The 228,776-nt window shown below is 69.4% G+C and carries 192 protein-coding genes, 1 tRNA gene, 1 pseudogene and 1 riboswitch (2 of these 195 only partly in view); of the genes and pseudogenes, 105 read left to right on the forward strand and 89 right to left on the reverse strand.

The genetic code is table 11. The features are described from left to right. Positions 1-382, reverse strand: the 5' portion of a protein-coding gene (locus tag BHS09_RS32325) for an RCC1 domain-containing protein (RefSeq protein ID WP_237079951.1). Its footprint begins 1,379 nt before the window's first position; the window shows 382 of its 1,761 coding nt (coding positions 1-382); it begins with the start codon at positions 380-382; the stop codon falls past the left edge of the window. Between the two features lie 603 nt (positions 383-985). Between BHS09_RS32325 and BHS09_RS32330 the strand changes: the two genes are divergently transcribed. Together BHS09_RS32330 and BHS09_RS32335 are read left to right on the forward strand one after the other, a co-directional pair. After that, the gene (locus BHS09_RS32330; protein WP_140795239.1) at positions 986-1,339 is read left to right on the forward strand and encodes a hypothetical protein; all 354 of its coding nucleotides are present in this window, start codon (positions 986-988) and stop codon (positions 1,337-1,339) included. Between the two features lie 59 nt (positions 1,340-1,398). Then, positions 1,399-1,959, forward strand: a complete 561-nt coding sequence (locus BHS09_RS32335) for a peptidoglycan-binding domain-containing protein (protein ID WP_161605190.1) — start codon at positions 1,399-1,401, stop codon at positions 1,957-1,959. On the opposite strand, the gene BHS09_RS32340 is transcribed toward BHS09_RS32335, so the two are convergent. Both BHS09_RS32340 and BHS09_RS32345 read right to left on the reverse strand, forming a co-directional pair. After that, on the reverse strand, positions 1,909-5,976 hold the full coding sequence (locus BHS09_RS32340; protein WP_140799941.1) for an NHL domain-containing protein: 4,068 nt from the start codon (positions 5,974-5,976) through the stop codon (positions 1,909-1,911). The two genes, BHS09_RS32335 and BHS09_RS32340, sit on opposite strands and share 51 nt — an antisense overlap. 3 nt (positions 5,977-5,979) lie before the next feature. After that, positions 5,980-6,678 (reverse strand): hypothetical protein, encoded by a 699-nt coding sequence (locus BHS09_RS32345; RefSeq protein ID WP_140795242.1) that lies wholly within the window; start codon positions 6,676-6,678, stop codon positions 5,980-5,982. Between the two features lie 560 nt (positions 6,679-7,238). On the opposite strand from BHS09_RS32345, the gene BHS09_RS32350 reads away from it, so the two are divergent. Next, positions 7,239-8,510, forward strand: coding sequence for an SBBP repeat-containing protein (locus BHS09_RS32350; protein WP_237079952.1), 1,272 nt, complete (start codon positions 7,239-7,241; stop codon positions 8,508-8,510). Between the two features lie 235 nt (positions 8,511-8,745). On the opposite strand, the gene BHS09_RS32355 is transcribed toward BHS09_RS32350, so the two are convergent. After that, positions 8,746-10,785 carry an endo-1,3-alpha-glucanase family glycosylhydrolase gene (locus tag BHS09_RS32355; RefSeq protein ID WP_140799942.1) on the reverse strand — a complete coding sequence of 680 codons (2,040 nt, stop codon included), beginning with the start codon at positions 10,783-10,785 and terminating at the stop codon, positions 8,746-8,748. 223 nt (positions 10,786-11,008) lie between these two features. On the opposite strand from BHS09_RS32355, the gene BHS09_RS32360 reads away from it, so the two are divergent. The 7 genes from BHS09_RS32360 (at position 11,009) to BHS09_RS32390 (ending at position 18,495) form a co-directional block, all read left to right on the forward strand. Further along, positions 11,009-11,248: an SMI1/KNR4 family protein gene (locus tag BHS09_RS32360; protein ID WP_140799943.1), complete on the forward strand. Its 240-nt coding sequence runs from the start codon at positions 11,009-11,011 to the stop codon at positions 11,246-11,248. A gap of 353 nt (positions 11,249-11,601) precedes the next feature. Continuing rightward, positions 11,602-13,509: a polysaccharide deacetylase family protein gene (locus tag BHS09_RS32365; RefSeq protein ID WP_237079953.1), complete on the forward strand. Its 1,908-nt coding sequence runs from the start codon at positions 11,602-11,604 to the stop codon at positions 13,507-13,509. 345 nt (positions 13,510-13,854) lie between these two features. Then, the gene (locus tag BHS09_RS32370) at positions 13,855-14,607 is read left to right on the forward strand and encodes an SDR family NAD(P)-dependent oxidoreductase (RefSeq protein ID WP_140795245.1); all 753 of its coding nucleotides are present in this window, start codon (positions 13,855-13,857) and stop codon (positions 14,605-14,607) included. Positions 14,608-14,717: 110 nt separating this feature from the next. Next, positions 14,718-15,071 (forward strand): ArsR/SmtB family transcription factor, encoded by a 354-nt coding sequence (locus BHS09_RS32375; RefSeq protein WP_011556213.1) that lies wholly within the window; start codon positions 14,718-14,720, stop codon positions 15,069-15,071. 4 nt (positions 15,072-15,075) lie between these two features. Continuing rightward, positions 15,076-15,561 (forward strand): SRPBCC family protein, encoded by a 486-nt coding sequence (locus tag BHS09_RS32380; RefSeq protein ID WP_328285478.1) that lies wholly within the window; start codon positions 15,076-15,078, stop codon positions 15,559-15,561. Between the two features lie 230 nt (positions 15,562-15,791). Beyond that, complete coding sequence (locus BHS09_RS32385; protein ID WP_237079954.1) at positions 15,792-16,925, forward strand: alpha/beta hydrolase; 1,134 nt, start codon at positions 15,792-15,794, stop codon at positions 16,923-16,925. A gap of 895 nt (positions 16,926-17,820) precedes the next feature. Further along, positions 17,821-18,495 carry a DUF4476 domain-containing protein gene (locus BHS09_RS32390; protein ID WP_237079955.1) on the forward strand — a complete coding sequence of 225 codons (675 nt, stop codon included), beginning with the start codon at positions 17,821-17,823 and terminating at the stop codon, positions 18,493-18,495. A gap of 328 nt (positions 18,496-18,823) precedes the next feature. On the opposite strand, the gene BHS09_RS32395 is transcribed toward BHS09_RS32390, so the two are convergent. Then, positions 18,824-20,653, reverse strand: a complete 1,830-nt coding sequence (locus tag BHS09_RS32395; protein WP_140799946.1) for an aspartyl protease family protein — start codon at positions 20,651-20,653, stop codon at positions 18,824-18,826. Then, positions 20,650-21,465, reverse strand: coding sequence for a TrmB family transcriptional regulator (locus tag BHS09_RS32400; RefSeq protein WP_237079956.1), 816 nt, complete (start codon positions 21,463-21,465; stop codon positions 20,650-20,652). Before BHS09_RS32400 ends, BHS09_RS32395 begins: the two co-directional genes overlap by 4 nt. 299 nt (positions 21,466-21,764) lie before the next feature. Between BHS09_RS32400 and BHS09_RS32405 the strand changes: the two genes are divergently transcribed. Further along, entirely contained in the window at positions 21,765-22,367 is a 603-nt protein-coding gene (locus tag BHS09_RS32405; RefSeq protein WP_140799948.1) for a DUF4291 domain-containing protein, read from the forward strand. 15 nt (positions 22,368-22,382) lie between these two features. Here the strand turns inward: BHS09_RS32405 and BHS09_RS32410 are convergent, their stop codons facing one another. Further along, positions 22,383-23,306 (reverse strand): hypothetical protein, encoded by a 924-nt coding sequence (locus BHS09_RS32410; protein WP_140799949.1) that lies wholly within the window; start codon positions 23,304-23,306, stop codon positions 22,383-22,385. Positions 23,307-23,531: 225 nt separating this feature from the next. Further along, positions 23,532-23,873 carry a hypothetical protein gene (locus tag BHS09_RS32415; RefSeq protein ID WP_140795252.1) on the reverse strand — a complete coding sequence of 114 codons (342 nt, stop codon included), beginning with the start codon at positions 23,871-23,873 and terminating at the stop codon, positions 23,532-23,534. Positions 23,874-24,067: 194 nt separating this feature from the next. Between BHS09_RS32415 and BHS09_RS32420 the strand changes: the two genes are divergently transcribed. Together BHS09_RS32420 and BHS09_RS39735 are read left to right on the forward strand one after the other, a co-directional pair. Further along, positions 24,068-24,709 carry a protein phosphatase 2C domain-containing protein gene (locus BHS09_RS32420; protein WP_140799950.1) on the forward strand — a complete coding sequence of 214 codons (642 nt, stop codon included), beginning with the start codon at positions 24,068-24,070 and terminating at the stop codon, positions 24,707-24,709. Continuing rightward, positions 24,679-24,909 (forward strand): hypothetical protein, encoded by a 231-nt coding sequence (locus BHS09_RS39735; RefSeq protein ID WP_237079957.1) that lies wholly within the window; start codon positions 24,679-24,681, stop codon positions 24,907-24,909. Before BHS09_RS32420 ends, BHS09_RS39735 begins: the two co-directional genes overlap by 31 nt. 4 nt (positions 24,910-24,913) lie before the next feature. Here BHS09_RS39735 and BHS09_RS32430 read toward each other — a convergent pair whose 3' ends face one another. Next, positions 24,914-26,419, reverse strand: a complete 1,506-nt coding sequence (locus BHS09_RS32430; protein ID WP_140799951.1) for an endo alpha-1,4 polygalactosaminidase — start codon at positions 26,417-26,419, stop codon at positions 24,914-24,916. 298 nt (positions 26,420-26,717) lie between these two features. Between BHS09_RS32430 and BHS09_RS32435 the strand changes: the two genes are divergently transcribed. Beyond that, positions 26,718-27,839: a sterol desaturase family protein gene (locus BHS09_RS32435; protein ID WP_237079958.1), complete on the forward strand. Its 1,122-nt coding sequence runs from the start codon at positions 26,718-26,720 to the stop codon at positions 27,837-27,839. Between the two features lie 50 nt (positions 27,840-27,889). Here BHS09_RS32435 and BHS09_RS40395 read toward each other — a convergent pair. The 4 genes and pseudogenes from BHS09_RS40395 to BHS09_RS39060 all read right to left on the reverse strand — a co-directional run. Further along, positions 27,890-27,970, reverse strand: a pseudogene (locus BHS09_RS40395) (transposase); the annotation flags it as partial. Between the two features lie 65 nt (positions 27,971-28,035). Next, positions 28,036-28,191 (reverse strand): hypothetical protein, encoded by a 156-nt coding sequence (locus tag BHS09_RS38695; protein ID WP_161605191.1) that lies wholly within the window; start codon positions 28,189-28,191, stop codon positions 28,036-28,038. A 65-nt stretch (positions 28,192-28,256) separates the two neighbouring features. Next, on the reverse strand, positions 28,257-29,513 hold the full coding sequence (locus BHS09_RS32445; protein WP_140799954.1) for a lipase family protein: 1,257 nt from the start codon (positions 29,511-29,513) through the stop codon (positions 28,257-28,259). Positions 29,514-29,920: 407 nt separating this feature from the next. Next, positions 29,921-30,742: a hypothetical protein gene (locus BHS09_RS39060; protein ID WP_140799955.1), complete on the reverse strand. Its 822-nt coding sequence runs from the start codon at positions 30,740-30,742 to the stop codon at positions 29,921-29,923. On the opposite strand from BHS09_RS39060, the gene BHS09_RS32455 reads away from it, so the two are divergent. Then, positions 30,729-31,034 carry a hypothetical protein gene (locus tag BHS09_RS32455; RefSeq protein WP_140799956.1) on the forward strand — a complete coding sequence of 102 codons (306 nt, stop codon included), beginning with the start codon at positions 30,729-30,731 and terminating at the stop codon, positions 31,032-31,034. The genes BHS09_RS39060 and BHS09_RS32455 overlap by 14 nt on opposite strands. Positions 31,035-31,181: 147 nt before the next feature. Here BHS09_RS32455 and BHS09_RS32460 read toward each other — a convergent pair whose 3' ends face one another. Beyond that, complete coding sequence (locus BHS09_RS32460) at positions 31,182-32,015, reverse strand: DNA alkylation repair protein (RefSeq protein WP_140799957.1); 834 nt, start codon at positions 32,013-32,015, stop codon at positions 31,182-31,184. Between the two features lie 226 nt (positions 32,016-32,241). On the opposite strand from BHS09_RS32460, the gene BHS09_RS32465 reads away from it, so the two are divergent. Continuing rightward, the gene (locus BHS09_RS32465; protein WP_140799958.1) at positions 32,242-32,577 is read left to right on the forward strand and encodes a hypothetical protein; all 336 of its coding nucleotides are present in this window, start codon (positions 32,242-32,244) and stop codon (positions 32,575-32,577) included. A 2-nt stretch (positions 32,578-32,579) separates the two neighbouring features. On the opposite strand, the gene BHS09_RS32470 is transcribed toward BHS09_RS32465, so the two are convergent. Beyond that, positions 32,580-32,656, reverse strand: a tRNA-Pro gene (locus BHS09_RS32470). 253 nt (positions 32,657-32,909) lie between these two features. Between BHS09_RS32470 and BHS09_RS32475 the strand changes: the two genes are divergently transcribed. Then, positions 32,910-33,296 carry a response regulator gene (locus BHS09_RS32475; protein ID WP_044276566.1) on the forward strand — a complete coding sequence of 129 codons (387 nt, stop codon included), beginning with the start codon at positions 32,910-32,912 and terminating at the stop codon, positions 33,294-33,296. 12 nt (positions 33,297-33,308) lie between these two features. Here BHS09_RS32475 and rpe read toward each other — a convergent pair whose 3' ends face one another. Continuing rightward, positions 33,309-33,968 (reverse strand): ribulose-phosphate 3-epimerase, encoded by a 660-nt coding sequence (rpe, locus tag BHS09_RS32480; protein WP_140795259.1) that lies wholly within the window; start codon positions 33,966-33,968, stop codon positions 33,309-33,311. A 173-nt stretch (positions 33,969-34,141) separates the two neighbouring features. Here rpe and BHS09_RS32485 point away from each other — a divergent pair, with 173 nt between their 5' ends. Further along, on the forward strand, positions 34,142-35,644 hold the full coding sequence (locus BHS09_RS32485; protein WP_140799959.1) for a GAF and HD-GYP domain-containing protein: 1,503 nt from the start codon (positions 34,142-34,144) through the stop codon (positions 35,642-35,644). Between the two features lie 4 nt (positions 35,645-35,648). Here the strand turns inward: BHS09_RS32485 and pyk are convergent, their stop codons facing one another. The 4 genes from pyk to BHS09_RS32505 form a co-directional block, all read right to left on the reverse strand. Beyond that, entirely contained in the window at positions 35,649-37,082 is a 1,434-nt protein-coding gene (pyk, locus tag BHS09_RS32490; RefSeq protein WP_140795261.1) for a pyruvate kinase, read from the reverse strand. A 101-nt stretch (positions 37,083-37,183) separates the two neighbouring features. Further along, positions 37,184-38,104, reverse strand: coding sequence for a hypothetical protein (locus BHS09_RS32495; RefSeq protein WP_140795262.1), 921 nt, complete (start codon positions 38,102-38,104; stop codon positions 37,184-37,186). 118 nt (positions 38,105-38,222) lie between these two features. After that, positions 38,223-39,680, reverse strand: a complete 1,458-nt coding sequence (locus BHS09_RS32500) for an NFACT RNA binding domain-containing protein (protein ID WP_140799960.1) — start codon at positions 39,678-39,680, stop codon at positions 38,223-38,225. Between the two features lie 97 nt (positions 39,681-39,777). Further along, positions 39,778-40,017, reverse strand: a complete 240-nt coding sequence (locus BHS09_RS32505) for a hypothetical protein (protein WP_020478039.1) — start codon at positions 40,015-40,017, stop codon at positions 39,778-39,780. A gap of 355 nt (positions 40,018-40,372) precedes the next feature. Here BHS09_RS32505 and BHS09_RS32510 point away from each other — a divergent pair, with 355 nt between their 5' ends. Beyond that, the gene (locus BHS09_RS32510) at positions 40,373-41,680 is read left to right on the forward strand and encodes a glycoside hydrolase family 1 protein (RefSeq protein WP_140795264.1); all 1,308 of its coding nucleotides are present in this window, start codon (positions 40,373-40,375) and stop codon (positions 41,678-41,680) included. A gap of 61 nt (positions 41,681-41,741) precedes the next feature. On the opposite strand, the gene dusB is transcribed toward BHS09_RS32510, so the two are convergent. Then, the gene (gene dusB / locus BHS09_RS32515) at positions 41,742-42,755 is read right to left on the reverse strand and encodes a tRNA dihydrouridine synthase DusB (protein WP_140799961.1); all 1,014 of its coding nucleotides are present in this window, start codon (positions 42,753-42,755) and stop codon (positions 41,742-41,744) included. 95 nt (positions 42,756-42,850) lie between these two features. On the opposite strand from dusB, the gene BHS09_RS32520 reads away from it, so the two are divergent. The 3 genes from BHS09_RS32520 (at position 42,851) to BHS09_RS32530 (ending at position 47,656) form a co-directional block, all read left to right on the forward strand. Further along, positions 42,851-44,278, forward strand: coding sequence for a M50 family metallopeptidase (locus BHS09_RS32520; protein ID WP_140795266.1), 1,428 nt, complete (start codon positions 42,851-42,853; stop codon positions 44,276-44,278). A gap of 82 nt (positions 44,279-44,360) precedes the next feature. Beyond that, on the forward strand, positions 44,361-45,425 hold the full coding sequence (locus tag BHS09_RS32525; RefSeq protein ID WP_140795267.1) for an acyl-CoA desaturase: 1,065 nt from the start codon (positions 44,361-44,363) through the stop codon (positions 45,423-45,425). 197 nt (positions 45,426-45,622) lie between these two features. Beyond that, positions 45,623-47,656 (forward strand): chloride channel protein, encoded by a 2,034-nt coding sequence (locus BHS09_RS32530; protein ID WP_140800816.1) that lies wholly within the window; start codon positions 45,623-45,625, stop codon positions 47,654-47,656. Between the two features lie 12 nt (positions 47,657-47,668). On the opposite strand, the gene BHS09_RS32535 is transcribed toward BHS09_RS32530, so the two are convergent. Continuing rightward, positions 47,669-48,877, reverse strand: a complete 1,209-nt coding sequence (locus BHS09_RS32535; RefSeq protein ID WP_140800817.1) for a glycosyltransferase family 4 protein — start codon at positions 48,875-48,877, stop codon at positions 47,669-47,671. Between the two features lie 241 nt (positions 48,878-49,118). Between BHS09_RS32535 and BHS09_RS32540 the strand changes: the two genes are divergently transcribed. Next, entirely contained in the window at positions 49,119-49,631 is a 513-nt protein-coding gene (locus tag BHS09_RS32540) for a GNAT family N-acetyltransferase (RefSeq protein WP_140799962.1), read from the forward strand. A 17-nt stretch (positions 49,632-49,648) separates the two neighbouring features. Here the strand turns inward: BHS09_RS32540 and BHS09_RS32545 are convergent, their stop codons facing one another. Together BHS09_RS32545 and BHS09_RS32550 are read right to left on the reverse strand one after the other, a co-directional pair. After that, positions 49,649-50,179 carry a peroxiredoxin gene (locus tag BHS09_RS32545; protein WP_140796692.1) on the reverse strand — a complete coding sequence of 177 codons (531 nt, stop codon included), beginning with the start codon at positions 50,177-50,179 and terminating at the stop codon, positions 49,649-49,651. A 48-nt stretch (positions 50,180-50,227) separates the two neighbouring features. Continuing rightward, complete coding sequence (locus tag BHS09_RS32550; RefSeq protein WP_140799963.1) at positions 50,228-51,520, reverse strand: amidohydrolase family protein; 1,293 nt, start codon at positions 51,518-51,520, stop codon at positions 50,228-50,230. A 178-nt stretch (positions 51,521-51,698) separates the two neighbouring features. Here BHS09_RS32550 and BHS09_RS32555 point away from each other — a divergent pair, with 178 nt between their 5' ends. From BHS09_RS32555 to BHS09_RS32565, 3 genes are read left to right on the forward strand one after another with little or no spacing between them, the layout of a single operon-like run. Next, positions 51,699-53,801, forward strand: coding sequence for a serine/threonine-protein kinase (locus BHS09_RS32555; RefSeq protein WP_140799964.1), 2,103 nt, complete (start codon positions 51,699-51,701; stop codon positions 53,799-53,801). Positions 53,802-53,848: 47 nt separating this feature from the next. Then, positions 53,849-54,874, forward strand: coding sequence for an extracellular catalytic domain type 1 short-chain-length polyhydroxyalkanoate depolymerase (locus tag BHS09_RS32560; protein WP_140799965.1), 1,026 nt, complete (start codon positions 53,849-53,851; stop codon positions 54,872-54,874). 24 nt (positions 54,875-54,898) lie between these two features. Beyond that, positions 54,899-55,648, forward strand: coding sequence for a carbohydrate deacetylase (locus BHS09_RS32565; RefSeq protein ID WP_140799966.1), 750 nt, complete (start codon positions 54,899-54,901; stop codon positions 55,646-55,648). Here BHS09_RS32565 and BHS09_RS32570 read toward each other — a convergent pair. Continuing rightward, positions 55,632-57,530: an ATP-binding protein gene (locus BHS09_RS32570; RefSeq protein WP_140795273.1), complete on the reverse strand. Its 1,899-nt coding sequence runs from the start codon at positions 57,528-57,530 to the stop codon at positions 55,632-55,634. The genes BHS09_RS32565 and BHS09_RS32570 overlap by 17 nt on opposite strands. A 161-nt stretch (positions 57,531-57,691) precedes the next feature. Here BHS09_RS32570 and queF point away from each other — a divergent pair, with 161 nt between their 5' ends. Beyond that, a complete protein-coding gene (gene queF / locus BHS09_RS32575) occupies positions 57,692-58,060 on the forward strand; it encodes a preQ(1) synthase (protein WP_090488789.1) in 369 nt (122 codons plus the stop codon). Positions 58,061-58,078: 18 nt separating this feature from the next. On the opposite strand, the gene BHS09_RS32580 is transcribed toward queF, so the two are convergent. Further along, positions 58,079-59,092: a serine/threonine-protein kinase gene (locus tag BHS09_RS32580; RefSeq protein ID WP_237078476.1), complete on the reverse strand. Its 1,014-nt coding sequence runs from the start codon at positions 59,090-59,092 to the stop codon at positions 58,079-58,081. A gap of 176 nt (positions 59,093-59,268) precedes the next feature. Here BHS09_RS32580 and BHS09_RS32585 point away from each other — a divergent pair, with 176 nt between their 5' ends. The 6 genes from BHS09_RS32585 to BHS09_RS32610 all read left to right on the forward strand — a co-directional run bounded on the left by BHS09_RS32585 (position 59,269) and on the right by BHS09_RS32610 (position 65,433). Next, entirely contained in the window at positions 59,269-59,472 is a 204-nt protein-coding gene (locus tag BHS09_RS32585; RefSeq protein ID WP_237077674.1) for a hypothetical protein, read from the forward strand. Positions 59,473-59,551: 79 nt separating this feature from the next. Further along, entirely contained in the window at positions 59,552-60,685 is a 1,134-nt protein-coding gene (locus BHS09_RS32590) for a phospholipase D-like domain-containing protein (RefSeq protein WP_140799967.1), read from the forward strand. A gap of 49 nt (positions 60,686-60,734) precedes the next feature. Continuing rightward, complete coding sequence (locus BHS09_RS32595) at positions 60,735-61,535, forward strand: hypothetical protein (RefSeq protein WP_237079959.1); 801 nt, start codon at positions 60,735-60,737, stop codon at positions 61,533-61,535. A 50-nt stretch (positions 61,536-61,585) separates the two neighbouring features. Next, the gene (locus tag BHS09_RS32600) at positions 61,586-62,440 is read left to right on the forward strand and encodes a type VI immunity family protein (RefSeq protein ID WP_140799968.1); all 855 of its coding nucleotides are present in this window, start codon (positions 61,586-61,588) and stop codon (positions 62,438-62,440) included. A 106-nt stretch (positions 62,441-62,546) separates the two neighbouring features. Beyond that, complete coding sequence (locus BHS09_RS32605; protein WP_140795277.1) at positions 62,547-64,064, forward strand: Ppx/GppA phosphatase family protein; 1,518 nt, start codon at positions 62,547-62,549, stop codon at positions 64,062-64,064. 148 nt (positions 64,065-64,212) lie between these two features. Beyond that, positions 64,213-65,433: a zinc-dependent alcohol dehydrogenase gene (locus tag BHS09_RS32610; RefSeq protein WP_140795278.1), complete on the forward strand. Its 1,221-nt coding sequence runs from the start codon at positions 64,213-64,215 to the stop codon at positions 65,431-65,433. Between the two features lie 20 nt (positions 65,434-65,453). Here BHS09_RS32610 and BHS09_RS32615 read toward each other — a convergent pair whose 3' ends face one another. Together BHS09_RS32615 and BHS09_RS32620 are read right to left on the reverse strand one after the other, a co-directional pair. Continuing rightward, the gene (locus BHS09_RS32615; protein ID WP_174258955.1) at positions 65,454-66,479 is read right to left on the reverse strand and encodes an S-adenosylmethionine:tRNA ribosyltransferase-isomerase; all 1,026 of its coding nucleotides are present in this window, start codon (positions 66,477-66,479) and stop codon (positions 65,454-65,456) included. Next, on the reverse strand, positions 66,476-67,204 hold the full coding sequence (locus tag BHS09_RS32620) for an SDR family NAD(P)-dependent oxidoreductase (protein WP_140799969.1): 729 nt from the start codon (positions 67,202-67,204) through the stop codon (positions 66,476-66,478). Before BHS09_RS32620 ends, BHS09_RS32615 begins: the two co-directional genes overlap by 4 nt. An 85-nt stretch (positions 67,205-67,289) precedes the next feature. On the opposite strand from BHS09_RS32620, the gene BHS09_RS32625 reads away from it, so the two are divergent. Together BHS09_RS32625 and BHS09_RS32630 are read left to right on the forward strand one after the other, a co-directional pair. Then, positions 67,290-67,847: a helix-turn-helix domain-containing protein gene (locus BHS09_RS32625; protein ID WP_140795281.1), complete on the forward strand. Its 558-nt coding sequence runs from the start codon at positions 67,290-67,292 to the stop codon at positions 67,845-67,847. A 41-nt stretch (positions 67,848-67,888) separates the two neighbouring features. Further along, positions 67,889-68,503, forward strand: a complete 615-nt coding sequence (locus BHS09_RS32630; protein WP_237077676.1) for a DUF4230 domain-containing protein — start codon at positions 67,889-67,891, stop codon at positions 68,501-68,503. 7 nt (positions 68,504-68,510) lie between these two features. Here the strand turns inward: BHS09_RS32630 and BHS09_RS32635 are convergent, their stop codons facing one another. Then, a complete protein-coding gene (locus BHS09_RS32635) occupies positions 68,511-69,818 on the reverse strand; it encodes a tetratricopeptide repeat protein (protein ID WP_140799970.1) in 1,308 nt (435 codons plus the stop codon). A 3-nt stretch (positions 69,819-69,821) separates the two neighbouring features. On the opposite strand from BHS09_RS32635, the gene sitA6 (BHS09_RS32640) reads away from it, so the two are divergent. Together sitA6 (BHS09_RS32640) and sitI6 (BHS09_RS32645) are read left to right on the forward strand one after the other, a co-directional pair. Beyond that, a complete protein-coding gene (sitA6, locus tag BHS09_RS32640) occupies positions 69,822-70,502 on the forward strand; it encodes a SitA6 family polymorphic toxin lipoprotein (protein WP_140795284.1) in 681 nt (226 codons plus the stop codon). After that, positions 70,499-71,224 (forward strand): SitI6 family double-CXXCG motif immunity protein, encoded by a 726-nt coding sequence (sitI6, locus tag BHS09_RS32645; RefSeq protein ID WP_140795285.1) that lies wholly within the window; start codon positions 70,499-70,501, stop codon positions 71,222-71,224. Before sitA6 (BHS09_RS32640) ends, sitI6 (BHS09_RS32645) begins: the two co-directional genes overlap by 4 nt. Positions 71,225-71,236: 12 nt before the next feature. Here sitI6 (BHS09_RS32645) and BHS09_RS32650 read toward each other — a convergent pair whose 3' ends face one another. From BHS09_RS32650 to BHS09_RS32665, 4 genes are all read right to left on the reverse strand, one after another. Then, on the reverse strand, positions 71,237-71,479 hold the full coding sequence (locus tag BHS09_RS32650; RefSeq protein WP_140799971.1) for a DUF1059 domain-containing protein: 243 nt from the start codon (positions 71,477-71,479) through the stop codon (positions 71,237-71,239). Between the two features lie 106 nt (positions 71,480-71,585). Next, positions 71,586-73,178 (reverse strand): hypothetical protein, encoded by a 1,593-nt coding sequence (locus tag BHS09_RS32655; protein WP_237079960.1) that lies wholly within the window; start codon positions 73,176-73,178, stop codon positions 71,586-71,588. A 149-nt stretch (positions 73,179-73,327) separates the two neighbouring features. Next, entirely contained in the window at positions 73,328-75,517 is a 2,190-nt protein-coding gene (locus BHS09_RS32660; protein WP_237077678.1) for a trypsin-like serine peptidase, read from the reverse strand. A gap of 280 nt (positions 75,518-75,797) precedes the next feature. Further along, positions 75,798-77,957 (reverse strand): response regulator, encoded by a 2,160-nt coding sequence (locus tag BHS09_RS32665; RefSeq protein WP_140796696.1) that lies wholly within the window; start codon positions 77,955-77,957, stop codon positions 75,798-75,800. Positions 77,958-77,970: 13 nt separating this feature from the next. Between BHS09_RS32665 and BHS09_RS32670 the strand changes: the two genes are divergently transcribed. Continuing rightward, positions 77,971-78,741 (forward strand): DUF2270 domain-containing protein, encoded by a 771-nt coding sequence (locus BHS09_RS32670; protein WP_140795288.1) that lies wholly within the window; start codon positions 77,971-77,973, stop codon positions 78,739-78,741. Between the two features lie 145 nt (positions 78,742-78,886). Beyond that, the gene (locus BHS09_RS32675) at positions 78,887-79,891 is read left to right on the forward strand and encodes an isocitrate/isopropylmalate dehydrogenase family protein (protein WP_140795289.1); all 1,005 of its coding nucleotides are present in this window, start codon (positions 78,887-78,889) and stop codon (positions 79,889-79,891) included. A 1,607-nt stretch (positions 79,892-81,498) separates the two neighbouring features. Here the strand turns inward: BHS09_RS32675 and BHS09_RS32690 are convergent. The 3 genes from BHS09_RS32690 to BHS09_RS32700 are packed head-to-tail and all read right to left on the reverse strand — an operon-like array spanning position 81,499 to position 83,636. Further along, a complete protein-coding gene (locus BHS09_RS32690) occupies positions 81,499-81,888 on the reverse strand; it encodes a translation initiation factor (RefSeq protein ID WP_140795290.1) in 390 nt (129 codons plus the stop codon). An 18-nt stretch (positions 81,889-81,906) separates the two neighbouring features. Continuing rightward, positions 81,907-83,313 carry a vitamin K epoxide reductase/DsbA family protein gene (locus BHS09_RS32695; protein WP_174258956.1) on the reverse strand — a complete coding sequence of 469 codons (1,407 nt, stop codon included), beginning with the start codon at positions 83,311-83,313 and terminating at the stop codon, positions 81,907-81,909. Then, complete coding sequence (locus BHS09_RS32700; RefSeq protein ID WP_011556273.1) at positions 83,310-83,636, reverse strand: cupin domain-containing protein; 327 nt, start codon at positions 83,634-83,636, stop codon at positions 83,310-83,312. Before BHS09_RS32700 ends, BHS09_RS32695 begins: the two co-directional genes overlap by 4 nt. A 38-nt stretch (positions 83,637-83,674) precedes the next feature. On the opposite strand from BHS09_RS32700, the gene ygfZ reads away from it, so the two are divergent. From ygfZ to BHS09_RS32725, 5 genes are all read left to right on the forward strand, one after another. Next, complete coding sequence (gene ygfZ, locus BHS09_RS32705; RefSeq protein ID WP_140795291.1) at positions 83,675-84,745, forward strand: CAF17-like 4Fe-4S cluster assembly/insertion protein YgfZ; 1,071 nt, start codon at positions 83,675-83,677, stop codon at positions 84,743-84,745. Positions 84,746-84,770: 25 nt separating this feature from the next. Then, complete coding sequence (locus BHS09_RS32710; RefSeq protein WP_140795292.1) at positions 84,771-85,595, forward strand: hypothetical protein; 825 nt, start codon at positions 84,771-84,773, stop codon at positions 85,593-85,595. 110 nt (positions 85,596-85,705) lie between these two features. After that, entirely contained in the window at positions 85,706-87,202 is a 1,497-nt protein-coding gene (locus BHS09_RS32715; RefSeq protein WP_140799973.1) for a spermidine synthase, read from the forward strand. Then, a complete protein-coding gene (locus tag BHS09_RS32720; RefSeq protein ID WP_140799974.1) occupies positions 87,199-87,657 on the forward strand; it encodes a hypothetical protein in 459 nt (152 codons plus the stop codon). Before BHS09_RS32715 ends, BHS09_RS32720 begins: the two co-directional genes overlap by 4 nt. Beyond that, complete coding sequence (locus tag BHS09_RS32725) at positions 87,654-88,139, forward strand: hypothetical protein (RefSeq protein WP_140795295.1); 486 nt, start codon at positions 87,654-87,656, stop codon at positions 88,137-88,139. Before BHS09_RS32720 ends, BHS09_RS32725 begins: the two co-directional genes overlap by 4 nt. Here the strand turns inward: BHS09_RS32725 and chrA are convergent. The 4 genes from chrA to BHS09_RS32745 form a co-directional block, all read right to left on the reverse strand. After that, a complete protein-coding gene (chrA, locus tag BHS09_RS32730; RefSeq protein WP_140799975.1) occupies positions 88,126-89,337 on the reverse strand; it encodes a chromate efflux transporter in 1,212 nt (403 codons plus the stop codon). The genes BHS09_RS32725 and chrA overlap by 14 nt on opposite strands. A 70-nt stretch (positions 89,338-89,407) precedes the next feature. Beyond that, positions 89,408-90,067 carry a maleylacetoacetate isomerase gene (maiA, locus tag BHS09_RS32735; RefSeq protein WP_140799976.1) on the reverse strand — a complete coding sequence of 220 codons (660 nt, stop codon included), beginning with the start codon at positions 90,065-90,067 and terminating at the stop codon, positions 89,408-89,410. Continuing rightward, positions 90,064-91,044 carry a fumarylacetoacetate hydrolase family protein gene (locus BHS09_RS32740; protein WP_011556281.1) on the reverse strand — a complete coding sequence of 327 codons (981 nt, stop codon included), beginning with the start codon at positions 91,042-91,044 and terminating at the stop codon, positions 90,064-90,066. Before BHS09_RS32740 ends, maiA begins: the two co-directional genes overlap by 4 nt. Positions 91,045-91,237: 193 nt before the next feature. Then, positions 91,238-91,627, reverse strand: coding sequence for a hypothetical protein (locus BHS09_RS32745; RefSeq protein ID WP_140795299.1), 390 nt, complete (start codon positions 91,625-91,627; stop codon positions 91,238-91,240). 215 nt (positions 91,628-91,842) lie between these two features. Here BHS09_RS32745 and BHS09_RS32750 point away from each other — a divergent pair, with 215 nt between their 5' ends. The 5 genes from BHS09_RS32750 (at position 91,843) to serA (ending at position 99,050) form a co-directional block, all read left to right on the forward strand. After that, positions 91,843-92,220: a SpoIIAA family protein gene (locus BHS09_RS32750; RefSeq protein WP_011556283.1), complete on the forward strand. Its 378-nt coding sequence runs from the start codon at positions 91,843-91,845 to the stop codon at positions 92,218-92,220. A 116-nt stretch (positions 92,221-92,336) separates the two neighbouring features. Continuing rightward, complete coding sequence (locus BHS09_RS32755) at positions 92,337-93,974, forward strand: serine protease (RefSeq protein ID WP_140799977.1); 1,638 nt, start codon at positions 92,337-92,339, stop codon at positions 93,972-93,974. A gap of 180 nt (positions 93,975-94,154) precedes the next feature. Then, positions 94,155-94,502: a hypothetical protein gene (locus BHS09_RS32760; RefSeq protein ID WP_237079961.1), complete on the forward strand. Its 348-nt coding sequence runs from the start codon at positions 94,155-94,157 to the stop codon at positions 94,500-94,502. 2 nt (positions 94,503-94,504) lie between these two features. Then, on the forward strand, positions 94,505-97,726 hold the full coding sequence (locus BHS09_RS32765; protein WP_140799979.1) for a hypothetical protein: 3,222 nt from the start codon (positions 94,505-94,507) through the stop codon (positions 97,724-97,726). Between the two features lie 70 nt (positions 97,727-97,796). Continuing rightward, positions 97,797-99,050 carry a phosphoglycerate dehydrogenase gene (serA, locus tag BHS09_RS32770; protein WP_140795303.1) on the forward strand — a complete coding sequence of 418 codons (1,254 nt, stop codon included), beginning with the start codon at positions 97,797-97,799 and terminating at the stop codon, positions 99,048-99,050. Positions 99,051-99,062: 12 nt separating this feature from the next. Here the strand turns inward: serA and BHS09_RS32775 are convergent, their stop codons facing one another. Then, positions 99,063-100,469 carry an FAD-binding oxidoreductase gene (locus tag BHS09_RS32775; protein ID WP_140799980.1) on the reverse strand — a complete coding sequence of 469 codons (1,407 nt, stop codon included), beginning with the start codon at positions 100,467-100,469 and terminating at the stop codon, positions 99,063-99,065. A 152-nt stretch (positions 100,470-100,621) separates the two neighbouring features. Between BHS09_RS32775 and BHS09_RS32780 the strand changes: the two genes are divergently transcribed. From BHS09_RS32780 to BHS09_RS32800, 4 genes are all read left to right on the forward strand, one after another. Then, positions 100,622-100,990 carry a hypothetical protein gene (locus BHS09_RS32780; RefSeq protein WP_237077680.1) on the forward strand — a complete coding sequence of 123 codons (369 nt, stop codon included), beginning with the start codon at positions 100,622-100,624 and terminating at the stop codon, positions 100,988-100,990. A 30-nt stretch (positions 100,991-101,020) separates the two neighbouring features. Continuing rightward, positions 101,021-102,814: a hypothetical protein gene (locus tag BHS09_RS32785; RefSeq protein ID WP_237079962.1), complete on the forward strand. Its 1,794-nt coding sequence runs from the start codon at positions 101,021-101,023 to the stop codon at positions 102,812-102,814. A 143-nt stretch (positions 102,815-102,957) separates the two neighbouring features. After that, positions 102,958-104,424 carry a carboxypeptidase regulatory-like domain-containing protein gene (locus tag BHS09_RS32795; RefSeq protein WP_237079963.1) on the forward strand — a complete coding sequence of 489 codons (1,467 nt, stop codon included), beginning with the start codon at positions 102,958-102,960 and terminating at the stop codon, positions 104,422-104,424. Positions 104,425-104,525: 101 nt separating this feature from the next. Continuing rightward, a complete protein-coding gene (locus BHS09_RS32800) occupies positions 104,526-105,014 on the forward strand; it encodes an STAS/SEC14 domain-containing protein (RefSeq protein ID WP_237077683.1) in 489 nt (162 codons plus the stop codon). 10 nt (positions 105,015-105,024) lie between these two features. Here the strand turns inward: BHS09_RS32800 and BHS09_RS32805 are convergent, their stop codons facing one another. The 3 genes from BHS09_RS32805 to BHS09_RS32815 form a co-directional block, all read right to left on the reverse strand. Beyond that, the gene (locus BHS09_RS32805; protein ID WP_140795309.1) at positions 105,025-106,116 is read right to left on the reverse strand and encodes a hypothetical protein; all 1,092 of its coding nucleotides are present in this window, start codon (positions 106,114-106,116) and stop codon (positions 105,025-105,027) included. A gap of 113 nt (positions 106,117-106,229) precedes the next feature. Next, complete coding sequence (locus tag BHS09_RS32810; RefSeq protein WP_237079964.1) at positions 106,230-106,754, reverse strand: hypothetical protein; 525 nt, start codon at positions 106,752-106,754, stop codon at positions 106,230-106,232. 1 nt (position 106,755) lies between these two features. Continuing rightward, positions 106,756-107,451: a carboxypeptidase-like regulatory domain-containing protein gene (locus BHS09_RS32815; RefSeq protein WP_237077685.1), complete on the reverse strand. Its 696-nt coding sequence runs from the start codon at positions 107,449-107,451 to the stop codon at positions 106,756-106,758. A 233-nt stretch (positions 107,452-107,684) separates the two neighbouring features. On the opposite strand from BHS09_RS32815, the gene BHS09_RS32820 reads away from it, so the two are divergent. The 3 genes from BHS09_RS32820 to BHS09_RS32830 all read left to right on the forward strand — a co-directional run bounded on the left by BHS09_RS32820 (position 107,685) and on the right by BHS09_RS32830 (position 110,403). Beyond that, positions 107,685-109,070 carry a M28 family metallopeptidase gene (locus BHS09_RS32820; RefSeq protein ID WP_140799984.1) on the forward strand — a complete coding sequence of 462 codons (1,386 nt, stop codon included), beginning with the start codon at positions 107,685-107,687 and terminating at the stop codon, positions 109,068-109,070. 142 nt (positions 109,071-109,212) lie between these two features. Next, the gene (locus BHS09_RS32825; RefSeq protein WP_140795312.1) at positions 109,213-109,839 is read left to right on the forward strand and encodes a hypothetical protein; all 627 of its coding nucleotides are present in this window, start codon (positions 109,213-109,215) and stop codon (positions 109,837-109,839) included. Between the two features lie 18 nt (positions 109,840-109,857). Beyond that, the gene (locus BHS09_RS32830) at positions 109,858-110,403 is read left to right on the forward strand and encodes a hypothetical protein (protein WP_140799985.1); all 546 of its coding nucleotides are present in this window, start codon (positions 109,858-109,860) and stop codon (positions 110,401-110,403) included. A 12-nt stretch (positions 110,404-110,415) separates the two neighbouring features. Here BHS09_RS32830 and BHS09_RS32835 read toward each other — a convergent pair whose 3' ends face one another. Beyond that, positions 110,416-110,976 (reverse strand): hypothetical protein, encoded by a 561-nt coding sequence (locus BHS09_RS32835; protein WP_140795314.1) that lies wholly within the window; start codon positions 110,974-110,976, stop codon positions 110,416-110,418. Positions 110,977-111,074: 98 nt separating this feature from the next. Here BHS09_RS32835 and BHS09_RS32840 point away from each other — a divergent pair, with 98 nt between their 5' ends. After that, the gene (locus tag BHS09_RS32840; RefSeq protein WP_140799986.1) at positions 111,075-111,803 is read left to right on the forward strand and encodes a TetR/AcrR family transcriptional regulator; all 729 of its coding nucleotides are present in this window, start codon (positions 111,075-111,077) and stop codon (positions 111,801-111,803) included. A 10-nt stretch (positions 111,804-111,813) separates the two neighbouring features. Then, positions 111,814-112,545, forward strand: coding sequence for a lytic transglycosylase domain-containing protein (locus BHS09_RS32845; protein ID WP_140799987.1), 732 nt, complete (start codon positions 111,814-111,816; stop codon positions 112,543-112,545). 15 nt (positions 112,546-112,560) lie between these two features. On the opposite strand, the gene nagB is transcribed toward BHS09_RS32845, so the two are convergent. Beyond that, positions 112,561-113,289, reverse strand: a complete 729-nt coding sequence (gene nagB / locus BHS09_RS32850) for a glucosamine-6-phosphate deaminase (protein ID WP_140799988.1) — start codon at positions 113,287-113,289, stop codon at positions 112,561-112,563. A 43-nt stretch (positions 113,290-113,332) separates the two neighbouring features. Between nagB and BHS09_RS32855 the strand changes: the two genes are divergently transcribed. The 3 genes from BHS09_RS32855 to BHS09_RS32865 all read left to right on the forward strand — a co-directional run bounded on the left by BHS09_RS32855 (position 113,333) and on the right by BHS09_RS32865 (position 116,630). Further along, the gene (locus BHS09_RS32855) at positions 113,333-113,698 is read left to right on the forward strand and encodes an amidase family protein (protein ID WP_237079965.1); all 366 of its coding nucleotides are present in this window, start codon (positions 113,333-113,335) and stop codon (positions 113,696-113,698) included. Positions 113,699-113,857: 159 nt separating this feature from the next. Then, positions 113,858-114,895 (forward strand): 6-phosphofructokinase, encoded by a 1,038-nt coding sequence (locus tag BHS09_RS32860; protein ID WP_140795318.1) that lies wholly within the window; start codon positions 113,858-113,860, stop codon positions 114,893-114,895. Positions 114,896-114,986: 91 nt separating this feature from the next. Then, a complete protein-coding gene (locus tag BHS09_RS32865; RefSeq protein ID WP_140799989.1) occupies positions 114,987-116,630 on the forward strand; it encodes a long-chain fatty acid--CoA ligase in 1,644 nt (547 codons plus the stop codon). A 393-nt stretch (positions 116,631-117,023) separates the two neighbouring features. On the opposite strand, the gene BHS09_RS32870 is transcribed toward BHS09_RS32865, so the two are convergent. After that, complete coding sequence (locus tag BHS09_RS32870) at positions 117,024-119,084, reverse strand: hypothetical protein (protein WP_140799990.1); 2,061 nt, start codon at positions 119,082-119,084, stop codon at positions 117,024-117,026. Between the two features lie 198 nt (positions 119,085-119,282). Between BHS09_RS32870 and BHS09_RS32875 the strand changes: the two genes are divergently transcribed. After that, entirely contained in the window at positions 119,283-119,816 is a 534-nt protein-coding gene (locus BHS09_RS32875) for an FHA domain-containing protein (protein ID WP_140795321.1), read from the forward strand. A 368-nt stretch (positions 119,817-120,184) separates the two neighbouring features. Beyond that, on the forward strand, positions 120,185-121,411 hold the full coding sequence (locus BHS09_RS32880) for a metallophosphoesterase (RefSeq protein ID WP_140799991.1): 1,227 nt from the start codon (positions 120,185-120,187) through the stop codon (positions 121,409-121,411). Here BHS09_RS32880 and BHS09_RS32885 read toward each other — a convergent pair. The 4 genes from BHS09_RS32885 to BHS09_RS32900 all read right to left on the reverse strand — a co-directional run bounded on the left by BHS09_RS32885 (position 121,365) and on the right by BHS09_RS32900 (position 125,081). Continuing rightward, a complete protein-coding gene (locus BHS09_RS32885) occupies positions 121,365-122,036 on the reverse strand; it encodes a class II aldolase/adducin family protein (protein ID WP_140795323.1) in 672 nt (223 codons plus the stop codon). The genes BHS09_RS32880 and BHS09_RS32885 overlap by 47 nt on opposite strands. Next, a complete protein-coding gene (gene mtnA / locus BHS09_RS32890) occupies positions 122,033-123,139 on the reverse strand; it encodes an S-methyl-5-thioribose-1-phosphate isomerase (RefSeq protein WP_140799992.1) in 1,107 nt (368 codons plus the stop codon). Before mtnA ends, BHS09_RS32885 begins: the two co-directional genes overlap by 4 nt. Further along, entirely contained in the window at positions 123,136-124,020 is an 885-nt protein-coding gene (locus BHS09_RS32895; protein ID WP_140799993.1) for an S-methyl-5'-thioadenosine phosphorylase, read from the reverse strand. Before BHS09_RS32895 ends, mtnA begins: the two co-directional genes overlap by 4 nt. A 251-nt stretch (positions 124,021-124,271) precedes the next feature. Then, on the reverse strand, positions 124,272-125,081 hold the full coding sequence (locus tag BHS09_RS32900) for an alpha/beta hydrolase (RefSeq protein ID WP_140795326.1): 810 nt from the start codon (positions 125,079-125,081) through the stop codon (positions 124,272-124,274). Between the two features lie 208 nt (positions 125,082-125,289). Between BHS09_RS32900 and BHS09_RS32905 the strand changes: the two genes are divergently transcribed. After that, positions 125,290-128,487, forward strand: a complete 3,198-nt coding sequence (locus tag BHS09_RS32905) for a type 2 lanthipeptide synthetase LanM family protein (RefSeq protein WP_237079966.1) — start codon at positions 125,290-125,292, stop codon at positions 128,485-128,487. A gap of 87 nt (positions 128,488-128,574) precedes the next feature. Continuing rightward, positions 128,575-128,817 (forward strand): mersacidin/lichenicidin family type 2 lantibiotic, encoded by a 243-nt coding sequence (locus BHS09_RS32910; protein WP_140795328.1) that lies wholly within the window; start codon positions 128,575-128,577, stop codon positions 128,815-128,817. A 201-nt stretch (positions 128,818-129,018) separates the two neighbouring features. Here the strand turns inward: BHS09_RS32910 and BHS09_RS32915 are convergent, their stop codons facing one another. After that, entirely contained in the window at positions 129,019-130,254 is a 1,236-nt protein-coding gene (locus BHS09_RS32915) for a DUF1501 domain-containing protein (protein WP_140799995.1), read from the reverse strand. A 138-nt stretch (positions 130,255-130,392) separates the two neighbouring features. After that, positions 130,393-130,603: riboswitch (cobalamin riboswitch) on the forward strand. Between the two features lie 268 nt (positions 130,604-130,871). Between BHS09_RS32915 and BHS09_RS32920 the strand changes: the two genes are divergently transcribed. From BHS09_RS32920 to BHS09_RS32955, 8 genes are read left to right on the forward strand one after another with little or no spacing between them, the layout of a single operon-like run. Continuing rightward, a complete protein-coding gene (locus BHS09_RS32920) occupies positions 130,872-132,236 on the forward strand; it encodes an aminotransferase family protein (RefSeq protein ID WP_140795332.1) in 1,365 nt (454 codons plus the stop codon). Next, the gene (locus BHS09_RS32925) at positions 132,233-133,792 is read left to right on the forward strand and encodes an aldehyde dehydrogenase family protein (protein WP_140799996.1); all 1,560 of its coding nucleotides are present in this window, start codon (positions 132,233-132,235) and stop codon (positions 133,790-133,792) included. Before BHS09_RS32920 ends, BHS09_RS32925 begins: the two co-directional genes overlap by 4 nt. 21 nt (positions 133,793-133,813) lie before the next feature. Beyond that, the gene (locus BHS09_RS32930) at positions 133,814-135,193 is read left to right on the forward strand and encodes an acetyl ornithine aminotransferase family protein (RefSeq protein ID WP_140799997.1); all 1,380 of its coding nucleotides are present in this window, start codon (positions 133,814-133,816) and stop codon (positions 135,191-135,193) included. Between the two features lie 9 nt (positions 135,194-135,202). Beyond that, positions 135,203-136,111 (forward strand): CoA transferase subunit A, encoded by a 909-nt coding sequence (locus tag BHS09_RS32935; RefSeq protein ID WP_140799998.1) that lies wholly within the window; start codon positions 135,203-135,205, stop codon positions 136,109-136,111. Then, positions 136,101-136,874 carry a CoA-transferase subunit beta gene (locus tag BHS09_RS32940; protein ID WP_237079967.1) on the forward strand — a complete coding sequence of 258 codons (774 nt, stop codon included), beginning with the start codon at positions 136,101-136,103 and terminating at the stop codon, positions 136,872-136,874. The genes BHS09_RS32935 and BHS09_RS32940 overlap by 11 nt, the downstream gene beginning before the upstream one ends. Positions 136,875-136,895: 21 nt before the next feature. Continuing rightward, on the forward strand, positions 136,896-138,098 hold the full coding sequence (locus BHS09_RS32945; protein ID WP_140799999.1) for a thiolase family protein: 1,203 nt from the start codon (positions 136,896-136,898) through the stop codon (positions 138,096-138,098). Next, on the forward strand, positions 138,095-138,430 hold the full coding sequence (locus BHS09_RS32950) for a hypothetical protein (RefSeq protein ID WP_140800000.1): 336 nt from the start codon (positions 138,095-138,097) through the stop codon (positions 138,428-138,430). The genes BHS09_RS32945 and BHS09_RS32950 overlap by 4 nt, the downstream gene beginning before the upstream one ends. A 15-nt stretch (positions 138,431-138,445) precedes the next feature. Continuing rightward, positions 138,446-138,877, forward strand: a complete 432-nt coding sequence (locus tag BHS09_RS32955; protein WP_140800001.1) for an acyl-CoA thioesterase — start codon at positions 138,446-138,448, stop codon at positions 138,875-138,877. A 45-nt stretch (positions 138,878-138,922) separates the two neighbouring features. On the opposite strand, the gene BHS09_RS32960 is transcribed toward BHS09_RS32955, so the two are convergent. From BHS09_RS32960 to BHS09_RS32970, 4 genes are all read right to left on the reverse strand, one after another. Then, the gene (locus BHS09_RS32960) at positions 138,923-139,858 is read right to left on the reverse strand and encodes an alpha/beta fold hydrolase (RefSeq protein ID WP_140800002.1); all 936 of its coding nucleotides are present in this window, start codon (positions 139,856-139,858) and stop codon (positions 138,923-138,925) included. Beyond that, a complete protein-coding gene (locus BHS09_RS32965) occupies positions 139,855-140,226 on the reverse strand; it encodes a MerR family transcriptional regulator (protein ID WP_140800003.1) in 372 nt (123 codons plus the stop codon). The genes BHS09_RS32960 and BHS09_RS32965 overlap by 4 nt, the downstream gene beginning before the upstream one ends. Before the next feature lie 46 nt (positions 140,227-140,272). Next, positions 140,273-140,395 carry a hypothetical protein gene (locus tag BHS09_RS39995; RefSeq protein ID WP_257792126.1) on the reverse strand — a complete coding sequence of 41 codons (123 nt, stop codon included), beginning with the start codon at positions 140,393-140,395 and terminating at the stop codon, positions 140,273-140,275. A 123-nt stretch (positions 140,396-140,518) separates the two neighbouring features. Beyond that, positions 140,519-141,106, reverse strand: coding sequence for a hypothetical protein (locus BHS09_RS32970; RefSeq protein ID WP_140800004.1), 588 nt, complete (start codon positions 141,104-141,106; stop codon positions 140,519-140,521). 175 nt (positions 141,107-141,281) lie between these two features. Here BHS09_RS32970 and BHS09_RS32975 point away from each other — a divergent pair, with 175 nt between their 5' ends. The 14 genes from BHS09_RS32975 (at position 141,282) to BHS09_RS33040 (ending at position 153,657) form a co-directional block, all read left to right on the forward strand. Next, complete coding sequence (locus tag BHS09_RS32975) at positions 141,282-141,593, forward strand: acyl carrier protein (protein ID WP_140800005.1); 312 nt, start codon at positions 141,282-141,284, stop codon at positions 141,591-141,593. Further along, complete coding sequence (gene fabZ, locus BHS09_RS32980; RefSeq protein WP_140795342.1) at positions 141,586-142,068, forward strand: 3-hydroxyacyl-ACP dehydratase FabZ; 483 nt, start codon at positions 141,586-141,588, stop codon at positions 142,066-142,068. Before BHS09_RS32975 ends, fabZ begins: the two co-directional genes overlap by 8 nt. Before the next feature lie 20 nt (positions 142,069-142,088). Then, positions 142,089-142,859: an MBL fold metallo-hydrolase gene (locus BHS09_RS32985; protein WP_140795343.1), complete on the forward strand. Its 771-nt coding sequence runs from the start codon at positions 142,089-142,091 to the stop codon at positions 142,857-142,859. Beyond that, entirely contained in the window at positions 142,856-144,067 is a 1,212-nt protein-coding gene (locus BHS09_RS32990; protein ID WP_140795344.1) for a beta-ketoacyl-[acyl-carrier-protein] synthase family protein, read from the forward strand. Before BHS09_RS32985 ends, BHS09_RS32990 begins: the two co-directional genes overlap by 4 nt. Beyond that, positions 144,064-145,086 carry a beta-ketoacyl synthase N-terminal-like domain-containing protein gene (locus BHS09_RS32995; RefSeq protein WP_140800006.1) on the forward strand — a complete coding sequence of 341 codons (1,023 nt, stop codon included), beginning with the start codon at positions 144,064-144,066 and terminating at the stop codon, positions 145,084-145,086. Before BHS09_RS32990 ends, BHS09_RS32995 begins: the two co-directional genes overlap by 4 nt. Positions 145,087-145,093: 7 nt before the next feature. Then, positions 145,094-145,528 (forward strand): 3-hydroxyacyl-ACP dehydratase FabZ family protein, encoded by a 435-nt coding sequence (locus BHS09_RS33000; RefSeq protein ID WP_237079968.1) that lies wholly within the window; start codon positions 145,094-145,096, stop codon positions 145,526-145,528. Further along, positions 145,515-146,264: an SDR family oxidoreductase gene (locus BHS09_RS33005; protein ID WP_140800007.1), complete on the forward strand. Its 750-nt coding sequence runs from the start codon at positions 145,515-145,517 to the stop codon at positions 146,262-146,264. Before BHS09_RS33000 ends, BHS09_RS33005 begins: the two co-directional genes overlap by 14 nt. Beyond that, positions 146,261-147,034, forward strand: coding sequence for an SDR family NAD(P)-dependent oxidoreductase (locus BHS09_RS33010; RefSeq protein ID WP_237077691.1), 774 nt, complete (start codon positions 146,261-146,263; stop codon positions 147,032-147,034). Before BHS09_RS33005 ends, BHS09_RS33010 begins: the two co-directional genes overlap by 4 nt. A gap of 62 nt (positions 147,035-147,096) precedes the next feature. Beyond that, entirely contained in the window at positions 147,097-148,332 is a 1,236-nt protein-coding gene (locus BHS09_RS33015; RefSeq protein ID WP_140795349.1) for a beta-ketoacyl-[acyl-carrier-protein] synthase family protein, read from the forward strand. Positions 148,333-148,370: 38 nt separating this feature from the next. Next, the gene (locus BHS09_RS33020; RefSeq protein ID WP_140800008.1) at positions 148,371-149,588 is read left to right on the forward strand and encodes a beta-ketoacyl-[acyl-carrier-protein] synthase family protein; all 1,218 of its coding nucleotides are present in this window, start codon (positions 148,371-148,373) and stop codon (positions 149,586-149,588) included. Positions 149,589-149,605: 17 nt separating this feature from the next. Then, the gene (locus tag BHS09_RS33025; protein ID WP_140800009.1) at positions 149,606-150,334 is read left to right on the forward strand and encodes an ABC transporter ATP-binding protein; all 729 of its coding nucleotides are present in this window, start codon (positions 149,606-149,608) and stop codon (positions 150,332-150,334) included. Beyond that, positions 150,331-151,557, forward strand: coding sequence for an ABC transporter permease (locus tag BHS09_RS33030; RefSeq protein WP_140800010.1), 1,227 nt, complete (start codon positions 150,331-150,333; stop codon positions 151,555-151,557). The genes BHS09_RS33025 and BHS09_RS33030 overlap by 4 nt, the downstream gene beginning before the upstream one ends. 19 nt (positions 151,558-151,576) lie before the next feature. Further along, positions 151,577-152,320: an outer membrane lipoprotein-sorting protein gene (locus tag BHS09_RS33035; protein WP_140800011.1), complete on the forward strand. Its 744-nt coding sequence runs from the start codon at positions 151,577-151,579 to the stop codon at positions 152,318-152,320. 5 nt (positions 152,321-152,325) lie between these two features. Next, the gene (locus BHS09_RS33040) at positions 152,326-153,657 is read left to right on the forward strand and encodes a hypothetical protein (protein ID WP_237079969.1); all 1,332 of its coding nucleotides are present in this window, start codon (positions 152,326-152,328) and stop codon (positions 153,655-153,657) included. A gap of 45 nt (positions 153,658-153,702) precedes the next feature. On the opposite strand, the gene BHS09_RS33045 is transcribed toward BHS09_RS33040, so the two are convergent. Further along, the gene (locus BHS09_RS33045; protein WP_140800012.1) at positions 153,703-155,277 is read right to left on the reverse strand and encodes a serine hydrolase; all 1,575 of its coding nucleotides are present in this window, start codon (positions 155,275-155,277) and stop codon (positions 153,703-153,705) included. 674 nt (positions 155,278-155,951) lie between these two features. After that, complete coding sequence (locus BHS09_RS33055) at positions 155,952-157,568, reverse strand: DUF1800 domain-containing protein (RefSeq protein ID WP_237079970.1); 1,617 nt, start codon at positions 157,566-157,568, stop codon at positions 155,952-155,954. A 177-nt stretch (positions 157,569-157,745) separates the two neighbouring features. Between BHS09_RS33055 and BHS09_RS33060 the strand changes: the two genes are divergently transcribed. Together BHS09_RS33060 and BHS09_RS33065 are read left to right on the forward strand one after the other, a co-directional pair. Next, positions 157,746-159,608 (forward strand): protein-arginine deiminase family protein, encoded by a 1,863-nt coding sequence (locus BHS09_RS33060; protein ID WP_140800015.1) that lies wholly within the window; start codon positions 157,746-157,748, stop codon positions 159,606-159,608. Next, entirely contained in the window at positions 159,605-160,528 is a 924-nt protein-coding gene (locus BHS09_RS33065; RefSeq protein ID WP_140800016.1) for a HEAT repeat domain-containing protein, read from the forward strand. Before BHS09_RS33060 ends, BHS09_RS33065 begins: the two co-directional genes overlap by 4 nt. Positions 160,529-160,530: 2 nt before the next feature. On the opposite strand, the gene BHS09_RS33070 is transcribed toward BHS09_RS33065, so the two are convergent. From BHS09_RS33070 to BHS09_RS33100, 7 genes are all read right to left on the reverse strand, one after another. After that, positions 160,531-161,232 carry a response regulator transcription factor gene (locus tag BHS09_RS33070; protein WP_140800017.1) on the reverse strand — a complete coding sequence of 234 codons (702 nt, stop codon included), beginning with the start codon at positions 161,230-161,232 and terminating at the stop codon, positions 160,531-160,533. Further along, positions 161,229-163,052: a sensor histidine kinase gene (locus BHS09_RS33075; protein ID WP_140795360.1), complete on the reverse strand. Its 1,824-nt coding sequence runs from the start codon at positions 163,050-163,052 to the stop codon at positions 161,229-161,231. Before BHS09_RS33075 ends, BHS09_RS33070 begins: the two co-directional genes overlap by 4 nt. Positions 163,053-163,061: 9 nt before the next feature. Next, positions 163,062-164,393 carry a YfbK domain-containing protein gene (locus BHS09_RS33080; RefSeq protein WP_237079971.1) on the reverse strand — a complete coding sequence of 444 codons (1,332 nt, stop codon included), beginning with the start codon at positions 164,391-164,393 and terminating at the stop codon, positions 163,062-163,064. Positions 164,394-164,491: 98 nt separating this feature from the next. Further along, on the reverse strand, positions 164,492-165,148 hold the full coding sequence (ddpX, locus tag BHS09_RS33085) for a D-alanyl-D-alanine dipeptidase (protein WP_140800019.1): 657 nt from the start codon (positions 165,146-165,148) through the stop codon (positions 164,492-164,494). Continuing rightward, a complete protein-coding gene (gene queC / locus BHS09_RS33090) occupies positions 165,145-165,837 on the reverse strand; it encodes a 7-cyano-7-deazaguanine synthase QueC (RefSeq protein ID WP_140795363.1) in 693 nt (230 codons plus the stop codon). Before queC ends, ddpX begins: the two co-directional genes overlap by 4 nt. Then, the gene (locus BHS09_RS33095) at positions 165,837-166,442 is read right to left on the reverse strand and encodes a hypothetical protein (protein WP_140795364.1); all 606 of its coding nucleotides are present in this window, start codon (positions 166,440-166,442) and stop codon (positions 165,837-165,839) included. The genes queC and BHS09_RS33095 overlap by 1 nt, the downstream gene beginning before the upstream one ends. Beyond that, positions 166,433-176,011, reverse strand: coding sequence for a tetratricopeptide repeat protein (locus BHS09_RS33100; protein ID WP_140800020.1), 9,579 nt, complete (start codon positions 176,009-176,011; stop codon positions 166,433-166,435). Before BHS09_RS33100 ends, BHS09_RS33095 begins: the two co-directional genes overlap by 10 nt. 223 nt (positions 176,012-176,234) lie before the next feature. Here BHS09_RS33100 and BHS09_RS33105 point away from each other — a divergent pair, with 223 nt between their 5' ends. After that, positions 176,235-178,658, forward strand: a complete 2,424-nt coding sequence (locus tag BHS09_RS33105) for a protein kinase domain-containing protein (protein ID WP_237079972.1) — start codon at positions 176,235-176,237, stop codon at positions 178,656-178,658. A gap of 1 nt (position 178,659) precedes the next feature. Here BHS09_RS33105 and BHS09_RS33110 read toward each other — a convergent pair whose 3' ends face one another. The 3 genes from BHS09_RS33110 to BHS09_RS33120 form a co-directional block, all read right to left on the reverse strand. Further along, complete coding sequence (locus tag BHS09_RS33110) at positions 178,660-179,070, reverse strand: hypothetical protein (protein ID WP_237079973.1); 411 nt, start codon at positions 179,068-179,070, stop codon at positions 178,660-178,662. A gap of 68 nt (positions 179,071-179,138) precedes the next feature. After that, entirely contained in the window at positions 179,139-179,993 is an 855-nt protein-coding gene (locus tag BHS09_RS33115; RefSeq protein ID WP_140795368.1) for a CHAP domain-containing protein, read from the reverse strand. A gap of 41 nt (positions 179,994-180,034) precedes the next feature. Further along, a complete protein-coding gene (locus BHS09_RS33120; RefSeq protein WP_237079974.1) occupies positions 180,035-185,551 on the reverse strand; it encodes a hypothetical protein in 5,517 nt (1,838 codons plus the stop codon). A 202-nt stretch (positions 185,552-185,753) separates the two neighbouring features. Between BHS09_RS33120 and BHS09_RS33125 the strand changes: the two genes are divergently transcribed. From BHS09_RS33125 to BHS09_RS38700, 4 genes are all read left to right on the forward strand, one after another. Next, a complete protein-coding gene (locus tag BHS09_RS33125; protein WP_140795370.1) occupies positions 185,754-186,260 on the forward strand; it encodes a GNAT family N-acetyltransferase in 507 nt (168 codons plus the stop codon). Between the two features lie 131 nt (positions 186,261-186,391). Continuing rightward, on the forward strand, positions 186,392-187,114 hold the full coding sequence (locus BHS09_RS33130; protein WP_140800024.1) for an endonuclease III domain-containing protein: 723 nt from the start codon (positions 186,392-186,394) through the stop codon (positions 187,112-187,114). A gap of 485 nt (positions 187,115-187,599) precedes the next feature. Next, positions 187,600-189,222, forward strand: a complete 1,623-nt coding sequence (locus BHS09_RS33135; RefSeq protein WP_140800025.1) for a sigma 54-interacting transcriptional regulator — start codon at positions 187,600-187,602, stop codon at positions 189,220-189,222. Between the two features lie 80 nt (positions 189,223-189,302). After that, positions 189,303-189,746, forward strand: a complete 444-nt coding sequence (locus BHS09_RS38700; protein ID WP_161605192.1) for a hypothetical protein — start codon at positions 189,303-189,305, stop codon at positions 189,744-189,746. 95 nt (positions 189,747-189,841) lie between these two features. Here the strand turns inward: BHS09_RS38700 and BHS09_RS33145 are convergent, their stop codons facing one another. Continuing rightward, positions 189,842-193,477, reverse strand: a complete 3,636-nt coding sequence (locus BHS09_RS33145; protein WP_140800026.1) for a serine/threonine-protein kinase — start codon at positions 193,475-193,477, stop codon at positions 189,842-189,844. A 451-nt stretch (positions 193,478-193,928) separates the two neighbouring features. Here BHS09_RS33145 and BHS09_RS33150 point away from each other — a divergent pair, with 451 nt between their 5' ends. Beyond that, on the forward strand, positions 193,929-195,410 hold the full coding sequence (locus tag BHS09_RS33150; protein WP_237079975.1) for a LamG domain-containing protein: 1,482 nt from the start codon (positions 193,929-193,931) through the stop codon (positions 195,408-195,410). Between the two features lie 54 nt (positions 195,411-195,464). Here BHS09_RS33150 and BHS09_RS33155 read toward each other — a convergent pair whose 3' ends face one another. Beyond that, positions 195,465-196,739, reverse strand: coding sequence for a phospholipase D-like domain-containing protein (locus BHS09_RS33155; protein ID WP_140800028.1), 1,275 nt, complete (start codon positions 196,737-196,739; stop codon positions 195,465-195,467). Between the two features lie 141 nt (positions 196,740-196,880). Between BHS09_RS33155 and BHS09_RS33160 the strand changes: the two genes are divergently transcribed. After that, positions 196,881-199,214 carry an acyl-CoA dehydrogenase family protein gene (locus BHS09_RS33160; protein WP_140795376.1) on the forward strand — a complete coding sequence of 778 codons (2,334 nt, stop codon included), beginning with the start codon at positions 196,881-196,883 and terminating at the stop codon, positions 199,212-199,214. Between the two features lie 63 nt (positions 199,215-199,277). After that, positions 199,278-199,763 carry an ester cyclase gene (locus BHS09_RS33165; RefSeq protein ID WP_140800029.1) on the forward strand — a complete coding sequence of 162 codons (486 nt, stop codon included), beginning with the start codon at positions 199,278-199,280 and terminating at the stop codon, positions 199,761-199,763. Positions 199,764-199,771: 8 nt separating this feature from the next. Here the strand turns inward: BHS09_RS33165 and BHS09_RS33170 are convergent, their stop codons facing one another. Further along, positions 199,772-200,398, reverse strand: coding sequence for a hypothetical protein (locus BHS09_RS33170; RefSeq protein ID WP_174258957.1), 627 nt, complete (start codon positions 200,396-200,398; stop codon positions 199,772-199,774). A gap of 147 nt (positions 200,399-200,545) precedes the next feature. Between BHS09_RS33170 and BHS09_RS33175 the strand changes: the two genes are divergently transcribed. After that, positions 200,546-201,982 carry a M48 family metalloprotease gene (locus BHS09_RS33175; RefSeq protein ID WP_140800031.1) on the forward strand — a complete coding sequence of 479 codons (1,437 nt, stop codon included), beginning with the start codon at positions 200,546-200,548 and terminating at the stop codon, positions 201,980-201,982. Positions 201,983-202,022: 40 nt separating this feature from the next. Here BHS09_RS33175 and BHS09_RS33180 read toward each other — a convergent pair whose 3' ends face one another. Next, positions 202,023-202,862, reverse strand: coding sequence for a hypothetical protein (locus BHS09_RS33180; protein WP_237077700.1), 840 nt, complete (start codon positions 202,860-202,862; stop codon positions 202,023-202,025). A gap of 123 nt (positions 202,863-202,985) precedes the next feature. On the opposite strand from BHS09_RS33180, the gene BHS09_RS33185 reads away from it, so the two are divergent. Then, a complete protein-coding gene (locus tag BHS09_RS33185) occupies positions 202,986-203,450 on the forward strand; it encodes a DUF3293 domain-containing protein (protein ID WP_237079976.1) in 465 nt (154 codons plus the stop codon). 63 nt (positions 203,451-203,513) lie between these two features. Here BHS09_RS33185 and BHS09_RS33190 read toward each other — a convergent pair whose 3' ends face one another. The 4 genes from BHS09_RS33190 to BHS09_RS33205 form a co-directional block, all read right to left on the reverse strand. Continuing rightward, positions 203,514-203,933, reverse strand: a complete 420-nt coding sequence (locus BHS09_RS33190) for a hypothetical protein (protein ID WP_140800032.1) — start codon at positions 203,931-203,933, stop codon at positions 203,514-203,516. A gap of 145 nt (positions 203,934-204,078) precedes the next feature. Beyond that, positions 204,079-204,690: an ATP-dependent Clp endopeptidase proteolytic subunit ClpP gene (clpP, locus tag BHS09_RS33195; RefSeq protein WP_140795382.1), complete on the reverse strand. Its 612-nt coding sequence runs from the start codon at positions 204,688-204,690 to the stop codon at positions 204,079-204,081. 106 nt (positions 204,691-204,796) lie between these two features. After that, positions 204,797-206,197 (reverse strand): class II fumarate hydratase, encoded by a 1,401-nt coding sequence (gene fumC, locus BHS09_RS33200; protein WP_140800033.1) that lies wholly within the window; start codon positions 206,195-206,197, stop codon positions 204,797-204,799. 99 nt (positions 206,198-206,296) lie between these two features. Then, on the reverse strand, positions 206,297-206,650 hold the full coding sequence (locus tag BHS09_RS33205; RefSeq protein ID WP_228559464.1) for a PspC domain-containing protein: 354 nt from the start codon (positions 206,648-206,650) through the stop codon (positions 206,297-206,299). Positions 206,651-206,898: 248 nt separating this feature from the next. Here BHS09_RS33205 and aceB point away from each other — a divergent pair, with 248 nt between their 5' ends. The 3 genes from aceB (at position 206,899) to BHS09_RS33220 (ending at position 210,455) form a co-directional block, all read left to right on the forward strand. Then, complete coding sequence (gene aceB, locus BHS09_RS33210) at positions 206,899-208,524, forward strand: malate synthase A (RefSeq protein WP_140800034.1); 1,626 nt, start codon at positions 206,899-206,901, stop codon at positions 208,522-208,524. Positions 208,525-208,581: 57 nt separating this feature from the next. Beyond that, complete coding sequence (gene aceA, locus BHS09_RS33215; protein ID WP_140795386.1) at positions 208,582-209,868, forward strand: isocitrate lyase; 1,287 nt, start codon at positions 208,582-208,584, stop codon at positions 209,866-209,868. A 179-nt stretch (positions 209,869-210,047) separates the two neighbouring features. Next, on the forward strand, positions 210,048-210,455 hold the full coding sequence (locus BHS09_RS33220; protein WP_174258958.1) for a hypothetical protein: 408 nt from the start codon (positions 210,048-210,050) through the stop codon (positions 210,453-210,455). Positions 210,456-210,467: 12 nt separating this feature from the next. On the opposite strand, the gene BHS09_RS33225 is transcribed toward BHS09_RS33220, so the two are convergent. From BHS09_RS33225 to BHS09_RS33260, 8 genes are all read right to left on the reverse strand, one after another. Next, positions 210,468-210,710 (reverse strand): hypothetical protein, encoded by a 243-nt coding sequence (locus BHS09_RS33225; RefSeq protein WP_140800035.1) that lies wholly within the window; start codon positions 210,708-210,710, stop codon positions 210,468-210,470. 68 nt (positions 210,711-210,778) lie between these two features. Next, positions 210,779-211,117, reverse strand: coding sequence for a hypothetical protein (locus tag BHS09_RS33230; protein ID WP_140795389.1), 339 nt, complete (start codon positions 211,115-211,117; stop codon positions 210,779-210,781). Positions 211,118-211,183: 66 nt separating this feature from the next. Next, the gene (gene sitI6, locus BHS09_RS33235; protein WP_140800036.1) at positions 211,184-211,909 is read right to left on the reverse strand and encodes a SitI6 family double-CXXCG motif immunity protein; all 726 of its coding nucleotides are present in this window, start codon (positions 211,907-211,909) and stop codon (positions 211,184-211,186) included. Positions 211,910-211,915: 6 nt separating this feature from the next. After that, positions 211,916-212,587 (reverse strand): SitA6 family polymorphic toxin lipoprotein, encoded by a 672-nt coding sequence (sitA6, locus tag BHS09_RS33240; RefSeq protein WP_140795391.1) that lies wholly within the window; start codon positions 212,585-212,587, stop codon positions 211,916-211,918. 48 nt (positions 212,588-212,635) lie between these two features. After that, positions 212,636-213,919: a TIGR04013 family B12-binding domain/radical SAM domain-containing protein gene (locus tag BHS09_RS33245; RefSeq protein WP_140795392.1), complete on the reverse strand. Its 1,284-nt coding sequence runs from the start codon at positions 213,917-213,919 to the stop codon at positions 212,636-212,638. Between the two features lie 82 nt (positions 213,920-214,001). Then, positions 214,002-215,585 (reverse strand): serine hydrolase domain-containing protein, encoded by a 1,584-nt coding sequence (locus BHS09_RS33250; RefSeq protein WP_140795393.1) that lies wholly within the window; start codon positions 215,583-215,585, stop codon positions 214,002-214,004. Positions 215,586-215,913: 328 nt separating this feature from the next. After that, positions 215,914-216,492, reverse strand: coding sequence for a hypothetical protein (locus tag BHS09_RS33255; RefSeq protein WP_140795394.1), 579 nt, complete (start codon positions 216,490-216,492; stop codon positions 215,914-215,916). Between the two features lie 800 nt (positions 216,493-217,292). Continuing rightward, positions 217,293-218,405, reverse strand: a complete 1,113-nt coding sequence (locus BHS09_RS33260) for a polysaccharide lyase family 20 protein (protein ID WP_140800824.1) — start codon at positions 218,403-218,405, stop codon at positions 217,293-217,295. A 256-nt stretch (positions 218,406-218,661) separates the two neighbouring features. Between BHS09_RS33260 and BHS09_RS33265 the strand changes: the two genes are divergently transcribed. Then, entirely contained in the window at positions 218,662-219,687 is a 1,026-nt protein-coding gene (locus BHS09_RS33265; protein ID WP_140795395.1) for an arginine N-succinyltransferase, read from the forward strand. 9 nt (positions 219,688-219,696) lie between these two features. On the opposite strand, the gene BHS09_RS33270 is transcribed toward BHS09_RS33265, so the two are convergent. Next, entirely contained in the window at positions 219,697-220,722 is a 1,026-nt protein-coding gene (locus tag BHS09_RS33270) for a lasso peptide biosynthesis protein (protein ID WP_140800037.1), read from the reverse strand. 62 nt (positions 220,723-220,784) lie between these two features. Between BHS09_RS33270 and BHS09_RS33275 the strand changes: the two genes are divergently transcribed. Continuing rightward, a complete protein-coding gene (locus BHS09_RS33275) occupies positions 220,785-223,931 on the forward strand; it encodes an ABC transporter substrate-binding protein (protein ID WP_140800038.1) in 3,147 nt (1,048 codons plus the stop codon). Positions 223,932-223,967: 36 nt separating this feature from the next. On the opposite strand, the gene BHS09_RS33280 is transcribed toward BHS09_RS33275, so the two are convergent. Both BHS09_RS33280 and BHS09_RS33285 read right to left on the reverse strand, forming a co-directional pair. Further along, the gene (locus BHS09_RS33280) at positions 223,968-226,241 is read right to left on the reverse strand and encodes a hypothetical protein (RefSeq protein WP_140800039.1); all 2,274 of its coding nucleotides are present in this window, start codon (positions 226,239-226,241) and stop codon (positions 223,968-223,970) included. A 68-nt stretch (positions 226,242-226,309) separates the two neighbouring features. Next, the gene (locus tag BHS09_RS33285; protein ID WP_140795399.1) at positions 226,310-226,930 is read right to left on the reverse strand and encodes a DedA family protein; all 621 of its coding nucleotides are present in this window, start codon (positions 226,928-226,930) and stop codon (positions 226,310-226,312) included. 314 nt (positions 226,931-227,244) lie between these two features. Here BHS09_RS33285 and BHS09_RS33290 point away from each other — a divergent pair, with 314 nt between their 5' ends. Further along, positions 227,245-227,631 (forward strand): type II toxin-antitoxin system RelE family toxin, encoded by a 387-nt coding sequence (locus BHS09_RS33290; RefSeq protein ID WP_237079977.1) that lies wholly within the window; start codon positions 227,245-227,247, stop codon positions 227,629-227,631. Between the two features lie 23 nt (positions 227,632-227,654). Here BHS09_RS33290 and BHS09_RS33295 read toward each other — a convergent pair whose 3' ends face one another. Beyond that, a complete protein-coding gene (locus BHS09_RS33295) occupies positions 227,655-228,731 on the reverse strand; it encodes a radical SAM protein (RefSeq protein WP_140800040.1) in 1,077 nt (358 codons plus the stop codon). Beyond that, a protein-coding gene (locus BHS09_RS33300; protein ID WP_020478006.1) for an anti-sigma factor family protein crosses the window boundary here: on the reverse strand, positions 228,728-228,776 show its end. 260 nt of this gene lie beyond the right edge of the window; 49 of the gene's 309 nt are visible here — the last part of the coding sequence; its start codon lies off the right edge, out of view; the stop codon is at positions 228,728-228,730. The genes BHS09_RS33295 and BHS09_RS33300 overlap by 4 nt, the downstream gene beginning before the upstream one ends.

Below are 228,776 nucleotides of genomic sequence, written 5' to 3' on the forward strand. Positions count from 1 at the left end.
GCGGCTCGGTGTCCGGGACATAGCGCACCGTCGTCACCTGGGAACCCTTGCCCCCGGACTGGTCCACCGCCTCCAGGTGCACCGTGTTGTCACCCTCGCGCAGGGTGAGGTCCACGGCGAATGTCCAGGCACCACTGACCGCGGTGGCATCCACGGGAACGGCTTCGCCGTCGTTCAATCGCGCGGTCAGGTCGGCCAGTGTCCCCGGCGCGTTCACCCGGCCGGTCAGCCGGACGACGGCGTCATCCGACTCGAAGCCGGACACCGGGGTGGTCACCGTCACGCGAGGGGGAGCGGGAACGCCGGGCGTGTTCTCCACGTCCGACCCGCAGGCGGAAAGGAACAGGGCCACAAGCGCCAGGGCGCAGGCACGGAACTTCATGGGACTCCTTGGGACATAAATTGAGATTGACTTGCAGAATCAGAACTCGTTCCACCTCTTATCTCTCGTGACGCAGGGTGCGCAAGAGGGGGATGCCGCGAGCCGTCACTTCATTTCTCCGAGGGACGAAGGCGCTTTGGCGCACGGAGACGCGGCGGCGGGCGCGTCCGTCCACACTGCGCCACACGTAGCAAGCGCATGCACACCGGCAGATGCACTCCCGCCGCCCATCCCATCAGCGTCCGTATGAAACCGTTATCAACCGCCCCCTCCATGCGTTGTCTGGGAGCAAGTGCTCGAAGAGGTCTCAAGCCTGACCTCAGGCAGCCGGCAGTCCGCGCGCATGCCAATGAGGCCTTGGGTGCAAGATTCGCGGTGATGAGAAGAGTATCTGTCCGCGCGTCCGCGCCACCCCGGAGCAAAGCACGGCATGAGCAGGGTGATATGTCCAAAGGGAGTCATGTGGCGCCTCCTCAGACCTGGCGCACGGGCAGAGGTTCCGGCAGCGGCGCTCCTCGGCCGCGCAGCACCTGCCCTCCCCCGCGGCGGCGCATCCATCCGGCCTATGGATACTCCGGGCAGCGCATGGGTATCCTCTCTTCCATGACGCTCGTTATCCGCCAGGCGCAGTTGGAAACCTTCGGAGAGGCTTCTCTCCATCGGTTCGAGTCGCGGCTCTGCGACCTTGTGCGCCAGCACTGGCCGGAGTCGTGCGAGGCGATGTCGCCGTCCGCCCTCCAAAAGTTCGTAGAGGACGGCATCGCGCGGGGCCGGAACTACGGCGTCACCTCTGAAAGAGACCTCGCGCGCTTCGTCAACGTCCAGTTCGCGCTCGGCGCAGGGTTCGACACCAATCCCCGCTATGCGTGGGCCGCCGACGTGCTCAAGGCCTCTGGCGTCCCCGCGTCCACACGCGTTGACCAACTCTGCGAACTCACCGCCGGGGCCCTGCGATGAGCACTCATGAGAACTTTGCCCGCCTCCAAGCCGAGACTCAGTCCTTCCCGGACCGCCCCGTGGACTCGGCGGTGGAGCCCTGCCCTCTCCAACAAAAGGTGCGAATCCGCCTGGTGGTGCGGAATCACGACTTTGGCGTGTACACCCACAAGAAGTACCGGCTGACCATCGGCTCGGCATCCATCGACGGAAACACGGGCGACCGTGGCATGGTCGACCAGTTGGTCCCCAAGGAGGCACGCAAGGCGGTCCTCAAGGTGTGGCTCGCCGAAGGGCTCCCGCCGCGTACGTGGAACCTCGAGTTGGGCAAGCTCAAGCCCCCATCCACCGCCCAAGGCGTACAGGCACGATTGAGCAACCTCGGGTTCGAACAGGGCCCTGTAGACGGCGACGCGGGCGCCGAAACGCGACAGGCCCTCATGGCCTTCCAAGCGGACTTTGGCATTGAGCCAAGTGGCGAGCTTGACGACGGTACCCGGTCGCGCATCGACGCGGTCTACCGGTCGCGCCAGGAGGCGCCCTCACTCGAGGGCGTCTGGCGTCCGAAACCAGGCAAACGATTCAAGCGTTCAAAGGATCGCACGGCGAATCCGCCGGTTCCCGGTGTCCGCGATAAATAGGCTGCGCCCGGCCTGGTCAACCGCCAGGCCACGAGGCCCATTCATCTGAGCCGCCCCCGGCAGACCGCCGTCACCCGCGAAACCGGCTGCGCCCGTCCCCACCAGCGTGGTGATGATTCCTTCCTCGACCTTGCGCACACGCGCTTGCGGCGTGCATGCGATGTAGACCACGCCCGCGCCATCCACGGCGAGCCCCTGCGGGGTGTCGATCTGCGCCGCATTCGCCGCGGCACCATCCCCCGTGTGGCCCTGCACGCCCGTGCCCGCCAGCGTGTTCATCGTGAAGGTGTCCGTGGTGTCGTCATACTCAATCATGCGGACACGGTGGTCGCCGACGGTCGCCACGTAGACGTTGCGCGAGTTGTCGACTGTGACAGCGACTGGTGTGTGGAGCGATGCCGCGGCGGGCGCCCCACCATCGCCCGCGAACGCCGCGTTGCCGTCACCCGCGAAGGTAGTGATTGCCCCGGTAGCGATTGAGAGCGCGCGGATGCAGTTGTTGCCTTGGTCGCAGATGTACAGCACGTCGCCCTTGAAGTCATAGGCGACGTCGGTGGGGGTGTCGAGTTGCGCGAGCAGGGCGTCACCGTTGTCCCCGCCGAACCCCTGGGTCCCATTGCCCGCGACGAGCGAGATGTTGCGGGACCTGAGGTCGACGCGGCGCACGCGGTGATTCCCACTGTCCGCCACGTAGAGAGCATGGTTGTCGCGGTCGTAAGACAGCCCGCCCGGAGTGTCCAACCGCGCCGCCGCAGCGGGATGATTCGCGTCGCCCGCGTGACCGTTGTTGCCGTCACCCGCGCACGTGTAGATGTCGACCGCGCCGTCCACCCTCCGGACACGGTGATTGACGGAGTCCGCGATGAAGACATCCTCACGCCCACAGGCAACCGCCAGCGGGGTGTCGAGTTCGGCTCCTCTGGCATCAAAGTCGTCGCCATCGAACCCTTGCGTGCCGTTCCCCGCGAACTCGTCGATGGTGCCATCCGCCACCGTGACCTTGCGAACCCGGTGGTGCCCTCGGTCGACGATGTAGACATCGTCCGTGGAGTCGACCGCGACGCCACAGACGGTGTTGAACGTCGCCGCGGTCGCGAGCCCGCCGTCGCCCCCGTTACCATTGGCGCCCGTACCCGCGAACGTGCTGATCGTACCGTCCGCCTCGTTCACTTTTCGCACGCGGCGGTTGCCCCGGTCGGCGATGTACACGTTGCCCGTGGAGTCGACCGCCACGCCACCAGGCGCGTTGAGATGGGCTGAGTCCGCATCCGCGCCGTCCCCCCAGAATCCTTGCGTCCCATCGCCAGCGAAGGCCGTGATGAGTCCCGCCGAGACCAGGCGCACGCAGTGGTTGCCTGTATCCGCGATGTAGAGCCCGCCGCCCGCGTCCACCGCCACCGCGGTCGGCGCGTTCAGTGTCGCGGCGGCAGGAGGGCCGTCGTCGCCCGCGTGGCCCGCGACACCTGTGCCCGCGAAAGTTCGGATCTTCCCCGTCGTCAGGTTCACGCAGCGGATGCGGTTGTTGCCTGTATCCGCGATGTAAAGCAGGTTGTCTGCCACCGCGAGCGCCAGGCCGCTGGGGGCGTTGAGCAGGGCCGCGGTGGCGAGCCCCCTGTCGCCCCCGAAACCCGGGGCTCCAGTCCCCGCGATGGTGGTGATGATTCCCGTGGACAGGTTGACCTCGCGGACCCGGTGCGACACCGAATCCGCGATGAAGAGGCGGTTGCGTGATGCGTCCATCGCGAGGCCCGCCGGCGTGCGGAGCCGGGCGTTCGTAGCCAGCGCGTTCGAGTCGCCCGCGTACCCCTGGTTGCCGTCTCCAGCGAGCGCGCGGATGTCCCCCGAAGCGTCGATGACGCGCACACGGTGATGCCCGGGGTCCGAGACGTACACGTTCCAATCCGCGTCGTACTCCAGGTGCGTTGGCGTGTTGAACTGCGCGGCGGCCGCCTGTCCCGCGTCGCCCACGTTGCCGTTCACACCCGTGCCCGCGAACGTCGAAACGGACGCCGGGAACATGCCGAAGAAGTTGTGGATGGAGAGCGAGCAAGGCCCGTTCGGACAGACGCGCGGGTGTCGATGGCACCCGACCTGCGGGGCGCCGCAAGCGCCGGCGAACGCGACGCGGGCGGAAGCCACGGCGGCGCGCGCGACCTCCGCCAGCGTCAGGCTGGGCGTGCCACAAATGGCGGCCACGGCGGCGATTCGAGGCAGGAGCTTGGCGTTCACGTTGTCGATGAGCATCGCGGGTGCGAACGCCCGTGGATTGATGGGAATCGCGGGTGCCAGCGCGGCGGCCGCCGCGATTGCCACGCGGACATCCGCACGGATGGCCGCCATCGCAGCCACCGCGGTAGCGGCTGCTTCCGCCGGCCCTTGTGAGAAATTGCCTCCCGGCTGGCCGATTCGCGCCTGGGACGCGGCGCATACGGCCGCGGTCACCGCCGTCTTGATTTGCGCGTCCGTCGGCACGTTGGCCCCGTTGCGCGCGTGGGCTGCGAGGACGATGCGCGTCGCGAACTCGGTGGGGATGGCGTCGTGTACCACCTCGATGGTGTCGGCGTGCGCCGCACAGCCGTGCGCCTGCGCTGCCGCCTCTTTCGCCTGGCTCGGCAGCGTCGGAACGTTCAACGGGTCGCTCAGCAGGTCTGCGATCACGATTTCGACGAAGTTCGTGACCTCCTGGGCGCACTTCGCGGCGGCGAGCATCACGCAATCGACGATCGCGGCGGCCAGGGCCTGGGCATTGACGTGCGACGCGACGGCCGCCGTCGCCACAACGGTCCCCAGGGCCCCAGCGAGCGAGGCATGCGTGGCCGCCAATCCCGCCATGTCGGCCGCCCGCTGCGCGAGCGTGCGCGGAGGGACCTGGACCGCGGGGACAAGCATGGCGTTGGCCACGAGCGGAATCTTGCTTTCGATCGCCGCCTGGTATGCCGCGCCTACCGCGACCTGGGCCCGCGTGCCCAGCACGTTCTGGTAGACATCAATCTCCGCCGCGGCCGTGGCGAGGAGCGACACCGCCGCGCCGTTGATCTCCTCCGGAGTATTGGCGGCGTCCGCGTAGCACGGCCCACGGGCCGCGCCCGGCCACAGGAGGCCCACGTTGCCCCGCGGCCCCGCGTACTTCGCGGCGAACTCCGCCCCCCCGGTGTCCATCCGGTGGTCGTCGTCCCACTCGCGGCTCTCATACGCCGTCACGCCATCGCCGATGTTCGGGTGGCCGAACGCATTGCCCCAACCGAACGAATAGACAATCAGGTACTCCGCCGCGCGATTGGGGCGCGGAACGTACGGGGTGTGGCCCACGGGCGAACCGTGGTGTCCCGCGACGAGTCCCACGCACCGCTGGTCCACCCCGTGGCGGAAGACCTGCTGATTGGCCATGTGGGGTAATTGCTCGAACGTCGCATCCCCCGTGAGCAGCATGTACTCCCCAGCCACCCCGGGGTTCTCGAGCCGCAACGCGAGCCCCGAGTTGTTCGTGTCGTTGCCCGAGCACTTGATGACGCGGAAGTGCGAATGCGTGGACCTGCGCATGACCGGGGCATTGTGCCAGTCCTCGTCGGGCCACTTGTGGAGGGTGCACCCGTCGCCATCGAGCGTCTGCTCCAGCGCCTCCGCGCTCATGCTCTTCTGGATCGAGGCGCGCCAGGCGATGTTCGACCGATCTTGCGCTGGTGCCAGGATGTGAATGTTGTTGATGGCATGCGCGTTCGACAGCTGGAGCATCGCGCGGTAGTGGTCCTCGTCCCAGTGCGACTGGATCACGCGAGAGTAGGCGACGTCGATGCAGTACGTGGGCGCTGGGTGGGGATAGGTGAACTGACTGCCGCTCATCCCGCCCCCCAGGTCGTAGTAGATGAACGGGCGCCAGTTGTCGTTGAAGACGACGTTGCAGTTGCCCTGCCCCACGTCGACGACCACCACGAAGCGCGGCCTGCTTGCCGCCCCGACGGGGAACCAGTTCTGGAGCAGGGCGTCAGCGGTCCCTTGATTGAGATTGATGATCGGCACGGTTCAGCCCTCCTGCCAGATTCGGCTCAAGCGCATCAGCTTCCGCAGCGCCCAGGGCGTGTCTGGAACCCGGGCGATGCCGCGCATGAACCACCGGGAGTCGATTACGCCGGACAACCCAGCCAGGGCCGGGTTGGTGGCGCCTTGGGGCACGAAATGGATGTCGACTGCCGCCAGGGGGCGATTGTCGCGAGGGTCATCGTTGCGGTTGACCACCATCTCCACCCAGTTGCCTGGAAAGAAGTAGGGCGCGTCGCCGTCGATCGCGGTGACAATATCCCTCAGCACGTTGGCCGAAACGGTCAGGTCCACGATGCAGAACTTGCTGTCCTGCCCCGCCGTGTTCCAGCGCGGCATGTCGCGGAGATCGTCATGGAGCTGGCCGAACCACTGCTGGTCGATGCACTCGAAGATGACATGGAAGTAGGGAACTCCCTTCGAGTCCTCTCGTTCGATGTCGCGAATGTACCCGTACAGGTACTCGTCGTAGACCACCAGCGCGTCGAGATCCCCGTGGTTGTTCACCTCGAAGACCTGGACCTCGTGCGGGTGGTCGGCGCCCAGGTCCATCTCCAACGCCTCGGCACACCCTTCACCGCACTCGCCCTCGGCATTGCAGACGGTGCAGATATTGACGCCACAGTGCAGACAGGCGTCAAAGTCGTCCCGGTGGCCGAAAGGGTCCCTGCAAGGAATGTACATGGCAGCTCTTCCGCAGGCCGCCGGCGCCTGGGCCCCCTCGCGCGTGATGGACGCCCGGCTGTCGGAGATTGTCTCGCGCCCGCTGGCGGGTAACAAGCACTGCCGCAGAAATTCCTTGGGCAAAGCTGTGCTGCGCGGCTGAACGCGCTATCTGAACAAGTGGATGAGCCGCATCCAGCGACTGACCGGCTGCAGGTGACGGGGGGAGTGGCTCTGCCTCGGGCAGCCAGCCATCGGCTGCGCTCCTTTTCGGCAGCCCTGCCTGCTCGCCGCCGAGGTCCACCGCTTCCTCGCCTGTAGCACGTCCTGGGTGAAACACACGTGTCACAGCCGCATCGGCGCTGAAGCTGCCACAGTGCATCATTTGCATCGGGGTCCGAGACACCTCAGCCCCGGGTCAGACATTGTCTCTTGCGTGTCTTTCGTTACCCATCTTCCGCGCGCCCGAATCTCGTGGTCTTGCAAGGGTGCCGTGGCAACAGACTTCTGCCCCCGGAGCGGACGACAGGCGTCCTCCCGGCGCCACGGCTCGGTTCCCCCACTGAGAAATGGAGTTCGTGATGAAACACCCCCTCTTGAGCATGTTCGGGCTCGCCGGCATCGTCTGCGCCTCGGGTGCCCCTTCCATCGCCGAGGCACAGGTCCCACCCCCGTCCTGGGTGCGCCAGCTCGGCGCCCACCATGACGAGCAGGCCAACGCCGTGGCCGTCTCGGGCACGAGCGTCTACGTGGCAGGCCAGACGACCAGCCAGCTCGGTGCCGACCCGCGAGCCGGCGGCCAGGACGCCTTCATCGCCCGGTACGACACCGCCGGCAACCTCCAGTGGGTCCGCCAGTTCGGCACCGCGCAGACGGACCGCGCCACCGCCGTGGCCGCCGACGCGGACGGCAACGTGTACGTGGCCGGCACCACCTTCGGCAGCCTCGACTTCTACACCAACGCGGGCGGCATCGATTACTTCATCGCCAAGTACGATGCCGCCGGCAACCGCCTGTGGCTGCGCCAGAACGGCACGCAAATGGACGACTTCGCCACCGGCCTCGCCGTCAGCGCGCCCGACAAGCTCTTCTTCACCGGCTATACCGGCGGCAGCTTCGCCAACGGCGGCAACCCCAGCAACTACGACATCGTCGTCGCCCTCTACGACACGGCGGGCAACCCCTACTGGCTCCAGCAGTACGGTACTTCCGCGAGCGACATTGCGCGCGGCATCGCCGTCACGCCCACCCACGAGGTCTACGTCGTCGGCAACACCTACGGCAGCCTCGACGGCACCACCACGCCGGTGAGCACCGACATCTTCCTGCTCAAGCTCAACATCCTCGGCACCCAGCAGTGGGTCCGGCAAATCGACGCGGGCGAGCTCGATGATGCCAAGAGCGTCGCCGTGGGCCCCGACGGCGGCGTCTACCTCGCTGGCGAGACGTTCGGCAGCCTCGATGGCAACACCAACAACGGCACCGTTGACGTGTTGCTCGCCCGCTACGACAGCGCTGGCAACCGCCAGTGGAGCCGCATGCTCGGCGGCGCGCAGACCGACTACGCGTTCGGCGTCTCCGTCACCGCGAACAACATCGTGCAGCTCGTCGGCTATACCTCCGCCGCGCTCGACGGCAACCCGCCTGCTGGCTCCTTGGACGCCTTCCTCGCCCGCTACGACGCGCTCGGCACCAAGCTGGGTACCCGCACCCTGGGCACCCCGTTCCACGACAGCGCCCGCGGCGTGGCCGTGGACGCCTCCGGCAACGCCTACGTCGCCGGACAGACCTTCGGAAGCCTCGGCGGCAACACCAACGCCGGCGGCTACGACGCCTTCCTCGCCCGCTTCTGATTTGACAGGAATCCCATACGGCCCGTTCCGACGCGATACTCCGGAACGGGCACCGGCGGCGCCCTTCGCGGTAGCCCAACGCGGAGGGCGCGGCAGCCTCGCGGCATGCACTGGCATCTCTTCCTGCGCTGTCCCGCGTTCGCCTCGCTTCACGGCTCGCACACCGCTGGTGATGAAGCCCTCGAGCGCCTTGTCACGAGAGGCCCCTGGCCGCCGGGGCCCCTCGTGTCCACGCTCAGGGCCGCGTGCACTCCCGGCCGCCGCCCGCGTGATACATCATGTCCTGGTACACGGTCTGCGCGACGATGGGCGTCTTGCTCACCAGCCGCTGCACCGTCTGGCCATTGCGCTGGAGCTCGAAGACAGGCGTGGTGCCCGGGACGAGGGGCACGGAGAACGGCGTCACGCCCGCGCTCGTCACGTCCAGCGTCCGCACGTCGGTGCCCTGGGTGATGACGAGCCGGCCCGGCTCCTTGAGGAAGGCGAGCAGCTCCACCTGATTCCAACCGGACGGGCCGCCCTTGAGCGCCATCGGAGGCGCATTCTGCTTCGTGGCGTCGAACGGCGCGTCCGTGCGGTGCCGGCGGTGCGTGTAATAGAGCGTGTCGCGGAGGATGGTGGGGCGCTGTCCCGTCTTGAACCAGGCGGTGTAGTACGCAATCCAATCCATGATGACGTAGCCGCGCTCCTGGGACGCCGTCATCCACGACTCGCAATAGTCCGTCATCGTCAGCAAGCTCACCCAGTCGGCATCGCCTTCGATGGCCTTCTCGAACTGCGTGCGGAACGCGAGGCTGTTCTGCGCCTCCCAATAGACACGCGTGCTATTCACCCTCGCCTCGTCGAACCGGTGGCGCACGTCCTCGAACGCGACGGGAGACATCCACATGCGGCCTCGCCGGTGCGCCTCCACGCTCCAGCGTCGCATCGTCTCGCCGGAGCTCGCCGGGCGGGAACCCCAGGTCGAGTAGCCGGCCACCATGTCGTTCCAATCCGAATAGAGGGTCGTGGTGGGGGCGGCGTAGTCGAGGAAGGGCCAGTAGGTGGTGGCGATGCCCATCGCCGAGAGCTGGTTCCGAAGGGTGGCCCAGTACGAGACGGGCTGGCGATTGACCCCGAAGCTGGCAAGGACGATGGCGCCGTTGTGCCGATAGACGGACGGATGGTTGGCCACAGCGGCGACCGCCGTCGCCACCGGGTCCGGAACGTCACCGGCCTTCACGGGGAAGTCCGGACTGAGGACGATGTGGAACTCAGGGTCCACCGCGAGCGCCGCCGCGAGCATCGTCTTGAGCTGGTTGTTCGCGTCGTTCGACGAGACCTTGTACGGATGCTCGTAGATGAAGCCGTCCAGACCGGCGGCAATCGCGCGGCGAACCTCCGTCTCGAAGTCACGCTGGCGCCAGTTGCCAGTCCAGGGCGGGCGCGGCAGGGGCCGGTCGCGCATGAGCCCACCGACTGAGCGGTACTCTCCGTTCCGTCCCTCGGGGTCCAGCCAGCTCGACCAGAAGTCCACCGACGGGTCCTTGTTCTCGAGGGAGATGGGATAGATGGGGTAGTAGAAGCCAAACACCTTCTTGCGTGCCGCGCGCAGCACGGACGTGGTGGGCATATCGAACGGGTAGCACGCCGACATGGGATTCGCGTCGGGCGCGGCGGTGGCGCTCAGCTCCAGTTCGAAGCGCATATCGGACGTGTTGGCCGCGGACTGATGGACCTCCACCGCGAGTACGTTCGTCCCAGTGACGAGCGCCGCCGGGGAAACCACCTGCTCCATCCAGGTGGTCTCCTCCGCGGGCAATGAGATGGTGGCAGGCGCCAGGGTGCGGTAGCCCACTGCGCCCGTGGGCATATTGCTACGGAAGACCTCCGCGCCATTCAGGTAGACGATGGCGCCGTCATCCCGCTGAAGCCGCACGAGCAGCTCACTCACACGCGACGCATCCTCCACCGTGAAGCGCGTGCGCAGATACGTGGTGATGTGCTTGCTATTGGCATTGGAGCCGTAGGACACGGTCGTCGCCAGGTCCGGCTCCCCGTAGCCCAGGGGCGCGGCGCCCTCCGCCCACGCGGCATCGTTGTAGCCAGGCGCGCTCCAGGCGGAGCCCAGGTCCGCGCCCGTGTCCTGGTAGCGCCAGGGCGCACCCGCCGCGACGAGCACCGTCGCCAGCGAGGACGCGGCCCGCGCCCGAGGACCGGGGGCTTCGGCGGCCGCGGCGGGAGCCTCGGTTTCCGCGGCAGTCTCCTCCGGACCGCCCGCGCACGAGACGGACAAGAGCGGTGTGAGCAGCCATGCGACAAGTCGCCCCCTGGAAAACGCCTGTGGTTTTCGCATCGTCGGACCTCGGGATTCCCTCGCCCAAAGCCAAGACGAGGGTGGGTTTCCAGGGGCATACGCTCAATTTCAAGCGACTGCGATTACCTTGAGAGCAATTCGACGACTTCCCTCTCCTACACGCAGACGCGACTGAGCGTGCTCGCGGCGTTGGCGGCGTGCGATGCGCTCATTCACCATGCGGCGCATGCCAACGCTCGAACAGCGCCTCGTGTCAGGCCCAGAAAGCCTCACGGAGTCGGAGATTGCCGCCGCCGAGGAGCGGCTCAATCACAAGTATCCGCCTGGTTTTCGTGCGCTCCTGCAAAAGCACGGTGCATTCAACCTGCGCCGACCGGGCAGCGAAGACGCCGTGTTCGAGGCGTGGTTCGAAGACCCCGCGCGTCGGTGGGCGACCGAGTAGCGGCGGCGGCACGGACGCGTTTGCGCCAGACCAGTCCGCCGACCAAGCCCACGCCACTGCCGCCCCCCCCACCAGCGCTCCCATTCCTCCAATGCTCGCCGGAGGCGACCCCGCCCCCTGCGTGCTCCCCCCTGCCAGCCCTGCCCTCCCACTGCAGGGCCCGTGCCCGTCTCCCCCAGCCTGCCTCCAGCTGCGACGGGAGGGTGTGTGGCAGCGCTGCTGTCGCCATCACCCTCGTCCGCGAGGGAGCACTCCGGTTGCGCCTGGGTCCGCCCAGCCTCAAAACGTGAGGGGACGGGGCGCAGGGGGGCCCATCGCGAAGAGGAGCGTCGTGGCCTGAGACAGGGGGGAACATGCGAGCAAGGCTCAACGCGCGGGCGGGCACCTGCCTCCTCGCAATGGTGCTGGGAGTGTGGGGCGGAGGGGCGTGGGCCGGGACGCCAGGGGCGCGGACGGTCGTCACGCTGGCCTTCGACGACGGACTCGAGGAGCAGCGCCAGGTGCTGGATATGCTTTCGGCTTCGGGGCTGAAGGCGACCTTCTTCATCATCAGCGGGCGGGTCGGCCAGACGGGATACTTGAACGTCGATGACCTGCGCCGCCTGGCCGCGGCCGGACACGACATCGGGGGACACACGCTGCAACACTCGGAGCTGGCGGTGATGACGCCCAAGAACCAACGACAGGAGATTTGCGAGGACCGCCTGCGGCTGCTCAGCTGGGGCTTCTCGCCCACCGCCCTCGCCTTCCCCTTCGGCTCGAACGATGCGGTGGTGAACCAGACGGCAGCGGCGTGCGGATACAACGCCGCGCGCGACGTGCGGGGCCTGGTGGATACCTGTAGTTCCTGCCCCACGGCCGAGACAATCCCTCCGCTCGATCCCTACGAAATCCGCACGCCCGCGACGGTGACGCGCGACGACGGGCTGGAGCAGTTGCAGTCGTGGGTCACCACGACGGAGGCCGCGGGGGGCGGCTGGGTGGTCGTCGTCTTCCACTTCGTGGAGCCGGACTGCACCAAGCACACCTATTGCGTGAAGCCCGACGTCCTCCGGGAGTTCATGGGCTGGCTCTCGCAGCGGGCACCGATGGGGACAGAGGTGCGCACAATGCAGGACGTCCTGGGCGGTGCGGCGCGGCCCGCGGTGCACCCCTTGCCCCAGTCGCCCACGGCCACGCTGAAGAATCCCTCGCTCGAGGACGACGCGAACGTCGACGGCGTGCCCGACTGCTGGCAGCTGGGCCCCGCCCACGGTGGCGCCGTGCGCGCCGAGCGCTCGGCCGAGGCGCACAGCGGCGCCTGGTCCTACCGGCTCGAGCGCGTGGAAGCGTCCGGGGGCGTCGCCTCGCTCCAGGTGCTGCGCGACGACGGCACCTGTGCACCGGCCGTGACGCCAGGGAGCGGTTCGCGGGTGAGCCTCTGGTACCGAGCCAGCACGCCGCTGCATCTGGAGGCGGCCGTGAAGGGGGCGGATGGGACGTGGAGGGTGTGGAACCGCGGCCCGAGCCTGCCACCCGCGGAGACCTGGACGGAGGCGTCGTGGGAGCTGCCCATCGCGCTGCCGGCCGACGCGTTCGAACTGAGCGTGGGCGTCGCCCTGGAAGGGGTGGGATGGGCGCTGGTGGACGACTTCGGGCTGGCGGAAGCGACGGCGCCCGCGGCGCGCCTAGTGCTGGACGCACCGACCGGCGGAGAGGACTTCGTCGTGGGCCAGAAGGTGGAGGTGAGGTGGTCCACGCTCGGCGAGGTGCGGACGCTGGACGTGGCGTACTCCACGGAGGCGAGCGCCGGCTGGGTGCCGGTAGCCACGTCGGTGGAGAACACGGGGCACCTCATCTGGCGCGTGCCCGACGCACCGAGCCAGGAGGCGCTGCTGCGCGTCGCCAGCACCGAGGATGGGACGGTGTCGGGCATGAGCGCGCCCTTCCGCATCCTGGCCGGGGGCCCGCAGCCGGACGTCGAGGAGACGCCACCCGAGGGACAGCCGCCAGGGGGGCAGCCTCCCGAGGAGGTCCTTGGTGACGGGCAGGTGAATGGCGAGAGCGGTGGTTGTGGGGGATGTGAGGGCGCGGGTACGGGGCAGTTGTTTCTCGCGGTGGCCGGTGGACTCTTCGCCCTCTCGCGTTCGCGAGCCAGGAGGAGATTGGGAGCACTGCCAATGCAAGGCGAACAGCGCGCCCCGCACCCGTGCTCATCCCTGGGGCCTGGATGCTGTCCACATCGGCCTCGACACCCGGCGAGGTGGCAGCGGAAAGAGTGACGCCTGAAGCAGCGGCGAGCCAGGCGCTGATGAAGAAGCGAGCCCCGACGCTTCGGGGCCGCTCCATCAAAGTGTGCTCCATGGGAGCGCGGCCCCCTCCACCGGCGCCGCGCTCCGCCTTTGATGACTTTCGGCCGGTCCACAGCGCTGTGCTCGTGCGCGCGACCGTTGACTGAGAGCGTTCCATAAGGACGCTTCGCCGCCCGGCAAGTCGGAGCCGCGTGGCGGCCCTTTCAACGCCTGCGCTCGACGCCCACGCCATCGTCGGCGCCGGCTCGGAATCCGCCGCAACCGGGCAGGTCAGCCTCGCTCGACTTCGCTCGAAAAGCGCGGCTAGAAGAGGCGATGGGGACATTCACGCATCGAACCGCGCTCGTGACTGGGGCTGCTTCTGGCATCGGGCTGGCGGTGGCGCGACATCTGGCAGCGGAAGGTGCCACACGGCTGATTCTGGTCGACCTCGCGCAGGAGGCATTGGAGGCGGTGACGCTTCCATGCGCGGTCGACCGGGCCGTGGGGGATGTGCGCGACGAGGCATTCTGGGAGGCGCTGGCGTCAAGGCTGGTGGGGCTTGACCATGCCGTGGTCAACGCGGGTGTCGCGGGGGCAGCGACCATCGTCGACCATGGCTTCGACGAATGGCGGCGCATCCTGTCAATCAATCTGGACGGTGCGTTCCTGACGCTGCGCGCCGCGATGCGTGCGATGCGGGGGCGTGGTGGCTCCATCGTCGCGACGGCGTCCGCGGCGGGCGTGAAGCCCGAGCCTGGCGTCGCGGCGTATGGCGCGTCGAAGGCGGCGTTGATTCACCTGGTGAAGGTGGCGGCGAAGGAAGGCGCGGCCGACCGAATCCGTGTCAACGCCATCGCGCCCGCGGGCGTCGAGACACCGGTATGGGATGCCGTCCCCATGTTCGCGGACCGGGTGGCGCAGGTCGGGCGCGATGCGGCGTTCGCCGAGCTCGCCGCCCTGGCGACGCCTCTGGGCCGCTATGCCAGGCCGGAGGAGGTCGCGCGCCAGATTGGCTTCCTGCTGTCGGATGACTGCGCGCTGATGACAGGCACGACCTTGCTGAGCGACGGCGGCTACACGCTCTGAGCACGCAGCCGTTCCTCCGGAGCTCACGGCCCGCGGTTCGACCTCTCGACTCGGCCTGCCCCCGCAATATTCCTTGACGAGAATATGCCTCACGAGGAATATACGTCCTCGTGATTGAGACCTTCACGGCGCTCGCCGACCCGAACCGCTTTCGCATCGTGGAATACCTGCTGGGGGGCGCTCGCTCGGTGGGTGCCATCGGAGAAGCGCTGAACCTGAACCAGCCGCAAGTGTCGAAGCACCTGCGCGTGCTGAAGGAGGCCCGGTTGGTGGACGTGGAGGCGCGCGCCCAGCAGCGCCTCTACGGCCTGCGGCCCGAGCCGCTGCGCGAGCTGAACGCGTGGCTGGAGCGCTACCGCGACATCTGGGACGAGCGACTGGGACAGCTCGACTCGCTCATCGAAGAACTCAAGACGCAGGACATGGAAGCAGCGCAGCGACATGCTCGAAAGAAGAAGGGATGAAGTGATGAGCCTTACGTCAGTGGAGTTGGAGTCGGACCGCACCATCGTCATTTCTCGCAAGTTCAATGCGCCCGCGCGCATCGTGTTCGACGCGTGGACTCGCGCGGACCTGGTGAAGCGCTGGTGGGCGCCAAAGGCCCTCGGCGTCACCATGGCGAGCTGCGAGGCGGACGTGCGCGTTGGCGGCGGCTACCGCTACGTGCTGCGCAATCCGGACGGCGGTGAGGTGGCCTTCTCCGGCCAGTACGCAGAAATAACTCCGCCCTCGCGGCTCGTGTACACGCAGGTCTTCGAACCGATGGCGGACGCGGGTTCGGTCACCATCACCGTCACCTTTGACGAGCGCGACGGAAAGACACACATGGTCTCGCGAGAACTGTATCCGTCAAAGGAAGTACGGGAGGCCGTCCTCGCGTCCGGCATGGAGCACGGCTTGCGCGAAACGATGGGGCAGCTCGACGCGCTCGTGTCGTCGCCGGGCCTCGACTGAGCCGGTGCGCCGCCGTCATCCGTGCGCGCTTCGCGTTGCAGCGGGGGCATGTCACTTGGAGTTGCCCCCGACAAATCGGGCAGCTCAGGGGTGAGAGTTGGCAGTACCGAACTCGCGGTGCGCCCCCTCGCGCCTACAGCCGCGTCGCACCAGACGCCGGCATCAGGCACTACGATGCGACGGTCTGCCCCTCTTGCCGGATGACGTCACCGCCCTGCTCTCTCCCCTCCATGCCGACCCTCCTGGCGATACTGCACATCGTAGGCTGCGTGGTGCTCGCGGCCGTCTTCTTCGCTCCCGCTGGAGTGCCCACGCTCGTCCACCTGCTCAAGGGCATCGTGCGGGAATACAGCCTGGTGATGCTGTTGCCGGCGCTCCTCACCGCGCTGGTGGCCGTCTGGATTTCCCACGTGGACGTATGGAGGTGGCTGCGCTGGGCGACGGCGGCATCCGCACTGCTCGTCGGCATCCTCGCGGCGTGGCCCGCCGCCTCCGCGTGGCGGATGGCCAGGGCGTCCGACATTCCACTCAGCCTCCGTGAGTATCTCCGTCCCCTTGTCGGCTCCCGCCCCCTCCCGAGCCACACCGTTCGTTTCGCCGTGGTCGAGGGGCACGACCTGCACGCCGACGTCTTCCTTCCCGATGCCTCCGCCTCCAGGGCCCGCCCCGCCGTGCTCTACTTTCACGGAGGCGGCTGGCGTGGCGGAGAGCGCGGCTATGCCCGCGCCTGGGCCGACTTCCTCACCACGCGGGGCTATGCGCTCATCTCCTTCGACTACCGGCTCTTTCCTCCTGCCACCGGCCTGAAGGCCCCAGGGGACGTCAAGTGTGGCATCCGCTGGGTCAAGGACCACGCGGCCACCTACGGTATCGACCCGGACCGGCTCGTCCTCTTCGGAGAGTCCGCAGGCGGGCACCTCGCGACCCTCGCGGGGTACACCGAGGGAGATGCTCGCCTTCCGTCCTCCTGCGCCCCCGGGGACACTTCGGTGGCGGCCATCATCAGCTTCTACGCGCCCAGCGACCTGGTGGCCTACGCCGCGAGCGCCCCTGCTCCGCTCAAGGGCTTCACGGGTGTGCCGCTGGAAGGCCACCGCGAGCTGTACGAGTTGCTCTCCCCCATCAACCACGTCGGGCCACGTTCCCCTCCCACACTCCTGCTCCATGGCGGGGCCGACAGCATCGTGCCGCTCGACGCTTCGCAAGCGATGGCCGCTCGACTGGCCCAGGCTGGCGTTTCCCATGCCCTCTTCACGCTGCCGTACGCGGAGCACGGCTTCGACATCTGGGATGGCGGCTTCGGCCGTCAGCTCGCCCGGGCGCTGGTGGGGCGGTTCCTCCAGCAGCACGCGCCCGTCAATTGAGGGCGCCCCCTCGCGCTGTAGGCAGAGAGCATTCCCCCATTCTTCGGGCCATGCGTCACGAGAGTCCTGCGTCTCGTCCAATGTGTACACATAGGCGGCGTCAGGGCCCTGCGACGGAGCGCCGGAGGCGCAGGCCGCCTGATGGTCATTCGACGCGTTGCGCGTATCGCCCGGGGCCCTGGCGGACGGCGAACAGGAGGGAGACTCTTCCCCGCTCACGTTGTTGTTCCCTCCCACATACCTTCGAGCCGTGCCGCGTGCAGTGACTGAGCTCATGAATGGGCGAGGATGCCTGTGGTTCACGCCAGCGCTTGCGCTTCACTCAAACGCGACGACCGAGGACGCGCTCGTGGCTGAAATCGTAGCGCGCAGCGAGCCGATGTGGTGACCCAGCACACTATCGACGCGCGCGACTCCATCTGATGACTGTGCCTATCCAAGATAGCGGCGCAGACGCAGCGACCGAACACCTCCCAGGTCCCCAGACTGCTCCCAGCGAGAGTCCACCTGAAGGACAGACTCCCCCTTGATGCGCATCGCCGGCGCGGAACTGTCACCGCGCTCGCTGGAGTCAACACAGCCCCACCAACAGGTAGCGAGTCGCCGTCTTCATGTCCCTCCCCAGGTCTATTCGGGGAACACGAATGCCTCGTCTCAAATGGAAGAGACAGGCCGGGCGACATCGTTGCATTGAATCGTCGGCAAGAATCGCGGTCCGGGACGCATGGCTCGCGGCGCCCTCCCCGGGCACGACACCACGCGCAAGCGAGGCTTTTTAGTCGACAAATGAGCCGTGAATAATCCACGCTGAAGAGCGTCCAGGTGGGCCAGTCGGTGAATGACTCCCCGCGCCCCAACGGGCCCACCGGCTTCTCAAATAGAAAGAAAAAGTTCGATGAACTCGATTGCTCGCGCAGTGATTGCCTCATCCATGTTCGCCGCTTCCTCCGCCTTCGCCCAGGACGTCGAGATGAACATCCACGCCGATGACATTGGCATGCCGTCGACCAGCATTTCCGTGGAGGGCATGTCCCCGGATGGCAACCCAGCGGGCGTCAACATGGAGATTCGTGGTGGCGGTACTCGCATGGAGGTGAACGTGTCGGGAACCGGAACTCCGCCTCCGTCGGGGCGACATGAGCGCAGAGAGCGCCATGAGCATCGCGAGGAAGTCGCGCCGCGCGAGCCCCCCGTCCGACATGTGCGGCACCATTCCGAGCCCGCGTTCCGCGACTGTGGGACGAACCAGGACCCGGGCTGCACCATGCAGCGCAACGGCCATTTCGCGATGGACGCGGAGACCTTCCACGGCTTCATGCAGTCCCTCAAGAGCACTCACAACGAGCTGACGCGGGAGGAAATGGTGGAGAAGGTGATGAAGCGGGCCTTCCTCACCGCGAAGCAGTTCGGCCTCGTCCTGGACCTGTTCAAGAACGAAATCACCCGCCTGGACGTGGCGAAGACGGCCGCGCCCCGCGTGGTGAACCCGCAGCACGCGCTGGGGTTCTCTTCCAAGTGGAGGAACTCCATCTCTGCTGACGAGTACGTGGAGATCATCACCGAGCAGTAATCCACGGGATGTCGTTCCAGCAGCCACCGCGCGCCGACGTAGCCCCGCCTACCCTGCCCCTGCGGTCCGCATCGCTGGCCGCGGCTCAGGGGAGAGCGAAGCTGGCGGGGTGTTGCGCCACATGCAGTCGCGTTGCCCCCTTGCTGGATGGATGAGCCGCCTGGTACGGCGTGTGCCCAGCGGGGGCCGCCAGGCCGCTCCACCGGCCTGGCGCACAGCCCAAGGGCCCCGTCAGTCATCTTCTCAGCCGGGTCGGTCAGCACCAGTAGAACCAGGGTCCGCCCTGGGCGTGCCGGCTCCTAGGAGCCGTGACGTGCTCGACGGTGGCTCAGTAGTAGTCTCGTAGGGTGAGCTGGCGCTTGCTGCCGTCTTTCAAAGTGAGCACCACCGTCTGACCTGCTGCGCGATATCGCCAACGCGAGAGTTCCGTGCCCGCGTAATCGGGGCCAATGGGCTTGCCATCAATGGCGATGATTTCGTCCCCCGCGTTCCAGCCCGAGCCGGCGGCGGGGCTCCCAGGGGCCACCAGCTTCACCACGAGCCGCCCCTCCGCGGGGAGGGCAATCAGGCCGGACCGGTCCTTGCGGAAGGGCTGCCGCAGCGCGCGGGCATCGGGGACCAGCATCAGCGTGTCCGTCGCATAGTCCGTTATCATCCGGAAGCGCCCGAGGACGGCGAGCCCCAGGTTGCCGAGGAGCCGGTCCGAGGCGGAGACACTCTTGCCCGCATCGTCGAACACCGTGGGCACGTCCTTCATGGTGAAGCCCGCCAGTTGGATGTCCTTCAGCGTCGCCACATCGCGCTCCCGGAGTCCGCCCACGGCTCCGGACAGCGTCCTGGAGCTGCGCCTTTCCGTGAGCAGCCCCGCTTGCTGCCAGTAGGCGGGGAAGAGCGAGAGCGCTCCGCTGTTGCCCACGTCGAACAGCACCGGAATGGGGGGACGGCCCTCGATGGAGATCTGGACGGCGCGCTGCCCACCCGCGGATTCAACCAGCGGGAGTCGCACCGCTCGCGGCGGAGCCTTGAAGCGGGACGCCTCATGGAAGGCGACGCGCCGGTTGGGGAAGTCCACGTCCACGACGAGCTGGTTGAAGGACTCCTTGCCCAGGACGACGGGCAGCGGGTGGCCTATCAACCGCGCGACCTCGGACAGGTCGATGACGGCGACCGTCAGCCCCGTCAGTCGCAAGTTGCCCAAGGTGATGTCCACGCCACCCGCGAGCTGGGCCTGTGCCTGTCCTCCGCTGCCGACCGCCGCGAGCTGCCCCTGCGTCTTCAGCCCCAGTTCACGCGCATAGGCCGTGTCGACCACCGTCATCTCGGCGCCGCTGTCCAGAAGCACCTGCGTCACCTGGCCATTCACCCGCGCTGGAATGTAGACGCGGTTCTCGTCGAAGAACTCGAAGGGGATGAAGCCGGTGCTGTGGTGACCTTTCGCGAAGCTCGCCTTGCGGACGTCCTGGGGGCGTTCGAAGACCACGGGCGGAATGGGTACGTTCAGCTCCAGCGTCTCCACCACCGTTCGTGAGTCGGAATCCGGGTTGTCGGTGAGCACCTCTTCCAGGAAGGGGATTCGCACGCCCTGGACCTGACGCCAGTCCCCCAGTCGCACGAAGCGGGTGACGTTGTCCTCGCGGATGCGCAGGCCGTGGAGGGCTCCGTCGGCCTCATTGAGGAACAGGTCGTAGAGGTCTTCATCGCCAAAGGTGACGCGCACCACCTTCCAGGCGTGGCCGTCGCGCTGCGCATCGGGTTGCAGCGCGAGCGTCGCGCCGGCGCTCCCCCGCAGCGCCGCCCCGAAGTCGAGCGCCACCTGGTGCCGGACATCGCGCGCGTCGGTGGGCGAGGCATCTTCGACCTGTCCGCTGGCGTTCAGCTTCCAGCCGCCATCTGGGGTGATGGTCATCGACTGACGCATCACTCCATAGTCCTCATCCCGGCGTGCCCTCCCGTCCCGGTGGCTCCAGGACTCCATCGGGCCCTGGAGTCCGCCTGTCACGGACTTCCCTTTCGCGTGGATGCTCTCCAGTTGCGTGAAGGCGTCCCCGCCACGCCACGCGAGGTGGCGTGCGAGGAGCGGCTGCAGCGCCTCTGCCCCGGCTTCAGAGGGGCCAAACAGGAGGGGCAGGGTCAGCAGAACCGCGATGAGGACTCTCATGGGGTGTCTCCGCGCTTGGAAGAGGAACGGGGCTGACGCCCGACGAGCTGGCGCAGCCCCGGAGGGCTCGAGTTGATGAGGGAGAAGGACCGCGCCAGCCGCGCGCGCGCGGACGGTGGAGCGCTCAACTGGATCTCCGCGGCCAGCCCACTGTGTTGCAGACAGGAGAGATAGACGCTGTCGCTCCAGATGGCCTGCTTGACGCCGGTGCCATCCGTCGTGAGCAGCGCCACCAGGAACTCGCGGGCATCCACCACGAGCGTGAGTTGCGCGCCCGGCCAGCGCTCCCGAACGAAGTCCGCGCTGGACGAGCGCACACAGGCGAAGGGAGCCTTGGGGGGTTCGTCATAGACAAGCCCCGCGATGGACACGCGTCTGGCGCTCGCTTCCGTGAGCGCCGGGGTGAGGGCCGCGAGGGGCGGCGGGAAGAGGTCGAAGAGCAGCCGCTCCGTGGCGCCGGCAATCATCGCCCGCGCGCGCTCCATCACCTGTGCATGGCTCTTGAGGTGGTAGATGCGGTCGTCTTGCACCGGGGCGTGGAGCTTGCGCAGCGCGTCCGCGGCCTCGCGCCTGCGCGTCTCGAAGCCACGCTGGAGCGCCGTGAGCACTTCGTCCGGAGGAACGGGCCGGAAGGAGCGGGGCTCGCCCTCCTCGACGAGCACCGCCCCCTTGTGTTCGAGCGAGGCGAGCGCCTGGTAGATGCTCGGAGGCGCCTTCCCCAGTGCCTGCGCGAGCCGGTATCCGGTGGCGGGCGCCCCCTTGAGCAGCTCGCAGTACACCCGCGCCTCCACCTCCGTGAACCCAAGGGCCACGAGCCCTTCATCCGCGTCCATGGAGAGAGTGTTATTACTGGTTGGTAATAATGGTCAAGTAACAGCGGGTCAAGGTGTGCCCCGATGGAGCCGTCGTGGAGACTGCGCCGCCGCAAAGGCAGCCGATTTCGCCGATGACAGCTCCCAACTCACGCCGGTGCTGGGCGCCTCGGTGCATCGCCCCCCCCCTGATGCGACCTGGCGTACCCGGAGGATGGTCCAACACGCCCGCGTGGGCCTGCTACCGTGCTCGCCATGACACGGGGCTCGCGACAGACGAGTGGGACGGGGGCGCGGTCATGAGCGCACAACGGGAGGTCCGTGCCGACTTCGACCGGACATCCATCGTGATGTATCAGGCGTATCCGGACGCCATCGCGGACGTGGCGGTGGCGAAGCAGAAGTTCGGTCCGCCCTTCTCCACCGGGAGGATGACCTGGATAAAACCCAGCTTCCTGTGGCTCATGCACCGCTCCAATTGGGGGCACAAGAGCGGGCAGGAGCGGACGCTGGCCGTGCGCATCCAGCGCAGTGGTTGGGAGACAGCCCTGGGGCTCGGGGTCCTCACCGCCTACGAGCCGAAGGCCCACGGCTCGCCGGAGGCGTGGCGCACGGCCTTCGACGCCGCGCCTGTCCATGTCCAGTGGGACCCCGAGCGCACGCTGCGTGGTGCAGGACTGCCCCATGACAGCATCCAGGTGGGGCTGGGCCGCGCCATCATCCAGCGCTTCGTGGAGGACTGGATTGTCTCCATCACGGACTTGACGCCACTCGTGCTGAAGTTGCGCAAGCACCTGGACACCGGACGCGCCGAGCAGGCCTCGCGACTGCTCCCCCCCGAGGCTGCCTATCCCGTGTCGGCGGAGCTCGTCCGTCAGCTCGGGATGCGCACCGGGCCATGAGAAGCCGCCGGGGCGTCACTCCGGGTAGGAGGTCTTCGCCCGCGCCTTGCGTTCCTGCTCCTGCCGCTCCCGTTCGTTCAGGTGGCGCTCCATCTCGCTCGCGCCCGCGCGTCGTTCGCGCAGCTTCTCTGGATAGCGCGCGGCGATGAGGGGCGCGAAGTGCTCGAGCGCTTCCTTGAGGTCGGGGAAGGGCACGTCCGCCTTCTCGACCAGGATCTCCCAGGGCTCCGACATGGAGCCTCGGGTCATCTCGAAGCCGACCCCCTTGTCCGCCCAGGTCCCTGGGACGTCGATGAGGACGCTGATGTATTCGCCCACCGTGCACGACTCGATGAAGACCGACGTCGGGTGCTGGCGCTGGCCTCGCTTGTCGCGCCGCTGGTAGGTGAGCGAACAGGCCTCGAGCGGTCTCAGCTGCGCCTGGACATGAGTCAACTCGGGGAGACCTCCCACGTCCGAGGTCGTCAGGAAGCCACCTTTCTTGAGGCCCGTAATCACCACCCCAATGCCACTGCCGAGGGCCATCACGGAGCTGATGATGACCAACACCTTCGTGCTGGAGTGCTTGTTGACGGGGCCCTGCGTGGCTCCCGTCACTCCCGATGCGTTGGCTGGCACCTCGGAGGTCTGATGCGCGGCGCCCCAGGGCATGGACGCAAGGCCGAAGCCCAACACGAAGGCCGCGAACCCGGAGACGCCCTGCATCAACTTTGGCGTGAGTTCGAAGGGCACCACGCCGAGCGTATTGAGCCACGCAATGGTCCTGGCCTCCATGATGGCGTTGCGGGACATCATCACGCCCAGCGCCCCGACGAGGCTCACGAGGGACCACACGCCAGTGACGGCGGGCACGTCGGGACCCGCGCGATTGCGACGCCACCTTCCTATCCCCGCGCCCACCAGCATGGGAACCCACAACAGCACCGACCTGAAGAACATCGCGGACTCCATCCGATTCATGGACATACCTTGCGTCAAGCCCAAACCCGCTCCAAGAACAAGTGCGACGCTCGCGCGAAGGACATGTCTCTGCGGGCTTGGACCTGTATCGCCCGGCGCACAGTCCGCGCACGCCCTCCAGCCCGCTCCCTCCAACAGGGAAAAGCCCGGCCACCCTTCGCGGGTGCCGGGCTCTTCATACCGCGCTCGCGGCTCCGAAAAGGCCTAGCAGGTCTTCCTGTAGAGCGCGAGGCAGTTGTCGACGAACTGCTTGTCGGTGCACTTGCCGTTCTGCTTGCAGGTCGCCCAGCCGTTGTAGCGAGGGTCCTTGCAGTACAGGAGCGTGACCCAACAGTTCGGGCCCATCGCGGAGACCTCACCGTCCGCGTCACCCATCGACGCCAGCGGCTCCTCTTCCGAGGTCAGGGGGCTGTAGTCGAGGTTGATGCTCTCACCGGACTCGGTCGTCACCGTCTCCACTGTGTCCGTCGGCGCATCCTCCGCGCCCACACCACAGCCCACGGCAGGAACCACGGCCAGCATGAACCCCAGGAGCAGCTTCTTCATTGTTGTTCTCTCTTCCTCGGAAATTGAAACGCCTGAGGATGGCGTTGCCATGTGGACGCGTCCCGTCCACGCCCACCACCCTACGACGAAGATAAACCAGACCTAAAGCAGTAAATCAGGAATTAAATGAAACCACACAAATCCCCATCTTCCCTCCGGCAACAGCTCGCTCAGCGCCTCCAGGAACGCGACACATGAGCGATTTGGAGACGGCGTGGCATGTGGAACAGGCGGGCAAGACGGGTGCGGACCGCGTGCTGGCCCTGACGCGAGGTGACGCGACGGTGCTCGTGGTGGCGGATGGGGCGGGAAACTCACGACGTGGCGCCGAGGCCGCGGAGGCCGTGCTTCGTGGCGTCCAGGACGCCATGGAGGCCGGAGCCGACGCGGAACGCGCGGAGACCTGGCGCGACGTGCTGGTGCGGTGCGACGCGGAGCGGGTGGCCTCGGGACAGGGTGGTGAAACCACCGCCGTGGTCGCCTGTGTCACCACGCGGCGAGTGGTGGGGGCCAGCGTGGGGGACTCGGAGCTGTGGCTGTTCCAGGACGGAGAGCCGACCGCGCTGACGGAGCATCAACACCGCAAGCCCCTGCTCGGCAGCGGGCTGGCGCGGCCCGTCACCTTCGAGCTCGCGTGGCGAGGCGGCATGCTCCTCGGCGCATCAGACGGGTTGTTCAAGTACGTCGACCTCCGTCTCATCCAGGAGCATGTGAGCCTCGCCGACGCAAACGCCGCGGTGCTCGCGCTCGCCGCGCTGCCTCGACTCGCGAGCGGCACGCTCCCGGATGACGTGGGGCTCGTCCTGTGCCGCCCGAGCGCTCCACGCCGGTGCTGATGCTGCCCTTCGCGCCGGCCTACGAGAACCTCGACGCGCTGCGGGCGTCGGCCGCGTGGACGGTGCTGGACGAGGCCCTGCACTGGGGGCTCGCCGTGGGAGGCGCGCTCGTGCTGGCGGGCGGGCGCCTCACGAAGACGGTGAGGACGCAGCCGCCACCGGCGCCCCTCCCACTCGTGGAGAAGCGCCGGACGGCCTGAGCCGCTACTGCGGATCCCACCCCGCGTTCACCGTCATCCGATCCAGCGCGCGCACGGTGACGTAGGGGACGAAGCCCGCCGCGCGCGAGCGGGTATAGGCGTCCGCGACGTGCGCGGCCTGAGTAGCGTAGTCGGTGGAGAGCACCAGCTTGCCGGCCGCGCGGACCCGGGCCGCATTCGTCCGGTTCTCCTCGCACCAGCCCTCGTCGCAGGCGTTGTCGTCGGACCAGTACATGTCCTCCATGCCCAGCCCGTCGATGGCGGGCAGGTAGGCGGGGTCATCCACCAGTTCCGGGGAGTTCTGGGGCATCACCTTGAAGGCCGGGTTGCGAGCCTTGGCGTACTGGCTGATGCGCTCGATGAGGGCCACCATCTTCCGCGCGAGGTCGGCGCGGTTGGTGCCCGCGGAGTTCGCGGGAATCTCCTCGTACGTCACCACCATGTCCAGGTAGCACCCAGTGAAGCCCGCGGCGAGCGCCTGGTCGATGCGGCCCTGGACGATGGGCCACCAGCGCTCGTCCCAGTACTTCACGTACTGCTCGTCGGGCCAGCCGGCCACGGGGCCGAGCTTCAGGTCGTCGGGCACCTGAGGCCACTCGGGGCGGTACTCCTCGATGGCGCCAATCTCGAAGTACGCGAGCACCTGCTTGCCCTTGGCTTTGAGCGCGGTGATTTCGGCAGCGGTGAACCAGCCATCGGAGCCGTCGCGCGACAGCTCGACGATGGCGAGGTCGAACTTCGAGTTGGCGATGGTGTCGAGCTTCCCCTGGGGATAGTTCGTGAGCTGGTAGGTGAAGCTGTGGACGCCCTCCCACGATACGGGCGTGCCGGCGTCGGTCCCCGTTCCCGCATCGGAGGGGGTGCCCGCGTCGCCAGAGGTTCCCGCGTCCGTGGGAGTCCCCGCGTCGCCGGGCGTGCCCGCGTCCGAGGCGGCGACCTGGATGCGCACCACGAGCAGGTCCAGCAGCGACGCATCCGCCGTGGACGTCGTGCGGTAGCGCAGCGTCACCGGGCCTCCGCTGACGAAGCGCTGGGGAGACGGCAGCGCGAGCGACGTCGCGGTCCACCTCCAGGACTGCGCGAAGGTGTTGTCGCCCACCAGCACCCAGGCGCCCGCCGCGTAGTCCCACGCCTCGAACAGCCAGCGCATCTGCGACTTGAGGGGCCCTCGATAGTTGATGCCCACCTCGGCGGCGACGACGTCGGCGGCGCCCACGTCCGCTGGGAGCGCGTACGTGCACGTGGCGGAGGCGCCGGGCGAGAACTCGACGTACTCCGCCCAGCGGTCCTGCGTGCCCGACAACGTCTGCGTGTGCAGCCCCTGGACGGTCTGCCCCGAGCCGATGGTGCCGCTCTCAACCTGGAGACTGGCGCACGTCAATGTCCGGGCAGCCGCGAGGACGGCCGTGTCCCCGCTCCGCTCCGCGCTGTCCGCGCTTCCGGAGGAACCTCCACAGGCGAACAGCGCGATGCACCACAGACTCGTCCACCCTACTACCGCGACTCGCATGTGCGCTCCCTGTCGCCAGAGCCGGGCCCCGCCCCGATGTCGATGCGCTCGGCGAACGTGACGGGCTTTAACTTCAGGCACCCGGAATCATCAACGCGATGTGGCGCGCGACACGCGACATTCAGCCATGTCCTGGAACATTCGTTCCTGTCTGGATGGAGTGGTGCGTTGCAGGTGATGGGGTCTGGCCTCTGGTGGAAGGTACACGCGACCACCGGAGCCAACGAGGCCGATGCTAGCCGCGGACGGGAAGTGGAATAGGCTTGCGCCAAGGCATTCTCTCTCAGGAAGACTCCCCTTGGACCTCCCCTTGACTCCTGCCCTGCGCATCAACCTGGGCAAGCGCGCTGGTGTCACCGGCGGCCTACTGGGCGTGCTGTGCGTGTGCGTCGAATTCTGTTTTCTGTTTCCCCACTTGCTGGTGTCCAACGACGGCCGGGCCTTCTACGTGGAGCACCTGTGCGCTTTCCGGGGCATCCTCCAGGCCGCCATCGTCGCCACCTTCGCGCTGGGGGCCTTCAGCATGCTCACCTTGCGCTCCAAGGCGCATGGCGGCATCGCCATGCTGCTCGCGCTGGTGGCCATGCTGCTGGGCGGCAGCCAGGCGGAGCCGCTCACCCACCAGCCGCGTGCGCTAAGCGCGGGCCTGGACTATTTCGCGCTAGAGCTCCTCGTGTTGGGGCTCCTGTTCATCCCCATGGAGCGGCTATGGGGGCTTCACCCGCAGCGCATCTTCCGCGAGGGCTGGCAGACAGACCTCAAGCACTTCTTTGTCAGCCATGTGGGAGTACAGCTCATCTCCTTCTCGGTGATGATTCCGGTGCAGGTCTTCTTCTCCTGGGCGGTGCGCATGGACTTCCAGGCCCATGTGGCCGCGCAGCCCGTGTGGCTGCAATTCTTCGAAATCCTCCTGGTGGTGGACCTGGTGAGTTACTGGGTGCACCGCGCCTTCCACCAGGTGCCGTGGATGTGGAAGTTCCACGCCATCCACCACTCCAGTCAGCAGATGGACTGGCTGGCCAGCTCGCGCTCTCACCTGGTGGACGTGCTCGTCAACCGGTTCGCGGGGTTCATCCCGGTGTTCCTGCTGGGCTTCAGCCCGGCCGCCATCTACGGCTACCTCGTTTTCGTGTCCTTCCACGCCGTCTACATCCACGCCAACGTGAGCCACCGCTGGCCCTATCTCCGTTGGGTGTTCGCGACGCCCGAATTCCACCACTGGCACCACACGTCCGACGAGGAAGGCATCGATAAGAACTTCGCTGTCTTCCTGTCCTTCATTGATGCGGTTTTCGGCACCGCGCATCTGCCCGAGCACTGGCCGTCACGGTATGGAACGACGAAGTTCCAGCCTCCAGAGACCTACCTGGGACAGCTCGCCTACCCGTTCCAACGGCACGAAGAGACGCCTTACGGATAGAAATGAAAATCGACCTCTTTATCCGCCGCCAAGGCGGGCTCGTCTCTCACCCCGAGCGTCTGGCGCCACCGGTAGAGCGTCTGCTCGGTGATGCCGTGCTTCCGGGCCACCTCCACCACGCTGGTACCAGGGGCTCACCTGGAGCCTGTGCGGACTTGCGGTGAGCCTGTCTCCAGCCACGCTCGAGTCCGGAGGGTTAGACCGCGCTCCGCGAGGCCGCGGTATCCGCCCTCGTGACGGCGGCGGCGCCAGGCGCGGGTGTCACCAGGCTGACCTTCAATTTCGTCCCGGTGGGTGACACCCCGAAGAAGGAATCATAGGCGTCGATGTGCTGCTGTCCCACCGTGTTCATGAAGTCCAAGAACGTGCTCGGCTTCGCAGGCAGCGGCGACGGCGTAAACATCTGCGAAGGCAATCTCACGTAGGGATTTGGGCTCGCAACAATTGGTACTTCGCGTTGATCGCATCATAAACAATGTCGGCGCTGAGACCACTGAGCGGACCGTAGAGCGTCTGACAGGATTTTCCCTGGACATAATCCCACACGACATCGTTCTGCACATTGAAGGGCTGGATGTTCATCAGATTGGTCCAGCCGTGAGGCACCACATCGTACTGGTTCCAAATGACCTGATTCCAGAACCCATAATTTGCAATGCCGCGGATTGCCGTCGGCGGGAATATCGCACTGAAGACGTTGACGAATCCTCGATCTCCGGTCGAAGGGGCCGCCGTCGGCAGCACGTAGAGCGCGCCCCACCGACTTGCCGCGAAGGCGTTCGGGTAGAGCCAGAGGGCCAAGGTCGGGCTGAGCGAGCCACCCAGGCTGTGCCCAGCGAAAATCAGCGTCCCTTGGGAAGATTCATTGTCCTTCAAGAAGGATTGAATCGTTTTTTGCGTCTTCGGGTCCTGCATGTTCAGCAGATTCGTGGTTCCCCATGCGGCCCCCTGCGAGACGTACCCCACGTTCTTCGTGTCGGGCTTGTCACCATTCGCTGGGTTGATGCCCAGAGGGAAGCCGGTTGTGACCGTGACATTGTCGTCCAGACAATCCGTGTCATACCAATTGTGATCACCATCCTTGTTTCCATTGGTGCCAGCGACTGCCACGACATAGCAGTTGGCCGACGTATTGTAGGCAACGTACATGACGTGATCGGCCACTTTGGACACTCTCGATTTACCACTACAGTCCTTGTCAGCCTGGAAGACGCAGGGCCCCCACACTCGCGTCCACACGCCAAGTTGTTCGCTGTGCTTCGTCAGCGCGTCGTCTATGACCGGTCCAAGTTGCTGCTGGATGTCGGAGGCCGAACCTTCCAGATTGTCACCCAGATTGGAGAACCTTGAGAGTTTGAACACCGTTTGAATGATGTCGTAGCTCCCTCCGGCGTAGATTGGATTTGTGACTTGCATATGACTCATCCTCTCTTTGGGTCGTGGTGAAGTCGTGTCCAGCAGGCCGCGAGAGCAAAGCCTCGCCGCGGCAGAGCACTGCCTCTTGCCGGCCTCGGAGCATTCGATTACCGCTTCGAGACCTGTCACAAACCCAGAGCAGGAGACGTGCCAGCACCGCATGCCGCGACGTCCTGAGGCAAACGCACGCATGTCAGAACTGGCACCGGGTGTTTGACGCGTCAGCAGCAGGCTTGACGCGCCAGTGGACACGTTCATTTGCAATACCTCGTTCAATGGGTCCTCAGCGCACCTGCGCCTACCCAAAGCCCTTTCGCCGCGGCATGTGTGCTTCAAAGCCACGTTGGGCAGTGCGCCACCCAGGGCGATGTCCGCCGGGCCCGTGCGAAGCTGAGCAGGCGCTGGCACGGCGCGTCTGGAAACCCTGGAGTTGGCGCAGCCACGACCCACGACTCTCTGGCGCCCTCCTCTCAATCAAGGGCGGCCAGGGCGGCAGTGTTCCCCAAGGCCGGGCACGGCCCCCTACACCGGCGCAGCGCGTGGCCTTGCTGGTACCAGTCCTCCGCCCGGCAAGAGGGCTCCCATTCCGCCTATCCTTGCCAGTTGCTGCCTCGACTGGAGCGCCGCTGGCCCGCCAGCGTCAGGGGGGAAGCACTCTCCCAGGTTCAAACGCGATGGCCGCCGTCGGTGTCGTCGGTGTCCTCATGGACGCCTGCCCCGCCCATTCCGATGCCTCCAGCGCCGGTACCTCCTCCTCCTCCGGCACCACCGCCCCCTCGTCCACCGCCCTTGTCGCCGCCCTTGCCCCCTCCTCCGCCGCTGGGACGCAATGGGCCCTGGTCGGGAATCGCGACCCCGTGGGGGATGGGCTCGAGGTCGAGCGCCCGGCGGATGAAATCGCGCAGCGATACGACCAGCCGCGCGGTGCCGACCTTGCGCCCGGCGACCATGTCCGCGGCAGCCTCCGCGGCGAGCCGCACCTGTTCCTCGGTGCCGAGCAGCATCACATCCGACAGCGCCGCCTCGACCGCATCGCGCGTGCGCCGACGGCGTTCGAGCGCTGGGTGGTCGAGCGGCGACGCAAGCACCAGGCCCTGCTCGGGCTCCTGTTCGAGTGGCTCGCCAGCCGCGAGCCGACGGCGCATGTCGCGCAGGTGGGTCGGGTCGACGACAAGCTCACCGGTGAATGAGCCGCCGAGCGTCTTGTATGCGGAGATCAGCGTCTTCAGCCGCTCGTTGATCTGGCGGTTCTCGCGTTCGCGTCGACGCTGCACGGTCTGCATCACCAGCAGGCGGATGCTGACGACGACCAGCGACACCAGCACGAGGCTGGCCAGCGTCGCCGCGAGGCCACGCCAGGAAGTGAAGTCGAGAGAGCTCATCATCGGCGCGACGATAACGCGTCCACCGCACGGTCGCCTCGACGCGCTCGCGTGTGCCACTGACCCGTCTTGCTGAGGAAGTGCTGCCGCGATGGAGTCCTTCACCCAGCAGCCCCCTGTGGCCGTGGTGGCGGCGGGCAATCACGCGCTCGCCACGAAGCCGGACCAGGAGCGCTTCAGCCTCCAGGTGCAGCAGCGCCGATTCGGGTTGTGGCTCAACGAGAAGGGCGCCGTGCGCGGCCAGGTGGAGCTGGGCTTCGTGGACTTCGCCAAGGCCACGCCCACCGTGCAGGCCCTGCCGCGCCTGCGCATCGAGCGGGCCGAAGAGCCGCGTGGGCGTGAGCGCGCTGGCCACCGGGCTCACCTTCGCGAGCACTGGGGGCGCCGAGGACGGTGAGGCGCTCGCCGCCCATGCCGACCTCGGCGCCGAGTGGGCGCAATCCCCAAGCACCACGCTCCGGGTGAAGCAGGTGTAGTGCCGAGCCTGGCGCAGCCACGACCCACAACTCTCTGCCGCCCTCCTCAAGCAAGGCGGCCAGGGACGTCAGCGCGCCCGCGTTCTGGCGGAGGGGTTCTTCGCGGCGCTCTTCTTCCTGGCCGAAGCGACCTTCGCCTTCGCGACTGCCGGCTTTCCTTCGCCGCGCGGTGCCTTCGCCTTTGCGGCCGCATCCATCGCTTTTCGGGCTTCGGTCTTCTCACCTTTCCGCAGCGCGAGCGCCGCGGCGATCCACTCCGGTGCGTAGCTCGAAGTGCACCCCTTCGGAATCGGTCGCGGGTCCCAGCGACCGAGGCGCTCGCCGATGGCGCTGGCCTCCGAGGTGTACGCGGGCAGGTGGAGGCCGATCCAGACCAGGCAGAAGTTGATGCCCTCCTTCACCCGGTACGGTGCGTCCGGAAGCTCACGCTCGATGCGCTCGAGCGTCGCGCCTACGTCGAGTTCCTTCTCGAGTCCTCGCGCAATGCGCCCGGCAAGAAGCTTCCATCCGGCGCGGCGAGGGAGCTCCTTCCTGCCGTCCATCCACTTCCCCTGAAGCCTCGGGGCGACGGGCGCATGCACGAGCACGCGACCGACGAGTTCGTCGACCAGGGTCGGGTTCGAAAGTGGCTCGAGGAGCCCGCGTGCCTCCTTCTCAGTGAGCGCCGCGGGCTCGAGGAGCATGCACGCGAGGATGCGCGCATCGTGATTGCCGGTCCCCCACAGTTCCAGTCCGAGCCCGTGGTTCGTCCCCAACGTCGCTGCCAGGCCACGGATTTTGCCGAGCAGCACGCCGAAGACATTGTCGACCACCCCGTCGCGCACGTAGCGCTGGCGCACCTTCTCGTCACCTTGGCTCTCGAGCAGCTTCATCACCTGGGACAGCGACATTGCTTTCGGCATGGGGAGCACCTCGGCGGGCGGTGGCTTGAGAGCGGCCGGAAGGGTGGCACTACGGGCGCTCTCGGTCGAGGAACGCTTCCGCTCACTGCCACCGCGCAGCTTCGGAAGCGAGGGTGCGGCCATCTGGATGTGGCACCGTGGCTACGGGAACCGCAACGATGCCACTGGGCGCGCGTACCCGGGCGTGTGGAGACCCACTGCCGGGAAACCGAGGTGGCCAAGCTGAATGCGGAGTTGGTGGACCCGCAGACCGAAGACGGTCAACAACGTGCTGGTGGCGCTCAACACGGTCTTCAAGACGGCGCTCAAATGGGGCGTCATCGAGCAGATGCCGGCCACCGTCGAGCTGTTGAAGGGGCCGTTCTACGAGCCGCATGAGGACGAGCGGCTGGTCAAGGTGACGGCGAAGGTGGCCGGGCACCAGAACCTCTCCACCCCCCAGCGGTACATGCACCTGAGCCCGGCGGCCAAGTCAGCGGCCACCCGGATGCTGGCGGGGCCGAGACAGGAAGCCCAAAATGAAACGGGCTGGAGACCTTGCGATCTCCAGCCCGCTTCATGACGTGGTCGGGGAGACAGGATTTGAACCTGCGACCCCTTGGTCCCGAACCAAGTGCTCTACCAGGCTGAGCCACTCCCCGATATGTCGCTTCGCCGGACGGTCCTTCTCGGGACCGGCGAAGTGGCGGCGGTAGTACCCGAGCCGCCCAGCCGAGTCAACGTCCTCGGATCACCTTTTCTTCCGCCCCTCCCCGCCCAGAGGGAGCTGGCAGCCGGGCGATGCCCGGGTGCCCCCCGACTCCGCTTCCCAAGACCACGAATTTCCTGTACTCCCGGACAGTTTCCCCTCCTGCTACACTCACGAGGCAGCCTGCATTGTTGCACCGCGATGCCATGACGCCGCCCCCCGTCGTCCTCATCTCCGATGACGAGCCCCTCATCGTCTCCGCCCTCGCCCGCGAGGGGAAACGGTCCGGGCTGAACTGCATCTCGGACACCACGTCCGAGCGCGTCCTGGAGCTCGCCCGCGAACACCGGCCGGCCGTCATCATCCTGGACATCAACCAGCACCAGGACGGCCGGGACCTGCTCGCCCAGCTCAAGCAGGACCCCAACACCCGCGACTGCAAGGTCATCATCCTCAGCGCCGTCGAGGACCAGTTCACCCGCCACGTCTGCTTCGAGCTCGGCGCCGACGATTACGAGGTGAAGCCCTTCGACCCCACCTTCATGACCCGCGTCGCCCGGCTCGCCTCCTCCGTGGCGCGCCCTCGCACCTGAAGTCAGCCGGCCTCACGGGCGCAGCGAGCGGATGGCCTCCGCGTAGTCCTTCGAGCCGAAGACGTAGCTGCCCGCCACCAGCACCGTGGCCCCGGCCTCCACCACCCGCTTCGCCGTGGTGGCGTTGATGCCGCCGTCCACCTCGATGTCCACGTCCTTCAGCCCGCGCGCATCCAACATCCCGCGCAGCCGGCGCACCCTCTCCACTGTGGACTCGATGAAGCTCTGCCCGCCGAAGCCCGGGTTCACGCTCATCAGCAGCACCATGTCCACGTCGCCCAGCACCTCCTCGATGGCCGACAGCGGCGTGCCCGGGTTCAACACCACCGCCGGCTTCGCCCCCGCATTGCGAATCTGCTGAAGCGTCCGGTGCAGGTGCGGACTGGCCTCCACGTGCACCGTCAACACGTCCGCCCCCGCCTTCACGAAGGCCTCCACGTAGCGCTCCGGCTCCACAATCATCAGGTGCACGTCCAACGGCTTCGTCGCCACCCGCTTGATGGCCTCCACCACCACGGGTCCAATCGTGATGTTCGGCACAAAGCGGCCATCCATGACATCCACGTGAATCCAATCCGCACCGGCGGCTTCGATGGCGCGGACCTCTTCGGCCAAGCGGCCGAAGTCACAGGACAAAAGCGAAGGAGAGATGCGAACGGGGCGGCGGCTCATGCCGCGCTTCATAACCGCAACCCGCGCGCTGGCTAAGGCCGAACGCAACGCGACGACGTCCACCAGACAGCCAGGGACCTGCCAGGTGGGTCCCCCAAGGCAGCGTGCTGTCTACCCGTGCTAGAACTTTGTAGCCCTTCGCGGCCGCTGGCCGCTTCTCACGGAGCCGCCTGGTGCTCGCTCAACCCGCCCCACAGCCCGAGCTGAACCGCCGCCTGGCGAAGCTCACGTCCATCCTGGATGTCGCGAAGGCGATGAGCGCCGAGCGCGACCTCGACCTGCTCCTGCCGCTCATCCTCTTCGAGGCCACCAAGGTGGTGGAGGCGGACCGCTGCTCGCTCTTCATCCTGGACCGCGAGCGCAGCGAGCTGTGGAGCAAGGTGGCCCAGGGCTCCAAGAGCGAAATCCGCCTCCCGGTGGGCAGCGGCGTCGCCGGACAGGTGGCCCAGACGGGCGCCGTCATCAACATCCCCGACGCCTACGCCGACGCCCGCTTCAACCGCTCGTTCGACGTCTCCAGCGGCTACCAGACGAAGACCATCCTCTGCGTCCCCATGCGTGACGCCGGCGGCGAGGTGACGGGCGTCATCCAGGCCCTCAACAAGCTGGACGGCGCCAGCTTCAACGCCGAGGACGAGGAGCTGCTGCTCGCCCTGGGCGCCCAGGCCGCGGGCGCCATCGAGAACGCCCTCCTCCACGAGGACATCAACCGCCTCTTCGAGGGCTTCGTCTCCGCCTCCGTCGTCGCCATTGAATCCAGAGACCCGACCACCGCCGGTCACTCCGGGCGCGTGGCCGACCTCACCGTGGCCCTGGCCCAGGTGCTCGAACACCTGTCCACCGGCCCCTACGCCCACACGCGCTTCTCCGCCGGGGAGATTCAGGAGCTGCGCTACGCCTCGCTGCTCCACGACTTCGGCAAGGTGGGCGTGCGCGAGCCCGTGCTCGTGAAGGCGGAGAAGCTCTACCCCCATGAGCTCGAAGGCCTGCGCGCCCGCTTCCAGCTCGCCCGGAAGGACTTGCAGCTGCAGAGCTACCGCCGCCGCCTGGAGGCGGTGAAGATTCGCGGCCAGGCGAACCTGGCGGAAATCGAGGCCGAGGAAGAGGAGCGGCTCGCCCGCGAGTCGTGGCAGTTGGACGAGGTGCTGGAGTTCATCCTCTCCTGCAACCGCCCCACCGTGCTCGCGCAGGGCAACTTCGAGCGGCTCCACGAGCTGGGCGCGCTGCGCTTCCTGGATGCCCACGACAAGGCCCAGCCGCTGCTGCTGCCGGGGGAAATCCAGTCGCTCTCCATCGCCCGCGGCACGCTCTCTCCCGAGGAGCGTCGCGAAATCGAGAGCCACGTCGAGCACACCTACCGCTTCCTGTCCCAGATTCCGTGGACGCGCACGCTGCGCCGGGTGCCAGAGATTGCCTACGCCCACCACGAGAAGCTGGATGGCACCGGCTACCCTCGCGCGGAGAAGGACATCCCCGTCCAATCCCGGATGATGTCCATCTGCGACATCTACGACGCGCTCACCGCCAGCGACCGGCCCTACAAGAAGGCCGTGCCACACACACTCGCGCTCGACATCCTCCGGCGCGAGTCCGACGCCGGGCAGTTGGACCCGGCGCTCTATACCGTCTTCATCGAGGCCGACATCCCCCGGAAGGTCCTCCAGGGAATCAAGTAGCCGCTCAGCCTTCGATGGTGTGCAGGCGCAGGCTGTTGATTTTGCCCGGCTGCCCCACCGGCGCGCCGAACACGATGACGATGCGGTCGCCCTTGCGGCCCAGGCCCCGCGCCAGGAGCTCTTCCTCCACGCGCTTCACCATGGCCTCGGTGTCCTGGATGGGCTCCAGCACGCGCGGCACCACGCCCCACAGCAGCGACAGCCGGCGGCGCACTTCCTGGTTGGGGCTGAAGGCGACAATCGGCACCGTGGGCCGGTAGTGCGACAGCAGGCGCGCCGTCACACCCGACAGCGTGAAGGCCGCGATGAGCGAGGCGTTGCTCGCCTTGGCCGCCTCGCAGGCCACGCGCGCGATGACGTCCGGGAAGTGGTTGGGCAGCCCCAGCGGCGTCTCCAGCACGCGCATCAGCGACTGCGTCGTGCGCGCGGAGGACTCGGCCGCCAGGATGATGCGCTCCATCATCTGCACGGACTCGATGGGGAACTTGCCGCTGGCCGTCTCGCCCGACAGCATCACCGCGTCCGCGCCGTCGAACACGGCGTTGGCCACGTCGCTGGCCTCGGCGCGCGTGGGGCGCGGGTTGTCAATCATGGAGTTCAGCATCTGCGTGGCCACGATGACGGGCAGGCCACGCAGGTTGGAGCGCCGGATGATGTCCTTCTGGACGGCCGGCACTTCCTCGGGGGGAATCTCCACGCCCAGGTCGCCGCGCGCCACCATGACGCCGTCCGTCTTGTCCAGGATGGCGTCCAGCCGGGCAATGGCCTCCGGCTTCTCCAGCTTGGCGATGATGGGCACCGTGCGGCCCACCTCCGCCATGGCCTGGCGCGCGGTGTCCAGGTCGGACGGCTGGCGCACGAAGGACAGCGCGATGTAGTCCACGCCGGCCTTGATACCGAACACCAGGTCCTCGCGGTCCTTCGGCGTCAGCGCCTCCGCGCGCACCGCCACGCCGGGCAGGTTGATGCCCTTGTTGTTCTTCAGCGTGCCGCCGTGGATGACCTGCGTGCGGATGAGCTTCTGCTTGTCCGTCTCCAGGACCTTCAGCTCCAGCAGGCCGTCATCCAGGAGGATGCGGTCCCCCGGATTCACGTCCGCGGCCAGGAACGGGTACGTCGTGGACACGATTTCGTCCGTGCCCGGAACCGTTTCGTCCGTGGTGATGTGGAAGGTGCCGCCCTCCTTCAGCTCGGTGCTGCCCTTCACGAAACGGCCGGTGCGAATCTTCGGGCCTTGCAGGTCACCGAGGATGCCCACCGCCTTGCGGACCTTCAGCGACGCGGCGCGCAGCTTCGCGATGTTCTCCGCGTGCTGCTCGTGGCTGCCGTGGGAGAAGTTCAGGCGAGCCACGTCCATGCCGTTCTCCAGGAGCGCTTCGAGCATCTCCTGGCTCTGGCTGGCGGGACCGAGGGTGCAGACAATCTTCGCTCTTCGCATAGAGCCCGTGAGGATGGGTTTCCCTCACGGCAGCGTCAAGCACGCTGCATGGGCCGCTTCGCTCGGTAAAACGGTAAATGAGCCAGCGAACGGCGCGGCGCTCAACCGCGCAACAGCACGCCCAGGTTCTCCCGCTCCCAACGCAGTGCGGCGGCGTAATGCGGGAATGTTCGCTCGCGTTCGCGGAAGGCACGCGGGTGATGCACGCGGCGGCCACCCCGGCCCGTGCTCGGGAAGAGCTGGTGGAGCATCTCGTGGAAGATGATGAACTCCACGAAGAAGGAAGGCACCTCGGGGGTGTCCAGCGCCGGGTGGATGCGAATCTCACGCGTCTGGTGGTCGTAGACGCCCAGGCGGATGGACTTGCGACGGCGGCGCGGAGGCATGCGCCCCCAGCCAATCCGGGCCTGGATGAGGCCCTGGAAAAAATCTCGGTTGGTGGTGTCGTAAAGCGCCTGGAGGTCGAAACAGCGCCCGCGCGGATTGAGGTCCGCGTCGGATTCGCGGCGCATCTGACGGATGCGCGGCTGCTGACCGCGGATGTACTCGTCCAGGATGGCGCCCGCGGTGCGGTGTCCCCGGCCCGCGTAGTCCGCCACCGCGCGTACCACCGGCTCCGGCGCGTCCAGGAACATGTGGTGCAGCCGCAGCGCCAGCACCGCGGAGCCCCGGCGGAAGGACACCATGGTGGAGCGGTTGTCCGTCACCGACAGGCGCACCGGCATGCCCAGCTCGGCGCTCAGCCGCCAGGCCAGCGATTCAGCCCGGGTCCACAGCTCCTCCCGCGTGGGCGGGCGCGAGACGATGCGGGGTGCCTCGTCGGGCAGGAGGTTGCGCTGCGGCGTGGGCACGGGCGGTGCGACGGGCCGCGGCGCGGGCGCCACGGGTGCGGCAGGTCCCCCCTCGGGCCGGGGTGCGGCCGTTCCCTCTGCGGCGCGGCTGGCGGCAGAGAGACCTCGAGGGAAGAGCGACGTCTGGCGAAATTGCTCGGGGGACACGCGGCTGCGCATCGTACCCCGCACTTCCGGGGACTCAAGGGCGGCGGTCCCCTGCTCGCCTCCTCACCGTCAGCCCGTCAACCGCGCTCACACGCAGCGTCCACTAACAGGAGGGAAAGGCAGGCGAGCGTACGACGCGCCCTCACGGTGCGGGCGGCTCCGCGTGCCGGGACTTGAGGAGCCGCTCCAGGCGCTCGGGCTCCATGCGCACCACGAAGGTCTTCTCTCGCGTGAAGGTCACCTGCCCCGGCGCGCCGCCCTTCACCTTGCGCACGAACTTCGCGGGCACGTAGCTCACCTCACCGCGCGGCTCGCCCTTGGCCCCGGAGTGGTGCAGCGCCAGGTGCGCCGCGTCCAGCAGCACCTCCTGCGCCACCTCCTGCCCCTTCTCCAGCGGCAGCACCACGTGGCTGCCCGGTACACCGCGCGCGTGGAGCCACAGATGCCAGGGCCTGGCCACCTTGAAGGTGAGCGCGTCGTTGTCCTCCGAGCCGCGCCCCACCCAGATGCGCGCCCCGCCATGGCCCACGTACTCCTTGAAGGGCCGGCCCTCCTGCGCGCCCTCGCCCCCACTGGGGAGCTGAAGCACTTCCGCCTGCGCCAGCAGCGCGGCGTCCTCCATCCGCTCAATCTGCGCGAGCGCCTGCTGCGCGTGCGCCACCTCGCGCGCCAGCTCCGCCTCGCGGTGACGCGCCTGCTCCACGCCCCGCAGCAGCCGCCGGTACTGGTGGAAGTGCCAGTCCGCCTCCTCCTTCGGGGTGCGCTTCGGGTCCAGCGTCACCCGGACCTCCTGCGCGCCCTCCTCTGTATAGGCGGTGAGCACCGCCTCGGTGGCGCCCCGCTTGAGGCGGTAGAGGTTCTGCGCCAGCAGCTCGCCCACTTCGCGGTGCTTCTCCGCATCCGGGCCGCGGGCCGCCTCGGCGCGCACCTTCTCCAACGTGCGGGAGGCGCGCTTGAGGCGCGCGCGGTACGGCTGCGCCAACCGGCGGCGGATGGTCTCCGAGCGGCTGGCCTTGTCGCGCGCTCCGAGCAGGCGCTCCGCGGCCTGGGAATACGGCAGCGCATCCGAGTCCTGGGGAGCGAGCCGCGAGGGTTGGCTCCGGGCCTTCTCGCGGGCCTCGGGCGGCGGCGGCTCCGGCGGCGCCCACGCCGCGCCCGGATGCAGGCCCCGGCGCTGCGCGAAGCCCTCACCGGAGAGCATCAGCACGCGGCCGTTGTCGCTGAGTAGCAGCAGACCACCGGGCGCGCCCACCTCCAGGAGGAGGCGCCTGCGCACGTCCTCGCGCTCGAAGTCGAAGGCCACCACGCGCTCGGATTCCATGAAGCGGGCGCCCTGGAGCTTGAAGCCTGTCAGCTCCTGACGCAGCCACCGCTGGAAGGGGGCGGGCTCGCCCGGCGTGGGGAAGCGATCATCCGCCACGGACACCCGGGCCAAATCACCCTCAGCGCACAGGCACAACAGGATGGATCTGCCCGGGACGCGAAGTTCCACGTAGGCGAGCCTGGGAAGGGGACACCAAGCCTTCTGCGCCACCGCGCCAGTGAGGCGCTCCGCCACCTCCGCCACCACCTGCTCCAGCTCCACGGGACGCAGCGACATGGGGCACTCCGGGTCCTGAAAATGAAAACGGCCCGGCGGGTTTCGCCGAGCCGTTCACCGGACGTCAACTACCGTCCGCTCATGACGACGGGACTGCTCAGGACTCCGGCGTAACCGGGGCCGCCACCGTCTTGGCCTTGGTGGTGCGCTTGCGAGCCGGGGCCTTCTTGGCCGCCTTGCGGGTGGTCTTCTTGGCGGCCGCCTTCTTGGTCGCGGTCTTGCCAGCCGTCTTGCGAGCGGTCGTCTTCTTCGCCGACTTCGCCGCCTTCGTGGCCTTCGCGGTCTTGGCAGCCTTCTTGGTCGCGGACTTCGCAGCGGTCTTCTTCTTAGCGGCCATCAGAATCCTCCAGTTCAGTGGTTGGCCCCAGGTCAACCGAGGCCCTGCACTCTTCTTGATGGGAGTGAGTGCTTGAAGTGAATGGTACGGGCGACATGCCAGTGTGTCAACGCATGGTGATGTATTGCATCGCGTGCGAGGCCGATTTTTCGGCATCGAGCGCGTCCGGAGGTGCCGAACGCCACCTCGCGGACACTCGCGAGCGCATCCGAGGTGTCGCGCGCGAGGCCGAGTTTCCGGCTCCGGACACGTTTCGGCCACTTTCGAGCACGACGTTGGCGCATGCCGCGGCGCATGCGCGCGAGCGACGCGGCGCTTTTCGTCGTGGGGTGCGGCGTCTACGGTTCGCCACCACATGAGCGCCACCGAGCAGACCTTCCCCGCGGACTTCACCTTCGGCGTCGCGACCGCCGCGTACCAGGTGGAGGGCGGCATCGAGAACGACTGGGCCGAGTGGGAACGCGCCGGGAAGCTGAAGGAGCCGGACGCTCGCTGCGGCCCCGCGGTGGACCACTGGAACCGCTACGAGGAGGACTACGCCCTGGCCCGGGCGGTGGGCGCCACCGCGTTCCGCATCTCCCTGGAGTGGGCGCGCATCGAGCCGGAGCGCGGGCGCTTCGACGAGGCGGCGCTGGAGGCCTACCGGGAGCGACTCCTGAAGATGAAGGCCCATGGCCTGCGGCCGGTGGTGACGCTCCACCACTTCACGCACCCCACCTGGTTCCACCGGGAGACGCCGTGGCACCAGCCGGCCAGCGTGGACGTCTTCCGGCGGTACGCGAAGCGGTGCGCGGCGCTGCTGGAGGGGCTGGACGCGCTGGTCATCTCCTTCAACGAGCCCATGGTGCTGCTGTTGGGGGGCTATCTGCAGGGCGCCATTCCTCCGGGCCTCGCGGATGGCCCCACCACCATGCGGGCCATGGAGAACCTGGTGCGCTCGCACGTGGCCGCCCGGGAGGAGCTGTTGTCCCGGCTGGGCCGCGTGGAGCTGGGCATTTCCCAGAACATGCTCGCCTTCGCACCGGACCGCTGGTGGCACCCGCTGGACCGCGCGCTGGTGAGGCTCGGGGCCCAGGCCTACAACCATGCGTTCCACGAGGCGCTGGCCACCGGCAAGCTGCGCGTCACCATGCCGGGCGTGGCCTCCACGCGCGTGGACATCCCTGGCGCGCGGGACTCCGTGGAGTTCATCGGGGTGAACTACTACACCCGCGCGCACCTGCGCTTCGTGCCGCGCCCGCCCTTCATCGAGTTCAAGTACCGGGACATCCACGGCCGGGGCCTCACCGACATCGGATGGGAGGACTGGCCGGAGGGCTTCCTCCAGACGCTGCGCGACGTGAAGCGCTACGGGAAGCCGGTGTGGATTACGGAGAACGGCATCGACGACCGCGTCGGCACCCGCCGGCCCCACTACCTCCATTCCCACCTGGCCCAGGTGCTGGCGGCGCGCGCGCAGGGCGTGGACGTGCGCGGCTACCTCTATTGGAGCCTGCTCGACAACTTCGAGTGGCTGGAGGGCTGGGGCCCGCGCTTCGGCCTCTACCACGTCGACTTCGACACGCTCCGCCGCAGCCCCACGCCCGCGTGTGACTACTTCCGCGCCGTGGCCACCGAACGGAAGCTGGTGCCGCCAGACGCGGTCCGCGCCTCGAGCGCTTGAGCGGCGCGCCGCCCACGAAGGGCACGGGCTCCCTCCTTATATATAGAGAAGCGCCGTGCCCTCAGCCCAGGGCCGCCCGGTAGTCCACGTCCTGCTCCCCACCGGGGCCCGCGAGGTCCACCTGGGCCGCGGTGAAGAAGCGGCGCACGCAGTCCTCCACCGCTGACGGCACGTCCAGGCCGTTCACCTCCGCACGGAAGGCCGCGGCGCCGTACAGGCCGTGGGCGTACCACGCCAACTGCTTGCGGAAGGAGCGCACGGCGCCCAGCGGGTCCCCCATGAAGTCCAGGTGCGCCCGGAAGTGGGTCAGCACCAGCTCGCAGCGCTCGCGCGGCGTGGCGGGCGGGCCCCCGAGCAGCTCGCGGAAGATCCACGGGTTGCCCAGCGCGGCGCGGCCAATCATCACGAAGTCGCAGCCGGTGGTCTCCAGCATGCGCGCCGCGTCCGCGGGCGTCTTCACGTCCCCGTTGCCGATGATGGGCAGCTCCGGGAAGTGGCGCTTGAGGTCGGCGATGACGCTCCAGTCCGCCTGCCCCGAATAGCCCTGCTCGCGCGTGCGGGGGTGGATGGCCAGCCCCGCGCAGCCCGCCTCCTGGAGCGCGCCAGCCACCTGAAGATAGTTCAGGCTGCGGGCGTCCCAGCCCGAGCGAATCTTGCAGGTGACGGGCAGGCCGGTGGCCTCGCGGATGCGCCGGACGATGTCCGCCGCGCGGGGCACGTCACAGAGCAGGCCGCTGCCCGCCCCGTTCTTCACCACCTTCTTCACCGGGCAGCCCATGTTGATGTCGATGATTTGCGCGCCCGCCTCGCGCCCCACCACCGCCGCCCGGGCCATGGCGTCCGGTTCGCCGCCGTAGATTTGGAGCGAGTAGGGCCGCTCCACCTCGGCGTCGTAGCGCAGGTACTTCAACGTCCGCTGGTTGGCGCGCATCAGCCCCTGCGAGCTGACGAGCTCGGTGGGACAGAGCGCCGCGCCCAGACGGAAGGCGAGCACACGGAAGGGCATCTCGCTCACCCCGGCCATGGGGGCCAGGATGTACGGATTCGGCAGGGTGTAGGGACCAAGCTGCGGCATGAAGGGCGGGGAACCTAGCGGATTTGCCCGGGACATGGCGGAGACGGTGAGCAAGTGCCTGCGCTCGGAGGTCCTAACGGTTAAGGTCCGTCCCCATGTTCCGCTTTCGTCTCGGGAGCATTCCCGTCGAAGTCCACCCCAGCCACCTGCTGGTGTCCGGCATGCTGGCCTGGAGCTCCGTCCCCGCGGCCCAGAACGGCTGGCCGTTCCGCCAGGTGGATGGAGCCCCCACCCTGGGCCACGCCAGCGCGATGGTGGTCTACATCCTGTCGTGGATGCTCATCGTCTTCGTGTCCGTGCTCATCCATGAGATGGGGCATGCGCTGGCCAGTCGCCTGTTCGGCTACCGGCCAAGCATCGCGCTCGTCTGGATGGGTGGCCACACGCTCCCCACCGACGCGCCAGGTCCCCTGCCGTGGAAGCGGGACTTACTCATCACCGCGGCCGGCCCCTTCTTCGGGCTGATGCTGGGGGTGACGAGCGGGCTGGGCTACGTCCTGTTCGAGGGCCGCTCGCCCGCGCTCGACTTCTTCCTGCTCACCTTCATGATCGCCAACTTCTTCTGGGCGTTCCTGAACATGCTGCCCGTGCTCCCGCTGGATGGGGGGCGCATCACCACCACGCTGGCCACGCGGATGTTCGGTCCGCGGCGCGGCTTCGTGCTGGCGCAGGGGCTGGCGCTGCTGGTGTGCGTGGGCGCCGTGGTGTACGGCCTGCGGTCGGGTTGGCTCCTGCTTACCCTCATCTTCGCCATGTACGGCATGCAGTCCTTCCGCGTGGTGGCGGAGGCGCTGCGCAACGGACAGGCGCAGAGCGTCCCACTGGAAGGGCCGCTGGCGGAGAAGCTGCGCGAGGCCCGGGCCGCGCTCGACGCGGGCCGCATGGACGAGGCGCGGCGGCTGGGCGCGTCCGTGCTGGAGGCCAACGAGGGCCTGACGCCAAGGGTGGCCAGCCATGCCCACCACCTGCTGGGCTGGCTCGCCCTGAAGGAGGGCCAGGGCCGACAGGCGCTGGACCACTTTTCGCAGGTACAGGGCCTGCCCGTGGAGCCACACGCGGTGGCGGCGTCCTTCTCCCTGGTGGGCGATGACGCCCGCGCGGTGGAGTGGTGGAAGCAGGCCTGGCAGGCCTCGTCGGACCGGACCGTGATGCACGAGTACGCCGGCACGCTCATCCGCATGGGCCGTGAGTCGGAGGCCCTGAAGCTTCCGGGCCTGGACCCGGAGGCGGCGTTCTCCTGCGCGGAGCGGGTGCTCTTCATCCGGGGCGCGTACTCGGAAGCCGCGGCCGTGGGCGAGGCGGCGCTGAAGCACGCGCCCAGCGCCACGCTGGCCTATGACGCGGCCTGCGCCCATGCCCGCGCGCGCAACGTGCCTGACGCGATGCGGTTGCTGCGCCGCGCCACGGAGCTGGGCTTCACCGATGGGGCCTATGCCGCCTCGGACGAGGACCTGGCTCCGCTCCATGGGTACCCCGCATTCGAGGAGTGGTTGACGGAGCTGCGGCAATCGGCCGCCTCCTGACAGAGGGATGACAGGCGGGGGTGTTGATGCGGGGTGAGGCTGAGCACGTTCCAGCTCGGCCCACCCAGCGCACGAGGCTCCCTTGCAGACACCGTCTCCAGCCCTGCCCGCGGCGGATGAGCGCCTCAACTGGCTCTCCTCCGTCCCCTTCTTCGCAGTCCACCTGATGTGCCTGTTCGTCTTCGCCGTCGGGGCGAAGCCGGTGGACGTGGCCGTGTGCGTCGGCCTCTACGTCGTGCGCATGTGGGGCATCACCGCGGGCTTCCACCGGTACTTCTCCCACCGGGCCTTCAAGACGGGACGTGTCTTCCAGTTCATCCTCGCCTTCGTGGGCAGCATGTCCGCGCAGAAGGGCGTGCTGTGGTGGGCGGCGCACCACCGCCACCACCACCGCTATTCAGACCAGGCGGAGGACATCCACTCGCCCCTGCAGAAGGGCTTCTGGTGGAGCCACGCGGGGTGGATTCTCTCCGACAAGTACAACGACACCCGCATGGAGGGCATCAAGGACTTCGCCCGCTTCCCGGAGCTGGTGTGGCTCAACCGCTTCCACCTGGTGCCGCCCGTCCTGCTGGCCGTGGCCCTCTACTTCATCGGCGGCTTCTCCATGCTGGTGTGGGGCTTCTTCGTCAGCACCACCCTGCTGTGGCACGGCACCTTCACCATCAACTCGCTCAGCCACATCTTCGGCAAGCGCCGCTACAAGACGACGGACACCAGCCGGAACAACTGGCTGCTGGCGCTCGTCACCCTGGGCGAGGGGTGGCACAACAACCACCACTTCCATCAGAACACCGCCAACCAGGGCTGGTTCTGGTGGGAGGTGGACCTCAGCTACTACTCCCTGAAGGTGCTCTCCTGGTTCAAGGTGGTGGAGGGGCTGCGGCTTCCCTCCGAGGCCACGAAGTACGCGTTCCAGAAGTACACCGACGAGGAGCGCGCGGCGCTGGCGGCCCCCACCCGCTTCTGGGGTGCTTCAGGCGCGCGGGCCCAGTTCGTGGCCACGAAGGCCGCGGGCGATGCGGCGCGGGCCGCCAGTGACGCGGCGAAGGCCGCGGGCGACAAGGTGCGTGAGGCCCTGACGGCCGCCGCGGACCACCTGCCCACCTCCGCGCCGCCATCCTCCGCCATGCTCAAGCGGCGGTAGCCGTTCGAAGCTCAATCGAAACCGCGACGCGCCTGCCATGGGCGCGACCCGACGGCTGGCCGCCCTGCACACGTCCGCGTCACGAACCTTGAGTGGCGCCTGACCCACTGTTAGTGGGACCTGCAATGACCGCAGGGGATGTACCCGCATCAAGCGCGGCGGCCCAGCGCGCAATCTGGACGCAGCTGCGCGCGGTGATGGGCCGCTTCGTCCACGCCGCGCTGAGAGCGTCCAACCGCCTGCGGCTGCCGGGCCCCTCAGTCCTACCGGTGGCGGGCGCGGTGGTCGGCCTGTACAGCGGGCTGGCGGCCGGCATCTTCTCCAACCTCATTGGCCTGGTGAGCGGGCTCACCTTCGGGGCGGCCTCGCTGAAGCACACGCTTCGCCAGGGCCAGTTCCAGTCGCTCATGGAGGCGTTCGCCGCGGCCCGCTGGCATCCGGAGTACGCCTTCATCGGCGTGCCCCTGGCATCCGGCGCGCTGCTGCTGGCGCGCATCATCGAGCCGGGCGGGCCCCGTGACGAGGTGAAGCGCCGGCTGCGCCTGCTGGCCCTGCTGACGCTGGGCGGGCTGTCGCTCTACTACCCGCTGGTGGCGCTGTCCGCGCTCAACAGCGTGTTCGGACACAGCCACAACCTGCCCGAGGCGCTGCCCCACCTGCCCTGGTGGCTGATGCTGCTGGCGCCCACGCTGGGCGGCGTGGTGGTGGGCCGGCTGCTGCGGGACAGGCCCGAGACGCATGGCCATGGCGTCCCCGAGGTGGTGCGGGCGGTGAAGAGTGGCGCCAATGCCCTGCCGGCGGACCGGGGCCTGCTGAAGCTGGTGGCGTCCGCCATCACCATTGGCAGCGGCGGCTCGGCGGGCCGTGAGGGGCCCATCGTCTACGGGGGCGCGGCGTTCGCCTCCACCGTGGGCCGGGTGCTGGGCTTCAGCCGCAAGGAGCTGTCCATCCTCCTGGCGTGCGGCGCGGGCGCGGGCATCTCCGCGTCCTTCAACGCCCCCATCGCCGGCGCCGTGTTCGCGATGGAAATCATCCTTCGCGAGTTCGAGCTGCGCGTCTTCTCCCCCATCATCCTGGCCAGCGTGGCCGGCACCCTGGTGAGCCAGGGCGTCATGGGTGAGTCCGCCATGCTCCGGCACGTTCCCTACGAGCTGGTCAGCGGCGGCGAGGTGCTGGCCTACGCGGGCCTGGGCATCACCTGTGGGCTGCTCGCCTTCACCTTCGTGCAGTTGCTGCACGGCGTGGAGCACTACTTCCATGGCCATGGGAAGGACCGGCTGTCCCCGTGGCTGGGCAGCAAGCCGCTGCCGCTGCGCGCGGGACTGGGCGGTCTGTGCGCCGGCATCCTGGCCTTCGCCAGCCCCACCGTCTGGGGCAGCGGGCACGACTACATCAACCTGGCCGCGCTGGGACGGCTGCCCTTCCTGTTCCTCATCACCGCGTGTCTGCTGAAGCTGGTGGCCACGGCCATCACCATCGGCTCGGGCGGCTCGGGCGGGACGTTCTTCCCGGCGGCGCTCATTGGCGCCATGGCGGGCGGCGCCTTCGGCACCCTGGTGCACTACTTCTTCCCGGAGAGCACAGGCCCCAGTGGCGCGTATGCCCTGGTGGGCATGGGCGGCGCGGTGGCGGCGCTCACCCGCGGCCCGCTCACGGGCATGATGATGCTGTACGAGCTGAGCGGGAATCACGACATCATCCTGCCGCTGATGGTGACGTGCACCATCGCCTCGGCGCTCTGCCACTACCTCACCGAGCGGAAGACGCCGAAGGTCCAGAGCGACGCGGACCTGCTGGAGGCCACCCCCGTCCGCTCGCTGATGGCCCACCTGACACCCGTGCCCGCGGGCACGCCGCTGCGGGCGCTGACGGACCTGCTGCTCACCTCCGAGGCGGGCACCCTGCCCGTCCTGGACACCGTGGGCCGTATCTACGGCACCGTGCAGGTGGAGCAACTGCGCGAGGTGTGGCGCGACGAATCCGTGTACCCGCTGCTGGTGGCCAGTGACCTGGCGCGCAAGCTGCCCGCGCTCTCCCCCGACGCGAACCTGTCCCATGCCCTCCACGTCATGGACCACGAGGACGTGGACGCCCTGCCCGTCAGCGTCCCGGCGGGCAGCCCCACCTGCGGGCTGCTCACCCGCGCCGCGGTGCGCAGGTTCCTCTTCGCGCAGCATGCCCAGGCCCACGCGTCGGGCGACTACCCTGTCAGCCCCACCGAGGCGAGTTGACGCCCCACCCGCTCATTGCGTGGGGGTGCCCGCTGGAGACAGCGCATCCCGCGTGCCGATGAGGCTGGCGTAGGCGGAGAGATAGCGGCTGGCCATCCGCCGGGGCGTGTACGTCAGCGCCCAGGCCCGCGCGCGCAGGGCCAGCCGGGTGCGCAGCCCGGTGTCCTCGCGCAGCCGCTCCAGCGTCTCCACCAGGGCGTCCACGTCGTCCGGAGGCACGAAGCACGCGGCCCCATCTCCCCACACCTCGCGCAGCGCCGGGATATCGCCCAGCACCAGCGCGCAGCCGGACAGGGCCGCCTCCAGCGCGGTGAGGCCAAAGGGCGCGTACCGGGCCGGTAGCACATAGATGGATGCGCGCGACATCCACTCCGCCAGGACATGCGGCTCCAGGTGCCCCATCCACTGAAGGTGGCGCGGCTCCGCCTTCCGCTCGGAGGGATGGCGCGCGTCTCCCGCGAGCCGCACCGGCCAACCCAGGCGGGGCGCGGCGGCGTCCAGCACGGCGACATTCTTCGCGGCGTCCCACGGACTGCCCACGCTGAGGATGAAGGGCTCCCGCTCCGAGCGGGGCGGCACCCGGTCCGCGCGCCGGGCATGGGGGATGACCTCCGCGGCGGTCAGCGGGCCGTAGTGCATCTGGAGGGAATCAAGCAGGTCCCGGCTCGGCGTCACCACCCGGCCCGCCGCGCCCAGGCCCGCGGTGACAGCCTCGCGATAGCGCGCATGGCACGCGGGCGCGTCCTCGCCCTTCACCGCCCGCCACCAGGACAGCCTGCATGCGTGCCCCACCACCAGGGGCCGGTGCAGCCACGGCAGCGCCCCGTGCACGTAGCCATTGAGGTGCACCACGTCCGGACGCACCCGGCGCTCCAGCGCGAGCAACCAGTCGCCCGCCGAGCGCACGTCGTCCCACGGGTCCTCCATCCACTCCAACCGGAAGCGCCCTTCCTCCACGGAGAGGTTGGGGATGCCTCGCGCCTCCGCCCACTGCGCGCTGGTGAGCGGCGCCCCCATGGTCGCCAGCGTCACCTCCACCCCGTGCGGCGCGAGCGCCCGGGTCAGCTCCAGCGCGTACGTCCAGACGTCGCCCACGGCGTCGGCCGTCATCAGCACCCGCCGCACCGTCCGGCTCGACGTGACGTCATTGCCGTGCGCATGCCTGCCCTCGCGGGGTGGGGCATGGGTCTCCTGGCCTTCCATTCCACTCGCCATGCGCATCCGCTGACTGTTCATGGTCCCCCCCGCCGAACCCCGGACTCGTGGAGGGCAACGTAGGCCGAGCGCCTCCGTGGGAGGATTGCCCCACCGCGCGCCCTCCCTGCATGACATCCGATGGATGGAGAGACGAGGACCCGCCCGGGCCCCTCCTCGTCCGTCCGCCAGGCCCAGCAGATACCCTCCGCGACACCCTGGCCGACGGACGCTCAAAGGGTCATGCTGGGAACACGAGAGGCCCTCCATGGAGATTCTCCGAGCGACTCCGTCCGAGCACACGCTGCTTCGAAACCTCTACCCGCTCTACCTCCACGACCTGAGCGAGTTCGGCGTCGACTACGCCATGGACGAGCAGGGGCGCTGGCGGCCGGACTTCCTGCCCACGTGGCTGGTTCCCGCCCCCGAGGTCCATCCCCTGCTGCTGCGCTGGGAGGGCCGCGTCGTGGGCTTCGCCTTCGTGGGGCAGTCCCCCTTCCCCTACATGACGCCTGGACGCGACTTCCGGATGAGCGAGTTCTTCATCCTCCGAAACGAGCGGCGCAGCGGCCTGGGCCGGCTCGCGGCCAGGGCCGTGTTCGACCTCTTCCCCGGCATCTGGGAGCTGTCCCAGCTGCCGCGCAACCGCCCCGCCATCGCCTTCTGGCGCAGCGTCATCGACGAGTACACGGGGGGCGCCTTCGAGGACACCTTCATCGATGGCTCACCCGCGCAGGTCTTCGACAGCCGGCAGCGCGTGGCGCCCGCGCAGGGACGGTAGCCACGTGCCTCGCGCGGCTACTTCGTTCCCGAATCCGGCGCCTTCGCGTCCGCGCCGGCCGGTTTGCGCAGCGGGCACGCGACAATCGCTCCGTGCGGGTTGATGGCGTCGCTGCCGGACTCGACCTTGAGAATCTTCAGGCCCTCACCCACGACGAACGTGTACCGCTTCGGCGCCGACAGCAGCGGCATCTTCACGTCATAGGCGGAGACGACCTTGCCTTCCGGGTCGGGGATGAACGGGAAAGGCGCCTTCAGCTCGGCCTTGAAGCGCGTGAGCGTCTCCGCGTCATCCATGCTGATGGCCAGCACCTGCCCCTGCGCCTTCTCCACGTCCGCGTAACGGTCCCGGTACGCCTTGAGCTCGCGGGTGCAGCCTCCCGTGAAGGCCTTGGGGAAGAAGGCCAGGATGACGGGGCCCTTCTTCACCATCTCCGACAACGTATAGACGTTCCCCGCGGAGTCCTTCGCCGTGAAGTCCGGCGCTGTCTCTCCGGCCTGGGGAATGGCACCGCTGAAGAATCCCGCAACGAGCAATGGCACGAGCATGGGCGGGACTAGACAGGACATCCCGCCCATGGACAAGACAGCGGAGGGCTACTTCTTCGCCGCCTCCGCCATCCGCGCCCACACCGCCGACGCGGCCTCGCGCGCCTGCTCCGCCACCACGGAGGGACTCACCGACAGCGGCCGGCGGGCCCACATGCGCCACACGCCATCCACCATCACCGCCTCCACGTGCCGGCTGCCCAGACCGAACACCACGTGCCAGGCCAGGTTCTCCGCCGTCAGCGGCGTGGCCGGCAGGTAGTCCAGGATGAGCAGGTCCGCGAGCGAGCCCTCGCGCATGGGCCCCACCGACGCGTCGAAAATCTGCGACGCCATGCGGTGCCCGTTGGCCAGGTAGCGCAGCACATCGATGGGCTGCCCCGCCTCACGTGAGCGCAGGTACGCCGCCTGCGCCTCCGCGAACAGGTCCGCCGACACGCCATCCGCGCCCAGCGTGGCCCGGGCCCCGAACTTCAGCGCCGGCGCGTACCCCACCTCCAGCCCCTGGTTGGCGCGCGGCGTGTGCACCAGCCACGCACCGGTGGCAATCACCTGCGCCAGGTCCGCCCAGTCCAGGTGGCCCACGTGCGCCAGCTGGCTCTTGGGCGACAGCAGGCCCGCCTCCAGCAACCGGGACACCGGCGAGGCACCGTAGTTCTCGTTGGACAGGCGCTCGTCGAGCGGGTCCTCCGCCAACGGCAGGTGCAGGCCGCCATCGCCCAGCGCCTTCAGCGCCTCCGCCAAGCCCGACAGCGCATCCGGCCCGAGCGTGAAGCACGGCGCCGCGCCCACCTGCCCCCGGAAGCGCCCCTTCGCCTTCTTCGCGAAGCTGACCGTCTCCTCCAGCCCCTCCTCGCGACCGAGCGCCCCCTGGCGGTCGGACACCGCGTAGGCGAGCACGCCACGCACGCCCACCTCATGGAGCCCGCGGGCCAGCCGCACCAGCGAGCCCGAAATCGCCTTGGGCGACGAGTGCAAATCGCACACGGTGGTGGTGCCGCACTGAAGCGCCTCCAGCCCTCCGGCACAGCCCGCCACCTGCACGGCGTCCAGGTCGAGCGCGTTCTCATACGGCCAGGCCACCTGCTCGAGGATGTCCTGGTAGGTCTCCAGCGGCGGGCGTGGCATGCCACGGCCCAGCACCGCGTACAGGCGGTGGTGCGCGCTCACCAGCCCCGGGAAGACGAGCTTGCCCGACAGCGCCACGACTTCGTCATCCGGGCCCGGCGTCAGGTCCGGCCCGCGGGCGACGATTCGCTCTCCTTCGATGCGCAGGTCCACGCGCTCGACCAGCGCCGGCTCCAGTTCGACGACGTAACCACCCTTGAGGACTGTGCCCAACCATCCCTCCGGCCGCAGCGCGTGCGTGTGTCTGGGCCACCTCCCGCCAGGCCCACGAGACAGGCGGGACGTTAACATTCCCGCTCCCTCGCGCGAGTGGGCAGGTAGAGGACCCCCACCCGCCGTAATGGCCACAACACTGTGCGCGGAGGGCGCCTACACGTAGACTGCGCGCACTTTGGAGCCGGAGCAGAACCCCTATCAGGTGGGTCGCTACCGACTGTCCGCGCGAATCGCGACAGGCGGCATGGCGGAGGTGTACCTGGGCCGCCGCGTCGAGGACGACGGCAGCCGTGGGCCCTCGGTCGCGGTGAAGCGCTTGATGCCGCACCTCGCCTCGGACCGGCGCGTGGTGCAGATGTTCCTCAACGAGGCCCGCATCACCGCGCAGGTGCGGCACCCCAACGTCGTCACCATCATCGAGCTGGGCATGGAGGGCACCGAGCCCTTCATCGCCATGGAGCTGCTGGAGGGACGTTCGTTCGCCGAGCTGCGCCAGGAGGCCGCCGAGCACGGACACCGCGTGCCGCTGGGCATCACCCTGCGCGTGCTGGTGGAGGCCTGCCGGGGCCTGGACGCGGCGCACCGCGCCGTGGATGAAGCGGGCCGGCCGCTGCGCATCGTCCACCGCGACTTCACGCCCGACAACATCCACGTGGGTGTGAATGGCGCGGTGAAGGTCATCGACTTCGGCATCGCCAAGGCGGACGCGCTGGGCTCGGGCACGGAGCCCGGCATCCTCAAGGGCAAGTTCTTCTACATGTCGCCGGAGATGATTGCCGGCAAGCCGGTAGACCACCGCGCCGACCTGTTCGCCGCGGGCGTCATGCTCTACGAGCAGCTCTGTGGCCGCCGGCCCTTCACCGGCCTGTCCGCCGACGAGGTGCTGGGCCGCATCGCGGAGGGACGCCCCAAGCCGCCCACCGCCTTCGACCCGTCCGTGCCCACCGCGCTGGAGCTGGTGTGCCTCACCGCGCTGGCCCGCGAGCCGGCCGCGCGCTTCGACAGCCTGGAAGCCTTCATCGCCGCCATCGAGTCGATTGGTGGCGCCGCGGAGATGGCCACGCCCGAGCAGTTGGCCGCCTACGTGGATTCGCTCTTCCCTCCGGACCGCGACCCCAAGCGACTGGCCCTGCGGCGCGCGCGGCTCGCAGACCCGTCCCACGGAAGTACGCCGGCGCCCCACACCCGGCCCATCCTGGGTGTGGTCGACGCGCCCACCGCGTGGCCCCAGGTCTCGCGGACCACGAATCCCGACGCGTCGACGGTGGCGGGCGCCACGCGGAAGGCACCCGCGGGCACGCTCCCACCGACGCCAGGAGCCGAGCACACCCCGAGCAGGCGACGCTCGCGCCTGGTCCCACTCTTCGCGGGAGTGCTCGCACTGGGCGCGGTGGGCGCGGGTGCGACGTGGTTCCTCACGCGTCCCGCAGCGCCCCCCGCCGAGCGCCTGACCCGGGCGGAGTCCGCCACCACGGCGGATGCGAAGGCGGCAGCCCTGGAGGGACTGGCGTCGGATGACCGGGCGAGCGCGGAGGAGCTGAGCCGGGCGGGCGCGCTGCTGCTGGAAGCCGGCGCGCACGCGCAGGCCCTGACCCTGGCCGATGGCTTCGTGGCGCGCTTTCCCAAGGACATCGAGGCGCACCTCATCGCCGCGCGCGCCGCCACGGAGCTGCGACTGGGCAAGCGGGCCGAGCGCGCCCTCGAGGAGGCCACCGCGCTGGCCCCCAAGGACCTCCGTCCGCCGCTGGCGCTGGCCGAGTTGCGCGAGCGTCAGGGGGACATCCCGGGCGCGCTGGCCGCGCTGGCCACGGTCCATGCCCGGAAGCCCGGCTCCTCGGAGGTGACGCCACGCTACGGCCTGCTGCTCTCGCAGAGTGGCCGGCTGGATGAAGCCGCCAGCGTGCTCTCCGCGTGGACACGCGCCCACGATGACGCCGCGAGCCTCGCCGAGCTGGGCTTCGTGCGCTTCCGACAGCAGCGCGTGGACGAGGCCGCCACCCTGCTCAAGCGCGCGATTCGGAAGGCGCCCAAACTCGCCGTGGCGCACTACTACCTGGGGGCCGTGCTCTTCCGGCAAGGCGACACCGCGGGAGCCGAGCGTGCCTACGTCGAAGCGGACCGGCTCTCTCCCGAGGACCCACGAGCGCTGGCCTCCCGCTGCCAGCTCCACGCCCACACCGGCAACACAGCGGGTGTCACCGAGGTGAAGCGCGTGTTGTCCGAGCGCTTCCCGACGCGCGCGGAGGCGCTGGCCGCGGAGTGCGTCGCGGTGAAATGACGCCAACACTTCGTGCGTCACGGCCCCGGCCCATTAACTTCGAGGCCATGCGCTTTCGCAGAACCCGCCTCGTCCTCGGGGTCCTGCTCGCCGGTGTCACGGCGTGCTCGTCCTCGGACACCTCCCGCCGGCCCACGGAGGATGCCGGCATCGTCCCGCCGCCCACCGGCGAGGAGCCCACGGTGCCGGAGCGCACGGCCTGCACCGGCCTCACGGTGGGGCCCGGCACCTACGACTGGACGGTGGAGCACGACGGGCGCACCCGCCACTACCGCGTCCACGTCCCCCCGGGCTACGACGCCACCCGGCCCACCGCCGCCGTGGTGGCCTTCCACGGCCTCGGCTCCAACGAGGTGGAGATGGAGGGGCTGATGCGCCTGTCCACGCTGGCCGACACGGAGGGCTTCCTCGCCGTGTATCCCCGGGGCCTCGGCGCCTCCGAAATCTATCACCAGGGGACTGACGGCACCTACCGGGGGTGGAACGCGGGCGCGTGCTGTGGCCCCGCCTGGACGGCCAAGGTCGATGACGTGGGCTTCGTGGACACGTTGCTTTCGGACCTGGACACGCGCGTGTGCGTGGACACGCGCCGGACCTTCGCCACGGGCTTCTCCAACGGCGGCTTCTTCTCGTACCAACTGGCCTGCCAGCGCGCGAGCCGCTTCGCCGCCATCGCCCCCGTGGCGGGCATGGAGGGCGCCACGCCCTGCAACCCGTCACGCCCCGTACCGGTGCTGCACATGCACGGCACCGCCGACCCGGTCATCCGCTACCAGGGAGGCAGCAACCTGGGCCCCTTCGGTGGCACCTACCCGTCCGCCGAAGAGTCCGTGCGCCACTGGGCCGAGCGCAACGGCTGTACGGGCCCCACCGTGGAGACGTACCAGCAGGGCGACAGCACCTGCACCGCCGCCACCGGATGCAGCCCGGAGTCCGCCACCGCGTCCCTGTGCACGGTGCAGGGCGGCCAGCACACCTGGCCCGGCTTCACGGACTTCAACCACGGCGGCACGCCCCACCTGGACGCCACGCGGGAAGCGTGGAAGTTCTTCCAGACACGTCCCCGGCCCTGAGCCCACCGCGAGGAGAGCCCCACCATGCATTCACGCGCCCTCATCATCAACGCCGACGACCTGGGCTACGACCCGGCCGTCACGCGCGGCATCCTCCGGTCCATGCGCGAGGGCGTCGTCTCGTCGGCCACCTTCATGGTGAACACGCCCTTCTCCGAGGCCGCCGCGCGCGAGGCCCGGGGCCTCTCCATCGGCCTGCACCTCAACCTCGCCCGGGGCACGCCCGTGTGGAGCGGCTTCCCGCGCGAGCTGCTCGGTGAGGACGGCGGCTTCGTGGAGGCGCGCGCGGGCAGCCTGCCGGCGGACGTGGTGGAGGCGGAGGCCTTCGCCCAGATCGCTCGGCTCGCGGGCCTGCTGGGCCAGCCGGCCACCCACGTGGACGTGCACAAGCACCTGCACCTGCACGCGGGGGTATTGGAGGGCCTGGCCCGGGCGGCGCGAAGCGTGGGCGTCCCGGTGCGCTCCATCAACGCGGAGATGCGGCGCACGCTGCGGGCCCAGGGCGTCGCCACCAACGCGCACTTCGTGGGTGACGCGGGCGCGGAGGCGTACTGGACGTTGGAGCGCTTCGCGTCGGAGCTCTCCGCCCTGCCCCAGGACGGCGTCATCGAGCTGATGTGCCACCCGGGCTACCGGCCGGAGACGCTGAAGAGCGGCTACTCGGCCCAGCGAGAGGTCGAGCTGGAGACCTTCCTCCACCCCCAGGCGCGCGAAGTCCTGGCCCGGGCGGGAATCGTCCCGGTGGACTTCCGCGTGCTCACGTCCGGGAGCTGAGCAGGTCCAGCGGCGCCTCGGCCGAGGACCGCCGCTCCACGGAGAGCGCGTTGCGCACCCGGGTCACCAAATCCTCGGGCCGATAGGGGCGCGTACACAGCGACGTGCCCTCATGGGCCCACCAGGGCCGCTCGTCTCCGGCCAGCAGGATGGGCACCGGCCGCGCGCGCGGCAGCGTGGCGAAGGTCTCCAGGAAGACGCCTGTCTGCCCCTGCGTGGCGCTGGTGGACAGGACGATGAGGTCCACCGGCAGGTGCGTGGCCCTCCGCAGCGCCTCGGCCCCGTCGCGCGCCGTCAGCACCTCGAAGCCCTCGGAGAGCAGCACCTGCTCCGCCGCGGCCTCCTGGGTCTGGTCCTCGTCCAGCAGCAACAGCCGGTGGGGCAGCCGCCTCACGTCGTGCGCCGCCATGCGAGGCAGGCTCAGCGAGAAGGTACTGCCCTTCCCTTCCGCGCTGCGCATCGACAGCGCGCCGCCGTGAAGCCGGGCGATGGAGTGGCTGATGAAGAGGCCCAGCCCCAATCCGCCGAAGTTGCGGTGCGACACGTTGCGCGCCCGATAGAAGCGCTGGAACACCTGCGACTGGTCCGCGCCCGGAATGCCGATGCCGTGGTCCTGGACGTGGATGCGCGCCTCGCCCTGGGAGCGCTCCACCGTCACGACGATGGGCTCTTCCGACGCGCTGTACTTGTGCGCGTTCTCCAGCAGGTTCACCAGCACCTGCTCCAGCCGGTCCCTGTCCCCGCGCACCCAGACGCGCTCACGGGGCACCTCCACGGCGAAGGGCCGCTCGAAGGCCGCGCGGAAGTGGTCCACCACCTCCGCCACCAGTTGCCCCACCTCCAGCGGCGCCAGGCCCAGTGCCAGCCTCCCCGCGTCCAGGCGCGACGCGTCCAGCAGGTCCTCCACCAGCCCCACCAGCCGGTCCACCTGCCGCTTGGACTTGAGCACCGTGGCCAGCTCCACCGGCTGGCCCGACGACAGGCGCCGCTCCATGGTGAAGAGGCCCAGCTTCAACGGCGTGAGCGGCGTCTTCAGCTCGTGGCTGGCGATGGAGATGAACTCCTCGCGCACCTGGAGCGCAGCCTTGGCCTCGCGCAGCAAGCGCGCGTTCTCCACCGCCACCGCCAGCTGGTTCGCCGCGGCGCTCCACAGGTCCAACTCCCTCACGGAGAAGGACGTGCCCTGTTCCTTGTAGAGCAGCAGCAGTCCCACCGTCCGGCGCGGCGCGCACAGCGGCACCGCGGCGAAGATGGAGCCCAGGGAATCCCCATAGCCCCGCTGGATGCCCAGCTGCGCCTGACGCAGCGCCAGCGCCTGTCGGAACGGGTCCGACTGGGAGTCGAAGGTCGCCTCGGGGGACTCCGAGCCAGCCAGGTCCGACACCGCCACCCGGCGCAGGCTCCCGCCCTCCTCTTCGCAGAGGAAGACTTCGGCGCGGCGCACGTGCGCGCAGCGGACCAGGGCCACCACGGCGGCGGCGCAGACGCTGTCCACCTCCAGCGTCTCACCCACGGCACGGGCAATCTCCTGCACCGCCTGGGAGAAGGCCCCCTCGTCGTCCACGCCCGAGGGCTCCACGACCAGCCAGACACCCGCTGCCTCGCCCGCCGAGGCGGGCTTCACCTGCACACGGACCTGACGCAGGGCGCGGGTGATGACGTGGCCGGTGTGGGGCTCGCCGTCCCGGATGGCGCGCTCCAGGGCGTCCAGGCTCCGGGTGCGCTCCAGGGCGTCCCGCAGGTCGCCACCGGCGTGCAGCGCCACGCCCGTCTTGTGGGCGAATCCTTCCTCGCACCACTGCACGCGCAGGTCCGGACCGACGCGAACCAGCGCCAGCGGCAGGCACGAGAATGCATCTTCGACGTCGGAGGGAAGCGGCATGTGCTCGGGCGGGGGAAGAGGCTCCCCTTGATTATGAGCCCGCGCCCACGTGGCAACCGGGGGACCCCCAGGATTCCCCCCTGCTGGGCGCCAGGCGCGTTGGCAGGCGGACATCGAAGGGAGGGATGACACGCGGCGTTGGTGTGGTAGACGACAGCGCCATGCCCTCGCAGCCGTCCAAGGAACTGCAGACCTTCCCCAACCCCGCCGCCGATCGCGACTACGAAATCGTGTTCGACGTCCCGGAGTTCACCTGTCTCTGCCCGCTCACCGGTCAGCCCGACTTCGCACGTTTCAAGATCTCCTACGTGCCGGACCAGAGCTGCATCGAGCTCAAGAGCCTCAAGCTCTACATGTGGGCGTACCGCAATGAGGGGGCCTTCCACGAGAAGGTCACCAACACCATCGCGGACGACATCATCAAGGCCATCCAGCCGCGCAAGCTCACCGTGGTGGGCGACTTCTTCGTGCGCGGCGGCATCGGAACCATCGTCACCGTCACGCACGACAAGTCCAAGCAGCAGGCCTGAGCCACCACCCGCCGGGCCTCAGCGGGTGAGCTGCTCCACCAGCGGCGCCCACTGGGCCTGGGTGAAGTAGAGCCCCGTGCCCGCCGCCGTCATCAACGCGATGGCGGCGGCCAGGGCCCACTTCAGCTTCCCGCCCTGGCGGGAGCGCCCCGTGTCGAACCCCTCCACCGCGGCGTCCAGTTCGTGCGGCCGCATGAGCTGCTGGGCCTCCGTCTCCGTCAGCTTCTGACGGTGGCGCAGGAAGGCCACCAGCAGCGCCGCGTGGGACACCTGCACCTCCTGCGCGAGGAAGACGTCCAGCTCGCGGCGCATGGCGGCGGCGTCCGGGAAGCGGTCCTCCGGCTTCACCTCCATGGCGCGCTGGATGATGCGCACCAGCGGCGCGGGGACGTTGGGCGCCACCTTGGAGAGCGGCGTGTACTTGCCGTCGCGAATCTTCGCGAAGACCTCGCCCGCCGTCTTGCCGTGGAAGGGCCGCGCGCCGGAGAGGGCTTCGTAGAGCAGCACGCCGAGCGAGAAGATGTCGGTGCGTCCATCCACCGGAACGCCCGTCACCTGCTCCGGGGACATGTACGACGGCGTTCCCACCGCCATGCCCTGCTGGGTGAGCGCCTCCATGCCCACGTCCTTGGCGATGCCGAAGTCCATCAGCTTCACCTCACCGGACTTGGTGAGCATGACGTTGGCGGGCTTGAGGTCGCGGTGGATGATGTGGCGGAAGTGCGCGTGGTCCAGCGCGCTGGCGATGCGCGCGGCGATGACGCCGGTGACGTCCGCTGGCAGCGGGCCTTCCTTGATGAGCGTGTGGAGGGTGGGGCCGTCCACCAGCTCCATCACCATGAAGAGGCTCTCGGCCTTCTCCACCATGTCGTAGAGCGTCACGATGTTCTGGTGGCGGAAGGCCGCGAGCGCGAGCGCCTCGCGCCGGAAACGCGACAACGTCTCCCTGTCGCGCTGGCCATCCGGGAGCAGCTCCTTGATGGCGACTTCGCGCTGAAGCATCTCGTGCAGGCCTCGGTACACCAGGGCCATGCCACCACGTCCCAGCTCTCCGAGTACGCGGTAGGCACCAATCTTCCGATGACGAACGGGCTTCGCAGCAGGGGGCACGGCGCGCAGGCTATCGAAGCAGGCGCACAGCGTCGATGGGGGGATGTGGCCGCGCACCGCCGGGCCGGGTCCGAACATTCATGTCCTGGCCCCGCACGATGAAAGCCCGTCTCCTCCTCCCCGTCCTCGCGCTCTTCACCTTCAGTGGCTGCTTCCACCATCACCACCACGACTCGCGTCCGCCCAAGTCGAAGAAGTCCAAGCGGAACAGCAAGCACTGCCACCCGAGCCAGTACTGGGACGGCACCGAGTGCAAGCACAAGGGCAAGGGCAAGGGCGCGCGCAAACACGACGGGCGATGACGGCTCGTGGCGGGACGGCCCCATGTCACGGTGAGGCTGTCCCGTCGAGACGTTGGGAGCGGTAGGGTGGAAGGCGCTCATGGGTGCCGAAGCCTCACTGCCGCCGTTGACCGCTCCTGGCCTCCGCCTTCCCCTCAACGAGTTCCGTGAGGAGCGCATCACCCTGCTCGACGGCGGGACGGAGGCGTACCCACGGATGCTGGAGGCCATTGCCTCCGCGCAGGTGCGGGTGCACCTGGAGGTCTACACCTTCGAGCGGGATGGCATTGGCGCGCGGTTCCTCGAAGCGCTGGTGGCGGCGGCGCACCGGGGCGTCGCGGTGAAGGTGGTGGTGGACGGATGGGGCAGCATTGGCGCCAGCCGGCACCTCACGCAGACGCTGGAGGCCGCGGGGGCGAAGGTGCGCGTGTACAACCCGCTCACCTCGCTGTGCACCGGCCGCTCCTGGCGCAACCATCGGAAGATTCTCCTCGTCGATGACGCGGTGGCGTTCCTGGGGGGCATCAACATCGGGGACGCGTACGTGGCGAATGGGGACGTGCCCGGCTGGGCCGACCTGGCGCTGGAGCTGCGAGGGGACATCTGCCGGCAGTTGGGGGCCACGCTGCACGCGGGCGCCTCCGCGCTGGAGTCGGGCACGGTGAAGTTGTTCCTGTCCGGCGTCGCGGGAGGACACCAGTTGCGCAAGCGGTACCTCCAGGCGATTGACGGCGCGCAGCACGAGGTGGTGCTGGCGCATGCGTACTTCCTGCCGGACAAGGGCTTCATGCGGGCGCTCAAGCGCGCCTCGCGGCGGGGCGTGACGGTGCGGCTGATGCTGGCGGGGCGCAGTGACGTGGTGTTCGCGCGCGCGGCGACCATGCGGCTCTACCGCGACTTCCTGCGCGCCGGGGTGAGCATCCACGAGTGGACCGACTCCACGCTGCACGCGAAAGCGGCGCTGGTGGATGGCAGGAAGCTGCTGGTGGGCAGCTTCAATCTCGATCCGCTGTCGCTGGTGAACCTGGAGACGCTGGTGGAGGTGGAGGAGCCCGGCGTGGCGGCGCAGGCACAGCGGTGGCTCGACAAGCACCTGCTCGGCTCGAGGCGGGTGTACCTGGAGGACTGCGCTCGCTCCGGGCTCCAGCAGTGGCTCCTGGACATCGTGGGGCTGGCCGTCGCCCGCTTCGCGGAGCGCTTCGCCAGCTTCATGGGCCGGCGGCGCAAGCGGTAGCGTGCCCCCCGTGTGTGCGCGGCCTCCATGGCCATGCACGGGAGGGGTCATGCCGCGACGTCAGTGGATGGCGCTGGTGGTCAGTGGACTGGTCGCCGGTTGCGCGGCGCGCCCGGAGCGCTACGGCTTCGATTCCGCGACCAGCGCGTGCCGGCAGAATCCAGCGGTGTGCGCGCGAATGGCGGGCGAGGAGGCCGTCCTCCCTGGCACCCGGGCCATGCGCGTGGCGGCCTCCATTGGCACCGCGGGTGACGCGGCGCTGCGACTGATGAAGGCGGAGGAGCGGGATGCCATCGAGGAGGCGCTGGAAGCCTGCGCCGACGACGCACGTTCGACCGTGCTCATCGCGTTGTTCAACGGAAGGAACCCGACTCCAGAAGAATGCCGCTCGGAGGTCACGGTAGACGCGCAGGGGCGCCCCATTACGCTCGCGATGCAGCTAGGCACCGAGATGCACAAAGTCGCACTCCCGTGCGCGCACAAATGGCTGAGCGAACTCCGTCCAGGAGGCTTTCGCCTCGAACCACGATATCGCTACAACCCGGACTCAGGCAGATGGGAACCCATGCGGGAAGAGGACGTGCGCGCACTGTTGAGGCATGGGCGGGGCAGTGAATTGAAGGGAACGCTTGTCCCGGACGTCGTCATCCATACGGGGTCGGAGATGCAGGTCCTGGCCATCTACGACTTCAAGTTCCCCTGTGTCACGCCCACCCGCCCCTCAAACTGGCCTCGATACCCCAAAGGACATCCCCACGAGGGGCAGCAACAAGATGCCATGTACCAACGGGCACTGAAGCCGAAGCAGGCTCCCCTCCAAGTCACACCTCGCATGGGAACCCTGCCATGAACGCACACCCTCCAAGGCTTCGACTTCACGGCCGAGACGATACGCCGGGCGTGTCCGCAGGACTCAGTGCGAGCTTCTACCTCCCCTATGCCCATTCCTCCGTGGCAACCGCGGTGCTGCAATCCCTGGAGGTCTACCAGCGGGCCGTGGGCCCACGCGTCCTGACCTCATACGAGGGCGACGATGGGGAGTGGCAACCCCTGGACTCGCATGGCTGGGCAGAGGTTCATCGTGGGATGCAGGAGGAACCATGGGCCAACGTCCATCTTTCCGGCGCATCCCCGGAGGCGGCCTTCCGCTTCGACTATCTGGGACGTGAACGCGTCGACGCACCCTCCGTGAGCGGTCTCGGTGAAGTCAGCGCCGTGTCGTTCTGGCTTTCCACCGAGTACATGGAACAGCGCGGCCCACGGCAGACCCGGGAGCTGCTGATGGCCCTTGCCGCCCCCCTCCCCTTTGCCTCAGGCAACGCGGGACTAGCCTTCAGCGGCTCACTCGATGTAGCGGCCAACATCCGGCAAGTGCGTCGCGACTGCGTTCGATATCCGGGACTGGATGTCCTCAGGCTCAGCATGACGTCCCTTCGCATTGGCACGCGCGTTCGAGGCCCCTCCTGGCTGACTTTTCTGGGAGCGCCCGTGCTGAGCCAACTGGGAGGAGCCGACCAACTCCGCTCGCGCCTCAACGCGCCCAGCACCACCGTACAGGCGGAGAAGGGCACAAGCGCCGTCGTTACCCTGGGTGACTGGCCCGCAACGGGCGATAGCGAGCACGGCGAACCACTGTCCAGCTACCGGGAGCTGGCTCGCGTCCTGGAACCATGGACGCTGTGGGGGGAGGGCGAATCCATCCTGGGGCTCGACCCCGAAGCTGCGCGCCGCTGGGAGCGCCGCTTCCTCGACTGAGCGACTGATACGGGTCTGTCACAGGCTGAAGCGAGGGGCCAGCCTGCCGGTGAGGTTCCCGCTGCGATTACCGCTGGAGCCCCGTAGACTCCGGCGAGAACCACCCATGCCTTCTCGCCCCCCTCCGCCCGTACTCGCCGCCATTGACGTGGGCACCAACGCCGTCCGCCTGGAGCTGGCGCGACCAGACGCCGACGGCGCGCTCGAAACCCTGCACCAGGAACGCGACGCCATCCGCCCGGGAGAGGGCGTCTTCGCCACCGGCTCCATGCCGGAGGAGACGGCCGAGCGCCTCCTGGCCACCATGCGTCGCTACGCCGCCCTCTGTCGCCGCCACAAGGCCCAGGTGCGCGCCGTGGCCACCAGCGCCATGCGCGAGGCCAAGAACAGCGCCGACATCGTCCGCCGCGTGCGCGAGGAGGCCGGCCTCAACCTGGAGGTCGTCAGCGGCAAGGAAGAGGCTCGCCTCATCTGCCTGGGCGTGCTCCACCGCAAGCCGTCCCACACGCGCTCGCTCCTCATCGACATCGGCGGAGGCAGTACCGAAATCGCCACCGCCATGGGCGAGAAGCCCGACAACCTCTGGAGCCTCGCCCTGGGCTCCGTGCGCCTCACCGAGGTCTTCGACGCCTCGCGCACCGTGCCGCCCAAGCAACTGCGGCTCATGCGCAGCTTCGTCTCGGACGTGCTGCAAAAGACGCTGCCCCCCACGGTGCCAAACGTCCCCCGCGTGGCGCTCGGCTCGTCCGGCACCATCAGCGCCGTGGTGTCCTTCGCCGCCGCGGAGAACAGCGGCAACGCCACCGTCCGGCAGCTCACGCAGACGGTGGACACCCTGGCGCAGATGCCTCCCGAGCGCCGCCGCAAGCGCTTCGACCCGCGCCGCGCGGACATCATCGTCTCCGGCGCTGTCATCCTGGAGGGCGTCGCCAGGCACCTGGGCGTCGAGTCCGTCAGCGTCGTCAACCGCGGCCTGCGCGACGGCATCCTCGTGGACCTGCTCTACCGGCAGGATGAGCACCGCGAGGACCACAGCCTCGCGGACGCCGCCCTCGCCCTGGGCAAGCGCTTCTACTTCGACGAGAAGCACGCCCGCCAGGTCGCCCGGCTGTCACTCACCCTGTTCGACAACCTGGCCGCCCTGCACCAGCTGCCGCTGTCGGTGCGCCCCCACCTGGAGGTCGCCGCCCTCCTCCACGACGTGGGCCACGCCGTCAGTTACGAGCGGCACCACAAGCACACGTATTACCTCATCCGCCACGCCGACCTGCCGGGCCTCGCCGACCGCGAGCGCGAACTGGTGGCCCGCGTCGCCCGCTACCACCGGCGCAGCCCGCCGGAGCTGGCCCACGCCGGCATGGCGGGTCTCAACCCGGTCGAGGCGCGGACGGTGCGCAAGCTGGCCACCTTGCTGCGCGTGGCCAACTCGCTGGACGTCAGCCACCACCAGCCCATCAAGGACTTCAAGGCCACCAACGGCCGCGATGGCGTGGCGCTGCACCTGCACACCAGGCACCCCGTGGACCTGGAGCTGTGGAACGCGGACCGGGAGGTCCTGAACTTCCGCCGCGTCTTCGGCAAGCGACTCACCTTCCACGTCCACCACACCTCCACGAGCCGCTAGCCCCCGCTCCCCCGGCCGCCAGGCAGAAGAGGGGGCGGCGTTCGCTTTGCCCTCACCCGGGGCGATGCCCAGGCTCCAAGTCACGCGGGTCTGCGTCCGCGCAGGCCCTTTCCGTCTTGGGGCCCCGAGGGGGGCAGGAGCGCACGCAATGAAGGCTGTCGTTTTCCATGGGATTGGGGACATCCGGCTCGACGACGTGGAGGAGCCGCGAATCGAGAAGCCAACGGATGCCATCGTCCGCCTGACGGCGAGCGCCATCTGCGGCACGGACCTCCACATGATTCGCGGCACCATGCCGGGCATGAAACCGGGCACCATCCTGGGCCACGAAGGCGTGGGCGTCATCGAGGCGCTGGGCGATGACGTCCGCAACCTCAACATCGGCGACCGGGTGGTCATCCCGTCCACCATCGCCTGTGGCAACTGCTCGTACTGCCGCGCCGGGTACCACGCGCAGTGCAACGACGCCAACCCCAACGGCCCCAGCGCGGGCACGGCCTTCTTCGGCGGTCCCCAGGAGACGGGGCCCTTCCACGGCATGCAGGCGGAGAAGGTGCGGGTGCCCTTCGCGAACGTGGGCCTGGTGCGCATTCCCGAGGGCGTCAGCGACGAGCAGGCCATCCTCATCTCCGACATCTTCCCCACCGGCTACATGGGCGCGGAGCTGGCGGAAATCAAACCCGGTGACACCGTGGCGGTGTTCGGCTGCGGGCCCGTGGGGCTCTTCGCCATCGTGAGCGCGAAGCTGCTGGGCGCCGGCCGCGTCTTCGCCATCGACTGCCACGAGGACCGGCTGGACCTGGCGCGGGCCCAGGGCGCCGAGGTCATCAACTTCGAGGAGGAAGACCCGCTCGAGACGCTCAAGCGCCTCACCAACGGCATTGGCGTGGACCGCGCCATCGACGCGGTGGGCGTGGACGCCGTGCACCCGCACCATGGCCCCGCGGCGAAGAAGGCCCACCAGGAGAAGGCCGAGTTCAAGCGCGAGGTGAAGGAAGCCGCCCCCAAGACGAATCCCAAGGGCGACAACTGGGTGCCCGGTGACGCGCCCGCGCAGGCCTTGATGTGGGCCGTGGAGGGACTGGCCAAGGCCGGCACCCTGTCCATCATCGGCGTCTACCCGGCGCAGGTGCGCACGTTCCCCATCGGCATGGCGATGAACAAGAACCTCACGATGAAGATGGGCAACTGCAACCACCGCAAGTACATCCCCAAGCTGCTGGAGCTGGTGCGCACCGGCGTGGTGGACCCCACGGCCATCCTGTCCCACGTGGAACCCATGAGCAGCGCCATTGATGCGTACCGCAACTTCGACGTGCGCAAGCCCGGCTGGGTGAAGGTGGAGCTGGAGCCCACGCAACTCCAGTAGAACTCCGAGGCCCACGCCGCTCACGCGTCCAGCAGCAGGCACGAGTCTCCGAACTCGTGCCCCAGGTAGCCGCGCGCCTCCGCGTGCGCGGCCACCTCCTGGAGCAGCGGAAGCGGCGCGAAGGCCTGAAGCAAAGCATGGTGGCTGCTCCCTGGCTCGTGCACGCCGGTGAGCAGCCCGTGCACCAGTCGCGGGACGAAGCCGGGCCCCAATAGCAGGTCCGTCACCTCCTCCCCCGCCACCAGCCATCCTCCGTGCTGCGCCGCGCGGCCCTCCAGGGCCCGCACCACGGTGGTGCCCACCGCCACCACCCGCCCCCCCGACGCCCGCGTGTGCAGGACGGCCTCCACCGTGGCGGCGGGAATGTCGGAACGCTCGGGCCGAGGCAACGCCGCGTCCAGCGCCGCGTCTCCCGTGGAGGACAGCCCCGCCGCGTGGGTGAGCGAGGCCAGCCGCACGCCCTGCTTCCGCAGCGTCAGCAGCACGCTCCAGGTGAGGGGCAGTCCCGCGGAAGGCGCCTCCACGGACCAGGGCCGCGCGCCGTACGCCGTCTGCACATGCCACAGCGACAGCGGCGCCTCCATGTACGCGTACTGCACCGGACGCCCGCTCCGGTAGAGCCTGGACCAGAGCGCCGCCCCCGTCACGTCGAAGGCCACGCGCAGCAACCGGGGAGACGGTGGCAGCACCGCCACCACCCGCGCCTTCAGGCCTCCCACCACGAGCCCCGCGCCCGCGGCCAGCACCGGCGGCGGTGGCCGGTCCTCCGTGCGCCGTCGCCAGTCCCCCGCGCCGAAGAGAACCCCTGTCCAGGTGCCGTCCAGCTCGCGTGACAACAGGCGCAGCTCGATTCGCTCTCCGGACTCCGTTCGCCCCACCAGGGACGCGGGCAGCGTGGCGGCGTCGTTCACCACCAGCAGATCCCCTGCGCGCAGCAGCGACGGGAGGTCCGCCACGCGGGTGTCGCGATAGCGGCGGGCGCGCGGCTCCACATGCAGCAGGCGTCCCTCCTCGGGGCGGTCCACGGGCCAGCGCGCGGGCTTCATGCGGCCTCCAGCTTCGCCGCCTCCAGGCGGACTCCCGAGGGCAGCGACTCCGACCGCCACGCCACCCACTCCACGAGCCGGGCCGCCACCGCCTCCGGGCGGCTCAACCGCGAGTAGTCCCCATCCGGCACCGCGTCGCGATACATCCGCGTGTCCATCTCCCCGGGGTCCACCGAGACGAAGCGCACGCCCGTGCCCTCCAGCTCCGCGGCCCAGACGCGCCCCAGGTGTTCCAGCGCAGCCTTGGACACGCCATAGGCGCCCCAGCGGGGATAAGCGGACACCGCCGCATCCGAGGTGATGTGCATGACCAGCCCCTTGCCTCGCACCGCCATGTTCCCGGCCACCGCCTTGGTGAGGCGGAAGGGGCCCACCACGTTGACCTCCAGCACGCGCTGCAAGTCCTCGCAGGCGGTGTCCAGCAGCAGCGGCAGCGGTGTGGGCCCCAGCGTGCTCGCGTTGTGGACCAGCACGTCCAGCGGGCCCACCAGCGCGGTGGCCGCGCCCACCAGCGGGTAGATGGCCTCCTTGTCCCCCACGTCGTAGGCCAGCGCGTGCGCCTCCAGCCCCTCCCAACGCAGCGCCTCCGCGACGGCCTCCATCTCCGCGGCATGGCGCGCCACGCCCACCACCCGCGCACCTCGGCGAGCGAAGCCATTCATCAGCGCCAGCCCCAGTCCCCGGCTCGCGCCCGTAACCAGGATGCTCTTGTCGATGCGAATCATTCGTGCGTTCTCCTTGCGACGGGAGATACACGCCGCGCGCCATTCTGTTGGCGTGTGGGCCAAGGGCTTGGCAGATTGCCAATCCATGAACGACGATGACCTGCCCGGCAGACTGGCCCGCAACATCCGTTCCCTTCGCGAGACGCGAGGCGCCACACAGGCGCAGCTATCCCGGCTGGCGGGCGTGCCGCGCGCCACCTGGGCCCATTTGGAGTCCGGCGCGGCCAACCCGACACTGTCCGTGCTGCACCGCGTGGCCGCCGCGCTCCAGGTGTCGCTGGAGGAGCTGATTGCGAAGCCCCGCGCCAGTGCCCGGCACTACCCGCGCGCCACCCTGCCCGTCCGGACGCGTGGTGGCGGCATGCTGCGCAAGCTGCTGCCGGACCCACTGCCCGGTATGGAGTTCGACCGCGTGGAGTTGCCGCCGCAGGTGCGCGTCACCGGCGTTCCGCACACCCCCGGCACCCGGGAGTACCTGGCGTGTGAGTCGGGGGAGATGGTGCTCGTCGCCAGTGGGGAGCGCTTCCACCTCCAGCCCGGCGACGTGGTCGTCTTCCGGGGGGACCAGAAGCACTCGTACGAGAATCCTGGAGCACGAACGGCCGTGGGTTATTCGGTCGTCCTGCTGGCGCCTTCGATATGAGCGCGCCGGAAGCGCCTGCCCGGGGAGGTACACTGGGGCCCATGGCGCACCTCTCGCGAGTCCTCACCGTCGTCCTGGGCGCCGCGCTCGGCGCGCTGGGGGCCTGGGTGTTGATGAAGCCCGCGTCGCCGTCGCTGCCGGACACGCCGTCCGTCGTGCAGCAGATGCGGGACGTGGCCCGGCTGGAGACGCTGGAGGTCGCGCTCTACAAGAAGGTGACCTTCACCCCGGAGCCCCAGGCCACGGATGCGCTCTGGAAGGACGTGCTGAACTGGGCGCGTTACGCGCTCCAGAATCCGCATGGCCGCGCCATCGTCTTCGCGAACGCGCACCTGGGCTTCGACTTCCAGCGCTTCGACCGCTCTCATCTCCAGGTGACGGGCACGCGCGTCTACGTGGTGCTGCCGCCCATGGAGGTGAAGGTGGAGCTGCGTCCCGGCGAGACGGAGGTCATCGACTCCAACCTGGACAGCGAGCAGACCGCGCAGTTGCTGGAGAAGGCCCGCATCGCCTTCGAGCAGGAGGTCCGCTCGAACGGGAAGCTCCAGCGGCGAGCGCGGGAGTCCGCGGAGCGCTCGCTGCGGGCGCTGCTGCTCACGCTGGGCTACCGCGAGGTGATGTTCGTGGACCAGCTGCCCGCGGGCACGGCGGGCTGAAACCGCCTCACACCGCGGACAGGCCCTCTTCCGTCAGGCGGAAGGCGCCCGGGATTCCATCCGGCGAGGGCACGAGCCGCGCCAGCGACTCACACGCGGCGGCATCCGACTCGCGGCAGACCAGCACCAGTTCCCGCCGTCCGAGGGCCACGCGCAGGGGGGCCTCTCCAGCGAGCAGTGCCAGCTCCTTGCGCTGCGAAGGCAGGAGCAGCCGCGCGGCGTCGTGGCCGTCCCCCTCCGCCACGGCCCAGAGTCCGGAGAAGGCCTCCGCCAACCGGACCTCCCCCTGGTCGACGAGCACGGGCCGCACCGGGGCCAGACGCGAGGCGAGGTTGCGCCATGCCGCCGCGTCCGCCGACTCCGGCGTGAGTCCCGCGGGGGCCAGTGCGGCTTCGGGCAGGTAGCGCACGAACTCCGCGTCCTCCAGCACGTAGAAGACTTCCAGACCCGCGGGACCGGGCCGGTGCAAGGCGCCCACGGCGCGCGCCGCGAAGTCCGCTGGGCGCAGCACCGGACGCAGCCGCGCTTCCAACGCCGCGACCTCCGCGCTCAGGCCCGAGGACAACCCGCCGAGCCGCGCAGCTAGCGCATCCGCGTAGGCAGTGAGCCCCTGCGTGCCCGGGGACTCCTGGTAGGCCGCGAACAGCGAGCCCACGTCCACGCGCCCAACACCGCCCGTGGCGAGCTTCACGAGCAGGTCCTTCCCCTGCCGTCGGAACGCCACCCGGGCGCGGCCCAGCGCGGCGGTGAGCGCGGCGGTGAACTCCGGGCGCAGCACCTGCTCCTGGGGAACGGGCGGAGGCGGCAGGTCCACGGACTCCAGTTCCTCCTTCAGCAGCCGCGCCTCGGCGTCGAAGGGGTCGCGAGCCAGCGCATCCGCGACATAGGCACGCGCCTTGTCCGCTTCACCGCGCCGCAGTCCCAGCACCGCGAGCACCTTGAGCACTTCCGGGTCTCCCGGAGACTGGGCCAGGACCTCGGTCAGCAGTCGCTCCGCGTCGCCGTGGCGCTCCAGTCCGAGTAGGGCCCGCGCCAGCCCCAGCCGCACGGGCAGGTCGCGTGGGAAGTCCCGCCGCAGGGTCTCCAGCAGCGGCAGCGCCTCACGTTCAGCGCCCGCGTTGATGAGGGCGTGCGCCAGGGCCAACCGCAAGGCGGAGCCGAGGCCACGCTGCGCCTCGGCGCGGAGCAGGGACAGCTCCGCGTCGCTCAGAATCTCACCCGCCTCCACCTTGCGGCGGACGCGCTCCAGGTCCAGGGGGGCACTCACTGGCGGGACTTTAACGACCATCTCGGCGCTGGACGATAGGTTCCCCAAACCATGCGAACGCTCCTGTCACTCTGGCTACTGCTGCTCACAGCACCGTGGGCAGGCTGCGCGTCGACTCCACAGGCGTCCATTCAGCAAGCATGGGACGACGCCGAGGAGGCATGCGCCACGCCAGATGATGCCCCGTGCGTCTCGCTCCTGTGCATGGGAGACGCCTGCGGCTTCTACCGGTGTCAGGACCTGGACGGCGCGGTGGAACTCGCGCGCTTCCCACCGGCTCGTCCGCCCGCGGCGACCGCGGCTCCCGGCCGAGGCCCCCGGAGGCACTGGGGCGGAGGACAGCATCTGCCTCGGGGCGCCGTCATGGTGTTCCCCAACTGGAATGGCGCCCCTGAGCGAGCCTTCTCAGCGCCACCGCGACTCACGCCCGGACGCTGGGAGAAGCACCACATCTTCCCGCAGGCAGAGGACCTCGCCCGCTGGTTCGAACGGCAGGGAGTGAAAATCCACGACTACACGATGCCCATTCCACGCCACGTCCATCAGCGGATTCACCGAGGCGGCGAACGCGGCGGCGCGTGGAACAGGGCCTGGCGTGAGTTCAAAGACGCGAACGAGGGTGCGACCCCAACCGAGATTTTCAGACACGCAGGGGAGCTTATTCACCGCTTTGAGCTCATGGGCGGGCCTATTCAGCCCTACTATTCCCGCCTGGAGCATGAGGACGAATGACGCGTTTCTTCTGGCTGCGCGAAGACTCGACGGCGCAAGCCCACACCAACGGCAGCCTCAACGCCGCCCACAAGTGGGGGCTGCCCGGACTCAAGGAATGTCCGGGCTGCGGTGAAACCTGGGCCGGCTCGGGACACCAGTATCCCGCCGTTGATTTGTCCGTCCTGCCCGAGCAGGGCGCCTTCCTGAAAGCCAGGCCTGAGACATTCACCGAGTTCTCACGGCTCCGGGAGTTGGTGCGACCTCTGGCACCGCCAGGTGCCCTGCTTCCCCCGGGGACGACGTTCGGCCCGTTGGTGGGAACCGCGTCTGGACGGTTCGGTCCCTTCGCATGGCTGGGTAGCAGTCTGCTGCTGATTCGCCACGAAGAACTGGAGCGACTTCGAGAGGAAGGCATCCGCGGACTGCTCGGCGCGCGAACAGAGCTGCGGTTCCGGCAGAAGGATGCCCCCGAGTTCCTGGAGCTTCAGCTCGACCCGCGTGGTCAACTGCACGCGGACTGCATGCCTCCGGACCTGCCCCCTCGGTGCGACACCTGTGGACGCCTCGGGTTCCGTCGGCCCGACGAGCCCATTCTCGACGCGGCCTCGCTCCCAGTGGACGTCGACCTGTTCCGGGTGGGCAACTTCGCCACGATGATTGTCGGCACCGAGCGGTTCATGGAAACAGTGCGCCGCCTGGAACTGGACGGCATTTCGTTCCGCGAACTGCCCACGCGCTGACAGGCGCGTCCTTCAGTGCCTGCTCGGTTGCTGCGGCTCCTGCATCGGCATGGGCCGGCCCATGCTGGCCGCGGGCGCCTCGTCCTCGAGCATGCCGCGAATCATCTCGCGCAGCTCGGCGGAGTCCTCGTGGCCGTGCGCTGAGACCGCGTGCGAGATGGCCGCCTGGAATACCTCGTCCTCCTCACCCGAAATCGTCAGCGTGCAGTGGGTGTCACTGGGCGCCTTCCGGCAGTCCATCGTCTTGCGTGACATGGCGGTGTCTCCTCCTCCCTCAGAGGTGGACACCGCCGCCCAGCGCCACAAGGGAGGGACAGGCAGCCAGGGCCCGGCTGCCGTGCCCACCATCACACCTTCCGCCTCAGCGCGCGTTGAGCGTGGCCACGAAGAACGCACTCCGCGCCTCGAACAGCCGCGCCGACACCCCGTCGTACTGCTGCTGCGCCTCGGGCGTCTCGAAGTACTGGTCGTTCCACGAGCCCATGCCGCCGAACACGTCGGACAGCTGGTAGGCGAGCAGTCCACGCAGCTTCTCCTCGGACATCCCCAGCGACTGGAACAGTCCCAACGAGCCCAGCCTGTCCTCGAAGACCTGCACCGGCCGCCCGTCGAAGCCCGCGGCCTTCACCGCCTCCAGGTAATCCGGCACCCGCTCCGGTGACAGTTCGTCGTAGCGCGGCGCCTGCCCTTCGAGCGCGAACAGCGCCAGCTTGAACGCATCCCCGAAGTTCGAGCCCTGCGCGGTCGCGAAGTCACCCGCCTCCCGCAGTGCCTTCGTGAAGCCACGCCGCGCCGCGTCCCAGGACGGCCCCTCGGATACGGGCGCGGGCCCGGCCGCCAGCTCGTGGAACAGGTACATCTGGTACACGTCGGGATTGGACTGCAGGCGCAGCAACTCCTTGCCCGGAATCCATCCCGGGTCCTCATCCCGAGAGAACGCAGGCCGGACGCATCCGCGCAGGGGCTCGGGGATGACCAACTCCGCGCCATGGGCCCGGGCCGCCTGCTGCAACGCCATCATCAGGTTGCCAGTCAGAAGCGACTGGAGCCCATCTGGCGCCATCGTCCGGAGACGGGCCTCGAAACCCTCCGCCGTCACGGGCGGCTCCCCCTCCGCCAGGAACGAGTTCTGGTCCCGGGCGATGCGCGTCCAGGCATCCGCGGCAAAGGGCTGCGCGGACACCAGGTCAGCGAACTGCTGAGGCGTGGTGGTGTCGGTGAGGAGGAGCTGCTCCTCCGACGGGACGAACTCCGCCTGCTGCTCGGGAGACAGCATCTCGCGAAACAGTGCGTCCGGGTCGCTGGTGTAGAAGCAGGCCCGGAGCGCGTCTGGAATCGTCACGTCCGCGCCGTGACGGCGAAGGGTCGCCTGGAGTTCCTCCACCAGGTCACCGCCGCGCAAGTCGTAGTGCACGAACCCGTCCGGCGAGGCCAGGTAGTCCGGCACCTCCGAGGCCGGCACCGCAGGCCGGTCGTTGAGCTGGTTGTTCTCGGAGATGGACTCCGCCCAGGCCTCGAAGACGCGGTCCGCGTGCGGCTGCGCACGGGCGAAGTCCACGAGTTGCCGCGCGGTGAGCAGGTGCGGGCGGCTGGAGTGCATTCGCAGGAGGAAGAGCGAGGACGCCCCGCCCGAGGACACCTCCAGCACCATGCCTCCCGAGTTGGCGAACGCGGCGGCGATGTGCGTGGGAAGCGCCTCGGACGAGGACGCACCGAGGTCCACCACGCGAACGGAGCGCACCCCACCCGCATCGAACGAGTCGAGCCACGTGGCGAGCGGGAGCTCACGCCCATCCTGGAGCCGCACACCCAGGGAGTACGCTCTCGGCACCTCGAGCCGCCGCAGCGCCCAGGCCTCGCCCAGCTCCTCTTCCAGCGCATCGAGCCTCTGGGGCCACCTGGAACGGTCCTCCCGCAACAGCGAGGACACCAGCACCAGGCAAAGGTCATCCACCCGCACGCACTGCCTCCGGGAAACGGACGCGGCGGGAAGCGCCGCACCGGAGGCCAGACAAAGCACGGCAACGGACGGATGCAAACACGTCACGGCCTCGCCCGCGTCAGGACGGCACGCGAGCGAAGCCGCGTCAGGCGAAGCGACAGCTACTTCTTCGGCTTCGGCTCGCCGTGGGTGTAGATGTCGTAGCCGATGCCGCCCAGGCTCTCGCGGTCAGGCTTGTCCTGGTCGAACTGCACGACCTCCAGGTGGTAGGGCTCCGGCGTGGCGTCCGCCGAGCGCTCGAAGAACATCCGCAGTTGGTGCTCCTCGCGGAAGCCCAGCGGCAGCTCGTGGAACACGCCCCCTTCCGGAGACACGACCTCGAACTCGCCTTCGCGCAGCATCTTCATGCCCTCGGCCTTGCCGCCCACCTCCACCCAGCGCTTGAACAGCTCGTCCGGCAGACGCACGACGACACGGCCGCCATTCACCGGGAAGGGCCGCTGCCGGTCCGTTTCCGGCACCCGCACCGCCAGCCGCAGCGCCCGGATTCCCTCGTGCACGTTGCGCACGATGAAGTGGACCTCCTCGCTGCCGGACTCCAGGTCCACGATGTTCACGTTGCGCCAGATGATGTTGTTGTTCTGACGGACGTTGGTGCCGATGTCCGTCGTCTCGGTGAACGACATGGGGTCGGATGCGGACTCCCAGCGCGCCACCAGGCAGTAGTGGCCCTCGCCGGGCAGGCCGCTCCACGGCGACTCGACGATGTGCGTGTCGGGCGTGAAGCCGTTGACGGCGACGTCACCGAACTGCGTCCAGTCCGTGGGCCAGGCCAGGCCGGTGGAGGCGTTGGCGTAGTACAGCTTGAGGCGCCCCGCGGCGCCCGGACGGGGCCCGCCGTGCAGCTTCACGTAGGCGTAGTTCGTCGCGCCCAGCTCGGGGTTCTGGTGGACGTGCGGGTTGGCGACGCCGTCCGGGTTGCGGCGAATCCAGATGTACGGGCTGGCCCACATGTCCTGGCCCGCGGTGGCGGGGTCCGGCTCCAGGCCGGTGTCGGACCAGGTGTCGCGCATCCAGACGTCATACGGGTCCGGGCAGGTGGCGCTGCGCAGCGCGCACTGAGGCAACAGCGAGCCCAGGTGGGAGATGATGGAGGTGATGGGCACGCCACGGTTGGGGCAGTTGGCGCAGTGGTGCAGCGCGACGACGCGGTGGTCGGAGTTGGCGATGACGGGAGAGCCGGACGAGCCACCCTGGGTGTCCGCGTAGTAGCCGATGTCCGGCGGACCACCCGGCGAGCACGCGGGCCGGTTGAGGGCGAAGATTTCCGCGAAGCCCGAGGCGTCCGACGCGTGCGTGGAGTTGCGGGCGATGTGCTTGCCCCAGGCGGCGGGGTGCTGGGGAATGTAGATGCGCTCATCCACGAACGCGGTGGTGTTGCGCAGTTGGAGGTAGCCGTAGGTGGCCGTGGGGTTGGTGGGCAGCCGCACCAGGGCGTAGTCCCGGGGCGCGTCCACGGCGATGAGCGTGGAGCTCGTGGCCACCACCGTGCCCGGACAGCCGAACCAGCTGTTGCAAGCGGAGGTACAGGCGCCGCCCTCGGCCATGAACTCGAAGTCGGTGTTGAGCGCGTCCGCGGTGTTGGCGATGCAGTGCTCGTTGGTCATCACGTGGCCCTGGTTGCCCACGAGCCAGCCCGTGCAGGCCCCGCTGCCATTGATGAGCAGACGGGCCACCGCGCGCGAGTGCTTGTACTGACGCGGGTCCGACGTCTGGTAGCAGCGCGCGTTGCGCGAGTCGTCCGGACCGCAGACGGCCTTGTTGTCCAGGTCCTCGCCCAGCGCCGCCAGGTTGGCGAAGCCGCGAGCGAACCGGTCGATGGTGTAGCCGGACTTCGCGTGGCCGCCCACGCTCCACAGCTCGACGATGGCGACGTCACCGGAGATGTGACCACTCCAGAAGCCGCCCCTCACCGGCGCGTTGCCCTCGCCCTTGCCGATGCCCTCGTAGCGGTACTCGCGCGAGCCGTCCGGCGCGCGGACGATGACGTAGTCCCCCGGCGCGAGCGCGAACTGGCTGAAGTGCGGCGCGATGTACGTGGCACCCGGGCTGCTGACGCGGTCCGTCCAGGCCAGCTCGGCCTGAGCGCGAACCCCCTCCGGCCGCGCCTTGGGCTGACGTGACTTGAACGTGGCGACGACGTCCTCACCCACCTTCACGCGCCCCTGGGCATCCCGCTGCAGGGGAGGTTGTGACGTACGGCCCTCGCAGACCGCACGCTCTTCCGCCATGGCACCGCCGCCGGCCAGCATCATGCCGGCCAGCAACAGGCCTCTCAGATTGATTCTCACGCAGAACCTCGTGGGGGGTGGCAACCACCGGGGGTGGACGCCCGAAGCAGGACTGCGGGCACCGGCGGGCCCGCGGTCCTGGAGCAAGCAACGAGCCACACTTTCAGTTCTAGCCAGACAAGGAGATTGCAATGGGGAAGCATCCGCGCCCCTCAGACACGGGCCCTTCCCGGCGCAACGGGCTTCGCGGTGTGACGCGCGCCGCAACACTTTGAGTGGAAAGTGTAACGCCGCGAGCTACCGGCCCGCCTGAGGCACCACGTCGTCCTGTCCGCTGCGCTCAGGCGGGCGGCGGGGAACCCGAGGTCAACGAACCGTTCTCGGAAGCGGCGGTGTCGGACTGCCCCAGGAAGTCATCCAGCGCGCCCACGTCGATGGGCTTGCGGAACACGGCGTCCACCAGCGCGAGGTTGGAGCGGTTCTGTCCGCGCACGTCCATGCCGGTGACGATGGCCAGCAGCACCTGAGGGGACTTCTTGCGCAGCTCGCGCGCCAGCTCCCAGCCGCTCATCTCCGGCATCACCGCGTCCAGCAGCGCGGCGTCGTAGCGGCGCCGGTCCCACATCCCCAGCGCCACCGCGGGGCTGTGGGCCACCTGCACCTCGTAGCCTTCCTCGCTCAGCACCTCCGCCATCATCCGCGCGTTGTCGAGGTCGTCATCCACCACCAGCACGCTGCGCGTCTGCTGGAAGCGCCGGGGCCCCGCCGGCCGCATCACCTCCGTGCGCGACGGCTCCGGACGTGGCGCGGTGGACACGGCGCCTTCATGCACGCGGGGCAGGCGCACCACGAAGGCCGTGCCCGTGCCCGAAGCCGGAACCTCCGCCGTCAGCTCGCCGCCCCAGCGCTCCACCTGTGCCCGCGCCACCGCCAGGAACAGGGACAGCTGCGGCGCGCCCGCGTCCCGGCGCAGCGGGTCGAACAGCCGCGCCAGCTCATCGGGCGCGTAGGGCGTGCCCTCGTCCTCGATGCGCAGCGTCAGCCATGCGGAGCCATCCGCGCGGGTGGAGACGTGCAGCCGGCCACCGGCCTCCATCCGGTCGCGCGAGACGAGCAACAGGTTCACCACCAGTTCGCGGAAGAAGCCCGTATCCGCGCGCACGCTGCCGACGTCGCCCAGGTCCAGGTCCACGTACACCGGGTGCTCGCGCTGCTCCAGCTCGCCGCGCGCCAGCTCCAGCGCCTCGCGCACCGTCTGGTCCACCGGGACGTCGGTGGGCTGCTCCTGGGTGCGCTGGATGTTGAACTCCTGGAGCCGGGCCACCAGCTCGCCAATCTGCTGCACCGTCTTGTCGAGCGCCTCCAGGTGCTCGGGCTTGAACTCGCGTTGCAGCAGTGTGATTCGCAGCCGCAGCACGTTGAGGAAGTTGTTGAGCGCATGCGCCGCGCCGCTGGCGAGCTGTCCCAGCGCCTGCTGGCGGGTGCGCTGGAGCAGGCGGCCCTGAAGCCTGCGCAGTTCCCCGTGCGCGCTCTGGAGTGCCTTCGTCTTGTTCACCGCTTCCGTGCGGTCGGTGAAGGTCTGGATGGCGCCGGCCAGCTCGCCCTCCTCTTCCCAGACGGGCGTGGCGCTCAGCTCCAGCGTCGCGGTGTCGCCGCCGGGGCGCTCCACCACCATCATCACCCCACGCACGGGCCCCTTCTCCTTGAGTGCCCGCAGGAAGGGCATGTCGGCCAGCTTGAAGGGCTCGCCCGTGAGGTGGCGCGCGTTCACCTGCGTCAGCACGGGATTGATGGTGTTCGCCGCCCGCACCCCCACCACCGCGCGCATGGGCACCCCCATGAGGCGGCTCACCGGCGGCGTGGCGAAGGAGACGGTGCCGTCCACCTCCGCCAGCATGATGCCCACGTCCACCTGGTTGAGCACCGACTCCATCACCGCCGCTTCACGAAAGCGCACCTCCTCCGTCTTCAGGATGCGCGCATAGGACGCCTGGGCCGCGGCGTCCGCCTCCCACACCAGCTCCGCCATGAGCTCCGCCACCTGGGGCTCGATGAAGCCACCGTTGCGGCGCGCGTAGACGTGGAGCATCACCTCTTCCAGGGACTTGAACTCACGCGTCAGGTCCTCGGGGTCGAAGTTCTGGCTGTAGCGGAAGGCGCCGTGCGGGCGGACCACCTCCGGCCAGAGCCGGACGGCGTCGTCGGGCCGGTCCCTGAGCAGGCGGGCCAGTTCGTCCAGCAACCGGCGCAGCGGGGCGCGCAGGTCCCTGCCCGGGACCGCCACGTCATAGGTCTCCGCGCGCAGGCGCTTGGCCCACAGGCGCGCCAGGCGCTCGCGTTCCTCCTGGAGGAGGTGGGACAGGGCCTGGATGGGATTCACGTCGGGCACGTTCAAGTCTGCAAGCTGCACACGCGCGCCCGCCATGGCCACCCGTGCGCCCGCCTGCCTGCCTGCCACCCCCACCCCGCCTGCGTTGCAAACGCCCACTGCCCAGCCCACCTTCCGGCGAAGGATGCCCGTGCGTGAACGTGACAAGAACGACGTGCTGGAGTCGCCCTGGCTCTCCCAGCAGGCCATGGCCCAGCTGTTTCGGGGGGAGCTGAGCCGCTCCGACACCTGGCGCACGCGCCTGGACACCACCACCAACTGGGCGCTCACGACGACGGCGGCGGTCATCTCCTTCGGCTTCGCGTCGACGCAGAGCTCACACGTCACCTTCCTGGTGGGCATCTGGATGGTGGTGTCGTTCCTCCTCATCGAGGCGCGGCGCTACCGCTACTACGACTTGTGGAACCGCCGGGTGCGTCTGCTGGAGGACGGCTGGTGGGCCCCCATGCTCCGGCGTGAGCCGGTGGACCCGGACGCCCTGCGCGAGCTGGCCCTGGAGCTGGAACGGCCCCAAATCCAGCTGTCCCTCTTCTCCGCCATCTCCACCCGGCTCAACCGCGCCTACGGGCCCATCCTGATGGTCCTGATGATGACGTGGTTCGTGAAGGTCTACAGCCACCCGAAGCCGCCCGTGGACCTTGACGAGTTCCTGGCACGGGCGGGGGTGGCCTGGATTCCCGGCGAGGCCGTGACGGCCACCCTGCTGCTGCTCACGCTGACCGCGTCCTACCTGTTCCTGTCGTCCTTCTTCATCCGGGCGCCCCTGGGCGAGCTGCGGACCCGGCCCCGGGGACGCCGGGCGGCCCTCTGGGAGGCCTTCTACCGGCCCTACGCCATCCGTACCCGGCGCAAGCCCACCCGGCGCCCGCGACCGTCCTCCACGTCCGAGCACTGACACTCGGAGCGGATGCCCTCCCGCCCGGAAACCGGCCGGGTGACCCGCCAGAGTGTGCCTACCTCATGGCCGCCATGCCTCCGGCTGAATCACGGGCGTTTTCGTCCTTTCGACACCAGGGAAATTGTGCTGTGACTCCGCACCCATGGCGACCACACGAACTGTCACGATCATCAATGGCGATGGCATTGGCCCCGAAGTCATGGCGGCCACCGTTCGCGTCCTCGAGGCGCTCAAGGTCCCCCTCGATTTCGAGTACAAGGACGCAGGCACGGAGGTGGTGGCCAAGTACGGCACCAACCTGCCTCACGAGACGGTGGAGGCGGTGCTGCGCAGCGGCATCGCGCTCAAGGGTCCCACGGGCACGGTGGTGGGCGGTGGCCTTCCGTCGGCCAACGTGGGCCTGCGCAAGCGGCTGGACCTGTACTCGTCGCTGCGGCCCGTGAAGAGCGTGCCGAACGTGAAGACGCGCTACGAGAATGTGGACCTCGTCGTGGTGCGTGAGAACACGGAGAGCCTCTACGCCGGCCTGGAGCACATCATCGTCCCGGGCGTGGTGGAGTCGCTGAAGATCATCACCGAGAAGGCCTCCACGCGGATTGCCCGCTTCGCCTTCGAGCACGCCCGCAAGCACGGCCGCAAGAAGGTCACCGCCGTGCACAAGGCGAACATCATGAAGCTGTCGGACGGTCTCTTCCTGGACTGCTGCCGCAAGGTGGGCCGTGAGTTCCCGGAAGTCACCTACGAGGAAGTCATCATCGACAACCTCTGCATGCAGCTGGTGAAGGACCCGACCCGCTTCGACGTGCTGGTGGCGGAGAACTTCTACGGCGACGTGCTCAGCGACCTGTGCGCGGGCCTGGTCGGCGGCCTGGGCGTGGTGCCGGGCGCCAACATCGGCGAGCGCACCGCCGTCTTCGAGGCCGTGCACGGCACCGCCCCGGACATCGCGGGCAAGGGCATCGCGAACCCCACCGCCCTGATGATGTCCGCGGTGATGATGCTGGACTACCTGGAGATGGGCGAGGCGGCGCGCCGCATGGAGAACTCCATCTTCAAGGTGTACAGCTCGGGCGAGGTCCGCACCGGCGACATCGGTGGCAAGGCCACCACCCGCGAGTTCACCGACGCCATCATCGCCGCGCTGTAATCGTCACACGGCGCAGGCTGCAGCGAGAAGCCCGGGGCACCTTCACGGTGGCCCGGGCTTTTTCGTGTCCGGATGCCCCCTATTGGGAACCCGCTGGCGCGGGGGACACTGGCGGTGGCGCAACGGGCAACGGCGGCGCCGGGGTCGCCGGAGCTTCGGGAACAGGTGACTGAGACTCAACTGGCGCGGGTGCGGCTGGAGGCGGGGCTTCTTGAGGCGGTGACGCTGCAGGCTCCTCGCTCGTCGGAATCGGAGCCTTCGCGACCACCTCACCCTGGGCCGTCACCGCATAGACCTCCCACCAGTCGAGGACACGTCCGCTCGGACCGCCACAGCGGTCGAAGCGTTGGTCCACCGCCACGAAGTACAAGCCCGGCGTCGGCCCCGCGAAGACGGAGACGTCCAAGCCCTGCTCGGGACTCGAACACCCCGCGAAGAGGTTTGGAAATGGGTTGGTCCTCACCACCTCACGAATTGCGCCTGCGGCAGCCAACGCGGCACCGGCCTCCATGGGCTCTACGATGGTTCTGGACGAATGCTCATCCGGCCACGGGACTTCACCCTTCCAAGCGGATGCAGGCGCGGCGCACCCTTGAAGCACCGCGACCAACCCTGTCACCGTCAGCGCCTTGCTCATTTTCCCGACCCTAATCACGGAGTAACTGCAAACCCCCGCTACGACATTGGGGGGCCACGTTCCGAAACGGAGGACGAGGAGGAGTGGGAGCACAGATGCCCAGTGTGACCCAGCTGCCCCTGGCTTCGCTCCACTGCTGAACCTCGCCCGTGGGGAAGTAGCGCAGGAAGAGCCGAGTCCCATCCTGGCGCTCCGCCACCAATGCGGAGGCCATCTCGATGACGGAGCCCATGAAGGCTGCTGGAGCAGGGTTTCCAGGTATCAAGCGCACTTCCGCCATAGACACGAAGGGCTTGAACGCGTCCGTAGGCCACACGCTCAAGTCCTGCGACGAAGGTGCCGCAGCACACGGATGGTTGTGGACGAAACCCACGACCCACACCTGCGAAGATGGATAGTCCTCATCCTTCACCGCGAAGAACGGGCGACAGGAAGCATGACTCCCCCGAACGGGCTCTGCCACCCGCCAGGACAAGGAGTCTCGACCGCCCGCCACGTACACCGTCGAGCAATACTCCGTGGAGAGCCCTACGACGGGACGCAGTGTTCCCGGATCGCACGCCGTCGCCCCAGGGAGCTTCAGCAGCGCCTGCGCCACATCCCGAAGAAGGCTTATCGGGATGGAAGCATCCCCTGTGGGCATCTCGACGGCGGGGACTTCTGACCACGGGCCTCTCGCAACCTCTGCGCCGGAGGCGGTCATTGAGGGTGGAGTGAAACCTGCGCATCCCGCCACGAGGAGGAAAGCAAAGCGCCAAGCCTGATGGAGCCAGAGAAAGCCATCGGCACGAGTTATAGACGCCGCCACGCACACACAGTAAACATTCGTCAGACGCGCAGCGAGAACGACACGCGGTTCGACCTTCGTCATTTCCGCGTCGTCACCTGACAAGACAGGAGAGTGGCGGGCCAGTTCCCGCGGAGGACACCAGGCCTCGCCCTCCGCGAACAAAGCCCGACACCAAACGCGTCAGCCCACCGTGACCTTGCGCACGCCCCGCGCCTCCAGCAGCGCGGGAAGCCGCTCACGCTGGTCGCCCTGGAGCACCAACGTGTCGTCCTCCACCACGCCGCCACAGCCGAGCGAATTCTTCAGCGCCTTGAGCCACACCTCCCGCTGAGCCGCGGGCAGCTCCAGGTGCTCCACCACCGTGACTTCCTTGCCGCCACGGCCCTTGCGCTCCATCCGCACCACCGCGCGCGCGGGGCCCTTGGGTTCGGCCTTCACAGGTGGCAGAGCCGCGGGCGCGGCGGGCGCCTGGGGCAAGGCCTCCCGCTGCGCCACGAGCGCGGCGAACGGATTGTTGAATGGAGCCGCCGGTGCCGCCGGCGGCTCACCCTTCTTGTCGCGCTTGCCCATGGTGCGGGTGCCGCGTCCTCAGTGGTTGTGACCCGCGTGGTCGTCGTGGCCACCAGCCGGGCGCGGGCGCGGCGGAGGCAGCACGTCGAAGCCAGGGGCGCTCGGGTTGCCGTCCGCCATCACCAGCGCGTAGATGAATGGCGCGGAGGGCATCACCTGGCGGCCGTTCACCAGCACCAGCGGCGTGCCCTGGATATGGTGGAGCATGGCGTAGCGGGAGTCCTCCTGGATTTTCGTCGCCGTGGCCGGGCTGTTCATGCACACCTCCAGTTGCGAGCGCGGCACCGAGCCGGACGACGCGATCTCCACCGCCCGCTCCGTGTCCAGCACGGCCTGCGCGGCGAACATCTTCTCCCGCAGCTCCCAGTAGTCCGGCGCGCCCTCCAGGCAGATCTGCGCGCGAGCCGCCACGCAGCGCACGCTGGGCGCGTCCGGGCCCCGGCGCGGAATCGCCGGGTTGCACGCACCATCCAGCGGGAACTGGCGAGCCTCCAGCGACATCTTCCCTTCGGGAACACGCTTCTTCAGCGCGGACAGCTCCTCCACCAGCATCTTGCAGTGGGGGCACTTGCTGTCCGTCCACTCGACAATCTTCACCGGCGCATCCACCGGCCCGTAGCGATGACGCGCGGGCGACGCGGCGGGCTGCGGCGTCTCGCTGCGGTACGCGGCCAGCGAGTCCGCGATGAACTGCTGGTGCTGCGGCGGCAGCGAGCGCAGGAACTCCTCCAGCGACGCGGGCGGAGGCGGCGGCGTCTGCGGCGTCACGCCCGGCATCGGCGTGCTCGCCACCTGCGGTACCGGCGGCAGCAGCGCGGCACCGGACGCATCCGACGCCTTGGGCGTGGCCCGGCCGGGCAGCAGCGTCGCGAGGAAGACCGCGGCCGAGACGCCCACCGTCCACTTCAGCGTGGCGCCCCACTCGCCCGCGCCGGGCAGCAGCGGCCCGGGCAGTCCCTTCCAGGCCACACCCGCGAAGGCCACCACCAGCGCATAGGTCGCCAGACAGGTGGGGCACAGCGCGCCCGACTGCGCGCTGGCCACGGCGAAGACAGCCACGGACACCAGGCCCGCGGCGGCCACCAGTCGCAGCCCGTTGGCCGCCGGACGCACCGGACGGCCCGAGCGGGCCCACGTCAGGAACAGGGCGGACAGGCCCACGGCGACCAGCCCCCACACGAGGCCCAGGGCCGCTACGGGCAGGCCCACCAGGTCATGCACGCGGCTGGCGAAGGCGGAGTTCCACACCGTCTCGCAGTTCACCGTGTCGGAGACACCACACACGGTGGAGCCGCCACCGCGCAGGGTGAGCAGCTGCATCCACTGGAAGATGGACAGGCCACTCTCCGCGAGGCCCAGGACCAGCAGCGCCAGCGCGCCACGAGTCGCCACGGGAGTGGGCGAAGGGGAAGACGTCGAGCTCATGCATGCTCCGGGGGCGGGGACATCAGAACGAGGAGGCGGGCGGCATCGGGGCCGTCGTTGGCGACGCCGTGTTCGGCGCCCGCGGGGGCGAAAATGGCGGCGCCAGGGCCGTGGACTTCCTCTTCGGCGCCCACGCGAAACCGGCAGCGTCCGTCGAGGACGACATACACCTTGTCCGACGTGGCATGGCGGTGGGGCTTCTGGGCCTGTCCCGGCTGGAGGCAGTACACGTCCAGGAAGAAACGGCCGGACTGGAAGACGTTGTGCTTCAGGAGCTTCTCCGGTGAGAAGTCCTGGAAGGACGACAGGTGCTTCACATCCATCGTGGCATTCGCTCCTTCGCCTCTATATAGCGACGGACATGGAACCGCTGTCTCTGCATTTTCTTCACGAGAAGGCGGGCGCCCGCTTCGGCGCTGTGGGCGGCCGGGAAACCGTGGCCGGGTATGGAGACTCGGAGGGAGAATACCGGGCGGCGAAGGCGTCCGTGGCCCTCCATGATGCCTCCTACCGCGAAACCCTCCGAATCACTGGAGAAGACCGGGCCTCTTACCTACACGGGATGGTCACCCAGGAGGTGAACAACCTGCCCGTGGGCACCGCGGCCTATGCCGCCATGGTTACCGTCAAGGGGGCCATGGTGGCGGATGCCCGCATCCTCAAGCGGGAGACAGACCTCCTCCTGGATTTGGAGCCCGGCACCGGCGCCAAGGTGCGGGAGTTCCTGGATAAATACCTCATTTCCGAGGACGCCGAGCTGCACGAGGCCACGGGGGAGCTGGCCCTGCTCCGGCTGCTCGGGCCCCAGACGGCAGACGTCCTGTCGGCCGCCCTGGGCAGCCCCCATGCGCCGCTGTCGCACCATGCCGCCCGCACGGCCACGCTGGCGGGCCAGGAGGTGTGGCTGCTGGGGAGCACCGCCATCGAGCCCCATGGGGTCGACGTCTGGGTGCCGCGCGCCGGCCTGGAGGGCGCCTGGCAGGCCCTGTCCGACGCGGGCGCCGCTCACGGGATGAAGCCCCTGGGCTTCGAGGCCCTGGAGCTGCTCCGCGTGGAGGCCGGTGTGCCCCGGTACGGGCAGGACATGGTGGACACCACCATTCCGCTGGAAGCCAACCTGGCGAACGCCATCTCCTACAACAAGGGTTGCTACATCGGGCAGGAGGTCATCGCCCGAGCCACCTTCCGCGGCCACATGAACCGCAAGCTGACGGGGCTGCTGCTGGGCGACGCGGACGTGGCCCCCGGCACCGAGCTGCGGCGCGGGGAGAAGAAGGTGGGCTGGCTGACCAGCGTGGTGCAGTCGCCTGTCGCGGGGCAACGGGTGGCCCTGGGCTACGTGCACCGGGATTCGCTGGAGCCGGGCACCGAGCTGACGCTGGCGGCGGGCCCCGCCACGGTGAAGGTGGCGTCCCTCCCCTTCTCCGCGTGAAACAGTCCCAGCATACTGGTGAGCCATGTTCCCTGGCTCACCGAGCACCCTGCTTCGTCCCGCGCTGCTGCTCGCGGCGCTGTCCCTCTTCCTGACGGGCTGCTTCAACGTCGAGCAGGACCTCTGGATTGAGCCAGGAGGTTCGGCGCGCCTCGTCGTGGACATGGGGATGCCCAAGTCACTGACGGCCATGGGGCTGCTGGGCGGCGCGACGGACGCCAGGGAGGCGCTGCTCGCGAAGGCGCGCGAGGCGGAACAGGCGCTGCGCCAGGACCCGGAAGTCTCCCAGGTGATGCTCCGGGACTACGAGAAGGACGGACAGGTCCATCTCGTCTACGACGTGACGGTGAAGGACGTCACCCGGCTCCCGGAGCTCTACCGCCGCGCCGCCGAACAGCACGCCCAGGGCCAACCGTCGTCTCCGAAGGATGCGTGGGACTTCCGCATCGAGCGCCAGGGCGGGGACTACGTCTACACCCAGCGCTTCAACCCGGAGAAGGCCTTCGCCACGCCGGTCGGAATCGGTGACGAGGCCGCGGAGCAGGCCGCCCAGGAGCTCGCGAAGGGCATGGTGAAGGCTATGCTCGTCAACAACCGCCTCACCCTCCGCATCCACGGCCCTGGCATCGGCGAGACAAACGGCACGGTGAACGAGCAGAAGGACACCGTGGAGTGGAAGCTCAACCTCGCGGAGCTGATGGACGCCCCCGCCGAGGGCCGCGAGTTCCGGGCCGTCATCCGCGGCGGCGAGCCGCTCTGGCTGTGGCCGCTGGTGCTGGGCGTCCCCCTGGTGGTGCTGCTGCTGACGGTCGCCGCCGCCCGGAAGCGGCGGGGCGTCGCCGCCCGATAACACGTCCCCCTGGCACGGTTGTCATGGTGGCCCTGCCATCGCTGTCCCCAGCTTCAATTATTCCGAGGACTTCGCGCTGGAACGGACCTTGCTGAAGCAAGCGTCCGAGCATGCAACCCACGTCTTCGCTGACATGGCTGTCCTTCATCACCGGCATGACGGTCATGGCATCGGAGATGGCGGCGTCACGACTGATGGCGCCCTACTTCGGCGGCAGCACGCCCGTCTGGGCCACGCTCATCTCCCTGGTCCTGGGCGGGCTCGCGCTGGGCGCGCATCTGGGAGGCCGCGCGGCTGACCGCTCGGGCCGCCTGACGCCGCTGCTGAACGCGCTCTGCCTCTGTGCGCTCGCCCTGGCCCTGCTGCCCTTCCTCGCGCGGACGCTGCTGCCCGGCGCCACGGCCGCGGTGCTGGGGGGACGCCCCGTGGAGGGGCTGGGCCGCGTGGCCTTGCTACTGGTGGTAGCGATGCCGCCCCTGCTGGTGCTTGGCGCGGTGGGCCCCTACGTGCTGCGCGTGGGGCTACCGGGGGTGGCGTCAGCCGGCGCGCACGCTGGACGCCTGTCGTCGGCGTCCACGGTGGGCAGCATCACCGGAACGCTGCTGGCGGCCTTCGTCGTGCTGCCCCTGCTGGGCACCGCGCGCACCATGGCGCTCTTCGCGGCGGTGCTGGGGCTCACTGCCTCCTGGCACCTGGGATGGCGGTGGCGGCTGCCCGCGGTGGGCGTGCCCATGGTGGCACTGGCCCTGGGCGTCCACGCCCTGCCCCGCAGCCCCAAGGCCGTGGACGTGGCCGAGTCACCCTATGCCTTCATCCAGGTGGTGAAGGACGAACACGGCACCCGCTCGCTCGTCTTCGATGAGGGCTACGCGGTGCAGAGCGTCCACCGGCCTGGCCTGCCTGTGCGCGGAGAAGTCTTCGGGCACTACCTGCTGGTCCCCGCCATGGCCCAGGCAGCGCCACGAGCGCCCCGGGTGCTGGTCCTGGGCCTGGGCGCGGGCACGAGCGCCAGGGGCCTGCGGGAGACGTACCCCGGCGTGGAGGTGGTGGGCGTGGAGCTGGACGCGGAGGTGGTGCGGCTGGGCCGTGCGCACTTCGACCTGCCCTCCGAGGTGGAAGTTCACGTCGGAGACGCGCGCGCCTTCCTCGCGAGCGATACCCGCCAGTACGACGTCATCCTGGTCGACGCGTTCCGCTTCCCCTACGTCCCCTTCCATCTGACGACGCGCGAGTTCGCCGCCGCCGTGGCCGCGCGCCTGAAGCCCGGTGGCGTGGCCTGCTTCAACGTGGGGCGCTACGCGCAGGAGCGCGCGGTGGTGGAGGCCGTGGGAGCCACGCTGGCCACCGTCTTCCCGGAGGTCCGGGCCGCCGACGCGCGCAACCACAGCAACACGCTGCTCTTCGCCGGGGCCCCCGGGCTCGCGGATCGGCTCGCGGCTCGCACAGCGTCACTTCCCGCATCGCTGCGCCCGCTGGCGGAGCGCGTGGCCGGAGAGCTGAAGCCGGTGCCCGAGGGCGAGCCGCTGACGGACGACAAGGCCCCGGTGGAGTGGCTCACGGACGCCATCCTCCTGCGGGCCCTCTCGAGTGGGGAGAAGCTCCAATGAAGCGCCTTCCCTCCATGCCGGAGTTCCTCGCGCCGCTGCCCCTGTTCGCGGTGGTGCTGATGGCGGTGAATGACCGCTGGCTCAAGCCCACCTTTCACAACGCCCTCACCGGCAAGCTGTCCGACGTCGCCATCTGCTTCTTCCTGCCGCTCTACGTGTCCGCGCTGCTGGCGCTGGTGACGCGCTGGCCCAGGGCGCGCAGGGTGGCCGTGGGCGCGGGCTTCACCGCGTGCCTCTACACCGCGCTCAAGGTCTCCCAGCCCGCGGCGGACCTCTTCTGTGAGCTGCTGCGCCCCCTGGGCGTGCCGCTCGGCATCCGGAGCTTCCGGGCCTGGGCCGACCCCACCGACCTCGTCACGTTGCCGCTTGTCTGGGCGGCGGTGCGCTACAGCCGCGCCGCCGCCCGCGAACCGTCGTCCCTCCCCGCCTCACCCTCCACTGGAGTCAGCGCGTGAAAGTCATCCTGATGAACCTCGCGGCCACGGCCGCGCTCGCCACCACGGCGGTGCTGCTCGTCGCGGACTCGGGAGAAAAGGGCTGCCACCAGCCCGCCCAGAGCGTCACCTTCGACGTGGGCCACAACACGTGCGGAGCGCCGGGCATCCTCCGGGTGAGCACCCCCCAAGACACCTGCCGCCTCGACGTGGAGGTGGAGGAACGAACGGGCCTGCCCATGACGGGGGACGTCTACGACGGCACCGTGGACCTCCGCCAGGGCGACAACTGGTACCTGGCGGACATGAACGTCGCCATCATCGTGGACACGGATGGTGGGACTCTGCCCGGCGACGCGGGCAGCGGAACAGCGGTCGAGGTCAACCGCGCGTGCGAAGTCCTGCGCGAAGGTGAGGTCCTCCGGCTGAAGTGCACCGCTCGCAAGGCGGACCTCGCCAACGAGCAGGTGCGCGCCTGCGAGGCCGTGCTCACCCCGCGCTGAGGCCCCCGGCGGCCAGTACCCCCACGCAGCCGCCGCCCATCACCAACCACGCGGAATTGACGCGATAGCGGATGAGCAGCACGGCGGCCACGGCCGCCAGTGCCACGGGCAACGGACTCACCAGCACGGCCCGCCCCAGCTGCCACGTCACCACCGCCATCAGCGCGAGCGACGCCACGTTGACGCCGTCCAGGAAGGCGCCGGCCACCCACGAGCGGCGCAGCCGCGGCACCAGCGGTCCACTTAGCGCCACGAAGACGAAGGCGGGCAGGAAGATGCCTGCCGTGGCCACCACCGCGCCCGAGGGGCCGCCCATCACGTAGCCGATGAAGGTGGCCGTGGTGAACACGGGCCCCGGCGTCACCTGCCCCACCGCCACCGCGTCCAGCAGCTGGGCTTCGGTCAGCCAACCGTAGCGCTCCACCAGCCCGGTGCGAAGGAAGGCCAGCAGCACGTAGCCGCTGCCGTACAGCACAGAGCCCACCTTGACGAAGAAGAGGAAGAGGCCGTGCAGGGTGAAGGGGGCGGCGGCCGTGGCGGTGGTGGCACCCAAGGACAGCAACGGCCACAGCGGCGCCACCCCCGCCCGAGGAGCGCCTGGCCGTTGTCGTTCCATGCCGCGCCACGCGAGCACGGCGAGCCCCGACAAGAGCAGCAGGAGCAGCTCATTGACGCCCATGAAAGCCGCCGCCACGGCAGCCGCTCCCACACAGGCGACCAGCGGTGTCCGCACGACGGCGCGTAGCAGCCCCCAGAGCGCCTGGGCCACCACGGCGATGATGACGGCCTTCACGCCATGCAACACGGCGTCCACCTTCGGCAGCGTGCCGAATCGCGTGTACGCCCAGGCGATGGCCGCGACCATGAAGAAGGCGGGGAGGATGAAGCACGCGCCCGCCACCAGCAGGCCGGGCCAGCCCGCGCGCCGATGGCCGATGTGGATGGCCAGCTCCGTGGAGTTGGGCCCCGGAATCAGGTTCGTGGCGCCGAGCAGGTCCACGAACTCCTCGCGCGACAGCCAGCCGCGGCGGCGCACCACCTCGTCCTCCATCATCGCGATGTGAGCCGCCGGGCCGCCGAAGGCGAACGTCCCCAGCCGGAGGAACAACACGGCCAGTTCCCGCAGCGACGTGGCGCGGTCCACCGGCGAAGCGGGAGACGACGGAAGGCCACCCTGCGGGGACAAGGAGGGACTCATGGGAATCGAGTGTCCCGCGGCGCGCTGTACGGCGGCCGCGCCCAAGACAGGCGCGGCCGCCACACCGGACTCAGGCGGGAACCGCGTCCGGCTGCCGGTCGGCCTGGGCGGCCTGGAAGGCGGGCAGCGCCTGGCACTCGGCTTCAATGCGCAGCAGCGTGGGGTACGGCGACAGGTCCACGCCGAAGCGGCGCGCGCCGTAGAGCTGCGGCACCAGGCACACGTCCGCGAGCGACACCGCATCCCCGACGCAGAAGCGCCCCACCGTGGACTGCACCGCCGCCTCCAGCGCCTCCAGGCCCCGCGTGTTCCAGTAGGCCGACCACGCCTTGTCGTCCGCGTCCAGCGCCTGCTTGACGTGCTGCATCACGGACAGGTTCTGCAGGGGCTGGATACCGGAGTTCACCATCTCCGCCAGCATCCGGGACTTCGCCCGGAGGAACGCGTCAGCGGGCAGCAGCGCGGGCGCCGGGAAGCGCTCGTCCAGGTACTCCAGCACCGGCAGCGACTGGGACAGCCGGCGCACCGAGCCATCCGCCTCCGTCCACTCCAGCGTGGGCAGCGTGCGCATGGGATTGACCGCCCGGTACGCGGCGCTGTTCTGCTCGCCGCCGTCCTTCACCAGGTGCACCGGCACGTAGTCGAACTTCAGCCCCTTCAGGTGCAGGCCGATACGCACCCGCCAAGACGCGGACGAGCGCCAGTAGCTGTAGAGCCGAAGGCCCGTCATGGCACCTTCACCACCTTCTGGGAGATGCGGCCGAACACGCTGCGGCCTTCGGCATCCGTCATCTCGATGTCGATGGTGTCGCCCGGCTTCATGAAGGGCGTCTTGGGCGCGCCCTGCTCAATCGTCTCAATCATCCGGCGCTCGGCGAGGCAGGAGATGCCACGCTCGCGGTCCGCGTTGGACACGGTGCCGCTGCCCAGGATGGTGCCCGCCGTGTAGCTGCGCGTCTTGCACAGGTGCTGGATGAGGTCGAAGAAGGAGAAGTGCATCTCCGGACCCGCGTCCGTGTCGCCCACCTGCTGCCCGTTGAGCACCGAGCGCAGCCGCAGGTGGATGCGCCCGTCGTGCCAGGCCGCGCCCAGCTCGTCCGGCGTCACCGCGAAGGGGCTGAAGGCCGTGGCCGGCTTGCTCTGGAAGAAGCCGAAGCCCTTGGCCAGCTCGTTGGGGATGAGGTTGCGCAGGGACACGTCGTTGGCCAGCATCAGCAGCTTGACGTGCGGCGCCGCGTTCTCCGCCTTCGTGCCCTGGGGCGTGTCGCCCAGGATGGCGCAGACCTCACCTTCGAAATCCAGGCCCCAGGCCTCGTCGGCCAGGGGGATGTCGGCGGTGGGCGCCAGGAAGTCCCCGGAGCCGCCCTGGTACACCAGCGGATCCGTCTTCAACGTCTCCGGGGGCTCGGCGCCGCGCGCCTTGCGCACCAGGATGACGTGGTTGAGGTACGCGCTGCCGTCCACCCATTCGTAGGCGCGCGGCAGGGGCGCGTGCAGGGCGCTGACATCCAGCGGGCGGCTCTGCACCGTGCCCGCCTCCAGTTGGGCGTCCAGCGCACGCAGTTGTGGTTCCTTCGTCTCCCAGTCGTCCAGCGCGGCCTGCAGCGTGAGCGCCACGTTGGTGGCCAGCGCATAGGCCGTGTTGTCCCGCTTGACGACGATGAGGCGGCCGTCACGGGTTCCGTCCTTGAGCGTCGCGAGCTTCAATGCCGGGCTCCCCGGCGGCCTCTGAGGAAAATAGCCGGGCCGCCTCGTGTGTCCGGGCTTTTCCGACGGGGATTCCGGGGTGTCAAGCAAGACGGACACGCGCCCCCGGAGAAAAGCGAACGGCCGACACGTCGCGAAAAAAGAGCGCACGGGCGGAACCGGCCGCCCGTGCGCTCCTGGGTGCTTCAGTCACTCACGCCCGGAGCGGATTCACGACCTCGGGGCAGTGCCAGTACGTGTACTCGCAGGCCTCCTGCTCGGCATCGCAGGGCACCTGGATGATGGTGATGGCCTCGCACGGATGGCGTGGAGCCTTGCCCTGGCCTCCACCCCTCGTGCGGCCTTCGTCGGGGACCGCTCCCTGGGTCTCCAGCGCGTCCTTCGCGTCTGGAGGTGGCGTCACTCCCGCCGGATGGACGGGAGCGGATGCGCCCTTCGCCGGGCCTCCCCGGCCCTTTCGAGAAGTCCCGCGCGAGTCCTGACGCGACTCCTGCGTGGACGCCACCGGCGGCGCCGACACCACCGGCAGCAGGCCCGGGGCGGCGCCCAGCACCGCGCCCAGGACGTACAACTTCGTGTTCATGAAACCCCCTTGCCGGCTGCAGCCGCCGTCGCGCCCCTTCGGCGCGCCGGTACCGGAGCAGCGGCAGGGACGTCAGTACCAGGCGGGTCTGACATTCCCTGCCCTTCCGGACAGGGCCGGGAAGGTGCCGCCAGGGCGCGCCATCCGTCCCCCCGCTCTAGACGTGTCACCGGCTGCGGCTAGGATGGCGCGCCCGCCCGGAGCCCGTCACCGTCATGCCATTCCAGATCACCGTTCACTCGCAGGACCGCATCCTCGAGGTTGTCTATCCCCCGCAAGTCACGACCGCGGACCTGGCCGAGTACCTGGCCGACGTGAAGAAGGCCATCAACGACCTGGCCGGTGAGTGGTCCGCCCTGGTGGACCAGTCCCAGCTCCGGGTGATGCCCAGCGACGTGGTGACGGCCATGGCCAGCCTCAACGCCTTCGCCCAGCTCCACGGCATGAAGCGCTCCGCCCGGGTCGTCAGTGACGCCCCCTCCGGACTCCAGGCCTGGCGGATGACGAAGCGCGCCATGCTGAGCATCCCCACCCGCACCTTCGAGACGCGGGGGGAAGCCCTCCAGTGGCTGCGCGACCCCGACGCGGACTGAGGCGCGCGCGGAGCCTGTCCGCCAGCCGACAGCAGGAACGCCTTTTTTCACATATATTGCGGCGGCCCATCCCCACGGGGGGTGGGCCTCACATCTCCCGTAGGAGTGGTTGTCTCATGCGTATCCCCCGGACCGACGCCCGCAGGAAGCTGCTCGGCGCGCTGTTGTGTACCTTCTCCGTCGCGGCCTGTGGACCGGCCCAGGAGGGCGAGCCCGCCGGCAGCGGCTCCACCGAGCAGCCCGTCGTCTATGGCAACGACGACCGGATGGACGTGTACGCGCACCCCGACGCCACCCTGCGGCAGTACGCCATGCAGGCCAGCGCCGTCATGGTCGACCCGTTCGAGATTGACGACTCGGACCCCAACAACGTCGTCTTCGACAGCCCCACCCTGGGCGAATACGTCAACCTCTGCCCGGGCCAGCGCTTCATCGACGACCCGTCGCCCGGCTACTGCTCGGGCACGCTCATCGACGATGACCTCCTGCTGACCGCCGGCCACTGCGTGGAAAGCGCGGCCGACTGCAGGGACTTCAAGTGGGCCTTCAACTTCTACCGGCCTGACGCGAACTCGGTGCAGACCATGACCACGCAGGACATCTTCAGCTGCAAGGAGATTGTCGTGCGGCGGGATAACACCTCCAGCGGCCGCACGCTGGACTACGCCATCATCCGCCTGGACCGTTCGGCGGCGCCGCGCTTCACGCCCGCGCCCATCCGCCCGGGCAACGCCGCCCTGACGGTGGGCGCCAACGTGGCCGTCATCGGCTCGGGCAGCGGCATCCCGCTCAAGATTGACTCGGGCGGCAGCGTTCGCAACGGCCGCGCCAGCACGCTGGACTACTTCGTCGCCACCACCGACACCTTCGGCGGTAACTCCGGTTCGGCCGTCTACGACATGTCGAGCCACACCATCGCCGGCATCCTGGTGCGCGGCACGACGGACTACGTCTACCAGGGCAGCTGCCGCGTCGTGAACCAGTGCGCGGAGAACGGGTGCAGCGGCGAGGACATCACCTACGTCCGCCCGGCCATCGATGCGTTCTGCGCCGCCAACACCAGCGTCCGGCTGTGCAACACCACGCCGCCGCCGCCGACGTCCTTCGACTTCACGGCCAGCAACACCGCCAACGCCACCGTGAACACCACCCGCCACACGGTGGAGCTCACCGCCGGCCAGAGCATCACCGTGGGCACCTGCGGCCTGACGGGCGCCAGCTCCACCGGTGACACGTGGCTGCGCGTCAATGGCCCCAGCGGCATCGAGGTCGCCTCCAACGATGATGGCTGCGCCACGGGCCGCGGCTCCAACGTGACTTTCACGGCCGGCGCGGCTGGGAACTACGAAATCATCGCGGGCTGCTACGACAACACCAGCTGCAGCGGCACGGTGAAGTGGACCATTGGCACGGCGACCCCGCCGGCCACCTCCGGCACGTTCAGCTACAGCTCGGTCAACTCCGACAGCGCGCGGCAGAACACCACCAACGAGAACGTCACCCTCACGGCTGGCCAGCGCCTCTCCTTCGGCACCTGCAACGTGACGGGCGCCTCCGGCACGGGTGACTCGTTCATCCGCCTGTACAACGCCGCTGGCACGCAGGTGAAGTTCAACGACGACGGCGCCGGCTGCGGCTCGCTGTCCCACGCCACCTACACGGTGCCGGCGGGCGCGGGCGGCACGTATCAGATCCGCGCCGGCTGCTACGGCAACACCAGCTGCAGCGGCACGGTGGGCTGGACCGTCCAGTAATCACGTTCCACCCACGAGGTGGGCACCGCGGGGCGCGTCACTCTTCACGGAGTGGCCGCCCCGCTGTCGCATCTGGCCACCCGCTCGCGGTTGAAGGACCTTCCCGTTGAGCGTTAAAATTCACACATTCGGCCGTTCGGTCCCGGAGCGTGCGTGGTCCTGAGGATTCGACCCGAGCAGATGGCATGCCTCGACACCTCGGTACGCGGCGCCTACGTGAGCAGCGTGGTGCGCTTCCTGAGGACGCAGCTCCCCCGGGAGAGCGCGGACCTGAAGGAGCGGGAGCTGCGCGCGCGGGCCGAGCGCGGCATCAACGCCGCGGCCCAGCATGGCATCACCGCGCGCTGGGACGTGGCCCGCTTCATCGCCTGTCAGCTCTGCCTGGGCGAGCACTTCGACACGGACCCGGCCCATGCCTGGCCCCAGGCCGTGCTCGCGCGGCCGTACCTCACGCCTTCCCGGAAGATGGACTGGATTGAGCGCCACTACCTGCGGCCTCGCCGCGGGCGCTCCCCAACCGTGCCCTGACAATGCCCTACCTCCCCCTGCGCTGCGACTGGACGCACTTCGCTCCTTCCCAGGAGACGCTCGCCGTCACCTACGACCCGCCGGATGAAGGGCGGCTCGTCTCCGTCCGGCTGGAGGTGCGCGACTACGCGGATGCCCTCGTGTACCGCTCGGACGCGCTCGACTGCTGGGGAGGGCCAGCGGCCGTCAACTGGACGGGCGCGCTGAACGTGGGCAATGACGCCGTCCAGGAACCCTTCGCCACGCCGCTGAGGGCGCCCTACACGCTCCGGGTCGAAGCCGTCATCGAAGCGGATGCGCGCGAGGAACTCCGCCAGCCCGAGGACCTGCCCAACACCGAGCTGGGCAGCGTGGCGCCCTGCGAGGCCCGGCACGACGAATCACTCCCGGAGGAAGTAGCGAGGGAGCTGCCGCCCCCACCACCCACCACCGCGCGGGTCAACGTCCTCTACCATTCGGTGGAGGTCGTCCGCGGGCCCTGGCTGGCCACCAGCGAGGTGTTCGTCCGGGGCACCGCCGCCAGCATCTGCCACAAGCTCAACCAGCTCGGGTACTACGCCGGCCCTCCGGCACGCGCGGCGGCCAACACGGACCTCCTGGACAAGGCCAAGGAGCGCTTCCGTCGCAACCACGGCACCTTACGGCTCCAGGCCGCGCCCGCGGACAACGACTTCGAGAACGCGCTGGACGGCGCGCTGGGGCACGCCCATGGCGCACGGCCGACGCTGGTCGATGACCAGAGCAACCCCGTCCCGGAAGGCACCGCGATTCCCGAAGGGAATGGAGCGCCGCTGCGGGTCTACGTGGAGGCCGTGGGCTTCGACGAGGACCTCGCCAACCAGACCGACGAGTTCATGCGGCAGATTCCTCCCAACCGGGGCAACGCCGCCATCGACTGGAGCACGCTGCACAACAAGACGGCGAGCGAGGCCGGCAAGCTCAACCGCCCGCTCGTGCCGCTCGAAGCGGTCATCTACCTCAAGGGCCATGATGGAAGCCGTATCGCCGCCCCCCAGGCCGTGGGCGCGGTGCGGGTGGACTGGTCCGCGCTCGAGCCGGGCGAGGACGTGTCGCACCTGCCCTTGAATCACGGCCTGCACTTGGGAACCCGGGCCTACGTCAACCGCGTCTTCGGCAGCGACTTCGTCGACCTCGCGGGCGACGGTGGCACGAACTGCCCCGTGGCCTACGGCGGCATCCGCACCAAGGACGGCAACTTCCGCAACCCCTTCTGGCGGGAGCCCCAGTCCTATGCCCCCTACGCAACGCCCACGGAGGACGCCAGGGCCAGGAGGCTCTGGGTCCCGGCCTTCACGGACGGCGCCGCGCACCCGAACCGCGTGGGCCGCTCGGGCATCTACCTCCAGCCGTCACTGATTGCCGGCGACCGATACCAGGTGCGCGCGCGGCTCAGCTACGCGGGCCGCGGCAATGCCATGCAGCTCGAAGCCGCCAATCCCGTCTGCCAGTACGAGACGAAGCCCATCGTCGTCTGGCGCCGGGTGGAGGTCTTCGGCATCGTGGGCTGGCCGCTGCGCAACCACGGGAACCTGCCGCAGAAGTGCCGGGACCGCTACGCGGAGGCCTACCTGGAGGTCGACTTCTCCCACACGCTGTACCGGCGCATCTCCCAGGTCATCAACGACACGGACTACTCGGACTGGTTCACCCACATCCGGACGCACGTCAAGCCGACCGTCGCCAACGTCGTCGGCCTGCTGGACACCACGCATGTGCATGACGCCAGCCCCGTCGTGCGGCTCAACCCTCACGCGAAACTCAGCGACACTCAGAAGAACAACATCTGGTTTTTCGTCAGCGACATGTTCAATGAGCTGATCAACACGGCGAACGTCCGCAGCGCCGGCGGCTTCCTGCTCTCGCGCATCTCCGACAGACTCCGCACCGGGGATGCGCCCTGCGGCGGCATCGTCATGCTCGAATACAAGCTGTCGGACGACATCGTGGACGCGCTCGAGACGTCGGACGCCGGAGAGGTGCCCACGACCTCCAACGGCAACGGCGACCTGCTGGGCATCATCGACCAGAGCGCGGATGCGAACCCCGACTTCGTCTTCACCCACGAGGTGGGCCACTGCTTCTGGTTGACCCACCACGAGGCCTCCTCGGGCGTGGTTCCCCAGCACCATGACCCGCTCGACCACAACTGCATGATGAGCTACCCCGACTGGGAGCAGAAGCGGCCGCAATACCCGCATCATGCGCCGGCCCGCTTCGACCCGCACTTCTGCGGCAAGTGCAACCTCAAGCTGCGGGGCTGGGACATCACCCACGATGACATCCTGGCGCTCGACCCGCCCGCGCCGGTCGACCAGCTCAGCACCCTCTTCTATTACGACCGCGCGGACCCCGGGCTGCAGTGGAACGTCGAGCTGGGGCACGTGAGCAATGCCTTCGCCCTTGCCTCACGGGGTCCGTTCCGTGAGCGCTTCTTCGACCGGGACGCGAACTTCGACACCTGGGTGGACCAGCTCGGCGACTGCGACATCTACCACCACGTCACCCACGGGAACGTGCGCTGCTCGAAGCACGCCGTGCGCCTCGCGTCCATGGACATGGCCTATCCCCGCTACCCGACGTGGTGCAGGAATGACCAGTCCAAGGTGGAGGGGCTGGCGGCCAAGGAGGCGGAGATCTGCGTGGAAACCCGCTTCGACCCGGTCGCGCTCACCCAGTGGGCGAAGGAGTCACTCATCATGCCGAAGCTGGGCTGGAGCCTCTTGAGCCCCGACCACACGCTGAGAAGCGTCATCCAGTGGACCGTGGACGACAACGACAGCAGGCGCGACGTCGAGTTCACCTACGAGGCCATCGAGCGGGCCTTCAAGCGCGGCAAGAAGCCACCCCGGCTGCTCGCCTTCTTCAGCTCGTGCCTGATTGGCTGGGAGCACCACTTCGCCCGGCTCTTCATCGACCACGGCACGCCCTATGTCATCGCCTTCCGCAGCCGCTACCAGACCTCCCAGGCCCTGCCCTTCAGCCAGGAGTTCTACCGCATCCTGGCCCTGGGCAAGCTCGAGCCCCAATTCATCCACCGCGCGTTCCAGACCGCGGCGACGGGCCACCCCCACGCCGAGCCCTGCCTGTTCACGAAGGACACCATCCTCCGCTGCATCGCGAAGACCAAGGCGGGCGAGGCGGAGTTCCACGACGTCAAGTGGGACTCCAAGGAGTTCTACGAGCCGCGCTTCCCCACGCAATGACGCACGTCCCTCAAGCGAGTCCCCACCCCACCCTTGACAGTCCCAAGTCCCAGGTCTAACGCAAGGCGCCATGAGCACTCCCCAGTTCCCGCCCTCTCCGACGCGCGCCATCAGCAGTGACGGCCCCTTCCGAGCCCTGCTGCTGGAGAACATCCACCCGTCCGCGGGGGAGATGCTGGCCGCCGAGGGCTTCCAGGTGGAGCGCGTCTCGTCCGCCCTCAAGCCGGACGAGCTGGCGGAGCGGCTGAAGGGGGTGCACCTGCTGGGCATCCGCAGCAAGACGACGGTGCCGCTCGCGGCGCTGGAGCACGCGGAGAACCTGCTGGCCATTGGCGCCTTCTGCATCGGCACCAACCAGGTGGACCTGACGTCCGCCAACACGCACGGCATCCCCGTCTTCAACGCGCCCTTCAGCAACACGCGCAGCGTGGCGGAGATGGTGATTGCGGAAATCATCGTCCTGACGCGGCAGCTCTTCGACCGCAGCCGGGAGGTCCACGCGGGCCAGTGGCGCAAGGTGGCCACCGGCAGCCATGAGGTGCGCGGCAAGACGCTGGGCATCATCGGCTATGGCCACATCGGCTCGCAGCTGGGCGTCATCGCCGAGGCGCTGGGCATGCGCGTCCTCTACTTCGACGTGATGACCCGGCTGCCGCTGGGCAACGCGCAGCCAGCCGTCACCCTGGAGGAGCTGCTCGGCGCTTCCGACTTCGTCACCCTCCATGTGCCCGCGCTGCCCACCACGCACATGATGATGGGCGCCGAGCAGATCGCCCAGATGAAGAAGGGCGCCTGCCTCATCAACGCCAGCCGAGGCACGGTGGTGGACATCGACGCGCTGGCGCGGGCGCTCCAGTCCCAGCACCTGGGCGGCGCCGCGGTGGACGTCTACCCGGAGGAGCCGGAGAGCAACTCGGACGGCTTCGTCACCGCGCTCCAGGGCCTGCCCAACGTGGTCCTCACGCCGCACATCGGCGGGTCCACGGAAGAGGCTCAGGCCTCCATCGGCAAGGAGGTGGCCACCAGCCTGCTGAAGTACTTCAAGGCGGGCGCCAGCACGGGCGCGGTCAACTTCCCGCACATCGAGGCGCCACTCATCCCGGGCACGCACCGCATCCTCAACGTGCACCGCAACATCCCGGGCGTGCTGCGCGACATCAACCGCATCGTCTCCGACCTCAACGCCAACATCCACGCCCAGGTGCTCAGCACGGACGCCAACATCGGCTACCTGCTGATGGACCTGGACCAGGACGTGTCCACCCCGGTGTGCGAGGCCATCGCCGGGCTGGAGACGGACATCAAGACGCGCATCCTGTCCTGATGTCCGGCACCCTCAGGCATCCACGACCTTGCCCGGGTTGAGGATGCCTTGAGGGTCCAGCGCCCGCTTGAGGGTGCGCAGCAGGGCCAGCTCCGCCGGCGCGCGTGAGTAGCCCAGGTAGTCCTTCTTCAGCAGGCCGACGCCGTGCTCGGCGGAGATGCTTCCGCCGTGCTTCTGCACCAGCGCGAACATGGTGGGGTCCGCCTGCTTCGTGTGGGCCAGGAACTCCGCCTTGTCCATGGCGTCCGGCTTCATCACGTTGACGTGCAGGTTGCCGTCGCCGATGTGGCCGAAGAGGCAGATTTCCCAGCCCGGGTAGCGCACGCTGAAGATGGCCTCCAGCTCCGCGCAGAAGGCCTCCAGCCCCGCCACCGGCAGGGAGATGTCGTTCTTGTGCGGCAGGCCGGTGGCGGAGAGGCTCTCGCTGATGCCCTCGCGCAGCGCCCACAGCTCGGCCGCCTGCGCCGCGCCCTGGGCCTGGACGCCGTCCGTCACCAGCTCGCGCTCGAAGAGCGAGCCCAGCCAGCCCTCCACCGCCGCGGCGTCCTTCGCCTCCGCCTCCAGCAGCACGTAGCACTCGCTGGGCGTCTCGAAGGGCGGGCGCAGCTTGCGGTGGCGGCCCAGGCGCGCCATGCACTTGTCGGTGAAGAACTCGTAGGCGGAGATGCTGAAGGCGTTCTGCCGGCGCGCGTCGCGGAACAGGCGCAGCACGGCGGCCACGTCCGGCACCGCGAAGAGGAACACGTCCTGCTTGCCGGGGAGCTGGGTGAGCTTGAGGGTGGCCTCGGTGATGACGCCCAGGGTGCCCTCGCTGCCGATGAAGAGCTGGCGCAGGTCGGTGCCGGTGTTGTTCTTCTCCAGCGCGCCGTTGAGCTCCAGCACTTCCCCCTGGGCGGTGACGACCTGGAGCCCCAGCACCCACTGCCGGGTGAGGCCGTAGCGGATGACCTTCACCCCGCCCGCGTTGGTGGCGATGTTGCCGCCCACCGTGCTGGAGCCCTTGGAGGCGAAGTCCACCGGCCAGGTGAGGCCGTGCTCCGCGCAGTGGTGATGGACGGCCTCCGTCACCGCGCCCGCCTGCACGCGCACCGTGTTGCCGAGCAGGTCCACCGGCCCCATGCGCGTCATGCGCTGGAGGGACAGGACCAGCTCGCCCCGGGCCGCCACCGCGCCGCCGGCCAGCCCGGTGCGGCCGCCGGAGGGCACCACGGCGATGTGATGCTGGTGGCACAGGGCGAGCAGCCGGGAGACCTCGTCCGTCGTTCGAGGGAGCGCCACGGCGGCGGGGGCGGGCGTGTAGACGCGCGTCCAATCACGGCCGTACTCCTGGAGCTCCCCTGGCTCCCGGGTGAGGAAGTCTACGGGGAAGCCCTCGGTGATGGCCTGGAGGAAGTCGGCGGGGAGCGCGGCGGTGGACATGCCTCTAGGCGTATTGCAGCCGGACGGCTGTGACAAGGTGCAGCACGGAGCGCGTTGGCGCCGAATCCGCCAAGGAATCGAAGGGAGGGCGTATAGGGCGTGGGCCCATGGCGGAATCCGCCCGTTTTCAGCCCCTCCGCGAGGAACCTCTTATGTCGAAGTCCCTGTCCCGGCGCATCCAGGCCCTTCCCCTGCTCGCGGCGATGTTCGCGGCCTCCACGGCGATGGCGGAGCGGGCTGAAACCGGCCGGGAATACGTCTTCACGACCGTGGATAGCTACACCGTCCAGCTCGAAGGCACCATCGAGATAACAGGTGTGCTCCAAGGCGAGGCATCTCCCCGAACGCTGACCTTCTCGGCGCCAAACAACACCCAGAACAGTGCGGTGGCGTACCGCGACCGCTGCGACCGACTGGCCCTGCTCGCCATGACCAAACCTGGCGCCTACCTGTTCACCACGTCGTCGGGAGGCAGCATCAGTTACCACCAATTCGCCTGCAACCTGACCCGCGTCCCCTAGCACCGCACGTCGATGGCACGAACGGCGCCCATGGGGACAAACCGAAAGACGTGGCTGGTGTTGACGCTGACCGTGGCGGGACTCCTCGCGGGGTGTTCTCCGGAAGCAGGCCCCACGGAAGAGGACGCGGACGGGGACGGGGTCGCGGACGCGGTGGACTGCGCGCCCGGCGATGCGAGCCGGTGGCGGCTCCTGGAAGGCTCCGTGGACGATGACCGCGACGGTGTGGGCGCTGGCGCGATGCGCGAGGTCTGCGCCGGCGAGCGCCTCCCCGAAGGCTGGAGTCAGCAGAGCGGCGACTGCGCTCCGGGCGACGCGACCCGCTGGCGGGAGCGGGCCGGGCTCTATCCTGACCAGGATGGAGACGGAGCGACCGCGGAAGGCCCGGTGACGGGCTGTGTGGGAGAGCCGCTCGTGGGCTACCGCGAGCAACCCGGCGCGCCGGACTGCGACGACAACGACCCCCGCTTCGCCGCCTCCACCCAGCTCTGGCCGGACGCGGACTTCGACGGCATCGGCAACGGCGAGCCCATCTCCCACTGCGCGGGCAGGGACCTGCCCCGGGGCTACGCGGCGGTCGACGGCGACTGCGCGCCCGACGACCGCGCGCGCTCGACGTGGCGCGACTACGCCCACCGGGACGCGGACGGCGACGGCTTCACCGTGCCCGAGGAAGGCCGGGTCTGCTCTAGCATGACACTGCCCGCCGGCTATGCCCTGGAGGCGCGCGGCCTGGACTGCGACGACACGAACGCCGCATGGTGGCAGGAGCGCACCGTCTACGCGGATGTGGACGGAGACGGCTTCGGCAGTGGTGCCCCCGTCATGCGGTGCACGGGCCGCACGGCGCCTCCCGGCTACGCGCTGGACTCCGTTGACTGCGCGCCGGAGGACGCCACGCGGTGGCAGTGGCGCTCTTATGCCCACCGGGACTCGGACGGTGACGGCGACACCGTGCCCGAACAGGGCGTGACCTGCAGCGGCGCGGAGCTTCCTGCGGGCTACGCCCAGTGGCCCACCGGTCATGACTGCGACGACCGCGATGCCACCGTCATGGTGACCTGGCACGTGTACTCCGACGATGACGGGGACGGCTTCGGCGCGGGCACGCGGCAGACCTTCTGCGCGGGCCGGCAGATTCCCTTTGGGTACTCGGCGGTGAACACCGACTGCGACGACACGGACACCCACCGCTGGAGGTTCCTGGCCTACTCGCACCGGGATGCGGACGGGGACGGCTTCACCGCGCCGGAGGCAGGCACGGTGTGCTCGGGCACGGCGCTGCCGTCTGGCCATGCCACCTCGCCTCGAGGGAACGACTGCGACGACGCGGACCGGAGCGTCCACACCACGGTCCAGGGATGGACGGATGCGGACGGGGACGGCGTGGGCGCGGGAGACGCGGTCGCGCTGTGCACGGATGGCACGGTGCCCGCGCCGTGGTCGGCCCAGGGGACGGACTGCGCGGCGGAAGACGCGGCGCGCTGGCGGCAGGTGGTCTACGCGCATGTGGACCGGGACGCGGATGGACACACCCAGCCCGAGGCCGGAACCCTGTGCACCGGTGCGTCACTGCCCTTGCCCTACTTCACCCAGGCCACGGGCAATGACTGCGATGACACGGACGCCGCGCGCTACCGGAGGGTCGTTCTCTACCCCGACGTGGATGGCGACGGCGTGGGGACCTCGCCCCGCACGATTCCCTGCATCGGCGCACAGACGCCCCTGGGCTTCTCCCTCAAGGGCTACGACGTGGACGACTCGGACGCGTCCATCCAGGAGGACCCCGAGGACGACCTGATGGTGGAGCTCATCCTCGACTAGACGCAGACGCTGGCAACGCCAGATGCCATTTGAATTACAATTCCCAGTCGGCGACAGGTGGCTGCCACAGGCACTCTTCCGTGTCGAAGGCCTCCACCTCCGGCCCGAGGAGTGCCTCCCCCGCACACACTGGAGTCCCGCCGATGCGTCTCGCAAGAACGTCATGGCTCTGGGCCATCCTCCTGGCCCTTTCCGCCTGCACCCCTGACAGTCCCGCCCCCACGTCCGACGCCGGCACACAGCCACATGACTCCGGGACACAGCTCGGCCGCGTGACGGGGCAGGCCCTCCTCGAAGGGGAGAGCCACCATGAGGGCACCACTGTCATCCTCTCCGGCGTGAGCGACAGCGTGACCACGGACGCTCAAGGCCGCTTCACGTTCGACAACGTCCCCGCGGGAACGCACACCGTGGCGGCCCATCGGAGCAACTACGAGCAGGCCGGGGACACGCTGGAGGTCCAACCGGGTCAGACGACGTCGGTCGACCTGTCACTGAGCCGCCGCCAGGAAGCCCTGGTGCTCGAGGCACCCGCCCTCACCGTGCAACGGGGCCACCTGAAGCTCACCGGCTCTGGCTTCGGCGAGGCGCGTGGCACCTCCCGCGTCTCCATCGGCGGCGTGGACGCCGAGGAATACCTGTCCTGGTCGGACACGGAGGTGGTGGTGCGCGTGCCGGGGAGCCTCGTGCCCGGCGAGCAGGAGGTCGTCGTCACGCCTGGCGTGGATTGGAAGCCCGCCGCCACCGCGTCGCTGCGGGTGCTCCGGCAGCGGACCCTCGCGCATGCGGCCAACTGGGGCATTGGCGTCCTGCCGGACAACACCGTCACCGTCTGGGGCTCGGCCGACTCCCTGAATGATGTCACTCCGACTCCCGCGGGGCTTTCCGATGTCGTGAGTGTGGGCGCGGGGATGGCCTTCGCCGTGGCCCTGCAGGCAGATGGAACCGTCGTCAAATGGGGAGGCCCCGACCCCGTCCCGGTGCCCGCGGGCCTGTCGGACGTGGTGGACATCAGCGCGAGCGGAGTCCTGGTCCTCGCGCTCAAGCGGGATGGGACGGTCGTGGCCATCGGTGCGGAAATCGACCAGCAGACGCATGTCCCTGAAGGGCTTCAGGACGTGGTCGCGGTGTCCGCGGGGGCGTACCACGGCATGGCGCTCAAGGCGGACGGCACCCTCACCGTCTGGGGGCAGGACGTGTTCGACCTCCTCGTCGTCCCGGCGGGCCTGGACGACGCAGTGGCCATCGCCAACACGAGCAGCAGCGCACTGGCGCTGCGGTCGGACGGGACCGCGGCCGTCTGGGGATTTGGCGCGGCGTACTACGACCTCGCGCTCACCCCGGACCTCAGCGACGTCGTGGATGTCGCGGGAGGCGAACACCACTACATGGCGCTCCGGTCCAACGGCACCGTCGTCGCCTGGGGGAACAGCGCCTATGGCCAGACGACGCTCCCCGCGGGATTGACGGATGTCGCCGCCGTCGCGGGCCAGGCCTTCAACAAGAGCCTGGCGCTCCGGCGCAACGGCACCATCGCGGCCTGGGGAGACACCACCTCTGCCTGGAGCCTGCCTCCGCCGGGCCTGGTCCTCCGCGTCCCTGCCCGGTAGCCCCCAAGCCGCGCCTCCGGCTCCCCACCTCGGGAGCCGGAGTGACAAGTATTCCAAGGAATACAGGTTGCACATGGAGCCATGCGGAGGAACACTCCGGCATGCTCGCAATCCAACGGAGAGACGCGGCGATGACAGCTCCCGTCCAGCTCGACGCGCCCGACATCCAGGACGTGGTGCGGAGCCGGACGTTGGGGCTGGCATATGTCGGCACGGTGCTGGTGGTGGCGCACAACGCGCAGCCACCGGCCCCCGACGACTGGGCGCGCTACTGCGAGCTCATCGCGCGTCACCAGGGCACGGCCACCGGGCAGCTCGTCCTGGCCGAAGGGCCCGGGCCCAATGCCACCCAGCGACAACAGGCGCTCAACCAGGTGCCCAAGGACTACGTCATTCCGCCCACGGCGGTGTTCACCGAGTCCCCACTGGTCCGCGGCGTCGTGACGCTCTTCAACTGGTTCACTCCGCGGGCCATGCGCGCCTTCGTTCCGGGGGACGTCCCGGGCGCCGCGCGGCACCTGGGCTTGAGCGAAGAACAGGTGCAGCGGCTGGTGGACATCGGCAAGACGGTGCGGCCGGCACTGCAGTGACGCGCACCGGCTACGGCTGGGTGCCCTGCTGGATGCGCAGCTCCCGGATGCCCTTGAGGATCCGGGGCGCCGTCAGCAGCATGTTCTGGTTGAGGAGCTTGCCGTCCACGGGGATGCAGCTTCCCGACACACATGCGGTGTACGCGGGGCACGGTGACTCGCACTGGAAGGACTCCGGCGACACCTGGCAGGTCTCCGAGCAGTAACCGGAGAGGCAGGCCTCGTGCCGCATGCACGGCTGTCCATCTGGAAGCTGGCACAGCCTCGTCGCGCCACACTGCGTGGGCGAATGACATTCGGCGTTGCTGTCACAGCGTCCGTCATCGCGGTTGCACTTGCGCTCCGCGTTGCAGAAGAAGCTGGCGCAGTCGCGGTCGTTCTCGCAGGCCTCTCCCGGCTCGAGGAGACAGACGGACGAGCCCAGCACGTCGGCACACGTCAGCGCGCCCGGGCAGTCCTCCGGGGAGGCGCACTCCTTTCCCAGCGGCACCGTGCACCCCACGCCGGGCTCACAGAAGCCGGTGATGCACTGGGAGCCCGCCTCACAGGGCTGGCCTTGCGAGGCCAGGCACACGCCCCCATCGAGCTGCTTCGCGCACGTCAGCCCCTTGCCACAATGCCCATCCGGACAGGGCGCCCCAGGGCTGGGCTGCCGCGCCCTGTCCGCGGCGAGCAGGGAGGCCACCGTCCCCAGTAGGATGAACGTCGCCACCGCCATGACAGCCCAGTTCAAGGGGAACGCCCTCGCGGCGGGCGGCGAGGAGGCCACCTCGACGGTGACGGAGGGACCCTGTGCGAACCGCGCGTCGGGGCTGTCGCAGTCCTCCACTCGCAGGTGGAAGGTGAAGTGACCCGGTGGCGTCCCCGCTGGCACGCGGAGCCGGATGAGGATTCGCTGCGCGCCCGTCGGAGGAAAGTCGCGCTGGGTATCGCCATCGATGAAGAGCCACTCGCGCCGGGCGCCTGCGTCAGGCACCACCGAGAGGCGCGCGCGCACGGGTGCACGCGAGGCGTTGATGACGTGGAAGACGGCCTCCCCCGTCCCGCTGGGGGACAGACGAAGGGTGTCCGTGACTGCGGAGATATCGAAGACGCGAGACATCGACCTGCTCTCTTGGAGGACCGTGCGGCATTGAGCGAGTCAGGCCAGCGCTCCCGCCTCAAGCCCGGCGGTTCCCCCATCGCCCGGCCTGTCGCGGAAGGCTGTCCGTTCCATCATTCGCCTCGACGTCGCGTCCCCGCGGTGGCCACGGGTGGAGGCTCGCTCCGATCCCAGTCCTCCGTCGTGGCCGCCCGAAGGCCCCGAGCCGCCAGGCTCAGCGCATGAACCGCGAGCAGCTCTGGCCCCACGCCCCACGCATCAGGCGCTGTCGTCTCCTGCCCCGGGCTCCGCGCAGCAAGCGCAGCAGGGACAATCGACACCCGCCCTGCGTCCCACGCGTCGAGCGTGGCGGAGACAGTCTCCTCCCCCCCTGCGCCCCACGCATCGGAGACACCGGGAATGGAAGCCACAGGGCCCACGCTCCACGCATCGGGCGCACCGGAGACGGACGCCTTCAGCCGCGCGCTCCACGCATCGGGGAAGGACGCCTCGGGCGCCATGCCCCATTCATCAATCCAGGACGTCTCCAGCGTCCCGTGAGCAGGGTTCGGCGCGGTGGCACTCGGTGACGCGGGAGCGCGCTCGGCGCCGCGTGGCGTCTCCTCGGAGGTGACAGACGACGGGTGGCTTTGCGGCATGTCACTCCTCCTTCAACGGCAGGCGGATGAGCAGCGGCTGGGGCTCGGCGGCAAGCACCTCCGGGTCCAGCTCGAGCAGCTCCCCCTTGGCGCGCACTTCCAGCCGTCCCAGCGTGGCCACGGGGGGCACGCTGGGAAAACGGAAGCAGCCCTTGGCATCCGTGCGCGTGGTGAGCTTCAGCGTGGGCAGCTCGACGAGCGCGCCCGGAATCGGCACGTCCCCCGGGCCGACGACACAGCCCAGCAGCGCCTCCGCGGGCGTCGGCGTGGCCTGGGGCGTGGCGGGAAAGAGCACCCGGTGGATGACGGGCATCGCGCGCTCCCGCCGCACCGGGACGCGCAGGCGGAAGCAGGGACGCGGCGCGGTCCTCAACCCGGCCCACACCGTGGTGGGCACCGGCGTGAGCTCCACCTCGAAGTCCGCCTCCTCCATGGCCGCGAAGACGAGCTCACCCAGCAGCCGGTGCGCCCGCTCCGGGGACTCCGCCCCCGCGGTGATGAGGTAGCAGACCGAAATCTGCAGCGGCACGCGCCCCCCGCCCCCGCTCCGGACCGAAGGCGCGGGCCCCAGCTCCAGCAGGTACAGACAGACGCCTCGCTCGAGCGATTCGCGGTCCGGCACGCCCAGGAACACCGGGACATCACCGGCAATGCGGCCCACCCACGCCTTCAAACGTTGATCGACTTCGTCGATCATCCGGACCCCCCGTCCTGGGCCGGTCGACCTGGGCCACTCGCAGCCCGGTGCTTTCCGGACTTGCAACGTGTCACCGGCTTCCAGGTGCAGGTATTGACCGGCGGGGCGGAGCGACGTCCGGCCTTCAACAACCCCCGGCAATCGCAGGGAAAAAGAAGGTACACAACTCCCGGACGTCTGGGACGGATAATTCCAGGACGCGCCACCCCCACGCGCACCGGGATTCCTCCACCATGGCCACGAAAGTCAGCGACAGCCCGCGTCCTCTCCCCTCACTTTCGCCGCGCGCCGCCGTGGCGAAGGACGCCCGGGCCCCCGAGTCCCCGGCGAAGCCCGCCAGCGCGCCTCCCGGCTGGAACGCGGACCGCTTCGAGTCGTCAGCCCGCGCGCCCCGGCCGCTCGTGTGCACCGTGCCCACGCCGCCGCCCACCGCGCCGGTGGAGCCGGCACCCGCGCCGGAGCCGGAGGTGGACAGCGTCGCGGTGGACTCGGACCCGATGACGCACATCGCGTACCTGTCCTCGGACGAGCTCCAGGGCCGCGACAGCCCGTCGGCCGGTCTGGATGCCGCGTCGCTGTACGTGCAGCAGCACGTGCAGAAGTACGGCCTCGTCGGCCCCAACACGAACAACCCGGACAACGCCTTCGAGCAGCGCTTCGACGTGTATTCGTTCGCGGGCCGGCCCGGAGTGCGCGGCGAGTCGGGCGAGCGTGTCCACACGCCGAACACCTACGGACACGCGCTGTTCGAGGGCGGCTTCTACCTCGACGACAACATGCCCAAGGAGACGCTCGCGCTGCTCAACCAGAAGTACGAGAAGTCGATGAACGCGCGCGGCCTGCCCCTGGCGCCGCCGCGCGAGGGGGCGCAGCGAAGTGTGGAGGAGCTGCGCCAGCTGGCCTCCGCGTCCGGACAGGCGGTGAACACCATGGCGCTGCTGCCGGGCTCGGGGCCGAACAAGGACGAGGTCATCGTGGTGATGGCCCACCTGGACCACGACGGCGTGGACCGGCGCGGCAACGTCCTCAACGGCGCGGACGACAACGCCTCCGGCAGCGCGGTGCTGATGGCGGCGGTGCCGGAGCTGGCGGAAGCAGCAAAACGCGGCGAGCTGGACCGCTCCGTGCTCTTCCTGTGGACGGGCGCCGAGGAGAAGGGCCTGGTGGGCTCGCAGTACTTCGTGGACCACCCGATTCCGGGGCTCGGCATGGAGGAGATTGCCGGCGTCATCAACGTGGACATGGTGGGCCGCTGGGATGACCAGCGCCTGTCGGTGGTGGACACCAACTCGCGCGGACAGCCCAACTACTTCCGGGAAGTGCTGGACCAGGCGAACGCGAAGCTCGAGGACCCGTTCGACCGCATCAACCGGGACATCAACGTGTTCCGTGACCGGCAGGACGGTGCGTCCTTCGGGCGCAAGGGCGAGGACGTCCTCTTCATGTTCGAGGGCCTGTCCAACCCCAACGGCGGCGGCGACCTCATCCCCGAGTACCACCGGGCCGACGACGACATCGACCTCATCGTCCGCGACAACGGCGGCGAGAAGCCGCGCCGCATCAAGGATTTGATGGTCAACGTCATCGGGCTCGCCGCCAATCGGACGACAGAGCCCTGAATTACCGGCGGCCCATGGCCGCCAATGTCGGATACCAGCGTGGAAGCGGCCTCTTCCCGTCGTCATTTTCCCTGACGCCGCTTCTTTTTCCGCCCGGTCGCGCGAATGATGGCCACCGGGCCGGAACACGCTGGAACACGACATGACGATGGCGACATCCTCGACGAGACGACGAAGGACATTCCTGCTGGGGCGGCACGGCGCGGCGCTCACGTGCGCCCTGGGCCTGGGGGCCGCGACGCCGGCCCTGGCCGACGGGTCGGATACCCCTCACCGCTTTGGCCTCATGCTGGACGCGGGCGCGCCGCACGGCGTGGGCCTGTCCGCGGTGCTGCGGCCGCTGCCGTGGCTTCGCTTGCAAGCGGGCCCCACCACCAACACGCTCAGCTTCGGCTTGCGCGGCGGATTGAGCATCCTGCCGATGCAGACCTTCCTGGCGCCGTCCTTCAACGTGGAGGCGGGGCACTACTTCGGCTCGAACTACAACGAGGTGGTGGACTGGCTGGGAGCGACACCGAGCCGGGCCAGCGCGGCCGTTCGCGACGTGACGTACAACTACGTCACCGGCAGCGTGGGCCTGGAGGTGGGCGCGGCCAGCCGCTTCAACTTCTTCCTGCACCTGGGCCTCAGCTACGTGGACCTGGGCGTGGACGACGCGAGCGCCCTGCTCCAGGACGCCACGGATGACCCGGACATCACCGCGAGGAACCTGTCCGTGCGCGCCACCATGCCCTCCGTGAAGCTGGGCTTCATCCTCTACTTCTTCTGAGCCAGGAGCCTCAAAACCATGCGAACGACTTCCTTCCGCATCCTGCTCCTCTCCAGCATCGCGATGCTCACCACCGGCTGTGAATCCCTCTTCTTCATCGAGGCCGAGGCCGAGGAGATCTGCAAGACGGAGCGAGACCTGTCCTTCCCCGCGGCGCTGCCGCTCACCGTCAACGTGGAGCGGAGCATCACCTTCCCGCTGGGCGACTTCGCCGACCCGCTGCCCGAGGACACGGACATCGAAACCGAGCTCCGGCTGCGCCTCTTCGAGGTGACGGCCGACACGGACCTGAGCGGCGTGGAGCGCGCCAACGTCTCCGTGCGCCAGCCGGGCTCCAACACCACCCACGTCATCGGTGAGTACACGCGCACCAGCACCGCGCCCACGCGCACCATCCAGCTCACCAGCACCGGCCCGGTGGACCTGCTGGACCTGGCCCGGCAGCCCGAGCTCGAGTTCATCTTCGACGCCCGGGGCACGCTGCCTTCCGAGGACTGGACCGCCTCGCTGCGCGCCTGCGCGGGCGTGAAGGCGCACGCCAACTACTTCGACCTGGTGTTCTAGGCCGTCCCGCGGTCAGCGGAGCCCGGAAGCCGCCACCGCGCGCTTCCGGGCCTCCACGGGCACCGGCACGGGCTGTTCGACGGGCGCGGGCTGCTTGGACGCGGGAGGCTGCACGTTGAGGAACTCGCGCCGCGTGCCCAGGACCAGGTCGAAGAACGGGTGCGTCACGCACCAGTTCGCGTTCTGGTCCTTGCCCATGTGGTGGTCGTAGTGCCACGGCAGGTGCTCACGCGCCCACTTCGGGTCCAGGTGCGCGCGCCGGTGGACGAAGTAGTAGTTCGCCGCGCAAGCCCACACCGTCCCCACGAAGAAGGGCGCCACCGGCAACAGCGGCGCGTGGGCCAGCGCCAGCACCGCCAGCCCCATCAGCTCCTTGGTCTGCGCCGACCAGCTCCACAGCGAGCGCATGTACTGGTCATCCACCATGTCGTGGCGCCGCGACTTCTGGTGGTGCTCGTGCCAGTGGAAGCTCCAGAAGCTCTTCCGGTTCTTCCCCAGGCCGTGCAGGACGGACCTGTGAAGGACCCATTCACCGAAATTGGAGTAAACCCAGCCCAGGGGGATGCCGATCATGGTCGCCTCCGGCGAAGCGCCCGGCCGGCGCTTCGCTGCCCATAAATGACTATTTGGTCACTCTTTTTCTACCGCGCAATGGACTGGAGCGCACGGCAATGGCGAGCCGGGATGGCACGCGGGCGGATGACGCCCAGGAGACGGGCAAGCCGCCCGCACGGCCCGGAGGCCGCCGCGAGGCCCACCGCCGAGAGCGCGAGCAGGCCCTGGAGGACGCCGCGCTGAAGCTGTTCCTGGCGCGGGGCCTGGATGGCGTCACCATCGACGACATCACCCAGGCGGCCGGAGTGGCCAAGGGGACGTTCTACCGGTACTTCGACGACAAGGCGGCGCTGGTGGACGGCCTGCTGGAGCCGGTGCGCCGCGAGCTGCTGGCCGGGCTGGAGACGTGCGGCCACTCCCTGGCGGAGGCGCGCAACGTGGAGGCCATGTTCGACGCGTACCGCGCGGTGGCGGCGGTGATTGCCAGTGCCCTCCTCCAGTACCCGGGCGTGGTGCGGCTGTACCTCCAGGAGTCCCGGGGGCCCGCCGTGGGGGCGCGGACGAAGGTGGCGGAGCTGGCGCGGCTGGTGGCGCGTCACGCGGTGGACATCACGCAGAAGGCGCACACCAGCGGGCTGCTGCGCCCCATCCGTCCGGCGGTGAGCGGACTGGCGGTGGTGGGCGCCGTGGAGCGGCTGCTGCTGGCGGTGCTGAGCGAGGAGGACATCGGCAACCCGCTGGAGCTGCCGGACGCGCTGACCACGCTGGTGCTGGACGGGCTGCGCCTGCCCCCAGAGGTCCGTCCCCGTCGCCGGAAGTTGGACGGAGGCCCCAAGCGCCCCTAAGGGTGGAGGGGTGGGACGCAAGCGGGCGGCACGGCGTGAGGGGATGACGGTGCCCGGGTGGGCGTGGTGGCTGCCGTGCGTGCTCGCGCCGGTGGTGCTGCTCAACGTCGCGGTGGCCTGGTTCGGTAACAGCTTCGTGTCGCCGCTGTCCTTCTCGTTCCTGGAGGCCAAGGCGGGTGCGCTGCGCGCGTATCTGGCGCACCGGCCGTCGTGCCTGGTGGAGGGACACGCGCCCCTGGAGCCCGTCATCGACGCGGCCGAGCGCCGGCACCGCCTTCCCGCGGGGCTGCTGCGCGCGCTGGTGCAGGTGGAGTCGGAGACGCGCGTGCACCGCATCTCCCCGGCGGGGGCCATGGGGCCCGGACAGCTGATGCCCGGCACCGCGGCCATGCTGGGTGTGAAAGACCCGTTCGACCCGGAGCCGGCGATTGACGGCAGCGCGCGCTATCTGGCCCAGCAACTGCGGCGCTTCGGTGACGTGCGGCTCGCGGTGGCCGCGTACAACGCGGGCCCAGGCTCCGTGAATGGCCGCGTGCCACGCAATGGCGAGACGGAGTTCTACGTGCCGAAGGTGCTCGCGGCGTGGGAGCTGACGCGCCCGCCTCCGCCCCGGAAGGCGCCGCCCGCGGTGAAGCCCGTGGCGAAGCCGAAGCCGGTGGCTCCGGCACGCTCGAGGGCACCGGCGTCCGCGGCGAAGGAGCCGAAGAAGCCCGCCGCGCCCGAGGCGAATGGCCGGAGCTGAGGCAGGCGCAGCGCCTTACAGCGCGCGGGCCGCCGCGGGGTCCAGCCACACCTCGACGTCCGGGTGGAGCTGGAGGAAGGAGGCGGGACACCGGGGGGACACCGGGCCCTCCACCATGCCACGCACCGCATCCGCCTTGGCTTCGCCGAAAGCCAGCAGCAGCGCCTGCCGTGCCTGGAGGATGCTGGCCATTCCCAACGTGAGGGCCTCCATCGGCACGCGCGACGGGTCATCCCCGAAGAGCATGAGGTTGGCCTCGCGCGTCTGGCGGCTCAGCCGCGTCCGGTGACACCGCGCGCGCAGTCCGTCCGCCGGCTCGTTGAAGGCCAGGTGCCCATTCGAACCGAGCCCCAGCAGCACCAGGTCCAGTCCGCCCGCTTCGGCCAGCCGGGCCTCGTAGCGCGCGCACTCCGCCTCCGCGTCTTCCACCGCGCCATTCAGGAACTGGATGTGCGCGGGCGACAGGTTGACGTGCTGGAAGAGGTGCCGCTCCATGTAGGCGCGGAAGCTGCCCGCGTCGTCCGCCGACACACCCAGAAACTCATCCAGGTTGAAGGTGCGGACCTGGGCCCAATCCAAACCGCCGCGTGTGAACAGTTCCACCAGCTCCCGGTACACGTTGAGCGGCGTGCGCCCCGTGGGGAGCCCCAGCACCAGGGAGGGGCGTGCCGTCACCGCTCGGGCGATTCGCTGGGCGCACGCGGCGGCGGCCTCCCGCTCGGAATCGAAGACGCGGATGCGCATGGGCCCGGAACATAGGCATGCACCGGGTGCGATTCCAGGTCGCGTGAACCAGGAGGGCCACCCGCTCACCCACGGCGCGCGCTTCGGGAAGGACGACGTTCCAGACCAGGACAGCGAGCTGGTGAAGCGCCACCGGCGCAGCGGCCTGGTGGTGCTGGGCAAGTCGAACACGCCAGAGATGGGGCTGCGCCCCACCACGGAGAGCGAGCTGCACGGGCCCTGCCGCAACCCCTGGGACACCTCGCGCTCTCCGGGCGGGGCCATGGCCCCGCAGCTCCGTGCGGCCGCCTTCGCCTCCTACTGCCCGATGGCCAACACCGCGGGGCTGCCCACCATGAGCATGCCGCTCCACTGGAGCCCGGACGGCCTGCCCGTGGGCGTTCAAGTTCATGGGGCGCTTTGGAGATGAAGCCACCCTGTCCCAGCTCGCCGCCCGGTTGGAGGCTGCCCGCCCCCGGGCCCAGCGTCGTCCGGCGGTGTTCGGGTAGATGGCTGGAAGGTCCCCGGGTGAGCGCTCGGGCAAACTTGAACATCGCGTCTGGCGCCGGGCGCGATAGAACGTTTCTCCATGAAAGTCGCCGTGCTCACCGGCGGGGGCGACTGCCCCGGCCTGAACGCCGTCATCCGCGCCGTCGTCCGCCGCGCCAACGCCCACGGCTTCGAGATGATGGGCCTCCGAGATGGTTGGAAGGGGTTGTTGGAGGACAACCACTTCCGCCTCACGCGTGAAACCACGTCCGGCATCCTCCACCGGGGCGGCACCATCCTCGGCACCTCGCGCGTCAACCCATTCAAGGTCGAAAACGGGCTGGAGCGCGTCAAGCGCGCCATCGAACGCAACGGCATCCACGCCATCATCGCCATTGGTGGTGAAGGCACGCTGTCGGCCGCCACGCGCATGTCGCAGGAAGGGCTGCGCATCGTCGGTGTGCCCAAGACCATCGACAACGACATCAACGCCACGGACTTCACCTTTGGCTTCGACACGGCCGTCGCCATCGCCACCGAGGCCATTGACCGGCTGCACTCCACCGCGGAGTCGCACAAGCGCGTCATCGTCTGCGAGGTGATGGGCCGTCACGTGGGCTGGATTGCCACCTACGCGGGCATCGCTGGCGGCGCGGACGTCATCCTGGTGCCGGAGATTCCCGCCGACCTGGCGAAGGTGGCCGAGCACATCCAGCGCCGCCACGCGGGCGGGCGCACCTTCTCCATCGTCGTGGTGGCGGAGGGTACGCGCATCAAGCTGTCCGCGGACCAGCAGGAGCAGCTCGTCACCAGCGGCGCGCTGGACGAGGCAGGCAGGCCGCGGCTCGGTGGCGTGGGCACCATCCTGGCGCACGAAATCGAGCGGCGCACCGGCTTCGAGACGCGCGTATCCGTGCTGGGCCACATCCAGCGCGGCGGCGCCCCCACCGCGCATGACCGCGTGCTCGCCACCCGCTACGGCGTCCACGCCTGCGACATGGTGGCCCGCGGCGAGTTCGGGAAGATGGCCGCGCTGCGAGGCAACGACATCATCAGCGTGGACCTGGCGGACGCCACCCGCGAGCTCAAGCGCGTCCCGCAGGAGTTCTTCGAAGTCGCCCAGGTCTTCTTCGGCTGACGCGACGCAGCATCGTGGAGCGCGGATGAAGCACGGGGCCGCGCTCCGTTAGCATCGGCACCTCCTCACGCCGTCACAAGGAAGGGTGCCGATGCTGCCAGGCCGCATGATGGATTTCCCGCTCACGCTGAGCCACTTGATGGAGCGTGCACGGACGTTCTACCCGCGCTCGGAAATCGTCAGCCGCAACCCGGACAAGTCGCTGCACCGCTACACGTACGCGGACTTCTACGCGCGCACGTGCCGGCTGGCCAACGCGCTGACGCGGCTGGGCGTGAAGGCGGGGGACCGGGTGGCCACGCTGAGCTGGAATCACTATCGGCACCTGGAGATGTATTACGGCGTGCCGTGCATGGGCGCGGTGGTGCACACGCTCAACCTTCGCCTGCACCCCAATGACCTGGGCTACATCGCGCGGCACGCGGAAGACTCCGTGGTGGTGGTGGACCGCTCGCTGCTGCCGCTGTTCGAGAAGTTCAAGGACGCGGTGCCCAGCATCCGCCACGTCATCGTGGTGCCGGACGCGGGCCCCGCGCCGGAGGGGACGCTCGACTACGAAGCGCTGCTGGCGGCCGAGTCCCCGGACTTCGACTTTCCCCAGCTCGATGAGAACTCCGCGTCGATGCTCTGCTACACGTCGGGAACCACGGGCAATCCGAAGGGCGTGCTCTACAGCCACCGCTCCACCGTGCTGCACGCCCTGGCGTGTTGCATGACGGACGTGACGGGCATGCGCGAGGCGGACGCGGTGATGCCGGTGGTGCCCATGTTCCACGCCGCCGCGTGGGGTCTGGCCTTCGACGCCGTCCTCACCGGCGCGAAGCTGGTGCTTCCCGGGCCGCACCTGGACCCGCCCTCCCTGCTGGACTTGATGGCGGCGGAGAAGGTCACGATGGCGGGCGGCGTGCCCACCATCTGGATTGGCATCCTGGCGCTGCTGGACCAGTCACCGGCCAGGTGGGACCTGAGCAGCATGCGGTCGATGCTGATTGGTGGCTCGGCGGCGCCTCCGTCGCTGATTGAGGGCTTCCAGCAGCGGCATGGACTGGAAGTGGTCCACGCGTGGGGCATGACGGAGATGAGCCCCGTTGGGACCATGGCGAAGGTCAAGGGACCGCTGCGGCAGGCGGCGCCAGAGACGAAGTCCTCGGCGCGGGCGTCCCAGGGGTTCGCGCTGCCGTTCGTGGAGACACGCGTCGCCAGCGACGACGGCACGCTGCTGCCCTGGGATGGGGAGACGATGGGCGAGTTGGAGGTCCGGGGGCCCTGGGTCGCGTCTTCCTATTTCAGCGACGAGGGCGAGGACCGCTTCACGAAGGACGGCTGGTTCAAGACGGGCGACGTGGTGACCATCGACTCGCAGGGTTACGTGCGCATCTGCGACCGCAGCAAGGACGTCATCAAGTCGGGCGGTGAGTGGATCTCCTCCGTGGCGCTGGAGAACGCGCTGATGGCGCACCCAGCGGTGCTTGAGGCGGCCGTCTTCGCAGGGAAACATCCGAAGTGGGATGAGCGCCCGCTGGCCGCGGTGGCACTGAAGGAGGGGCAGCAGGCCACGAAGGAGGAGCTGACCGCGCACCTGGCGGGCCAGTTCGCGAAGATGTGGCTGCCGGATGACTATGTCTTCGTCCCGCAGGTGCCGCGCACGTCCACCGGCAAGTTCCTCAAGACGAAGCTGCGTGAGGACTACGGCGACCACCTGCTGAAGAATCCGAAGGCGGACGCAGCGACGTAGACCGCGACGAAGGCATGATGCGCGAGGCGACACGCTCGCCGAAGCAGCCTCACGCATCCGCTGTGTGAGTCGCGACCTGGTGCGCGGCGCGCTGCCGTACAGGTCGTAGGCAGGTCGGAGCGGCGGCCTCCGATGCCGCTTCATGCATCCACCGCGTGCGCGACAACGCCCTGTTGCGCAGCGCGCTTCCGCGCAGACCGGGGTCAAGGCGCAGCGGCATCCTCCGCCGCCGCCTCGTCTATCCTCCCGGTGTACACGGCACAGGGGACAGCGCACCTCCGCACAAGTCGTTCGCGGGGCGGAGCCGCATCTGCCCCTTGAGCATGGCATCAGGAGCCGGCGTTACCTCCACGCGTCCGCCGCTGACGCGCGGAGGTAACTTCTGGCCCTGCGCTAGTTGCCACCCAGGCAGATGCCGTCGCAGGTGACCTCCACCTGCCCGCCCGGACGCAGGAAGCGGTCCACCTGCTCCCGTCCGTCGTCGTCCCGGCGCACGCCTTCGTGAACGGCATTGTCGGCGGCCGGCAGGTCCGCCACGGTGCCGGGCAGCGGCGGCGGTAGCCCGAAGTCGAACTGCACCAGCGCCGAGCCCTCCACCGTTCCCTCTTCCGCGGGCAGCATGGGCACGCGCCAGGTGGAGGGCAGTTGCTGCGTCAATCCCATGGCGCGGGCATGCAGCTCGGTGGCCACGTTGGGAACCTGTGCATCCCCCAGGCCGTACTGCACCAGCACCCGGCGCGACGCGGGCGCTCCGGGATACAGGTCGCCGAGCACGTGCTGCGCATAGGTGAGCGGGTCGATGCGGTCGAAGGACGTCTGCGTCAGCGCCGCGAACTTCTGCTGGTCGAGCGCGTCCGGCACCGTCTGGGCAATCGCATCCAGGAACATGCCGAAGGGCCGGGCGCGGAACATCATCAGCGAGAAGTCCGCCCCGCCCACGCTGAACACGGCCCGTGAGACGTGCGGCGACAGCGCGACGTACGTGCCGCCCAGGATGTGGCCCTGGCTGATGCCGTAGAAGTACGTCTGCTCCGGATCAAAGACGCGCACGCCGTCGTCCTGCAGCTCGGTCAGCGCCCCCAAGGTCGTCCGAGCCGCGTACGTCACGGCGAGCTGGTTCACCATGCCTTGGTGGACGCGGTCGGTGAAGCGCATCGTCTGGCCGGGGTTGCCCGCCATCGCCTGGAGCACGCCCGGCGCGTCCGTCTGCGACATGCCCCACCAGTCCACCGTCAGCACCACCATCCGCGTGGCCTGGATGAAGGGCCGGACGAAGGAACCATCCGCCTCCGCCTGCCGACCGAAGAAGCCGTGGCCGTACTGGAGGAAGCGCACCGGCGCCACGGACTGCCCCCAGACGCTGTGAGGAATCTGGAGCGTGAAAGGCACCTCCGCGTCGCCATTGCGCCGCACACGACCTTCCTCGTCACGGGCGAGCAGCGCACCGGGCTGGTCGCTCTCCAGGAAGAGCGGGACCCGCAAGGTGCCGGTAATGCGCCGGGCGACGTTGGCGTCCACGTCATCTCGCACGTCCGTCACCGTGACGGCGGGGGGCGTGGCCTCCAGCGCCTCCATCGCCAGGCGGCGCACCTGGAGCATGTCCCGCGTGACGCCCTCTTGTGACTCGGTGGTGAAGTCCCACGCGAGCTGGAGCTCCGCGCGCGGCACACCCGCGGCCTCCAGCGCCGGGAAGATGTCCGCTTCGTACCTGGCGGCCAGGGGCGCCAACAGCGGGTCTCCCGCCGTCTGGCCATCCCGGATGCGCCGGAAGCCCTCGGGCACCGGCACGGGCGTGCCGTCCTCCGCCGTCAGCCCGCGCAGCGCGATGATGTAGCGGGCCGTGTTGCGCAGCCGCACCACGGGCCGCAGCAGCAATGCGCGGCGCGCGTCGTCCGGAGCCCTGGGGTCCAGCTCCGCGAAGTGGAGCACGCCCTCGCCGCGCTCCGCGTCGAGGAACACCGTGTTCCCGTTCGTCGCGGCGGTAGGGCTCGTCACCGACGGCAGGCGCGCGTCATCCACGCCGTCCGGGAAGAGCGCGAGCACCTGCGTGCCATGGGAGTAACCGTCCGCCGGGTGGAGGTCCGTGAAGTCGAACGCGGCGCCGTCCGGTGCCTTCAGCTTCGCCGCATCGGAGAGCCGCACCCGGTGACCGGACGGCAGCGCCGCATCCTCCTCGAGGAAGTAGTCGGAGGGGTATGGCAGGAGGCAGTCATGCTCGGAGGCCAGCGGGTTGCAGCCCGCGGGTACCATCAGCGGAGGCAGCTCCTCACCCGCATCGGGCGTGCCGCTGTCTCCCGCATCCGGAATCCCACTGTCGCCTGCGTCGGGCCGCCCCGCGTCGGGCAATCCCGCATCCGGTGGCGCGCCTTCATCCGAGTCGCCGCAGGCGGGAGCCACCGCCAGCAACCCTGCCGTCAACAGTCCAGCGCCATACCGCTTCATCCGCATCATCATGTCGTCGCTCCTGGAGGGCTTCGCGGAAGGGGTTCAGCTGCCCCAACGCGATGAAAGCGGACGCATTCCCCCCCGGAAAGGTCGCGCGCGTCATGGAACAGAAGGACGGCGCGGCTCCCGACAGACGGTGGACACTCCGCGAGGGAGGGCGGCAGTCCTGCGCCAACTTCCCGCAACGCGGTTTAAGGTGCGGGCACCATGCCGTCCGTCAAGCAACTGCGCCCGTTCGCCCTGGCAACCCTGGAGGCCTTCCTCGAAGCATCCGGCCGCGTCGTGCTGGTCCAACAACCTCCCGAGCCCGTCTTCCAACAGGTGGCCATGCGGCTCGGTGAGGCACGCACCGTGGGCATGGCCCACCGGACACGGCTCGTGGACCGGCTGTTCGTCATGCTGCGCGGGTTCGATGCCCTGGAGGTCCACTTCCTCCGGCCAGAAACGGAGGGGGAGGAGTTCTCCGTGGGACGCATCGAAGGATGCTCCCTGGTGGTACCCGACCCTTCCGTGTCCAAGAACCACGCGACCCTGCGGTGGCACGCACAGGCCGGTGACTGCTCGGTGCGCGACCTGGGTTCCATGAATGGCACCTGGGTCAACGCCTCGGCGCTGGGACCGGACCAGGAGCGGATGCTCAACGACGGCGATGCCCTGGCCTTTGGCGATGCCCAGTTCCTCTACCTGCGCACGGAGACGCTCCACGCCCACCTGCGGATGGCCAGTCCCAGCCGGGACTGAGGGGCCCGGGGACGGAACGTTCCTTCCACGCACCAGGCTCGTCCCCGGGCAGGGGCCGCGTGGACGGAACGTTCCTTCCACCAGGTCAGCGGGCCGCACCCTCAGGTGGGAGTCCCTGCGAGATGAAACGTCTCTTCCAACTTGGAGGAGGCCTGCCTCGACAGGCGGACGTGCTGAGGAATGGGACACCCACTCCAAGCGTAGATGGGCCATCCAGGGGAGCGGCCCGGCAGCGGGCCTCTCCACCGCATGCTTCCCCACACGCCCGCCAGATGACTGCCCTGCCCCTGTCCTCCAGCCACTTCATGCGGCGCATGTCGCCCGCCCCAGCTATGACTGCTCCCCTTCACGCCAAGGGAGCACCGTAAATGGGCAGGCTGCTGTTCCTCCTCGTCTTCAACGTCGGCGCCTGGGCCGTGCTCCGGTCGCTGTGGCCCGGCCTGCTCCGGAAGTGGCGCCTGGGCGTCTTCGCGCTGGGGACGTTCCTGTCCCTGGTGGCGTGGCTCTACTCCGCGGTGGCCGGACGGCACGCGCAGCTTCCCGTGGGGGATGCGGCCCTGCGCGTCTTCTCCGTGGGCTGGTCCGTCGCCATCATCATGATTGTCCTCACTGGCGCGCCCTTCCTCCTGCTGCGCAGGTGGCTGGACCGGCCCGCCCGTAGGGAGCCGCCCCTCACCGCGCCCGAGGCCAACCCCGCCCCGCCGGTGAACATGGCGCGCCGCAACCTGCTGACGAACGCCGGCCGCGCGGTGCCGCTGCTGGCGGCCGGGACGAGTTCGGTGGGGCTCGCCAACGGCTACACGCAGTTCTCCGTCCGCGAGGTCGACATCCACCTCCCCGGCCTGCCTCCGGCGATGGACGGGTTCCGCATCGGCCAGATTACGGACGTCCACGTCGGCACGTTCATCGACACCCAGTACCTGCAAGACGCCGTGCGGGCGATGAACGACGCCAAGGTGGACCTCCAGGTGATGACGGGAGACCTCATCGACGACCTGGACCAGCTCGACGGCACCATGGCGGCGCTGTCGGAGTGCAAGGCCCGCCACGGCATGCTCGCCATCCTGGGCAACCACGAGCACTGGCGCGGCCTGGGGGCCATCCGCCAGGCCTACGCCGACGTGGAGGCGCGAGGCGGCCCCGTGCGCCTGCTGGTGGACACGTCCCATGCCTTCGAGCACGCCGGCCAGCGCGTGCGCGTGGTGGGCGTGGACTACCCCATGTCCGGCCGCAGTCACCGTGTGAAAGCGGAGCGCATGCAGCAGTCCGCGGAAGCCGGCTTCCGCGACGTGGCGCCCGAAGAGGTGGTGCTCTGCCTGACGCACCATCCTGACTTCTTCCCGCTCGCGGCTGAGCGCGGCGCCCGGCTGACGCTGGCCGGTCACACCCACGGCGGACAGGTGGCCTTCCTGGGCGTCCCGGCCTTCTGGTTCGCCTTCAAGTACATGCTGGGCCGCTACCGCCAGGGCGACCACCAGCTCTACGTGTCCGGCGGAACGGGGCACTGGCTGCCCTTCCGCATCGGCGTGCCGACAGAGGTGACGGTCCTCACCCTTCGCGCGACGGGGGCGTCGGCTGCTGGCCGTACGTCTTGAACTTCTCCAGGACGCGCGCCATCTCCGCGCCGTCCAGCAGCACCGGTTCACCCACCTGGAGCGCCCGCCAGTACATGGCGGCCAACGTCTCCACTTCGACGGCCAGCTTGAAGGCCGCCGGCAAGTCCCTGCCCACCGCCACCATGCCGTGGTTCGCCATCAGGCAGGCCTTGCGGCCCTCCAGCGCGGCCAGCACATGGGCCGCGAGCTCCGCCGTGCCGAACGTGGCGTAGGGCGCGCAGCGCACGTCCGTGCCGCCCGCCGCGGACACCATGTAGTGGAAGGCGGGAATGTCCCGGTGCAGGCACGCCAGCGTGGTGCAGAACATGGAGTGCGCATGCAGCACCGCGCCCACCTCCGGCCTGGCGGCCAGGATGTCCCGGTGGAGCTGCCACTCCGACGACGGACTCCGGCGGCCCTCGTGGCTGCCGTCGAAGCGCATGAGGACCAGGTCCTCCGGCACCAGCGAGTCGTAGTCCATGCCGGTGGGCGTCAGCAGGAAGCCGGCCTCCACCCGCACGCTCAGGTTGCCGGAAGTGCCCTGGTTGAGCGCGGACGCATTCATCCGCCGCGCGGTGGCAATCATCGACTCGCGCAGGGCGAGGTGCTCGCACGCACCGCTCATTCCGCCCTCCCGCGCCGCTCCGGGAAGAGCGACAGCAGCCCGTCGTGCGAAGCCGGGCACACACCGCGCTCGGTGATGAGCGCCGTCACCAGCCTCGCGGGCGTCACGTCGAAGGCGTAGTTCGCCGCGGGGCTCCCCTCCGGCGTAATCCGCACCGTGGCCACCTCGCCCGACGCCAACCGTCCGGTGACGTCGCTCAGCTCCGCGCCGTCGCGCTGTTCAATCGGAATCTCACGCACCCCATCCCGCAGCGTCCAGTCGATGGTGGGCGAGGGCAGCGCCACGTAGAAGGGCACGCCGTTGTCCTTCGCCGCCAGTGCCTTGAGGTAGGTGCCAATCTTGTTCGCCACGTCGCCCTGGGCCGTGGTGCGGTCCGTGCCGACGATGCACAGGTCCACCTGCCCGTGCTGCATCAGGTGGCCCCCCACGTTGTCCGCGATGACGGTGTGCGGGACGCCGTGCTGCCCCAGCTCCCAGGCCGTGAGCTGCGCGCCCTGGTTGCGCGGGCGTGTCTCGTCCACCCAGACGTGCACGGGGATGCCCGCGTCGTGCGCCTGGTAGATGGGCGAGAGCGCAGTGCCGAAGTCCACCGTGGCCAACCAGCCGGCGTTGCAGTGCGTGAGCACCTCCAGGCGGCCCTGGCGCCCCTTGCGCGCCCAGGCGTCCTCCAGGAGCTTCAGGCCGTGCGCACCGATGGCGCGGTTGATGGCCACGTCCTCGTCGCTGATGGCCTCCGCGCGGCGAAGCGCGGCAGCCACCCGTTCAGCGGGAGGCAGCGGCGCCAGGAGCTGACGCATGTCATCCAGGGCCCAGTGCAGATTCACGGCGGTGGGGCGCGTGCCCCGCAGCACCGCGAGCGCGTGCTCCAACGCGCCGTCCGAGGCATCCGCGCGCAAAGCCAGCCAGACGCCATAGGCCGCGGTGGCACCGATGAGGGGCGCGCCGCGCACCTGCATGCTCCGGATGGCATGAGCGGCTTCATCCAGCGTCGTCAGCCGCACGGTGACGAGCGCATGCGGCAGCCGCGTCTGGTCAATGGCCTCCGCGGCCTGCGCGTCCGGCGCCAGCCAGATGGAGCGCATCGGCTTGCCATGGACCTTCATCGGCGCAGCACCCGGCCCGCCACCGCGGACAGCTTCTCCACCATCGCGGCGTCCCAGGCCGTGGGCGCGGTGATGATGGCGTGGTCCAGCGCCTTGTGGCAGCCCTGGGCACAGGGGCCGGTATGCGCCCCGAGCAGCGGCACCACGTTCTTCACCAGCCCCTTCGCCTTGCCCGCGTTGCCCAGCAGCACGGAGACAACCTGGTCCACCGTGACGGCGTCATGGTCCGGATGCCAGCAGTCGAAGTCGGTGACCATGGCCACCGTCGCGTAACAGAGCTCCGCCTCCCTCGCGAGCTTGGCCTCCGGCATGTTCGTCATGCCGATGACGTCACAGCCCCAGCTCCGGTACAGGTGGCTCTCCGCGATGGCGGAGAACTGCGGCCCCTCCATGGCCAGGTATGTGCCGCCCCGGCGCGCGACGACGCCCAGGCCCTCGCACGCGGAAATCACCGCGTCCCCCAGCCGCGAGCACACCGGCTTCGCCATGGAGACGTGCGCCACCAGTCCCGTGCCGAAGAAGCTCTTGTCCCGGGCGAAGGTCCGGTCGATGAACTGGTCCACGACGACGAAGGTGCCCGGTGGGTATTCCTCGCGCAGGCCACCCACGGCGGACAACGACAGCAGGTCCGTCACCCCGCTGCGTTTGAGCGCGTCGATGTTCGCGCGGAAGTTGATGTCCGTCGGCGCCAGCCGGTGGCCTCGCCCGTGACGCGGCAGGAAGACGACGCGGTGCCCTCCGAGCGTGCCGAAGCACAGCTCGTCCGAAGGCTCACCGAAAGGGGACGTCACCTTCTTCCATTCGACGTCCGTCAGGCCATCCATCTGGTACAGGCCACTGCCACCAATGATGCCGATGACGGGCGAGGTAGGGTTGGACATGTGGCGGGCTCCCGGTGGACGCCGGCACAAGGACTGCGCCGGCGGCAGGGAGCGTAGGAGTCGCGGCGGACTCGAGCAAGCCAGAGCGCGGTCCTGTCCAAGCGCTCATGGGGCCGTGCGCCCGGTCCCCTTCGACACCGCCCCGGTGCGGCGCCATGTCGCCATGTGTCGACATTGAAGCCAGACAGCCGCGAGCCGCTGCCTGACCGGAGACAATGACAGACAGCGTCAAATCCACCCGACTCCGCCGCTCAGGGCTCTCCCAGCGCGAATGACGCCATCCGGTGTCTGTAGACCTTTCCGGGGTCCTCGAGGACGTCGTTGTGCCCCGCCCCGGCCACCGTCTCCACCTCGGCCTGGGGGAAGAGCGTGCCCAGCCGGCGCCCCATGTCCACGGGGATGAGGGTGTCCTCCTCGCCGTGGATGATGAGCACGGGGAGCTTCACGGCGGCGGCCTTGGACGCGGTGTCATACCGGTCCCGGGCCAACAGGCGGACGGGCAGGAAGGGAAAGGCCGTGGCCCCGATGTCCGGGATGGACGTGTACGGACTCACGAGCATGACCCGGGAACCGTGCCCGCGCCGCGCCATCTCCACCGCGACGCCCGTCCCCAGACTGCGGCCACTGAGCACCGTCTGCTCGGCGCTCACACCCTTCGCGCGCAGCCAGACGAGCGCCGCCTCCGCCGCGGCGTAGATGCCTTCCTCCGTGGGACGCCCCGGTGACGCGCCATAGCCCGGGTACTCGACGGTAAGGAAGCCCAGCCCCCGCGCTTGCATCAAGTTGCCCAGGCCAATCTGCGTCAGCACCTCCTCTCCGTTGCCGTGGAAGTGCACCACCGTGGGCGCGCCCGGAGGCGCCGGCAGGTGGAACAGGTCCACGTACAGGCCGCCCTCCAACGGGAGGCGGCTGAAGCCGTCACCTTCCGCCAGCGGCGGCGTGCCCTTGGGGGCCGGGTAGAGCAAGGAGCGCTGCAGCGCGAACACCGCCACACACAACACGAGGTAGATGGATCCGAAGGTGGTCAGGATGAGGATGAGCATGCGGCGCAGCCGAAGCATTGGCCCAGTGTGCCGCAGTTCGCAACGCGGTGCGACGGCGAGTGGCGTCACGCCCGTGATGGACAGAACCCGTCATCCCCACCCCGCCCAGCCAGGACCACTGGCATCCGAACCGACGGCAATGCCACGATAGCGTTCGGAAGCCCTATCACAGACACGCCGCAGGACGACTCGGACACCCCAGGCCGCTGCCTGGATTGGAGAAGGCGTGACGTCTCGTTGGGTGCTGGGTCATGCCCTGGAAGAACGGCTGCCATCGCTCCGGATGCGCGGCACTCCGGAGGCGGTGGACGAGGCACGCGCGCGGCGCAGGCTGGAGCGCTGGCGCAAACAAGAGCCCCTCACGCGGGACTCGCTCTGGGCCCAGCGCCTGCGAGCCTCGGGGCTGACGGAAGCGGAGCTGCACACCCTCCTGGGGGAACCCGCGGAGGCGCTGCATGCACGCATGGGAGCGCCTCCGCCGTGGCAACGCGTCATCGAACAGGCCTACACGTCAGAGGTATCGCCGCCCTTCTCCTGGCCGGAGCCCACGCCACCGGGCGCGGCCCTGCTCGGACTGGTCGAGCCACTTGTCCACGAGGCACACGCACGGCTCGTCTCCGCCCTGGACACCTGCCTGCGTGACATGCCCGCAGCGCCGTTCGAGCCAAAGCACGCGGCTCGCATGCTGCTCGCGCCGCTCCCGCGGATGTTGATGCCCTTGCTGGGACGGACACTCGCGGTGGAGCTGCGCATCGCTCAGCTCGAAGGACGGCTCCAGGGAGACACGCCCGAAGCGCGCTTCCAGGACTTCGCCCAGCACCTCCGGCGACGCGACGTGGCGCTCGACATCCTTGCCCGCTACCCGGTGCTCGCGCGGCAAGCCGTGGAGTACATCACCGCGTGGGAAGCCACGGGCGTGGAGCTGATGCAGCGGCTGGCTCGCGACGCCGCCGCGCTGTGGCACCGCTTCCACTACGGCGTTCCTCCCGGCCCGCTGGTGGAGGCCCAAGGCGGTCTGTCAGACCCGCACCGAGGTGGACGCACCGTCTTCCTGCTCCGCTTCGCCTCGGGACTGCGGCTCGTGTACAAGCCGCGCCCGCTCACGGCGGAAGCCGCCTTCCAGCAACTCCTCTCCTGGCTGAACGCGCGCGGCCTCACGCCGCCGCTGCGCACGGTGGAGGTCCTCTCCTCGGACGGCTACGGGTGGATGGAGTACGTGGAGGCCGCGCCGTGCCAGTCGGCCGAGGAAGTGCGGCGCTTCCATCTGCGGCAAGGCGCCCTCGTCGCACTGCTCTACGCGCTGGACGTCACCGACATCCATTACGAGAACCTCATCGCGGTGGGCGAGCACCCCGTCCTGGTGGACCTGGAGACGCTCTTCCATCCGCACACGCTCGCCGCCTCCATCCGGGACGTGGAGAAGCAACCCGGTGCGGTGCTGAACGGTACGGTGCTCAAGAGCGGGCTGCTGCCCCAACCCGCCTGGCGCGCGAAAGACGGCACGGAGGTGGACTTCAGCGCCCTGGGCGCCAGCGAGGGACAGCTCACGCCACTGGGCTACCTGGTGGCGACGGCGCACGGCACGGACCAGCTCCGCTTCGAGCGGCGGCGGATGGAGATTCCAGGCGCGGCGAACCGTCCTCGCATGGAAGGACAGGACGTCTCCGTGGCGGTGCAGGCGGACGCGCTCGAGCAGGGGTTCTCCACCCTGTACCGGCTGCTCGCCGAGCACCGGGACGCGCTGCTCGCCCCTGAAGGGCCGCTCGCGGCTTTCGAGCACGCGCCCGTGCGAGTGCTCTTTCGCGGCACGGCCAGCTACGACGCCCTTCTGCACGAGAGCATGCACCCCCATGCGATGGGGGATGCGCTGGACCGGCAGCGCTTCTTCGACCACCTCTGGCTCGCCGTGAAGGAGCGCCCGTACCTGGCGGCCCTCATCCCTTTCGAGCAGGAGGAATTGCAGCGCGGCGACATCCCCCGCTTCACCGCCCTGCCCGGCTCGAAGGACCTGTGGTCAGGCGCGGGCCGCCACCTCCCTGGCTTCTTCGACGACTCCGGCTTGGAACGAGCGCGACGGCGCCTGGCGGAGCTGTCGCCGGATGACCACGAGCGGCAGCTCGGCTTGCTGCGAAACGCGCTCGACCGGGTCCGGTTGGCGGCAAGCCCCGGCGCCCGCCCCCGCTATCCGTTCCACGAGCCACCCGAGCCCGCGCATCCAGACACGCTGCTGGCGGCCGCACGGCGCGCGGGAGAGCGATTGGTGGCCCTGTCGTTCTCCGGCGCGGGACATTCCCACTGGCTGTCGCTCGAAAGGTCCGACACGGAGGAGTGGCGGCTCGTCCAGGTGGGGACAGACTTCTACCAGGGGCTCTCAGGCATCGCGCTGGTGCTGGCGCAGCTCGGTGCCCTGACGGGCGAAGCACGCTTCACGCAGGCGGCCCGAGGCGCATTGCGCCACCTGACCTGGCGCCTGGAGGCCGCGCCAACACAGGTCCGTGGCGTGGGCATCCTCAATGGCTGGGGCGGCATTCTCTACGCCCTGACCCACCTGGGGGCACTGTGGGGGGAACGCGCGCTGTTCGCGACCGCCGAGTCCTTCGTGGACGCCATGGCTTCCCGTGTGGAGCAGGACGAGCACCTGGACCTGGGCAGTGGCTGCGCGGGCGCCCTGCTCGGCCTGCTGACGCTCGTGGGGCAGCATCCTTCCGAGCGAGCGTCACGACTGGCGCGCGTCTGTGGGGAGAAGCTGCTCCAGACGGCCACGCCCCAGTCCCAGGGTCTGGGCTGGCTTTCACCCGCGACCGGCGGACAGGCGCTGTGCGGACTGGCACATGGAGGAGCGGGCATCGCGCTGGCGCTGCTGAGGCTGGCCTCCGTCACGGGAGAGTCCCGCTTCCACACTACGGCAATGGAGGCGCTGGCGTACGAGCGTGGCCAGTTCTCGCCCGAGGCCGGCGACTGGCCCGACCTCCGCGCCGACGCAGGGATGCACGGCGGTGATGGGCCGGCCTTCATGTGTGGCTGGTGCAATGGCGCACCCGGCATCGGGTTGGCGCGCATCTCCGGACTGCCGCTGCTCGATGACCACCGGGTGCGCGAGGAAATCGCAGCGGCGGTCCGCGCCACGCTCGCGGGAGGCCTGGGCTACAACCATGGCCTGTGTCATGGCGACCTGGGCAACGTGCTCTTCCTGCTGGAGGCCGCGCGCGCACTGCACGATGACACGCTGCTGCGGCGCACCTATCAGCTCGCGGGCGGCATCCTCCAGGGCATCGAGTCGCACGGCTATCAGCATGGCCTGCCCGACAGCATCGAGACACCGGGGCTGATGGTGGGGCTCGCGGGCATCGCCCACGGCCTGTTGCGGCTCGCGGCGCCGGAGCGGGTGGCGGACGTGCTCTCCGTGGCCCCTCCCGTCTCGTGAAGCGGCTTCGTTCCCGACGAACTCCGGCACCGCGAGGGTTGGCGGTCCGTTGGCAGTACCCCCCAACAACCCAAGAGGAGCAGCACCATGAGCCACAGCGACAAGAACCACATCCTCCGCGCCTGGCGTGACGCCGACTACTACGACAGCCTCTCCGACGCGGAGCGCGCCGCGCTTCCGGCCAGCCCCGCGTCCGTCATGGAGCTGGAGGATGCGACGCTGGCGTTCATCACCGGCGGCGATGCCGAGGCCTCCTGCCCCGCCACCCCCACGCCCAACGAGCTCACCTGTCTCTATACGAACTGCGGGCGCATTGCCTGCTGCCGCTGAGCGACGAGACGTGAGCTGACGCGGAAGGGCCGTGGCGGCTCGACGTGAATACGGACGTGGTCTGCGCAGGGGAGCGGCGGAGGAATGCCGCTCCCCTGTTTGCCCCGGACGGAGTTGCCGTGACGCGCCCACAGCGACTTCACACGGCATGAACAAGCCGCAGGAGCTGTCATCTTGGCGCCGAGAAGCTGAGCGCAGCGCCTATCCAAACAGGCCCAGTGACGGAGGCGGAGTGAAGCCAGGGAACACCCTCGCCAACTCCACACCGGGCCGACAGGCACGCAGGGCTTCCGCCAACGGCGCGCGCACGTCCGTCCATGCAGGCACATCGCGCCCGTCCTGCAAGCGCTCCGGCACCAGCGAATCGAAGCGTCCGTACACCCTGCCGCCCTTCACGCCGCCGCCCAGCACCAGCATCGCGCTGCCCACACCGTGGTCCGTTCCGCGGCTGCCGTTCTCCCGCACGGTGCGGCCGAACTCCGTCAACACCACCACCATCACCTGCTCCAGCCGAGGCCCCAGGTCCGCGGCAAAGGCCGCGAGCGCACCTCCGAGTTCCTGACAACGGTTGGCGAATGCCCCTGTCGCGGCACCCTGGGCGGCATGCGTGTCCCAGCCGCCCGACTCCGTCGCCGCCACCTCCAGCCCCACTTCTCCGTGGATGAGCCGCGCGATGTCCCGCAGCCGCTGCCCGAGCGGCCCCTTCGGATACACCACCGTCGCGCGCGAAGGCAGCTTCGCCAGCCGGTCCTCGTCCAGCAGGGCCATCGCCTCGAATGCGCCCTGCCCTGTCGTCCGCAGCGCCTCGTCCACGGCGCCCGCGTAGAGCGCACTGAAGCCTCGGGTGGCTTCCTCCCCTCGGCGTCCGCCTCGCAACCGGAACTCCTCCAGCCGCCCCATGGCCAGCGCCCCCGCGTCTCCGAACAACGCTCGGGGCAGCGTGGGTTGCAGCGCCACGGCGCGCAGCGCGGCGCCCTCCTCTTCCTCCAGCGCGCGGTTGAGCCAGCCATCCGGCGTCGACTTGCGCCCTGGCGTTCCGGACTCCACGAAGTCCTGCGCGTCGAAGTGGGAGCGGACCGGCTCCGGCAGTCCCACGCCATGCAGCACCGCCAGCCGGCCGTCGTGCCACAGCGGCATCAGCGCATCGAGCCTCGGATGCAAACCGAACGGCCCTGACAGCTTCAGCGCGGCATCCGGCCCGCTTTCCCGCAGTGCCAGCGAAGGGCGCGCCCGGTGGTACGCCGCATCCTCGATGGGCGGCACCAGCGAGAGCCCGTCCACGCCTCCGCGCAGGAAGACTGTCACCAGCGTGCGGCGAGCGACTGACGCTGGACTGGCGGCGAGCGCCCGCCCCAGGAACCCCGGAGCACAAACGAGCCCCGCGCCCGTCACTCCCAGGGCGCGCAGCAGATGGCGGCGAGTCAGCGGTGCGGTCATGACGTCTGGAGCTCCGGAGTCGCGGCCCGTCTCCAGGCAGGAACACGCATCTCCACGAGAGGTTAACTCGCTCAACACCTCCAGCGGCCTTCCCTCGCGGCGCGTCCGCGCGCCTTGACAGTCCAAGAAGGCCGACAGTACATACGGCCCCATGTTGGTGCCTGGGCCTTGGCCTGGGCTTAAAAGGGAACCCGGTGTGAATCCGGGGCTGCCCCGCAGCGGTAAGTGAGAACGAACCTCGTCACACGCACTGGCTCCCCCTGGGAGCTGGGAAGCGACGAGCAGTAGGAACCCGGCTCCGGCCGGAGTGCTCACGAGCCCGAAGACCTGCCCGCATCCGTTCGTGGGAGAAATCCACGGACGGTTTCGACCTGGAGCCGCGTGGGACGGCCGGAAGGTCCGAGCAGCGCTGGAGCCTCCAGCCAGTCTTCGCGCGCGCCTCGGCTTTTCCGACCCAACCCCGCTCGTGTGTCCAGTCGCCCGTGGGGGCGAAGGTCGGTCCGTGGGCTCCTCCGGGGCCTGGTGTGCGCCGACACGCGTGCATCGTGACAACCCTTCTTCCACGCGGGAGCCCTGTCGGGCGACCTCGGTCGTCCGCGCTGCGTGGAGGACGGACGATGCGGGACGAAGGCAGGCAGGGCGTGCGCTACCCGCAAGGGAATGTGCTGCTGCGCAACCTCGCGCGCGATTTCCCCGTGGTGACACACGGCCAGGGCGTCCACCTCTTCGACGCCACCGGCAAGCGCTACCTGGACGCCTCCGCGGGCGCGCTCGTGGCCAGCGTGGGCCATGGCAACCGCGAGGTAGTGGACCGCATCCACGAGCAACTGCTGCGCGTCGCCTACGTCAACGGCACCCACTTCACCACCGAGGTGACGGAGCAGCTCGCCTCCCGTCTGTGCGCGCTCGCGCCACCGGGCCTGGAGCGCGCCGCGTTCCTGGGCTCGGGCTCCGAAGCGGTGGAAGCCTCGGTGAAGTTCGCCCGGCAGCTCTGCGTGGAGCGCGGGCAGCCCCAGCGCACGAAGGTCATCACGCGCGTGCCCGGCTACCACGGCAACACGCTCTATGCCCTCTCGCTGTCGGGGCGGCCCCACTACAAGCAGTTCTTCGGCCCCATGCTGGCGGAGGTCGTCGCCACGCCCGCGCCCTACCCGTATCGCTCCGGCCTGGAGGACTACACACGCGACGGCGCGGAGCACTACGCGCGGATGTTGGAGGAGACGCTCCTCCGCGAGGGCCCGGACACCATCGCGGCCTTCATCGCGGAGCCGGTGATTGGCTCCTCCGCCGGAGCCTCCCCGCCACCGCCGGGATACTTCGAGCGCGTGAGCGCGCTGTGCCGGAAGTACGGCATCCTCACCATCGCCGACGAGGTCATGTGCGGCTGCGGACGCACCGGCCGATTCTTCGCCAGTGACGTGTTCGACTTCACCCCGGACCTGCTGGTGCTCGGCAAGGGCATCAGCGGTGGCTACGCGCCGCTGAGCGCACTGCTCGTGCGGCAGGCGCACCTGGAGGAGATGCGGCAGGGCTCTGGCGGCTTCATGCACGCGCAGACCTACCTCCAGGCTCCGTCGATGACGGCAGCCGGGCTGGCGGTGCTCGACTACTACGAACGGCACGACCTGGTGGCGCACGCCGCGCGCGTGGGCGCCCACTTCCAGCGGCGCCTGCGCGAGACGCTGCTGCCCCTGCCCTACGTGGGCTCGGTGCAGGGCGTGGGACTGATGGCGGGCGTCGAGTTCGTGGAGGACATCGAAAGCCGCCGCCCCTTCCCCCGTTCGCGCAAGGTGGTGGAGGGACTGATGGCCGAGCTGTTCGAGCGTGGCCTCGTCCTCTGGTCCAACACCGGCCACGCGGACGGAACGAACGGGGACCTGCTGATGCTGGGTCCCCCGCTGGTCATCACCGAGGCCGAGGTCGACGCGCTGGTCGACACGCTCGCGCAGGGCATCAACCACTACTTCCGGAGGGAGCCATGAGTTTCCGCATCACCTACTCGGTGCTGGACGCAGACATGTCCACGCTGCACGCGCGCTTCGATGAGGCGCTCACCACCGTGCGCGGGCGCCTGGGCGAAGCGCTGCCGTCGTGGATCGCCGGCGAGGCATACCGGAGCGACGACCTCCTGGAGAGCCGCAACCCTGCGAGGCCGGATGAGCTGCTCGCCACCTTCCACCGCACGCCCGTCAGCGAGTTGGACCGTGTGGTGCGCGTGGCGCGAGACGCCCAGCGCGGCTGGGGCGCCACGGCCTGGGAGGAGCGGGTGCGCATCCTCCGCCGGGCCGCGGACCTCATCTCCGAGCGCAGCCTGGAGTTGTCGGCACGGATGACGTTGGAAGTGGGCAAGAGCCGGCTGGAGTCGCTGGGTGACGTGGAGGAGTCCGCGGACCTGCTGCGCTACTACGCCGGCCAGCTGGAGCAGGCGGAGGGCTTCGTCCGTCCCATGGCGCGCCTGTCGCCCAACGAGGACACACGCAGCGTCCTGCGGCCATATGGCGTCTTCGCCGTCATCTCGCCCTTCAACTTCCCACTGGCGCTCGCGGCGGGCATGAGCGGAGGCGCGCTCCTGGGTGGCAACACCGTCATCCTCAAGCCCAGCGAGGAGGCCCCCTGGTGCGCGGAGGGCCTGTACCAGGCGCTCGCGGACGCGGGCCTGCCCCCGGGTGTCTTCCAGGTGGTGCACGGCGAAGGTGAGGCGCTGGGCGCGGCGCTGGTGCGGCACCCCGGCGTGGACGGCGTGTCATTCACCGGCAGCAAGGCCGTGGGCATGAACCTCCACCAGGTGATGTCCACCGGCCGCGTGCGTCCGTGCTTCCTGGAGCTGGGTGGGAAGAACCCGGCCATCGTCTGCCGCGACGCGGACCTGGAGGCCGCCATTGATGGCTGCTTCCGCTCCGCCTTCGGCCTGTCGGGCCAGAAGTGCAGCGCGCTGTCCCGCATCTACGTGCACGAATCGCTGCTGAACGACTTCACCGATGGGCTGGCGAAGAAGGCCCGGGACGCGGTGGTGGGAGACCCGTCGCTGGCGTCCGTGTTTACCGGCCCCGTCATCAACGCGGCGGCGGTGCAGCGCTTCGAGCGCGCGGTGGACGAGGTGCGCCGCGACGGCGCCATCATCGCGGGTGGAGAGCGGCTGCGGCTGGAGGGCGCGCTCGCCAAGGGCCACTTCGTCGCCCCCACCGTGGCGGCGCTGTCGCACGGGCACCGGCTGATGCGGGACGAGCTGTTCCTGCCCTTCGTCGGGGTGACGGGCTTCAGCACGCTGGACGAAGCCCTGCGGATGGCGAACGACTGTGAGTACGGCCTCACCGCGGGCATCTTCAGCCGCGACGCCGCGGACGTGGAGCGCTTCATGGCCGAAGCCGAGGCCGGCGTCCTCTACGCCAACCGCCGCACCGGCGCGACGACAGGCGCGTGGCCCGGTGTGCAGTCGTTCTGTGGATGGAAGGGCAGCGGCGCGTCCGGCAAGGGCGGCTGCGGCCCCTACTACGTCGCCCAGTTCATGCGCGAGCAGGCGCAGACCCGGATGGGCTGAAGCCCCCGCCAGGAAGACCTCATGACCATGCTCTATCCCGAAGTGAAGGTGGCTCCTCCGGGGCCAAACGCGCAGGCCATCATCGCGGTGGACCAGCGCTACAGCTCACCCTCGTACATCAAGGAGTACCCGCTCGTCGTCGAACGCGGCGAGGGGCCATGGGTGTACGACGTCGACGGCAACCGCTTCCTCGACTTCATGGCGGGCATCGCCGTGGCGTCCACCGGCCACTCCCACCCCGCCGTGGTGAAGGCCATCCACGAGGCCGCCGACCGCTTCCTGCACATCTGCGGCACCGACTTCTACTACGACGCCTTCTCCCGGCTGTGCGAGCGGCTCGCCAGCTACCTGCCGGAGATGGGGCCCAAGCGCGTCTTCCTGACGAACTCCGGCACCGAGGCGGTGGAGGGCGCGCTCAAGCTGGCGCGGCACCACACGCGCCGCCAGTACGTGGTGGCCTTCAAGGGCGGCTTCCACGGCCGCACCATCGGCGCCATCTCCCTCAACTCCTCCAAGGTCGCGCAGCGCGCCTTCTTCGGGCCGCTGCTGCCCGGTGTCATCCACATCCCCTACGCGAACCCGTACCGTTGTCCCAACGGCTGCGCGCCCAACACGTGCGGCGACGCGTGCAACCCGGCGCTGATGCTGGAGCGGGAGTGGTTCGTCAACCACGTGGACCCGCGAGAGGTGGCCGCCATCTTCGTGGAGCCCATCCTGGGTGAAGGCGGCTACGTCATCCCGCCGGCTTCGTTCCTCCAGCACCTGCGCCGCATCTGCGACGCCCACGGCATCCTGCTCGTCTTCGACGAGGTGCAGTCGGGCATCGGCCGCACGGGGAAGATGTTCGCGGCGGAGCACTTCGGCGTGATGCCGGACATCCTCCTGTCCGCCAAGGGCATCGCCTCCGGCATGCCGCTGGGCGCCATCATCGCCCGTGAGTCGGTGATGACATGGCCGCGCGGCTCGCACGGCAGCACCTACGGCGGCAACCCCGTGTGCTGCGCGGCGGGGTTGGCCACGCTGGACGTGGTGGAGGGGCTGCTCGACTCCGTGCGCGACACTGGCGAGCACCTGCTGCGCGGCCTGCGCGAGCTCCAGGCCCGCTTCCCCGTCATTGGCGACGTCCGGGGCGTGGGCCTCATGGTGGGCGCGGAGTTCGTGGACCCGGCGACGCGCGAGCCCGCCAGCGCCTACGTGGCCGAGCTGGAGCAGCTCGCCTTCCGCAAGGGACTGCTGCTGCTGTCATGCGGCAAGTCCACCATCCGCTTCGCGCCGCCGCTCGTCGTGGGCCGGCACGAGGTGGACGTGATGCTGCGCATCCTCGAGGAGTGCCTGGTCGAGCTGGCCCTCCCGCGTGCGTCCCCTCTCCCGCAACCCGCCGCAGCGGGTGTGAAGCTCTGAGGCCGCGAGATGAACAAGCTCTGTTCCATGAAGGAAGCCATCGCCGAGTCCGTGAAGGACGGCAGCTCGCTGGTGATTGATGGCTTCACGCACCTCATCTGCTTCGCGGCGGGCCATGAAATCATCCGCCAGGGACGCCGGGGCCTCACGGCCATCCGCCTCACGCCGGACCTCGTCTATGACCAGCTCATCGAGGCGGGCGCGGTGCGCAAGCTCGTCTTCAGTTGGGCGGGCAACCCGGGCGTGGGCAGCCTCCACGCGCTGCGCCGGCGCAGCGAGGCGTCGTCTCCCGAGCGCCTGGAGTTGGAGGAGTATTCCCACTTCGGGCTGCTGTCCCGCCTGCTCGCGGGCAGCGCGGGTCTGCCCTTCTGGCCGCTGAACAACTACGCCGGTGGCGACATCGCCCGCGTGAATCCGTCCATCAAGGCGGTGACCTGCCCCTTCACCGGGCAGGAGCTGGCCGCCGTCCCCGCGCTCCGGCCCGACGTGGCCATCATCCACTGCCAGCGCGCCGACACGGAAGGCAACGCGCAGGTGTGGGGCCTGCTGGGCTCCCAGAAGGAAGTGGCCTTCGCCGCGAAGAAGGTGATTGTCGTCGCGGAGGAGATTGTCTCCACCGAGCTCATCCGCAAGGACCCCAACCGCACGCTGGTGCCCGGCATCATCGTCAGCCACGTGGTGCACGAGCCGTGGGGCTGCCACCCCAGCTTCGTGCAGGGGTTCCATGACCGCGACAACGACTTCTACGTGAAGTGGGAGGACATCTCCCGCCAGCCGGAGACGTACCGCGCCTGGCTGGAGGAGTTCGTCTACGGCGTGAAGGACCGGCAGGGCTATCTCGCGCGGCTCGAAACAGGGCTGCTCGACAAGCTGCGCGCGAAGGCGCGCGTCTGCGAGGGAGTGGACTATGGCTACTGAGCTTCCGGCGACGCCCACCGCCTCCGAGCGGATGGCCTATCGCGCCGCGCAGGAGTTGCGGGACGCGGACGTTGTCTTCGTGGGCATCGGCCTGCCCAACCTCGCGTGCAACCTGGCGCGGGAGACGCACGCCCCGGGCCTGTTCATGATCTACGAATCCGGCGCGGTCGGTGCCATTCCAGAGCGGCTGCCGGTGTCCATTGGCGACCCGTCACTGGTGACGGACTCGCTGGCCGTCGTCGGGCAGGCAGACATCTTCCAATGCATGCTCCAGCGGGGGCTCATCGAGGTGGGCTTCCTCGGCGGCGCGCAGGTGGACCGATGGGGGAACATCAACACCACCGTCATCGGTGACTACGCGAACCCCAAGGTGCGGCTGCCCGGCAGCGGAGGAGCGTGTGAAATCGCCGTCCACGCGCGGCGGCTGCTCATCGTCATGCGGATGAGCAAGCGCACCTTCGTGGAGACGTGCGACTTCGTCACCAGCCCGGGCCACCGGGTCCATGGGAAGAGCCGCGCGGAGCTGGGCATGCCCGGCGGTGGCCCCACCCGCATCATCACCGACCTGGGCGTACTCGACTTCGACGCCACCGGCGAGGCGGTGCTCGCCGAGGTGTACGCCGGCGTGACGGTGGACCAGGTGCGCGCCGCGTGTGGCTGGCCCCTGCGCGTCGCCGATTCCCTGCGGATGGCGACCGAGCCCGACACGGCCGTGCTGCGCCTGCTGCGCGAGAAGCTCGACCCGAAGCGTCTCTACCTCTAGCGAACGACCCACGGAGCCTTCATGAACGACGCCTTCATCGTCGACGCGGTCCGTACTCCCATTGGCCGGTTCCGAGGCGCCCTCAAGGGTGTCCGGCCGGACGACCTGGCCGCCCACGTCCTCCGCGCGCTGCTCCAGCGCAACGCCCTGGACGGCGCGCGGGTGGACGAGGTGTTCCTCGGCTGCGCCAACCAGGCGGGCGAGGACAACCGCAACGTGGCGCGGATGGCGCTGCTGCTGGCCGGGCTGCCCGACACGGTGCCCGGCGTCACCGTCAACCGGCTGTGCGCCAGTGGCCTGGAGGCCGTCATCCAGGGCTGCCGCATGATTCAGGTGGGCGAGGCCGACATCGTCCTCGCGGGCGGCGTGGAGTCCATGACGCGCGCGCCGTGGTCCATGCCCAAGCCCGAGGAGGGCTTCCCGTCCGGCAAGTGGGAGACGTGGGATACAGCACTGGGCTGGCGCTATCCCAACCCGCGCCTTGCCGCCCGCTTCCCGCTGGAGCAGATGGGCGAGACGGCGGAGAACGTGGCGGAGCAGTACGGCATCTCCCGCGAGGCGCAGGACGGCTTCGCGCTCGCCTCGCACCGCAAGGCCGTGGCGGCCCAGGCGGCGGGCTGCTTCGCGAACGAGCTCGTCCCCGTGGAGGCGCCTCAAGGCAAGGGCGCGGCCCTGCGCGTGGACACGGATGAAGGGCCCCGCGCGGACACCTCCCTGGAGCGGCTGTCCACGCTGAAGCCGGCGTTCCGACAGGGCGGCAGCGTGACGGCGGGCAACGCTTCCACCCTCAATGACGGCGCGTCCGCGGTGCTGCTGATGAGCGGGAAGGCCCTGCGCGCCACCGGAGCCACACCGCTGGCGCGCTACGTGAGCAGCGCGAGCGCGGGCGTGGACCCTCGCTACATGGGCATGGGCCCCGTACCCGCGTCGCGCAAGGCGCTGGAGCGCGCGGGATGGGCCGTGGATGCCGTGGACCTGGTGGAGCTGAACGAGGCGTTCGCCGCGCAGGCGCTTGCCTGCATCCAGGAGCTGACGTTGCCGCCGGAGCGCGTCAACGTCCACGGAGGCGGCATCGCCCTGGGGCACCCGCTGGGCTCCAGTGGCGCTCGCATCGTCACCACGCTGGTGCATGCGATGAAGCGACAGGACGTCCGGCGCGGGATGGCGACGCTCTGCGTGGGAGTCGGCCAGGGGCTCGCGCTGACGCTGGAGCGCGGCTCGTGAGCGCGCACGGCTCGAACGGAGCGCTCCGCATCTTCCTCGACACGGAGGCCGCGCCCCGCACCTGGGGCTACCGCATCACGGGCACCGGCCCAGAATCGGGCGTCATCGACTCGCTGGATGCGCTCGCCGATGTCCTGTCACGCCATGGCGACCTGCTGACGGACCTGCCCTGGACCGAGCTGCCGACCTTCGGCGGGCCGCCGCCTCCCCACACCACCGACGTGTGGAGCTGGGATGCACAGCGGCTGCTGGTCGGCACGCGCCCTGACCTGCTGCGGCTCATTCCTCGCGACAGCCCGGATGTCCCACGCCGCGAACTTCCTTCCCTCTGAACCCCAGGACCCTGCATGACACCCGAGCCCTCCCCCAAGCAGCGCATCGAAGCGGGACACATCACCGAGGTCAGCCTCATCGAGATGGTCTTCCCGGAGCAGACGAACCACTACGGCACCCTCTTCGGCGGACAGGCCCTGGCCCTCATGGACAAGGCCGCCTTCATCGGGGCCTCGCGCTACGCACGGCGCACCGTCGTCACCGCCAGCAGCGAGCGGGTCGACTTCCATGTCCCGGTGCGGCAGGGCCAGCTCGTGGAGCTGGAGACCCGCATCGTCGCCACGGGCCGCACGTCCATGACGGTGGAGGTGGACCTCTACGCGGAGGACCTGCTCACCGGGGACCGTCAGCTCGGAACGAGGGGCCGCTTCGTGCTCGTCGCGCTCGACGCCCACGGCAAGCCCACAGGCGTTCCGCCATTACAGCCTCCGGCGACGACGGAGTAGGAGCACACCGCGCCCGCCCCGTGACGCTGGCCGCCCCCGGCCGCCTCAGCGCAGCCCGTCCAGGAGCGTCGCGAGCTTCTCCGGCTGCGACGCGAAGGGCGAGTGCGAAGCCTCCAGCGATTCAACGGTGAAGGCGTTTCCGGGCGTGAAGGCGTTGGCCTCGCGAATCATCAGGTCCTGGAGAGCGGGGGCCAGAGCACGGTCCTGAGCGCAACGGATGTAACTGCGAGGAATGCGCCCCCAGCGCGCCTTCGTCACGCCCACCTTGGACGTCCAGAGTGACAAGGGGAGGTCCGGCGTCAGGGAGAGCGCGAAGGGCAGGAAGTCCGCCATGGGCACATCCTGGTAGTACGCCGCGCGCAGGGCCTCCAGATACTCCGGCCCGCCGCGCGGGTTGATGCGCACCGCGCCCAGCTTTCCTGGGTCGCCGACGAAGAGCGTCTCCCCATAACCGGTACGCGCCTCCGTCAGTGCGCCATAGCCGCTGGCGCTCCCCATGCGCACTGGACAATATGCGCTCAGGTAGACGAGCCGGCCGATGAGCTGCGGCGCCAGCTCGCCTGCCCGGGTGATGACGGTGCCACCCGCGCTATGGCCCACGAGTACGGGCTTTGCCCCTCCTGCCCTCGGCTGCAGCTTCTGCAGCGCGGCCACCACGGAGGCGGCGCAGTCCTCCAAGGTGACGTCCGCCTGCGGGGAGCGCTCCTGGGCGAAACCCGCCGCATCGCCTGACACATAGGCCGAGGGGAAGCGCGCGTTGAGGCCATGCCCGGGCAGGTCGATGGCCACCACCTGGTGACCTCTTCCGGAGAGCGCCTCGGTGACACGCGTCCAGTGCAGGGCGTTGTGCCACGCGCCATGCACCAGGAGGAAGGTGCGCCGGGACGACTTGCCTCGCGCGGGCGATGCCGCGAGAGCGCCCTGCATCGACAGCAGGCCCGACCCTACGAGGGCCGTCTTCATCACGTCGCGCCGGTTCATGCGGACCTCACACGGTCAAGGGGATGGGCATTCGCGTCGAGCGCCCGAGCGAGCCGCTCCCGGCGCCCCGAGAGCTCCAGGAGCTGCTGATCGAACTCCGCCAGCCGCTTGCGGTGGAGCGCGAGCGCCTGCGGGCAGATGGCGCGCGTGACCTCACGGAGCATGCAGCGCGGAAAGGTGTTGATGTCCTCCAGGGAGAAGCCCAGGCGGATGAAGTGGGCCACCTGCATCACCCGAGGCACCGACTCCGCGTCGAAATCCCGGTAGCCATTCGCGCGCCGGCTCGAGAAGAGGAGCCCCGCCTTCTCGTAGTGGCGGATGGAGCGCGCACTGCAGCCCGTACGCCGGGCGAGTTCTCCGATGTTCATCCGACCTCCTGGAGACGAACGCTAGTCCCTGCCACCAGTGTCAAGGTCAAGGCCCGCTGCGCTTGGGCGGGTACTCGAAGGACTCCTTGGCGACGACCTGCGCGGAGGCGGCCCAAGGTGCCGTCAGCATCGCCACACAGCAGGGAAGCATGCGCTTCATCGCGTTCATGTCGAGACCTCGGGGAGACAGGGCATGTCCCACCGCATCAACCCTGGCCGTCGCAAGGGGTGGCGTCAAGCCACGTCAGGTGGCGAAGCTCCTCACTTCGCGCAAGGTTTGCGATGACAGCCGTCAGTGGCCGAGGTCGAACACCAGCTCTGCCTCGATGTGATCCCCCTGACAGGGGCCTTCGCTTGGGACGTCGGCCCGGAGCGAGAGACGGCCCCGGAGTTTCGGAGGATCATCGAGCACCAGCTCCCCACGCATCTGCTGGGGCGTCTGTTCGATGAACTGCGACGCCTCGTCACAAACCGTCCATGTCCACGCCGAAACGATTGCCGGTGCGTTTCCCTCTTGCGCGGTGAACTCGGCGGTTCCGATGGAACCGTACGCCAGGGGGATTGCGGTGCCCGCGATGGTCAGTGTCACGGGGCCGGTGCCCAGGGCCGTGGGGTCGAGTCGCACTTCCATGCAGGACTGGGAGGTGCCGTCGGCGTCGGAACCCGTCTGCCCATGGAATCCGCACACGGTCATCTGCTTGAGCCCCGCGCTGCCCGCACCGTCTTCGGTGATGACATGCGAGCCAGGGTCTGCAGTGAACTCCTTCCAGGCTTCGCCATGGCGGGCGCGCATGGTGAGGTTCCAGATCGGGTCCTCCCCACCACAAGCCGGCGTGAAGAAACGGGACGACTGGGCGACTGGGGTCATGTCGGAAGACATGGCTAGCACGACGTCTTGCGTTTGAGCCGCGAAGCAGAGACTCAGCGCGCCACCCACGCAGTCACTGCGCCAATCCTGAGTTCCGAGAAACCAACCACGTCAGCCCAGGCTCCCAACCTATCCGGCGATGTCAGAGGGCTCCGCTACGTTGGCTTTTCAACACCAGGAGAAGCGGATGCAACTCGACAGCACGGAATTGAAGAACGGCCTCAAGGCCATGATCGTTGACCGCCTGCGGCTGGACATCGACCCCGCGAGCATTCCGGACGGGGCACCGCTGTTCGGGAGCGACGCTCAGGATGGTGAGGCCGGTGGCCTGGGTCTCGACAGCGTCGAGGCCTTGGAAATCGTGGTCGGCATCGAGGAGAAGTGGGGCGTCGTCATCGCGGATGACAGCGTCGCCAAGGAGTTCCACTCCATCGACACGCTCGCGGCGCTGGTCAGCCGGCTCATCGCTGAAGGTGGGAAGAAGGCCGCCTGTGCCTAGCCAGCAGGCAGCAACGCCCGCCAAGCTCGGCATCCAGGAGCTTCTCCAGCTCCTGCCGCATCGCTATCCGATGCTCATGGTCGACCGGATTGACGGCTTGGAACCCGGCGTGTTCGCCGAGGGAATCAAGTGCGTCACGGCGAACGAGCCCTTCTTCCAGGGGCACTTTCCCGAACACCCCATCATGCCCGGCGTGCTGATCGTCGAATCCATGGCCCAGGTGGCGGGCGTCATGCTGCGCACGAGGAGCCGTCCGGACCTTGTGCCCGTGGAGCCGGCGGAACAGAAGCCAGCGCGGCCGGGCGTGATGGCCAACATCCACCGGATGCGCTTCCGTCGCCCTGTCGTTCCGGGCGATCAGCTCCGTGTCCGGGCCACGCACCTCAAGAGCCTCGGCACCATCCATCACGTGAAGGTCGAAGCGCGGGTGGGCGAAGAGCTGGTCGCCGACGGCGAATTGATGCTGGGCGCCTAGCCCCAAGGAAACCCATCACCATGTTCTTGAATGTGCTGCTCCAGGGGAGCGGCTTTCCACGGCTGCGCTCCACTGTCACCCTCGTGCAATCCCAACAGCGAAACATCCTGGTGGACAGCGGTCTGTGCGACGACGCGGAACGCTTGGTGCTGGCACTCAAGGAACGCGGCCTGACACCGGATGACGTGGACGTGGTCGTCGCCACCCACCTTCACTACGACCACTGCGGCAATCACCTGCTGTTCCGCAACGCGCGGTACGTCGTGGGTGCCAAGGACTTCGTCGAGAACGCGCACTTCATCGAGGCGTATCACCAGGACCACACCCCTGGGAAAGCCGCGACCTCGGAGCTGCTGCGCGAGCATTACCAGACGGTGAAGGAGTTCTATGTCCGGTCCATCGTACGTGAGGTGACTCGAAACATCGGATTCTACAACCGCGTGCTCGAACGTGACTCGCGCTTCGTCCCTGTCGACGGCAGCCATTGGCTGACGGAGGAGGTCGAGGTGCTGCCCACGCCGGGCCATACCCATGGACATATCTCCGTCGTCGCGCACCGCGCCCGCACGGACGATGAGGGCACGCCGCGAAAAATTCTCATCGCGGGGGATGCGCTCTTCACACGGAAGACCTTGGTGGAGAACGCCGAGCGGGAGCTCCAGCTCGCGCAGGACACCGAGCTCTACAGCCACACTCGCCGCAAGCTCCTCCGCGAATACCGCCACATCATCCCGGGTCACGACTGTCTGGTGGACACGGCGCCGTCCGAGCCACTGGAGAAGCTCTCGTGAGCCCCCATCGCGTCGTCATCACGGGCCTTGGCGTGACGGCCGCCAATGCGCTGTCCGCCGACGAGCTCGCCCAGGCCCTGGCGAACCGCCGCAGCGGCATCCGGCGGGCCGCCCCGTTCGACATCGAAGGCCGGACGTACTCCGCGGGCGTGGTGGACCTGCCAGACAAGGCGCCCGACGACGGGGTGGACCGGGTGTCGAAGCTGGCCCTCCACGCCGCGGAGCAGGCCCTTCACGACAGTGGGCTCGAAGCCCAGGGGAACTGGCGGGAGGAGACGGGGGTCATGCTGGGCACGAGCCGTGGGCCCGCCTTGTCCCTCGAACAGGTCATTCGCTCCGGAGGTGATGAGGACGCTCGCCGAAGACACTTCGGGGAGGTTCCCTTCTCCTCCATCGCGCGGAACGTCGCGGACCGGTTCGGACTGGGCGGCATCCTGTCCACCGTCACCATGGCCTGCGTGTCCAGCAGCCTCGCCATGGGCCGGGCACTGGACGAAATCCGTCAGGGCCGGGCCTCCGTGATGCTGGCGGGAGGGGCGGATGCACTGACCCTGCTCAGCTTCAGTGGCTTCTCCGTCCTGCGTGCCATGACGCCCACGGTGTGCCGCCCCTTCGACCATCGGCGCAATGGGATGGTGCTCGGCGAGGGCGCGGGCATCCTCGTGCTCGAGGAGTTGGACCACGCGCGCCAGCGGGGCGCTCGAATCCATGCGGAGCTGTGCGGCTGGGGAACGGCAGGCGATGCCCATCACCCCACCAGCCCACACCCCGAGGGCCGGGGGCTCCAACAGGCGATGACGCTCGCCTTGCGACAGGCGGGACTGACGACGGAGCAGATCGACTTCGTCAACCTCCACGGAACCGGGACGCCGGCCAATGACCCCGCGGAGTGCCACGCCCTACGAGGTGTCTTCGGTGCGCGAGCCACGTCGGTGCCGGTCAACTCCCTCAAGCCCTACTTCGGCCACACGCTGGGGGCCTCCGGCGCACTGGAGCTCATCGGCTCCGTGCTGGGCATGGCTCGTGACTTCCTCCCGCCTACCCTCAACTGCGAGGAACTGGACCCGAAGTGCGACGTCGACGTGGTGCGTGGCGAGGGCCGCGCCCAACGCATCGACACGCTGATGAGCACCAAGTCCGCGTTCGGCGGGGCGAACGTCGCCCTCATTGCCCGGCGCTTTCCAGGAACAGGGAGGACGGCACGATGAGCCGGCGCATCGTCATCAGCGGGCTCGGCGCGGTGTGTCCCCGGGCCACGGGACCTACAGCACTCTGGGAGCTCTTCTCCCGAGGCGACGCGGGCCCACCGTCCTCCTTGGCGGAGCGCATTCCCGACGCGGCGTTCGTGAAGCAGTCTTCCCAGCTGCGACACATGGACCGGCTCGGGCGCATCGCGCTCACCGCGACCACGCTTGCCATCGAGGATGCCGGGCCCGGCAATCCCCTCCAGACAGGCATCGCGTTCGGCTCCGGCTACGGCTGCCTGCCCACGAACGAGGAGTACCTGGAAGGCATCCTGGAGCGAGGCGGCCGCTATGGAAACCCGGTGGTGTTCCAGAACACCGTCACCAACGCGGCGACTGGCTACATCTCCATGGTGCACGACCTTCGCGGTCCCACCGCGACCCTGTGCTCGGGCCACGCCGCGGGGCTGGAGGCGCTTCGCTTCGGCTGCCAGCAAATCGAGGAGGGCCAGGCGGAGCGGATGGTGGTGGTGGGCGCGGACACCCTGAGCCCCATGCTCCTGGCGGGCCTCGCCCTGCCTGAGGCCACACGGGTGAGTGAAGCGGCGTGCGCCCTGGTCCTGGAGGAGCACACGCGGGCCCTGACGCGCGGCGCACACCGCCACGCGGAAGTCCTGGGCACCGGGCACCGGGGAGGCTCGCTCACGAACCAGGCGCACACGCTGGCTCGCGCGGTGCGGGACGCGATGCACATGGCACGAATCGAGCCCGAGCAACTGGGCGCCGTCTTCTCCTGTGCTAGCGGCCGAGGAGACTTCGACGGATGGGAGCAGCGTGGGCTGCACGAAGCCCTCGGGGCGCACGCGGCGAAGGTGCCCGTGAGCTGTCCCAAGGACGTGCTTGGAGAGACGTTCAGCACGGCGGGCATGCTGGCGGTCGTGCTGGCCACGCGGGCCCTCGATAAGGGATGCGCGCTGGTCACCGCCCTGGGGGGTGAGGGCTGCGCCCTGGCCGTGGTGCTGCGCGGGGGTGCTCATGACTGAGCACCCCATGGCCCGCATCTACAGCGGGACACCGCACCGGTTCCCCATGCTGCTGGTCGACGCGGTGGAGGCGCTCTCACCGGGCTTTGGCAGGACGTTCAAGCAGGTCTCCGGCAACGAGATGATGTTCGAGCGTTTCGGAGACGCGCCCCCCGCCCTGCCCTCCTGCCTGCTGGTGGATGCCCTGGGACAGGTCGCCATCATGCTCCTGCGCGAGCCCGACGAAGTCACACCGTCGGTCTGGTACCTCGGCGGCATCGAGGCAATGACATTTCACACACCCATCCCGGCCGGCAGCGTCCTGCGGATGGAAGCCAACATTCTCAAGCGGTGGCGGACCACGGTGCGCGTCGAGGTCAAGGCATGGGCCGACGCTGTCCCGGCCGCCAGCGGCGTCATGGTGCTTTCCCAGAGAGGTTCGAAATCACATGAGTCACCCTGAAACAAACACACCCTTCCTGAACGGCTTGCTCCACCAGCAGGTGGTGCTGGTCACCGGAGCGGGACAGCCCATCGCCAATGCCATTGCACGGCGCCACGGGAAGGCCGAGGCACGTCTGGCCCTGGTGTTCCTACCAGAGCACGAGGCGGCGGCAACGGCACTCGCCAGGGAGCTGAGCGCGGAGCTGGCCCTGGCCTGCGAGTCTTCTGACGCACAGGCGGTGGGCACGGTGGTCCGCCGCGTCGCCACGGAATTGGGCCGCATCGACCTGCTCATCAACGCGTCATTGAGCCGCGCGGCCGGTCGACTCAGCGACTTGTCCGCCGAGCAGTGGAAGGCCGTGCTCGACCGCCAGTTGAGTGGGACAACGTGGTTCTGCAAGGAGGTCATCCGCCCGATGATGCGCAAGCGCTCGGGGCGCATCATCAACCTGCTGGATGCCGCTTCCGGAGGCGCGAGCCGAGTGGCCGCCGAAGGCATCACCGCGATGACGCGCGCGCTGGCGAACGAGGTGGCCCGGCAGGGCATCTCCGTGAACACGCTGGCGGTCCAACTCCTGGAAGAAGAGACAGCACACCTCTCCCCGGCGCAGCGCGAGCGGCTCGATGGCGAGCTGGGTCCTCTGGGGAGGCTCGGGAGCGCGGAGGAGATTGCGGAGGCCGTGCTCTTCCTCGGCTCGAGCGCGGCGAACCTCACGACGGGTCAGCGCCTGTCTGCCACCGGAGGTCTGTGGTGAGTGAATCCCAGGCAACACGTCAGCGGTTCCAGCAGCAGACGGTCATCATCACGGGCGGCTCGCGTGGCATTGGCAAGGCCATTGCCCTCGCCTTCGCCGCGGAGGGCGCGGACATCGTCCTCAACTACGGGAGCAACGCGGAGGCCGCGCGTCAGGCCGCCGCGGAGGTCGAATCACAGGGCCGCCGCTGCGTGCTGGTCCCCGGCTCGGTCGCCAGCCCCGACGTGCCGGGGCAGCTCCGGGAGGCGGCGCTCGCGAACTTCGGCCGCATCGATGTGCTCGTGAACAACGCCGGCATCAGCCGGGATGGGCACCTGATGATGCTCCAGGCCGCGGCCTGGCGGGAGACGGTGGACGTCAACCTCTACGGCGCGCTCGCATGCTGTCAGGCGGTCATCCCCACCATGGTGCAGCAAGGCCGTGGCGCCATCATCAACATGTCCTCCTCCGCCGGAATCCGGGGACGCGCGGGACAGGTGCCCTACGCCGCGACCAAAGGGGCCTTGATTGGGCTGACGCAGGCGCTGGCGGGGGAGCTGGGGCCGCATGGCATCCGGGTGAACTGCGTGGCGCCTGGCTTCGTGGAGACGGAGATGGTCGCGGGACTGATGAACCGTCCCGGCGTCCGTGAGGGCTTCATCCAGGCCACCCCCATCCGCCGGCTTGGCACCGTGGAGGATGTCGCCAACGCCACGCTCTTCCTGGCGTCGCCAGAGAGCGCCTACGTGGTGGGCGACGTGCTGCGCGTGAATGGCGGGCTGGTGCTGTAGCGCGCCGTCCGCGTTCGTCTGTCTTTTCAAGGAATCGCGCAACACGGGCTGAGAGGAACAGGATGAGCAACAAAGTCGTCGTTACCGGCATTGGCGTTCTCACGCCCATTGGCAACAACCTGGCGGAGTTCTCCGAGGGGCTGCGCTCGGGGAGAGACGGCATCGCGCCCGTCACCCATTTCGATGCCAGCAAGCATCGCTGTCAGTCCGCTGGCGAGCTGAAGAACATCGATTTCTCGGCGCACTTCAGCCCCGAGGAACTGCCCTACCTCAGTCGCGGCGCCCAGATGATTCGCGTGGCGGCGGCGCAAGGGCTGGCGGCATCCGGGCTGGACCTGGAGGTCGAGGATCGCTCGCGCGTTGGCGTGGTGCTTGGAACCAACCTGGGAGGGATGCCGGCGAGGAAGGAGGGCTACGCCGCGCTGCACTACCCCTACCGGCGCGGACGGGCGGGTCCAAAGGAGTCGTGGCGCGCCCTGGTGCTCGACAGCTTCATCTGCGCCATGAGCGACCACGTCGCCAGCCAGTACCAACTGGGGGGACTCAGCCTGGTCATGTCCACCGCGTGCAGCGCGGGCCTGCATGCCCTGGGTGTGGCGATGGATGCGATTCGCTCCGGGCGGTCCGAGGTGATGCTCGCGGGCGGAGTCGATCCGCTCAGTGAGATGCCCCAGGCCGGCTTCGGCGTCCTGCGCTCCCTGGCGAGCGACAAGCTGCGGCCCTTCAGCAAGGACCGGGATGGGACGCTGCTGGGCGAGTCCGCCTCCCTGTGGGTGCTGGAGAGCGAGGCCCACGCGAAGCGCCGCGGAGCGAACATCCTGGCGGAGCTCGCGGGCTACGGAGGCTCCACGGACGCCTACCACATGACCCGGCCCGACGAGACGGGGCGCGGCCCCGCGCGGGCCATGCAGGCGGCGCTCGCGAGCGCGGGCATGAAGCCCGAGCAGATTGGCTATATCAAGGCGCACGGCACGGGCACGCCGGCCAATGACGTCATCGAGACACGCGCCATCAAGCATGTCTTTGGCGAGCAGACCCGGGTCCCCGTCAGCTCCATCAAGGCGATGGTCGGCCACAGCCTCGGTTCCAGCGGCGCCATGGAGGCGGCCGCCGCGGTGGTGGCGCTGAACGGTGGCTTCCTGCCGCCCACGCTGCACCTGGATACGCCAGACCCCGAGTGCGACCTGGACTACGTGCCCCATCACAGCCGGCCCGCGAAGCTGGAAGCGGTGCTCTCCAACGCGTTTGGCTTTGGCGGCAACAACGCCGCGATGGTCTTCCGCCGCTGGGAGGGCTGATGGAACACAAGGGGAAACGCATGGCAGGCGGTACGCAAATGACAGACGAGATGCGAGTGGTCATCACCGGCATGGGCGCGGTGTCCCCCTACGGGGCCGGCGTCCCTACCTTGCTGGACGCACTCGCCCAGGGACGCAGCGCCATCCGCCCCATCGACGACTTCGATGTGTCCGGGTGCGGCTGCAAACACGGGGCGCGCGTCCCGCAAGGGAGCCTCGCCGCGCTGACAGGCTCCAACAACCTGCGGCGGGCGCCTCGAGGGACGCAGTACACGATGCTCGCCACGGAGGAGGCGCTCCAGATGGCGGGGCATGGGCCCTCCACCTGGAACCCGGAGCGGGTGGGCGTGTTCCTGGGCACCTACCGGGCCATGGCGGAGGTCAGTCAGGACATCTGGCACCGCATCATCACCAGCGAGCCCCGCTTCGTCCAACCGCTGCTGTTCCAGGAGACTGTGACGAACGCGGTGGCCAGCGCGCTCAGCATCCGCTGGGGCTGGCGCGGCACCAACTACGCCATCAGCGCGGGTAACGCCTGCGGCTTTCAGGTGCTCGCCCTGGCGGCGCAGGCGCTGCGCAGCGGACGGGCGGACGCCCTCATCGCGGGCACGTTCGACCTGTTCACCACTGCCACCCACTTCGACATGGATGACATTGGCGTGCTAAGCGACACCAACGTGAGCCGCCCCTTCGACAGCAGGCGAGATGGCTACATCATGGGCGAGGGAGCGGCGGTGGTGGTGCTGGAGACGCTCGCCTCCGCGCGGGCGAGAGGCGCCACCCCGCTGGCGGAGATCGCGGGCCTGGGCGTGGCGCACGACGGGCACGCCTTCGGCATCCATCATCCGGAGGGCCGAGGACTGGCCTCCGCGATGAGCCAGGCGCTTCGCGACGCGGAGGCCTCGCCCGAGGCCGTGGACTACATCGCAGCCGCGAGCAACTCCACGCAGTCGTTGGATAGGGCGGAGGTGGCCGCGCTGAAGACGGTGATGGGCGCCGCGGCGCGCGCCATTCCCCTCAGCAGCGTGAAGGGGCTCATGGGCGAGGCGGAGTCCGCCAGCGACATGTTCAACCTGCTCGCCTGTATCAGCGCGGTTCGGGGTGGCGGGTTGCCAGTCCAGGGCGGCACCGAGCAGCCGGAGTTCGAGCTCAATCTGGTGCGCCAACCGCGGCCACACCGGTCCGTCCGGGCGGCCCTGGCGCACTCCTACTCGTTCGGGGGCAACGCCGGCGCGGCGTTGGTCCGGGCGCTCTAGCATCGAGGACGACAGACATGGCCAACTTGGAAGGGACAGCGGCAAGCACGGCGAACGAGGACGTGCTCCTGTCTCTGAACGACATCCGGCGCGACTACGTCCTGGGAGAAGCACGGGTCGAAGCCTTGAAAGGCGTCTCCCTGCGCATCCACCGGGGAGAGTTCGTCGCCATCTGGGGTCCGTCGGGCAGCGGCAAGTCCAGCCTGATGAACATCCTGGGGTTGGTGGACGCGCCCACCTCGGGTGAGGTGTCGCTGGAAGGCACGCCCATCGCGAAGCTGACGGACAACGCGCTCTCCGACTTGCGCAGCCGCAAGGTCGGCTTCGTCTTCCAGAGCTTCAACCTCATCCCCGTGCTCAGCGCCCTGGAGAACGTCATGGTGCCGCTGCAGATTCAGGGCGTGGGCGCCGCCGAGGTACGCGAGCGCGCCAGTCAGGCGCTCAAGGACGTGGGCCTGGAGAATCAAGCCAGCGCGCGCCCGGACAAGATGAGTGGCGGTCAGCGCCAGCGCGTGGCGATTGCCCGCGCGCTCGTCACGTCGCCGTCCATCGTCGTGGCGGATGAGCCCACGGCCAACCTGGACTCGGAGAACAGCTACATGGTGGTCAAGCTCATGCGTGAGCTCAACCGCTCCAAGCGCGTCACCTTCATCTTCACCACCCATGACCCGCGGCTCCTGGACCTGGTCGACCGGAAGCTCCTGCTCAAGGACGGTCTGCTCCAGGCGGACGAGGCTGTGCGATGAACTACTTCTCCATTGGCTTCCGCAACATCCTGAAGAATCACCGGCGCAGCCTCGTCACCCTTCTCTCGGTGGGCTTCGGCTTCGCCTCCATCAGCCTCTTCGCGGGATACATCAAGTATGTGTACGGCGGGCTGGCCAAGCAGGCCATTCATGGAGAACTGCTGGGGCACCTGACGGTGATGAAGCAAGGCCTGCGCACCGAAGGCCGCCTCCATCCGGCGCAATACATGTTCTCCAAGGAGGAGCTGGACCGGGTGATGCCCATCCTCCGGCAATACCCTCACACGCGGCTGGTGACGCCGCGCATGTCGCTCAGCGGAATGGTGTCCAACGGCACCGCGTCCACCGTCTTCGTGGGCGAGGGCATGGTCCCCGAGGATGTCAAGAAGCTCCAGGGTGACTTCCAGCGCAAGCTGTCAGGTGACTTGAAGGCGGACAACCCCATCGGGGTAGCGACGGCGGAGGACCTGGGCAAGATTCTCAACCTGAAGCCCGGCGACTCGGCCGCGCTGCTGGTGAGCACGGTGACAGGTCAGGCCAATGCGCTAGACGTGGACATCGTGGACCACTTCAACACGGGCAACGTCGGCACCAATGACAAGTTCCTGTACCTGCCCTTCGACCTGGCGAAGTCCCTGTATGACTTCGACGGCGCCGAGCGGCTCATCGTGCTGCTGGATGACAAGGCCTTCACCGAGCAGGCGCGGACGGAGCTCACGGCACAGCTCAAGCAAGCGGGCTTCGACGTGGAGCTCAAGACGTGGCTGGAACTGTCGAGCTTCTACTCACAGGTGAAGCGCCTGTTCGACATGATTTTCGCCTTCATCTTCAGCAACGTCTTCATCGTGGTGGTCATGAGCATCGTGAACTCCATGAGCATGACGGTGGTGGAGCGGACGCGGGAGATTGGAACGCTGCGCGCCATGGGGCTGCGCCGCTCGGGCATCTTGCGACTCTTCACCACCGAGGCCTTCATGCTCGTGGTGCTGGGATGCGCCGGAGGGTTGCTCTTCACGTTGCTGGTGCGACTGGCCGTCAACAGCGCGGGCATCACCTATACCCCGCCCAACTCCTCCAACGTGGTCAGCCTCATGGTCGACCTCGACATGCCCCGGATGGCGAGGACGTTCGTCATGCTCTCGCTGCTGGGCATCGCCGCGGCCTTCTTCCCGGCGCGTACCGCCGCGCGCAAGTGCATCACCGATTCGCTGGGCCATGTCTGACGGAAAGAGAGACATCACCATGAAACACATCCTGGCGCTCATCATCGGACTGCTGCTCTTGCACACCGGAACAGCGCGGGCGGCGGAGCCAGACGCGGCGGAGATTCTCAGGGCTTCGGACCGCTCGCGGGGCGGAGGACTTCCTGGCATCCGCTGGACGGTCCGCATCCGTCCCGAAAGCGGCGTGGACAAGGAGCCCGAGCGGCTGCTCACCCTGAAGGCCAATGCCACCGCCAGCCTCGCGGAGACGCGAGAGCCCGTGCGCTTCAAGGGCTCCAAGCTGCTCCAGGTGGACCGGAACATGTGGATGAGCCGTCCCGGCCTCCGCAAGCCCATCCCCATCTCACCGAGGCAGAAGCTCTCCGGTCAGGCGTCTCAAGGCGACATCGCGTCGACGAACTACGCCGTCGACTACCAGGGCAAGTTGCTGCGCGAAGAGGACATCAACGGCGAGACCAGCTACGTGCTGGAGTTGAAGGCCATCAACACGTTCTGCACCTATGACCGCATCACCTACTGGGTCTCCAAGGAGCGGCAGGTCGGCGTCAAGGCGGAGTTCTTCTCCCTCTCCGGCAAGCTGCTGAAGTCCGCCACCTTCGAGTACGGCAACCAGCTCACCCACGAAGGCAAGACGTTCCCCTTCGTGAGCAAGATGACCATCCAGGACGCGCTCACGCCCGCCAGGACGACGCTGGAGTACGCCGACGTGCAGGTGACGGAGCTGGCGCGCGGGACGTTCGACGTCAACCGGCTTGGGAACTGAGCCGCATGCGTTCCAAGCGAATCGCTGTCTTCCCGCCAGCCGGCCTGTCATTGCTCATGGGCCTGCTGGCGGGAGGGCTGGGCACGAACGCGAAGGCCCAGGCGATCCAGGAGCTGCTGGAGCAGGGCTCCGCCGGCCTCCAGGTGCTGGCTCTGGACAGTGAGCGAGGACTCCGTGAGAACAGCCTGCTCAATCCTGGCAACCGCATCGCCCATCTTCCAGCAGGGCAGACGGAGGTGGAGGGCCGGCTTGATTTGAAGCTCGTCACGGACACCTTCGAGGCGAGCCTGAAGCCCCGGGCCCGCTTCGAGTGGCGGCGCTTCGGGGAGACGGGACCGGAGACACGGCTCGACGCCTGGGTGAACCAGGGTCTGGTGACGCTCTACCCGGTGCAGTCGCTCGCCGTGTCCCTGGGCAGGGACGTGCTCATGTGGGGGCCCTCCAATTTCCGTTCGCCCAGCAATCCCATCTACTTCGAGAACGGCCGGAACAACCCCATGCGCGAGCTGCGCGGCGTGGACGTGGCCCAGGCCACCTGGTCCCCTACGCAGGCGCTGGCCCTGTCGCTGCTGCACCAGTTCGGCGACGGACGCGGAGACTGGCAATGGGAGAAGGAGGACGGATTCAAGGCCCTGTCGTTGCTGAAGGTGGACTACACAGCCGAGGCCTCCGTCGTGGGACTAAACGCCTCCAAGCGGTGGGCCCACGAACGTCCGCGCTTCGGTGCATTCGGGCAGACCACCGTCGGCGAGGCGCTGCTCCTCTACGCGGAAGGTGGCCTGCGACAGGGGACGGCCGCGCTCTACCCCGAGCGGCTCCCCAACGCCGTGGGAGGCGCCTTCCTGCCTCGCCATGCGCGGGACCACCGGCTCCTCTATTCCGCGCTCGCTGGCGGCGGGTACACGCTGGACTCCGGCCACACCGTCTACCTGGAGTACCTGAGCAACAATGAAGGCTACCGGTGGGCAGATGGCGCGCGGTACTTCGACATCGCTAGTCGTGCCTCCTCGGTCCTGGCCATCCCCTCCCCGGATGCCGCGCTCGCGGGCCAGACGCTAGGGGCGGCGCTCAACAATGGGCTGGCGCTCCTCGGGCGCCACTATCTGTTCTTGCAGGTGCAGAACAACCCCACCGACACCGGGCCCACCTGGCAGCTCCGCTATTCGCTCAACCTGGTGGACGGCAGCGGACAGGCCTCCGCCTATGCCGAGTGGAACATCTGGAGCCGACTGGCGCTCTTCGCGGTAGGCGTCATGCACCACGGAGGCAACCGCACCGAGTTCCACTCATTGCTGAGCCAGTCGATACTCGTGGGAGCCAAGGGCTACGTCCTGTAGCCGCACAGACATGGGCATGCACCCACGTTCAACGTGAGATGGACCTCACCGGGAGCCCAGCTTCTCCAGCATCTTCACCGCGTTGTCGTTCTGGGGGTTGAGCTCCAGCGACTTCTTGTAGCGCATGACAGCGTCATTCTTGCGGCCTGCCTCGGCGTAAGCCTCCCCGAGGCTGTCGTGCGCATTGGCATCGTCGGGATAGAACTCGACATTGGCCTCGAACACCTTCACGGCGTCCGCGAGCTTCTGCTGGCGTAGGAGCCCATAGCCGATGTCGTTGAGGATTCCCGGGGACAATCCAGCGTCCGCAGCCCGCCCCTGTTTGCGGTCCTTGAACCAGGCAATGGCGGCGTCCACGCCCTGGAGCCGGACCAGCAAGTCCACCGTCATGAAGGGGCTGTCCGGCTGGGTCTCCTCCATGCCCTTCCAGCCATACTCCGCCGCCGCGCTTGCGAGGAGCCGCTCGAAGAGGCGCGAGCCGTCATCCGAGTTCGTCATGACGGCGATACCGCTCCCGGACTCCGCCAGGGCCATGAGGAAGGCGCGGTAACCCTCGTTGGCGCCGCTGTGTCCGAACCATTCCTTGCCCTCGCGGCGCATGAAGCCAATGCCGAAGTCCGAGGACTGACGCGTGAGCATCTGCTTCGCCATCGACGGGGAGACGATGCGCCGGGACTTGCCGTTCCAGGTCTTGGAGACCTCCAGGGCGATGTGCGCCAGGTCGGAAGGCGTGGTCCACAGTCCCGCGGGGGCCATCTCCGGGTAGGTATGCCAACGCCCCTCGACGCTCGTGCCACCTGAACGGGTCCCGATGGCGGCGCGTGCTTCCAGGGCCTTGGGGAGCGGCTGCTCGAAGGTGCTGTTCTTCAGGCCCAACGGAGCGAAGACCGCCTCCTTCATGATGCGCGGGAACGGCTGCTGGAGTTGGTCGACGAGCATCTGCTGGACGACGACCGTGCCCCCACCGCTGTAGCGCGTCCGCGTTCCCGGCACGGTGTCGACCCGCACGGCGCCGCTGTTCGCGGGCGCCGCACCGTCGAGAATCTGCTGCGTCGTCGGCACGGCCGCTCCCGGCGAGTAACCCGCGAAGCCATGCACCGTCGTGCCCGCGTTGTGCGCGAGCAACCGGCGCAGGGTGACCTTCTGCTCCTTCGTGAAGTCGTTCTCCGGCACCTTCCAGGAGACGAGCGCGTCATTGATGTCCGCGTCGAGCGACCACTTGCGCTTCTCCGCGTGGCGCATGGCCGCGAGCGCCGTGACGGGCTTGCTGATGGAGGCCGCCTGGAAGAGCGTGTCGACGGTGACGGGCTCGATGCCGCCCGCCTGCTTCACGCCATAGGTCTTCGCCCAGACCAGAGTTCCCTTGTCGAAGACGGCGATGCTCAGCCCAGGCACCGCATACAGCTCCATCCATTGCTGGAGCGACAGGCGCCTGGGCGCCTCACCGGGAAGCGCGATGGGTGCGAGTCCCGCCTCCACCCGTGTGATGCGTGCGGCCTCCGAAGGCCGTGCGAGCCACTCAGTGACGGGGCGCCGCGGGGCAGCGGCGGTGAGCAGCACGAGGGCGGCGAGGCCGGCCAGTGCCGTGGCGACGAAGCGGGAAGGACGCATTCGGGGCATGTCGAGAGCGCTACGAAGGAGTTCGCAGTGGATTGCACCCGCGCAGGAGATTTCGAGCGGGCGCCTGCATTCCGCCGGGCACTGACAAACCGTGGGCCCCATCCCGACCTCCAGCGTCTGGGTCGCTCCGGATTGACGTCAGTCACGCCACGTTGTCCCGTAAAGGGCTGGCATGCCATTGCATCGCTATCCCTATGTGGGTCCGGAGGAGATACGCCTCGCGGTCGCAACGTCGCCAGCCGGAGTCCCCATCCTGGCGGCACGAGACGTCGAAGCGTGGCTCCAAGCGACACCGGATGCCCTCATCGAGGGAGCCACATATATCGTCGACCTCCAAGGGCGGCTTCGCCTGGCCCCACGAAGGTCCGAGCACGTCGCGTGTGCGGAAGGCGAGGACGTGCTCGCCGCAGGCGAGATTCGCTTCCAGCGAGACACCCACGGCGTCACGGTGGCCGAAGTCTCGAATCAGTCCACGGGGTACTGTCCGGACACGACGTGTTGGACCGCCGTCGAGCGGGCCCTCGCACATGCGGGCCTGAATGCTCCCGCCGGATTCACGCACGAAGCCATTTTCCGGCGCTGCCTCCGGTGCGGCGAAGTCAACCTCGTGAAGGAGGGCTGGTTCGTCTGCGTGTTCTGTGAGGCCGACCTGCCCCAGGAGTGGAACATCTCCCCTACTGCTTCTGGAACTCCGGCGAGCCCAGCAACAACCCGGCGATGAGCGGGACATCCACGGGGCGAACTTCTCCCACGGCGCTGGCGGCCTCGGCGCGCTTTGACAGCGCGTCGAGGATGGTCGCTCGCGTCTCCTCCGACGGAGGCGCGCCTAGCAGCGCCTGGCCCAGCGCGTCCACCCAGGCGCGCTCGGTGGGCTCGGCCGGCGCGGCCAAGGACTTCAGCGTCACCTTCGTCCCCGGCATCCGCCCGGACACCAGTTCCAGGCTGAAGTTGAGCCGGGCCACCAGGGAGCCGCTGTTCACCCACGGAGCCGTCCCTTCCGGAAAGCCCGTGGGCGCCGGGGCCCGGAAGAGCGGCTCGCCCATCTTCGCCAGGGACTGCACCAGCCGGGGGCGCACCGTCACCTCCGCTTCGGTGGCCCGCAGCGCGGACACCACGAACTCGAAGGGCGTCTTCACCTTCACCGCCCGCGCCTCGGGGGCCCAGAACTCCGGTGACTGGAAGAGCGCGCGGTACACGGTGGGCAAGTCCCCGCCCGAGTCGAGGAACACCTTCGCCACCCGCTCCACCAGCGCCGGCGGCGGCGTGTCCGAGACGAAGCGCCGCGCCAGCTTGCTCGCGACATGGCGCGCGGTGGAGGGGTGTCGCGCCAGCAGGTCCAACACCTGCTCCCCATCCGCCACACTCCGCTGTCCGGGGATGCGCTGTCCCAGCACCCACTTGTCGTCCGGGTCATGCGCCCGGCGACGGAAGTAGAACGCGGGCTCCTGGCGCGGCTTGCGGATACTCCAGCCCGTGAAGCAGCGGGCCACCTCACGCACGTCCTGCTGCGTGTAGCCGCCCTCCACGCCCAACGTGTGCAACTCCAGCAGCTCGCGCGCGTAGTTCTCGTTGAGGCCGCGCTTCAGCTCGGCGGGCTCCGGTGCGTCGTCATCCTCTGACAGCGCTTCGCGTGACACGCGCTCCGGCATGCCGTCACGGACGCTGCGCCAGTTGTCCAAGTAGAAGAGCATCGCTGGATGACGGGCCGTGGCGCCCAGCAGCTCCCGGAAGCTGCCGAAGACATGTGGGCGGATGACATCGCGCTCGTAGGCCGTCACCATCCACCGCACCGCGCCTTTGTCCGCGGACACGTTGAAGTGGTTGAACCAGAAGTCCACCAGCACCTCTTCGAGCTGGTTGGGACTCTCCACCGCCCGCAGCAGCTTCGCCGCGGATTGCTCCATGCCGATGAGGGCGGGACGCTGTGGCTCACGCCCGTCCATCAAGGCTTCGTCCCGCTGGCGCTTCGGCGGGTACTCCCGCACCAGCTCCGCCATGGACATCGCCAACGTGGGCAGCGCTTGGAGCTTCGCCTCCAGACCGGCTGGCAGCGGCGCACCGGGACGGGAGAGCTGTGACGCCATCCATTCCTCCACCCCCTGGCGCCGCAGGTCCGCCAGCGCCTGTCGCGAAGGTCCGAAGGCCATGCGCCGCAGGACGTGGACCGCGCGTGCCTCGTCGAAGGTGGGCTCGGCCGATACAGGCTCGGACGCCACCACGGTCGTGGGGTGCGGCCCGCTCGCACATGAGAGCACGAAGGCCACCAGGAATCCGACAGACAGAAGTCGCATGACGATGGAGGAACCCCACACGGTACCTGAAGTTACGCGGTGAGCTGTGGGCTCGAAGTCAAATGACGCTTTCCTGGCGCAAAGGACTCCCGGGCCACTGCATCGTGACTTGCTGCGGGGCGCACGATGTCGTTCCACCGGGACTGGGGCTGCCCGTCGGCGCCCCCGGAGAGCGCCATGCCGCCGTCCCCGCCCGCCCGAGCACGACTCCTGCCGCTGTTGCTCGCCTGCCTGTTGGCCAGCGCCTGCGGGCCCCTGGCCGATGACGAAGGGGGACGCCCCGGAAGCGAGGATCCACTCGAAGGGCCCTTCAATCCGGTGGTCGACCTGCGCGCGGATGTGAATCGCAATGGCATCGTCGAACTCGACAACCCCACGGAGGACGAGGGCGAGGACACCTGGACGGCGGAGCGCGGCGCCATCTTCCTGGCCAACCTGGACGACGACGAGGACGCCTGCCCCTTCTCCATGGACCCCCACCGCATCAGCGATGACGCGCTGACGCAGTGCCATGACGCCATGGACGCGGTGGTGAATGGCGAGTCGGACCTGGAGGACCTGGCCCGGCTGCGCACGGCGCCCTGGCCCGAGGCGCCCGCGGGCACGGTGGGCTCCGTCATCGTGTCCGGGGCCGCGGGCAAGAAGGTGCGCCTGTTCAAGCGCGTGCGGGGCAACTTCGTCTCGAGCGGCTTTCCCGACACCGTGTTCCTGACGACCGCCGAGGTGCGGCGCGGCGTGGTGCTCGCCATCGAGGGGCGCGACATCGTTCGCGACCCCGAGGAATGGGATGGCTTCGCGGACGTGGTGCTCACCATCGGCCGGAACAACCCGCACGACCCGGTGTTCACCGACACCGTCCGCATGCGCGTGGCACCCGTGGTGCTCTTCCACCACATGACGCCCGCGTGGAACGTCTTCGTCTCCAAGCCCGCCGCCAGCATCGAAGCCAACCAGTTCCGGCAGGCGCTGGGCGGCGTGCTCGCGGATTCAGGAGAGCGGATGGTCTACTCCGAGTTCGCGGTGGATGACTTGTGGCCGCAGGACTACTTCGAGCCCGCGTACATGTCGATGCCCGCCACAGGCGGCCGCCAGCACGTCATGCGCGTCAACTACCGCGCGCCGCACGTCTACAACACCGACGAGAACGCGCCCCTTCGCGCGGCCGGCCGCATCGCGTTCTGGCTTCGCGGCCCCGACAATGCCGCCATCCAGCAGTACCAGCAGGGCATGTCCATGGCCTCCCAGACGCTGAACTCCTTCGGCAACACGGAGGTCATCCCGCCGTACGAGAAGGACGGTGTCACGTATCCCCTGGGCCGGCTGTTCCGGGGCCGGGGGCCGGACTCGCGGCCGGACTATCAGCCCGACCCCAGCTTCACGAAGATGCTGGAGGCGCAGGCCGTGCAGCCTCCCATCTACGTAGACACCTCGTGGCTGTTCGTGGACCACGTGGATGAGACGTTCACCTTCCTGCCCGCACCCACGCCTCGGGGCTGGATTGCCCTGGTGGCCGACCCGGCGCTCGCGCGGCGGATGCTCCAGGACGCGCAGGCCCGGGGGCACGGAGACGCGAAGCTCTTCGCCGGCCTGTCCTGGGCGTACTCCATTCCCGCGGAGGCGAGCATCGCCGAGGTGCTCGACAACTCCGGACTGATGGACGCCAGCGCCGTGGCGGCACTGGAAATCGACACGCAACTCTCCATCCTCCGCGAGGAGACGGGCCTCACGGACGCCGACATCATCCGCTTGCCCTTCCTCTTCCAGAACGCTTCAGACGGCGTGACGGCGTACCAGCCCGCCACGTTGAACCTGCTGTCGTTGACGCCCACGCAGGTCATCGCGCCAGACCCGCACGGACCGCTCATCGATGGGAAGGACCCGTTCAAGACGCGGTTCGAGGATGCGCTCGGAGCCTATGGCATCCGCGTGCACTGGGTGGATGCGTGGGCGCCGTTCCACATCGCCCAGGGCGAAGTCCACTGCGCCACCCAGAGCGCTCGGCAGGTACCCGACGTGAAGTGGTGGGAGGGTGGACGATGAGACGCGCACTGCTTCGCGGCATCAGCGCCGCCTTGATGCTGGTCTCCCTGAGCGCGGGTGGGACGCAGACGCCCCGCCCGGGTGATGACTGGAGGGCCGGCTTGAAAGCAAACATCTCCCGGGCCCGCCGGGAGAATCCAGCGGCGTTCATCCGGTTCGACACGGCCGCCGCCCAGGTGGACGCGCTGGACGCGAAGAAGCGGGGCACCCTGGCCGCGGTGTCACCGGGGCTTCGTGCGCTGGGGCCGGAGGCGCTGTGGCCCATGGTGGAGCGGCTCGCCTTCCCGCCTCAGGAGACGCCGCGGCTCCCCTCGCGCGAGTCCGCGCGGCTGGCCTTCAAGGTGGGCCTGGTGGAGGCCACGGGGGCGCTGCGTGACCCCCGCCTGGCCCCCTTGTGGAAGAGCCTTCTCGAAAGTCCGGACACCCAGCCCCAGGTCCTTCGCCCGGTCGCTGGAGCGCTGGCACGCCTGGAGACATTGGACGCGGCGAACACGCTCATCGCCATGTCGAAACAGAAGGACGCCCGGGGCGAGGCCGCGATGGAGGCCTTGGGCCTGTGCCGGCGGCTCGTGGCGACACGGGCGTTGGCGGATGCACTGGACGCCCGGCCGGAGCGCGAAGTCATGCGACAGTTGGCCAAGGCCCTGGGGGATGCCGGGTCCGCGTGGGCATGGAAGACGTCCGGCGTAAAGGCGCGCTCGGAGGAAGGCGCCATCCGCCGCGTGGCGGCCGAGGCGCTGGTGCGGGCGTACCTGGACACGGACGGTGACGTGCGGCGCGCCGTCTCCAACGCCCTGCTGCGCGTGGATGCGCCCCAGACGCCCACGCTCATCGACGCGGCCCGGCTGAGCGCCCCGCCCTCCCAACAGGCGGCGCTGGACGCCCTGGCCGACCGGCTGCGCCACAGCCCGCTGCGCTGACGTCAGGCCGCTTCGATTTCCATCCGGTACCCCACACCGCGCACCGTCTGGATGGCGAAGCGGGACGTGCTGTTCCAGCCCAGCTTCTTCTTCAGGCTGGAGACGAAGTTGTCCACGGTGTGAGGGTCCACGACGACGTCCCGGCCCCACACCGCGTCCAGGATTTCGTCGCGGCGCAGCACGCGCTCGCGCTCCCGCACCAGGAACGCGAGCAGGTCGAACTCCGTCCGCGTCAACTCCACCGCGACTCCAGCAGGTGTCTCCACCTTCCGGCGGTCCAGGTCCATCCGGAAGCCCGCGAAGCGCAGGCCCTTCACCGGAGCCGCGCCGGAGCGGCGCACCAGCGCGCCCACGCGCGCCAGCAGCTCGCGCAGCCGGTAGGGCTTGCCCAGGTAGTCCTGCGCGCCTGATTCGAAGCCCCGCACCACGTCGTCCTCCAGGGTGCGCGCGGTGAGCATCAGGACGGGCGTCGCCACGCCTTCTTCGCGCAGCGCGCGGCACAGCGTGTAGCCGTCACCGTCCGGCAGCATGACGTCCAGCAGGATGAGCTGGAAGTCGCGCCGGCCCAGGTGCTCGCGCGCCTCCCGCACGCAGGTGGCTTCCTCCACCGCGTAGCCGCCCTGGTTCTCCAGGTTGTCGCGCAGCGCGAGCCGCAGGTTGGCGTCGTCCTCCACCAGGAGGAGCGCCGGAACGGATGAGGTCATGTCGTCACCGTATGAGGAAAGCGAAGCTCGAAAGTGGTGCCCTCGGAGCTGGAGGCAGCCACGCGCAGGGTGCCGCCGTGCACGCGCATGATGCGGCGGCACAGGGCCAGCCCCAGACCACTGCCGGGTGCATCGTGTCCCTGCCCGGGCAGGCGCACGAACTCCTCGAAGGCGCGCTCCCACTGCGCCTGGGGAATGCCCACGCCGTTGTCGGAGAAGCGCACGCGGCCATCTGACAGCGCCTCGATGCGCAGGCGCACCGGGCTGCGGGTGTTGTAGGCACAGGCGTTGCGCGCCAGGTTCGAAAGCAGCAGGCGCAGGAGCTGTCCGTCCGCGCGCAGGGAGAACTCCCCCACGTCCGCCTCCAGCTCCACGGGCACCTTGGACCAGAACTCCAAGTCCCTGCGCAGCTGGGCCACCAGCTCGTCCAGGCGCACCGGCTCCAATTTCGGGACCCAGCGCCCCTTGTCGATGCGGTTGAAGGACAGCAGGTTCTCCACCAGGAAGCCCAGGCCGTCCGCTTCCCGGACGATGCGCGCCGGGTAGTCGCGCGCGTCCGTGCCTTCCGCCAGGCGCCACTCCAGCGTCTCCGCCAGCAGCCGGATGGAGGCCAGTGGCGTGCGCAGCTCGTGCGACACGGTGGCCACGAAGTCGCTCTTCAGCTCCACGAAGCGCAGCTTGCGGTGCTGGGCCACGAAGGCCAGCGCGGCGATGCCCAGCGCCAGCACCGCGCACGCGGCCACCATGCCCGTCTTCAGCCGGTAGCGCCGCTCCAGCGCGCCCTGGGCCCGCGCCCACTCTGGCGTGTCCACCGACAGCGGCAGGTCGGCCAGCGGCAGCACCTCCGCGTCCGCGAGCAGCCGCACCTGTCCGTCCGCTTCCAGCAACCCGCGCTCGCGCATCTCCCGTGTCAGCGACTGGAGCAGCGCGCCCGAGTCCACCGCCACGCCCCGCACGTGATTTCCGCCACGCGGCTCCAGGTACCACCCCGCTCGCACCAGCGCGGGGCCCGGAAGCGTCCTGGGCAACGGCAGTGGCTCGGAAGCGAGCTCGGCGGCGCGGGCCTCGAAGTCCGCCGCCGGAACGCCCGCCTTCGTGGAGAGCGCCACGATGCGCTCGCGCAGGAAGTCGAAGTCCTCCTTCGTGAAGCGCGCGCGGCGCAGCAGGAGCAGCCGCTGCAATCCATCCAGGCGCCCGCTGCGCCCGTCCGCCAGGCCGTCACGCACCAGCGCGTGCATCAACTGGGGCACGGGGTCGCCCCGCTCCGCCAGCGACTCCAGCACCACCAGGAAGCCCGGCACATCGCGCGTGGAGGCCAGCACGTACTGCGAGCGGTGCTGGAGCAGCGCCATCAGCGCCACGGTGGACGCGCGGCGGTCGCCGCGTGACAGCGCCCGGTCCACCTCGCGAATCAGCGCGAGCCGCTCCGCCCAGGGGTCCTCCGCCTCGTCCGCCCGCTCCGTGCCGGCACGCAGGCCCGCGTAACGCGCCTTCGCCAGCGCGTCTTCGCCGGTGTCGTGGAGCGCCAGCCGAGGCAGCAACTGCGTGCCTCGCTCGCGCAGGTAGAGCCCCGTTGCCGGGGCGAGCGGATCCAACGCGGCAGCCTCCAGCGAGGGGCGCGCCGCTTCCAGGCGGTCTCTCAGGGACTGCGCCAGTGAGGCACGCGCGTACTGCTCCAGGGCCTCCCGGCGGGAGTCGAGCGAGGCCTGCGCGTCATCCCGCTCGGCGGCGAAGATGCGCTGGAGCGAGCCCAGGCCCCAGGCCAGCCCGGCGAAGCCCAGCAGGAGCGCGATGAGGGTGGGCAGCAACCGGCGGAGCATCGGAGCGGCTCAGTTTCCCAGGGAGGGCACGTCGTCGAAGTCCGAGCTTCCACTGGGCATGAGGCGCTCGAAGCGCTCCTTGCGCGTGTCCAGCGACTGGGCCTTGCGAATGAGCGCCCCGAGCTGCGCCACGTCCTTGCGGGCTCGCAGCGGCTCGCCGATGCCCTCCCACAGCGCCAGCAGCCGGGGCCAGTCAAGGGCTCGCGTCCAGAAGGAGCCTCGCAACTTCTCCGCGAACGCGGAGGCCACGTAGGCCAGGCGCGTGGATGGGGCGGCGCGGGCATAGTCGGAGCGCAACGTGCTGGAGGGCATCAACATCTGCACCCGGCGCCAGATGCTCGAGTTGCTCTGCTCGTAACGCACCCGGAGCATCCCGAAGGCGATGGAGGGCCCACGCAGCTTCACCTCGTGGATGGTGGTGACGGATTGGCCGGCGGCCAGCGGGAACAGCGCCGTGTCGTCTCCCGGGTCGAGCGGCTCCGGGTTCGGAGACAGGTACTCGTAGCCCAGCAGCCGGTAGCGGGCGACGGCCTGCCGGCTGAACTCCACCTGGACGCCCACCTCGCGGACCGGTTCGCGAGCCTTCACCGTGATTCGCACCACGTGGTAGCCCTTGCGGCTGGGCGAAGGAAAGCCCTCGACGTAGAGCAGGAAGGGGCCATACGGCTCGCCTTCGTCCCCTGAGTTGAAGCTGTTGATGAAGGCCTCCGTCCGCACCGCGCCCTCCGCGGGGAAGACGTCGCGGGACAGGTGGTCGCGCGCCACCGCATAGGCGCTGGTGTCCACGGCCACGGGGAACTCCGAGACGCGCGACTCCTCCGTGTCGATGGTGGGGTTCACCCCGAAGCCCCGCGTCTCGATGCCAGAGCCCGGCTTGCCCAACGACGCGCGATAGACGGTCTGCCACGCCCCATCCGGCACGAGCACGGGCAGGTGCTGCAACGCCCAGGCGGGTGCCCGCCCCCGGTCATCGTCCACCGGCGCGGGGGCCAGCACGGAGGGGCGCGTCAACAACGCAGCCAAGAGCGCCACGTCCACGGGGGGCGCATGCCCGGCCTTCACCGTGATGTCCGTCCGGATGAGCGCCTGGAAGGACTCCTTCTCGAAGCGGAGTGAATAGACGCCATCCTCCAGTTGGGGAAAGCGGAAGGCGCCATTCGCGTCCGTCACCGTGGAACGGGGCTCCGGCAGGACGGGCGAGGTCGCGGTGACGCGCACCTCCGGAATCGCGCTTCTGTCACTGGCACGCACGACGGTGCCGGAGAGGCCTCCGGCCGCCAGCGCAGGCGCGGACAGCACCAGGAGGACGACACAGAGGGCATTGCAGAGGGTGGGCTTCATCGTGGGTGCCATCCCGGGCCACGCACGCCGTGACCACCCTGGGGAGGTGCCTGCAGCGTGCCGCACGCGGGCCCTCCGTTCATCATGGTTTCATCATGTCATGGCGAGGAGAAGGGCACGTCCAGCACGGGGCGCGTCTTCGCGTCCGGCAAATCGTAGTGCCACCACTCCATGCGGTTGCGCTTGAAGCCCGCGCCTTCCATGGCCTCGCGCAGGATTTCGCGGTGCTTGCGCGACGCCTCGGTGCCGCCCTCGTACCCATGGTGCGCGGCGCGGCTGAAGGTGTCGAAGGGGGTGGGCATCTCCACCTCCTTGCCTTCAAGCGTCGTCAGCGTGAGGTCCACCGCCCCGCCCCGGTTGTGGTTGGAGCCGGTGCGCGGGTTGGCGACGTAGCCGGGCACCGGCATGATTTCCCACATCTGGTACTGCACCGCGCGCGGCCGGTAGCAGTCGTACACCTTCAGCCGGTAGCCCTGGGTACGCAGCACGTCCGCGGCCTTCTTCAGGCGCTCGGCCGACTCGGGCAGCAGCAGGCAGCGCGCCGTGTCCGGGTACACCTTCCGCTTCAGGAAGTTGTCCGCCGTCGCGTAGCGCAGGTCCACGACCAGGTCCGACACCACCGTGGTGGCGTCCACCAGGGAGGCCGCGGCCTTCGGCGTCGCCGCGGCCTTCGGCGTTCCCGCGTCGTTGGCCAGCGCGGGCCCGGACGACAGGCCCAGCGCCACCACCACGCCCCAGCCCAGGCGCGGCGTCACGCGGACTCCGTGTAGCGCGTGGGGTCCGGAACGCCGGCTTCCTCGAAGCCCTTCTTGCGCAGCACGCAGCTGTCACAGCGCCCACAGGCGCGGCCCTGGGTGTCCGGGTCGTAGCAGGAGTGCGTCAGGCCGTAGTCCACGCCCAGCTTCACGCCTTCACGGATGATGTCCGCCTTCGTCAGGCCGGACAGCGGCGCGTGCACGGTGAAGCGCGCACCCTCCACGCCCGCCTTGGTGGCCAGGTTGGCCATCGATTCGAAGGAACGGATGAACTCCGGGCGGCAGTCCGGATAGCCGCTGTAGTCCACCGCGTTGACGCCGATGTAGATGTCCGTGCTGCCCACCACCTCCGCCAGCCCCAGCGCCAGCGAGAGGAACAGCGCGTTGCGCGCCGGCACGTACGTCACGGGGATGCCGTGGCTCATCTCATCCGAGGGCCGGTCCTTGGGCACCTCGATGTCCGCCGTCAGCGCGGAGCCGCCCACCTGCCGCAGGTCGATGGACACCACCCGGAAGTCCGTCACGCCCATGGCGGCGGCGACCTTCTTCGCCTGCTCCAGCTCCACGGCGTGCCGCTGTCCGTAGGCCACCGCCAGGCAGACGGGCTCGAAACCCTTCGCCTTGGCCATGGCCAGGCACGTCGTCGAATCCAGGCCGCCCGAAATCAACACCACCGCGCGCTTCACCATCAATCCCTCCGCTCTCCCTGCACGGTGTACACCGTGGTGCAGGTGGTCGGCTGGCAATTGCAGTTGCGGGTCCCCGGCAAGAAGATGTCCGTGAGGGAGCCGCACGCCAGCGACACGTCGTAACCGTTCTCCGTGGGGCCCGGCACCGAACCGTCGGGGATGCCGCCGTCGAACTGGCGGCAGTCCCGGCTGAGGCTGCGCGCCTGGCTGTCGCTGAAGAGCGTCACCCGCAGCGTCTCCTCGATGGCGGAGTCCTCGCAGCCCGTGCCACAGGACGCGCGGGGCGCGACGGCCTTCAGCGTGGACGTGGCCACCTGCCCTTCATAGCCCGCGTCCCGCGAGTAGCCCTGCACGGTGAAGAAGCCCGTGCCCGCGTCCGTGTCGCGCGAGAAGGTGCCCTCGAAGAGGAACACGCCGGCGTCGTTGGTTTGCGCGAAGTCCGGCACCGAGGCGTCGCACGTGGTGCGCGCGGCATCCAGCCGGGCCTCGAAGCGGAACGAACCGAGCACCTGGTCACCCGGGTACACCGGTTCGGAATAGCAGGCCATCGCCACGGCGACGGCCGTGACGGGCAGGGCGGCGAGAGCGAGACGCTTCACGTGCATGGCGGCGCCACGCTACACGGCCAGGCGCCGTCCAGCACGCAAAGGGCCAGCGCCCGGAAGGTGTCGCCACGGGCAAGCACGGCGCCTACATCCACCTGCGCCGGGTCCCCTCCGCGCACCTCCGCGTCGAGCCGCGCCAGGACGCGCCCCGCCGCCAGCGAGGCCGGCACGGCGCGGAAGGCCGCCACCGCCGCCACTTCCATACCCGGCACCAGACCGGGACGGGCCAGCTTGACGCCGTTTTCACCCAGCGCCAGCGCCAGCGCGCACAGGTACCCCAGCTCGGAGGCGCCGAAGCAGGACAGCGCGCCCGCGCCCAGCACCAGCACGTCGCCGCTGGCCAGGTACGCCTCCACCCCGCCCACCGGGTCCATCACGAGCTGCAGCGAGCCCGCGCCCAGCGAGGACAGGACGGGACGAAGCGCCGCGGCCAGCCGGGGCAGGCGCTCGGCCGTCACCGGCACCGCACCGGCGGGCACCGAGTGCTCGAAGCCCGAGGGCACCGGCAGCGCGGACACCGGAGCCTGCGGCGCCGCCGCGTCGCTGGAGGACAGGGCCGCGCCCACGCCGTCCGCGCGCTGCGAGTCCTCCGTCCGGCCCAGCGCCCGCAGGGCCTCCGCGTAGAGCGTCCACCCATCCACGTCCAGCGGGTGCTCCCGGAGCAGGTGCGGCCAGATGCGGACGGCCAGGGACACACCCTCGGGCACCGTGGAGAGGTGCTCGGCGGCCATGCGGGTGACTTCAGGGGACAGCTCGCCGGCATCGAAGAGGCGCGCGGCGAGCCGGGCTCCAGGCGACACCAACTGCGCGTCCAGGTAGCCGCGGAGGATGGCCTCCAGCACCGCGGGTTCGTCGGTGAGCCGCTCGCGCAGGCGCAGGGCCTCGCCGGTGAGGCCGCGCTCCTCCGCCAACCTCGCGCGGCGGGCCAGCCGTTCGTCCGTCTCCGGCAACCGCTCGAGCTGCGCGGCAGCGTCCGCCACCATGCCCAGCGCCTCGTAGGCGTCCGCCAGCCGCTCGCGGTAGGTGTTGCCGGACTCGGCGCCCGCGGCCTGCTCCAGCCGCTCCACCAGCGACACGAAGACGGCGGGCTCCTCGCCCAGGTCCACCAGCGACAACAGGTGCCGCAGGGAATGGAGCTGCGCGGGGTCGTCCTTCAGGGCCTGCTCAAAGGCTTCGCGCGCCTCGGGCAGTTGCTCCAGCGGGCTGAGCAAGAGCTCGCCGCGCTCCAGGTGCAGGACGGCGCGAGCCGCCGCGTCCGACTCTTCGTCGGCCAGCTGCGACAGCGTGCGCACGCAGGCCTCGTAGCGGCCCAGTTCCAGCTCCAGCGCGTGACGCTCGCGCAAGAGCGCCTTGCGCCGCGAGGGCCAGCCGTCCGCCGCCATGGCCAGCGCTTCCACCCGCACCGTGCCCGGCTGCGCATGCACTTGCGCCAGCACCGCCTCCGCCAACGCCTCCGGGAGCTTCTCCAGGGTGGGCAGCAACAGCGTCAGACGGGCCGCGAAGCCCGGCTCGGGCGCCAGCTCTTCCAGCGCGCGCAGGCGAGGCAGTACCGAGGCCGCCGCCGAGCGGAGCACCTCGTCGCGCAGCGCCACCGCGAACGCGGCGTCACGCGCGGCGGACAGGCCCGCGAGCTCCAACAACCCTTCCGCGTCGCCTTCCGCGCGCAGGCCATCCGCCAGGGCCGAGGCATGCGCGGGGTCCGCGTCCGCCAGCGCGGCCAGGGCCCACAGCGCCTCGCGCGTGCGCGCCGCGTCGCCCGCCTGCGCGGCCATGGCCAGCGCGTCGGTCAGGTCGCCCGAGGCCATGGCGGGCGCGAAGCCCACTTCCAGCGCGCGAGCGAAGGCGCCCAGCCGGCCGAAGCGCTCGGCCAGCTCCGAGGGCGCGAGCATGTCCGGTGCCTCGGTGGCGATGCGCTCGAACACCTCCAGCGCCTCGCCGTGCTCGCCCGCCTTCTCCCAGAGGCCCGCGGCCTCCAGCAGCAGCGGGGGGCGCTCCTCCGGCGCCGCCAGTCGCGCGGCCTGAAGTAGCGCACGCGCCGCGCGAGGCGCCTCGCCCGACGCGCGGTACAGGTGGGCCACCCGCAGGACGGCGTCGACGTCCGGCTCCACCGAGGCGGCGTCCTTCGCCGCCTTCAGGGCCTCCGGCAGCTGTCCGGCGGCCTCGAAGCCCCGCGCGGCCGCCATGAGCAGGACCTGCCGCTCGCGGCCAGAGGCCAGCTCCGCGCGCGCCACCTGCACCTCGGCGCGGCGCGCGGGCGCGTCCTTCAGCAGCGGCTCCAGGGCTTCCAGCGCATCCGCGTAACCCGCGCCCGAGGCGCCACGCGCGGCCACTTCCTCCAGTGCCTCGCGCGCCACGTCCTCGCGGCCCGCGGCACGCGCGAGCGCGGCCAGCTCCAGCCGCAGCACCGCGGCCTCGTCGGCGTCCTCGACGCGCGGCACCAGCTGCTCCAGCGCCGCCAGCAGCCGCGTGGAATCGCCCCGCTGACGCAGGCCCGTCACCAGTGCATGGAGCGCGGTGAGGTCCTCCGGCGCGGCCTCCGAGGCGCGCTGGGTCAGCGTCCAGGCCGCGTCTTCATCCGCCAGCGAGTTGGAGGCCACCGACGCGGCGGCCAACAGCAGCTCCGCCGCGCGACGGCCACCCGCTGCCTCCGCGCCCGAGGCGTACACGTCCAGCAGGTCGCCATGACGTCCCAGGGCGTGCAGCCCCGCCACGGCCCGGTCGATGACGGACGCATCCGCGGGACGCAGGCGCGCCAGCGGCAACAGCGCGTCGATGGCGTCCTTCGGGTCGTCGAAGAGGTCCGCCGCGCGGCGGTAGAGCACCTCGGCGGTGGCGGCGTCCTCCGCATGGCGCGCCAACTGGAGCGACGCCCGGTAGAGGCCCGGCGCGTTGCCCGTGCGCGAGTGCACCTCGGCCAGGAGCGACAGCGCCTCGCGGCCGCGCTCGCCTTCCGGCTCCAGCGCCACCACGGACTCGAAGGCATCCGCCGCGTCGTGGAACGCGCCCGCGCCAAGCGAGGCATGGCCCAACCGCAACCAGGTCCGCGTTCGCACCGGCACCGGCAGCGCGTCGCCTCCCACGTCCAGCAGGCGGCGGTCATAGGGGCGCGCGGCGACGGGGCCTCCGCCCTTCGCGGCCAGCTCGGCGCGCGCGGACAGGGCGTCCACGTCGTCCCCCGCCAGGGAGAGGTATTCGTCGAAGGCCTCCGCGGCCAGCAGCGCCTCGCCCGCGTCCAGCAGGCGAGAGGCACGCTCGCGCAGCAGCGGCAGGGCCTCCGACGTGGACAGCGCCGCGGCGCGCTGGGACAGCAGGTCCGCCAGCCGGCGCACGTCCCCGGCCGCGCGCTCGCGCACGTGCTCGAAGGCCTCCGCGCTCGCGGGGCTCAGCTCGAAGGCCTGGTCCTCGCACAGCAGCGCCCGCTCGCGGGCACCGGCGGCGCGGAAGGCACGGGCGGCGGACAGGTAGCTCTCCGCGGCGCCCGCGGCATCCTGGCGCTGCGCCCTGCGCAGCATCAGCTCGGCGAGCGCCTGGTGGTCCTCGGCCTCCTCCAGGAAGGCGAGGTGCCGGGCGAAGACGGGCTCGCGGAACGGGTCCGCCTCCAGCAGCACCGCGTCGAACTCCGCGGCGTCCGCGTGACGCTTCACCTCGTGCAGCAGCTCCGCCGCCTGCGCGGTGAGCTCCAGGTCGTCCGGGCGCGCGCCACGCGCCGCGATGAAGGCCGCGGCGGCGGCCTCCGGGCGCCCTGCCCGGTCGCGGTACAGCACGGCGGCGCGCAGGAACAGCTCCGCGCGACGGGCCGCGTCGGGCTCGCCTTCCGCGCACTCCTCGTACCAGGCCGCCAGCTCCGCCAGCCGGCCGTCGCTCTCCAGGAGCTTCTCCAGCAGGCCCTCGGCCTCCGTCAGCGCCCGGTCCTTGCGCAGCGCCGAGCGCAGCAACTCCTCGGCCTTCGCCACGTCCGACAGCACGCCCAGGTTCAGCCGCGCCAGCCGCAGCAACACGGCCGCGGCCTCGCCCGCGTCATCCAACAGCGGCAGCGCGCGCTCCAGCCAACGCGCCTCGGCCTCCGCGTCGTCGCGACGCTCGGCCAGCGCCGCTCCCAGCTTCGCGGTGCCCAGGTCCACGGCCAGGGCGAAGGCGCGCTCCAGCGCGACCTCGGCGCCGGCGGGGTCCAGCTTCACGTCGCGCAGCAGCTTCGCCCGGTAGCGCTCGCACGCGGCGGCCTCGGACTGCTGCCCCCGCGCCTCCAGCAAGTCGCGCGCATCCGCCAGCGCCCGCAGCGCGTCGTCCGCGCGGCCCAGGTCGACCGCGAGCCGGGCCTCTTCCTGATAGGCCTCGAGCGCCGCGTCCGGGTCCCCTGCCTCGAGGCTGAGGGTGGCCACCTGGCGCAGCTCGGCGAGCAACTCCAAGGTGCGGCCAGTCTCCCGGTGCAGCGCCGCCAACCGGCGACGCAGCGGCAGCGGCTCCGACGCCAGCGACGCGGCGCGCGCCAGCAGCGAGGCCGCCACACCCGCGTCCGCGAGCACCTCGCGGGCCCGCGCCGACAGCTCGACGAGCCGCTGCACGGTGTCCTCGGACGGCGCCAATGCGTGCGCGTGGGTGACGCGCACCTCGAAGGCGCCGCGCGGGTCATCCTTCTCCAGCAGCGCGGCCAGACGCATTACGGCGGCCTCGCACAGGGGCCGCTCGGCGAGCAGCTTCCGGTACGCGGCCGCCGCGCGCTTCGTCTCTCCGGTCTGCTCGGCCAGCTCCGCCAGCCGCAGCCACGTGGACTCCGCGGCCTCCGGCGCGCTGTGGAAATCCGCGGCGGCGGCGAGTGCGTCTTGCAGCGGCAGCGCCTCGATGACCGCGCCGCGCAGGTAGAGCAGCTCCGCCAGCGACGCCAGCTCCGCCCCCTGCGCGGGGACCAGCGAGTGGGCCTTGCGCGCCAGCTTCAGCGCCTTGTCCAGGTCGTGCGCGCCGCGCGCATGGCCTGCGCCCTCGCGCAGCAGCAGCGCGGCGTCCTGCGCCGTGGCGCTCTCCGCCGCGGTCTCCAGCAACGCCGCGGCCTCGCGCAGCTCGCCACGCTCCGCCACCAGCGAGACGAGGCGACGGCGAACGGCGGCATCGGACGGGGACAGGCGCAGCGCCTGTCGCAGCGCGGCCTCGGCGGGCACCGGCTGCGACAACCGGTCCAGGTAGAGGCTGGCCAGCTCGGCGTACATCGCGGCCGCCTCGGCGGGCGCCACGTGGGGGGCCTCCGTGGAGAGCAGCTCGGCCAGCGCGGCCCAGTCCTCCCGGGCCCGCAGCACGCGCTGGAGCGCGGCGGTGGCCTGCGCGTGCCGGGGTGCCAACGCGAGCGCTGCCTCCAGGCTCTGCCCCGCGTCCTCCAGGCGGCCGCTGGACTCCAGCAGCGCGGCGCGCGCCAGCAGCGCCTCCACGCGGCGAGGCGCGGGCCCCTGAAGCGCCGCTTCAGCGAGCGCGGTGGCCTCGTCCTCCGGCTTGCCATCACGGCGCGCCAACTCAGCGAGGGAGAAGAAGGCGTCACACCGCTCCGCCGCGGACAGGTCCAGCGCGATGGCCGCGCCCAGGGCCTCGCGCGCGAGGACGCGCTCGTCCTTCTCCACCAGCGTGGCGGACAGGGCCAGCAGGCGCTCGCGAGCGCGGGTGGCGAGGTTGGCATCAGCGGACACGGCGCGGCGCCAGACGTCCAGCTCCGCGGCCTCGTCGCCCGACTCGCGCGCCAGCTCCGTCAGCGCGAGCAGCAGCGATGCGGGACGACGAGAACCCTTCGCGGCCTCCGAGAAGTCGTCACGCGCGGCGGACACCCGGCCCGCGGCGCGGTGAAGCACGGCGCGCCGGGCCAGCAACTCCGCGCGCGCCTCGCCCGAGGCGGCGGCCACGAGCGTGCTCAGCAACTCCAGCCGCTCCGTCTCCTCCTCTGGCGTGCCGGTGCCGGGCGGAGGCAGCAGGTCCAGCAGCGACTGCGCCGCCCAGGTGTCGTGCGGCTCCTCCAGGCGCAGGCTGCGCAGCGCGTCCACCGCGGTGGTGGCGCGCCCCAGGCCCAGCGACAGCTCCGCCAGCTCGCGGCGAGCGGCGCGGCGGGGCTCGCCGGACAGGCGCGGCCACAGCTCCACCAGCAGGTCCGCCAGGGCCTCGCGCGCACCGGCCTTGCGGTGCAGCGACGCCAGCTCCACCCGAGCGTCCAGGTCTTCCGGCGCGCGGGCGCTGTACTCGGCCAGCAGGCGGCGGGCGGCATCCGTGCGGTTCGCGCGCACCGCGGCGGTGGCGGCCTTGCGCGTCAGGGCCACGCGCTCGCTCTCACGCGGCGCATCGCTGTCCGCGGGCGGCAGGGCCAGCACCGCCTCGAAGTCCTCCAAGGCGGCGCGGGCATCCGTGGGCAGGCGCAGCTCACCCCGGCGCTGGCGCGCGGGCGCGTAGCTCGCGTCACGCTCCAGGGCGTCCGCGAGGAAGGCCTCCTCGCGGCTGGTCCCCGCGGCGAGCAGCGAGGCGCGGAACAGCAGCTTCGCGCCAGCGCGGGCCTCGGGCATCAGCGCGGCGCGGCGCGCGTACAGGCGCGCGGCCTCCAGCTTCTCGCCTCGCTCCAGCTCCAGCTCGGCCAGCGACTCCAACACCTCGGCGGCCAGCGGGCCCTCGGGGCTCGCCTCCAGCGCGGCCGTCAGGCGCATCAGCGCGGCGGCGTTCTCCCCTCGCTCCAGCAGCGCGCGAGCGCTCTGGAGGAACAGCGGCGCGGCCTCCTCGGCGCGGTCGGCGCCCATCAGCGCCTGGGCGCGGTTGGCCCACAGCTCGGCCAGCGCCTGCGACTCCCCGGCCTCCGTGTAGAGCGCTTCCAGGCGCGCGGCCAGGGCATCATCCAGCCGGCGCAGCGGGAAGGCCTGCGCGTAGGCGGCGATGGCGCCTTCGCGGTCACCCAGCATCTCGCACGCGCGGCCCAACCGGGAGCGCACGTCCGCCAGCTTCTCCGGCGCCGCCGTGCGAGGCAGCGTGGACAGCAAGGTCTCCAGCGCGCGCCGCGCATGCTCGGGGCGCTCGCAGCGCAGCGACAGGTCCGCCAGGTCCAGCAGCACCGCGGCGTCCGGCGCCAGCCGCGCGGCCTTCTCCAGCGCCACCAGCGCGTCACCCACGCGGCCCAGCCGGGCCTCCAGCACTCCGGCCAGCTCACGCAGCGCCGCCGCGGCCAGCCGCTTGTCGCCCTGCGCCTCTGCCACCCGCGCGCGCACCTCCAGCGCGTCGGCGAGCCCCGCCATGTCGGCGCGCTTGCGCTGCAACGCGCACAGCTCGCCCAGCGCGGGCAGGTCATCCGGCTCGGCGCGCAGCACTTCCTGGAGCGCGTGGACCGCCAGGTCCAAATCGAAGGCCAGGTCGCGCGCGGCCACCGCGAGCCGGCGGTACTTCTGCGCGCGCTCCTTCAGGTCCGTGGCGAGCCGCGCCAGCGAAGACAGGCACCGCGTCAGCAGCGCGCCGTCACGCCGGGCCTCGGCCAGCGCCAGCAACGACTCCAGCGCGGGCCGGTGGTCGCCATCCGCCTCCAGCGCCAGCAGGAGCAGCCGCTCCGCCTTCTCCGGCTGTTGCAGCTTGCCCCGGTACAGCTCGCCCGCCTCGGCCCAGGCCGCCGCGCGCTTGCCGGGCGCGTCCTGGAGCGCCGCGGACTTCTCCAACGCCTCCGCCAGCTCCTGCGAGCGGCCCGTGGCGCGGAAGTACGGAATCAGCTCCTCCAGCGCCACCGCGTCGCGCGGGTCCAACGCCAGCGCGGACTCCAGGTGCTCCCGCGCGCGCGCCGGATCACCCAGCCGCGTCCGGTACAGCCGCGCCAGGGCGTGGTGGCTGGCGTGCGCGGCGTGCCGCACCCCTTCCGAGCGCGGCGCCGGTCCCGCCAGCTCCAGCGCCTGCTGGTAGCCCGCGAGCGCCTCCTGCAACCGGCCCAGTCCCTCCGCCACACGCGCGGCGGCGAACAACGGCTCCGGCTCACCGGGCAGCAGTGACACCGCCTCACGGAAGCGCAGCAGCGCGTTCTCCGGCTGCTTCAGGCCTTCGTCCCACACGCGGCCGGCCATCAGGTCGGCATGGCCCACCCGGTCCAGCTCGTGGCGGCCCATGGCCACCTCGCGCAGACGGTCCAGGGCCTTCAGCGCGCGCAGGTGCTCGCCACCGCGATGGCACAGCTCGCCCAACAGCAGCAGCGCGTCCGGGTGGTCCGGCGCCAGCCGCAGCGCGGCCTCGCAGTGCAGGCGCGCGCCGGCGATGTCGTCTTCCGTCTGCGCGCACAGCCGGGCCAGATGCACGTGCGCATCGGCGGCCTCGGCCGGGTCGCGAGCGAGCGCCGCCAACCGGCGATAGGCCCGCACCGCGCCGGCCCTGTCACGGGCCTGGTCCGACGCACGCGCCAGCGCCTTGAGGGAAGGCAGGTGGTCGGGCTTGAGCCCCAGCAGTTCGTGCAGCGCCTTCACCGCCACCTGCGGCGCGGTGTCTCGCGAGCAGCGGGCGGCGGCCTCGGCGGCGAAGAAGGCCGCGGCCTCCTCCGAGGTCCGGCGCGCGAGCGCGCACAGCGCCAGGTAGCGCTCGGCGGCGCGGGCACCTTCGCCCCGGCGCTCGCGCACCACGGCCTCGCCCCAGAGCGAAGCAGGGCTGCGGTCCCTGCGGCGTTGCAGCGTCGCCGCCACGTCCAGCGCCAGGTCATGCGCTTGCGGGTCCGCCACCATCAGCGACAGCAGCCGCTCGGCGGCGAAGGGGTGCGCGTCCTGCGCATCACCGGCTTGGAGGTACGCCTGACGCGCGTCAGCCAGCCGGCCCTGCGCGATGAGCCCTTCGGCATCCGCGAAGGCCCGAGCGCCCTCGAGCGCGAGCAGCAGCTCCTCGTCCGGAGGCGACGGCGGCGGCAGGCCCCCCGCGGAGAAGCGCAGGCGCAGGCCCGTGCTGGAGACCTCCGCGGCCGACAGGCGCGCGGTGTCCAGCGTCGGCATCTTGTAGCCGCGGCTCACCGCCGCCAGCTGGCACAGCACGGGCAAGACGCGCGTGGAGAACCCCGTGGCCCCCCGGACCTCGACATCCGGCACCAGCGCCAGCGCGCCCACTGCCGCGGACAGCAGCCCCGGCACCTGCACGGACGGCGTGGAGGAGAACCCGTAGAGGCGAACATCGTAGAGGTAGACGGCGAGCCGCTCCCCATCCGCGTCGAACGCCACCTTGAAGGTGAAGGGCGTGTGCTCCGGCGCGGGCAGCCGGCCCTGGCCTTCAAGGTAGCCGGGCCGGAAGTGCAGGCGCAGGTCCTCGATGCCGGCCAGACGCCCGGCCAGCTCCGCCACCCGGCGCGTCACCAGGTCCGCGTCGACGGACAGCTCGAGGAAGCCGAAGTGCAGCTTCTTGCGCTGATAGCGCGTGGCACCGGCGCTGACGTTGAAGGGGAAGCTGACGTCCGGAATCTGGAGCGCGAAGTCGGAGATGCGCAGTCCCGGCAGGACCTCCAGCGCCGGGAAGCCCACGAACGCCCTGCGGTCCAGCAGGCGCAATTCGGGGGCGGCGGCGCGCGCATCCAGCGCCGTGGCGGGCTTGGGAGAATCGCTTTCGGTAGCCATCGCGGGAGCAGTGACGTTAGCACGGGCTCCAAGCCCTCGAAATTTCTGGCAAACCCCCGCTTGTGGGGCAAGCAACGAAGCGTGATGGCTCCCTGAATCCAGGGTGAAGGAACGGGCTGCGCCCTGGGCCGAAGTCGGACAAGATGCGCCCCGCGTGTTGGCCCCTGACTCCCTTGTCCTCGACGGTCGCTTCCGGGTTCTCCGTCCGCTGGGTTCAGGCGGAATGGGTGAGGTCTACCTTGGCGAACAGGTCTCCCTGGGCCGCAAGGTGGCCATCAAGGTCCTGCACCATGACCTCCACGCCCAGGCAGGCATGGCGGAGCGCTTCAAGCGCGAGGCACGCCTCCTCTCCGCCGTGGAGCACCCCGCCGTGGTGCGCATCGTCGACTTCGGTGAGTCCGGCGACCACGCGTGCCTCGTCATGGAGTTCGTCGAAGGTGAGAGCCTGTATGACGTGCTCACGCCGGGCCCCATGCCCCCGGGCCGCGGGCTGCCGCTGCTCCAGCAGCTGGCGGAGGGCCTGGCCGCCATCCACGACAAGGGCATCATCCACCGCGACCTGAAGCCGGAGAACGTCTTCATCGCCAAGAGCGCCCGGGGCGAGCAGGCCCGGCTGCTGGACTTCGGCATCGCGCGGCTCGTGGAACCGGACGCCTCCAGCAGCGTCAGCCAGGTGGGTGTGGTGCTGGGCACGCCGGAGTACCTGTCGCCGGAGCAGGCCGTGGGCGCGAAGGTGGACACGCGCAGCGACCTGTACTCGTTCGGCGTGCTGACCTACCGCGTGCTGTCCGGGCGGCTCCCCTTCGACGGGCCCCTGCCGCGAAACTTCCTGTCGCAGCACGCCTCCGCCGCGCCGCTGCCGCTGGACCGCGCGGCTCCCACCCTGTCGCGCTATGTGGGCCTGCTGTCGCTGGTGATGCGCCTGCTGGAGAAGGACGCGAGCAAGCGTCCCCAGAGCGCGCACGAACTGGCCGACGCGTTGGCAGCGGCGCACTCCGCCCTCTCCGCCTTCACGCCCGGCCTGGGCACCCCCACCTACGTCCCACAGCCGGGAAGTGGCGCCGCGCCCTCCTCGGGCACGTCGGTGTTCGGCACCGGGAGTGCCACGGGGAGCAGCTCGGGTCCCACGGGCACGGCGGCCTTCGCGGGAGTCGCTCCAGCGCCGCAGGCGAGCAGTGGTACCGCCGCGTTCGGCGTGGCCTCCAGCGGCGGCTCGGCCTCGGGCGCCCTGCCGGTGGCCTCCCCGCGCACGGGGACGTCGTCCTTCGGACTGAAGTCCTCCGGCGGCGTGGCCGCGGTGACGGGCGGCAACGCGTCGGTGGTGAAGCCACAGAACCTCACGGTGATGCTCACCGACATCCAGGGCTTCACCGAGCGCACCAGCCGGCAGACGCACGAAGAGAACGCGCGGATGCTGGAGACGCACGACAAGCTGCTGATGCCCCTGGTGAAGGAGCACGACGGGCGGCTGGTCCAGAAGCGCGGGGACGCGTTGCTGGTGGTGTTCCGCTCCCCCACCGCGGGCGTGCTGTGCGGCATGGCCATGCAGGACCGGCTGTGGCGCCACAACCAGACGGTGCCGGAAGTGGACCGCCTCAACGTGCGCGTCTGCCTGCACGCGGGCGAGGTGCTCGCCACGCCGGACTCCGTGCTGGGCGAGCCCATGGAGGTCATCGAAGCCGTGGAGCATGTCGCCAGCGCGGGTGAGGTCACCTTCACCGAAGCGGTGAACCTGGCGCGCAACCGCGCGGAGGTCACCGCCGAGCCCTGCGGCGCCATCACCCTCCCCGGCCGCGACGAGCAACTCCAGCTCTACCGCTGCCAGCGCGCCGCGGAGGGCCCGCCCTTTGGAGACCGCTTCGCCTCGCAAGGCAGCCGGGGCAACGCGCTCGCGCCCCTGCTGGCGAAACTCCAGGCCGTGAAGCTGCCTACCGGCATGGGGGAGCTGCTGCGTCAGCGGCCGCGCGAGGCGGCGCTGGTCGCCGGCGCGGTGGTGCTCCTGGGCGCTGGCGCCGCGTGGCTGGGCCAGCGCAACGACGCCGGCACCCGGGCCTTCGCGCTGCTGGAGGATGGGAAGCTGGACGAAGCCCTGGCGCTGATGGACAGCGCCACCGACGAGGAGAAGGAACTGCCCTCGCTGAGGCGCGCACGCGCGGCGGCGCACCATGCCAAGGGGCACCACATCAGCGAACGGACCGCGCTCAGCCACCTGAAGGAGGAGGAGCTCGAGGACGTGGAGCCGCTCATCCTCGACGGCCTGGCGGAGGACTACGGCAAGGAGCCGCTCACTGTCGTGGGGAATGCCCTGACCCGGCTTCCGAAGGACCGCTTGCGCGCCCACTACGAGGACCTGGCCGCGGAGGCGTACTCCCTGCGCCAGTGGGGCGCGCTGCGCTACCTGGAGTTCGCGAAGGCCGCGGACGGGGTGAACCTGGTTCGCGCCTATAGCGAGGCGCTGAACTCCCCGGACTGCAGCATCCGCACCCAGGCCGCCAACCGTCTCGCGGGCCTGGGTGACGCGGATGCCATCCCCGCGCTGGAGCGCGTCACCTCACTCCCCAAGGCGAAGGGCCTCCTGGGCAGCAAGGACTGCGGCCACGAAGCAGCGGCGACCGCCATCAAGTCACTCAAGCAGAAGAGCGACTGACTCAGTCATCCCGCCGTGCGTGCCCCTTCTTCTTGCCGCGCCCGCGCCCGCGCCGGTCATCGTCGTCGTCATCGTCATCGTCCCAGTCATGTCGGCGGGCCTTCACCTTGTCATCCACCCGCAGGAGGCTGCGTGAGTACGCATCGAAGTCCAGGTGAAGGTGGCCTCTCGCCCTCCGCGTGGAGGCATGGAACTTCACCCGCCACACGTCCCGCCCCTTCCGGTCCGCGTCCTTCAGACGGCACTCATAGCCACGCGAGCGGCATTGGTTGAAGCCCAGGTTCACCGCCTCCCTGTACGTCATCGCCACCGGACGCTGCGGAGGAGGCGGCGGATGCGGAGGAGGTGAGCGGGTGTGCAGGACACAACCCGAAGCGAGCATCAGACAGCCAATGACAAGGGCGAGTCGCATGCCACCCATGACGCATCAGCGCGGCACATCTTCAAAGCCACGCAGGGTATGAGCCAGGCACTGGAAAGTTACAGCCCTTCAGGCGACGCGAAGGCCGCGAACAGCTCACCGGCGAGATAGGCCCGCGAGCCCTTCGCGGCGGGACGGATGTAGTCGTTGACCACGGGCCCGCCCTGCTCCAGCTGGTGCCTCGAGGGGAATGACAGGTTCAGCCGGCCTCGCGCGACGCCCTTGCCGCCCCGGTGGATGAAGGTGACGGTGCCATGGGCATCCACGGCCTCCACCACACCAATGTGTGTCATGCCGTCGTTGCGGCGGCCATCGCGGTTGCGGTCATACGTCTCACGGAAGAAGACGAGGTCTCCGGGACGCGGCGGCTGGTGGTGGACAGAGCCGACATCCACCGCACGGCGGAAGATGGCGGAGACGGCGTTCTCTCCCGCGCGGAAGCCGTGCGCCACCAGGTCGATGCCGGCGGAGCGGTACGCCAGGCGCACGAAGCCGGAGCAGTCATCCGGAACGCCGCGGCTGACTCGGCGCAGGCTGCGCATGCCCACGAGTTGGAGGGAGCGCTGGACGATGGAGCGCGACATCTGCGTGGGCGCGAGCACCACGTCCCAGAACCGGCCGGTGGTGCTGGCGGGCCCCGTCACCTGCTCGGCCGCCCGCAGCGTGGCCTCCAACACGCCCGCGCTCACCCACTGCGTCGCCACCACGGTGGGCGCCACTTCGGCGGTCCCCAGCTCCACCGCCGTGACTGGCACCGGCACCAGCTCCGCGAGGCCTCCTGGCGCGGCCACCGTCACCGCCTCCGTCGTGGCGACGGGCTCCGAGGGGCGCGGCTTCACGGTGGCACACCCCACGAGCACGCTGAGGGGGAAGACGGCAAGGAGTGGAAGGCGGAGCGACATGAGGGGCCGCATTCAAGACCACCTCCCAGGCCGTCCGCCAAGAACTCCCGGTGTCAGCCCTCCCAGGTCGCGAGCATGGCTCGCACCCGTGCATACCTCTGGAGCAGCGCCGCGCGGTGAGCACTGAGCATTACCATGGAACCAATGACCATCAGTCCCAGGACGAACAGTGAGGCTGCGGCAATCCGGTGGTCCCGCATGCCAAAGCGCACCAGGTTGGCGGCGATGCACGTCACCAGGAACGCCGTGCCCAGATACACGTAGGAGCGGATGCGCAGCGCGATGCCACACGCCACGCCCACCACACAGAGCGTGACGCACAGGAGCATCGAACCGCCATCATTGAACATGAGCGGCTTCCAGGCACCCGCCACGTAGATGGCCGTGACGGCCAGCGCACGCAACCGGGCATAGGTCTCCGCATCGATGGCCTCGCGGAACACGCGCAGCAACGCGAGCAGGGAGAGCCCCGCGGGGATGACATAGAACTGCGCCTCTCCCGCGCCCGTTCCCTGCCACACCAGCAGCAGCGCCGCGTTGAACGCCACCACCGACGTCAGCGACGCCACACCCCGGTGCCGCGGGTGCGTGGCCAGCGCGGCGAAGTGAGCGGCATACCCCACCATCAACGCCGCCACGTGAAGGGGCTCGCTCCAGGGAGCGGAGAGCAACCCCGCCAGGGGGAAGAGGTATGCGCCCAACAAGGCGGGCCGTCGGAAACACGCCAGGGAGGAACCCTCGCGCTGCACGAAGAAGTAGAGGCCGGTGAACAGCGCACCGCCCACCAGGGCCGCCAGGCTGTCGCCGGGGCCCGGGTGCGCCCCCATTCCCAGCATGCGGACGGAGAGATAGCCCAGCGCGAGCACCGCCTGCGCCATGTAGGCGGACGCCTCTTCCTTCTCCGTGACCGCGCGGCGGACCAGGGCGAAGAGCAGCACGCCCAGCGCCACGCTCGCCACCAGGCCCTCGCGGAGCGCGCCCAGCGACGTGTCCACGAGCGCCAGCCCCGCCATCACCTCGAAGAGCGCCACCCCGGCGAAGCCGTGCCCCACGCTCCGGCGCCGCGCCTTGCCGGCCACGAAGAGCGAGAGGCCCGCCAACAGCGCGCTGGCCGCTCCGAAGTACGGAAGGATGAACGCCGCGCCCCGGCCGCTGGAGTACACCGCGCCCAGGTACAGCAGCCATCCATGCACGGCGGCGAGCGAGGCCAGCCACCCCACCACCTCACGCTCGCGGCGCCGCCACACCACGGCCCACGCCGCGCCCACACCGAAGAGGAACGTCAGCGGAGTTCCCACATGCTCCAGTTCGCGCAAGCCCGCGAGCGACAGCAGCGCCAGCACCCAGCCGCCATGGTGCAGCGAGGCGCCCACGCGCACACCGCGAGCGTCCACGAGCGACCCGATGAGGCACAGCGCCAGCCCCGTTCCACTGACGACCGCGGGCACCCACAGCGGGTCCACGGCGGCGACGAGCGAGGCCCCCAGCAACGCGGTGGCCACGTTGGCCATCCACCGCTCCCTCGCCACCATCAACACACCCGCCGTCACAGCGGCGCCCACCGCCACCGGCAGGGGCAGCGAGCCAGGGCCTGACAGGAGCAGGCGCTCCAGCAGCAGCGCGCCCAACGCACCGGCGCTGCCCACCCACAGCGGCTCGCTCCAGGTCGCCTCCAGCGGCGGCAACACCTTCGCGAAGGCCTGGGTGAGCGCGCGCTGGATGCCTCCGGACTGGCACACGGCGGACGCCACGGCCGCGCCCAGCACCACGGCGATGACGGACAGGCCCGCGTCGAGCCCTCGCTCGAGCAACGCGTTCACACTGACCGCGCCCATGGGCGCCAACGTCAACGCCCAGATGGCGGGAGCCAGCAACCAGCGCTGAGACAGCAGGAACGCAGCCAGCGCCAGCACACCCGCCAGCGTGGCCAGATGAGACGGCGTGGGCGAATCAAGGGCGGGCAGCGCCGCGAGGATGAGCGCCGTGACGACGGCGCCGGGCCGCAGTGCCGTGTCCGGCGCGCTCCGGAAGAACGCCCACACGCGAGCGGGCCCATGACTCTCCGCGATGGCCAGCGCGAGCAACAGGCCGATGACGATGGGACGGGCCGCCGGGAAGAAGAGGAGGACCAGCGCGGAGCCGCACACGCGCAAGAAGGGACGCGGCCCAGGCATCAGCGCCAGGGACGCCGACAGCACATAGAGCGCCGTGGGGACATGGTACGGCCTGAGCGCGACGAGGAGCACGGGCAAGGCCACCACGGCGAGCCATCCCTGCATCCACGATGACAGGGCCTGGCGAGGGGCCTCCTCACGCGAGCGCAGCAGCAGCGATGCCGCGGCGGGGACGTGTGCCACGACACGCACCAGCGCCAGGCTCAGCAGCGGAAGCGTCTGAACCCACCAGGGCAGCTCGCCCCCCACCACCACGATGCCCACGAAGGCATACGGGACGAAGAGCGACGCGAAGAACGGCTGACGATTGGCTCGCGTCCAGAGCAAGGGCAGCACGCAGGTGCCCACGAGCAGCAACGGCAGCCCCGCGTCGTCCCACTTCACCACCGCGACACCCAGCACCACGGCGGCGGACAACGTCGCCGCCAGGGCGAAGCGGTGACCACCCGTCCCCACCCGCAAGACCGCGGGGACCTCCTCCAGCACGGCCAGGAGACTCAACACCCCGGCGAGGCACAACAACGGCACGGCGCCGAAACTGAACGTCGCGGTGAGCGCATAGAGCGAGGCCACGGCGACACTCAGCCCCGCGGGCAATACGCGCGCGGTGAGCAACGCCGCCAGCGCCGCCCCCAGCAGCAGGGGCGCATGCTCCGACGAACGCGCGCTCAGCAAGGCCGTCAGCGGGAAGACGAGCGCGATGAGCCCGGCGACCGTCGCGCTGATGCTTCGGCCCCACCGCGCCGCGGCAACGGAAGCCCCCAAAGCCCAGCAGCAGAACAGCGCCACGGACAGGCCCGGCGACATCCATCCACCCCATGGCGAATAGATGCGCGGGATGTCGTGCACCAGCGCCAGGGCAGACATGAGCACGGCGAGGGGACGCACCACCGGGAAGGTCCTCGACGCCACGGCCACCGCGCCCGCGGACACCAGGATGACGCCGGCCAGCCCTGGCGCCCGGGCCAGCACGCCCCAGGGAATCGCGAGCACCGCGTAGAAGACGCCTGGCAGGCCCAGCCACCGCGTCAGCCCACCCCGCATCCCCAGCAACGAGAGTCCGAGCGCCACCGCCGCGAGCGTGGGCGCCACCGCCGTGGACGAAAGCTCTCCCGCCCATCGTGGAAGCGCGGCCGCCGCCAGCACGGACGCCAGCGCCATGAAGGAGGCGCGCTGGAGCCCCCAGGCAGCGAGCACCGCGGCGGCGCCACACAGGGCCATGCCCGTCACGGCCGTGAAGCCGTCGCCGGCAATCAGGCCCATGAGGAACCCCGCCGTGGCCACCACACCCACGACAGCGCCCAGCAACCCGCGCGTGCGCGCGGTGCACAGCATGCTCACCGCGGCGAGCACGAGGGCCAGCGCCCCCGACGCGACCGCTCCGCCGGACGCCCCCAGGACGGCGTAGGCCTGGAAGGGAAGGAACAGCGACAGCCCCGCCCCCACCACCGTCAGGAAGAAGCGCTCCACCAGCAGGCCCAGGACGAGACACAGCACCGCCAGCGCCAGTGCGCTCCAGAAGGAGGGCCGCGCGTCCGGTCCCGACAGGCCAAAGAACACGAAGAGCGGGCTCGCCACCGCGGTAGCTCGCAGCAGCACCTCCGCCAGCGCCAGGTCCCGTGCATTGCCCGTACGCTGGCCTCGCCACAGCCGCGAGACGGCGAACAACGCACCCGCGAAGATGAAGGGCAGCGCGGACAGCGCTCCGAATTGAAGAGGCAGCGGCTCGGTGGTGTAACCGAGCCAGGCCTTCACCGCGTTGATGATGCGCCGCACCGGCCCGGGGATGAGTTGGGAGAAGGAGGCATAGGCGAAGTACGTGCTCGCATAGGCCGCGTAAACCCACCGGATGCGGGCGACGCCGCCGCGGGACAGCGACAGCAACGTCCACGAGACGACCGCCGCCGTGACGAAGAGCGCCGGCGCCGGCGCTGGCGCCGCGACGATGAGGCAGGTGGCCTGGAGTGACACCACGCCAATGGACAGCGAATCCGCGCCCCGCTCAGCGTCCAGGGTGCGGAAGCGCAACGCGGTGGCCAGGAGAAAGGCGCCGAACGGGGCATAGGTGCCAACGGAGACCGCCACGTCCGCGCCCGCCAGCGCGACGTGCAGGCGCGTGAAATAGAGCAGCAGCAGGTACAGCGGCGCGGCGAGGACGAAAGCGAGCGCGGTGCCCTCACGCGGCGCTGGTGGCGGACGCGAAGAAAGGAGGAAGAAGAGCGCACACGGCAGGACGTTGAGCCACAGCGCCTGGCCGCCCAGCCCCGTGGCGAGCGGCGCCAACCCCATCATCAAGGTACTGACCACGAGCGCCAGTTGGATAAGGGGACGGGATGTGGAATCGAAGGCCTCCAGCGGCTTGCGCGCCAGGAAGGCCGCCACTCCCGCCCATGCCAGCAACGCGGGGATGAGCCACACCGTGCCGACGCCTCCCAGTTGGAAGACGTCCCCCAAGCCCATGGGCCCCAGTGCGATACCAGCGAGCGGAGCCACGGCCGTACCGATGAGCCCCAGGATGTACCCAGGATTGCGTAACGCCTCGCGCCTGGCGAGGTACGCGCCCCAAACGGTGAAGCCCGCGGAGCAACTCGCCGTCAGCCCGAACACCGTGAGCGAGCGGAGGCCGGACGACATCCCCACCCAACTCTCGAACACGAGGTAGAGGGCACTGGAGAGGATGAGGAAGGCCCCGATGAACCACATGAGGCTTTGGTAGAGGAACGGCCTCCACACGCGATTCCAGGTGGAGGCCTCCTCGACGAGGCGCGCGGTGAGGCCTCGCGCCGGCGGCGGCTCCGCGTAGGGCTCCGCCGGATTCGCGGGCAGCGGCATCCAGACAGGCGGGGCCTCGGGGAGCGGCTCATCCGACTGCACAGCCTCGGGCGCCGCGTCCACTCCAGCAGCGGCCTCCGGCTCGGACGGGTGCGATGGCGCCGCGACGACCTCCGGCTCCAACGGAGCAGACGCCTCGGCCTGGCGCGGCTCCTCGGTGAGTCCCGGAACCTCCACGGCCGAAGTCACCTCGACCTCCGGCTGTTCCGAAGCCGCCTCCTGCGGCGCGGGAGGCTCCTGCATCAAGGCCGCGGGAACGGACGTCGCGGCATCCGCATGCGCCGGAGCCACGACGGTGGCCGCCTCCGCGGAGCCCGCTGGAGGCAGCTCCGTCAAGACCGCGAGGAGGATGCGTGCCTGCCGCTCATACCGCTCCGAGATGAAGCGCCGGACGCTGGGAGGAACCTCGGGCGACTCCCACCGCGTCAGCTCATCGAGCAGGAATTGAACGTGCGTGAGCTCGGCTTCGATGACCTCACGCGAGCGCCCCGTCATCCGAGCGCCACACAGCGCACACCACGAGTCCTTGCCACGCCGCTCTTCGCGGCAGTCAGCGCAGTACATACATCCCCCTCGATACAACGAACATGCCATTCAAGAGGCTGTCGCGTACAGGCACCCCCTGACGAAGGGGGACGCGTACACGCTGCATCACACCCGTGACACCTGTGCATCCGGTTGCACAACCCGTGCGTGAGTGTCAACGCAGCGGGCGGCCGCCTTGCCGCCGCTGGCACCTCGGCCCCGGCTGTGAAACGTTGCGCGCATGAGCACGGAAGAGCTGACGCTGCGACGCATCGAATCGAGGGATGACGCGGCGGTGGCCGGCATCATCCGGACGGTGATGCCGGAGTTCGGCGCGGACGGCCCTGGCTTCGCCATCCACGATCCCGAGGTGTCAGCGATGACCGCCGCCTACGCCCGGCCCCGGCACACCTACTTCGTCGTGGAGCGGGCGGGGCGTGTCATCGGCGGTGGTGGAATCGCCCCACTTGAAGGAGGAGACCCGGGCGTCTGCGAGCTGCGGAAGATGTACTTCCTCCCCGAAGCCCGAGGCCTCGGCCAGGGCGAGCGCCTGCTCCGACGCTGCCTGGCATTCGCACGTGAAGCGGGCTTCCAGCGCTGCTACCTGGAGACGCTGGCGGGAATGCAGCAGGCCCAGAAGCTCTACCGCCGCATGGGCTTCGAACCGCTGTGCGCGCCCATGGGCAGCACGGGCCACTTCGGCTGCGATCACTGGTACGCCCGGGATTTGTCAAAGCCGCTCGACTGACGAAGACGGACGGCCCCCTGGCCTGCCAGCGGCCCTTCGTACGGCCCAGTGCCTCGTCGCGCCCGCGTCCCCAGGTTTGGGACAGGAGGGGCAGCACATGACGAGCATCCATCCCGCGGAAGGAACGTGCCATGCCTGACCGGCGGGCGCCCACGAAGCCCGGCTGCGTCGTGGAACCACCGCCCCGGCCGGACAAGAAGCCCTTCGACATCGACGAGGTGCTTGGCCGCATCCGAGAGGCGGTGCGCCACTTCGCTGACGCGGCGATGTTCGCGCTCGCGGCCCGAGGACATGACACGCTCTTCGAGCAGCTCGTCGCCTGCATCCTCTCCATCCGCACCCGCGACGAGGTGAGCCTGCCCGTCTCGCTCGCCCTGCTCCAGCGCGCCTCCACGCCAGAGGCCCTGGCGCGCATGTCGCCGGAAGACATCGACACCCTCATCCAGCCCGTCACCTTCCACGAAGCGAAGGCCTGGCAGCTTCACGCCCTCGCCACGCGGACGCGGGATGAATTCGGAGGCGCGCTGCCATGTGATGCCCGGGTGCTCCAGTCCTTCAAGGGCGTGGGCCCCAAGTGCGCGCACCTGGCGCTGGGCATCGCCTGCGGGCACGAAGCCATCAGCGTGGACATCCACGTCCATCGGGTGACGAACCGCTGGGGCTATGTGCAGGCGCGCACGCCGGAGGCCACCATGGAGGCGCTGGAGGCCGTGCTCCCGCGCGCCTGGTGGGTGGAGCTCAACCGGTTGCTGGTGCCTTTTGGCAAGCACGTCTGCACGGGCACGCGGCCGAAGTGCTCCACGTGCCCTGTGCTGAGCTTCTGCCGGCAGGTCGGCGTGAGGGACGCGCGCTGACGCTACCGGTCCTGTCCCACGAGCCGCGTCGCCCGGCGGGCCAGCCGCCGAGCGGCCCGCGCTGCGGTGCTCGCCGCTGCCTACGCCGCTCACCCAGAGCGATTCCCCCGCGGTGCCCCCATGCCGAAGACACCGCCAATCGTCGTTTGGATAAACGACCCCGCGCGCCGCTCCTCCTCACGGGAAGCCGCGCAGTCATCTCTCGAACTCACTGTCTCACTCGCGTTGACAGGCTCCGCGTGTCGCGCCGCAGCCCAGTCGCTGGAGTGCGCCACCTCGACGGTGGTGGTGGCCGTAATAGGCAAAGATTTACCCCGGATGGCTTGGAGACTTCTGGCCTCGTGCACGGCTCGCTTACTCGTCTCGACGCGCTCATGACGCAGCGAGCGAATTTTGGATAGGCACTGGTGACAGGGTATTGGACGACCTCAGCACTTGAGCCCTTGCGGGTGCAATTCATTGAGCATTGAGATAAATTCGCACGGATGTCCCGTCTCAGCGCCCCCTCTCCCCATGCGCCCGCGAGGACCTCGGACGTGTCCACGGCCTCCGAGTCGATTCCGTACGGACAGCGCCCATCCGCGCGCCCGATTCCAGCGTTGACTCTCATCTCGCACACCACCGTCACCCGCCTCGGGGAGAGGCTGCTGCTGCACGGACTCCTCGCCGGCCGGGAGGTCCCGCTCTCCCGCAATGCCCCGGACTTCTGCCGCCCGGGCGAGCCGCTCGGCCTGCCCCTGGGCGACCCCTTCATGAGTCGCAAGTCGATCCTGTTCGTCCCCGCGGGAGCAGGCATCCGCGTCGTCCTGGGCGAAGTGGGACGATGCACGTCAGCGGGCGAGCCACTTCACGGGGCCCGCGAATTCGGTCCCACAGAGATTGAACGAGGAGTCCCGCTGGAGTTCTCCAGGCGGACGGGGGTGCTGCTGCACCTGGCCTCTCCCCCTGAATCAAACGCACCATCCGCCCTGGGAATGGTGGGCGAAAGCGCTGCCATCCATGCCCTGCGCCGACACATCGAGCGCGTCGCCGACCTGGATGTGCCCGTCCTCATCCGGGGCGAAACCGGAACTGGCAAGGAACTGGTCGCCCAGGCCCTCCACGAGCGGAGCCAGCGCCGAGGCCCTTTCGTCAGTGTCAACCTGGGCGCCCTCCCGAAGGAACTGGCCGCGGCGGAACTCTTCGGCAGCGTCCAGGGAGCCTTCACCGGTGCCCAACGCGACCGTAAGGGCCTCTTCCAAGCCGCGGAGGGCGGCACGCTCTTCCTCGACGAGGTGGGAGAGGCCTCATCCGACGTACAGGTCATGCTCCTCCGAGTGTTGGAGACGGGGGAGCTGTACCCGGTGGGGGCCAGCAAGCCCGTGGCGACGAACATCCGCCTCATCGCCGCCACGGACGCGGACCTGGAAGCGCAGATCGCCGAGGGGCGCTTCCGGTCTCCCCTCCTTCACCGGCTGGCCGGCTATGAGCTCCGGCTTGCTCCTCTCCGCGAGCGCCGGGAGGACATCGCTCCACTGTTCCTCCACTTCGCCCGCCAGGAGTTGGACGCGCTCGGAGAGGCCCACCACCTCACCGCGAGAGACCCTCATGCACTACCTTGGATGCCATCAGACCTGGCGGCGCAGCTCCTGCTGCATCCCTGGCCGGGCAACGTCCGTCAGCTCCGGAACGTCGCCCGACAGCTCGTCATCGGCAGCAGGGGTCAGCCCTGCCTGGAGCTTGATGCACGCCTCGCCCAGGAGTTGAGGCTCGACCTGGCGCCGCCGGCCCGGCCCTCCGCCTCCGCCCTCCCCCCGAAGCGTGAGGTTGCGGCCCGTCGCAAGTCCACGGACGTGGGCGAACAGGAACTCCTCGTGGCCTTGCGTGCGCACGACTGGGACGTCAAGAAGGCCGCCCACCACCTGGAGATCGCCCGCTCCTCCATCTATGATCTCATCGAGCGCAGCCCCAGCATCCGTCTGGCTGGAGACCTGAGCGTGGAGGAGCTCACCCACGCCTTCCACGCGTGCCAGGGCAACCTGGATGAGATGGTGCGGCGCCTGGAGGTGTCCAAGCGGGCCTTGAACCGACGTGTCAAGGAACTGGGACTGCATTCGAAGGAGTCCTGAGCGGACGGCGACACACCGCCACTCCAGTTACACCCACAGGAGCAGCCCTGAACGCCTCAATGGCAGACCAGGAGACGACCATGAAGTCCCAAGTCATCATCAACTTCAACGAAGAAAATCCTACACCAGTACCGGAGACAATCCCGGTCTTAAACGGCACCTGGATAACCTTCAGGATAATACTCCCTCTCGGCTTGAAGCTGACTCCAACAATCCACTTCCTCGATACCGACCCCGATGCCGGCGCCCTGCCAATCAATCATCCCACCCACGTCCTTGTCTTCACCGAAGAAACAAACACATACGAACACATCATCGCCCCTCAGCTAGACAAATCCAAAGCACCCATCTCCCAAAAAACATTCATACGCAGCTATCTCGTCAAACTCATAGAAACCGTGCCCTCCGAGTCCCCTCCGCGAGACAAGGAGAAGAACAGCTCTTCAATAGGGGAACCCCCCACATCCTCTGGGAAAATCGAAGTATCAGGCGGTCCTGGCACAGAGCTTCCCTCTCTGGTCTAGCCACCGCTCCCGAGGTACGCCCCACGCTCGCGGCACGACGTTTCATTCTCACGCCAAGCAGCGCGAACGTGGCGGAGGGCGACGCAAGCACGGGTTCAGGGGCATGCGGCAAGCCGCTGCGCGCCAGCGAGCGGGCCGCCCCACTCGTTGGAGAGGTTTGAGTTGTGCGTGAGCGCCTGGGTCAGCTCATCCAGGGCCTGGCGCCTCCAGGTGCACAGGTCCCCGGGGGGCACGGTTTCAACCCACTCCAACTTCAAACCGGCCCGCAGGGCGCGGGCCGCGGCCCAGTCGGACCGGAGCTTCAGCGCTTGCTCGGCGTGTTCAAGGCCCCGCAGAAGGAGCGGGCCGTTTTCACGACCCGTGCGCTTCTGGTGTTCCGCCCACCGTCGGTAGAAGCGGCCAGCCTCCAGGCGATATTCCGGGTCCTCCGGAGAGAGCGTGAGGGCCTTGTCGAAGGACTTCGCCGCCGCCTCCATCGCCTCGGTCTGGAGCGGCCCGCGCTGTGCCTTCCAGTGCGCCTGGAGGGCCTGCACCTTGCCAAGCTGGAGCCAGGGCTCCGCCTCCAGGGAGTTCACCTCCAACGCGGCGTGGAGCTCCGCCAGGGCGCGCGCGATGGCAGCCCCGGGATCTCGCCCCTGGTCCAACTCGATGCGGGCCTGGATGACATGCACCGTGCCGAGGAGGACCCGCAGCCACACGGCCCCCGGCATCTTCTCAGAGGCTTGTCTCAGTGCCTCCGTTGCCGCATGCACGCTCGAACGAGGTGACTCGCCAAGCGCGAGCAGGTAGTGCGCGCGCCGGACGAAGAGAGAGCCCAGGTTTGCATAGGCAAAGCCCTGTCCGGGCGCGACGGCGATGGCCTGTTCGAAGCACGTCCGAGCCTGCTCCAACGCGGGCAGGGGATCCTCACCGCGGTTCCAGGAATCTTCGGCCCGCAGCAAGTGCACCACGCCCATTCCGTTATGGAAGTTGGGGATCCGTCGGTTGATTTCAATGCCACGCTGATACTGCTCCAATGCATGCGCCAGGACAGGTCGCGGATCCTCACCGCGACGCCCCCGCCGCCGAGCCAACTGCTCTTCGACCTGACCCGCATAGAAATACAGCGCCACATGCTGGGGGTTGAGAGCCCGAGCCTGCTCGAGTGCCGCTGCCGCCCGCCGCAGGTCCTGCTCCGCCTCCGCATTGAGTGGACGGGAAGCCCGTGAATAAAACGCACGCCCCAGGTTGATCCAGTCCTCGGGGACACGATTGTCCAATGTGATGGCCGCCTCGTAGGCGAGGATGGCATTGTCCCTGTTCCCGCCGGAGTCCCTCCCGATCTGCTCCTCGTAGTCCGCCCACGTCGTGAAGACGAGACCTGAATCGCCGTGGTAGGCGCGGTCCCGGTGCGCCACGCCGATGCTGGCGAACAACGCGGCGGCTTCTCCGAGCAGCGCGCGTGGGTCCTCGTCCTTCTCGATTTGATAGCGCGCTTGGAGCCAGGTGCTCCGAGCCAGGTTGAATGTGGCCGCCGGAAGCCCGGGCTCCACCAAGAGGGCACGCCGCGCTGCCTCCAGCGCCTTCGCTAGAGGCTCCTCCCCATCGCCCCCATGGGTGAGCCGGTGCTCGGCCAGGCGGTGGTGCGCGCGCGCCATGCGGATCAGACACTGGGCGTCGTCCGGAGCAATGGTGAGGCAACGGGAGAGCGCGTCCAGGGAACGGTGGTACGCAGGCATCACATCCCCCCTGCCATACAGCTCCATGACCATCGCATCGTTTTCGAGCAAGGCCAGGGACCGGTAGACGCCGGGGTCGCTTTCAGCGGTGGCGATGGCGGCGGCGTAGGCCTTGCGACCGGCTTCGAAGCTCGCTCGGGCTCCCTCGGGATCTCCCCCGTTCCAGCGTTTGAACGCCTGTGCCGCATGGACGTCCCCGCGCAGCATGGGCAGCTCATGAAACCAGGGCAGCTCGCTGGCGGCGCGATCCGCCAGGAGCAGGGCGTCATCGAAGCGGCCCTCGTAGAAGGCGACCAGCGCCGCCACGTATTCCCTCGAGGGCACCTGAGCGCCTTCACTCTGCTTGAACCACGCGAGCGCCGGATCCCGGTAGAGGCGCTCCGCTTCACGCGTCGCGGCCTCCCGCAGCGCCGGCACACGGATCCGCTGCGCCTCCAGGAGTTGCTGCTGATAGCGCCGCCCGCTCACCAGCGCGAGCGCATACGCGGCCCGGGGCGAGTGAAAGCCATTGCGCCAGGAGGACTCCAGGAACTCCAGGGCCTTCGCCTCGTCTCCGAGCGCAAGGTGGCCACGCCCCAGCGCATGGTGCCCAGGGCCCAGCGCCTGCGGACCGGAGCGCTGGATCTCCGCCTCCAGTTCGGCCATCTGGGCCTGGAGTGCGCGGCGGTCCTGCCGGATGTCATGCAGCCGCGAGAGCGCGGAGTAGCGGCCCCTGGACTCGATGTTCTCCACCAGCTCGGTGAATCGCTGGACGATTCGCTCACGCTCGGCGGCCTCCTGGCGGGCCCGGATGCCCCAACCGAGGGCCCCTCCCACGGCGACCAGCGCGGCGGCGCCCACCGTGGCCAGGAGTCGGTGTTTGCGCAGGCGCTTGTGCAGGAAGTACGCGAAGCTCGTGCGTGCCAGCACCGGCTCGCCGCTCAGGAAACGCTCCAGGTCATCCGCCAATGCACGCGCCGAGTCGTAACGGGCGTCGCGATCCTTTTCCAGACACTTGAGGGCAATGGCCTCCAGGTCCGCCGGGAGTCCCGGAGAAAGCAGGCGCGGCGCGCGCGGCTCCTCGGTGGCGATGCTGTTGAGCACTTCCAGGCCATTGGCCCCAGGGATGGGGACCTCTCCGGTGAGGAGGAAGTAGAGGGTGGCCCCCAGGCTGTAGACATCCGCGCGGCGGTCGAGCCCGCTCACCTCTCCGCGAGCCTGTTCCGGGGCCATGTAGTGCGGCGTCCCCAAGACGGCGCCGCTGGCCGTGACGGACTCGTTCCATTCACGCGCAAGACCGAAGTCCATCACATAGGGCCTGGGAGTCCCGCCGTCGGAGTACTCCACCATGATGTTGGAAGGCTTGATGTCCCGGTGGATGAGCCCGACGCGGTGGGCCGCATGAACACCCAGAGCAGCCTCGCGCATCACCAGTGCCTTCTGCTCGATGGTGAGTGAGCGCACCTGGGCGCCGAGCGACTGGCCGTCGATGTACTGCATGGCGATGAAGACCTTCCCCCCGACGTGGCCCACCTCATACACTTGACATACGCGCTCGTGCTTCACCTTGGCCTGGGCACGGGCCTCGGAAACGAAGCGGCGAGTGTGCGATTCCTCGTCGCGGACGAACTTGAGGGCGACCTGTCGGCGCAGCCGTGGGTCCCAGGCCAGGAACACACGACCCATTCCGCCCTGTCCCAGGAACCGCACGGGTTGGTATCGCTCCCACCCGGGGAGGGGGAAAGCAGGGACGTCGGCTTCCCCCGGGGCCAATGCCTGTTCAGCCCGGACCGGGTCGACCGTAACGGTCTGCTCGGCAGAGGGCTGCTCACCTGACGGGCGCTCCTCCAGGGCAAGGTTCTCCCGCATCAGAGAGGCAAGTGTCTCTTCCGAAACCCGGCCCCGCTCCTGAAGCAACTTCAGCGGGCTTCGTCCCAGGCGCCGCGCATCCTGAAGCAGGGCCACCGCCTCCTCGCGGGACAGGATCCCCTCGTCAATCGCGAGCCAGATCTCCGTCTCATCGTCACGATTCATCGGTGGGCACCTCAAAGCGAGCGGCGCGCAAAGCCAGCGGCCATCTCAGTTGAAGGGCCCCGCGCTCCCCGGTCGTTCCTATATCACGAGGTCTCTTCTCAGAAGAGACACGGGGTCCGCTTCGGTCCAAGGAGTGCTCGCGGCATGTCGCCGGCATGTCGCCGGACTATCGAGACATCCCCCTGGGGCGCAATCACCCTACCAACGCGTGCGATGGCGGAGACGCGCCACGCCCCTTGATGGAAGCGTGAGCAGTCCGACCCGGAAGCGAAGCTCGAGTGGGCACGAGAGGTGCAAACACAGACTTGCGCTTGGTGACTCCACCAAGCATTGCCGGTCCCTTGCCCCTCTTCAGGTGAAAGCCATGAGAACAATGTCCGAATTCAGCTCGCGAAACTCCAAGCCACGCGGAGGGTGGGACGCACTCCGCCAGGCCACGAAGGTTTCCGCCATGTTGGCGGGAGTCCTCGGTCTGGTGGGGTGCACGCCCGAGCAGCAACTCCAGCTCGAGCAAGACGCGTTGAGCAGTTCGCGCGCGGGCCTGACGCTGGGCGGCCCGAGCCTCCTCCACCGCTACAGCTTCACCGCCGGCGGGACCGACTCGGTGAGCGCGGCGCATGCCACGCTCGAGGGGGGGGCCACGACCGTCAATGGCGAGGTGATTCTGAACGGAGCGGGGGCCTATGTGAACCTGCCCATCACCGGGACCCTCGCCAGCCTCCAGGATGCGACCTTCGAGGCGTGGGTGAAGTGGGATTCCGCCTCGGGGCAGACGTGGGCGCGCATCTTCGACTTCAACGATGGCGTTTGGTACAAGTCCCTGGTCCTCACCCCGCGCAATGGCGGCTTCGACTCGGGGCCGGCGGTAGACACGCCACGCTTCAGCATCTTCAGCCCGGCCATCAGTGGAGAGGAGCAGGCCACCAGTGCGACCGGGTTCCCAACGGGCGCGCTCACGCACGTCGCCGTAACCATGGACAGCGTCGCGAGGGTCAACCGCCTGTACATCAACGGCGTGCAGGTGGCTCAGACCACCACCCCTACCGCGCTCACTCCGGCGAGCCTGGGCACGCTCGCGAATGCGTGGTTGGGTCGTTCCGCCTATTCCGCGGATCCATTCTTCAAGGGCTCGATCTCCGAGTTCCGCGTTCACGGCGCTGCGCTGTCGTCGAATGACCTCACCGCCAGCTTCCATGCCGGCCCGGATACCGTGATGGCGCCTGACGCGGAGCACGTGGTCATCTACGGGCGAACGGACGTGGCGGGCATGGCCGCGGACACCACGAGCGTGTACTGGGTCGAGAACCGAACCTGCGGCCAGGTGATGAAGGCGTCGCTCTCCACGGGTAGAGCGCAGGTTCTCGCCTCCGGCCGCGAAAACCCGAGCGCCGTGACCACGGATGCCACGTTTGTCTACTGGGTCGAGAACGGCACGACCATCTTCAAGATGCCCGTCAATGGCGGGAGCATCACCCCCCTGGCCTCGGGGCTATCGGGGATTGGCCATCTCGCCACGGATGGCGCGGAACTCTTCTGGACCCAGGGAGGCTCCATCCTCCACATGCCGGTCCAGGGCGGCACGCCTGCCATTCTCTACACGACAGCCCTGGCTGGCCCCCTCGCAGTGGATGGTCATCATCTCTACTGGATGCAGCCGGGCGGCACCATCGTGAAGGCAGCCAGGCCCGGCGGCCCTCCTGCATACCTCTGGGGTGCGTCGAACGCCACCACGGGTATCGCCAGCGACGGAACGGACCTCTTCATCGCGGAGAACCTGAGTCCATACGACGTCCTCCGGGTCCCGGTAGGCGGGGCCCAGTCGGTGCCAGCGTTTTCCATCAGGTACGGCAACATCACGAGCCTTGCCGTGGGGCCCAACCGCGTCGCCTGGTTCGACCCCAGCCTCGGTGCGATTCTCGCCAAGGGCAAGTAGGGCACGCGGACTCAGGGCCAGCGAGGGGAACTCAACCGGCTGCAGCTCCCCTCGCTACCGGTCCTGCCCCAGGAGCTGCGTCGCCCGCCGTGCCAGCCGCCGCCAGGGATTGGTGCGGCCCCCATTCTCCAGCGTGATTTCCTTCGAGTGCCGCAGGTCTTTGGCCCAGCACCGCGCCAGCTTGCGGACGAAGGACGCATCGTGGATGACGAGCGAGCCCTCCTTCAGCTTGTTGAGCGACAGCGAGTCCATGTTGGTGGAGCCCACCACGGCGAGCCAGTCATCCACGAGCAGCGTCTTCGAATGCATCATCGACGGCTGGTACTCCCAGATGCGCGCGCCCGCGGCCAGCAGTCGCTCGTACGTCGAGCGCTGGGACGCCCTCATGATGGGCACGTCATGGTTGGGCCCGGGCCCCAGGATGCGAATCTCCACGCCCTGACGGCACTTCTCCTCCAGGTGCTCCAGAATCGCGTTGGGCGGTGAGAAGTAGGCGTTGGCAATCCAGATGCGCTCGCGCGCGGCGCCAATCACGATACGAATCATGCGCTCCGCGTCGGTGAGGCCCAGCTTGCCCGCGCTGTCGATGAAGCCCGCGGCGCAGGGGCCCATGGGCTCCGCTTCAGGGAAGGCGCTCGGCGGAATCAACCCGCCACCCGACTCCTGCCAGTGCCGGGAGAACGACAACTGCATGCGGCGCACCTCGGGCCCCTCGACGCGGACGTGCGTGTCGCGCCACTCGTCCGGCTTCAGGCCGTCGCCTTCCCACACCTTCCAGATGCCGAAGCCGCCCGTGTAGCCAATGCGCCCGTCGACGATGACGAGCTTCTGGTGACTGCGCCCCAGCAGACGGCCCAGCACCTTGCCCGCCAGGAGCCGGAAGTAGTGGACCTCCACCCCAGCGCCCGTGAGCACCTTCTCCACCTTCTGGTCGAAGTCGCGGTCGCCGCGAATCTCCTCGCTGCCCACCGGGTCCACCACCACGCGGCACGCCACGCCCGCCCGGGCGCGCTCCACCAGCGCCTCCACGACACGGTCCGACAGCTCACAGGGCCGCCAGATGTACACCAGGACATGGACGCTGCTCTGGGCGGCGCGGATGTCCGCCAGCATGCGCTCGAAGACAGCACTGTTCTCCAGCAACTCCAGCGAGTGTCCGGGAGTCAGCCCCACGCCCGTGGACTGGTACAGCGCGAAGGAGAAGGCCTCCGGCCCCGGCGGCAGCGTGAAGGGCCCGTGCATCTCATGTCGCGCACGCTCCACGCCGCCCGAGAAGCCCAGCGCCCCGGGCTTGGGAATCAGCGCCTCCAGCTCCTGCATTTCATCCATACGGGCAAGCTAGGGATGCCTCCCTCCGCTTGGAATGCCGCGCCTGCCCGCATGCCTCGGGCCCGACGCGTGCTTCCCGTTGCCGCGCGGCGGCAGGCTGGCCACACTGCGCCCGTCCTCAAGCCCCCAGGAGCGCCAACCATGGTGGATGACACCCGACCGACAGCCCACGAGCTGCTGTCCCTGCCTCGACTCGCTCCGCTCGTGCCCATGCTGTACGTGGCCTGGACGGACGGGGAGCTCACGCCAGAGGAGATTCGCGCCATGGGCTCCGCCGCCCGCGCGCAGCCCTGGCTGGACCTGCGCGCCAACACCGTGCTGGCGCGCTGGCTGGACCCGCTGGTGCCGCCCAGCCCCGGTGAGCTGGCCCAGGTGCGCGAGCACATCCGCCGCACCGCGGAGCGCCTGTCCCATAGCGAACACAACAACCTCGCCGAGCTGGGCGCGCGGCTCGCCCAGGTGGGCAACGGCGACGAGGGCCTCCCCGCGCCCATGCCGGAGCTGACGCGCGCGCTGGCGCAACTGGAGGCGTCCCTGGGCGTCTCCGGCAGCGAGGCCGTCCGCTCGCTCGTCCCCGCCGCATCGCCCAGCCGCGCCCATGAGGGCACGCCCACCTCCTTCGACCCGGAGGCGCTGCGCGCCGTGCTGGACCGGACGTACCCGGAGACGCGCGCCCAGGTGCGGCAGTGGCTGGCGGACCCGGCCTTCCGCTACACGGACACCCGCGACACCGCGAAGTACCGCGACAAGGTGCTCGCCTGGCTCAAGGCCATGGCCGACCAGGGCCTGGGGCGCATCGCCTTCCCCGCGGACAATGAGACGAGCGCGGACCTGGGCGCCTTCGTCACCGCCTTCGAGACGCTGGCCTATTTCGACCTGAGCCTCGTCATCAAGGCCGGTGTCCACTTCGGCCTCTTCGGCGCCAGCATCCTCTTCCTCGGCACCGAGAAGCACCACCGGAAGTACCTGCCCCAGGTGGCCTCGCTGGAGCTGCCCGGCTGCTTCGCCATGAGCGAGCTGGGTCATGGCTCCAACGTCCGGGACGTGGAGACGGTGGCCCGCTACGACGCGGAGGCCGGCGAGTTCGTGATTCACACGCCCACGGAGACGGCGCGCAAGGAGTGGATTGGCAACGCCGCGCGGCACGGGCGCATCGCCACCGTGTTCGCGCAACTCGAGGTCGGCGGCCGGGCGCTGGGCGTCCACGCGCTGCTGGTGCCACTGCGCGACCCGGCCGGGAAGGTGCTGCCCGGGGTTCGCATCGAGGACTGCGGCGAGAAGATGGGCCTCAACGGCGTGGACAACGGCCGCATCTGGTTCGAGCACGTCCGCGTCCCGCGCGAGAACCTGCTGGACCGCTTCGGACAGGTGAACGCGCAGGGCGAATACACCAGCGCCATCACCGGCGACTCCAAGCGCTTCTTCACCATGCTGGGCACGTTGGTGGCGGGCCGGGTGAGCGTGGCCGCCGCGGCGCTGAGCGCGGCCAAGAGCGGGCTCACCATCGCCGTGCGCTACGGCGACCTGCGGCGCCAGTTCGGCCCCGCGGGCGACCAGGAGTTCCGCCTGCTGGACCACCAGGCCCACCAGCGGCGCCTGCTCAAGCCCCTGGCCAAGACGTACGCCATGGACTTCGCGCTCGAATACCTGGTGGAGCGCTACGTGAAGCGCACCGAGGAGGACGCGCGCGAAGTGGAGTCGCTGGCGGCCGGCCTCAAGGCCTACAGCACCTGGCACACCACCGCCGTCCTCCAGGAGGCGCGCGAGGCGTGCGGCGGCCAGGGCTACCTCGAAGCCAACCGGCTGGCGGCGCTGAAGGCGGACACGGACGTGTTCACCACCTTCGAGGGCGACAACACGGTGCTGATGCAGCTGGTCGCCAAGGGCCTGCTCACCGGCTACAAGCAGCGCTTCGAGGACGACCGCGTCTTCGCCGTGCTGAAGCTGCTGGCGGACCGGGCCACCCGCGTGGTGGACCGCAACCCCTTCGCCGCGCGGCGCACCGACAGCGACCACCTGCGCGACAACGACTACCACCTGCGCGCGCTGCGCTTCCGTGAAGAGGAGCTGCTGGAAACCGTGTCGCGGCGCCTGCGCAAGCGGCTGAGCGCGGGCGTGGAGGCCTTCGAGGCCTTCAACCAGGTCCAGGTCCACCTGCTGGAGCTGGCACACGCCCACGTGGAGCGGCTGGTGCTGGAGCAGTTCCTCAAGGGCGTGGCCGACGTGAAGGACCCCGGCCTGAAGACGGTGCTGGGACGCCTGTGCGACCTCTACGGCCTGTCCTGCCTGGAGTCCGCCAGCGGCTGGTTCCAGGAGCACGGGTGGCTGGAGGGCACCAAGGCGAAGGCCATCCGCAAGGAGGTGACGCGGCTGTGCGCCGAGCTCCGCCCCGACGCGGTGGCGCTGGTGAACGCGTTTGGAGTACCCGACACCTGCCTCGCCGCGCCCATTGGCTTGGGCCACCTGTCGCCATGAGGTGAACGTTTGAGGCAGGCGGCACTGCCCTCCTGCCTGCCCCATGCACAGCATCGTGGGGCCATGACACGACACACGACGATTCTGCTGTGCGCCCTCGGGTGGCTGTCGGGCTGCGCCACGATGTCTCCCGTGGAGCGCGCGGCCGCCCTGGAGGCCCAGAACAAGCAGCGGGTGCAGCAGCTCACCGAGGAGCTCTACAACCTGCGCAAGCTGGACCGCATCCCGGAGTTCATCGCCGAGGACTTCGTGGACCGCTCCCAGGGCGCGCCCCTCAACGCGGTGGGGCCCGCCTTCATCCGCCAGCAGGCGGAGGCCAGCTTCCAAACGTTCCCGGAGCTGAAGTTCGACATCCTCCACCTGGTGGCGGACGGCGACCTGGTGCTCGTGCACTGGAAGGCCACCGCACCGGCCCCCCAGCCCCTCCTGCTGCGAGGGCACTCCCTGTACCGGCTGCGCGACGGCAAGGTGGTGGAGTCCTGGGACATCTCCGACCGCCTGTCGCCGCTGCTCCAGCGTGGCTACAAGGTGGTGCCGCCCACGCTGTAGCCCTCGGCTCAGCCGCCGGGCGCGCGGAACACCGCGCCGTCCTGGCCTTCCACCACCAGGCTGGCGCCATCCGACGGCGACACCCGGAGCGCCACGCGCGGCAGCCCCTTGCGGTCCCTCAGCACCAGACCGGGAGAGCCATGCTCGTCCGCACCCAGGATGGCCCGGGGCCGTCCGTCCGCGTCCGACAGCTCCAGCCGCGACGAGCCATCCACCTGGAGGCCCACCGCGAACAGCTCCCCTCCTCCGGGCTTGGACAGCGTCAGGCGCGGCGCCTCGTCGGAGTACACCATCAGCTCCGCCAGGGACTGGCCCTCGGCGGTGGAGAAGCGCAGCCGGGGCGAGCCGTCCTCGCCCACGCCCAGCAGCGCCCGGGGCCGGCCCTCGCCGTCGCGCAGCACCAGGCCCGCGTTGCCCTGCGCATCGGTATCCAGCGTGGCCCGCGTCTGCCCGCGCGCGTCCGTGAGCACCAGCCGGGAGGCCACCAGCGTTCCGGAGGACAGGTCCTCGCCCCGGAGCGCCGCCGCGCCCAGCCCCAGCCCCGCCAGCGCGAGCGCGGTGAACGTCAGCCCCTGCCACCGCCGGCAACTGCGCTCCAGCCGCGCCATCCGTGCTTCGAGCGAATCCGAATCCATTCGAACGCCTCCTCGCGAAGAGAAGCTAACGGAAGCGGGCCCGGTGCGCGCGCCCGACTGTCCAGCAGTGACGGCCCGTCCACCCCCGCCGTGGTCGCCGTGCCGCCGCTGACCTATTTGCGCATCCATCACTACCAGGAAGGCCCCATGACTTCACGACTCCGGCTGCTGCCGCTGCTGGCCCTGCTCTCGCTGACAACCTGCGTGCGCAACCCCGCCACCGGCAAGCGAATGCTGTCGCTCGTCTCCCAGGATGACGAGATTGCCCTGGGCAAGCAGAGCGCGGAGGAGGTGCGCGGGTCCATTGGCCTCATCCAGGAGCCCAAGGTTCAGGAATATGTCGCCCGGGTGGGCCTGCCCATGGCGAAGGCCTCCGAAAGGCCGGAGCTGCCCTGGACGGTCCAGGCCGTGGATGACCCGGTGGTGAACGCCTTCGCCCTCCCCGGAGGGCCCGTGTTCGTGACGCGGGGCCTGCTCACCGCGCTCAACTCCGAGGCGGAGCTGGCCTCCGTGCTGGGGCACGAAATCGCCCACATCACCGCACGGCACTCCGTGGAGCAGCTGTCCCAGGCGCAGCTGGCCCAGGCCGGCCTGCTGCTGGGCAGCGTGCTCAGCGAGGACGTGGCCCGCTTCGGGGGCCTTGCCGCCGCCGGTCTCCAGCTGCTGTTCCTCAAGTACGGCCGCGACGACGAGCGCCAGGCGGACGAACTGGGCTTCAAGTACATGCTGAACGGCGGCTACGACGTGCGCCAGGCGGCCAACGTCTTCGCCACCCTGGACCGCGTGGGCAAGGCCGCGGGCGGCCAGAGCCTCCCCGCGTGGCTGTCCACCCACCCCGACCCAGGCGACCGCGTGAAGACCGCCCAGGAGCGCGCCGCGAAGGCCAACGTGGACTTCAACCAGCTCAAGGATGGCCGGGAGGAATACCTCGCCATGCTCCAGGGCATGCCCTACGGCAACGACCCGCGGCAGGGCTTCTTCCGGGGCAACGTCTTCATGCACCCGGGCCTGCGCTTCCAGCTCACCTTCCCCCAGGGGTGGAAGACGGCGAACCAGCCGCAGCAGGTGGCGGGCATCAGCCCCCAGGAGGACGCCATCGTCGGGCTGGTGCCCACCGGCAAAATCGCCCCACAGGAGGCGATGCAGCGCTTCCTCGCGCAGGAGGGCATCCAGCCCGTGAGCGCCGCGCCCACCGGATTCCCCCAGGGCGCCAGGTTCTTCCAGGCGCAGACGGAGCAGGGCGTCATCGCCGGCGTCACGGCCTTCGTGTCCCAGGGCGGCACCACGCTCCAGCTCCTGGGCTACACCGGCGCGCAGCAGCTCCCCGCCTACGAGGATGCCTTCCGCGCGACCTTCTCCAGCTTCGGCGCGCTGACGGATGCCTCGGCGCTGGCCGTCCAGCCCGCGAAAATCGAGCTGGCGAAGGTGACGTCGCCCATGACGCTGCAGCAGTTCAACGAGCAGCACCCGTCCACCATCTCCGTGGAGGAGTTGGCCATCATCAACGGCGTACAGCCCGGGGACACGCTGCCCGCGGGCCGTACGGTGAAACGCGTGACGGGCGGGGTGCAGACCACGCCCTGAGCCGTGCTCCGGCACGGTGCGCCGGAGCACGGTGCGTGCCTCAGTAGTCGACGTCGCCGTCGCCACGCTCCGGCGCGCGATAGCTGTCGTCGCTCCGGTCCTGGCGGCGGTCCGTCTCCTCCACGTAGTCGGTGGGGATGATGTCGGGACCGCGCCGGACCGGCCGGCCCGCGCCAAATAGGAAGCCCAGCTTGAACTGCGCGAAGCCGCCGCTGAAGCCCGCGATGGCCTCCGAGTCCGTGTTGGTGGTGTTCACCTCGCCCACGACGGGAAAGGAGATGCCCACTTCAGGCATCAGTCGGAAACCCTCCGTCACGCGAAGCGCGTAGCCCACCGAGGCGCCGACGCTGAGGAGGTTGACGGCGGCGCCGTCATTGCCCACGTCACCGGAGACCCGCGTCCAGATGGCGCGAGGCCCCAGCACCAGCTCCGAGCCCCCCGTCGTCTTGAAGCCCACCAGCAACGGGACGGCGACGTTCAGGTAGCTCGACGAAGCTTTCTCTCCGTCCACGGTCGTCCCCGAGCTGAAGGACGCGCCCGAGATGGACGGCGCCAGGGAGATGGCCAAGGCTGGGTCACCGGGCTGGGTCAGCAGGAACTTGGTCTGCAACTCCGCCAGGGAGGACCCCAGCCGGACGCCCAGGTCCACGCGCTCCGCTACACCATAGCGAAGCGCCACGTCGAAGTGGGGCACGTACCCCGCCGCCGATACGTCTTCTTTCGCGCTCAGGACGGCCGCACCGAGGACGCCCGGCTCAATGCCAACCTGGAAGCGCCCCGCCCCGAGTGTGTCCGCCGTCTGGACGTGGCTCACCGACGCGCAGCCCGTCCCCAGAACACCCATCAACGCAGACACGACAGCAACAGAACGACGAAACATGTTCCCCTCCGAAGCCTTTCATTCCGTTCCGGAACGAAGCGGGGGCATGGACGTCGAACGGAATCGAACATTCACATTGGATTATCCGAAACCCGATTTTCCCCGGAGGACACGCGGCGCATCATGCGCGGTATGAGCCTCCACGAACGCGAACGGTTGGCGACGGCCTACGCGGCGACGCGCTACGTCATCCGGCCCCATCCCAGCACGGGTGGTGTCGAGCAAATCCTGCGGGCGGGCGCCTTGCACCCGGCGCTGGACGCAACGCTTGCGGCGCGCGGCCACCGCGAGTGGGCCTTCCTGACGGCGTGGAATCCCGGCTCGCAGCGGCGGAGCGACGAGGAGAACCGCCGCGCGCAGGCGCGGATGGTCGCGCAGCTCGTCGCCGGGGGTTGGGGGGCCGCCCCCGCGCTGGGGGAGGCGGATGACGGCAGTTGGTGCGAGCAGAGCCTCTTCGTCCCCGGGCTTCCCCGCGAGGAGGCCGGACGCTTCGGCCGCGCCTACGGGCAGGTCGCCGTGCTCGTGGGACGCACGGGAGGCCAGGCGGAGCTGCTGTTCTGCGAGGAAGCCCGCTCACCCGCCCCGTGAAGCACGCGGACAGGGTGCCCCCGCGCCGCCCGTGGGGCCGGGGGCGCGGGGCGACGCCCACGCTCAGGGAATGGGGCCCCGGGGCTGACCGGCCGCCGGGACGGAGCCACTGCCCCCCAGCGCGGTGTCACCCGGGTTCTCCGGGATGACTTCCAGCTCGCGGGCATTGATGACCCTGCGCGCCAGCTCGTCGAACTCGACCTCCAGGATGCGGCCGGGTTGGTCCGCGAGGCCGAAGCGGATGCGCCAGAAGTTGGGGCGGATCTCCACCGCCTCCCCGGCCTCGGCCAGCACCAGTGAGTTGTTGCGGGCGTATTCCTCGCCGGCCTGCACCACGTCCCGGGCGCCCAGCTCCGTCTGCACGGCGGCCGAGCTGGGAGGGACAGGGGGGCGGCCGGTAGGCCCCGTCGCGCAGGCCATGGAGGCCAGGATGGCGCCGGGCAAGAGGAACCGGGGGACGATGCGAAATCGGATCGGCGTCATATGCCCATGGTGAGCACGCCGCGTGCCACCTGCAGGCAGGGAAGCCGGAAACGTCCAGTGCTGGACCTGCGTCCGGCGCGGCGCTTGAGCGGCACCCCGCCGGGAGAGCACCCCGCCCCGGCATGCGTCCGGGGCGGGAAGGGCCCTATTTCGCCGGAGCGGGCGTCGGGGCGATGGCGCGCTGCTTCTCCACCACCTCGTCGATGAGGCCGTACTGCCGCGCGTCCTCGGCGCTCATGAAGTAGTCGCGCTCGGTGTCCTTCTCGATGCGCTCGACGGTGTGCCCCGTGTGCTTCACGATGAGGCCGTTGATGTAGCTGCGCAGGCGGAGGATTTCCTTGGCCTGGATGTCGATGTCCGTGGCCTGGCCCTGCGCGCCGCCCAGCGGTTGGTGAATCATGATGCGGCTGTTGGGCAGGGCGTAGCGCTTGCCCTTCGCCCCCGCCAGCAGCAGCAGCGCGCCCATGGAGGCCGCCTGCCCCACGCAGATGGTGGACACCGGACACTTCACGTACTGCATGGTGTCGTAGATGGCGAGGCCCGCCGTCACGGAGCCACCCGGCGAGTTGATGTAGAGGTTGATGCCCTTGTCCGGGTCCTCCGACTCCAGGAAGAGGAGCTGGGCAACGATGATGTTGGCCACGTCGTCGTTGACAGGCGTGCCCAGCATGATGATGCGGTCCTTGAGGAGCCGGCTGTACAGGTCGTACGCCCGCTCGCCGCGGTGCGTGGTCTCGATGACGAAGGGGACGTTCATGACGCCCCTACCCTAATCGCCCTTCCGCCGCCGCGCCCGTCCCTTCTTCCCGGAGCGTACGCTGCCCCACGCTTCGACGCCGGGGCCTCCCAGCCCCCTTGGGGACCTACCCCTTGTGGCCCGTCATGTCCTCCGGGCGGACCCACTGGTCGAACTGCTCGGGCGTGACGAGCCCCAGCGCCACGGCCGTCTCCTTGAGCGTCGTGCCGTCCCTGTGGGCCGTCTTGGCGATTTTCGCCGCGTTGTCGTAGCCGATGTGGGGGTTGAGCGCCGTGACGAGCATCAGGCTGCGCTCCAGGTTCTCCTGGATGCGGGGCCGGTTGGGCTCGATGCCCACCACGCAGTGCAGTCGGAAGCTGCGCATGCCGTCCGCCAGCAACCGGCAGCTCTGGAGCAGGTTGTGGGCGATGAGCGGCTTGAAGACGTTGAGCTGGAAGTTGCCGGACGCGCCGCCCACGGTGACGGCGACGTCGTTGCCCATCACCTGGGCGCACAGCATGGTGAGCGCCTCGCTCTGGGTGGGGTTCACCTTGCCCGGCATGATGGAGCTGCCCGGCTCGTTCTCCGGGATGATGATTTCCGCCAGCCCCGACCGCGGCCCCGACGACAGCCAGCGCACGTCGTTGGCCACCTTGAAGAGCACCGCCGCCAGCCCCTTCAGCGCCCCGTGCGCCTGCACCAGCGCATCATTGGCGGCCAGCGCCTCGAACTTGTTGGGCGCGGTGACGAAGGGGTGGCCGGTGAGCTGGGCCAGCTCCTTCGCCACCCGCTCGGCGTAGCCCTTGGGGGCGTTGAGGCCGGTGCCCACCGCGGTGCCGCCCAGGGCCAGCTCCAACAGGTGCGGCAGGGTGCGCGCCAGGTGGCCCTTCGCGTGGTCCAGCTGCGCCACGAAGCCGCCCAGCTCCTGTCCCAGCGTCAGGGGCGTGGCGTCCTGCAGGTGGGTGCGGCCCACCTTCACCACGTCATGGAAGGCGCGGGCCTTCTGCGCGAGCACGTCGCGCAGCGCCTCCAGCTCCGGCAGCACGTGCTCGGTGATGGCGGCCACGGCGGCCACGCTCATCGCGGTGGGGAAGACGTCGTTGGAGCTCTGCCCCTTGTTGACGTCGTCGTTGGGGTGGACCTTGCGGCCCTCGCCGCGCTCGCCGCCCAGCAGCTCCGAGGCGCGGTTGGCGAGCACCTCGTTGGTGTTCATGTTCGTCTGCGTCCCGCTGCCCGTCTGCCAGACGCTCAGGGGGAACTCCGCGTCGTGCTGGCCAGCCAGCACCTCGTCGGCGGCCCGGATGATGGCCTCGCCCTTCTCCTTCGCCAGCGAGCCGTTCTCCACGTTCACCCGCGCGGCGGCCTTCTTCACCAGCACCAGGGCGCGGATGAGGGCCAGCGGCATGCGCTCGGTGGAGATGGCGAAGTTCTGGAGGCTGCGCTGCGTCTGGGCGCCCCACAGCCGGTCGGCGGGGACGTCGATGGGGCCGAAGGTGTCTTTCTCCGTACGAACGTTCTTCGTGCTCACGCGCGGGGCTCCTTGGAAAGAAAGGTGGGCCCCCTCGAATAACAGGCCGGAGCCTTCAGGCAGGGCTCCGGCGTGATTTTCTTCGTTGGACGCTGAGCACTACACCCGGCGCTCGACGCGCGGCGTGCTCTCCGAATTGCCCAGGCCGGACAGCCAGTTGTACGTGCGCCGCAGGGGCGCGGTGCCCGTCGCCGACGGCGGCGTGAAGGCCCACAGCAGCAGGTACACCATCAGCGCGGTGCCCCCGGACACCGCCAGCGCCACCACGAAGCCCACGCGAATCAGCGCCGCGTCCACGCCCAGCTCCCGTCCCAGCGCCGCGCACACCCCGGTCAGCAGCCGCCCATCCACGCCCCGGTGCATGGGCTCCGTGCGCGCGCCGCAGCGCGGGCACCTCCGGACCTCCAGGCTCACTTCCTCCGTACAGGTGGCGCAGCGTCTCTTGGCGTCCATCACGTCTCCCTTCCGGGGCCGCTCCCACTTGGCGTCCACGGCCCTCATTCCTACCTACGCGCCTTGGTGCTCCCCATTGCATACGCCCTGGGGACGATCTGTTGATTTACAGATTTAACACGCCGGCTGTTGACACAGTTACAGGCAAGCAGGCAAAGATTCACGCCGCACTTCCTTTCTGCACTCTCAGGACTCATTTTCCGAGCCGTTCCAGCAGATTTACAACGCGCCTAGCCAAAGGAGCTCAGATGTCGGACCAAGCCCCCGCTGTGAAACCCCCGGCGTTCGGACCGGGAGTGGTGGTGAAGGGGACCTGGCACCCCGACTACGCCGAGGTCCTCACGCCCGAGGCCCTGGAATTCGTGGCGAAGCTGGCCCGCAACTTCGGCGAGCGCCGGCTGGCCCTGCTGGAGCGCCGCAAGGCCGTCCAGGCGGCCTGGAGCAAGGGAGCGCGGCCCCACTTCCTGCCGGAGACGAAGGCCATCCGGGAGGGCGACTGGACGGTGGCTCCCCTGCCCGCCGACCTTCAGGACCGCCGCGTGGAGATCACCGGCCCGGTGGACCGGAAGATGGTCATCAACGCGCTGAACTCCGGGGCGAATGTCTTCATGGCGGACTTCGAGGACGCCAACAGCCCCACCTGGGACAACGTGGTGCGCGGGCAAGTCAACCTGCGCGACGCGGTGCGCGGCACCATCTCCTTCACCGCGGAGAACGGCAAGCACTACGCCCTCAACCCGAAGCGCGCCGTGCTCTTCGTGCGGCCTCGCGGCTGGCACCTGCCGGAGCGGCACATCGAAATCGACGGCAAGCCCATCTCCGGCTCGCTGCTCGACTTCGGGCTCTTCTTCTTCCACAACGCCCGTGAGCAGCTGGCGCGCGGCACCGGCCCCTACTTCTACCTGCCGAAGATGCAGAGCCACCTGGAGGCCCGGCTGTGGAACGACGTGTTCCACCTGGCCCAGTCGGAGCTGGACATCCCGCGCGGCACCATCAAGGCCACCGTCCTCATCGAGACGCTGCCCGCCGCGTTCGAGATGGACGAAATCCTCTACGAGCTGCGCGAGCACTCGGCCGGACTCAACTGCGGCCGCTGGGACTACATCTTCAGCTTCATCAAGACGCTCCAGTCGGACACCCGCGTGGTGCTGCCCGACCGCGGCCAGGTGACGATGGACAAGGCGTTCCTCAACGCCTACTCGCAGCTGCTCATCCAGACCTGCCACCGCCGCAACGTGCACGCCATGGGCGGCATGGCGGCCTTCATCCCCATCAAGGGGGACGCGGCGGCCAACGACGCCGTCATGGACAAGGTCCGCGCGGACAAGCTGCGCGAGGTGAAGAACGGCCACGACGGGACGTGGGTGGCCCACCCCGGCCTCGTGGAAATCGCGCGCGACATCTTCGACTCGCACATGAAGGGCCCCAACCAGCTCTCCAACAAGCGCCAGGACGTGAAGATTGGCGAGGCGGAGCTGCTCAAGGTGCCCTCCGGCACGCGCACCGAGGAAGGCCTGCGCCACAACATCCGCGTGGGCATCCAGTACACCGCCGCGTGGCTGGGCGGCCTGGGCTGCGTGCCGCTCTACAACCTGATGGAGGACGCAGCCACCGCCGAAATCTCACGCGCCCAGGTGTGGCAGTGGATTCACCACGGCGCCACCCTGGAGGACGGCCGCAAGGTGACGCCCGCCCTCTTCCGCGACGCGCTGGGCGAGGAGATGGCCCGGCTCGACAAGGAGGGCGCCAAGGAGCGCTACGGCGCGGCCCACCTGGAGCGCGCCCGCGCCCTCTTCGAGCAGCTCTCCACCGCCGGCACCTTCGAGGACTTCCTCACCCTGCCTGCCTACGACGCCTTGGAAGCCCAACGCTGAACCCTTCGCACCTTCGCAGCAGCAACCCACCACTTTTACCGTAGCGAGGAGCCCACGATGTACGACGCCACGCCGACGACCGCCGATGCTTCCCCTCACGCCAAGCTCCACGCGCAGCGTTTCGAGGGCATCAAGCGCAACTACACCCAGAAGGACGTGGAGAAGCTCCGCGGCTCCATCACCGTCAGCCACACGCTGGCGGAGCTGGGCGCCAAGAAGCTCTGGGAGCTGCTCCACACCGAGGACTACATCAACGCGCTCGGCTCGCTCACCGGCAACCAGGCGGTGCAGATGGTGCGCGCGGGCCTGAAGGCCATCTACCTGTCCGGCTGGCAGGTGGCGGCGGACGCGAACTCCGCGGGGCAGATGTACCCGGACCAGAGCCTCTACCCGGTGGACAGCGTCCCCACCGTGGTGCGGAAGATCAACAACGCCCTGCGCCGCGCGGACCAGATTGACCACGCGGAGGGCCGCAAGGACCGCTACTGGTTCGCGCCCATCATCGCCGACGCCGAGGCCGGCTTCGGTGGCCCGCTCAACGCCTTCGAGCTGATGAAGGGCATGATTGAGGCGGGCGCCGCCGGCGTGCACTTCGAGGACCAGCTGGCCAGCGAGAAGAAGTGCGGCCACATGGGCGGCAAGGTGCTGGTGCCCACCAGCCACTTCGTCCGCACCCTCAACGCGGCCCGGCTCGCGGCGGACGTCATGGGCGTGCCCACGCTGCTGGTGGCCCGCACGGACGCGGACAGCGCCAAGCTGCTGATGAGCGACGCGGACGAGTACGACCACGCCTTCATCGACAAGAAGTCCGGCCGCACCGGCGAAGGTTTCTACCGCCTCAACGGCGGCCTGGACTGCGCCATTGCCCGCGGCCTGGCGTACGCGCCGTACGCGGACCTGGTCTGGTGCGAGACGAGCACCCCGGACCTGGCCCAGGCGAAGAAGTTCGCCGAGTCCATCCGCGCCAAGTACCCGAACAAGCTCTTGGCCTACAACTGCTCGCCGTCCTTCAACTGGAAGAAGAACCTGGATGACGCCACCATCGCCAGGTTCCAGCGCGAGCTGGGCGCCATGGGCTACAAGTTCCAGTTCGTCACCCTGGCCGGCTTCCACGCGCTCAACTTCGGGATGTACGAGCTGGCGCGGAAGTACAAGGACCGCGGCATGGCGGCCTACAGCGAGCTGCAGCAGGCCGAGTTCGCGGCGGAGAAGGACGGCTACACCGCCACGCGTCACCAGCGTGAGGTGGGCACCGGCTACTTCGACCAGGTGGCCGAGGTCATCTCCGGCGGCAACGCCAGCACGCTCGCCCTGACGGAGTCCACCGAGGCCCACCAGTTCTAGGCGACGGCGCCTCTTGAAGTCTTCTGAAGGCCGCGGCTGACGGGGAGCACGCCCGTAAGTCCGCGGCCTTCGGGCATTTTTGGCCTTCCGCGCAACTTCGCGGGGCCGCTGGGCGATAATGGGGATTCGAGAGGTCCGACACGTGCGTGGTGCGCGTCCCGGGCCGAGACGGAGCCGCCATGAACCGCATCAACTCCTTCACCGGTCCCATGATTCAGCCCGCCACCACGCAGGCGCAGACCCGCGCCGCCAGCACGAGCTTTGGCGCGCTGGTGAACCCGATGGCCCCGGCCAACCGGCCTGGGGATCCGCTGATGGTGTCGGGGGGCGCGGTGGTCGCCTCGGCGCTCGCCTCGGTGGGCAGCTCGCCGAACAACGGCATCCTGAACTCCTATCTGTCCGCCGTGGGCCGCGGGCCCATCTCCGAGGACGGCTCGCGGGGCCCGGTGTCCCAGGCCCCGGCCGGCTCGGAGCAGGCGCAGCAGGAGCAGGTCCTGATGGAGCTGGCGGAGATGTCCGCCGCGACGCTGTCGAACTCCATCCTGCACATGGGCAACAAGATGAAGGTGGACATGGACCGCGAGTAATCGCGGTGGGGCTCAGCCCTTCTTCTTGTTGCTGTCCGCGTTGTAGGCGTCGCGTTGGCCTCGCTGCAGTTCGGGGCCTTTCTTCCACGGCAGGTCGACGTCCGTGCGTTGACCGCCGTTCTGTTCGGCCACGTCGTTGAGGAACTCGGCGCGTCCCTCGGCGGGGACGCGCTCGCCGTCCACATCCGGGTCCTTCTGCTTCTTGGGGTCGAGCGGGATTCCCGCGCCACGCTTGAGATAGTCCTTGGGGTCCATGCCTTCCAAGGTGGCGACGCTGCCCGTCCGCGCGCAGAGGGCGGACAGGCGGGCGGGCGGTGGGTGACTCAGTTGAGGTACTTGGGCCGGGGTGGCTCGGCCGGCTGCTGCTTCATCATCTCCAGGCCCTGCCGGGTGAGGACGAAGCGAACGACGCCGGAGCCCCGCTCGGTCTCGATTTCCGCCTCGAAGGCAGGCCCGGCGATGCCGCCGAAGGACACGTCCTTGCGCAGGTTCACCACCCGGCCGCTCACCATGTCCCCGGCCACCTCCTTGGCGCCGTCACCGCGCTGGTGCAGCTCGAAGGCCGCCTGGTGCAGCGTCATCGCCAGCGAGGGCGACAGAGGCTGGTTGCTGAAGAGGACGGAGATGAGGAGCCAGTAGGGAGGTGCCTGGTCGGTGGACATCGCGTCCTCATCCTAAGCGCCCGGCGGAACGGAGGCCCGTGGAAGTGACGGGCCGCACGCGAGCGCCTAGCGGGTGGGCAGCTCACGGAAGGTGATGCCCTCCAGATCCAAGCGCTGCACCGCCTCCTTGAATCGCTCGGTGCCCACCATCACGGTCGCGAAGTTGCCCACGCGGAAGACGTCTCGGTCCGTGGGCAGCGAGGCTGCGTCGAGAATGGGGTCGTCTGGTAGCGACATTCCGAGCCGGCCACAGGTGCCGCAGGGGGGGCGCTGATCCGGCGGGTAGCAGTCCGGGTGTAACTGTCCGCGCAGTTCGACTTGAGGCTCCAGATATTCGGGCGGCGACTTCTGACGGAAGCGCAGTTCAGCCTTCCGACTCGAAAGCCCTAGAACACCTTCGGCGTGGAGCCCTTCGAAGGCGTCTCGGCGAAGCAACAGCAGATAGCTTCCCTGCCACGTCAGGGGCCCCAGATCGCCACGAGCGGGGCCAACCAATGGGCCGAACGCCGTACCAGGAGGTAGGGCGACACCTGGAGGGGCCAGAGGGCGAACCAACTCGCGGAGACGCACGAACTCGGTGAATGGCTCGGGCCTGGCCTTTAGGAACGCGTCCTGCTCTGGCAGCGCTGACAAATCGACAGCAGGGTAATTATGGCCGGTAGAGGCCCAGGTCACACTACAGCCGGGGCACTTCGCCAACCCAGGCAGGCTCCATTTGTGCGCGGCATTGAAGTCCCCTTTGTAAGCGGCCAACGCTGTCCAATCCTCCAGGAGCCAGAAGTAACGGGGCATGCATCCTCACGTTCCGGGCTGGGAATAATAGGGCCGAATGGGTCCGCCCATGAGCTGGAAGCGATAAATGAGTTCCCCTGCGTACTTGAAGATCTCTTCAGGCGACGCACTTGGGTTACGGCCCCTGAAGTCGCGCCACGCCTGATTCCACGCGCCACCACGATTGCCTCCCTGGTGAATCCTGAGGTGGAGGTCTCTCGGTATCGGCATGGTGTAGTCGTGAATCTTGACGCCTTGCTGCACGAACCAGCCAGCGAGGTCCTTGGCCTGGGGAAAGATGTGGTGCTTCTCCCAGCGCCCGGGCAGAAGCTGATGTGATGGCGGGATGATTCGCTCAGGCGCCCCGTTCCAGTTGGGGAACACCATGACAGCGCCCCGAGGCAACTGCTGCCCGATGCCCCAATTCCGCCGGGGGCCTCGGCCCGGTGTCGCGGCAGCCGCAGGTGGCCGAGCGGGAGGGAAGCGCGCCAACTCCACCTCTCCAGGCAGGTCCGCGCAGCGGTAGAAACCGCAGGCGTCGCCCAGGCACAGCAAGGACACACACTGGTCCTCGTGCGGAGTCCAACACTCCAGCTCCGCATCGTCCCAGGCCTGCTGAATGGGCGGCTTGACCGAGGTGGAACACCCCAGCCAAAGCACGGCGAGCACCGGAAGCCATCGGAGCGGACAGGTTCGCATCCCGCGAAGTCTAGGCTTCAGGTCTGTCTTGCCCGTGCCACCCTGCCGCTAACCCGCGCGTGGGCGGCGACGTGAGGCAATGCCCTCGGCGAGCGCGACCTGCTGCTTCCAGTGCCCATACAGGCGCCCCTGCGAGGCCAACCGGTCCAGCTTGCGCTGTGTCGCTTCATCCACAGACCCAGGCGGCGCATCACGGAAGGGCGTCCCCGGCAGCGGCATGAACGTATGCCCATGAACGCGCGCGCCCAGCGCCGCCAACTTCTCCATCAGCGCCACCGTGGCGTCAACGTCCGCCGGCTCCTCGCCGGGCAGTCCCAGGATGAAGTCCACGTTGGGCACGAAGCCGCACTCCACCGCGATGCGGGTGGCGCGCACCACCGTCTCCACGTCATGCCCGCGACGCGTACTCTGGAGGATGCGCTCGGAGCCGGACTGTCCACCGATGATGAGGTTATCGTTGTGGACGTAGCGCTTGAGCAGCGCCAGCGCCTCGGGCGTGACGTGCTCGGGGCGGACCTCCGACGGGAAGGTGCCGTAGTAGACGCGCCCATCGGGCGCCATGGCCTCCTTCACCGCGGCGAGCAGTGCCTCCACCGCGTCCAGGTTCACCGACTCGTCGGCGGTGCCGTAGGACATGGAGGTGGGCGTGATGAAGCGGATGTCTCTCCGCCCCGAGCGCCGCAGCTCCCGCGCCCAGTGCGCCACGTTGGCCACGGAGCGGTGGCGGAAGCGCGCCTTGCTCATGAACGGCGTCTGGCAGAAGCGGCACGCGTAGATGCAGCCGCGCGTAATCTCGATGGCGCCGTACTGCCCGTTGCGCGCCGCGAAGGGCGGGAAGTCGTCCAGTTGCACGCCCTCCCCTCGGCCGTGCTGCACCAGCTTCCCGTCCTTCAGATACGCGACGCCGTGCGTCTCACGCGGCTCCTCGCCGCGCAGCACCCGGCCGAGCAAGGCGCGCAGGGAGTACTCACCCTCGCCCACCGCCACCAGGTCGAAGCCCGCCTGAAGCGTCTGGAGCGTCTCCGCCGTGGCGTGCACGCCGCCGGCGATGCACAGCACGTCCCGTCCCTCCAGCCGCTCACGCACCCATGCCAGCTCCTCCGCCGCCGGGGCGAAGCTGGCCGAGTAGAAAGACCACGCAGCCACCACCGTGTCTCCGGCGTCCACGCGCTCGCGAATCGTGTCCAGCAGCGTCTCGCGGCTGCGCGGAAAGTGCAGCGTCACGTCCGCCAGCGCCGGGTCCGACTCCACGGCGCCCGCCAGCACGGTGAAGGCGTACTTACCCGGGTACTGGTAGCTCAGGACGAGCGAAACGCGGCGAGATGGCTGCATGCTGGAAGCGCTTTATGCCACAGGGCCGGCGGCGCGAGCACACGGGCAGGCAGCCGGGCCCGCCGCGTGCGCCCTTGGCCAGTCAGGGAGAAGGCACCAGCGAGAGGGCCAGCGTGTTGAATGCAGGGAACTCCATGACGTCCGGAGGAACCCGCCCGTCCGGCACAGCCATGCGCACCACCACCAGGTCCTGCGCTGGCACCACCAGCAGGAGCTGCCCGAAGGAGCCTCGCGCGGAGTAACCCCGGGGCGCGCCCTCCACCTGCGTGCGCAGCGGGATGCGGGCGCTCTTCTCCATGAACTCCATGACGCCCTTCATCCCGCCCAGCCGCTCGGAGAGCACCTGCATGAAGTCCCCGGAGGGAATCGGCTTGTCCACCACGTCCCGCAGACGAGACAGCGACGCCTCGGACATGCCGTTGCGGCGCGCCTCGTTCACCATGTCCTGGCCCAGCACGCGGAACGACTTGTCGTAGACGAGCCACCACAACAAGCCCGCCGTGGGGGTGAGGGCCTGCGATGGCGCGGCGGTGCACTCCTGAATCCAGGCCTCGCTCAGGATGCGCTGGCCCTGCCAGACGCCTCGCTGGAGCATCAACTGGCCCACCTTGGCGAAGTCCACGGGGTGCAGGCGCAGGCCGGACATGCCCAGCGGATTGCCGGACGGATCCTTCTGCCAGAACACGTCACGGATGCCGAGCGGCTCGAAGAGGCGCCGCATGAGATAGGCGTCCAGCTTCTCGCCCGAGGCGCGCTCCACCACGCCCGCGAGCAGGTTGGTGGCCTTGTTGTTGTAGAAGAACTGGCTGCCCGGGACGTCCACCACGTGAGCGTCCAGCGCGTATCGGACGAAGTCTCGCGACTCGTAGATGTCCATCGCGTTGGCGTTCGCCGCCAGCCCCGAGGTGTGGCTGAGCAGGTGCCGCAGGGTGACCTTCCCCTTGAGGCCGTCCTTCCACTCCGGGAAGAGGGTGGAGACGGGCGCGTCGACGGAGGCAATCTTCCCCTCGTCGATGAGCAGGCCGATGGCCAGCGCCACCACGCCCTTGGTCGCGGACATGGACTCGATGCGCTGCGTCTCCCCACCAAAGTACCACTCGCCCACCACCTTGCCGTGACGGAGCACGACCAGTGCCGACGATCCCGCGTCCTCGGCTGCCTTCACGAAGGCCGCCAGCGCCGGCTCAGACACTCCCGCCTCCGCGGGCGTCGTCGTCTCCAGCCCTGCCCCCACGTTGCCCTCGGCACGGGCCTTCAGCGCGTTCTCCCGGGCCCGAGCCACCAGCGCGTCGTAGCCGGGCATCCTCCGCAGCGGCGCCAGGGACTTGTCGTGCAGCAAGTCGCCCAGTGAGCTCATCCCGCGTTCGACGGCGCGCTCCAGCCAGGTGAACGCCGCGGCATCGTCACCGGTGCCCAGCGAGGCATAGGCGGCGTACCAGGCCACGTCGTCCGTCTGGTGGCCGCCGTCCCACAGCCGCTGTATCTCCGAGAGCGCGGAGTCGAAGTGCCCCGCCTCCATCGCCATGCCCGCCCGTTGCAGGGCCTCGCGCAACTGGGATTCGGGGTCCACGGGCGCCTGCGCCACAGGAGCCGGAGGCGTGGCGACCGGTTGCGCGTGGGCACAGGCCAGTAAGGTGCAGAGCGGAAGGAAGAGGCGGTATCGCATGGGCGCTCCAAGGGACGTGTTCTGTTCGGACAACGTTCCTGGAAGACCGATATTGCACGACACACGCGCCAGGGCGAGGGACGAAGCGGGCGCCCCCGGCGCATCCGGTCCATGAACGCGGCCTCGACGCGCGGCAAGCCCACGATGAGCGAAGTCGCGCCGTTCGTGCCGCACCATGACCGAGCCGAGGAATGGCGGCCCGCAGCCCAGGGGGAATAACGCCCCCTGGGCTGGAGCAGCGGCTTGCGGTGCCACTTCGTGGGAGGGACGCTACGTCAATGGCATCCAGTCCAGACGAACAGCGCGCACAAGGCCGCGCCCATCCATTTCACGAACCAATAACAATGTAGGGATCGAAGTAGAAATACTCGACGGTCGCCCCGTCCCTCGTCAGTCCGAACACCAATCCGTACTGGAGCACACCGCTCACGATCGTACTGGCATTGAACGTGACGTACGGGATGTAGCTGCGCGTCAAGCTGGCCGTGAGGTCCTGGTCGATGAGCGGGTTGTTGGGCCAATAGCTCCAGGAAGGAGGCGTCTGCGTCCACGACACGCCATCGTCGCCGAACGCGATGAAGTCAGGCGTGGGGCCCGGATCCATGTCGAAGTTGGGGATGTCGATGGGCCGCTTCGAGGAATCCTTCATGTCCGCGACCTTGAGCTGAGTGCCCTGGAACGTATGCGCGATGATGCCGTTGGGCGCGAGCTTCACGGACGTGAGGTGGTTCTGCTCCTCCGTGTAGATGCGGATGTTCTCCCCCTTCGCGACGGGCACCTTGTAGTCGGCGTCTTGGGGCTTGTCGTTCACGACAAGCGGAGGATGCCCGACCGAGACCGCGGTGTTGACGGAGGCCCCGCCCTTGGGAAGTGCACTGGAATCAATCAGGAAGACGATCTTCGCCATGTACGCACCAATTCTTTCGTGTGGTTGATGTCTATCGCTGCTGAACCCTCACATCGGGTTCACGGCAAGGAGTTCATCCCGCCTGACGCAAACAAGAGCAACTCACATGCCAGCAACCGCTCACCCCTTGCTGCGTCTGAAATCCACATGAAGGCTGGAGTTCCGCCATGCGCCTGACGCGTCAGTCGCTGTCGCTGCCACTCCACGCCTAACGTGCAATTCATTGCTCCGCGCGCGCCCGAATCCACCTCAATCACAGACGCATACCCACCTCCATTCCAGCAACAGCATATGGAACCGGGGGAGGACTGGACCCGCCCCATACGGTCGTCACGTCCCGAGACAGGGCACAGGTGCGCGACGACGTACGACGGGATGGGATGCGTAGGAGAAACCCCTGAGGCCCTGGTTCCGGCGGAATGGCCCTCACGAGGGACGTGGCGGGCGAGCCCGCGGGACCTTCCCGCTGAACGACAGGCACGGACCTGACCTGTCAGGTGATTGGATTTGCTGCTCGCGCGAAGAGGACTGACATGAGGCACTGCTGACACGTCAGGCGCGCCATCAACGCGTCAGGCTTCCAGGTGAGGAAGCATCGGCACCGTGACTCATTCGGACGTTCCACGTTGGGTCTCCCACTCGAACGAGAGCGGCGCACCGCCTCGCAGCCGGGCAGACCTTTTCCGGCAAACCAACGTCGCCGGTGGGTACGAGCGCTCAAGACACGTAGGTCGAGACTCGCACAGCACACTTCCCCACGAAGGCGCGCGAGCCCACGGCCCGCGCGCCCCCCCGTGGGCTCAGCTCCCGCGACGGCGGTAACCCGCCAGTCCCATCAGGCCCAGCAGCGCGAAGGCCGCCGCGGAGCCACCCGTGCTGCTGCACCCCGACTGGGCCGCGACGCCCTCATCCGGGGAGATGCCTCCGGGCGGGGGCACGTTTGGCCCAGGCTCCGTGCCCGCGTCCCAGGCAGGCGTCCCCGCGTCCGTCTCCGGCCGCGGCCCCGGCTCCTCGGCCCCACCTGCGTCCACGGGGTCCGGGTCCACGCTGCCCGCGTCCACGGGCGCACCTGCATCGATGGGCGAGCCTGCGTCGATGGGCGAGCCCGCGTCCACCGGCGTCCCCGCGTCCACGGGAGGCGGCTCCGGATTCTGCTCGAGCACGTCCGACAGCGCCGTCGCCTGCATGAAACCATCGTGGTAGACGACGCCCACCGACCGCACCGTGTCGCTCCGGTAGAGGCCGAGCTTCAGGTAGTTGCGCTGCCCCGAGTACATCGTCATCGCGCCGCGCTTGGGCAGCACCAGTTCCTTGTTGTGCCACAGCTCGACGAAGCCCACCTTCGGGTCCGACGACCACTTCGCGTGCAGGATGAACTCGTGCCACACGCCACGGGTGAGCTTCGTGCGCCAGGGAATCTCGCTGGTGCCTGGGAGCGACAGCCGGATTTCCTCCCCCTTCACATAGAACTCCACCGGCGGCGAACCACAGCACCCGTCGTGGTGCCACTGGGTGAAGAGCTGCCAGGTGTCCACGCTGGGGAAGTCGTTCGCGAACATCACCTTCCAGCGGTAGTAGTACTCCGAACCCACCGGCTCGTTGCTGATGTAGACCAGCTCGTTGCGATTCCCGCTGGCGTTGATGGGGTCGTCGCCCTGATGCACCGTCGCCTTCAGCGCGTACTTGCCCTCGGCCACGGGTGACGTCACCACCTGTAGCCGGTTCGCGTTCACCATCTGCGCGCCGGAGTACTGCGAGCGGTCACCCGTCTCGAAGTCCCCCCGCCACACGACGCCTGCCATGGCGAGCCCGGGGACGCACCACATCACAAGCCATCCGGGGACAAAGGCTCTCAAAATGCATCCTCGTAAAGGTTTGGAATGCAACAACCGGCACACCGTACCGCAAACCATTCCTTGCTTCATTCCCCCACGAAACCCTTCCCGCTGGGCCGGCAAGTGAGCAGACGGGCATGCAAGGCCTTGAATGTTTCACGCCATGTTTCACGTCGAGCGCAGGGCGGCTGACACACTCCGGGCGTCCTGGCAAGCCGACAGCAACACGTCGCGTCATCAACACGCCGACCAACCTTCAAGCTGACTGGCGGCAGGTGTGGGGTATAGTCCGCACTTTCCGGCGCTCCGTTCCGGGGGCGCCCCGAGTGTCCCCATGCTTGTCCTGCGTGACGTCCAGAAGACCGACCTGCCCGGGCTCAAAAGGCTCGCGGCCGTGCTGAACACGGTGAACCTGCCGAACAACGAGGAAACGCTGTCGGCCATCGTGGACACGTCGGTGAAGAGCTTCGCGGGCAAGGTGAAGAACCCCTTCGAGCGCGAGTACCTCTTCGTGCTGGAGGACGTGCGCAACAGCCTCATCATCGGCACGTCGATGATCATCGCGCAGCACGGCACCTATGAGGCTCCGCACATCTATTACGAGGTGAGCGAGCGCGAGCACTACTCCGCGTCCCTCTCCCGTCACCTTCGCCACAAGGTCCTCTCCATCGCCTACAACTACGAGGGCCCCACCGAGGTGGGCGGCCTCGTCGTGGACCCGCCCTACCGCGCCACGCCGGACAAGCCCGGCAAGCAGCTGTCCTACGGGCGCTTCCTCTTCATCGCCATGCACCGGCGGCTCTTCCGCCCCCGCGTGCTGGCGGAGCTGCTGCCGCCGCTGCTGCCGGACGGCCGCAGCCTCTTGTGGGAGGCCTGCGGCAAGAAGTTCACCGGCCTCACCTACCAGGAGGCGGACCGCCTCAGCCGGCAGAACAAGGAGTTCATCAAGGAGCTCTTCCCCGCCTCGGACATCTACGCGTCGCTCTTCCCCGCGCGCGTGCAGAAGGTTCTGGGCGAGGTGGGCCCGCAGACGCGCGGCGTGCAGCGCATGCTGGAGCGCATCGGCTTCAAGTACATGGAGCGCATCGACCCGTTCGACGGCGGTCCCCACTTCGAGGCCGACACCGCCGACATCTCCCTGGTGCGCAAGTTCCGCACGCTCAAGGTGGCGGAGGAGGACTTCGACCTGGAAGGAGATGACGTCCTCGTCGCGGTGGAGAGTGACTCCGGCCGCAACCGCTTCCGCTCCGTGCGCTGCCAGGCCCGGCTGGAGAACACCCAGGCCTTCCTGCCCGCGCGAGCCAAGGAGGTCCTGGACGTCCAGGCCGGAGCGAAGGTGTCCATCATCCCCTTCGAATAACCCACTGCCTCACGGCCGGCGCACCACCCGGTGCGCCCCGCGCAGCAGCGACAGCCAGCGCGCCCCCGCCTCCAGCGCGGGGCCCTGCGCCTCCGCCAGGGCGATGGGCAGGTGCGTATGCGGTGACACCTCGTCCAGGGACGTCGGGTCCAAATCCAACGTCCCGCCCGTCGCCAGCGCCACTCGCACCCAGGCGTGGGGCCGCGCCGGCCCGCCGTCCACCACCAGCAGCCCATGCACCAGCGCCACCTTCACGCCCCGAGCACGGGCCCCCGCGGCGAAGCGCAGCGCGTGCGCTAGGCACCCACCCGCCTCGCCCTCGCCGTCCTCGCTCCAGTCCGAGCCACCGGGCGTCTTCTCCGGGAAGGCCGCGTGGACCTCGGCCGCCAGCGTCCGCGCCGCCGCCGCCATCCACGGTGTCAGCCCCGCGAGCCGCGCTGGAACGTCGAGCGGCGGCTCCAGCGACAGCGCGCCCCGGGCCCCCTCCACGGGCAGTCCGTCCGCGAAGAGCTCGGGAGGCGCGCGCAGCCGCTCCCCAGGCGCGGCCACGGTGAAGCGCGAGTCGCCCACCTCCAGCGCCTCCATCCGGCCGTCCGCCCCGTAGCGGGCCTGGAAGGCCGTCCCCAACAACGTTCCCTCTACGCGCCGGTCCTCCACCCGGGTGACGCAGTGCGGGCCCTCGCGGCCCGTCAGCTCCTCCCGCCCCACGACACACCCCACGGCGGGCCCGCCCTTCCAGAGCCACAGCGCCTGCGGCACCGCCGGCGAGCCACGCACCCGCCCCCGGGCATCCACCTCCAGGGACTGTTCCCGGCGGCGCGCTCCCGTCTTTCCGGCGCGGGTGTGCAGGTGCTGGCTGACGTAGGTGAAACGGCCCGGCTCCAGTTTCAGCGTCACCGTGCCCACCGGCACGCCGCGCCAGGCGAAGACGTAACGCGTGGAATCCGCCTGGAGCGCGGGTGGCGAGCCAGCGCTGCCGGGATTCTCTGGCTTTACCGGGAGCGTCAGCAGCAGCAGGGCAAGCAGGGTGGCCACGGCCCCAGTGTGCGGCGTTTTGAGGACCGGCGCGAGAAGGCGGAGTAGCGTTCCACTCCTTCATGGGCGCCAAACGGTACCTGTTCACGTTCGGCCTGGCGGCAGGGCTGGTCTCCGCGCTTCTCCTGGGGGGGATGCTGCGGGCCGTCTCCGGGGGGCCGCTTTCGAATGCCACCTGGGCGGTGGTGCTGCTCGCCACGCCCGCGCTCTATCTCGCGGGGGGATACCTCGCGTGGTTCCGCTGGGCGGCGCAGCGGCGGCGGGTGCGCCGGCAGGTGATGGCGCGGCTGGCGGAGGGCGACCTCACCACCACGGTGGGGCCGCGCTATGAAGGCCACGAGGACGTGCGCCGCCTCATCCTGTCCCTGCGGCGCGCCCTCGCGCAGGTGCAGCGGGTGACGGCCAACCTGCACCGCACCAGCACGGACGTGAGCGGGCAGGCCCGGATGCTGCTGGAGGCCGCGCGGCGGCAGGGCGGCGCGGTGGAGCGCACGCTGGAGGCCGTCAGCGGCATGGGCGGCAGCCTCCAGGTGGCAGGCAAGCGGGTGCACCAACTGGAGGTCTTCGCCGTCGACACCACCGGCGCGTTGCTGGAGATGACGGAGCGGCTGGAGCAGGTGGTGGACTCGCTGGCCCAGGTCAACACCTTCGCCCACAACACCACGTCACTGATGCAGGCCATGGCCGAGCGGATGGCCAACATCGCCGCGTCCGGTGACGAGCTGGGCCGCTTCGCCAGCGAGGCCGAGGACTTCGTCGCCGCCGTGGAAGGCGGCATCGATTCCGTGCGCCGCCGTGCCAATGAGACGAACCAGTTGGCCATCGCCGTGACGGCCACCGCCGAGCGCGGCGAGGTGCTGGTGGGCGACAGCGTCAAGGGCATGTACCGGGTGGAGGAGACGGTCCGGAAGGCCGCCGAGCTGATGGAGATGCTGGGCACGCGCTCGACGGAAATCGGCCGCATCGTCGACGTCATCCAGGAGATTGCGGACCAGACCAACCTGCTGGCCCTCAATGCCGCCATCATCGCCGCCCAGGCGGGCGTGCAGGGACGGCCCTTCGGCGTGGTGGCCAACGAGATTCGCAACCTGGCCGAGCGCACCACGCGCTCCACCCGCGAAATCGGCGCCATGGTGGCGGGCGTGCGCGACGCCGTACAGACAGCGGTGGCGCTGGTGCAGGAAGGCCGCGAGCGAGCCACCGCCGGTGTGGCCCTGGGCGACCGTGCCGCGGAAGCCCTGGTGGAGATTCGCACCATCACCCAGCGCACCTTCACCGCCGTTGAAGCCACGGTGGCGGAGACGCAACGGCTGGAGGCCCAGGGTGCCACGGTCGTGGAGGCCAGCCGCCGCGTGGCCCTGCGGGTGGAGAACGTCACGCGCATGGCCATCGAACAGTCCGGCCACGCGCGCGAGCTGCTGCGACAGACGCAGGAGATGGCCCGCGTGGGCCAGGGCGCCTCGCAGAAGGCGGAGGCCCAGGCGCGCACCGGGCGCGACCTCTCCGAGTCGGTGGTGCGGCTGAGCGCCGCCCTGGAGGAGCTGCGCTCCGCCAACGTGGTGCTCACCAAGGCCGACGCCTCCATCCGCGAGGAAATCGCCCAGGTGCGCGAGGACGCACACCGGGTCATCCGCATCGGCGACGGGCTGACGCGAACGGTGGACCAGTTGGGCCACGAAGCCGAGGGCCTGGAAGCGGAAGTGTACCACTTCAAGCTCCCCACGCCCCACTCCGGCGGGACGCTGCGCGTGGGCATGCACCAGGCCGCGTCGCTGCGGAACCGCCAGGCGGTGGACCCGCTCTTCAGCGTGGAGAACCAGGTCTCCGAGCTCACCGCGTGCGTGTTCTCCACGCTGGTGCGCAGAGAGGACGGCGGGCTGGAGCCCGACCTGGCCGAGCGCTGGGACGCAGACCCTTCCGCGCGCCGCTACCGCTTCTATCTGCGCCGTGGCGTCACCTTCCACGACGGCACGCTGCTGACGGCGAGCGACGTGAAGCGCCACCTGGAGCGGCTGCTGGACCCGGCGCTCCGCTCGCCCGACCGGAGCCTCTTGGAGGACGTGGAGGGCGCGCCGGAGTTCGCCGCTGGCATGGCGCGCGACGTGTCCGGCCTGGAAGTGCTGGACGACCACACGCTGGAGATTCGCCTCCGCGAGCCCAAGGCGTTCTTCCTCCAGTTGATGGCGCTCACCGCCACCGCGGTGGCCCGGACGGACGCCAACGGGCGGCTGGTGGGCACCGGGCCGTTCCGGCTCCTCGCCCTGGAGCCCGAGCACGTAGTGCTGGAGCGGAACCCCTCTTACTGGCGCCCGGGCGGACCGATGGTGGACCGGCTGGAGTTCCTGCTCGCTGGTTCTCGCAAGGAAGCGGTGGCGCTGCTGCGCCAGGGGGCGGTGGACCTGGTGTCGTTCCTCGACACGGAGCATGTGGAGCTGCCCGGCCTGGAGGCCTTCCAGCTTGCCGCGAGCACCACGCCCTCCACGGCCTTCGTGGTGCTCAACCACCGGGAGGCGCCCTTCGACGACGTGAGAGTCCGTCGCGCGCTCCGCGCGGGCATGGACATCCAGGCCATGGTGAGCCAGTTCCACCCCGGCGCGCGCGTGGCTCGCTCGCTGACCCCACCCGAGCTGCTGGATGACGCGGACATGGGACCCGCGCCCGTACCGGACGTGGCCCTCGCCGAGCAACTGCTGCGAGAGGTAGGCCTGCGCAGGCTGCGGCTGACGCTCCACCGTCCCACCGGCAATGACCACTCCGCGGAGGACGCGGTGCTCTTCCGCCCGCTGCTCCAGGCCGGGCTGCTGGAGCTGCGCTACGTGGAGATGTCGCGCGAGGAATACACCGCCCAGGTGACCGAGGGCCGCCTCCCCGCCTTCCGCAGTCGCTGGCTGGCCGACTACCCGGACCCGGACACCTTCCTGTACTTCCTCCTCCACTCCAACGCCCAGACGGTGTTCCCCATGGGCTACCGGAACCCGGAGCTGGACCGGCTCACCGCCGAGGCCCGCGTCTCCATCGACCCGGAGCTGCGCCGTCAGCTCTATCTGCGCGCGGAGCAGCTGTTCCGGGAGGACTGCCCCCTCATCCCGCTGTACCACGACCGCGCCCACGCGGCCGCGACCCCCGCGGTCCAAAGTCTGCGGCTGCACCAGACGCCGCCCCAGGTGCGCTTCGACGACCTCTGGGTCGACCCGAACGCCTCCACCTGAGACAGCCCAAGGCACGGGTGGCGCGCGACGCCGGCATCACGGAGATTCGATTCTCATCCGCGAGGCTCCACCATGGCGCTGCGGCCAGCCGCGGTCTTCCGTCGTGAAGTCCCGCCCCAGGCCGTACGACTCCAGTCGCCACACGCCATCGCGGTTCAAGACGACATACAGGTGCTGCCCCAGGAACGCGGCACCCGCCACCTGCGGGCGACTGGGAAGCGGGCAGCTGCCGACTCGGGCACCTTGAGCAAAGAACTGTATCCATGCCTGGTGGCCCTCCGGCAGTTCGGCGTCAGCGAGCACCCCCACCACGCCCCCTTGAAGCAACGCGGCTTCGTACACCGTGCCCGGTGCCACCTCATCCGGAAGCGCATCCACCTCCCACACCACGTGTCCGGACTCCGGGTCCACGGCGCGAAGCACGACACGCTCCTCCCGCGCCGTGCAGGGAACGCCGTCCGTACGCGCACATGCCCGTGCGAAGAGATGGCCAGGCTGTCCATCTGAGGGCAGTAGCGCCGGCTCCGCGATGGGCACCCGCACGCTGGCTCCACCGCCCCCTTCCGAGAGCATGACGGGCACGCCGCCATCCTCCGGCACAAAGGCTCGCGCTCCCACCAGCAGCCGCCCACCCGCGATGGCCAGTGACGCACCTCCATCCGGAACACCGCCATCCAGCAGCGCACTCAACTTCAACTCCGTCCCCCCACTGCCATACGCCACTCCTGGCGACACCTTCGAGAGCGCGCTGGCATCGAAGTCAGGCCCGGCAGGCTGCCCGCTGTCCCGCTTCGCGCCGTCGTCAGCTCCGGCGGTTGCGAGCCTCGCGCTTCGGGCGTCGAGTTCCACCCGCGCCAGCCGTCCATCCACCGTGTAGAGATAGGCCGTCCCCAGCACGTCCAGCCCCAGCCGCGCCTCTCCTCGCCAGGCTTCGACCTGTGACGCGCCCAGCAATGTGCCCGCGTCCTCGCGACCCGACAGCCAGACGAGCCTCGCGGATTCGGGCGAGGTGCCGCCATCATCCACACCGCCGGCATCCGGCACGGCCCGCCACGCGACGTACGCGAGTACGTCCTCCTCGTGCGTAAGCGCGATGTGGCTCGCGGCGGCGCCTCCCGGCGGAAGGTCCCCGCCCGCCCCTAGCGACGCCCACGAGGCATGCCACAGGCGCGCACCGGAGCCGCGCGGCGCATAGGCCTCGAGCCCCTCTGACGCATGGACCACCACGCCCGCGTCCGACACGGCCAGCAGCGTCCGCGCGCCCCCATCCGGATACGAAGACACGTACCGCAGCAGCCCCGAGCGCGTGTACGCGACCAACTGGCAGCCCGCGTCCCCGCCACACACGGAGGTGTAGAGAGAGTCCTCCGAGACGAGCAACACCGTCCCACCGTCCGCCTCCACCGGCACGCCTTCCAGCGCCAGGCTGAGCTCCGGCGCGAGTTCGACAGGGTCCGGCCGCTGGCACACGCCCCCCTGGCACGTCCCTTCTCCCTGGCAGGCGGTAGCGGGCGCGCAGACGAAGCCCTCGGGTGGCGTCACCTCCCGGCATGCGCCGCTGAAGCACAGACGCGCCGTCTGACAGTCCGCCGGGCCACAAGGACTGAAGTCGTCGGCGTCCACCGCCGTGCAGCCCTCGTCCCGGTCGCACAATCCCACCTTGCAGGGGTTCTCCGGCGTGGGGCACGCCACCCGCGACGTCACACACCCCCGCGAGGGCGAACACGCATCCACCGTGCACGGGTTGTTGTCGTCACACGTCCTCGGGTGGCCCACGCAGACGCTCGCCTGGCAGCGGCCGTCCACCTGACAGCGGCTCTCCGGCGTGCACGCGGCGCCTTCCTCCAGCGGCGTTTCCACGCACGTCCCGGATGCCACGTCGAAGCGGGAGTCGAAGCAGGGGCGCTCCGGACACGGCGTGGGCCGGATGCCCAGGCCCGTGAGGCGGACGGACGCCGTCAGCCCCGCGCCTGACAGCAGCAGCATTCCCTCCGACAGCCCATGCCCCGCGGTGAAGACGACCTCCACTTCAGTCGCGCCGCCGCCGGGTACGCTCACCTCGGACGTCACCACGGCGAAGGGTGCCGCTACGGATGCCGCCACCGTCAGGCCCGCTCGGCCCGTGGCCAGCACCGTCACCGCGCGGCGCGCCTGCGTCCCCTCCAGCACACGGCCGAAGTCCACCACCGCATCCCGGGGCCGGAACCCCTGACGCGAGCCTCCCGTCCCGGAGTCCCCCGACTGGCACCCACCCACGACGAGCATGAGCGCCACCAACAACGGACTCCAGGAACGCGCCTGCGGATGCATGCCCGCGACTCAAGCGCGGGGCCGCGCGCCCCTGCAATGCAACACCAAGGCGCCGTCCTGAGACGAACTCAAGGCCCCGGCGCGGGGGCACGGCGCCGGGCCAACATCCGGATGCCCACGCCAATGGCGCCAATGACGACCAGCCCCACCACCGCGTACTGGTACCGGGTGACGAGCGCCGTCAGCCGCTCCAGATTGCCGCCCACCGCCGTGCCCAGCCCCAGCACCAGCCCGGTATGTGCCATGGCGGACACCGCGCCCAGCGCCAGCGCGTTGAAGCGCGGCATGCGCGAGGCCCCCGCGGCGACGAAGATGAGGCCCCGGATGCCCGGCAGGAAACGATTCACCAGCAGCAGCCACGGCCCATTCACGCGCATGCGCGCTTGAACCTGTTCCAGCCGCGCATGGGTGATGCCGAAGAAGCTGCGCTCGGGGTGGGCGTCGAAGCGCTTCGCCAGCCAGTGCCCCACCGCGTAGTTGATGGCCGCGCCCGCCACGCTGCCCACCGTCACCACGAGGAAGACGAGCAGCCACGGTTGCGAGCCACGCACCGCGTACACGCCCCCCAGCAGGGTGATGGTGTCCCCGGGAAAGGGCGGCACGACGTACTCCAGCATCGCCGCCAGCCCCAGCACGAGCAGGCCCAGTGGCCCCAGGGCCGAGATGAGCTGGTCGATGAATTCCACCATCCGCGCGTGTGACCTCCAGCGAGCCGAGCACCGTCGGATTTAAGTCGGACGCCGCCGATGCGAAAGCGGCATCCACTCCGCCCCGCCCGGGGTGAACATCACCGGAGCGCGCGCCCGGCGTGAACCGCCGCCCCAGGCGCTGTCGCCTGAAGGAATACCGGCATCCGTGCGGCAGGTCCGCGAGCGGGGGCTCAGCCCGGCCACGGCAGGGCGCGGCCACCATGACTACCCTTCAGTTGCGCCCTTCAAACACGTGGACCTTCCGGGCGGAACGCATCCATGGCGGGCCCATCCCCTCACCGAGGTCTCTCGCCATGTCCTACCGCGTCACCATCACCCCCGAGCTCACGGAGGCCTACCAGCAGCTGCCGCCCTCCGAGCGCCAACCCATCCAGGAGCGGCTGGACATGCTCGCCGAGGCCGCCGAGGACGCCGCCTACTCCCCGTCCAGGATGAGCCGCCCCCATGCGAGCGAGCTCGCGGTCGTCTCCCCCGGTGCACACCGAATCTTCCTGGGCGACCAGTGGATTGCGTACCGCGTCCAGGCCGAGGACCGCACCCTCCAGTTGCTGGACTTTGGCAGTTGGAGCAAGAGCCCGCTGGCACGACAGGCGCCCACCGCGGCGGAATGGCACGGCTCGGGTCACCGGGAGGATGGCTGGGACAACGAGGGCGGCGGCAGTCCCCCGTACACGCCCTAGGCCGTCCCCCTTCCGCGCGAACGTCACGGCGTCGTGGACGTGGGCGCCTCGGCGGGCCGCGGCATCACCGTGCCGCCGTACTGCGTGGCCGCCAGCGTGCCACACGCCGCGCCAATCTCCTTGCCACCAGAGTACCGACGCGCCACCGGTGACTTGAGAATCTGGAGGTGGTCGCGGAACGCGCTCAGCTCCTCGGGCGTGGGCGGCAGGTACTTCCCGGTGGGGTCCGTCACGTCGATGAGGTCCACCTTGATGCGGATGCCCTCGAAGGCGGCCTTCAGCGCCTCGGCGTCCTCGCGGCCCAGGTTGAAGCCGCTGATGGCGACATAGGCGATCATCGCCCGCTCGCGCCGCACCTCGCTGTACTCGCGGATGGCGGCGATGAGCTCCGGCAGCGGGTGCGTCTTCTCAATCGGCAGCACCTTCGCGCGCTTCTCCGCGATGGCGCTCGTCACCGAGAAGGCCAGCCGGTACGGATGCCCTTCACGCACGTAGCGGCGGATGGCCGGCACATGGCCCGCCGTGGAGAAGGTAATCGCCTCCCCTGCGATGGAGAACCCCGCCGGGTGCCGCAGGATGTCCGCGGCCCGCAGCGTCTCCTTGTAGTTGAGGAGCGGCTCCCCCATCCCCATGAAGACGACGCCGCGCACCGGCCGGTCCGCTTCCTCCCGGACCTGGAGCACCTGGTCCAATATCTCCCAGGTCTGCAGATTCCTTTTGAAGCCCAACTTCCCCGTCATGCAGAAGTCGCACGCCAGCGCACAGCCCACCTGGCTGGAGACGCAGATGACGTACTTCTCATCGAAGATGGGGATGCGGACCGCTTCAATACGTCCGCCCAGCGGCGAGTCGAAGAGGTACTTCACGAAGCCGTCGTCCGCGCGGCGGCGCTCGACGATTGCCAGCTTCGGCATCTCCGCGTGGGCACGCAGGTGGTCTCCCACGCGGCGCGGCACCTGGCGGGCCGAAGCGACTTCCTCCACGGACTGCGCACCGTGGGCGAAGACGGCCGCGAACACCTTGCGGATGGCGGTGGGCGATGGGGAGAGCGGCGCGAGCGCGGCCTCCAGTTCCTGCAACGACAATGACTTCAGGTTCACGAGGCGGACTTGATTTTGGAGCGAAGGAACTCGGTGAGCTTCTCG

Source organism: Myxococcus xanthus (genome assembly GCF_006402735.1).
In the GTDB taxonomy this organism is placed as follows: Bacteria; Myxococcota; Myxococcia; order Myxococcales; family Myxococcaceae; genus Myxococcus; species Myxococcus xanthus_A.

What these genes read in the sequence shown, in the direction of transcription:
- BHS09_RS32330 (WP_140795239.1), top strand. Translation starts at nt 986, where the DNA reads ATGACGCTCGTTATCCGCCAGGCGCAGTTGGAAACCTTCGGAGAGGCT.
- BHS09_RS32345 (WP_140795242.1), bottom strand. Translation starts at nt 6,678, where the DNA reads ATGTACATTCCTTGCAGGGACCCTTTCGGCCACCGGGACGACTTTGAC.
- BHS09_RS32350 (WP_237079952.1), top strand. Translation starts at nt 7,239, where the DNA reads ATGAAACACCCCCTCTTGAGCATGTTCGGGCTCGCCGGCATCGTCTGC.
- BHS09_RS32360 (WP_140799943.1), top strand. Translation starts at nt 11,009, where the DNA reads ATGCGCTCATTCACCATGCGGCGCATGCCAACGCTCGAACAGCGCCTC.
- BHS09_RS32365 (WP_237079953.1), top strand. Translation starts at nt 11,602, where the DNA reads ATGCGAGCAAGGCTCAACGCGCGGGCGGGCACCTGCCTCCTCGCAATG.
- BHS09_RS32370 (WP_140795245.1), top strand. Translation starts at nt 13,855, where the DNA reads ATGGGGACATTCACGCATCGAACCGCGCTCGTGACTGGGGCTGCTTCT.
- BHS09_RS32380 (WP_328285478.1), top strand. Translation starts at nt 15,076, where the DNA reads ATGAGCCTTACGTCAGTGGAGTTGGAGTCGGACCGCACCATCGTCATT.
- BHS09_RS32385 (WP_237079954.1), top strand. Translation starts at nt 15,792, where the DNA reads ATGCCGACCCTCCTGGCGATACTGCACATCGTAGGCTGCGTGGTGCTC.
- BHS09_RS32390 (WP_237079955.1), top strand. Translation starts at nt 17,821, where the DNA reads ATGAACTCGATTGCTCGCGCAGTGATTGCCTCATCCATGTTCGCCGCT.
- BHS09_RS32395 (WP_140799946.1), bottom strand. Translation starts at nt 20,653, where the DNA reads ATGAGAGTCCTCATCGCGGTTCTGCTGACCCTGCCCCTCCTGTTTGGC.
- BHS09_RS32405 (WP_140799948.1), top strand. Translation starts at nt 21,765, where the DNA reads ATGAGCGCACAACGGGAGGTCCGTGCCGACTTCGACCGGACATCCATC.
- BHS09_RS32410 (WP_140799949.1), bottom strand. Translation starts at nt 23,306, where the DNA reads ATGTTCTTCAGGTCGGTGCTGTTGTGGGTTCCCATGCTGGTGGGCGCG.
- BHS09_RS32415 (WP_140795252.1), bottom strand. Translation starts at nt 23,873, where the DNA reads ATGAAGAAGCTGCTCCTGGGGTTCATGCTGGCCGTGGTTCCTGCCGTG.
- BHS09_RS32420 (WP_140799950.1), top strand. Translation starts at nt 24,068, where the DNA reads ATGAGCGATTTGGAGACGGCGTGGCATGTGGAACAGGCGGGCAAGACG.
- BHS09_RS32430 (WP_140799951.1), bottom strand. Translation starts at nt 26,419, where the DNA reads ATGCGAGTCGCGGTAGTAGGGTGGACGAGTCTGTGGTGCATCGCGCTG.
- BHS09_RS38695 (WP_161605191.1), bottom strand. Translation starts at nt 28,191, where the DNA reads ATGAACACGGTGGGACAGCAGCACATCGACGCCTATGATTCCTTCTTC.
- BHS09_RS32445 (WP_140799954.1), bottom strand. Translation starts at nt 29,513, where the DNA reads ATGAACGTGTCCACTGGCGCGTCAAGCCTGCTGCTGACGCGTCAAACA.
- BHS09_RS32455 (WP_140799956.1), top strand. Translation starts at nt 30,729, where the DNA reads ATGGAGTCCTTCACCCAGCAGCCCCCTGTGGCCGTGGTGGCGGCGGGC.
- BHS09_RS32460 (WP_140799957.1), bottom strand. Translation starts at nt 32,015, where the DNA reads ATGCCGAAAGCAATGTCGCTGTCCCAGGTGATGAAGCTGCTCGAGAGC.
- BHS09_RS32465 (WP_140799958.1), top strand. Translation starts at nt 32,242, where the DNA reads ATGCGGAGTTGGTGGACCCGCAGACCGAAGACGGTCAACAACGTGCTG.
- BHS09_RS32475 (WP_044276566.1), top strand. Translation starts at nt 32,910, where the DNA reads ATGACGCCGCCCCCCGTCGTCCTCATCTCCGATGACGAGCCCCTCATC.
- rpe (WP_140795259.1), bottom strand. Translation starts at nt 33,968, where the DNA reads ATGAGCCGCCGCCCCGTTCGCATCTCTCCTTCGCTTTTGTCCTGTGAC.
- pyk (WP_140795261.1), bottom strand. Translation starts at nt 37,082, where the DNA reads ATGCGAAGAGCGAAGATTGTCTGCACCCTCGGTCCCGCCAGCCAGAGC.
- BHS09_RS32500 (WP_140799960.1), bottom strand. Translation starts at nt 39,680, where the DNA reads ATGTCGCTGCGTCCCGTGGAGCTGGAGCAGGTGGTGGCGGAGGTGGCG.
- BHS09_RS32505 (WP_020478039.1), bottom strand. Translation starts at nt 40,017, where the DNA reads ATGGCCGCTAAGAAGAAGACCGCTGCGAAGTCCGCGACCAAGAAGGCT.
- BHS09_RS32510 (WP_140795264.1), top strand. Translation starts at nt 40,373, where the DNA reads ATGAGCGCCACCGAGCAGACCTTCCCCGCGGACTTCACCTTCGGCGTC.
- dusB (WP_140799961.1), bottom strand. Translation starts at nt 42,755, where the DNA reads ATGCCGCAGCTTGGTCCCTACACCCTGCCGAATCCGTACATCCTGGCC.
- BHS09_RS32520 (WP_140795266.1), top strand. Translation starts at nt 42,851, where the DNA reads ATGTTCCGCTTTCGTCTCGGGAGCATTCCCGTCGAAGTCCACCCCAGC.
- BHS09_RS32530 (WP_140800816.1), top strand. Translation starts at nt 45,623, where the DNA reads ATGGGCCGCTTCGTCCACGCCGCGCTGAGAGCGTCCAACCGCCTGCGG.
- BHS09_RS32535 (WP_140800817.1), bottom strand. Translation starts at nt 48,877, where the DNA reads ATGCGCATGGCGAGTGGAATGGAAGGCCAGGAGACCCATGCCCCACCC.
- BHS09_RS32540 (WP_140799962.1), top strand. Translation starts at nt 49,119, where the DNA reads ATGGAGATTCTCCGAGCGACTCCGTCCGAGCACACGCTGCTTCGAAAC.
- BHS09_RS32545 (WP_140796692.1), bottom strand. Translation starts at nt 50,179, where the DNA reads ATGCTCGTGCCATTGCTCGTTGCGGGATTCTTCAGCGGTGCCATTCCC.
- BHS09_RS32560 (WP_140799965.1), top strand. Translation starts at nt 53,849, where the DNA reads ATGCGCTTTCGCAGAACCCGCCTCGTCCTCGGGGTCCTGCTCGCCGGT.
- BHS09_RS32565 (WP_140799966.1), top strand. Translation starts at nt 54,899, where the DNA reads ATGCATTCACGCGCCCTCATCATCAACGCCGACGACCTGGGCTACGAC.
- BHS09_RS32570 (WP_140795273.1), bottom strand. Translation starts at nt 57,530, where the DNA reads ATGCCGCTTCCCTCCGACGTCGAAGATGCATTCTCGTGCCTGCCGCTG.
- queF (WP_090488789.1), top strand. Translation starts at nt 57,692, where the DNA reads ATGCCCTCGCAGCCGTCCAAGGAACTGCAGACCTTCCCCAACCCCGCC.
- BHS09_RS32580 (WP_237078476.1), bottom strand. Translation starts at nt 59,092, where the DNA reads ATGGCCCTGGTGTACCGAGGCCTGCACGAGATGCTTCAGCGCGAAGTC.
- BHS09_RS32585 (WP_237077674.1), top strand. Translation starts at nt 59,269, where the DNA reads ATGAAAGCCCGTCTCCTCCTCCCCGTCCTCGCGCTCTTCACCTTCAGT.
- BHS09_RS32590 (WP_140799967.1), top strand. Translation starts at nt 59,552, where the DNA reads ATGGGTGCCGAAGCCTCACTGCCGCCGTTGACCGCTCCTGGCCTCCGC.
- BHS09_RS32595 (WP_237079959.1), top strand. Translation starts at nt 60,735, where the DNA reads ATGCCGCGACGTCAGTGGATGGCGCTGGTGGTCAGTGGACTGGTCGCC.
- BHS09_RS32605 (WP_140795277.1), top strand. Translation starts at nt 62,547, where the DNA reads ATGCCTTCTCGCCCCCCTCCGCCCGTACTCGCCGCCATTGACGTGGGC.
- BHS09_RS32610 (WP_140795278.1), top strand. Translation starts at nt 64,213, where the DNA reads ATGAAGGCTGTCGTTTTCCATGGGATTGGGGACATCCGGCTCGACGAC.
- BHS09_RS32615 (WP_174258955.1), bottom strand. Translation starts at nt 66,479, where the DNA reads ATGAAGCCCGCGCGCTGGCCCGTGGACCGCCCCGAGGAGGGACGCCTG.
- BHS09_RS32620 (WP_140799969.1), bottom strand. Translation starts at nt 67,204, where the DNA reads ATGATTCGCATCGACAAGAGCATCCTGGTTACGGGCGCGAGCCGGGGA.
- BHS09_RS32625 (WP_140795281.1), top strand. Translation starts at nt 67,290, where the DNA reads ATGAACGACGATGACCTGCCCGGCAGACTGGCCCGCAACATCCGTTCC.
- BHS09_RS32630 (WP_237077676.1), top strand. Translation starts at nt 67,889, where the DNA reads ATGGCGCACCTCTCGCGAGTCCTCACCGTCGTCCTGGGCGCCGCGCTC.
- sitA6 (WP_140795284.1), top strand. Translation starts at nt 69,822, where the DNA reads ATGCGAACGCTCCTGTCACTCTGGCTACTGCTGCTCACAGCACCGTGG.
- sitI6 (WP_140795285.1), top strand. Translation starts at nt 70,499, where the DNA reads ATGACGCGTTTCTTCTGGCTGCGCGAAGACTCGACGGCGCAAGCCCAC.
- BHS09_RS32650 (WP_140799971.1), bottom strand. Translation starts at nt 71,479, where the DNA reads ATGTCACGCAAGACGATGGACTGCCGGAAGGCGCCCAGTGACACCCAC.
- BHS09_RS32670 (WP_140795288.1), top strand. Translation starts at nt 77,971, where the DNA reads ATGCCCGTGCGTGAACGTGACAAGAACGACGTGCTGGAGTCGCCCTGG.
- BHS09_RS32675 (WP_140795289.1), top strand. Translation starts at nt 78,887, where the DNA reads ATGGCGACCACACGAACTGTCACGATCATCAATGGCGATGGCATTGGC.
- BHS09_RS32690 (WP_140795290.1), bottom strand. Translation starts at nt 81,888, where the DNA reads ATGGGCAAGCGCGACAAGAAGGGTGAGCCGCCGGCGGCACCGGCGGCT.
- BHS09_RS32695 (WP_174258956.1), bottom strand. Translation starts at nt 83,313, where the DNA reads ATGAGCTCGACGTCTTCCCCTTCGCCCACTCCCGTGGCGACTCGTGGC.
- BHS09_RS32700 (WP_011556273.1), bottom strand. Translation starts at nt 83,636, where the DNA reads ATGGATGTGAAGCACCTGTCGTCCTTCCAGGACTTCTCACCGGAGAAG.
- ygfZ (WP_140795291.1), top strand. Translation starts at nt 83,675, where the DNA reads ATGGAACCGCTGTCTCTGCATTTTCTTCACGAGAAGGCGGGCGCCCGC.
- BHS09_RS32710 (WP_140795292.1), top strand. Translation starts at nt 84,771, where the DNA reads ATGTTCCCTGGCTCACCGAGCACCCTGCTTCGTCCCGCGCTGCTGCTC.
- BHS09_RS32715 (WP_140799973.1), top strand. Translation starts at nt 85,706, where the DNA reads ATGCAACCCACGTCTTCGCTGACATGGCTGTCCTTCATCACCGGCATG.
- BHS09_RS32720 (WP_140799974.1), top strand. Translation starts at nt 87,199, where the DNA reads ATGAAGCGCCTTCCCTCCATGCCGGAGTTCCTCGCGCCGCTGCCCCTG.
- chrA (WP_140799975.1), bottom strand. Translation starts at nt 89,337, where the DNA reads ATGAGTCCCTCCTTGTCCCCGCAGGGTGGCCTTCCGTCGTCTCCCGCT.
- maiA (WP_140799976.1), bottom strand. Translation starts at nt 90,067, where the DNA reads ATGACGGGCCTTCGGCTCTACAGCTACTGGCGCTCGTCCGCGTCTTGG.
- BHS09_RS32745 (WP_140795299.1), bottom strand. Translation starts at nt 91,627, where the DNA reads ATGAACACGAAGTTGTACGTCCTGGGCGCGGTGCTGGGCGCCGCCCCG.
- BHS09_RS32750 (WP_011556283.1), top strand. Translation starts at nt 91,843, where the DNA reads ATGCCATTCCAGATCACCGTTCACTCGCAGGACCGCATCCTCGAGGTT.
- BHS09_RS32755 (WP_140799977.1), top strand. Translation starts at nt 92,337, where the DNA reads ATGCGTATCCCCCGGACCGACGCCCGCAGGAAGCTGCTCGGCGCGCTG.
- BHS09_RS32760 (WP_237079961.1), top strand. Translation starts at nt 94,155, where the DNA reads ATGGCATGCCTCGACACCTCGGTACGCGGCGCCTACGTGAGCAGCGTG.
- BHS09_RS32765 (WP_140799979.1), top strand. Translation starts at nt 94,505, where the DNA reads ATGCCCTACCTCCCCCTGCGCTGCGACTGGACGCACTTCGCTCCTTCC.
- serA (WP_140795303.1), top strand. Translation starts at nt 97,797, where the DNA reads ATGAGCACTCCCCAGTTCCCGCCCTCTCCGACGCGCGCCATCAGCAGT.
- BHS09_RS32775 (WP_140799980.1), bottom strand. Translation starts at nt 100,469, where the DNA reads ATGTCCACCGCCGCGCTCCCCGCCGACTTCCTCCAGGCCATCACCGAG.
- BHS09_RS32780 (WP_237077680.1), top strand. Translation starts at nt 100,622, where the DNA reads ATGTCGAAGTCCCTGTCCCGGCGCATCCAGGCCCTTCCCCTGCTCGCG.
- BHS09_RS32785 (WP_237079962.1), top strand. Translation starts at nt 101,021, where the DNA reads ATGGGGACAAACCGAAAGACGTGGCTGGTGTTGACGCTGACCGTGGCG.
- BHS09_RS32795 (WP_237079963.1), top strand. Translation starts at nt 102,958, where the DNA reads ATGCGTCTCGCAAGAACGTCATGGCTCTGGGCCATCCTCCTGGCCCTT.
- BHS09_RS32800 (WP_237077683.1), top strand. Translation starts at nt 104,526, where the DNA reads ATGCTCGCAATCCAACGGAGAGACGCGGCGATGACAGCTCCCGTCCAG.
- BHS09_RS32805 (WP_140795309.1), bottom strand. Translation starts at nt 106,116, where the DNA reads ATGTCTCGCGTCTTCGATATCTCCGCAGTCACGGACACCCTTCGTCTG.
- BHS09_RS32810 (WP_237079964.1), bottom strand. Translation starts at nt 106,754, where the DNA reads ATGCCGCAAAGCCACCCGTCGTCTGTCACCTCCGAGGAGACGCCACGC.
- BHS09_RS32815 (WP_237077685.1), bottom strand. Translation starts at nt 107,451, where the DNA reads ATGATCGACGAAGTCGATCAACGTTTGAAGGCGTGGGTGGGCCGCATT.
- BHS09_RS32820 (WP_140799984.1), top strand. Translation starts at nt 107,685, where the DNA reads ATGGCCACGAAAGTCAGCGACAGCCCGCGTCCTCTCCCCTCACTTTCG.
- BHS09_RS32825 (WP_140795312.1), top strand. Translation starts at nt 109,213, where the DNA reads ATGACGATGGCGACATCCTCGACGAGACGACGAAGGACATTCCTGCTG.
- BHS09_RS32830 (WP_140799985.1), top strand. Translation starts at nt 109,858, where the DNA reads ATGCGAACGACTTCCTTCCGCATCCTGCTCCTCTCCAGCATCGCGATG.
- BHS09_RS32835 (WP_140795314.1), bottom strand. Translation starts at nt 110,976, where the DNA reads ATGATCGGCATCCCCCTGGGCTGGGTTTACTCCAATTTCGGTGAATGG.
- BHS09_RS32840 (WP_140799986.1), top strand. Translation starts at nt 111,075, where the DNA reads ATGGCGAGCCGGGATGGCACGCGGGCGGATGACGCCCAGGAGACGGGC.
- nagB (WP_140799988.1), bottom strand. Translation starts at nt 113,289, where the DNA reads ATGCGCATCCGCGTCTTCGATTCCGAGCGGGAGGCCGCCGCCGCGTGC.
- BHS09_RS32860 (WP_140795318.1), top strand. Translation starts at nt 113,858, where the DNA reads ATGAAAGTCGCCGTGCTCACCGGCGGGGGCGACTGCCCCGGCCTGAAC.
- BHS09_RS32865 (WP_140799989.1), top strand. Translation starts at nt 114,987, where the DNA reads ATGCTGCCAGGCCGCATGATGGATTTCCCGCTCACGCTGAGCCACTTG.
- BHS09_RS32870 (WP_140799990.1), bottom strand. Translation starts at nt 119,084, where the DNA reads ATGATGATGCGGATGAAGCGGTATGGCGCTGGACTGTTGACGGCAGGG.
- BHS09_RS32875 (WP_140795321.1), top strand. Translation starts at nt 119,283, where the DNA reads ATGCCGTCCGTCAAGCAACTGCGCCCGTTCGCCCTGGCAACCCTGGAG.
- BHS09_RS32880 (WP_140799991.1), top strand. Translation starts at nt 120,185, where the DNA reads ATGGGCAGGCTGCTGTTCCTCCTCGTCTTCAACGTCGGCGCCTGGGCC.
- BHS09_RS32885 (WP_140795323.1), bottom strand. Translation starts at nt 122,036, where the DNA reads ATGAGCGGTGCGTGCGAGCACCTCGCCCTGCGCGAGTCGATGATTGCC.
- mtnA (WP_140799992.1), bottom strand. Translation starts at nt 123,139, where the DNA reads ATGAAGGTCCATGGCAAGCCGATGCGCTCCATCTGGCTGGCGCCGGAC.
- BHS09_RS32895 (WP_140799993.1), bottom strand. Translation starts at nt 124,020, where the DNA reads ATGTCCAACCCTACCTCGCCCGTCATCGGCATCATTGGTGGCAGTGGC.
- BHS09_RS32900 (WP_140795326.1), bottom strand. Translation starts at nt 125,081, where the DNA reads ATGCTTCGGCTGCGCCGCATGCTCATCCTCATCCTGACCACCTTCGGA.
- BHS09_RS32910 (WP_140795328.1), top strand. Translation starts at nt 128,575, where the DNA reads ATGAGCCACAGCGACAAGAACCACATCCTCCGCGCCTGGCGTGACGCC.
- BHS09_RS32915 (WP_140799995.1), bottom strand. Translation starts at nt 130,254, where the DNA reads ATGACCGCACCGCTGACTCGCCGCCATCTGCTGCGCGCCCTGGGAGTG.
- BHS09_RS32920 (WP_140795332.1), top strand. Translation starts at nt 130,872, where the DNA reads ATGCGGGACGAAGGCAGGCAGGGCGTGCGCTACCCGCAAGGGAATGTG.
- BHS09_RS32925 (WP_140799996.1), top strand. Translation starts at nt 132,233, where the DNA reads ATGAGTTTCCGCATCACCTACTCGGTGCTGGACGCAGACATGTCCACG.
- BHS09_RS32930 (WP_140799997.1), top strand. Translation starts at nt 133,814, where the DNA reads ATGACCATGCTCTATCCCGAAGTGAAGGTGGCTCCTCCGGGGCCAAAC.
- BHS09_RS32935 (WP_140799998.1), top strand. Translation starts at nt 135,203, where the DNA reads ATGAACAAGCTCTGTTCCATGAAGGAAGCCATCGCCGAGTCCGTGAAG.
- BHS09_RS32940 (WP_237079967.1), top strand. Translation starts at nt 136,101, where the DNA reads ATGGCTACTGAGCTTCCGGCGACGCCCACCGCCTCCGAGCGGATGGCC.
- BHS09_RS32945 (WP_140799999.1), top strand. Translation starts at nt 136,896, where the DNA reads ATGAACGACGCCTTCATCGTCGACGCGGTCCGTACTCCCATTGGCCGG.
- BHS09_RS32955 (WP_140800001.1), top strand. Translation starts at nt 138,446, where the DNA reads ATGACACCCGAGCCCTCCCCCAAGCAGCGCATCGAAGCGGGACACATC.
- BHS09_RS32960 (WP_140800002.1), bottom strand. Translation starts at nt 139,858, where the DNA reads ATGAACCGGCGCGACGTGATGAAGACGGCCCTCGTAGGGTCGGGCCTG.
- BHS09_RS32965 (WP_140800003.1), bottom strand. Translation starts at nt 140,226, where the DNA reads ATGAACATCGGAGAACTCGCCCGGCGTACGGGCTGCAGTGCGCGCTCC.
- BHS09_RS39995 (WP_257792126.1), bottom strand. Translation starts at nt 140,395, where the DNA reads ATGAACGCGATGAAGCGCATGCTTCCCTGCTGTGTGGCGATGCTGACG.
- BHS09_RS32970 (WP_140800004.1), bottom strand. Translation starts at nt 141,106, where the DNA reads ATGTCTTCCGACATGACCCCAGTCGCCCAGTCGTCCCGTTTCTTCACG.
- BHS09_RS32975 (WP_140800005.1), top strand. Translation starts at nt 141,282, where the DNA reads ATGCAACTCGACAGCACGGAATTGAAGAACGGCCTCAAGGCCATGATC.
- BHS09_RS32985 (WP_140795343.1), top strand. Translation starts at nt 142,089, where the DNA reads ATGTTCTTGAATGTGCTGCTCCAGGGGAGCGGCTTTCCACGGCTGCGC.
- BHS09_RS32995 (WP_140800006.1), top strand. Translation starts at nt 144,064, where the DNA reads ATGAGCCGGCGCATCGTCATCAGCGGGCTCGGCGCGGTGTGTCCCCGG.
- BHS09_RS33000 (WP_237079968.1), top strand. Translation starts at nt 145,094, where the DNA reads ATGGCCCGCATCTACAGCGGGACACCGCACCGGTTCCCCATGCTGCTG.
- BHS09_RS33005 (WP_140800007.1), top strand. Translation starts at nt 145,515, where the DNA reads ATGAGTCACCCTGAAACAAACACACCCTTCCTGAACGGCTTGCTCCAC.
- BHS09_RS33015 (WP_140795349.1), top strand. Translation starts at nt 147,097, where the DNA reads ATGAGCAACAAAGTCGTCGTTACCGGCATTGGCGTTCTCACGCCCATT.
- BHS09_RS33020 (WP_140800008.1), top strand. Translation starts at nt 148,371, where the DNA reads ATGACAGACGAGATGCGAGTGGTCATCACCGGCATGGGCGCGGTGTCC.
- BHS09_RS33025 (WP_140800009.1), top strand. Translation starts at nt 149,606, where the DNA reads ATGGCCAACTTGGAAGGGACAGCGGCAAGCACGGCGAACGAGGACGTG.
- BHS09_RS33030 (WP_140800010.1), top strand. Translation starts at nt 150,331, where the DNA reads ATGAACTACTTCTCCATTGGCTTCCGCAACATCCTGAAGAATCACCGG.
- BHS09_RS33035 (WP_140800011.1), top strand. Translation starts at nt 151,577, where the DNA reads ATGAAACACATCCTGGCGCTCATCATCGGACTGCTGCTCTTGCACACC.
- BHS09_RS33040 (WP_237079969.1), top strand. Translation starts at nt 152,326, where the DNA reads ATGCGTTCCAAGCGAATCGCTGTCTTCCCGCCAGCCGGCCTGTCATTG.
- BHS09_RS33045 (WP_140800012.1), bottom strand. Translation starts at nt 155,277, where the DNA reads ATGCCCCGAATGCGTCCTTCCCGCTTCGTCGCCACGGCACTGGCCGGC.
- BHS09_RS33055 (WP_237079970.1), bottom strand. Translation starts at nt 157,568, where the DNA reads ATGCGACTTCTGTCTGTCGGATTCCTGGTGGCCTTCGTGCTCTCATGT.
- BHS09_RS33060 (WP_140800015.1), top strand. Translation starts at nt 157,746, where the DNA reads ATGCCGCCGTCCCCGCCCGCCCGAGCACGACTCCTGCCGCTGTTGCTC.
- BHS09_RS33065 (WP_140800016.1), top strand. Translation starts at nt 159,605, where the DNA reads ATGAGACGCGCACTGCTTCGCGGCATCAGCGCCGCCTTGATGCTGGTC.
- BHS09_RS33070 (WP_140800017.1), bottom strand. Translation starts at nt 161,232, where the DNA reads ATGACCTCATCCGTTCCGGCGCTCCTCCTGGTGGAGGACGACGCCAAC.
- BHS09_RS33075 (WP_140795360.1), bottom strand. Translation starts at nt 163,052, where the DNA reads ATGCTCCGCCGGTTGCTGCCCACCCTCATCGCGCTCCTGCTGGGCTTC.
- BHS09_RS33080 (WP_237079971.1), bottom strand. Translation starts at nt 164,393, where the DNA reads ATGAAGCCCACCCTCTGCAATGCCCTCTGTGTCGTCCTCCTGGTGCTG.
- queC (WP_140795363.1), bottom strand. Translation starts at nt 165,837, where the DNA reads ATGGTGAAGCGCGCGGTGGTGTTGATTTCGGGCGGCCTGGATTCGACG.
- BHS09_RS33095 (WP_140795364.1), bottom strand. Translation starts at nt 166,442, where the DNA reads ATGCACGTGAAGCGTCTCGCTCTCGCCGCCCTGCCCGTCACGGCCGTC.
- BHS09_RS33100 (WP_140800020.1), bottom strand. Translation starts at nt 176,011, where the DNA reads ATGGCTACCGAAAGCGATTCTCCCAAGCCCGCCACGGCGCTGGATGCG.
- BHS09_RS33105 (WP_237079972.1), top strand. Translation starts at nt 176,235, where the DNA reads ATGGGTGAGGTCTACCTTGGCGAACAGGTCTCCCTGGGCCGCAAGGTG.
- BHS09_RS33110 (WP_237079973.1), bottom strand. Translation starts at nt 179,070, where the DNA reads ATGCGACTCGCCCTTGTCATTGGCTGTCTGATGCTCGCTTCGGGTTGT.
- BHS09_RS33115 (WP_140795368.1), bottom strand. Translation starts at nt 179,993, where the DNA reads ATGCGGCCCCTCATGTCGCTCCGCCTTCCACTCCTTGCCGTCTTCCCC.
- BHS09_RS33120 (WP_237079974.1), bottom strand. Translation starts at nt 185,551, where the DNA reads ATGTACTGCGCTGACTGCCGCGAAGAGCGGCGTGGCAAGGACTCGTGG.
- BHS09_RS33125 (WP_140795370.1), top strand. Translation starts at nt 185,754, where the DNA reads ATGAGCACGGAAGAGCTGACGCTGCGACGCATCGAATCGAGGGATGAC.
- BHS09_RS33130 (WP_140800024.1), top strand. Translation starts at nt 186,392, where the DNA reads ATGCCTGACCGGCGGGCGCCCACGAAGCCCGGCTGCGTCGTGGAACCA.
- BHS09_RS33135 (WP_140800025.1), top strand. Translation starts at nt 187,600, where the DNA reads ATGTCCCGTCTCAGCGCCCCCTCTCCCCATGCGCCCGCGAGGACCTCG.
- BHS09_RS38700 (WP_161605192.1), top strand. Translation starts at nt 189,303, where the DNA reads ATGAAGTCCCAAGTCATCATCAACTTCAACGAAGAAAATCCTACACCA.
- BHS09_RS33145 (WP_140800026.1), bottom strand. Translation starts at nt 193,477, where the DNA reads ATGAATCGTGACGATGAGACGGAGATCTGGCTCGCGATTGACGAGGGG.
- BHS09_RS33150 (WP_237079975.1), top strand. Translation starts at nt 193,929, where the DNA reads ATGTTGGCGGGAGTCCTCGGTCTGGTGGGGTGCACGCCCGAGCAGCAA.
- BHS09_RS33155 (WP_140800028.1), bottom strand. Translation starts at nt 196,739, where the DNA reads ATGGATGAAATGCAGGAGCTGGAGGCGCTGATTCCCAAGCCCGGGGCG.
- BHS09_RS33160 (WP_140795376.1), top strand. Translation starts at nt 196,881, where the DNA reads ATGGTGGATGACACCCGACCGACAGCCCACGAGCTGCTGTCCCTGCCT.
- BHS09_RS33165 (WP_140800029.1), top strand. Translation starts at nt 199,278, where the DNA reads ATGACACGACACACGACGATTCTGCTGTGCGCCCTCGGGTGGCTGTCG.
- BHS09_RS33170 (WP_174258957.1), bottom strand. Translation starts at nt 200,398, where the DNA reads ATGGATTCGGATTCGCTCGAAGCACGGATGGCGCGGCTGGAGCGCAGT.
- BHS09_RS33175 (WP_140800031.1), top strand. Translation starts at nt 200,546, where the DNA reads ATGACTTCACGACTCCGGCTGCTGCCGCTGCTGGCCCTGCTCTCGCTG.
- BHS09_RS33180 (WP_237077700.1), bottom strand. Translation starts at nt 202,862, where the DNA reads ATGTTTCGTCGTTCTGTTGCTGTCGTGTCTGCGTTGATGGGTGTTCTG.
- BHS09_RS33185 (WP_237079976.1), top strand. Translation starts at nt 202,986, where the DNA reads ATGCGCGGTATGAGCCTCCACGAACGCGAACGGTTGGCGACGGCCTAC.
- BHS09_RS33190 (WP_140800032.1), bottom strand. Translation starts at nt 203,933, where the DNA reads ATGACGCCGATCCGATTTCGCATCGTCCCCCGGTTCCTCTTGCCCGGC.
- clpP (WP_140795382.1), bottom strand. Translation starts at nt 204,690, where the DNA reads ATGAACGTCCCCTTCGTCATCGAGACCACGCACCGCGGCGAGCGGGCG.
- BHS09_RS33205 (WP_228559464.1), bottom strand. Translation starts at nt 206,650, where the DNA reads ATGGACGCCAAGAGACGCTGCGCCACCTGTACGGAGGAAGTGAGCCTG.
- aceB (WP_140800034.1), top strand. Translation starts at nt 206,899, where the DNA reads ATGTCGGACCAAGCCCCCGCTGTGAAACCCCCGGCGTTCGGACCGGGA.
- aceA (WP_140795386.1), top strand. Translation starts at nt 208,582, where the DNA reads ATGTACGACGCCACGCCGACGACCGCCGATGCTTCCCCTCACGCCAAG.
- BHS09_RS33220 (WP_174258958.1), top strand. Translation starts at nt 210,048, where the DNA reads ATGAACCGCATCAACTCCTTCACCGGTCCCATGATTCAGCCCGCCACC.
- BHS09_RS33225 (WP_140800035.1), bottom strand. Translation starts at nt 210,710, where the DNA reads ATGGACCCCAAGGACTATCTCAAGCGTGGCGCGGGAATCCCGCTCGAC.
- BHS09_RS33230 (WP_140795389.1), bottom strand. Translation starts at nt 211,117, where the DNA reads ATGTCCACCGACCAGGCACCTCCCTACTGGCTCCTCATCTCCGTCCTC.
- sitI6 (WP_140800036.1), bottom strand. Translation starts at nt 211,909, where the DNA reads ATGCCCCGTTACTTCTGGCTCCTGGAGGATTGGACAGCGTTGGCCGCT.
- sitA6 (WP_140795391.1), bottom strand. Translation starts at nt 212,587, where the DNA reads ATGCGAACCTGTCCGCTCCGATGGCTTCCGGTGCTCGCCGTGCTTTGG.
- BHS09_RS33245 (WP_140795392.1), bottom strand. Translation starts at nt 213,919, where the DNA reads ATGCAGCCATCTCGCCGCGTTTCGCTCGTCCTGAGCTACCAGTACCCG.
- BHS09_RS33250 (WP_140795393.1), bottom strand. Translation starts at nt 215,585, where the DNA reads ATGCGATACCGCCTCTTCCTTCCGCTCTGCACCTTACTGGCCTGTGCC.
- BHS09_RS33255 (WP_140795394.1), bottom strand. Translation starts at nt 216,492, where the DNA reads ATGGCGAAGATCGTCTTCCTGATTGATTCCAGTGCACTTCCCAAGGGC.
- BHS09_RS33260 (WP_140800824.1), bottom strand. Translation starts at nt 218,405, where the DNA reads ATGGTTTGCGGTACGGTGTGCCGGTTGTTGCATTCCAAACCTTTACGA.
- BHS09_RS33265 (WP_140795395.1), top strand. Translation starts at nt 218,662, where the DNA reads ATGCTTGTCCTGCGTGACGTCCAGAAGACCGACCTGCCCGGGCTCAAA.
- BHS09_RS33275 (WP_140800038.1), top strand. Translation starts at nt 220,785, where the DNA reads ATGGGCGCCAAACGGTACCTGTTCACGTTCGGCCTGGCGGCAGGGCTG.
- BHS09_RS33280 (WP_140800039.1), bottom strand. Translation starts at nt 226,241, where the DNA reads ATGCATCCGCAGGCGCGTTCCTGGAGTCCGTTGTTGGTGGCGCTCATG.
- BHS09_RS33285 (WP_140795399.1), bottom strand. Translation starts at nt 226,930, where the DNA reads ATGGTGGAATTCATCGACCAGCTCATCTCGGCCCTGGGGCCACTGGGC.
- BHS09_RS33290 (WP_237079977.1), top strand. Translation starts at nt 227,245, where the DNA reads ATGTCCTACCGCGTCACCATCACCCCCGAGCTCACGGAGGCCTACCAG.